This is a genomic window from Paenibacillus sp. CH40, assembly GCF_024213605.1.
Lineage (GTDB): Bacteria > Bacillota > Bacilli > Paenibacillales > Paenibacillaceae > Paenibacillus > Paenibacillus polymyxa_B.
The window spans coordinates 576,717-807,402 of the sequence record NZ_JANAVQ010000001.1; the positions used below are offsets into that span (position 1 = coordinate 576,717).

Below are 230,686 nucleotides of genomic sequence, written 5' to 3' on the forward strand. Positions count from 1 at the left end.
TTACAGTGGCAGATAAGGACAAGGAAGAAGCTGTCGAGTTGATGCAGGGCTTTTACAGACTGGGCTATAAAATTATTGCAACAGGTGGAACAGCGGCTGCTATGGAGCAAGCCAACATTCCAGTGAACACGATCAATAAGCTGAGCGAAGGGAATCCGAACATCCTGGATATGATCCGTACGGGTGAAGCCAACTTTGTCTTCAATACGCTGACCAAAGGCAAAACGCCAGAGCGTGATGGATTCCGTATCCGCCGCGAAGCAGTTGAGAATGGCATTGTCTGCATGACCTCACTGGATACAGTACGCGCTTTGCTAAGAATGCTGGAAACGATCAATTTCACATCCGAATCCATGCCAGTCCTGAGCAAATAATGCGTTACGAATAGATGTGAGGAAATAAGTAGCACAGGGAAGGACATTCATCAGCTTCGGCTGACGGATGTCCTTTATCACGGGCAAATGTACCCGAATTGACGCGAAAAGGGGATGTAGAACGGTGAATGGAGCATTTCAGCAGATGGCAGGACGGCTGATGGTTGCATTAGATTATCCCAATGCACAACAGGCTGAGCAGTTAATTCGGCAGCTGGAGGGGATTCCCTGTTATATAAAAGTAGGTATGCAACTGTTTTATAGTGCAGGACCAGCTTTTGTAGAACAGCTAAAGTCCAGAGGATACTCCGTATTTCTGGATTTGAAAATGCATGATATCCCTAACACGGTGCGGGGAGGGGCAGAGAGCATTACCCGCCTAGGTGTGGATATGTTCAACGTACATGCTGCTGGGGGCGTTAATATGATGTCAGCTGCTAAAGCTGGTGCAGAAGCAGCTATTTCGGCAGACAGCTCGCTTTCCATGCCGCTCATTATTGCAGTCACACAGCTGACCAGCACGGATCAGACGACCATGAATAAGGAGTTAGGTATTCCTGGTACGGTGCAGGATGCAGTGGTTCGTTACGCACAACTGACCCGTGAGGCGGGACTGGATGGTGTGGTAGCATCCCCTTTGGAAGTGCCTGCCATTCGTGCTGTATGTGGATCAGAATTTAAGACGATAACCCCTGGCATACGCCCGGCAGGTAGTGCTACAGGCGATCAATCGCGTGTGCTTACACCTGGGCAAGCCATTGCCCAGGGCAGCAGCTACATTGTCGTTGGACGTCCTATCACCGCAGCAGTAGACCCACGCGCCGCAGCGGAACACATTATTAAGGAGATGATACAAGTATGACTACATTGAATAGTATACCCGAGCAAATTGCATCCCATCTGTTACGTATTCAGGCGGTGGCATTGCGCCCACAACAGCCTTTTACATGGACATCTGGCATTAAATCGCCAATCTACTGCGACAATCGCCTGACCATGTCCTACCCGGAGGTGCGCGAGCTGATCGCAGACTCCTTTGCTGCCCTCATTCGTGAGCAATATCCCGAAACCGAAGTCATTGCAGGGACAGCTACAGCAGGGATTCCTCATGCGGCCTGGGTGGCGCAAAAGCTAAATCTGCCAATGGCCTATGTGAGGGACAAAGCCAAAGGACATGGGAAAGAGAACCAAATTGAAGGCCGCATCAGCGCAGGACAAAAGGTTATGGTCATCGAGGATCTCATTTCTACAGGAGGCAGCTCCATTAAAGCAGCACAGGCCGTAGCACAAGCAGGCGCTCAGCCGTTAGCGGTACTAGCTATTTTCAGCTACCAGCTAGACAAAGCGACTCAAGCCTTTGAAGAAGCAGGTGTGGAGCTGCAAAGCCTGTCCAATTATACAGCCCTGATGAACGTTGCCTTGCGTGAAGGAACTATTCAGGAAGAAGAGATGGAACTGCTGCGTTCCTGGCGTCAGGACCCGGCTTCCTTTGGCAAATAAGATGAGCTATAGGGGCCAACAGAGCTAATGATTAGAACGATTCGTACTCGTTGCTAACCATTGTAGATTGTTATGGCTCAGACCGTGTAAATCGAATTCGATCCGGTTACACTAACTCCTACCATCATGTGAAAAGAGGGAGCTCGGATGTATTGGATTTACTATGGCAGACTGTACACGACTAAATTTCAGGCAGGATGTCTGGCAAAAAGGTTGGAGCACGACGGCTGGATGTATGGCTACAATGATCCCCGCGCAGTGGAGGTGTACCGCTCGCGCAAAGGTCGTTATGGTGTCCGATTTATTCCGTAAGTCCATAAAAATAATTTTATAAAAGAAAATTTTCGAAAGACTATTGACGAAACACAAGAAAATGTTGTATATTAATTAACGTTGCTGTTATGAATATGTAACGTGAATATACAAATTTTTTTGAGGGCCCTTAGCTCAGTTGGTTAGAGCGGTCGGCTCATAACCGATTGGTCGGGGGTTCGAGTCCCTCAGGGCCCATTTCCTCAAAAACCCTTGCGTAGCAAGGGTTTTTTTGTTGTTTATAGAGGGTGAGAAAATGGAGGGAAGTAGCATTTATAAGGGGGCGATTATAATTTGCAGCGAACCTTCTTTTTCTTCACTTTTTCTAAATGTGATTTAATTTTTTTAATCTTTCATTGCCATGAAGAATGCCCCCTTAGAATATATTAAACTACCCAGTGGGGATCAATATCTATTCTAGGGGATGCAATCTATACGCTAGGAGAAGCTCCCAAAAGACTATTTTTTTGAGATTTTAAACTTGAACGGATTATATTCAATGGAAAAATCCTCTGCAGACCCCTTTGCAATTAAGGTTAAGTCCGTAGAAGAGTCAACTTTTGAGAATGTCAGAATTCCTTCTGTCTTCATACCAGGTAGTATTTCAGACTGTAACGCAGGATAAGTATAACTTACACTATCAGTCGTTGGTTCGTATTGTTTGTTTCCTTGAACCAATTTAGTATAAAAGTCATAATAATTTATCGTGTTTTTAGATTTATTTTCGATTGCCATATAAATCCGTGTTTCCTCTTCAGCAAACTCGACTTTTTGAAGAGTCATGATATAGCCCTTTTGTTTTATTGACTTATTTACTTCTATAGTGCTCAATGTAGGATCAATAAACATAGATTTTTCTATTTTATTTGCCGAGATGGCAGGAGCTGAGGTGTAGGTGCCGTAGGTCGTTCTATAGCGATATTTATCAATGACAGTACCGGTTACGTGGATAAAATCATTCTCTTTTGCATTAGAGAAGCTGGAAAAACTATTGCCGTAGACAAAAGTGTTTTTTTCATTATTTTTCGGATCAGCATTTACTTGAACATAAATCCCATTTGTATTCTCCTTAGGACCATTAGTGATTTGTCCATAAAAATCAATAGAGCGGTCTTCAAACTGATCAGCATTGACGTACATTTGTTCAAATTCTTCTTTAGATAATAATGAATGATCTTTACTTGATGATACTCCACATGCTGTTAATCCCATTATAAAAATAATAAAAGCACACAAAAGAGAGAAAAAAGCTTTATTTTTCATGAACCCAATATCCTCCAGCATAAAAATGTAGTAGCAATAGTCTATCAGAACTAGATCTGTTTTTCTATAAATATTTACAAATAGGTAACTCAAGATATTGAATCTGTACCCAACAATAAATATAAGTATAAAGTAATGGTCCGTAAGTACATGTAAAGAATAACTAATTTCACTATTTTTTCTCACGTTTTTACCGCAATTTATTATGCCGGACTACAATCCAAGTCTACAATTTTTACTTATGGGGTCCTTTTATGCAGCAGTTTCCATTGTTTGGTTTGCCACAATCGTATTATTGTTGAGTTATGTAAGGAAATGGTTAATGTCTCCGAGAGTACAAAATGTTATTGATAAAGCTACGGGCCTCGTTTTAATTGGATTCGGTTTAAACATGATCTTTAAAGTTCAAAGAACAGGACATTGAATAGCTATGAGAATAGGGGGTGACATCAGCCCGTCCATAAAAATAGCACTGCCCAATAAACGGACAGTGCTATTTTTACCGTTTTTATCTTAAGATACCTTAACAGTGTATACCATTCTCAATTTACCGTTACCGCCGTAAATCTCAACTCTTGCATTCGTTGCAGTAGTGGTGGTTACCACCCCGGAAGCGGAGACGGTGACATTTCCGCTCGCCACTTTATAAGTATCCCCTGGGTAATTCGACAACGCATAGGAATAATTACGTGGCAACGTAGCCGTTCTGTAGTATACTCCGTTAACTTCTACGACAGGCGTAATTACCGGAGAAGGGCCTACAGATGCGGACGCGCTAGGGACGATAATGCTCCCAATAAGTCCCAAAGACATAGCTGTTGATAATAATATTTTCTTAGTTTTCATAAAAAAATCCTCCTTATGTATGATGTAAGCTCCTAAAATATACCATGTAAAGTTATGGATCTCACTTCATTCGACAAATGTTGTCAAAATAATACAATAAAACGATTCTAAAGTCCTGTGAAATACAGAATAATTTAAATATAACAATTAAAGAATTTTATTTTAAGTTACTGTATTTTTGAACTATTCTCCTATCTGTATAGTCTTTGATCCACACGGAATAAAAAACGGACGTCAGAGTGATTAGCTCCAAGTCCGTTTTGTGTTTGTATCTATTTAGTTCTTGATATCAGTTTACAAGTTGGTGTGCAAGCTTCTCATCGCTGTCTAGATTCCTTTCTACGATACGCTGTTTTAATGCAGACAGTTCCGCACACTGTCGAATGGCTTCCGCTACAAGCTGGGCGACCTGTTTGGCTCCTTCGTCAGAAAAATGGGTATTATCTGTTACACCAGCGGGGTAATTAGGATGCGCTTTTTCAGGCAAATGCATAAATAGCTGCTGTGACTCTTTTTCACCCATTGAACGATACAGCTGTTGAGAAGCTTCAAAAATATCGAGCAGGGGTGTCTTGGTTTCCGCGGCTACTTTTCTCATGGCAGCAGGATAGGCTCCTACAGCCAACGGATCAGGTTCACCGTCTGCGGTGAATCGGCGGCGGCTTACAGAGGTCAATAGCACTGGAATTCCACCACGCTCCCGAGCGGACTGAATGTATTGAATTAAGTTTTGACGATACTCTCCATCAGGATCGGTATAGCGAGTGGGGTCTTCTTGTTTCTCATCGTTGTGTCCAAATTGAATAAACAGATAATCTCCAGCTTGAATATCTTTTTCAATATCAGCTAACCGGCCTTCTGCTATAAAAGATTTGGTGCTTCGTCCATTGACAGCACGATTGTCCACATGAACAGACGGTGCCAAGTAGCTTTGTAAGTGTTCGCCCCAGCCTGTCATTGGTTTTTCGGTAGCCCCTTTTTGAGCTGCAGTGGAGTCCCCAGCGATAAACAGTCGAGTTGTCATCTGTTGCCTTGCCTGAGCATATCCATGTTTTTGAAGCCAAGTTTCCGCCAGATTAAGCCATTGATGGCATTCATGGTTGTCCTCTGACAGTCCCAATCCGTGTCGCCCTTCCTCAAATACATGCAGTTCAAACGGAATATGTTCTCTGGATAATGAAAAAGCGAACAACAGACTATTTTCTACTGGTACAGCGCCATCATTGGCTGTAGTCCACATCAAAGTTGGAGGTGTCTGTGAAGTTACTTGCTGATCGGATGAAAAGGCTTGAAGCTGCTCCAGCGTTGGCTGTTCCCCTAAAAAATGTGTACGGCTTCCGATATGTGTATGAGGCTCATGAAATGAAATTACAGGGTATCCCAACAACAGAAGATCTGGCTTTACTGCCCCTATAGTGGAGACTATGGAGGCCAAGTGACCGCCTGCTGAAAAACCGATGAGCCCCACCTGATCAGGAATGACTAGCCAGTCATGCGGTGTTTGGCGAATCCATTGCAGAGCATGTTCTACATCCTCCAACAAGGAAGTAATCTCGAAATCGCCGACTTGATACTCCAGCACACCCGCATGAATACCTAGATCATTCAACCACCGAGCTATAGGCTCTCCTTCATGTGAGGCCAAATGCTCGTAGCCACCGCCAGGTAGTACCAATATAAAAGGACGAGCTTCACGAACTGCTACGGGATATAGGGAGAGAAAAGAAGTGTCTGACGGAAATTCTTCTTTTATAATCGGTTCTTTAGGACTAACAACATGTAACATAAGTAACTCCTCCAAAATTCTTTTTAACTGCCGCAAACCAAACAAAATCGACTTAAATTGGAATGATACGGATGTAAAAAATAATGCACACGTGAAAAAAATGATTTAAACCTTGTTATGAAAGCGCTATAATTTTGTTGTGATGCAAAGAGCCAGAGGGGGAGCGCAATGAAAAAAGGAAGAATGTTCTACACTATTTTTATTACGATTCTGGTTTTGGGAGTAGGATTGGTGGCCAGTTTTGGCAGCTACATCTATTTTACAACAATTAGCTCCGTTGTGGAGAGAGTTTCCAATACCAAGCAAAGCTACATGGCACAGATCAGAAATAGTCTGGAGCAGAAAATTCAAACGATTGAATATGCTTTTAATACGTATAGCACGACCAGTTCCTTTAATGATGTTGTGAAAAATCCCATTACAGAAAAAGATTTTATAGCGTATCGGAATGTGAATACTCAGCTCAATTATATTGCTACGATGGGATTAGAAGGAACGGAATATTCACTAATCAGTCTGGATCAGAATTGGAGAATCTCCAATGGTAGCCTGTCCTATTTGACGAAAACGGAACGAGAAAAGCTGATTAGTACCTATATCGACCACCAAGAGAAGGGGCTATTCTGGGTTAAAACAGATAAAGGAATTCGTTTTGTGAATACCTTGCCTGTATTCTCTAAGAAGAAGCAAGCCATTGCTTTGTCGGATATTTCGCTGCAAACGTTAAATCATACGATTCAAACCGAGGATCATATGGCTGTTTTTATTTTGAATAAACAAGGCGATTTAATGTATGAAACCCAGCCTGCTGAACAATTATTGTCCACTCAGCAGCTTCAGCACATTTCAGAAGCTACAGTGAAGCCGAACAACACAGGTATGTTAACTTTGGAGAAAACGGATCAGCAGCCTGCACGACAAGTCATTTACGCCAAATCTGCCTATAACAATTGGACTTACTTAACGGTATTGGATAAGAAAGAAATTGCGGATGCCTTTCAAACGACCAAATTTGGAATCATCATGATGGGACTTGTATTAACGCTCTTAATGGTGGTAGTGGCGTACTTCATTGCCATTTACTTTACAAAGCCATTTCAGCAAATAAAACGAAGCTTGCCTAAAAATCCTAATTTCGCTTTCAAAAATGAACCTTCTAAAAATGAAATTGAATGGATTATTAATTCCATCGACAACATTGTAACCGAGAAGGAAAGCTTGGAAAGTCTCATTCAGTCCGAAATGCCACAGTTGGAAACCCAATTGATTCTCAACCTGTTCCGCAAACGTATTTCTGCAGAGGAATTAGCACGAAAAATGCCACGCCTGGGTTATCCGCAGATCGAGAATCAAATGTATATTACCTTGTTAGTCCAACTGGATAATCTGGGAGATCGAGATCCCTCGGATAAAGACGTTTTGCTGCTGGCTATTAACAAAATCGTAGAAGAAACGATTCCAGAGCAGCAGCGAATGCTTCCCATCATTTTGAACGATAACACTCAGGCCACCATATTAATTTTGACAGGTAAGAGCGAACAGGAAATGAGAAAGCAAGTCCTGGATGATGCGACCCTTTTGGTTCGAAACGTAAAAGAGTATTTGAATGTATCCATCAGCATCGGCATTAGTACAGTGTATGATAACTTATTAGAAAGTAAAGAAGCCTGTGAGATGAGCAAGCAAGCTTTGCATCACCGTTTAAATTTAGGCAAAGAGTCGATTATTTTTTATGAAGATATTTCCATGGTCATTTCAGGTCCGGTGCTGCTTCATTATCCTACGGAATTGGAATCAAAACTGTTTGATGCCATCCGAATAGGGGACGAAGAGCAGGTATACCATACCGTGCACTCTTTATTGGAGGAAATGATGATAAAAAACAATCATTCCATGAACTTTGAAGTGCTGTTGGTACGGTTTGTGAATAACCTCATCCAATTAGAGCAGCTATTAGGGATTGAAGTGCTGCTGACGCAAGACAATCATGCCTTGTATCATCGTTTGCTGGACATCCGTAACCCGGAAGAGATAGAACGTATGCTAATAGAGCAAGTTATTTTCCCCATGGTAAAAAGCATGAAGGAGAAGACCAACCAGCAATTCCGCTGTCTCTCGGAAAAAATTGCTGCTATTATCCGTGCTGAATATGACCAGGAATTATCATTAGAACTCATTGGAGACCGACTTCATTACAATCCGAATTATTTAAGCAGTATTTTCAAAAAAGAATACGGAACGACGTTTAGTGAATATCTGATGGGTTACCGCTTACAAATGGGCAAGAAATGGCTCGTTGAGACAGATATGACGATTAAAGAAATCGCCGAGCGACTGCAATATCATAATTCGCAAAACTTTATCCGCTCTTTTCGGAAAAAAGAACAGGTTACACCGGGAGCTTACCGAAAGATGAAGCAAGCCAATTAGCCTTTTACCGCGCCTAACAATGCTCCTTTGACAAAGTGCTTTTGTACAAATGGATACACGATTAACATCGGAACGGTCGCAATGACAATGACGGCCATCTTAATCGTCTGCGCAGGCGGGATGACATCTACAGCAGTTCCTTCTGCCTGCATACCACTGGAAACGATTACAATTTGTCGTAGCAAGACTTGAATCGGCCATTTGGCAGAATCATTGATATAGAGAATGGCGTGCATATACGTATTCCAGTAGGCAACAGCGTAGAATAGAGAGATGGTTGCAATAGAAGGCAGGGCTAATGGCAACATAATTTTAAAGAAGATACCAAAATCGTTGCACCCGTCCATCTTGGCTGATTCCTCCAGATCATCTGGCAGCGCTTGAAAAAAGTTACGCATGATAATCAGGTTAAACGCATTAATGGCCACGGGAAGAATCAAGGACCAATACGAATTGATAAGCCCCATGCTTTTTACAACCAGGAATGTTGGAATCATCCCCCCACTAAACAACATAGAAAACACGACAATGAAGTTAATCGTATTGCGGCCTAGTAGATATCTTCGGGATAATCCATAAGCCATAAAAGCAGTAAATATCATGCTTACAACTGTACCGACGATCGTTACTCCGACCGAAACCCCGAGACCTCTAAAAATGGTGGGAGTCGACAGAATATAGCGGTAGGCATCCAAGGAAAAAGTAACTGGGAATAAAATGAACTTCTTGGCTATTACTTCTTCGGTTGAGGCAAAAGAGCTGGCGATGATATTCAAAAAAGGTAAGAGACAAGTGAGGGCAATGAGAATCAATAGTGTACTGTTTACAATGTTGAAAATACGGCTGCCCAGCGATTCTTTTTTTCGTAATTTTTGTTTTCGTAATGGCTGTGTCAATGTGGTTGACCTCCTCGTAATCGTTTACATGTCAACCTTATCAAGAGGAAAGAATTCCGTATATAATCAAATCTTGAGGTGTTCTCTAATCATGGAAATAAGCGGATGCTCATTAGGTTGTGTAGTAATCATTAGCTAAGGTGATAAGGTTGAAAAGTAGGCTGCACACCCAGTTTTGTAAACGCTATCATTTGATGATTATATGCGGAATGCCGAAAATCGCATACTCTTGAAAACGTATACAGGAACGTTTGAAGGAGGTCGAACTAATGAAAGTTTCAAGTGTCCCCGCACCAAACATGAAAATGAAAAAGAACAAAAGAACGACGGAAAGCCTTTTACGAATGCAGAAACACAAGCTGCTCTATTTAATGGTTTTACCCGGACTGGTGTACTTCATTATTTTTAAGTATTTTCCTATGGGAGGATTGGTGATTGCATTTCAGGATTATCAAGCTTTTCAGGGAATCACGGGCAGTCCATGGGTAGGAATGAAGCATTTTATTCGTTTGTTTACCGAGCCTACGTTTTTTATGCTGCTTCGCAATACGCTGGTTTTGTTCGCATTGAACATTGTAATCTTTTTTCCATTGCCCATCATTTTGGCACTCATGCTGAACGAGGTTAGGAAGATGTTTTTTAAGAACATTATTCAAACCATCATCTACATCCCGCACTTTATGTCATGGGTTATTATTGTTTCGATTTCTTATGTATTCCTAACTGTAGACGGTGGGGTGCTGAACGAAATGATTGCCGCGCTGGGCGGTGAGAAGATCAGCTTCTTAACTTCTCCGCAATGGCTGCGAACCGTCTACATCGGGCAAGTGATTTGGAAGGAACTCGGCTGGTCTACCATCATTTATCTATCTGCGATTACAGTGGTAGATACGCAATTGTATGAGGCAGCAGAGATGGACGGAGCTGGACGCCTGAGAAAGACATGGCACGTTACCTTGCCTGCGATTCGCCCAGTCATTATTACATTGTTAATTTTGAAAATCGGTAGCACGTTGGATTTGGGCTTTGAGCATATGTATTTGTTATTGAACTCATTAAATCGCGAGGTTGCCGAAATCTTTGACACCTACATTTATACTGCGGGTTTAAAGAATGGACAATTAAGTTTCAGTACGACGGTAGGACTTTTTAAAGGTGTGGTAGGTTTAATCCTGATTATGGGCTCCAATCGACTGGCCAAGAAATTTGGTGAAGACGGCGTTTACTAATGACGACGGGAAGGATGCAAAATGGTACGGTTTGTAGAAAACATGAACAAATGGTGCATGCGCCTGCTGCGTCTGGTCTACCTTAATTTGCTTTGGACGATTGCGACGATTCTGGGCTTGGGTTTTATAGGTGTTGGGCCTGCAACCGTCGCTATGCTTAGTATTTTAAGGCAGTGGATTCGGGGCAATGAGGAAGTCGCCATTTTCTCGACGTTTGTACGTTACTTTAGAGAAAGCTTTAAAGAAGCAGCAATCATTGGCGGGCTTTACAGCCTTGTGGGTTACGTACTCTACGTGGATATAGTCAATGTCTCGTCCTGGTATGTTCGTGTGGTGACGCTTATTGGAGCCTTTTTGTATCTCATCTCTTTGGCTTACATTTTCCCGCTACTGGCTCACTATGATTGGAAAGGTATCAGACTGAAGGTCAAAATGTCGATAGTGATTGGATTTTCGTATTTACAATATACGCTTGTTCTTTTTGTAGCCATTGTCGTGCTTTTTGCATTGATTCTAGGCTTGTACCCAGGAATTCTAACTTTTGCCGGAGCAAGTATTATGGGTTATCTCGTGATGTGGATGACGCATCAGGTGTTCAGCAAAATAGAGCGAGAGGTTCTGGTGAAAGAGGAAGATATGGCATAAATATATAAACAGAAGAGGAGCAAACACAATGAAAAAGGGAATCACGACGAAAAAGGGAGTATCAGGCCTTCTTGCTGTACTAATGGTCATGAGTGTTTTTTTAGCTGCTTGCGGTGACAAGGGAGCTGAGGATCAAAGCGGCCAAACCTATGATCCGAAGTCCAAACTGGAATTTACCTGGTTAAACGTATTGCATACAGCTTCTCCGCCTACAGAAACGATCAAAAGCAAAATTGAAGAATACACCAATTCTAAAATCACGTTCAATTGGGTGCCTGACGCTTCCAAAGAAGAGAGAATCACTACTGCGCTTGCATCCGGCGAATTGGCCGATATGGTGACGCTGACGATGATGACAAATTCTTCAGTACGAAGCTCTTTGAAATCAGGGCTATTCTGGGATGTAGGAAAGTATTTGGATGATTATGAAAATTTGAAGAAGATCCCGCCTGAAGTTCGGGAAGCCGCATCCATTGAAGGGGTACTGTATGGCGTTCCGTTCCAGAAGAATCTGGCTCGGGCGGGTCTGGTCATTCGTCAGGATTGGCTGGATCGCTTAGGACTGAAGGTGCCGACGACACTGGATGAGTTGTATGAAGTTGCGAGAGCGTTTACAGAAGATGATCCGGATGGAAATGGAAAAAATGATACGACTGGGTTTGTTGACAGATCGGATCTACGCTATAGCAGCTTCAAAACTTTAAGTTCCTACTTTGGCACACCTAATGGCTGGAAAGTAGATGAAAGCGGAAAGTTTACGCCAGAATTTGATACTCCTCAATATTTGGAGACCTTAAAGTATTCCAATAAATTATACAAAAATGGATATCTCTCTAAAGATTTTGCTGTAACCGCTAAAACGGATCAGCAGCAACAATTTGCACAAGGTAAAGCAGGTATTTATACGGGAATGATCGATATCTCTAACCTCAGAACCTTGTCCCAAGGCCTACAAAAGGGACTGAAGCTGGTACCGGTTAACAAGATTTCGAATGGAGATGGCAAATACCACGTATGGTCTGAAGGAAGCGGGGTAGGAGGTTTGCTGGCATTTCCAAAATCCGAAGTGAAAACGGAAGCTGAGTTGAAGAGACTGCTGCAATTTGTAGATGATTTAATTGACAAAGATGTATATATGTATATGACCGGCGGTATTGAAGGCACTCATTATAAAATCGAAAAAGATGGAGCCTTCAAAATTACGAATACAGATTTGTGGCAAGCAGATGTTCAGCCGTTTTCAAGCTCCAGACCAAGTGAAGTGACCTATAACTTAAAAGATGCCAATCCAGAAAAGGAACTCGCTAATGAATTAGTCCGTGAAAATAATGAATTTGCTGTTCTGGACCCGACCGTGCCACTGGATTCAGTCACTGCTAATGAGCAAGGAACAGAACTGGAGAAAATCATTACCGACGCCTCCTTCAAATTTATTATGGGCGAGCTTGACGAAGCCGGATTTAAAGCAGCCGTAGAAAACTGGAAAAACTCCGGTGGATCACGGATTACTGCTGAGTATGAGGAAGCGTATAAAAAAACGAAAAAATAATAGCTGAGCATGGCTGTTGCCCCCAGACTCCTTGAATGATTTCTTGGATGTTGAAACCCGGGGGCAGCTTATGCTTTCCCAATACAAAATGGATCTAACATCCACAAAATATAAAGACAGGAGAGAACGAAATGCAATTGTATAACATTGTAGATTATGGAGCAGTTCAGGATGGTACGACGTTGGCTACGGAAGCGATTGCGGCTGCCATTGAAGCGGCCAGCAATGCTGGAGGAGGAACCGTTTATGTTCCGTCAGGGACGTATCTGACAGGAGCTATCTTTCTGAAAAGTAACATTGAGCTGCATGTAAGCCCTGGCGCAACTCTGTCCTTCAGTACGGAACTGGCTGATTACCCTGTAGTAGAATCCAGATGGGAAGGCGTTCAGCGGGAAGTGCATGCGTCATGCATTTATGGACAGAACCTTGAGAATATTTCAGTTACAGGTAGCGGAACGCTGGACGGAAATGGCCAACCGTGGTGGGAAAAGCACCGGAATCATCCAGAGGAGTTACAATATCCGAGACCCAAATTAATCAGCTTTGACCGTTGTCAGCGGGTTACCATTAAAGATGTTATGTTAAAAAATTCCCCTAGTTGGACTGTAAACCCCATCGCTTGCTATAACGTTACGATTGATAATTTGTCCATTCTTAACCCCGCGGACTCCCCCAATACGGATGGCATTAATCCTGAATCCTGTTCCAATGTTCGTATTAGCAACTGCAATATAGATGTGGGCGATGATTGTATTGCCATCAAAGCAGGAACCGAAGATACACAAGAGCGAATTCCATGTGAAAATATTACGATTACTAACTGTACGATGGTGCATGGACATGGCGCAGTCGTACTGGGAAGCGAAATGAGTGGTGATATTCGTAATGTTACGATCAGTAATTGCGTGTTCAAGCAAACGGATCGGGGTATACGTCTGAAATCAAGACGAGGACGTGGCGGAACCATCGAGGATATTCGCGTCAGCAACATTGTGATGGAAGATGTAATTTGTCCATTTATTCTGAACCTTTATTATTTCTGCGGCCCTCGGGGCAAAGACAAATATGTGTGGGATAAAAACCCCTATCCGGTTACCAATGAAACCCCGTGCTTTAGACGAATCCATTTTTCCGATATTACGGCACGACAGGTTCATGCGGCTGCTGGATTCTTATATGGACTTGCAGAGCAATATATTGCTGAAATTACATTTTCCAATATTGATATTTCTATGGCTAAAAATGCAATTCCCGGTCGTCCGGCGATGATGACAGGGATTGAAGATATGAACAACCGTGGTTTTTATCTAGGTAATGTGAAGGATATTCGTTTTCAACATGTGACGATTGAGAATCATGAAGGTCCTGCCTTTTACATTGAAAATGGAGAAGACGTTGAAATCAATCGTTGTCATTCGAAGAATACAGCTCAGCCCGAAAAGCTGATAGAACAAGTAACGATACAACCTTCTGAACGAAATAAGATGAATTAGGAGGGCATGAAAGGAGGTACAACGTGGATAAGTTGCAAGCATTGTTGGGCGACCTTCCGGCAGATCGCCCTGTAACGGCAACTCTGCTGAATCAAGAAGAGCGCGAGGGATACCGACTGGAGTGTCTCCTGCTCGACTTGAACGGGATCGAGTCTGTACCCGCTTATGTAGCTACACCCTTACAAGGGAACAGTCCGTTCCCATTGGTCGTTTTTAACCATTCGCATGGGGGCAATTATACGAACGGGCGCAAAGAACTGATCCATAGCAGCACTTACTTGCAGCAGCCCTCGTTTGCTACTACCCTGACAGACATGGGGTACTGTGTATGCTGCATTGACATGTGGGGCTTCAATGAACGTGGGGGCAAAACCGAGAGCGAGCTGGTAAAGGAAATGCTCTGGCAGGGCCAAGTGCTGTGGGGCATGATGCTGTATGATAACCGTCGCTTACTGGATTATATGTGCCAGCGTGAAGATATTGATGCTTCCCGTATTGCAACAATCGGTATGTCGATGGGCGGACTCATGGCATGGTGGATGGCTGCGTTAGATGAACGGATACAGGTGACGGTTGATATTTGTGGACAGGTAGATGCCCATACGCTAATCGCCAAAAGGGGGTTGGATCATCATGGTTTCTATTCCTATGTCCCTGGCTTGCTGAAGCATTTTACCACCTTGGATATTCAAAAGCGGATCGTACCTCGTCCACGGATGAGTATAACAGGTCAAAATGATCGGATGTGTCCTATTGAAGGAGTCGAGCATTTGGCAAAAGGTCTGCTGGAAGCTTACCAAGAAGCAGGTCACCCTGAGCATTGGCAGCCTGTGATTGCGGGCGGTGGACATATGGAGACGTTGGAAATGCGAATGGCGTGGCAGTTATTTTTAGCTGAACACCTGTAAATCAAATGAAAGGATCGGGGTAACCATGCTAGTTGGAAAAGAATCCTTTTGCGATTTCCATACGATTCAGGAGGCGATTGCTGTATTGGAGCAGTCGGATTCCAACGAAATGGAAACGCTGACTATTTTATCAGGTACTTATGAGGAAGAGGTACGAATTTACCGTTCATATCTTCATATTATAGGCATCGGACAGGTAGAGATTCGAATGGATCGGTATGCCAAGGAGCGGGATGAAGCGGGAGAGGAAATAGGGACCTTTGCGACACCTACTTTATTTTTAGGCGGTAGCCATCTGATCTTGGAAAATCTCACGATTTCCAACACGGCGGGCCAGGGAGAAGCCATTGGGCAGGCCGTTGCGGTATACGCTCATTGTGATGAAACGGTCTTTAGAAACTGTACCTTTAAAGGGCACCAGGATACTTTATTTACAGGCCCTCTACCTCCTGCACCGAAAGAACGACTCCAGTTTGGTGGAATCCATTTGAAGGAGCATCATAGGCACTATCGGCAGCTTTATCAGCATTGTTATATAGAGGGTACGGTGGACTTTATTTTTGGTGGGGCTACCGCGTATTTTGAAGATTGCGAAATTCGCAGTTTACGTCATCATGACAACCAAACGAGCTACGTCACAGCCGCTTCTACGCCGCAAGGACAAGCGTATGGTTATGTATTCAACCATTGCTACTTAACCGCAGAAGCTGATATTACCCCGGTTTTTTTGGGGCGTCCGTGGCGGGAGTATGCCAAGACCGTATTTGTCGATTGTAAAATGGGCGATCATATTGACCCACGTGGCTGGGACAATTGGAACAATGTTGCGAACGAGAAAACGGTCTGTTATCAGGAATATAACGGACACGATGAAGTTGCTACGTTACGTAAGCAGCGTGTTCCGTGGGCGGATTGTTTTGAATCGGGAACAAAAGCATGGAGCAAGGAAAAGGTTTTTGATGAAGTCACATTTTGGAAGTAAGGAGAAGTGAGGTCTCATGATGATCCAAAATCCCATATTAAAAGGCTTTAATCCCGATCCGTGTATTACACGAGTCGAGGATACTTACTATATTGTGGTGTCATCGTTTGAGTGGTTGCCTGGAGTACGGGTGTACCAGTCCAAAGATTTGGCCAACTGGGAGCATTGCACAGATATTTTGACCGATCAGGTTGATTTAAGAGGAAACCCGAAAAATTGCAGCATTTGGGCACCGCAGCTTAGCTATGCGGATGACCTTTTTTATCTGCTCTATACGGATGTGAAAAGCACCAAACGTCCGTTCAAGGATGTTCATAATTTTGTGATGACGGCGCCTACGATCCAAGGGCCTTGGTCGGAACCCGTCTATCTTAACAGTAGCGGATTTGATCCGTCTTTATTTCATGACGAGGACGGACGCAAATGGCTGTTGAACGTATTGTGGGATTACCGCATGTTGGAAAGTAATAAATCTTCCGGTATCGTCATGCAGGAGTATGACAGCAAGCAACAACAACTCATTGGCGAGCCTGTTAAAATCTTTGATTGTACTCCTTTGAAGAAAACAGAAGCGCCTCACATCTACAAGCAAAACGGTTATTACTATCTCGTTACAGCGGAAGGCGGAACGGGTACGGGGCATGCCGTTACCGTAGCACGGTCGAAGCAGATATCCGGGCCATATGAAGTAGACCCGCACAACCCCATGCTTACGTCACGTGATCGACTGGATTTCCCGTTACAATGCGCAGGACATGGCAGTCTTGTACAAACACCGGACGGCGAATGGTACATGGCTCATTTATGTACACGTCCAGTAGAGGGGAAATATGCCATTTTAGGACGGGAAACAGCCTTGCAGCAAGTGTACTGGAATGATGAAGGCTGGCTGCGATTAACCGCCGGGGGCCATACACCTCAATTGGAGGTGCCCGCACCTCGAGGGAAGTTCTCGGTTAAACAAGAGCAGCAGGGTTATATTTTCGAGGATTTTTTCGAGGGAACCACATTAGATAAAACGTGGAACACATTGCGTATCCTGGCGGATGATAGCTGGTGTTCATTAAGCCAGCGCCCCGGTTATCTTCGGATTCTAGCTGGAGAATCCATTCAAAGTCTGTTCCAGCATCATGTGCTTGCCATTCGGCAAACGGATCATCATTTCCGGGTGGAAACAGCATTGGAGTATCAGCCAACAAGCTATTTGCAAATGGCGGGGCTTCTACTGTACCTTAATGAAGAAGATTATTTGTACGCCTATATTAGCTATGAGGAGGGACAAGGGAAGGTGCTGCGCATGATGCGATGTGAAGCCAACACATTTACCTTAGTTCCCCAAGCGATTACGCTTCAGGACGATCTTCCTATACATTTAGCTGTGGAAGTCCATGCATCCCACGGGCAATTTTATTATGGAGTCGGAGACAAACCTGCTTGGAAGCGGCTTTTTGAAATGCAGGATATCAGCTTTTTATCCGGTGGTTTTACAGGGAATTTTGTAGGTATTGCTGCTCATGATATGCAACAATTCCAAGGAAGCTACGCTGATTTTTCTCATTTTCTTATATCATGGTAAGGATCATCTTTCCTCATAAAAAACATGATAATGATTATGTCGAAAGCACCTTAATGGGTGCTTTTTTTCGTGGTTTCTGCACTTTACCTTGTCACATTATAACTTCGCAAAATCTCCAAAAAAGCGGTGCTTGCTTTCGTTTCAAATGTCGAAGAAGGAGTTAGGAAGGAGAATTTTCGAATGACCGGAAGATTATGAATATCCAGTACTTTTAATGTGCCCAGAGCAAGTTCCTTCTGAATGACCCATTGGGACAGCAAAGAAATCCCCAAGCCTGCTTCTACAGACTCTTTGATGATCTGTGTACTGCCAAAATTCATCATATGAGAAGGGGAGAACCGGAACCGTGCAAACATATTTTCAGCCGCTTCCCGGGTTCCAGAACCTTCTTCCCTCAGAATCCAGATGTCCTCTTGCAGCTCACTTAAATCCACTTGAGATTTACCAGCCAAACGATGATTTTGCGGAACGACGATATACATTCTATCATCAGCAAATGATTCAATGTGTAAATGGTCATGCTGAAATTCTCCTTCGATAATGCCTACATCCAGTTGATTATGGATCATGAGTTTTTCAATTTCCTGAGTGTTACCGATGGTAATCGAGGGCTGAATGAGTGGATACTGGATTCTCATTTGCGCAATCACATGCGGCAGCACATATTCGCCATATGTGTAGCTTGCGCCAATCGACAGGTTTCCTTTTGCCGTATGTATCAGCTCGTCCACCAAATATTGCATCCGTGTATGGAGACGGATAATCTCCTGAGCATGATGATACACAATTTCACCTGCTTTGGTTAAGCGCACATATTTATTACTACGCTCCAGGAGGCGGGTCCCTACGCTACGTTCCAGCGTTTGAATATATTGACTTACCGCAGGTTGGGTCATGTGTAACACCTCGGCAGCTCGTGTGAAGTTTTGTTTCTCCGCGACCATAACAAATACGATTAAAGATTGGTCCAATGCCCATTCCTCCAAATCCATCATATCTATTTACTTATTATCATTATTATAATGATTTATTTTTCTTATGACAAAAAACATATTAAGCTGGATGCATGTAGAATTGGAGGGGTTCACCATGAACAGTCATACACAACACACCAAATTATTTTCGAACAGAGGGCGATTATTCCAGCGTATATTTGGCATTATCCTCACGATGTTATTTGCTTTGGCAGGCTACGGCCTGAACGAATTGCCAGGTTTTCATTATGTAGGTCCATTGGCCTGTGCCATGTTTCTCGCTATTCTGTACCGACAGTTGTGGGGATACCCTGAAGCTGTGCGCTCGGGGGTTGAGTTTTCAGCAAAGAAAATACTACGTGGAGCGATTGTGTTATTTGGGCTGAAGCTGAACATGGATGTTGTCATTCATCATGGGTTGGGTTTACTTTTGCGTGATGTGGGCACCGTTGTATTTTCCATCTTTTTTACGGTTTGGCTGGCAAAACGTTTCAAGGCAGATGCTTCGCTTTCGCTTCTTCTTGGTATTGGAACAGGAGTTTGCGGTGCAGCAGCGATTGCAGCGGTTTCTCCCTTGTTAAAATCCAAAGATGAGGATACAGCCATAGGAGTAGGACTCATTGCCTTGGTTGGAACGGTATTTGCCATTTTGTTTACTGTGCTTCGGCCCTGGCTTCCTTTGACGGATATGCAATATGGAATCTGGTCGGGCATCAGTTTACATGAAATTGCACATGTGGCCTTAGCTGCAGCGCCTGCCGGACAGGATGCTCTTGCAATGGGCTTATTAGCTAAACTGGGGCGTGTTTTCTTACTCATACCGCTCAGCTTTGTTTTAATGGTTTGGATGAAACGAACTGGAAAAATTCGTACAGACGCTAAAGTGGAGTTTCCCTGGTTCCTCATCGGCTTTATGGCTACAAGTATTGTGGGCAGCTATGTTTTTGGGAAATATATTGTAGTTCCATCTAGTCTGACGAACGGAATTTCTCAAGTTACCACCTTTATGTTAACGATGGCTATGGTAGGCATGGGGCTGAATGTGAGCTTTAAGGCTTTGCGGGAGAAAGCAATGCTTCCCTTACTGGTACTATCTGTTACCTCGATCATTCTTATAGGGTTAACATTTTTAACAGTGTGAACATGAAGTATTCGTTTGGTGATAAGATTGCTAGTAAACTAGGTTAATAAAACTGAAAAAAGCTCTGCTTGCTGTATAGCTGGCAGAGTTTTTTAGTACTTTTGTATGATAAGACTGAAATATGTACTGAATCAATCGTAACTTTTACCATATGATTCGCGTCTATCAAAATAGAGGTCCTGAGAATCATAGAGTGCAAGAATTTCATAAGCGAAAATATAGAGATTGGTAGGGTACATAATGAAGAAAATTTGTTTATTTGCTTTTTTGTTTCTGTTTCTACTAGCATTTCCAAGAGAAAGTCATGCTGCATCTTCGAGTTCACATCTTCAGTTGGATGGTAAAGATATAAGTGTTGGCAAAGGTGTTCAGATTCAAGAAGTAAAGGGGAATGTACTGGTTCCACTCCGTCTCATTGTAGAGGAATTGGGTTATAGCGTGAATTGGGAGTCCAAGACAGGGACCATAACTATACATAAGCAAAATCTTAACCTCAGTCTTCAGGTCAACAATCCCATAGCCTCTGTCAATGATCATCAAATGGGATTGGCTGTAGCTCCTTTGCTTAAAGAGGGGACGACTTATGTTCCGCTTCGCTTTGTATCGGAACAGACAGGAATGAATGTGACCTGGAACAACGAGCTTAAAACCGTGTTCCTGACGACTCCTCCTACTTCAAGCGGCAATAGCGAGTCCACTCATGATCATCCTGCTACTCCAGCTGTAAGTAATCCTAAAGAGAGTGCGCGCACGGCTATAAACCAAATTAGCTTCGATAATCACCAATTAACTATAACTGTTAATGGAAAAGTAACCCCAAAAGTAACCACGTTGACTCATGCAGACCGTATTGTTGTAGACATACCGGATACAAAGTTTGCTGAGGAATTTCCAGCATCGCAATCATTTAACAATGGTGGACAAGGAAGTTTTCCAGTCACAGAAGATCCAGATGTTTCTCAAGTAAGATACTCCATGGCTAGTACAAACCCAGCCTCGGTACGCATCGTGGTCGATCTTAATCAGAGTACACCCTTTCATGTACTCAATGCGGATGATGGTAAGGTGGTTATAGCGTTGGATCAGGAAACAGAGGAGCCATCAACTACCGAGGACGTTATACCTACCATACCTGTTGTACCTGAGATTTCTTCTGATGGACACGCGCAAGGGATTGACGTCTCACACTATAATGGCAATATTGATTGGCAGCAAGTGGCGGCGGCAGGCAAGACATTTGCTTTTATTAAAGCTACAGAGGGCACAAAATATCAAGATAATCAATTTTTAGTAAATGTGCAGGGTGCCAGAGATGCTAACATCCTGGTTGGCGCTTACCACTTTTTGAACGCTACTACTGCGGATGGAGCTCGTCAGGAAGCAGCTAATTTTGCCAGGGCTATAGATTCAGCAGGAGGCAGGCTGGATCTACCCCCTGTGATGGACTATGAAAATAACCCCAAAGGTCTTACTCCTGCACAGATTAGTGAAGTGGCGCATGCTTTTTTGGATGAAATGGAGAGGCTTACCGGGCGTCAGCCGATCGTATACACAGGCAATGTCTTTGCTTCCAAGTTTGATCCTACATTTTCTATGTATAAGCTGTGGGTAGCCCGATACAGCACTACGCAAAAGCCGACCGCAGTCCCAGCTTGGAATAGCTGGTGGGCTTGGCAGTACAGTAGCACAGGCAGTGTTCCGGGTATTCAAGGCCAAGTCGATTTGGATGAATACAACGGAACGATAGATGAACTCCGGGCTTCACTGGCAGGAGGGCTTGATTAGCATAATCAACGTTATAATCAATCCTCGCGAATCCGGAATAGGATCTGCGAGGATTTTTAATGTCTAATTTGTTTAGTTGGGCATGATCCATACGATTTCGCTGATTCGAACAAAGAATTTTTTTCCGTATACATCTAAAATGACATGATCAGGCTTACAGTCCACTACACATCCATCAATTCTGCCACGTGTTGTCTCAAGTACAACGTACTTGCCGATCACCGATTTTAATGTTTCTACGACGTACGGATCTACAGGGTGCACCACGACGTGGTGAGAGGTAGGATGGTGGGGGAAAGGTTGATTAACGTTGTAATTGAGCATTTGATTTGAATTCAATTGCTTCACTCCTTCAAGATTAGTTGTGTTATCCTATGCTCCTGCCTAGGAAAGGTGTAGGCTAATGCCCATCAGCAAAAACATTCATAACATTGCCGAAAAGCCCGGTCCGTAGGAAAGCTCAATACATAAGCTATGTTGTACCTTGAATTGAAGGAGGCAATGACCATGAGTGAATGTGAAAGAGGTTGTGGTGGCGGTTCAGTAGGGGGCTACCCAGGAGTATGGACATCGACAGGAGCTATTCTGGTACTGTTCATTCTGCTCGTTATCATTACGAAGTCTTTATGGGTTTAAAATGAACTGAGTAGCTTAACCCCCCATTGGTATATAACCGATGGGGGGTTAAGTGTTTTAGAGGATGGAACGTATGTAAAACACCTCAAATAACAGCGTACAAGCCCTACACAAACTGTGCCGGGCTGGGCAGCTGTCATTTGAGTTACATTGGCATCTATAGACAGGAACGGACAATGGATCAGGATTAAATTAACGCAATCGCCAGCAGGGTGAATAGGCTCAAAGTTAAGATTTGATTCCCATACCCGTAGCCAGGATAAAAGGCAGACGTTTGTACACGTCCGTTCCGTTCTGTTTTTAAGTACACATTATTACGATCCACATCCATAATGGTTCCTTCGTACTGTTTTCCGTCAATGGTGAGAATACGCACCTTTTTATTCATGCAGTTCAAACAGTTGTAGTAAGCGTCCATTCCATCACCCCCTCTTATACATTGGCATTTTATGAGAGGGACGGTCTTATGGTAACGGCGAACATACAGGGAAAAGGTATTCCCTCCAACTTAAGACCTGACTAGAGTTAGCCTATTCTTGATAGGGATTAAAAGAGAAGCCAGGATATCCGTTAGTATAGGCGTAATCTCTTTGGGGGACGGCTTGATGGTGTGATGAAGCATCAGCAAGCCTTACATGTATCCCTGGTTTTCGGGGGGGCTGCTGCTTGCAGTCATTGGGAGGACCGATGATGACAGGTTTTTTAATAGGGGCGAGCGCTTCCTGAACCTTATTCTCATCCAGGCAGTAAGTATGAGCCAGAATGTTATTTGGCGTTAGGCGCAAAATGTCAGATCCCAGTATGAATTCAGGGGTCGGGGCATCAAACATCGTCAACAAATGAGTGTTATCCATCGTGGCGACCAGATAATGCCACCATCCTTGAGGGACGTTAGCCACTTGGCCAGGTGTGATCGGAAAATGTCGTAATTCGCGGGTAAAGGGGTTAATCAGTGACACGGTTACTGCTCCAGAGATGCAGTAGACCAGTTCTGTGGCATTTTGGTGATAGTGAGGCTCCACAACATTAGCAGTGCTGAGGCGAATATCCAGCAGCGATACATTTGCCAATGTATTCAGCTGCTGGATCGACAGCTCGTTGATCGAATTTTGAGCATCCTTCTGAAACAAAACATTGTCGCTTAAATCATAGGTGAATTGTACAGTAGGAGAGGTGTAATCCATATATGAATTCACGCGTCGTTTCCAGCCTTTCTGTTAATCAAGATTTGATGATCGTACGCTACCCTATGCATACGCCCATATATGTGTGCGCGCAAATGTGATTTGAATTAGTAGAAATCAGGCTCCGATCCCGGGCAAGTTGAAGCGAAAAATAGCGAAAAAAGTCACGTATTCAAGTGTGGTCAGAACATGATCCATTGCTTTTAATACACGTCATCCCTTTAGGGATGGCGTTTTTTGCTTGGGTAGTCTTAGGACCAGAGCCGGATGATACGTAAATGCGGCTTGTGGTATACTGCAACGGACGTGTGAAAGCATGATTGTCCCATTCCGTATGTAGCCACGCGTCACTTCTGCAGCTAGGCATAAGTTATGTCATAAGAAACATCATCGGATAAACGTCCCTGAGTTGTACAGGCCGGAATGGTTGCACCGGACAGAACATGAAAGAGGAGGTTGTCTGGAATATGAAAAAATTATCTATTTTAATCCTGTCCTGCGCATGTATGTTAGGTACTGTATTGTCAGTCGCACCAGGACAAGCACAAGCACAAACGTCAGCTTTGAAGAAAGGGGTTCAAAGCGAACGGGTGCTGGAGCTTCAACAGCAGCTTCATTCGCTCGGTTATTTCAAGGCTGGGTTTACTGGGTACTATGGTTCTCTGACCAGTAAAGCGGTGGCTCGTTTTCAACGAGATAACGGTCTGACACCTGATGGAGTAGCCGGAGCGGCAACACAAGCCAAGCTGAAATCCTTCGGAGAGGTGCGCGTAACCGCGCTGGATCAACTGGCTCGTATCATTTATTCTGAGGCGCGCGGAGAATCGTTTGAAGGTCAAGTGGCTGTTGGCGCTGTCGTATTAAACCGTGTGCAGTCCGGCGAGTTTCCAAGCTCGATCCCGGACGTTATTTTGCAGCCTGGCCAATTCACCGCTGTACAGGATGGTCAATACCGCCTGAAACCAAACAAGACGGCATACCGTGCAGCTAGACAGGCACTTAACGGTGCTGATCCGACTAATGGGTCCTTGTTTTATTACAACCCGGCCATTGCCACAGCCAAATGGAGTAAAAGTCGCCCGGCTGTCATCTCACTCGGTCGCCATACGTTTACGAATTAATTGCACATGAGAATACGCAAATTTCCAGCCGTCAGTTGCTTCTTCTAGGAGCAGTGACGGTTTTTTGTATTCACAAATTTGTAATATTTTAGTGGTGATTTATCTGATTTAATATTAAAAATTCTACCTATTATTCCGATACTCTTAATAGACAAAAAAATGAAATCAAAGGAGTCTTTCTAAATGAGTCAACATCCTTACACTATCGAAGTAGATCAAGCCATGAAAACGGTACATATGGCGGTGAATGGAGTTTTTAGCCAGGAGGAGTATGATAGCTTTGTAAAAGATTATGTAGCCAAAACTTCATCCATTCAGGCGTCCAGCTTTACACTCAAGGTAGATTGTACCCAGATGGCACTTTTGGGTCCGGGAGAAGTGGAAAAATTGAAGGGCTCATTTGTACGTTACAAAGAAACTGGATTTACCAAGGTAATCTTTGGCATCAGCCTTCAACAAACCATTATTAAAATGCAGCTTGGTCGAGTAGCACGTGAAGCAGGATTAAACAACGTAGATATTGTCGTACAATAATGCGCTGATGTATGTGTAAGGGGGAAACCTGATGAGCCATATCAAAATAAAAGCACTGGGTGTGTACCATCCGCCCCATTCGTTGGATAACGAATACTATGTTCGCCATTTTGACGAGCGGGGCAAAGATATTCGACGCTTCATGGAGCATATGGGTAGAAAACAGCGTTATATCATTGATGATCCGAACGAAAACGGCCTAACAATGGGAATTGCAGCTGCGCAAAAAGCTCTGGAACAGGCCGGTATGACAGGCCGTGATGTGGATATGATCGTGTTCTCCACTCAAGTTCCTGAGTCACTGTTTCCGATGAATGCTTTGTTTGTTCACCAGGCGATTGGGGCGAGAGATGATGTGGCCGTGATGGATTCCAACGCGAATTGTGCAGGGATGACAGTCGCTGTCGATCAAGCCAGTCGGTCGATGCTATCTAATCATGACGTGCGGACAGCGCTTATTATTGGTTCAGATTATAATTCACTCATTTCCGGTCCGGAGGATGAGATTACTTATGCGAACTATGGAGATGCTGCATGTGCGGCTATTTTGGAGCGCACAGAAGAAGACACCGGTTTTATAGATTCAATGTATTTTACGGACCCAGTCAATATAGATAAAATTTTGTACCCGGCTCAGGGGTTAGCGGCAACACTCCAAAGGAACGCCCCCGGAAAATATATTCAGTGGCTTCCGTTTGACGCCAATATGGCCTTACCTCCTACATTTGATCTGCTTGAACGCATTTTAAAAAAGAATGGGCTGACGCCTCAGGATGTACGGGCTTATTGTCTGTCTCAGTTCTCGTTAGCAAATGTATTGAAGATTCAGGATCACTTGGAGCTAGAGGATGCCCAAATGATTTATGTGGGTGATCGATATGGTTACACAGGTACCAGTAGCCCGTTCATTGCGCTATATGAAGGTATTGAATCGGGTCGTATCCGGCGCGGTGATTATGTGCTGTTCTGGACGATTGGAGCTGGATACCAGCTGGTTGCTATGTTGTTTAAATATTAGTTATGCGAAGACCTTGCAGCTGTAAGGTCTTTTTTGTGTGTCACACAATGACAATTGTAATGATTTGGTTGTGCTATGTTTGATTATTTTGTAAAATTTAAACATTGAATTAAAAGGGAGAGCTTATATTGCGGACATCGGATAGCATGACAATTATGACGGAAAACATGGCACACAATTCATAATAGGAGCTGAAGAGTCATTAAGATCGAAAATTTATTTTATGGGGAACGAATAAAATTGGCCGCAGTCAGGGAAGAAGATGCCGAAGTGATGTTCAAATGGGGTGAGGATGCGAAGTATCTGCGAAATGTAGATACGGATTTGGCGCTCCCCTACACGTTGAAACAGATGGAGTCAGAAGGATCTCCCCGCTCTAACGAGGTCTATTTTCGATTAAGAACATTGGCAGATGATGTCTTGATCGGATTTGTTGCTATCCACGGGATTGAGTGGAATAATCGCTGCGGACAGCTGGCAATAGGTATAGGTAATACGGACTACCGCGGCAAGGGCTTTGGGGCAGAAGCGGTACGGCTCATTCTTCGTTATGCGTTTTATGAGCTCAATTTGAATCGGGTTGGCTTGGATGTGATTGAGTACAATACACAAGCGATCCGAACTTATGAGAAGGCGGGGTTCCAGCTTGAGGGTAGAGTTCGTTCCGCTGTTCTTCGTGATGGTAACAGTTATGATCGTATCATGATGGGTATCCTGTATTCTGAATGGAGCTCGACTGTTCAAATATAATAGATACACAATTTGTTCATAAAATATTCCATAATAAGCCTTTTAATAATGTGAAAAGAGGTTTATAGTTAAGGGGTCACATGCCCAAATCATTATTAATTTGAGTATGAGTCAAAGCTGAGGAGGAATTTACATGGCAAACGTTGTAAGGTCCGTTACTTCACCCAAGAAATTTATTTCTGGACAAAATCTACTCTCGTCGTTAAATGACTATATTAAGGATTATGGCGATAAAGCCTTTGTCATTTGTGATGAGTTCATACTTGAAAGGGCCCAAAAGGAGGCAGGTGCTTCGATTGAAGCAGCTGGTAACCAGGTGGTCTTCGAGAAATTTCAATATGAATGTACAAAAGAAGAGATTGATCGTAACCGCGAATTGGTGCGTAAACATGGTTCGAACATTATCATAGGGATTGGCGGGGGAAAAACATTGGATACCGCCAAGGCAACGGCTTATTATGAAAAGCTGCCTGTTGTTATTTTCCCAACGATTGCTTCTACAGATGCTCCTTGTACCGCGCTTGCGGTTATATACAAAAAAGATGGCTCTTTTGATGAATATCTGTTCCTGCCTACTAATCCAGACGTTGTACTGGCGGATACAGGCATCCTGGCAGCAGCGCCTGCACGTTTCTTTGCAGCTGGAATCGGTGATGCACTGGCCACTTATTTTGAAGCTCGTGCCTGCTATCAGGCCAATGGGGATAACCTGGTTCTGAACAAGCCTTCCACTACAGGACTGGGACTTGCTCGTCTTTGTTATGATACGTTGCTGGAAAATGCTGTGAAGGCCAAACGTGCTGTGGATCGTAAAGTATATACTCGTGCGGTTGAGGATACGATTGAAGCTACCATTTATCTGAGCGGTGTTGGTGCAGAATCAGGTGGGTTGGCAGCAGCACACGCCATTCATAATGGCATGACGGCTGTTCCTTCGCTCCATAAAGCACAGCATGGTGAGAAAGTTACATTCGGTTTGTTAACCCAGCTAGTGCTGGAAAATGCACCGAAAGAGGAACTGGAAACCGTGATTAAACTGGTGAAGGATGTAGGCCTTCCGTTGACGCTTCGTGACTTGGGTGTAGAGGAATTTGTTGAGGCTGAATGGCGCCAAGTGGCTGAAGCTGCTTGTGCATCGAATGATACAATGGTCAACATGCCGTTCCCGGTTAGTCCTGCTGACGTGTACAATGCAATCATTGCAGCGAATGCAATAGCAGAATCCTATCAAGAATAGTTTCTTCCTAAATCACGAAAATGGGTTTACAAAAACGGGTCTGTCACATCACTGGCAGACCCGTTTCGTTTACGTGCACTAACTTGTGAAACAAAAGAAGGGTACCAGGGACTTATATCCTATCTTGTTCTGACCGATATACATGTAACAGGGAAATTAGGTTGGTTACACGCAGGAGGAGATTTGATGTTGGTGCATGGTAGAACACGTAGGGGTAACTTGTACATCCATATGTCCAGCGGTTTTCACAAAATTGGAGATTATCGGGAAGAATATTCTGTAGCACCGGGTGATCGGCTGATGTCTAGACTGTCCAAGCGGATCTACACCATTGTATCCGTACATCTTGGTGAAGAGGCGTATGCCGATATTGATCTAGAAGAGGTTATCAGAAATAGTTAGAGAGCTTTATTTGGATTTAGTATAAAAAAAGCTTCCACTTTGCTCTTAGAGCGAAGTGGAAGCTTTTTTCTTTCAGCGGAGGGACTCATGAAGAAGGTCTCGTGTGATGATATTATTTTGGTTCATAAAATGTCTGATTGCTGCTTGTGAATTGGTTGCAGACAGCTCCTTTCCCCATGTCATGGCATAGGCCCAGGCTGGCTGGTTTTGCAGCACCTTCGCACTCGGCAGAATATCACTTTCTCCGATTCCCATAGGCTTGCCCTGCGCAAGCTTTAGCAATTCAGTGTAATAGGAGGATTTATAATCATTATTATAGATATCAACTGCAAGAATATCTACCCGGTTAATACCTGGGAAGGACAGATTATAGGGAGTGCTATATGCGTTTGGGGCATTGGGACTCCACACCCACAACAGGTTATCCAGATGATGGACATGAGTGAACCGATCATACATTAGATTCCACAACTTAGCGTAATTTTGCTTGTTCCCCCACCAAAACCAGTTGCCGTTCATCTCATGATAGGGTCTCCATAAAACAGGTACATCCGCGTCTCGTAAAGTCTTAAGGGACAGAGCCACCTCATCCAGATCGGCGATCAGTTGTTTATATTGCGGGGTACCCGGCGTGATGTAACGATTAAATTCAGCTTGAGTTATTTTTGCTTGTACATTTTTCCACGTTTTGGGTGTGCCCGGTAGCGCCTGATGGAAGGTAATAGCTACGATTCCGCCGTCCTGACTCCATTGGATAGCACTATTCACAACATGCTGACGTTGCTCTTGTAGGGCCGTACGGGACTGATTAGCTAATCCTCCAAACTCATAGCCGTGAAGTCCTGCGTATTGTCCGCTGATTTGTTGTAGCTTGTTATTTTGTTCATCCGGTGCCTCTAAGTAATCATGCTGCCCGGAAATTAGCATATCATCCGGTACATTAGATAGGTAGGCAAGTAATTGCTTGGCTTTGGCAGAGGCCTGAACATTAATTGGCGGGGCGGCATCGGCAACAATGAATGATTGCTGAGAGCCGCTGAAGAGTAAAACAAGCATTAGCAGTAGCACCCTCTGTAACCAAAAGCGTGTTGAGTGAGATTTCATGGCGCTCCTCCTTTGATGCATGGTAATGGGATTAGTATTTTTCTTTTTGCTTTCTAAGCTGTATATAGGCACTAATAATAATCACCAGCAGACTAATCGTGGCCCATCCATTGAATTCCTGTGAGTGTATCCAGTTGTCCCATACAAGGAAGCCTAAAATTACAACGAGCAAACCCATTGCAAGATACATTTTGGTTTGTGCTGGACGTTGGGTGCGTTTTGAAATCCAATGTATGATGCCGAAAACGATGGCTGCCTGAAATAAAAATATGCCCATTATCATTAAACTTGCTATAAAGATTGGGGACATCGGTATCCTCCTCCTGGGTTTACAAACAGAATATGCAGGTTGTAACCGGGATGTGGATTCTTGGATGTGAATTTAATTACAATTGCAGTAAACAATTGAGCGCTGGTTACGATCTTGAACAAGTTGACTAAATTATACCATAACTACCGTCCTGCAATGAAAGACGTCTAAATACCCACTCTACCTTGATTCGACATCATACTTTATATTCAGCGAAATATTGACATATGGATATGCACTTCATATATATGAAGATGCAATCAGAAATATGTGGTAAGTATATGCATAAAAGCACCGCGAAATCGACGGAAAAGTTTGGTATGATTAAAGTGGATTGAAAAGGAGGTACTCTTATGAATGAAGAAAACAGACCATTCTCTAGATCAGCAGATGCTGAAGGAGCCAAAGCGAACTTTGATGCCAATCAGCGGAAGCTTCACTCCGAGGGAGTGCCTAGCTTATGGCGTCAGGTCAGCAACCTGCTGATTCTAGTTGGCGTGATTGCATTGATTATCATTTTAGCTCGAGTGCTCTAATTGAGATATCCAAAAAAACGAAAAGAATTTGAAGAATTAGGGATGTGAAATGGTGTTAAAGGCAGCTTTACTTTTTATATTGGCTGGCATCGCTGAAATTGGAGGAGGATATTTGATTTGGCAGTGGCTGCGTGAAGGGAAGACATGGTATGTCGGACTTTGCGGCGGAGTAATTTTGGCTGTGTATGGAATCATCGCTACCTTTCAGGTTTTTTCCTCCTTTGGGCGTGTATATGCAGCATACGGAGGTGTCTTTATTGTTCTTTCCATCGCATGGGGCTGGTGGATTGATAAAAAGACACCCGACTTGTACGATTTCATTGGTGGATTGATTTGTTTGGTCGGTATAGCAGTAATCCTGTTTCCGCGATCAGGGTGATAGGACGAAAAACCCTTTTTTATTTTCGAAAACATGACTATAGGTCTAAAAAAATAAGCTTCATATTCCGAAATAGAACTTAAGGAGGGGGTTCTATGAACTGGAATCAAATGAAGCTTAGATTGAAATTTGGCAGTACTATGCCGAAGAATGAAGGTAATTTCTCTTTTGGTATCATGTGTGGACTCTTAATCAGCATCGTGCTGTGGATATCGATCATTGGCTGGATTATGCTGATCTTTAAGTGATTTTACGAAATCACTGTACATATCAAAACAAATAAAATTAAGGGCTGCTCACAAACCTGTGTCCTATTACCCATGCTTTATTTTGTGAAATCGTTACGTAACTTGTCTATCCCGCGACCTATGGCTTCATCAATCATATCGGTAGCAGCAGGTGTATCTGCATCGGTGTCAGGAATGCGATTAAATCCTGGCTCGCGCTTGTCGAGGGATTGTTTATGTTCGATTTGATCGTCATTACGATTTTTTTCAGAGTTATTATCTCTCATAGTACATCACAGCTCCTTTTATTAGGTACATTCAGCTTCTATACTTTACATAAACGCTTGTGCTCCAGACTAAACGTTGATAAAAATAAAACCGGGAGGAAGTAAATCCCGCCCGGCACTTCCCAAACAACTAGCGATGCTCAATCAGATCAATCGCTCCCAGAACAACATGAGCCAGTCCGAAACCGAGAATGCCTGTAGCTGCAAGTTTGTACTTACTGCTCAGCAACACAGCGCCTGAAGCCGATACTACCGTTCCAAGAACAGCTGGAATCATACCTTCACGCATTCGTAACACCCCTTCTGGTAGTTTGGAAAGACGTTTATTAGTGTAATTCAAATGTGCACAAGTTATACAAAAAGAGAAAATTATTATTTTTTTTAAAAAACACTTTACAATTCGATAAAATTATCGTATTATATGTTGGTGCCCAATTGAACGACATTTACATAACGAGAACACTTCTTAATCAGATGCATGTTTCTCAGATACTTGTAAGACAAGTAAGTGTAAAGATTAGCGTTCCTAAATTTATGCCGGGGTGGCGGAATTGGCAGACGCACAGGACTTAAAATCCTGCGGTAGGTGACTACCGTACCGGTTCGATCCCGGTCCTCGGCATTCTTGAATTACCATGGACACATCAAAGTTAAATGAACGAAAATAATGAGAGATCTTGTAGCTGCAGTGGAGCATTCAGCAGGTACGCAGGATCAACAAAAAACGTCTCACCGTTAACATACGGAGAGGCGTTTTTTGTTTTGGCAAGATTAAGCGATCTTGTAACAGAGAGTCGGAGCCTTTCTATTGCATCAATGGTTATAATCGTAGGTACCACGAAATGGGGGCTTTATAATTGAGTGTAAATTATCTCCAAAAATGAAGAGGTATAAATCCTTCAAACAGAATGTTGTTGTTTTTAATTAATCATTGGGAAGGTGGTTCAGTGAAGCTGATATGAATCTGACTTATCATATGGAACAGTTAAGAGTTTGTTTTATGAATTTCATTAACTATGTATATTTTGTAATGGATGAGAAAACAAGAGACATAGCTATTGTTGACCCATCATGGGATTTATTGAAAGTAGAATCCTATCTTCAACAATTGAATGGCGATCTCAAAGCGATACTATTAACTCACTCACATTGGGATCATATTAATTTGGTAAATCCACTCCTAGAAAAATATAACCCGCAAGTATTCATGTCAATAAACGAAATCGATTTTTATAATTTTAGATGTAGAAATTTACATTCAATTAAAGACAAGGATTCAATCAAGGTTGGTGAAACGGAAATCAAAAGTCTTTTGACCCCCGGACATACCGTGGGAAGTGTATGCTATCTGTTGTCAGATCGCTTATTTACTGGGGATACAATTTTCATTGAAGGTTGTGGCTTTTGTGACCCAAATGGAGGAGATCCGGTAGAATTATATAATAGCGTTCAAAAAATAAAGCGAGAAATTGATGACTCTATTCAAATTTATCCTGCTCATTCATTTGGTAAAGCGCCTGGTTTTACACTCAATCACCTCATGGATGAAAATATTTATTTTCAATTTACGAGTAAGGAATCTTTTATTAAATTTAGAATGCGTCCGAACCAAAAGGGACTGTTCGATTTCAAATGAGTCTGTAATGTGGTTCAGTTCTAATGGTGAGAGAAAAATTTGAATATAAAAAATAGTACATAACGATCTATCGCTTGTGTATGCCTCAGATGCTCAAGTTCACTAGTATAAAACACCCAGATCAGTTTTTTTATGAGCCGCTAGAAACATAAAAGCTGTACTCGAAAGATAATAATGACCTCAAATTGAGCCATTTTCAGAAAGATTTGCGAATCCAATGATGAACTTGCCGTTCCCAATCAACTGTGAATTGACAGGGTTTGAGTAGAGGATTATAATGGAAAAACATTATTCCAATTATATGATTATATGAAAAATAAAGGAACTTGTCTGTGGTTAATCGCTGGCGGGTCACGTTAACCATTAATAAGGGATATATCGTGAGAGATTGTAGCTTATCAAGTAGGATAAGTGAAAGGGCGAAGCTATGTATATGGGTAGTAGACATTATAGAAGATGATTTGGCAGTACGTTTTTATAGGAGATGAGTTAAGTGAGCTGGTACGTGTTTTTTGTGCGAACGGGTAGGGAAGAACAGGTCAAGCAGCTTATTAATGAGTGGTTGGATTCTGAAGTCTACAAACCCTTTATACCTCTCCAAGAGAGACTTTTTAAAGTAGCAGGAATAGTAAAGAAAGAATGGGCTCCTTTGTTCCCAAGCTATGTATTTATTGAGTCGAATTTACCTGACTTGCAGTTCGTAACCAGTACAAATTCAATGATTTGCACTTCTAGTGATATCATTCGTTTATTGAGATACTCGAAGTTTGAAGCTTCAATGAGAGATTCGGAGAAACAAATGTTAGAAAGTCTATGCAATGATAGCTATTGTATAGAATCATCAACTGGAATTATTGAAGGAGACAATATACGTATCCTAGATGGCCCACTTAAAGGAAGGGGGAGTATAGTCAAGAAAATAGATAGACATAAACGACAAGCGGTCATTCAGTTGGAATTTATGGGTGATATTAGGTTAGTGAGGGTAGCGTTGGAAATTATAAGTAAGGTTTAAAGTGGAGAACTTATGACGAGTTCATACTCCATGAGGAAGCTTTCAGAACCCTTAAGGGATTTGAAGGCCTTTTTTGATTTGGACTGCTAAGTTAGTAGTTTACTAGGGGGGATATGCGTAGCCTCGTATGCAGAACAACTAATATTGAAGCGGGAAGATGCTGTGATGAAGGCGGCCCTCAGTTTTGTCCATGCAGATTATAACGCAGACGCTCCCCTTGATCGGGAAGTTTTCCATTCGGATGAGTGTAGTTACTTCGAGAGTTTGGTATTCCATCGGCGGAAATCCAACTTTGTGCTTGGCAGGCTAAGTGCGAAACAAGCAGTTTCGGTGCTGTTAAGCGAGCCAAACCTGCGCAACGTAAGTGTGGAGACAGGTGTCTTTGGCCAGCCCATGCTTCGAATCAATGGTGTCCACAGTTACCAGGTGAGCATTGCCCATTGCGACTATATCGGAGCGGCTGTTGTTTTTCCCGAAGCGCATCCCATGGGCATTGATATTGAGAGGATTGATTCTAAGCGAAATAAGACAATTGAAAGCCAACTGACGACGGAAGAAAAGGAAAGAATCTCTGTCGTGCGGGGAGTAGGGGAGTACTCAGCTTTATTGACGGTTTTTTGGACAGTGAAGGAGGCCCTGTCGAAAATATTGCGCACAGGTTTTACAACATCGCTGCATGTACTTGAAATGAATGAGACCAGATTGGTGGATGGATACTTCCAAAGTACATTTTCACATTTTCCACAATATGCTGCCCAGTCTTACCGGTTAGGTGACTATATCTGCACGATTGTAGCACCAAGGAAGACGGAATGGAGTATGAATACTTCTCGGATTTATGAGAAATTCAATACAATTTTTCATCGAAATCCGTTTGTAGGTCATGCTTACTGAATACCAGGTTTGTTGAGTTTTAAATCATTTATTTTTTAGGAGGATACCCATGCATAAGGAAGAAGTATTCGATATTGTTAAACGTTGTATTTGTGAAGTGCTTCCTGAATTACAAGATCACACGTTCGAGTATAGCGATCGATTGGTGGATTTGGGTGCAGATTCAGTAGATCGGGCCGAAATTGTAAACAAGACGATGGAAACATTATCTCTTAATATTCCGCGTGTCGAATTGTCTGGCGTGAAAAATATAGGGGAATTGACAGATGCACTTTATGCGAAATTATGAAAAATTATGAAAAATCTGAGTTAGTCGTTACGGGGATTGGTGTGACTTCGGCGATTGGGCAGGGGAAGGCTGCTTTTGCCTCGGCGTTGTTCAAAGGGCAGCATGCATTTGGCGTCATGCAGCGCCCTGGCAGAAGAGGCGAAGCTTCATTTATAGGTGCGGAGCTGCCACCCTTGTCTTATCCGAAGGCATTATCCAAACGAATGTTACGTACAGCATCATTTTCGGGGCAGGTGGCCATGGTAACCCTTCAAGAAGCCTGGAATGATGCCCAATTGGATAACGTTGATCCTAGCCGTATTGGACTGGTGGTTGGAGGCTCCAATTTTCAGCAACGGGAGCTATTTCAGACCTATGAGGCCTACCGGGAAAAAATGTGCTTTGTACCGCCGACCTATGGGGTTTCCTTTATGGATACTGATTTGTGCGGACTATGTACCGAACAGTTCGGCATTCAGGGGTTAGCTTATACCGTCGGTGGTGCATCCGCGAGTGGACAAGTTGCAATCATTCAAGCAATTGAGGCCATTCAAGCAGATCGTGTTGATGTTTGTATTGCAATGGGGGCATTGATGGATATTTCGTATATGGAATGCCAGGCATTGCGGTCCTTGGGAGCGATGGGAAGCGACCGATATGCCGATGAACCTGCAATGGCGTGTCGACCATTTGATCAGTCGCGGGACGGGTTCATCTATGGGGAATCTTGCGGGGTTGTAGTCATAGAACGGGCCGATTCTGCTGTGAGGCGTCGGGAGAAACCTTATGCCAAACTTGCAGGATGGGATATGGGAATGGATCGAAACCGGAATCCCAATCCCTCTTACGAAGGCGAAGCCCGAGTGATTAGAAGAGCTTTGGAGAAAGCAAAGCTGCTACCGGAAGAGATTGATTATATTAATCCCCATGGGACAGGCTCGATCGTTGGAGACGAGATAGAAATAAAGGCACTACAGGATTGTAAATTGTCACATGCCTATATCAATGCAACCAAATCCATTATCGGTCATGGCTTGAGCGCGGCAGGAACGGTTGAAATTGTGGCTACTCTTTTACAAATGAAAGAGTCGAGACTTCACCCTACCCGTAATTTGGAGGAGCCTATCCATTTGGACTGCAATTGGGTGAAGAATGAGTCTGTACCAGCAATTATTCACAATACCATGAATCTGAGCATGGGATTTGGTGGAATCAATACTGCCATTTGTATGCAAAAATGTGAGTCGCGTATTTGAGAGAGGGGGACGATTATGGTTGTCGTGGGAATTGAGGCAATGAACGTTTTTGGTGGCTCTGCCTATCTGGATGTTATGCAATTAGCCCAACACAGGCAATTGGATCCTGCAAGGTTCGAAAATTTATTAATGAAAGAAAAGGCGGTTGCCCTGCCTTATGAAGATCCAGTTACCTTTGGAGTAAATGCGGCAAAACCGCTGGTGGACGCTCTTTCAGAAGCGGAAAAAAACCGAATTGAAATGCTTATCACCTGTACAGAATCAGGTATTGATTTTGGGAAATCAATCAGTACATATATTCACCACTATTTGGGGTTGAATCGGAATTGCAGATTATTTGAGCTCAAGCAAGCCTGCTATTCCGGTACTGCAGGACTCCAAATGGCGGTGAATTTTATTCTTTCTCAGGTCTCTCCAGGAGCAAAAGCGCTTGTAATTGCCAGTGATATTTCACGATTTATTGCTGCTGAAGGCGGGGATGTCTTGAGTGAGGATTGGTCTTATGCTGAGCCCAGTGGAGGCGCAGGGGCCGTGGCAATGCTCATTAGTGAAAATCCTCATGTTTTTCAAATCGATGCAGGCGCTAATGGATATTACGGCTATGAGGTGATGGATACTTGTCGGCCGATTCCAGATAGCGAGGCTGGGGATGCAGACTTGTCTTTAATGTCCTATCTGGATTGTTGCGAGCAAGCGTTTTTGGAATATCAAAAACGGGTGAAAGGAGTGGATTATAAAGATACCTTTCAGTATCTTGCCTTTCATACTCCTTTTGGCGGAATGGTAAAAGGAGCGCATCGCACGATGATGCGAAGGTTGACTCAATCCAAACCAAATGAGATTGAGGCAGATTATTTACAACGTGTTAAGCCTGGATTAGCGTATTGCCAACGGGTCGGAAATATTATGGGGGCAACTTTGTACCTCTCCTTGGCAGGTACGATTGATCAGGGTACATTCGATGCTCCAAAGCGAATCGGCTGTTTTTCCTACGGGTCAGGCTGCTGCTCTGAATTTTATAGCGGGGTTGTTATGCCGCAAAGCCAGGAACATCTACGGCGATTTGAAATTGAGCGTAATTTGAATGATCGCTATCAGTTATCTATGGATGAATATGAATCCCTGCTAAAAGGCAGTGGCGCCGTACGATTTGGAACCCGCAACGCCAAGCTGGATTTTCAATTGATTCCGGGGGTCATAGCTTCCGGGAAAGGGAGACAGCGGTTGTATTTGGAAGAAATCTATGAATTCCACCGTAAATACAGGTGGGAATCATGAGTTATCAAACGATTCAGGTTCGCTTTCAAGAATCGATTTGTTATATTCGGTTTTACCGACCGGAGGCAAACAATACGATTAATAATACCCTCATCGAGGAGTGCTTGCATGTGCTAGCGCTGTGTGAGGAGTCGGTTACGATCGTAGTTTTGGAGGGTCTGCCAGAGGTGTTCTGTTTTGGGGCGGATTTTGAGGGAATGCGTGAAAAAGTGGAAAGTGGACAAGAACATGCAATGAGTCCAGAACCTATGTATGATCTGTGGTTAAAACTAGCAACTGGGCCTTATATCACGATTTCTCATGTGCGAGGAAAAGCAAACGCTGGTGGCGTCGGATTTATTGCTGCCAGCGATATTGTGATAGCTGACGAGACGGCACAGTTCAGCTTGTCAGAATTGCTATTCGGACTTTTTCCTGCTTGCGTTCTACCTTTTTTAGTCCGCAGGATTGGATTCCAAAAAGCGCATTATTTAACACTAATGACGCAGCCCGTTTCGGTTCAACAGGCCCATGTATGGGGATTGGTTGATGCGTACGATGCTCAGAGCGAGATGGTGCTACGCAAACATTTATTACGCCTCAGACGATTGACCAAGAAGGGGATCTTACGCTACAAGCGCTTTATGGATGAACTCAACGATTTGCGTCAATGTAAACCACTAGCGTTGGCGTCCAATCAAGAGGTGTTTTCAGATTCTCAAAATCTTAAAGGGATTTTCCGGTACGTTGAAACGGGGCAATTTCCTTGGATGGACTGATGACGTACGCCACAAGATGGGGATGTAGGAGGGAAGAAGATCATAATGTCACAATCCGTGGTTGAATTACTTGAAATCGAACGAGGTATTATTCAAGTGAAAATGCAAGATAGAGTTCATAAAAATACATTTACGCTTGAAATGACCCATGGACTAAGACAAGCGTTCAAGACGATCCAAGAAGATTCAACCTGCAAAGTCGTAATTCTAACAGGATACGATAATTACTTTGCCACGGGTGGGACGCAAGAGGGACTGTTGGCTTTACATGAAGGAATCTCGAAGTTTACCGATGAAAATATTTACTCTCTTGCATTGGGCTGTAAAGTTCCAGTGATAGCTGCCATGCAGGGACATGCGGTGGGCGGTGGCTTTGTAATGGGGCTATTTGCTGATTTTGTAGTCCTAAGCAAGGAAAGTGTGTACACAACTAATTTTATGAGATACGGATTCACACCGGGAATGGGTGCCACGTATATCATTCCTAAAAAACTTGGGTTCAGCTTGGGAGAAGAACTATTGTTAAATGGGGGCAATTATCGAGGCGTTGAACTGGAGAAACGGGGAGTTCCATTTCCGACCCTGCCCCGCAAAGAAGTGATGGGCTATGTAATGGATCTTGCCCGGCAGCTAGCCGAGAAACCCAGATTTTCTTTAATCACGCTAAAGGATCATTTGGTTGCTCCACTCCGGGAACAGCTTCCCAAAATCGTAGAACAAGAGCTTATCATGCATGAGAAGACCTTTCATCAAGCGGAGGTTAAAGAACGAATTATCAACTTGTTTGGAAAATAACCAAATAGAGATTCCTTGAATGCCTTTGCGGTTGTTCATGCGAACCAGCAACGAGTGTGAAAGAAGCATATAGCCTTCCTCATCACTCGTTTTTTCTTTGATATATTTTAGCAGGCAACTCCCGGCAATGCTTCAAACGTGAATAATAGCTCAAAATGGACAGGGTGATAAGCCTTTAGCTCATGTTATATAAACTTTGTGTTTTGAGGAGTTGGTGGAGAATGATGCGAAAACATGACCAAACAGGGAACCTTGATATTCCGATCGCTTCTTTTATTGAAACTTGCCGTAAATTTCCTGAAAAGGAGTTATTTACGTTTGAGAAAGAAGGCCAGAGTCCTCAAATTCTTTCCGGAAATACGCTTCTACATCAAATACAGTCTTTGGGCAGTATCCTTTTGAAAGAACTGGCTGAGCAGGAACGGGCACTTCTTGTATTTCCTCAGGGCCTGGAATATATCAGCAGCATGCTGGCATGTTTTTATGCAAATATCGTGGCCATACCTACACCTATTACAGATTCGGAGCCGGATGAAAAAATCTTTGAGAAGATGATGCCTATTTATAAGGATTCCCAAGCCGCATGTATCATAACTAATACGGACTTCAAAGCATTTCTCCAAACACGGGAGGAGTTTAATTCAATCCGTATCCTGAATATTGATGAAATCTTTCAAGAAGATGCCGTTAACGTTGACATAGAAATGAGAATGCCAGTGCCGCAGGATACTGCTCTTTTGATGTATACATCGGGCTCAACATCCTTACCAAAAGGTGTAATCCTTAGTCACAGCTGCTTGATGAATCAGGCCAAGGCTGAGCAATGGAGAATTGACCGGAATAGTCGTGTTGTTTCCTGGACGCCGCAATTTCATGCTTTTGGACTGCATAACAATATTTTAGTCCCACTTTTAAACGGGGCATCGAGCATTATTCTCCCGCCAGAAAGCTTCGCTAAAAATCCGGAAAATTGGATTCATATGATGGACAAGTATCAGGCTACCCATACGGCAGCGCCAAATTTTGCGTTCGATTATTGCTGCTCCACACTGGACATCGCTTCAATTAAGCAATATTCACTTCGCCATCTCCAAGCGATTATATGTGCAGGTGAGCCCATTCGGAAGGAAACTTACGAGAACTTCATCCATAAATTCCGGGCATTAGGGCTACGAGAGGATATATTTTGTCCCCTCCTTGGCTTATCGGAGCTGTGCCCCGTCGCCAGTATAAAACCAGGTCAGTCGATGAGATTCCTTAATTTAGATATCCCTAGCTTGGAGCAACGAAGAGTCCAATACACGGATGAGAAGAACAAATCGAAGTCCGTAGTGAGCTGTGGGGAGATTGAAGATCCGACGCAAATACGAATTGTTCATCCTGAAAGACATACACAATGCTTACCGGAGGAAGTCGGCGAGATTTGGATTAAATCCGCACGGATGGCAGAGGGATATTTAAACAGGAAGGAAGAAACGAATAGCACTTTTGAGGTAGCCCTTTCCGATACAAAAGAAGGCGGCTTTTTTCGTTCCGGGGACCTTGGCTTCATTGCGGATAATCATATCTATGTCATCGGCAGAGAGAAGGAAGTCATCATTATTCGCGGCAAAAATCATCATCCCGTCGATATTGAATGGACCATCCAAAAGAATATGCCAGAGTTGACCTTGCCCATCGCTGTATTTTCCTCTGAAATCAATGGTCAGGAAAAAGTAATCGTCGTACAGGAAATTGAAGCGTCCCTTCATGAGCAGGAATATAAACGGTTGGTCGAAAACATACTGAATGCCGTATCCGATACGCATCAACTTGAAATTTACGATATCTATTTGCTGCTTAAGGGAAGTATACCCAAAACGGGAAGTGGGAAAATCCAAAGAAAGATCTGCCGCAATGCTTATATCAAACAAGAGCTTCAAGCACTTTATCAATATCGGAGTGGGTTTTCACCATCACATTCGAATATGGAAGAAACCGCTGCAGAAAACCATGACGCTACCAAAAATGTCATTTCGTTGGTTCAGTCGAAGATTCAGGAGTATATAGTGCAATTTTTGTGTTGGGAACTGAATCTCAAGCACGAGGAAATGAATTTGAATACAAATCTTCATGGTTATGGCATCGATTCTATTCTTGTCATGAAGCTTATACGCGGCCTTGAGAAGTCCTATCCGATCAAGGTTAAAGCAAGAGAAATTTTAGAGAACCCGACGATTCAACTATTATCGGCATATTTAGCCCAAAAGGTTGAAGAAGATAAATCCACTGTACAGGTCAATACTGAGAAAAATTCGCTCAGTTTCCGAAGGAACCCGCTTTCTGAAGTTCAGAAAGGGTTGTGGCTATTACATAAAATGTCCCCTGAGATGAATGCTTACAATATACCAATATGCCTCCGGTTTAATACGAAGATTGAGATTGAGAGCATTAAACGGGCTTTTCACATCGTTTTAGAACAGTATCCTATTTTAAAAAGTGTGATTGAAGAGGAAAATGGGATACCTTATCAAAAGCTGCAGCCCACGCAGCCGCTTCATGTGCAAGTGGAGGATATTTCAGTCTTGGAAGTAGATAAGATTATTCCATTTATTAGCAATAAAGCAAAGCAACCATTCATGCTGGAACAGGATCCTTTGATGCGTATTTATGTTATGTCCAGATCTGAACAGGAACATTTCATACTGGTTGTCATCCACCATATTATTTTTGATGGAAGTTCTTTCGGCATGTTTATACAAAGCTTTTTAGATGCCTATAAGAACGTGGTACAGGGAAAGACATCGACGGTGTTGCCACCCGCAGCGAGCTACGGCGATTTTGTTAAATGGGAGCAAACGATGTTAGCGAGTGCAGAAGGGGAGAAGTATCGTTCCTACTGGACACAACAGCTGTCAGGTGCTTTACCGACCCTGGAGCTGCCATATGACCGCTCTGGTTTTCCGGCTCAAAGCATGGAAGCACAAACATATTCCAAGCCGCTTCCGCTTAAATGGGTCAAACGAGTAAAGTCTTTTGCCCAAGCGCAATATACGAGCTTGTCTACAGTCTTGTTAGGTATGTATACGGTATTGCTTAACCAGTATTCGGGACAGGAAGATATCATTGTTGGAATGCCAGTTATGGTGCGCCCGGAGCAGCGTTTTGACAATTTAATCGGCTATTTTGTCAATATGCTTCCAATCCGGAGTCAGATATCGGAAACAGAGACATTCCTGGATTTCATGAAAAAATTGCAGCTGACAGTAGTCGATGGAATGGATCATGCCTCGTATCCTTTTCCGGCTCTGGTCCGAGAATTGAATGTGCCGCGGATGCAGACGAGCTCACCTGTTTTCCAAGCAGCCTTTTCTTATCAAAACTTCCTTCCAACTTCAAGCTTTCGGCAACTTTGCAAGCCATATAAAGATATCTTTTTCGTCGAATTGGTTGAAGAAATTCACCAGGAAGGCGAATACGAGTTGGTATTGGAAATGCAAGAGCAGGAAGAGGAAATGATATTAAATATCAAATATCGCTCCAATTTGTTCGATCATTCAACCATCATACAGATGGCAGAGCGTTATATAGAATTAGCGGAAGCACTTATGGAGAATCCCACTTGGCCCTTGGAGGAGCATTCATTACTTTTACCAGAGGAAAAGGACATCATCCTTAATGACTGGAATGCTACCGGAACAAGTTATCCTGATAAATGCTTTCCTGAATTATTCACAAAACAGGCAAGAAAAACACCTGAGGCTATTGCAGTTGTATATGAAAAGGTATCGCTTACCTATGGGGAACTAAAAGAAAAGAGCACTTTGCTGGCCTTATATTTGCAGAAACATGGGGTAACTCCTGATACTCTTGTGGGGATTTGCATGGAACGTTCTTTAGATATGGTGATTGGGCTGTTGGGAATCCTGATGGCCGGTGGAGCCTACGTGCCGCTCGATCCGGAATATCCGGAGGATCGATTGGAGTATATGCTTCAGGATTCCAAAGTTTCACTGGTCATTACGCAATCGGGGTTGTTGGAGAAAGTGTCACGCTTGGAAGGGAACAACGTTAGCTGTATTGTCCTTGATAAAGATTGGGATCATCTGAAAAGTGATGTGAAGGGTAGAAAGACAATCAAACGGGAAGTACAACCTCACCATTTGGCATATGTGATATATACCTCTGGAAGTACAGGGAAACCCAAGGGGGTCATGATTCCACATAAAGCGTTGACCAACTTTCTTATTTCCATGGGAGAGCAGCCCGGTTTAACAGAGCAGGACAAACTACTTGCAGTGACAACGTATTGCTTTGATATAGCGGGACTGGAATTATATCTGCCTTTGATTAAGGGGGCTCAATGCCATATTTGCAGCTCCAAAAATATAAAGGATGCCGAAAGACTTAAGCAGGAAATTCAAAGAATAAAACCGACAATCATGCAAGCCACTCCTGTGACTTGGACCCTGCTCTTTCAAGCCGGCTGGAAGAACGAAGAGAACATGAAAGTTCTCTGCGGAGGGGAAGCCCTTTCAGAAACGTTGAAATCTTATTTTGTTCATAACAGCTGTGACGCATGGAATATGTTCGGTCCGACCGAAACCACAATTTGGTCTACAATTCAAAAGATCAACGCAGATAAGCCTATTTCGATCGGTAAGCCTATCGCAAACACCCAGATTTACATTTTGGACAAACATCTTAGACCTGTGCCTGTCGGTCTTCCGGGAGAGCTTTTTATTTCGGGCAGCGGATTGGCCAGAGGCTATTGGAACCAGCCAGAGCTTACGGCTGAAAAGTTCATAGACGACCCATTCAATCCGGAAACCAAGCTCTACAAAACTGGAGATTTATGCAGGTGGCTTTCGGACGGCTCTATTGAGTATGTGGGGCGGATGGATTATCAAGTGAAAATTCGCGGGTTTCGGATCGAGCTGAGTGAAGTTGAAGGTCAGGTCAGAACATATCCAGGAATCGATGATTGTATCGTGATTGCCAAGGAACAGGGGGGGAATAAGCAGCTTGTTGCCTACTGTTTGCTGAACAATTCCGAGTCCGGTAAGCCTCCTCTCGATCCGAAGGAAGTTCGAAACTATTTAAAAACTTTCTTGCCCTATTATATGATACCCGCATTTTTTATAGAGCTAGATAAGCTGCCTTTGACCCCTAATGGGAAAATAGATCGAAAAGAATTAATAAATCGCAGGATCGAGTTAGCAACAACAAGAAAGATCCATTTACCACAATCGGATGTTGAACATCAAGTTCTAACAGTATGGAAAAAACTTCTGAATGTTGATGATCTAAGTACAGATGATGCTTTCTTTGACGTAGGTGGGAATTCTTTTTCAGCAGCAGAGATGATCGGAAGGGTCAAGGAATTGTTGGAATGCGATATTTCGGTGACAGCATTGTTCAAGTATCCGACAGTTAAGGAACTCAGTGCCTATATTACAGAAACAAGAAGTGAGAATGTTGATTCTCAAATGGAACAATCACATACACTGGAACAAACAAATACAGCTGAGACAGCCCTACCGAAAATGGATTCAGGCGAAGATGACCTCAAGCCACCCTACCCAGATTATTTTGAGGATAGTCTCGCAATTATAGGGATTTCATGTCATTTTCCAGGGGCCAAAAACCATGCCGAGTTTTGGAGCAATTTGAGGGCAGGGGTAGAGAGTGTTCGCTTCTTTTCCGAGGAAGAATTGGTTGGATTAGGGCTGGAAAAAGAAATCGTCGGGAATCGAGGCTATGTTCCCGGACGATGCACGATTGAAGGAAAAGAGTATTTCGACCCTGAGTTTTTCAGTTTATCACAGAAAAATGCCGAGTTTATGGATCCTCAAATGAAATTGCTGTTGCAGCATTCATGGAAAGCCGTTGAGGATGCTGGCTATATTAGCAAAGAAATTCCTGATACCAGTGTGTTTATGTCAGCAAGCAGCAGCTTCTATCAAGCATTTATTCCCAATTTAGCATCGCAATCGCCTAATGTCCTGAAGAACGCGGATGAATATGTAACCTGGATCTTAGCACAGGGTGGAACAATTCCTACCATGATCTCTCATAAATTGGGATTTAAAGGTCCGAGTCTGTTTGTGCACTCGAACTGCTCTTCCTCATTAGTCGGATTGCGTCTGGCTTCGCAGAGTCTGCTATCTGGTGAAGCCAAATACGCTTTAGTCGGAGCATCCACGATCTTTCCTTTCACCAGTTTAGGCTATGTGCATCAACCCGGCTTGAATTTTTCCAGTGATGGACATATTAAAGCCTTTGACGAGTCGGCAGATGGAATGGTTGGCGGAGAAGGGGTTGGGGTTGTTCTACTGAAGAAAGCGCCAGATGCCGTTAGAGACGGTGACCATATTTATGCGCTTTTACGGGGAGTAGGTGTGAACAACGATGGAACCGACAAATTAGGGTTTTATGCCCCAAGTGTCAAAGGTCAGGCTGAAGTTATTCAGAAGACGATAGAATCAACCCGAATTCATCCCGAATCTATCAGTTATATCGAGACGCATGGAACCGGAACAAAATTGGGCGATCCTGTTGAATTTGCTGCCTTAAATGAAACGTACAGGCAGTATACGACCAAAAAACAATTTTGCGGTATTGGATCGGTCAAAACCAATATCGGGCATCTGGATACTGCAGCAGGTTTGGCGGGGTGCATTAAAGTTGCTTTAAGCCTATACCATAATGAGATTCCTCCTTCGCTTAATTACGAAAAACCAAACTCTGATATCCATTTGCCCGATTCACCCTTTTATGTTGTTGATCGTCTCCAAAAATGGGAGAAGGCGTCGGCTCCTCACCGGGCGGCGTTAAGCTCCTTTGGAATAGGCGGAACTAACGCTCATGCCATATTTGAACAATTTGTAGCCAATGCTGAATCAGAACGATTTAAAGATCATTCTGTGAACGAAGATACTATCTATCTAATTCCATTATCTGCAAGGCATCATCATCGGCTTAAAGTGTATGCACAAGAGCTTTCAGATTTTTTGATAGCTTCTGAAGACATTAATTTGTCGGATGTATCCTTTACGCTTCAGACAGGACGAATGGCAATGAAAAACCGGATAGCTTTTATCGTAAAGAATACGAGCGAGCTGGTACAAAAGCTCCAATCGTTCACGAATGAACAAGCACATATCGAGAACTGCTGGAGGGGAGAAAATAATCAGTCAAAAGATTCAGTGCAACTATTTGAACAGGAAGAAGTTTTCAAGGAATTAATGAACAAATGGATTGCAAATTGTGAAATGAACAAGCTGGCAGAGTTGTGGGCCAAAGGCTTCTATATAGATTGGCGATTGCTATATTCCAATGTCATACCGAAAAGAATAAGTCTACCTACGTATCCTTTTGCACAGGAGCGTTGTTGGGCTCCAGAGGTTGAGGCCAGAGCAGTAAGAACCGAAACAGCGAAAGCGCCAGCGGTTACAAGTAGCTGTACACTGCTATTTGAGCCTGCCTGGAAGAAGCAGGACATACCGCTGGAAGCCGAAGCTCCTGCCTATGATCGGCGAATGGTCTTGCTTTGTGAGCCGGAAGAAGTTTTGCACGAGAAACTCGAAGCGAGCTTGAATGGAGCTGCGCAGGTGCTGGCCTTTCAATCCGGAAAAGGCCGGGTCGATGAGCGGTTCCAGGCCTATGCTGTTCAGGCCTTTGAGAGCATCCAAAGTATGCTCAAAGACAAGCCGAAGGGAAGAGTACTGGTCCAGATTGTGGTGTGGAACTCTGGGGAAGGGCGGCTCTTTTCGGGGCTTTCGGGACTGTTGAAGACAGCCCGGCTAGAAAATCCAAAATTCATCGGGCAGCTGATTGAAGTGGATCAGGGAGAACAGGCCGAAGGCATCCTGACGAAGCTGGAGGACAACAGTCGAAGCCCGATGGATGGCTGGATTCGCTATGAGGAAGGTCAACGGAAGACCGCTTGCTGGAGCAGGCTTGTAACATCTGGGCAAAAAAAGGAGCTTCCATGGAGAGATAGTGGGGTCTATCTGATCACCGGCGGCTCCGGCAGCCTAGGGCTGCTGGTTGCAGAAGAGATTACGCGGCAGACGCAAGCAGCGACCTTCATTTTGACGGGGCGCTCGCCGCTGGACCGAGACAAGCAGACGAAGCTGCAGGAGCTGGAAGCTTCAGGGGCCAGCGTGGTGTACAGGCAAGGCGATATCACCGACAGGAAGACGGTTATCGATTTACTGGACAGCATCGAGCAGGAATATGGACGTGTCCATGGGATTATCCACTGTGCAGGGGTGATTCAAGATAACTTCATCATCAAGAAAACAAGGGAAGAATTTATAGAGGTGCTGGGACCGAAGGTGAGCGGACTAGCCCATCTGGATGAGGCGAGCAGCGGTCAGGACCTGGACTTCTTCGTGCTCTTTTCTTCCATATCGGGCAGCTTGGGCAATCCGGGACAGGCTGATTATGCGACCGCCAATGCCTTTATGGACGCATACGCCGAATATAGGAATGCCCTGGTAGGGGCCAAGCAACGGCGGGGGCAGACGTTATCTATCCACTGGCCGCTATGGAAAGAGGGCGGGATGCGGATCGATGCGGATTCGGAACAGATCATGACGCAAAACATGGGCATTACAGCCATGCAGACTCGGTCGGGAATGAGGGCGTTGTACCAAAGCTTGGCCTCCGGCAAGGAGCAGGTAATGGTCTTGGAGGGGGAACCTGAGAATATTGAGGCCTACCTGGCGAAAGCCGTTTCACAAGCCGGTGTCCGTGCCATTCAGGCAGTACCTAACCAAGCAAGCGTACCTATGCTGGATGCAGGCTTGCTCTACGACAAAACCTTGCATAGTCTCAAGGTACTGTTTGGAGAGGTGACCCGGCTGAGCGTCGGCAGCATTGAAACCAATGAACCGCTGGAAACCTATGGAATCGACTCGATCATGATTACCCAGCTGAATGCCAAGCTGACGGGCTTTTTTGGAGAACTGTCCCAGACGCTGTTTTATGAGTACCAGACCTTGCGCGCCTTGACGGAATATTTTGTGGCAGAATACCCGCAGGAGTGTATGCAGTGGGCCGGGATGAGCCATGACATACAGCCTGTAGAGGAAACAGTTGCGGCACCGCTGTATGTCGAAGAAGAAGCCGTGCCATCTGCGGCAAAGGCGGTAGCGAAGCCTGTCCGAAGCTTGGCGGGGTCTGCTTCTGCGGAAATGCGTGAACCGATAGCGATCATTGGGATGGCTGGAAAGTATCCCTGGTCCAGGGACATGAACGAATATTGGGAAAATCTAAAAGCAGGGAAGGACTGTGTCACCGAAATCCCGCGTGAGCGTTGGACGCTGGAAGGGTTCTTCCATCCTGATCCACAGGAAGCGGTGGTAAATGCAAAAAGCTACAGCAAATGGGGAAGCTTTATCGAAGGATTTGCAGAATTCGATCCGCTGTTTTTCAATATTTCGCCACGGGAAGCACTCGGTATGGACCCGCAGGAAAGGCTGTTCATTGAAGCCTGCTGGGAAGCACTGGAGGACGCGGGCTACACCCGGGAACAGCTTGCGGTGCGGCATAACCGCCGGGTAGGCGTATTTGCCGGAATTACTAAGACGGGCTACGAACTCTATGGGCCGGAATTATGGAAGAAGGGAGCGCAAATATTTCCCCAAATATCCTTTAGTTCGGTAGCGAATAGGATTTCGTACCTCTTTAATTTGCAAGGGCCAAGCATGCCGATCGATACGATGTGTTCGTCCTCGTTGACCGCGATTCATGAAGCCTGTGAGCATCTGTACCGCGGAGAATGCGAAATGGCTATTGCAGGCGGAGTAAATTTGTATCTCCATCCGCTCAGTTATGTTGGGCTTTGCGCCAACCACATGCTGTCAGCAGACGGGCAGTGCAAGAGCTTCGGCAAAGGAGGCAATGGGTTTGTCCCTGGAGAAGGCGCGGGAGTCGTCCTATTAAAGCCGCTGTCCAAGGCGATCGCTGATGGGGACCTTATCCATGCGATGATCCGGGGGACAAGCATTAACCATGGAGGTAAGACCAACGGCTATACGGTGCCGAACCCGACAGCCCAAGGGGAACTGATCCGGGCGGCCCTAGAGCGAGCGGGGGTACATGCGCGGACGGTCAGCTATATTGAAGCCCACGGAACAGGCACGGAGCTGGGGGACCCGATTGAAGTGACGGGTCTAACCCAGGCATTCAGGAAGGATACGCCGGATACGGGATTCTGCGCCATAGGCTCTGTGAAGTCCAACATCGGACATCTGGAGGCGGCAGCGGGTATCGCCGGGGTTGGGAAAATCATCTTGCAGATGAAAAACCAGACGCTGGTTCCCAGCCTGCATGCCCAAGAATTGAATCCGAACATCCATTTCGGTCAGACGCCGTTCGTCGTCCAGCAGGAGCTGGGGGAATGGAAGCGGCCAGTGGTTGAGATCGATGGAGAGACGCGGGAATATCCGAGGATAGCCGGGATTTCATCGTTTGGAGCGGGAGGCTCCAATGCACATGTCATCATCGAAGAGTACATTGCGGAAGAGAAGGTGCCCATGAGCGTTACGGCTCAAAAGCCTGCAATCATCGTATTGTCAGCCAAAAATGAAGAACGACTGAAAAAACAGGCCGAGAGAATGCTAGCCGTTATGCGGGAAGGACAGCTCAGCGAAGGCAGTCTGGCCGATGTGGCCTACACGCTGCAGGTGGGACGCGAAGCCATGGAAGAACGGCTGGCAGTGATTGCAGGGTCTATGCAGGAGCTGGTGGATAAGCTGGAAGGATTCCTGGAAGGACGAGACGGAATCCCTGAGTTGTACCGGGGCCAGGTCAAACGGAATAAGGAGGCGCTGAAGGCGCTGGTAGAAGATGAAGACATGGAGAGAATGATTGCTGCCTGGATAGGGAAAAGGAAATATTCGAAGGTTGTTGATCTCTGGGTCAAGGGACTGGCAATGGATTGGAACCTGCTTTATGGGGATGCCAAGCCGCGGCGAATCAGCCTGCCGGCCTATCCTTTTGCGAGGGAGCGGTACTGGATCACGGATATTAAAACTAAATCGGCTTCCATTGAATCTGCAGATGCTGTAAAGCCAACAGATTCGTTCATTGCCCAAAAGGCACTTGCCAAAACGGCAAATGTTTCGGAAATGAATAAGGAAGACATCGATGCTTCAAATCCCGAAGCTATTCCTTCGTATATCCAAAACATCCAGAGTCATATTTCTGCCAGTGTAAAAATAAAGAAGATGCCGGATCTTTCTTATCTAGCGGATGCATACGAGACAATGTCCTCGACTAGAGTCGACAGCAAAGCTTACTCGGAACAGGATGGAGCGACACGAGGGACTGAACGGGAATGGAGGCTTACAGATGAAGGAAATGAATGATATCTTATGCAGGCTGTTATGGAGCCATTTGCGCTTGATGGGATTATGTCCATATGCGCAAATGGAAAAGAAAGCTATGATCGCGGATTTTAAAACAAAAAACGGCTTACTGAATTTATACGATCGTTGGCTTGAAGAAAGCATAGAGATTTTGGTACGGAATCAGTATTTGTACTGCAATGGAGAGTCATATAGCGTAGCGGGTACTGCTTCGGTCGATCTGCAGGCTGTATGGAAGGAGTGGGAATGGAAGAAAGGGGCATGGCTGAAAAATCCGGATCTCTCAGCCTGGGTATTTTTGGTAGGATCGACCTTGCGCAAGCTGCCGGAAATTTTAACCGGGAAGATACCAGCCACCGATATCATTTTTCCTGATTCCTCCATGAAACTGGTAGAAGGTATATATAAGAACAGTCCTGCAGCGGATTACTTTAATGAAGTGCTGGGAGATATCGTAGTTTCCTATCTAAATGAGCGGATCAAGCATAACCCGTCGGTACCGATTCGAATCATTGAAATTGGTGCAGGCACTGGAGGTACTAGCGCTTTGGTCTTCCAGAAGCTCGAACCTTATCGGGAGCATATTCAAGAATATTGCTATACCGACAAATCCAGAGCATTTTTATTACATGCACAAAAAGAGTACGGTCCGAAAAATCCTTACCTGACTTATCAGATTTTTAATGTGGAAGAGTCGGCTCAGGGACAAGATATTGATACAGGTGGATATGATATTGCGATTGCCACCAATGTATTGCACGCCACACGGAACATTCGCCAAACGTTACGCAATGTCAAAGCGGCGCTGCGAGAAAACGGTCTGATTCTTATAAATGAAATCAGCGGTAACTCTCTGTTAAACCATCTATCCTTTGGCCTTTTAGAGGGATGGTGGCTTTATAATGACCCGGAGCTGCGCATTCCAGGCTCTCCCGGGTTATATCCCGAAAGTTGGCAAAAGGTATTGGAGATGGAGGGTTTCCGGTCCGTTTTCTTCCCTGCTCAGGAAGCGCATGATATAGGTCAACAAATTATTGTGGCAGAAAGCGATGGTATGATTCTGAACAAACAGGAGCCTGAACACGACAAATCTCAAATGAAACAGCGTGACGAAGGAATTCGATCAGATATTGATGTAACAAGCGAGATGGCTGAAGAGTATGTCAAGGAGCTTATCGTAGGGAAGCTGGTAGAGGCTTTGAATGTGGACTTTACTATGATTGATATTCATGAGTCATTCGCAGATTATGGGCTGGACTCCATTCTTGGCGTCAACTTTGTGCAGGCTGTCAATCAGGGGCTGGGGATTCATTTGCAAACTACCGACATCTTCGATTACAGTTCGGTAAAACAACTGACGCTATACATTTTAAGCCAATATGGAGATAAAGTTTCACAAGTCTTGGACCAGAGCGCTAATCCAATAGACAACATGGAAGATGCAAGTCGCGACATCCAAAAACCTAAAGACACGGATCATATTCTTCATCCCGTTGAAACGGCAAGTATATCCTTTGAGCAGGACAGACCCAATAAGAAGGATAAAGAGAAAGCTTTAACACCAAGGGAGCCCATTGCGATTATTGGAATGAGCGGGCGGTTTGCTGGATCAGATAATGTACATGAGCTTTGGAATCACCTTAAGAACGGTGACGATTTAGTGGAAGAGGTAACCCGGTGGGATCTTTCGAAATACCAGAAAAAACATGCAAGCTACTGCAATCACGGCAGTTTTTTGGGGGATATTGATAAGTTTGATCCACTTTTTTTCAATATCTCAGGATTGGAAGCGACCTATATGGATCCGCAGCAGCGATTGTTCCTGGAGGAAGCGTGGCATGCTCTGGAAGATGCTGGATATGCGGGGACAGGGATGGAGGGTCGCCGTTGTGGAGTGTATGTGGGCTGTGCAGAGGGAGATTACCAACAATTGCTGGGTGAAGACCTGCCTCCACAAGCGCTTTGGGGTCATATGGGTTCCGTGATACCCGCTAGAATCTCCTACTACTTGAATCTTCACGGACCAGCAATAGCTGTAGATACAGCTTGTTCCAGTTCGTTAGTTGCAGTTCATCTGGCCTGCCAAAGCTTATGGACCGGAGAAACGGATATGGCTTTAGCTGGTGGTGTCTATATTCATACGACCCCTCGCTGCTATTTATATGGTGACAGGGCAGGGATGCTGTCTCGATCGGGACGCTGCTATACCTTTGATGACAGGGCAGATGGAATGGTTCCGGGAGAGGCACTTGGCGCGATTGTGCTCAAGCGTCTTCATGAAGCTGTTGCTGATGGAGACCACATCTATGGAGTGATTTCAGGCTCAGCGATCAACCAGGACGGTACCACGAATGGACTTACTGCGCCAAGCCAGAAATCTCAGGAGCGACTCGAGCAAAATGTATACGATACATTTCATATCCACCCAGAGCAAATCCAGATGGTGGAAGCACATGGAACTGGCACCAAATTGGGAGATCCCATTGAATATCAGGCACTGACTCGAACCTTTAGAAAGTATACCGACAAGAAGGAATATTGCGCCATAGGGTCCATTAAGACGAATATTGGCCATACGCAAATTGCGGCAGGAATTACGGGAATGATCAAACTGTTATTGTCATTAAAGAATAAGCAAATTCCTCCTACACTTCATTTCCGGTCGGGCAATTCAAATATTCAGTTTGCGGATAGTCCTTTTTATGTCAATACGTATCTCCAGGACTGGGAGGTTGAGCCTGGAGTCAGACGCTGTGCTGCGGTCAGCTCCTTTGGTGCCAGCGGTACGAATGCTCATATGGTCATAGAAGAGGCTCCACAGACGGAACGGAGACATTCCGAAAAGCCAGGTTATTTCATTCCGCTGTCGGCACGAACTTCAAAACAATTGCGCCAGCAGGTAAAGCAACTGCTTGCTTATTGTGAACAGGAGCCTATGGCGGATTGCGGTAATATGAGCTATACATTATTGCTTGGGAGAAAGCACTGTAATCATCGGCTTGCATGTGTTGCCCGTAATCAAGGCGAGCTTGTCATGTCCCTTAAAAAGTGGCTGGAAAAAGGCAGTGCTTCTCAAGTTTATCATTCTGAACTGCATGAAAAAGATCAACGCATACAAACATCTTTGAAAAGATACGGGGATGAATGTATTTACAATTGTCAAAACGTAAGCGATACCCGCGAGTATTTGGAGCTTTTGACTACGATTGCAGATCTGTATGTTCAGGGATATTCGTTAGACTTTGAGTGCTTGTTTTCAAATGAACAGTACTCTAGGATTCCGTTGCCAACTTATCCTTTTGCAAAAGAGCAGTATTGGGCGCCTAGGAGTGAGGACGAAATTACAGGCGGCAGAGCGGCAGAGCGTGAACCAAAATTTACGGTCGCCAGAGCTGCGGAAGCGCCTGCCGTTACGAGTAGTCGTACACTGCTATTTGAGCCTACATGGAAAGATCAGGATGTACCGCTGGAAGCCGAAGTCCCTGCCTATGATCGGCGAATGGTCTTGCTTTGTGAGCCAGACGAAGCTTTGCACGAGCGACTCGAAGCGAGTTTGAACGGAGCTGTGCAGGTGCTTGCCTTTCGATCCGGGAAGAGCCGGATTGATGAACGGTTCCAGGCCTATGCTATTCAGGCCTTTGAGAGCATCCAAAGCTTACTCAAAGACAAGCCTGAGGGGAGGGTGCTGGTCCAAATTGTGGTGCGGAACGCCGGGGAAGGACGGCTCTTTTCGGGACTTTCGGGACTGTTGAAGACAGCCCGGCTGGAAAACCCGAAATTCATCGGGCAGCTGATCGAAGTGGAACAGGGAGAACAGGCGGAAGGCATCCTGGCGAAGCTGGAGGATAACAGCCGTAGCCCGATGGATGGCTGGATTCGCTATGAGAACGGACAACGGACAATCGCTTGCTGGAGCAGGCTTGAAACATCTGGGCAAGAAGAGGGGCTTCCATGGAGAGACGGTGGGGTCTATCTGATTACCGGCGGCTCCGGCAGTCTGGGACTGCTGGTTGCAGAAGAGATTGCGCGGCAGACGCAAGCAGCGACCTTCATTTTGACGGGGCGGTCGCCGCTGGACCGAGACAAGCAGATGAAGCTGCAGGAGCTGGAGTCTTCAGGCGCCAGCGTGGTGTACAGGCAAGCGGATATCACCCATAGAAACACCGTTATCGGTTTATTGGACAGCATTCAGCAGGAATTTGGACGTGTCCATGGGATCATCCACTGCGCAGGGGTGATTCAAGATAATTTCATCATTAAAAAAACTAGTGAAGAATTTTTGGAGGTGCTGGGACCGAAGGTGAGCGGACTGGTCCATCTGGATGAGGCAAGCAGCGGCCAGAACCTAGACTTCTTTGTGCTCTTTTCTTCCATATCGGGCAGCCTGGGCAATCCTGGACAGGCTGACTATTCGACGGCCAATGCCTTTATGGACGCATACGCTGAATACCGGAATGCCCTGGTAGGGGCCAAGCAACGGCGGGGGCAGACGTTATCCATCCGCTGGCCACTATGGAAAGAGGGCGGAATGCGGATCGATGCGGACACGGAACAGATCATGACGCAAAACATGGGTATTACAACCATGCAGACCCGGTCGGGAATGAGGGCGTTGTATCAAAGCTTGGCCTCCGGCAAGGAGCAGGTGATGGTCATGGAAGGGGAGCCTGAAAAAATCGAGGCCTACTTGGCAAAAGGCGTCTCACAAGCCGGCGTCCGTGCCATCCAAGTAGCTATTTCTAATCAGGCAACCCCTAAGCTGGATGCAGTCCAGCTCTACGATAAAACCTTATATCGACTCAAGGTGCTTTTGGGAGAGGTGACTCGGCTGAGCGTCAGCAGCATCGAAGCCCATGAGCCGCTGGAGAGGTATGGAATCGACTCGATCATGATTACCCAGCTGAATGCCAAGCTGGCGGGCTTCTTTGGAGAGCTGTCCCAGACGTTGTTTTATGAGTACCAGACCTTGCACGCCTTGACGGAATATTTTGTGGCGGAATACCCGCAGGAGTGCATGCAGTGGACCGGAATAAGCCATGACATGCAGCCTGTAGAGGAAATACTTGCGGCACCGTTGTGCGCCGAGGAAGAAGCCGTGCCGGCTGCGGCAAAGGCGGAAGCGAAGCCTGTCCGAAGCTTGGCGGGGTCTGCCCCTGCGGAAATGCGTGAGCCGATAGCGATCATTGGGATGGCTGGAAAGTATCCCTGGTCCAGGGACATGAACGAATATTGGGAAAATCTAAAAGCAGGGAAGGACTGTGTCACCGAAATCCCCAGTGAGCGTTGGACGCTGGAAGGGTTCTTCCATCCTGATTCACAGGAAGCGGTGGCGAATGGAAAAAGCTACAGCAAGTGGGGTGGCTTTATCGAAGGATTTGCGGATTTCGATCCGCGCTTTTTCAATATTGCGCCACGGGAAGCACTCGGTATGGACCCGCAGGAGAGGCTGTTCATTGAAGCCTGTTGGGAAGCACTGGAGGACGCGGGTTACACCCGAGAACAGCTTGCGATGCGGCATAACCGCCGGGTAGGCGTATTTGCTGGGATTACCAAAACGGGTTTTGATCTATACGGACTGGATTTATGGAGAAAAGGAACGCAAATATACCCTCATACATCCTTTAGTTCAGTGGCCAACAGGATTTCGTATCTCTTTAATTTGCAAGGGCCAAGCATGCCAATCGATACGATGTGTTCGTCCTCGTTGACCGCGATTCATGAAGCTTGTGAGCATCTGTACCGCGGAGAATGCGAAATGGCTATTGCAGGCGGAGTAAATCTGTATCTCCATCCGCTCAGTTATGTGGGACTTTGCGCCAACCACATGCTGTCAGCAGACGGGCAATGCAAGAGCTTCGGCAAAGGAGGCAATGGGTTTGTCCCTGGAGAAGGCGCGGGGGTCATCCTATTAAAGCCGTTGTCCAAGGCGATCGCTGATGGGGACCTTATTCATGCGGTGATCCGGGGGACAAGCATTAACCATGGAGGTAAGACCAACGGCTATACGGTGCCGAACCCGACAGCCCAAGGGGAACTGATCCGGGCGGCCCTGGAGCGAGCGGGGGTACATGCGCGGACGGTCAGCTATATTGAAGCCCACGGGACAGGCACGGAGCTGGGAGACCCGATTGAAGTGACGGGTCTGACCCAGGCATTCAGGAAGGATACGCCGGATACGGGATTCTGCGCCATAGGCTCTGTGAAGTCCAACATCGGACATCTGGAGGCAGCAGCGGGCATCGCCGGGGTGGAGAAAATCATCTTGCAGATGAAAAACCAGACGCTGGTTCCCAGCCTGCATGCCCAAGAATTGAATCCGAACATCCATTTCGGTCAGACGCCGTTCGTCGTCCAGCAGGAGCTGGGGGAATGGAGACGACCGGTGGTTGAGATCGATGGAGAGACGCGGGAATATCCGAGGATTGCCGGGATTTCATCGTTTGGAGCGGGAGGCTCCAATGCACATGTCATCATCGAAGAGTACATTGCGGAAGAGAAGGTGCCCATGAGCGTTACGGCTCAAAAGCCTGCGATCATCGTATTGTCAGCCAAAAATGAAGAACGACTGAAAAAGCAGGCCGAGAGAATGCTAGCCGTTATGCGGGAAGGACAGCTCAGCGAAAGCAGTCTGGCCGATGTGGCCTACACGCTACAGGTGGGACGCGAAGCCATGGAAGAGCGCTTGGCAGTGATAGCAGGGTCCATGCAGGAGCTGACGGACAAACTGGAAGGATTCCTGGAAGGACGGGACAGTATCCCTGAGTTGTACCGGGGTCAGGTCAAACGGAATAAGGAGGCGCTGACGGCGCTGGTAGAAGATGAAGACATGGACAAAACGATCGCTGCCTGGATAGGGAAAAGGAAATATTCGAAGGTTGTTGATCTATGGGTCAAGGGATTGTCGATGGATTGGAACATGCTTTATGGGGATGCCAAGCCGCGGCGAATTAGCCTGCCGGCCTATCCTTTTGCGAGGGAGCGGTACTGGATCACGGATATTATGAGTCCCTCTGTAGAAAGAGCCGTTACGGAAGCTCAGGAAAAGGCAATTCCCGTCCAGACTCATGCGATGCAGCCAACAGCCCTAATGCAATCCGTTTTTTTGAATAGTTCTGAAAAACCAAGCGCTATATCCTTACCGAATTTGTTGGACCGTCAGCCGCATCTAAGCAAGTCTGCCAACCAGGAGGGGACAACGATCATGTTAACTTCACTGGAGGAGACATCGCACACATTAGAGGATGAGAAGAAGACGGAAGCGCTGTCGTCTATTCCTTCTACAATATCAGCGGAAATATTGCAGGAGGAGCTGACAACAAGCCTGGCGCAGGCTTTATATATAGATCGGAGCGATATCGATTCGGATAGAAACTTTGTTGATCTTGGATTGGATTCCATTATAGGCGTAGAGTGGGTTCGTAGCATTAATAAGCATTACAATACAGCCATAACAGCGACAAAAGTCTACGATTATCCAACCATCCGGGATTTTAGCAAATTTGTAGAGAAGGAATTGTTGAGCAAATCAATTGCGCCATTCTCTGCCCAGTCTATTTCGGATCATTCTCCAGCAGAGTATTCACCGTCATCCGTTGCATTAGAGCCGGAGAAATCGGGAGAGGCTTCCATTCAGGTGAATTTGATGCCGATTTCGTTTGAAAAGCAGGCGCAGGCCAGCATGACTGAGTGCAGCGCCTCTGCAGAGCTGTTGCAGGAAGAACTGACGGTTAGCCTGGCTGAGGCTTTGTACATGGAACGGAGCGAGATCGAGGCGGATAAAAACTTTATAGATACCGGACTAGATTCCATTATAGGCGTAGAGTGGGTTCGAAACATAAATAAACGATATGGCACATCCATAGCAGCGACCAAGGTCTACGATTATCCGACCATTCGCCAATTCGCTACATTTTTGGCACAAGAAATCAATAAGCGTGGAGGAAGCTCCAATCAACAGTCCTTGAACACAGTCCCGGACACGGACAAGCCTATTGCGAAAGTCCATTCGAAGGGACCTGACACGATGCAATGCTCTCCAAGGCTCTCGCCTAAGGAGGAGCCCGAGCCATTCCACCTGGTAAAGGTAGCAGAGGATTCATCGCCTTTACCTTCGGAAAATAAAGACGTAATTGCAATTGTCGGGATTTCGGGAAGATATCCTGGTGCGGAAGATGTGCAGCAATATTGGGATAATCTCGCTCTAGGCAAAAATTCCATTATTGAAATCCCGAAGGAGCGTTGGGATGTAAGCCAATATTATGATCCTCGTCCAGCGCAAGAGGGGAAAATCAATTGCAAGTGGCTGGGTGCTTTAGAGGATATGGAATATTTTGATCCGTTATTTTTCAATATTTCTCCTACCGAGGCGGAAGGGATGGATCCCCAGCAGCGCATCTTTATGCAGGAAGCATATAAGGCAATTGAGGATGCAGGCTATAGTGGCTCACAGTTGGGAAATAAAAAATGTGGGGTTTACCTTGGAATTTTAAATAATGAATATAGTATGCTGCGGTACAAGCATCAAGCGCAGTTCACCAATACTACTGGAAACAGTAACGCTATTGCAGCGGCTCGCATCTCTTATTTCCTCAATCTGAAAGGTCCGGCCATATCCGTAGATACGGCATGCTCCTCATCGCTGGTGGCAACCCATCTGGCATGCCAGGCGTTATCTAACGGAGAGATAGAAATGGCGTTGGTTGGCGGGGTGTCGTTATATCTGACTCCTGAATCGTATGTAGGCATGTCTGCATCCGGAATGTTGTCGCCAGATGGTCGGTGTAAAGCGTTTGACAATAGCGCCAACGGCTTTGTTCCAGGGGAAGGAGTAGGGGCGCTGGTTCTGAAGCGGCTGAAGGATGCTGAAGCTGATCGGGATCATATATACGGAGTTATTATCGGGTCCGGAATCAATCAAGATGGGAAAACCAACGGGATTACCGCGCCAAGCACAAACAGCCAAATTGAGCTGGAGCGGGAAATATACAACAAATATCAGATTGAGCCTGAAAGCATTAGCTATGTTGAAATGCATGGGACAGGAACCAAGCTGGGCGACCCTATTGAATTGGAAGCTTTATCAACCGCTTTTAAAGAAAAAACCGATCAGAAGAACTACTGTGCCATAGGTTCGGTAAAAAGCAATATCGGGCATACTTCTGCAGCAGCGGGCATAGCAAGCGTGCAAAAGGTGTTGCTATGCATGAAGCATAGAAAACTAGTGCCGACACTGAATTTCAAGAACCCGAATGAGCATTTTGATTTTGATAATTCTCCTTTTTATGTCAATACAGAATTGAACGCGTGGGAACCTTCCCGCGGGGACAAAAGGCGCGCCGCTGTGAGCTCTTTCGGTTTTAGCGGTACGAACGCCCATCTTATTATTGAAGAATATCGTCCCGGGACGGGAACATCTGCGATATCACCAACAGCCGCCGATATCCATAATCCCGTTCTCTTCGTTTTGTCTGCCAAAGGTGAAAAGCAACTAAAAACGTATGCCGAAAGAATGAGGAGCTTTATTGCATCCCAGGAAAATCTTAACCTCTCGGATATGGGGTATACGCTGCAAGTGAGCCGCGAGCCGATGGATTACCGGCTGGCTTTTGTGGCAGATTCAAAAGAGGCAATGCTAAAAACGCTCGAAGGATTTGTGAATCATGATCCGCTTGCTGGCGTCCTAACGGCTCAGGTGAAAAAGAGCAAAGACGGGATTGTGATGTTTGAGGCGGATGAAGATGCCAAATCGTTGCTTGAAAACTGGATCAAGAAGAGAAAACTAAAAAAAATAGCGGAGTTGTGGGTAAAGGGACTAACTATTGACTGGAACAAGCTGTATGGGGACATCAAACCTTACCGGATCAGTCTACCGACCTATCCTTTTGCAAGAGAACGCTGTTGGGCGCCTGAGCTTGACAGCAAGGCAGGCAAAGGCATGACTTCTGTCACTGCTGCTTGGCTCCATCCTTTACTGCATCTAAACACCTCCGATTTCTCGGAACAGCGGTTCAGTTCGACTTTTACAGGCCAGGAGTTTTTCTTGAAGGATCATGTGGTGAATGGACGTAAAGTTTTATCCGGGGCTGCTTGCCTTGAAATGGTCCGGGCAGCCGTGGATCAGGCAACAGGATCTGATGAGGGCGGGCCAACCGGAATTTGCCTTAAAAACGTGGTTTGGGCACGGCCTATTATCGTAGAGCATGGGCCACTACAGTTACACATCGGACTTTTCCTGGATGATCATCAAGAGATTTCCTATGAAATATATGGGGAGAGCGAAGAAGCTGATGCAGGGATTGTGATATATAGCTACGGCAGTGCTGCACGAAGATCAGCTGCGGAGGTCCCAGCACTGAATATTAAAGACTTGCAGAATGTATGCAGTCGGAACTTCGATCCCACACAATTGTATAGAGTTTTCAGGGATATGGGAATGGATTATGGCCCTGGACATCAAGGGATTGAGATGGTGTATGCGGGAGAGGGTCAAGTGCTGGCTAAGTTATGCTTGCCGTCTTCCGTTTCTGACAATCAAAGCCAATTTGTCCTGCATCCAAGTATGATAGATTCGGCCTTGCAGGCAACCATAGGCTTGACGCTGGGGTCTGGCGAGATCAAACCTTCTCTGCCTTACGCCATTCAAGAAGTTGAAATTATAAAAAATTGCAGCTCCATCATGTGGGCGTTGATTCGTTATAATGCAGACGGTATAGCTGAGGAAAAGGCACAGAAGCTGGATATTGACCTGAGCGACGAAACCGGAGCCATCTGTGTCAGGATAAAAGGATATTCATCAAGAATTCTGAATAGGGACTCGATTTCCTCAGATGTTCAGTCTAATTCTAGTAACTTGATGCTTGAACCCGTATGGAAAGAGCAAGGGATTGCTCTAGAGGTCGAAATGCCTGCATATGATCGCCATGTCGTGTTACTCTGCCAGCCGTACGGGATTTCCCGTGAACAAGTTGAAGCTCGGATGGACGGCGTGCAATGCATTGTACTGCAACCCGACCGAAACGGAATCGCGGAACAGTTCCAGCGTTACGCCGTCCAGGTGGTTGAAGAGATTCAAAGCATTTTCAGGGAAAAACCCAATGGTAAGGTGCTGATCCAGATTGCCATAAGCGGACAGGAGGAGCAGCAGCTTTTCTCGGGACTTTCCGGTCTTTTAAAAACGGCCCGGCTTGAGCATTCAAAACTGGTAGGTCAGTTAATAGAACTGGGACAGGATGAGGACTGGGGAGCAATCATAGACATTTTAAAAGAAAACAGCCGTAGCCTCGAGGATATCCAGATTCGTTACGAGAAAGGAACACGGTGGGTTTCCTGCTGGAACGAAGTTCACATCTCTCAGGAAGCGGCGGGTAACCCGTGGAAGGAGGGCGGAGTGTACCTGATTACCGGCGGTGCCGGTGGATTGGGGCTCATTTTTGCCAGAGAGATTACGGATAAAGTTCATAAAGCCGTCTTGATTTTAACGGGGCGTTCCGCGCTGGATGAGGGCAAACGGGCTGAGATAAAGAAAATGGAGGCATTAGGGGCACGAATCATATACAGACAGGTTGATGTGACTCAGGAGCAGGCGGTGACCGATTTAATCCAGGAAATTCAGGAGGAATTCGGAAACATCAATGGCATCATTCACAGTGCAGGAGTCATTCGCGACAACCGCATACTCCAAAAAAATAGCGAGGAGATGCTGGAGGTTCTCGCTCCCAAAGTATTAGGGACAGTGAATCTGGATCAGGCAAGCAAGAAACTGCCGCTTGACTTCTTTGTTCTATTTTCTTCTGTAGCCGGAGGATTAGGTAATCAGGGACAGGCAGACTATTCTGCAGCTAATGCGTTTATGGATGCTTATGCCGGATACCGGAACACTCTGATAGCATCTAAGCAGCGACAGGGTCAAACGCTATCCATCAATTGGCCGCTATGGAAAGAGGGTGGGATGCGTATTGATGAGGAGACGGAGAAGCTGGTAAGGCAGCGTACAGGCATGAGCGGCATGTCAACCTCTTCCGGCATTCAGGCCTTGTACCGTGGCATGATCGCAGGCGTTGATCAGGTTATGGTGATGGAAGGCAATCTTGCAAAAATGAAGAAAACCATGGGTTTAATCACGACTCCAGAGACTAGGCAGCCTGAAAAGGTGACAGGAATTTCAGAAGCTTCCTCTGAAAGCAATGCCGTACCAGATCTGCTGGACAAGGTGCAGGCCGCTATGATACAGGCCGTGTCAAAATTGCTGAAAGTCAAACTTGAAGATATTGATGCACATGTAGAAATGAGTGAGTATGGCTTCGATTCCATCCTGCTCACACAATTTACCAACAACATCAATCACTCATACCGGCTTGAGCTGACGCCGGACATATTTTTTGAATACACAACGATTCATGACTTCACCAGGTATTTGGTGGACGAATATGATGCCGTGCTTGGCGAGCAGTTTGCCGTGCATGCCCGGACTGAGCCTGCTGTGCAGGCCGTGGAGGATGATAGGGAAGACAGTACCCGCGGTAGACGGCAGCGTTTCCGGTTTGTAGGCGGGAATGTGTTGTCCAACCCGCAGCTGACTCAGGCTGCTCCTGAACCCATTGCCATCGTGGGAATGAGCGGTGTATTTCCCATGGCCCGGGATGTGGATGAGTTTTGGAAAAATCTTGAGGAAGGCAGGGACTGTATCACTGAAATCCCCGAAGATCGCTGGGATTGGAAGACGTATTACGGTGACCCTGAGCAGGAGGCCAATAAAACAAACATCAAGTGGGGCGGGTTTATTGAGGGGATCTATGAGTTTGATCCGCTATTCTTTGGAATTTCACCACGGGAAGCCGCACTCATGGACCCGCAGCAACGTCTGTTGATGACCTATATCTGGAAGGCGATTGAAGATGCAGGCATTCAGGCAGGGAGTCTATCGGGAACCCGCACAGGAATCTTTGTAGGTACCGCGAACAGCGGCTACAGCGGTATGATCTATCAGGGAAATGTGGATGTCGAGGCGTATTCCTCCAGCGGTATGGCACCGTCTGTCGGGCCCAATCGAATGAGCTATTTCCTTAATATTCATGGTCCGAGCGAGCCTGTCGAAACGGCTTGCTCCAGTTCGCTGGTGGCCATTCACCGGGCCGTTAGGGCCATAGAGGATGGAGGCTGCGAGATGGCGATTGCGGGCGGTGTTAATGTGATTATCACACCTGAACTCCATATCAGCTTTAACAAAGCAGGAATGCTGTGTGAGGACGGTCGATGCAAAACCTTCTCCAATAAGGCCAATGGCTACGTGCGTGGTGAAGGGGCCGGCATGCTTTTCCTGAAAAAGCTGAAGGATGCAGAGAAGGATGGAGACCATATTTACGGTGTGATTCGGGGTACTGCCGTCAATCACGGAGGCCGGGCCAATTCCCTGACAGCTCCTAATCCGAGGGCTCAGGCGGATGTGTTGGTAAATGCATATACAAAGGCCGGAATCGACCCAAGGACTGTCTCTTACATTGAGGCCCACGGGACAGGCACCGAGCTGGGCGATCCGATTGAAATTAACGGACTGAAAGCAGCTTTCAAAGAGCTTTATGAGAATACAGAAGGACCCGGGATTACAGAATCCCATTGTGGATTGGGCTCGGTGAAGACCAATATCGGACATCTGGAACTGGCTTCTGGAATTGCGGGCGTCATAAAAGTACTGCTTCAGTTAAAGCATAAAAAGCTGGTCAAAAGCCTTCATTGTGATGCAATTAATCCTTATATAAAACTTGAAGGCAGTCCGTTCTATATCGTTCAGGAGGCGCAGGAGTGGAAGCCACAGCGGGATACTCTAGGGGAAAATATTCCTCGGAGAGCAGGTGTTAGCTCCTTTGGATTCGGGGGTGCCAATGCCCATTTGGTAATCGAAGAATATATTCCTGGAAAGCAGGAGCAGGATTCTATTACCCTTACCACCCCAAAATCGGCTATTGTGGTGCTGTCAGCCAAGAGTGAAGGACAACTACAAGAGCAGGCGCAGCTATTACTAGCTGCAATCGGGGAGCATCCATTTACAGACAGCAGTCTGGTAGATATAGCGTATACCCTTCAGTCGGGGCGCGAAGCGATGGAAGAACGTTTGGCTTTCGTTGCAGGCTCTCTCCGGGAGCTAGAAGAGAAATTAAAAGGATTTGTGGAAGGCCGGGATGGTATCCACGGCTTATACGTGGGACACGCCAAACGCCATAGAGAAGATAATAGAGCTCGTGAAGACGGAGAGGGTGCGGGCACGGCGATTGATGTGTTAGTTAGCGAAGGCAGCTATGGCAAAATCGCAGACCTTTGGGTAAAGGGAGTCGTTATTGACTGGGCCCTGTTGTACGGAGAGGCTAAACCAAACCGTATCAGTCTGCCAACCTATCCCTTTGCCAAAGAACGATATTGTATAACCGATATCAATAAACGGACGGGAGCAAGCGGTGTTGTGTTGGAACGGGAGATAGCAGTCGGCATTCATCCCTTACTTCAGCGTAATACGTCCGATATTTATGGACTGCAGTTCAGCTCCACTTTTACGGGGAAGGAATTTTTCCTGTCTGACCATGTGATAAGGGGACAGAAGCTCTTGCCTGGAGTGGCCTACCTTGAAATGGCGCGGGCGGCAGTAGAGCAGGTTGCAGGATCTCCGGAAGACAGGTGGACGTCCATTTGGTTAAAAGATGTGGATTGGATCCGGCCTGTTGTGGTTGGGGAGAAGTCGGTGGATGTCAGTATTGGGCTCTATCCGCAAGATGGCGGGGAGATCGCCTATGAAATTTACAGCAAGTCTGGAACAACGGACACGGAGCTGGTGGTGCATAGTGAAGGTAGGGCAGTAATTGTTCCGGTGGCAGAGATCCCCGCTATAGATATTGAAACCTTGCTGGAGCAGTGCAATCTGGGCTCCTTCTCATCCCGTCAGTGCTATGAGGCGTTTGCGACGATGCAGGTGTCCTATGGGCCGGGACACCAGGGAATTGAGAAAATATATATCGGGGTTGGTCAAGCGCTTGCCAAGTTGTCCTTGCCTTCTTCCGTTTACCATACGATGGAACATTTTGTGATGCACCCCAGTTTGATGGATTCCGCTCTTCAGGCGACGATAGGCTTGATTATGAGTGCGGGTGATCGCAAAGCTTCCATTAAGCCAGCTTTACCATTTGCATTGGAAGAGTTGGTGGTGTTTAACAAATGTACATCAGAGATGTGGGCCTGGATCCGTAATAGTGAAGACAGCAGGCAAAATGGCTCGCTGCAAAAGTTAGATATCGATTTGTGTGACGAGCAGGGGAATGTTTGTGTGAGAATGAAGGGATTCTCATCACGAGTTGCTGAAGGAGGAACAGGGGGCCCAGATGAATGGACTGCACCTGAGACTTTGATGCTTGAGCCTGTGTGGGAAGAACAAGCGATTGCTCTGGAAGGAACAGCACCTGACTATCAACAGCATCTGGTAATTTTATGCGAACCGGGATATATTTCCGGGGAAATTATTGAATCGCAAATGAACGGGGTGCAGTGCCTCATTCTCCAATCCGAAGAGAAGAGCATTGATGCACGGTTTAGGACTTATGCGACACAGGTGTTTGAGGCAATTCAACATATTCTTAAAACGCAATCCAAAGGCAAAACATTGGTTCAGCTTGTCGTTCCGGTGCAGGAACACCAACAGGTATTCTCGGGACTTTCCGGACTCTTAAAAACAGCATGGCTGGAGAATCCAGTACTGGTTGGCCAGCTGATAGAAATGGATGTGGAGCAGGATTCAGCAGGTATGATAAATATCCTGCAAGAAAACAGTCGCGGTTCTATAGAACCACATATCCGCTATCAATTGGGTAGACGGCATGTTGCCGTATGGACGGAAATTAAAGCCTCCGGGGAAGCGATCAGCATTCCGTGGAAAGACAGGGGAGTATATTTGATTACCGGCGGAACCGGAAGTCTCGGTTTGATTTTTGCCGAAGAAATTACACGACAGGCTAGAGATACTACTCTAATTCTTATTGGACGCTCCCCGCTTCGTGGTGACACCAAAGCAAGGATTGAGGAGATAGAAGCTTTAGGTGCAAGAGTAGTATTCCGGCAAGCCGATGTCGCCGATAAAAGGGCGGTTGAAGATTTGATTCGGGATATCCAAGAAGAGTTTGGGAAACTGGACGGAATTGTGCACAGCGCAGGAATGGTTAGCGATAATTTCATTATTAAAAAAACACAGGAGGAATTGCAAAACGTTTTGGCACCAAAGGTTACGGGATTGGTGAATCTGGATCAGGCTTGTAAGGAAATTCCGCTGGACTTCTTCATCCTTTTTTCATCCGTTGCAGGGAGCCTCGGGAATATAGGACAGGCTGACTATGCTGCTGCCAATGCCTTTATGGACGCCTATGCCAAGTACCGCAGTACGCTGGTAGAGCGAGCACAACGCCAGGGGCGGACGATTTCAGTCAATTGGCCGCTCTGGAAAGAAGGCGGAATGCGTATTGATGGGGAAACAGAAAAGATCATGGAAGGGATGGGGATGTTTGCAATGGAGACGGGTGCAGGAATTCGGGCTTTGTATCAGAGCCTGGCTTCCGAAAAGAATCAAGTCATGGTGTTGGAAGGGCATGCCAGTCAGCTAAGAGAAACGCTCCTGCAGCAACCGTCCCTGGATCAGGCTGGAGATGCCTCCTCTATGATAAGGGAAAGCGAGATGGATTCGGTCATCGGACAAGACCTGCTTGCCGAAAAAGCGGCAAATTATTTAAAGCAATTGCTCTCTACATCCATCAGGCTACCGGCAAGGCAGATTGAAACTGATGCCCCTATGGAGAAGTATGGCATTGATTCCATTATGATTAAACAGCTAACCCGTGAGTTGGAGAAAACGTTTGGAACACTGCCCAAAACTTTATTTTTTGAATACCAGAATATCCGGGAATTGACCCAATATTTCCTCAAAGTCCACCAGAAGCAGCTGATTAAATTACTTGGAATCGAGACAGAGGACGCTACGAAAGATTTCAAGCCTTCTACGGTGGAAAACGACCCGGTAAGGTCACTTTCTGATAGTCGGAAGCAATCGCGTTTCATGCCAGTTCAGGCAAGTTTCCAACCGCAACCGGAAAGAGCAGGCGGATCGGAGGAAATTGCCATTATCGGTTTGTCGGGCATGTATCCCGATGCAGAAAATATACGGGAATTCTGGAACAATCTGCGCGATGGGAAGGATTGCATTACGGAAATCCCCAAAGATCGCTGGGATCACAGTATGCACTTTGACGAGGACAGGGACCAGTCTGGAAAAACTTACAGCAAGTGGGGAGGCTTTATCAAAGGTGTGGATCAGTTTGATCCCATGTTTTTCAATATCTCTCCTAGAGAAGCACAGATCATCGATCCTCAGGAGCGTCTATTCCTGAAATGCGTCTATGAAACGATAGAGGATGCAGGCTATACCCGGGAAGCGCTTGGACTGGAGCGGGGCCTTGGGCAGGATAGGAATGTGGGTGTTTTTGTCGGGGTCATGTATGAAGAGTACCAGCTTTATGGGGCACAGGAACAAGCTAGGGGCAGAATGATTGCCGTTCCTGGCAATCCGGCTTCCATTGCAAACCGGGTATCTTATTTCTGTAACTTCCACGGTCCGAGCATGGCTGTGGACACCATGTGCTCTTCTTCATTGACGACCATTCATCTGGCCTGCCAAAGCTTGCAACAAGGCGAGTGTGAGCTTGCCATTGCTGGCGGCGTCAATGTATCCATTCATCCGAACAAATACCTGATGCTTGGGCAAGGGAGGTTTGTATCGAGTAAAGGACGGTGCGAAAGCTTTGGACAAGGCGGAGATGGATATGTGCCGGGAGAAGGCGTAGGAGCTGTATTGCTTAAACCACTGGCCAAAGCTATTGCAGATGGCGACCATATATATGGGGTCGTAAAGGGGACCTCGGTGAATCATGGAGGGAAGACAAACGGATTCTCAGTTCCGAATCCCCATGCGCAGGCCAGTGTCATTGGAAGGGCATTTAAGAAAGCAGGAATTAACCCCAGAACCATCAGTTACATCGAAGCGCATGGCACTGGGACATCCTTAGGTGACCCCATTGAAATCGCCGGATTGCAAAAAGTGTTCCAGGAATATACGGAGGACAAGCAGTTTTGTGCAATCGGATCAGCAAAATCAAATATTGGGCATTGTGAGAGCGCGGCAGGGATTGCCGGAGTTACAAAGGTGCTCCTTCAGCTCAAATACGGACAAATCGTGCCCTCGCTGCATTCAAAAACACTAAACCCGAATATCGATTTTAGCGATAGTCCTTTTATAGTTCAGCAGGAGCTGGGAGAGTGGAAAAGACCCGTCGTCACAATGAATGGGAAGACGGTTGAATACCCAAGAATCGCAGGTATTTCCTCCTTTGGTGCCGGAGGCTCCAACGCACATGTGCTCATTGAGGAATATATCCCTGAGGAGCAGGAGACTAGACAAGCTACCATTTCACTGCAAAATCCTTTAATGATCGTGCTGTCGGCGAGGAATAAAGAGCGACTGGATGAACAGGTACAAAGGTTGCTTGCTGAACTCAAAGAGCCGGAATACTCGCAAACCAGCCTGGAGGATATAGCATTTACTCTGCAGGTGGGACGGGAAGCCATGGAAGAACGGTTAGCAGTCATAGTTAAGTCTACCCGTGAGCTTACAGGAAAGCTCGAGAGCTTTTTAGCGGGGGATGAGAATATTGACGGGCTATATTGGGGTCAGGCAAAGAAGAATAAAGACATCCTAGCTGTTCTTGAGGCGGACGAAGACATGGCAAAAATGGTGGATAGTTGGATAAGCAAGGGTAAGTATACAAAGCTGGCGGAGCTTTGGGTTAAGGGGCTGCTCTTCGATTGGACTAGACTTTATGAGAATACCAGCCCTCGTCGGATTAGTCTGCCAACTTATCCATTTGCCAAGGAGAGCTATTGGATCTTCGCGCGTGGGGGCGAATCCCGGGACGTCGAGGCGGAATCTCCTGTAGCCGATGTGTCGGTACAAGAACTCGTTTCCAACCCTCCTGCAGTTAACCATAGCAACGATAATGTGCAGAGACAGACTTTGGCGAAAGTACCTGAAAAACCGCAGGGCATTTTGCTGAGCTCCGTTTCCAGCATCCAGATGGTAGCAGATAAGCTGGAAAAGTCAGCCGCGCTGGGAGAATCCAAGCCTGCCCCGCCGCGACCTGAGGCCAAGCCTTCTTCGTCGCCGCCCGCTGCCAGGGATGAGGCCAAGCGGTCGACATATGCGCCAACGGCTGTACGGATAGAAACATTGGAGAAGGAACTGGTAGAAAGTCTTGCGAAATCCTTGAGTATGAATGAAAAGGATATTGGCCGGGACGATCAATTTATTGATATGGGGCTGGACTCTATTATAGGTGTAGAGTGGGTGCAGGCTGTGAATAAACGCTTTGGAACAGCTATTCCAGCAACCAGAGTGTACGATTATCCTAACATTAAAGAATTCTCCAAATTTTTGGCAAAGGAATTGAACAAGTCGGCGGGAGATACAAATCAGGCTTCTACAGAGACGAAGCCTAAGCAGCCCATGCAAGCCTTGATACAGAAAGTACTGCAGGGTGAGTTGGATTTTGAACAGGCCGATCAGTTATTCAACCAATTACACTCGTAGACAGCCAACACGGTATTTGTCCTATTTCATACAGCTAGGAGGACATGTTTATGGATTCAAAAGATATTTTTCGTGCGGTGCAAGCAGGGGAAATAAATTATGAAGATGCTGAAAAACAATTGCTTCAATTTATTGGCGAGCTCCCGGATGAATCTTTGGAAGCCAGTCCACAGGAATTATCAGAAGGACTAGCTTTCACGTTGCAGCCATTGGACAGCTTTCACACGCCGGAGGATGGGCAGGAGATAAGCGCCCCCCAAATAAAGGTACAGCCTGTGGTTGAATTGCAGGAATTTGAGCACGGGATTGTCTTGTTGAAAATGAAGGACACGGCGCACAAAAATACATTTTCCGATGAACTGATTATTGGCCTGAATCAGGCGTTTGAGACAGTGCAGGCTAACGAGAATTATAAAGTTGTGATTCTGACGGGATATGACACCTACTTTGCCACAGGAGGCACCCAAGAGGGATTGCTGGCTATCCATGAGGGAAAGGCGAAATATAGCGATACCAATGTTTACAAGATTGCTTTGGATTGCAAGCTGCCCGTCATCGCTGCTATGCAGGGACATGGGATTGGTGCTGGCTGGTGCATGGGGATGTTTTGCGATTTTATCGTGATGAGTCGGGAAAGCATCTATACTACTAACTTTATGAAGTACGGCTTTACTCCCGGAGCGGGTTCGACCCTGATTTTCCCTGAGAAATTTGGGGTTAGTATGGCACAGGAAATTTTATTTACAGGTACTAGATATAGCGGTTCGGAACTGGAAACCAAAGGGGTTCCTTTTCCAGTTGTACCGAGGAATGAAGTGGTGCCGTACGCCATCCAGCTGGCAAGAAAACTGTCCGAGTCTCCCAGGGAGTCATTAATTGAGCTGAAAAACCATATGGCTCAATCGATAAGAGAAAAGCTGGCGGCTACTATTGAAAAAGAAATAAAAATGCAGGATAAAACGTTTGTAAATCAGCAAGAGGTTAAAGAACGGATTCAATTTGCCTATGGACAGCTGCCGAATAGCAATGATTCCCACAAAACGGTCAAGCATGCTGATTCTAAAAAAGCTATGCCAGATATGCCGCGCGGTCAGGAACATAAGGAGTCTATCGCGATTATTGGTATGGCAGGGCAATTCCCCGAATCCAGGACTTTGGCTGAATTTTGGGACAATCTGGCTCAGGGAAGGGATTGTATATCGGAAATCCCTTCAACGCGATGGTCAATCGATGAATATTACGATACCGATCCCAAGGCTCAGGGAAAAACCTATAGCAAATGGATGGGTGTTTTAGAGGATGTAGATAAATTTGACCCATTGTTCTTTAATATATCCCCTGCTGAAGCAGAGATGATGGACCCTCAACAGCGCCTGTTTCTTGAAAGCAGCTGGAAATGCATTGAAGATGCCGGATTAAATCCAGCCTCACTGTCGGAGAGCCGATGCGGTGTTTTTGTAGGTTGTGCAGCCAGTGATTATGGGAGGTCCATGAGTGGGCAGGGGTTAAATGCGCAGGTTCTCATGGGAGGGTCTCCTTCAATTCTATCCGCTCGGATTTCGTATCTGCTAAATTTGAAAGGTCCTTCTTTGGCTATTGATACCGCGTGCTCTTCCTCTCTGGTGGCCATTGCTGAAGCTTGCAACAGTCTCCTTTTAGAAACAAGTGACCTTGCTTTGGCAGGCGGAGTCATGATTATGGCTGGTCCGGGAATGCATGTTATGACTAGCAAGGCAGGAATGCTGTCCAAGGATGGACGGTGCTTTACCTTTGATGCCCGTGCAAACGGGTTTGTCCCCGGAGAAGGAGTTGGGGTCATTTTATTAAAACGGCTCTCTGATGCAGTCAGAGACAAGGACTCCATATATGGAGTTATTCGGGGATGGGGAATGAACCAGGATGGAAAAACCAACGGAATAACTGCCCCAAGTGTAAATTCACAAATCTCGCTGGAAAAAGACGTATATCGACGGTTTAACATTCATCCCGAAACCATCTCCATGGTCGAGGCTCACGGGACAGGAACAAAGCTGGGTGATCCTATCGAGGTGGAGGGACTTACGGAATCATTCCGATCCTATACAAGCAAGAAGGGCTATTGCGCATTGGGGTCACTGAAAAGCAATATGGGTCATATGATGACTGCGGCCGGGGTGGCCAGTGTGATGAAAGTGCTGCTGGCCATGAAGCACCGCCAATTGCCGCCTACCATCCATTTCGAATCCTTAAATGAGCATATTTCTCTGGAGAATAGCCCGTTCTACATTAACACCGGTCTACAAAGCTGGGAGCCCGAACCGGGAGTACCGCGGCGTGCGGGCGTAAGTTCCTTCGGATTTAGCGGCACTAACGCTCATATGGTTATTGAAGAATATGTTCCTGTAGTCTCTGCGGTGAATCTACCCCCAGTGGGTAAAGACAACCCGGGACTATTTGTGCTGTCCGCTAAAAGTGAACAATCCTTGAAAACCTATGCAGCAGATATGATGAATTTTGTTAAGTTGCACGAAAGCGTTAATCTGACGGACCTGACCTATACCTTGCAAGTGGGAAGAGAGGCTATGGACTGGCGTCTCGCGTTTTTGACGGATTCAAGAGAAAATCTGATAGATGAACTTGAACTTTTTATTAACGGAAGCTCGTCGGAAAAAGTGCTGATCGGCCGTGTGAACTATGCAGGGGGCGGAATCGAACTCTTGGATTCGGACGAAGACACCGGAACCCTGGTTCGGGCCTGGACTGAGAAGAAAAGACTTGATAAGGTAGCCAAATTGTGGGCCAATGGTGCAAGCATTGAATGGGACGCACTTTATGGAGATATCAAGCCCAGACGAATCAGTCTGCCGACCTATCCTTTTGAAAGGACACGCTATTGGTTATCCGAAACAGACACTGGACAAGGCAGTGTAAATCTGGCTATGACTGCCCAAATTCATCCTTTATTGCATCAGAATATTTCCGACCTCTCCGGACAACGTTATAGCTCTACTTTTACGGGCCGGGAATTTTTCCTGTCAGACCACAGAATCAAGGGTCAACAAACATTACCCGGGGTGGCTTACCTCGAAATGGTGCGAGCAGCTGTAGAAGAGGCAGTGGGGGCTGTAGTAGAAGGCGTGACCCATATTCGGCTAAAAAATATCGTATGGGCCCGGCCTGTGGTTGTAGCAGACGGACCGGTGAGGGTACTCATCAGTCTATATCCCCAGGACAATGGAGAGATTGCGTTTGAAATATGCAGCGGGATGGAAGGAGCCGACGCTGAGGGCATTATACACAGTCAGGGAGTCGCTGTGTTGGAGAGGGCGGGCGAGCTACAGTATCTGGACCTGAATGTCTTACGGGCAGAATGTACCCGTACACCACTTTCTTCAAGCCAATGCTATGAAGCTTTCAGAGCCATGGGGATAGACTATGGACCGGCACACCGTGGCATTGAGGCAATCTTCCGAGGAAAGGATTACGTGCTGGCCAAGCTGTCCTTACCATCCTCTGTACTCCATACTCAAACTGAATTTGTTCTGCATCCGTCTTTGATGGATTCAACTTTGCAGGCCACAATCGGCTTGGTAATGGGTTCGGAAGAAAATTTGCCTGTAGGCAAGCCTGCGTTACCCTTTGCTTTGGAGGAACTGAAGATATCCGAAAAATGCACTCCAGAGATGTGGGCCCGGATCTCTCACGATGGGAGTGAAGAGCCGTCGAATGGATTAAGTAAGGTGGATATTGATCTGTGCGATGAGAACGGAAAGATTTGCGTGCAGCTCAAAGGACTTTTATCCAGAGCGTTGGAAGGAGATGTGGGGCAAGCCAGCATCACTGAGGATATGGGTACACTGATGCTTGAACCTGTCTGGCAGGAGATGCCTGTCACCGCAGGGGTGAATGCAAACGACGATATCCGGCATGTTGTGATCCTGTGTGAAGTGGATGGTATCACCGGGGAGGATATTGAAGCCCGCATGGATGGTACTCGCTGCCTTGTTTTACAGTCTTCCAGCGCGGATATGGACGGTCGGTTTGAAGATTATACCATTCAGATATTTGAAGAATTGCAAAGTATCCTGCTAGACATACCCAAACAGAAAGTTTTGATACAGCTGGCAACCCACGCTCGGAAGGACCAACAGGTTTATTCCGGGCTTTTTGCAATGCTGAAAACCGCTCAAAAAGAAAATCCGAATGTCATGGGTCAGTTGCTTGAGCTTGATGTGGAGGATGATGTCGAAGGAATCATTGAGAAACTACAAGGGAACCGGAGTGGCCGGTATAACGAACGGATACGGTACCAAGGGGACAAACGACAGACTTTAATATGGCAAGAAATTGAAGCCTTACGTGAAGATACAGACCTGCCGTGGAGAGATGGTGGGATCTATCTCATTACTGGTGGCTTAGGCGGCCTGGGGCTTATTTTTGCCAGAGACATTGTGCGCAAGGTGAAAAACTCCACCGTCGTATTGGTGGGTCGGTCATCACTTTCTGCGGACCAAAAGGCTCTGTTAAACGAACTGAGAGCGCTGGGTGGTCATATAGAGTACCAACAGGCGGATGTGGGCCACAACGAATCGGTTACCGGGCTAATTCATGGCATCGTCGAGCAATTTGGCGGCCTTAACGGTATTTTGCACACAGCCGGAGTGATTCGGGACAACTTCATCATCAAGAAGACTAAAGAAGAGGTTAGAGAAGTGCTGACTCCGAAGGTCTCAGGGGTGATGAATCTGGACCAGGCCAGCAGAGACCTGACCCTGGATTTCTTTATCTTATTTTCTTCGGGCGCAGGAAGCCTGGGCAATGTAGGACAGGTTGACTACTCCGCTGCTAATGGCTTTATGGATGCCTATGCCTCCTATCGAAATGCTTTGGTGACAGCAAAGCAGCGCCAGGGGCAAACGCTGTCGATAAACTGGCCTCTGTGGAAGGATGGAGGCATGCATGTCGACCTGGAAACGGAAAGGGCGATGCAGGGCCTAGGCATGATTGCCATGCAAACGGAGAGTGGAATCAAAGCTTTGTATCAAAGTCTGTCTTCCGGCAGAAGTCAGGTTATGGTGATCGAAGGATATCCCCAAAGGATTAAAGCGGCAATTCTAGGCCAGCTCTCGGAAACTGATGTCTCAGGCCGATCTGTAATGGAAAGCGGGGTAGCATCGCTTATCGGAGAAGAATGGCTAAGGGAAAAAGCGGAGGGGTATTTGAAAACGGTACTTTCAACCGTGATCAAGCTGCCCGCTGAAAGTATAGATGTACATGCACCAATGGACAGATATGGGATTGACTCCATACTGGTTATGCAGCTTACCAATGAATTGGAAAAGACTTTCGGCTCACTACCGAAAACATTATTTTTTGAATACCAAAATCTCCGGTCATTGACGGGTTATTTCCTTGAAACGTATCGCGGTCGGCTGATTGATGCTGTAGAAGCGACAGAGAAGAATACGGCTCCTGATGCAGGCCCGAAAGCACCTATAAAAGCAACCATAGAGCCTTTGACCTCGATATCGGCTAATCGTAGGCGCCCATGGCTTCTCCCCACAGGTACGCAGCCACATCAGGAGAAGAAGGCATTAGACGTTGCAATTATCGGCGTGTCGGGAAGATATCCGGGAGCACTAGGTATCCGAGAGTTCTGGGAAAACCTAAGGGATGGAAAGGATTGCATTACAGAGATTCCCAAGGGGCGCTGGGATCACAGTCTGTACTTTAATGAAAACAGAGGCAAGCCTGGGAAAACCTACAGCAAGTGGGGAGGGTTCATCGATGGAGTGGACTGGTTTGACCCGTTGTTTTTCAATATTTCGCCAAGGGAAGCGGAAACGATGGACCCGCAGGAGCGCTTATTCCTGGAATGCGTTTATGAAACGATAGAGGATGCAGGTTATACGAGAGAAAGCCTTTGTGCAGAGCGGGAGCTTGGCGGCATAGAAGGCAATGTCGGGGTTTACGTTGGAGTGATGTACCATGAGTATCAACTCTATGGAGCCCAGGAACAAGCCAAGGGGAGGATGATTGGACTTTTCGGGAATGCCTCGGCGGTTGCCAACCGGGTATCGTATTTTTGTAATTTTCAAGGGCCAAGTATCGCTGTAGATACCATGTGCTCCTCGTCACTGACATCAATTCATATGGCCTGTCATGGACTGCAGCATGGAGAATGCGAACTGGCAGTAGCAGGAGGGGTCAACGTCTCCATCCATCCAAACAAATACCTATTGTTGGGACAGGGAAGTTTTGCATCAAGCAATGGGAGATGTGAAAGCTTCGGACAGGGAGACGGATATGTACCGGGAGAAGGAGTCGGAGCTTTGCTGCTCAAGCCATTAGCCAAAGCCATAGCAGACGGAGACCGCATATATGGAGTTATCAAAGGAACTGCAGTGAACCACGGGGGGAAAACCAACGGCTATACCGTACCTAACCCCAACGCACAGGCCGGTGTGATTGGTCAGGCAATTAAGGAGGCAGGAATCAACCCCAGAACCATCAGCTATATAGAAGCCCATGGAACAGGAACTCCACTGGGAGATCCGATTGAAATTGCAGGCTTACAAAAGGCTTTCCGTAAATATACCGGGGATAAGCAGTTCTGTTCAATCGGGTCGGCGAAGTCTAATATCGGGCATTGTGAGAGCGCTGCTGGTATCGCCGCGGTGACAAAGGTGCTTTTGCAGTTGAAATATAAACAAATCGTGCCTTCGCTACATGCAAGTACCTTAAATCCCAATATCGACTTCAGCGATAGTCCCTTTAAAGTTCAGCAGGGATTAGAAGAGTGGAAAAGACCTGTAGTTGCCATCAACGGTGAAACCAGAGAATACCCAAGGGCAGCAGGAGTGTCGGCCTTTGGTGCTGGGGGCTCTAACGCTCATGTGGTCATCGAAGAATATATTCCAGAAGAAGCTAGTCAGCAGCAAGCTGCTCCTACATCCCTGAATCCTGTCATGGTCGTGTTGTCGGCCAAAAATAAGGAAAGGCTGGACGAGCAGGTGCAAAGATTGCTGTCTGCAATCAGAGAGCTGAATGACCCGCATACAAGTCTCTCAGATATCGCCTACACGCTGCAAATTGGGCGGGAAGCGATGGATGAACGTCTAGCGATCATTGCAAAATCCATCCAAGAGCTTGATTGGAAATTGGAAGGCTTCCTGCAAAAAAAGGAAGGCGTAGAAGAACTGTATAGAGGACAGGTAAAGCGTAATAGAGGAGGGCTTGTCACTCAGGAAGTCGATGAAGATATGGCTAAAATGATTGATGCATGGGTGGACAAAGGGAAGTATGGAAAGCTCGCTGAACTTTGGGTTACGGGACTGATTTTGGATTGGAACAAGCTTTATGGGGATGTGAAGCCTTGTAGGATGAGCCTGCCAACCTATCCTTTTGCCAGGGAAAGCTATTGGATACCCGTACATGAGGAAAAGAGCGCCGCAATAACAGAAGCCGCTTCGTCCCAATCTTCCTTTTTGACAACTTTACTGCATCAGAACACTTCAGACTTTCTGGAGCAGCGGTTCAGTTCAACGTTTACAGGCGAGGAATTTTTCCTCAAGGATCATGTTGTGAAAGGCCAAAAGGTTCTGCCTGGCGTAGCCTATCTTGAGATGGTACGAGCGGCTGTAGAACGTTCCACAGGAGATATGGACAACAGCACAACAGGAATCCGTTTGAAAAATGTAAACTGGATTCGGCCCATTGTGGTGGACAACCAGCCAGTTCCTGTACACACCAGGCTATCCCTGGAAGACACCGGAAAAATAAGCTTTGAAGTGTATAGCGGGCAAGTAGGAAGCGAAAGAGGGCATACCGTGCATAGCCAAGGTGATGCGGTGCAGGTTTGCGTAGAGCAAAAACCAACACTAAACCTTAAGGCGTTACAGGCAGATTTTGGTCAACACAGGTTTAACGGATCGCAATGTTACGAAATCTTCGAGGAAATGGGAATGGATTATGGCCCGGCATACAGGTGTGTGGAGAAGGTATATACACATCCGGGCAGGGTGCTAGCCAAGCTGGCATTGCCTTCCTTCATTTCTAATATGGCGTACAGCTTGGTCCTTCACCCCAGCTTGCTGGATTCGGCCTTGCATGCATCCATCGGGTTAATCATGGGCCAAGAGAACGGAGGGCTGCCGGGTAGCGCTGTACCAGCTACGCCTCATATGCCGTTTGCCCTCCAAGAGATTGAGATTTATGGGGCATGCACCCCGACCATGTGGTCGTTGATTCAATACAGCGAGGGCAGCAAGAAAGAAGACAAGGTACAGAAGCTTAATATTGACTTGTGTGATGAGGAAGGAACTATTTGCGTCAGAATAACAGGATTATCCACCCGGGCGCTGGACGGAGAAGTCGTCATTGAAAATGCACAAGGCGCAGCGGCAGGAGAAAGTGCCGCCGATCCGCTTGAGGGATCTGTAATGCTCATCCCGAAATGGGACCCGGTTGCTATAAAAAAAGATGTCGTTTCCCCGTCATCGACAGACCGATTGGTCATTGCAGGTGGTACTGTCAAAGACAGACAGGCCATCCGGGAGTATTATCCTAGGGCGCATTTCTTGGAGCTTCAAGCGCACGATTCCATTGAAACAGTTGCCTCAAAGATAGAAGAATATGGAGCCGTTGACCATATTCTGTGGATTGCACCCTGTGCTCCCGTCGAATCGGTGATTGCCGAATCCTTGATCAAGGAACAGGAGCAGGGAGTCCTACTCTTCTTTAGAATGGTCAAAGCGATGCTTTTATTGGGATACGGGACGAAAAAGCTAGGCTGGACAACGATAACCAATCAAGCTCAGCCGATGGATCAGAACGATACAGTCAATCCGACTCACGCAAGTCTTCATGGGCTGATAGGCACCATGGCCAAAGAATATCCGAACTGGAAAATCCGTATCCTTGACCTGCAATCCGATGATGACTGGCCGCTATCCGATATATTTACGCTACCTTCGGACCGGCAAGGACGGATGTGGGTTTTCAGAAATGGGCAGTGGTATCGGCAGCAATTGATTCCATTCAAACAGACTTCAGGTTTAAAAGGACAGACGCTATACAAAGCCAGAGGCGTCTATGTGGTCATCGGGGGCGCCGGCACTATCGGAGAGGCTTGGAGCAAGTATATGGCCTGTACCTACCAGGCCCAGACGGTGTGGCTAGGCAGAAGGCAAAAGGATGCCTCTATCCAGGCCAAACTGGACGGATTTGAAGGCCTGGGACCTGTTCCATGCTATATCACGGCGGATGTAGCAGACGAAAGGGAGCTGCAGCGGGCATATGAGGAAATAAAACAGCGGTACTCCAACATAAACGGAGTGGTCCACTCAGCCATTTCATTTTTGGAGAAGGGCTTGGAAGATTTGACGGAGGAAGAGCTCCGGTCAGGGCTTTCAGCAAAGGTTGATGTCAGTGTACGCATGGCTCAGGTCTTCCAAAATGAGCCGTTGGATTTCGTATTGTTCTTCTCTTCTATTATTACCTATGTAAAGAATCCGGGACAAAGTAGCTATGCTGCCGGAAGTACCTTTAAAGACGCGTTTGCGCATCGTCTTTCACAGGAATGGCGTTGTCCGGTGAAGGTCATGAACTGGGGATACTGGGGGAGCGGCGAAAACAATGCCTCCGAAAATGGACGGCAGGAGGTAGAAAACTACTCCAGACTGGCGCAAATAGGTGTTGGGCTCATTGACCCGCAGGAGGGGATGGAGGCGCTTGAGACGCTTCTTGCCTCACCGATCGACCAAATGGGGCTTATGAAAACAACAAGACATCTGGAGATGGAAGGGACTAATCCGACAGAAGAGATTGATCTCTACCCGCCTAATTCGGATCCGAACCTCAGGGATATACAGGAAAATATTGCTACAGCAATACAATCAAGAAGCCATTTTATCGAAAATTATGCCGGGGACGATATGGGCGATCTCCAGGAAAGGGAGATGGAACATCTCCTACGCAGGTTGTTGCGGGAGCAGCTCTTGTCCATGGGGTTATCAGGGACAGATCGTCAGTCTGTCGACGAGTTCAAAAATAAACTCGGACTTCCTGAGCTATATGGCAAATGGCTGAAAGAGAGCATGGAGATTTTGGCACAGATGGATAACGACCTATCAGGTAGAAACTCCAGCTTGACGGATCGAGATGATGTCTGGCAGGAATGGGAAGAGCGCAAGCGTACTTGGCTGCAATATCCGCAGATGAGAGCAAGGGTCAATTTGGTTGAGACAACGCTACGAGCTTTACCGGAAGTGCTTACCGGAAAATCGCCTGCGACCGAAATCATCTTCCCCAATTCCTCAATGGAACTAGTGGAAGGAATTTATAAGAACAATCTGGTTGTGGACTACTTTAATGAGGTACTTGCCGATACTACTGCCGCTTATATCCAGGAGAGGATTATGGCCGACGCCGCTGCGGAAATCAGAATTCTGGAAATCGGCGCGGGCACCGGAGGGACCAGTGCTACGCTATTCCTGAAATTACGCCCATATCGCAAACACATTCAGGAATATTGCTATACCGATATTTCCAAGGCCTTTTTGATGCACGCGGAAAAAGAGTATGGGCCGCATAATCCGTATCTCAGCTATCAGATTTTTAACATTGAAGAACCTATTGCCGGGCAAGGTATTGAGATGGGGAAATATGATATTGTCATTGCCGCTAATGTGCTTCATACCGCAAAAGACATCCGTCAGGCATTACGTAATGCAAAAGCGGTTTTGAAAAGCAACGGCTTGCTCCTGCTCAATGAAATCACAGGTAGTAGCGTGTTTACCCACCTTACCTTCGGATTGCTAGATGGTTGGTGGGCGTATGAGGATCCGGAATGGCGTATTCCTGGATGCCCAGGGCTTCACCCTCAAATATGGGAAACCGTATTGGACAAAGAAGGTTTCCATGCAGCGTTCTTCCCGGCGCAAGAGGCGCATGATTGGGGCCAGCAGATTGTTGCAGCCCAAAGTGATGGCTTGGTTCGGCAAAAGCGACAGCACAAACGAAGATCAATATTGATAGAGAAAAGAACCGTAGAGACGGTATCAGTGAAACAACAAACTCAACCCAAAATAGAGGTAGCACAAGCGGAGGTAGAACATGTGCTGCGTGAAAAAAGTACGGCGTACTTTAAACATTTGCTTGGTGAGACGCTAAAAATGGAACCGGGAAGTATCGACTCAACGGTTGCCCTGGAAGAGTATGGAATTGACTCGATATTGGTAGTGCAAATCACAAATGTTTTGCGTGAAGTCATCGAGGATTTTGCCAGCACGCTGTTTTTTGAGTACAACACCATAGATGATCTAGTAGCATACCTTCTTCAAACGCAAAAGGACTCGTTGAAGAAGCTGGTAGGAATGAAGGAACAGGAGTTGACCGAAGAGACTTCCAGAGTTGAAGAGGGCCCTGCTTCGCAATTACTCGCTACTGTCCCAATGAGGTTTGACCGGGGAGGGCGTTTCCTTAAGCCTTCTGACAGCACAATGGAAAAGCCAACGACACGATCCTCCAATATCAGGGATGTTGCGATTGTTGGGATGTCAGGACGCTATCCGGGAGCTCGTAATATAGAGGAATATTGGAACAATCTAAGAGAAGGTAAAAATTGCATAACTGAAATTCCGAAAGACCGTTGGGATTGGAAGACCTACTTTGACCAAGAAAAAGGGAAAAGGGGCACAATCTATACGAAATCGGGTGGTTTTATCGAAGGCATTGATTTATTTGATCCGCTATTTTTTAAGATTTCTCCCGCAGAAGCCGAAACAATGGATCCGCAGGAAAGACTTTTCCTGGAAGCAGCATATGCAAGCATAGAGGATGCTGGGTATACCCCTGCCAATCTTTGTGAGAGTAGAAGAGTCGGTGTATTTGCAGGCGTTATGAACGGAAATTACGGCTTGGGACCTCAATATAATTCCATCTCGAACCGGGTTTCCTATCATTTGGATTTCCAAGGTCCGAGTATGTCCTTAGATACCGCTTGCTCTTCCTCATTGACGGCGATCCATTTGGCTTTGGAAAGTCTGTATAGCGGTACAAGCGAGTGTGCCATTGCCGGGGGAGTCAACTTGATTGTAGACCCTATCCACTATATCAAGCTGTCGGCTATGACGATGCTTTCTAAAACGGGTGAATGTAAGTCATTCGGAGATCAGGCAGATGGATTCGTCGACGGAGAGGGTGTCGGCGCGATCGTGTTGAAGCCGTTGGAGAAGGCCATTGCAGATGGCGACCATATTTATGGAGTTATCAAAGGGAGCATGCTTAATGCTTCAGGTAAAACCAGCGGTTATACAGTACCTAGCCCTCAAGCTCAATCCTGGTTGATTGAAGAAGCGCTCCAGCGTGCGGATGTCGATGCAAGGACAGTTAGTTACATTGAAGCCCACGGAACCGGTACAGCTCTGGGAGATCCTATTGAAATTGCAGGATTGACAAGGGCATTCGAAAAATTCACAAAGGATAAGCAGTTCTGCGCCATAGGGGCGGTCAAATCCAATATAGGCCATTGTGAGAGTGCAGCAGGCATTGCAGGAATGACTAAAATATTGTTGCAGCTTAAGCACAGCCAGCTAGTACCATCCTTACATTCCAGGAAGTTGAACCCTGAAATTAACTTCAACAATACCCCTTTTATCGTTCAGCAAAGCCTGGAGGAATGGAAGAGACCGGTAATTACAACCGATGGAATCACAAAAGAATATCCAAGACGGGCTGGAATATCGTCTTTTGGTGCAGGCGGGGCAAACGCCCATATCGTGATTGAAGAGTATATTCCCGAGTATCAGGAACAGTCTGGAACAGAATCTGACTCTCAGGGACCTGCTATGATCGTATTGTCAGCCAAGAGCGAGGAGCAGCTTAAGGAAAAGGGACGGCAGCTGCTGAATGCTCTTCAGGGTCAGCTATCCTCCGCAAGCCTATCGGATATTGCTTACACGCTTCAGGTGGGACGCGAGGCGATGGAGGAGCGTTTAGCCGTACTTGTGGAATCTACCGCAGAGCTTGAGGAAAAATTAAAGAGTTTTGTGGATGGACGTCATAACATGCTCAACCTATATAGGGGACAGGCTAAACGCAACAGAGAATCATTGTCTATTTTTTCAGGGGACGAAGACTTGCAACAAATGATCGATCTTTGGATTTCCAAAAAGAAATATACCAAGCTTTTGGAGCTGTGGGCCAAAGGGATAAATTTGGATTGGAAAAAACTTTACACAGGGAAGATGCCTCACCGTATCAGCCTGCCTACCTACCCTTTTGCTAAAGAGCATTACTGGACTTCTGAAAGCAAGGATCAAGTAAAAGCCTATGCATTATTTTCGCAAGGTGAGAGCGATGTAGACTTTGATGATATATTGTGCGGCAGACTCTTGGATGAAATGATGAACGATACCCTGTCTGTTGATGAGGCTGCCAGTGAAATCCTCAATATATGTATACGTAAATGAGAAGTTTCTACGTGCTGGGAGGCAATAGAAGATGAAGGACTTTTTTCAATATATTCTAGGCGAGGTAAAAAGCGGACGGATACAGAAAGAGGATGCCATTGTAAAAATACGCCAATTTCAAGCTCAAATGGCTTCCCATGAGGCCCCGCAAAGCGGAACAAGGACTGCGGGGTCCTTGGCGGATAGGGGAGTCCTTATGCTTGAGCCTTTCTGGAAAGAGCAAGTTGCTCTTCAGAAAGTAGCACGCCCTGAATTTAGCCAGCATCTGGTGGTGCTTTGCGAACTGGATCATTTCGCGGAGCGAAGCATTGAATCGCTCATGAAAGGAACCCGTTGCATCAAGCTGCATGCCAGCCAAAGCAGCATGGATGAACGCTTTCAGGCGTATGCCCTTCAGCTGCTCACGGAAGTGCAAATGGTTCTCACAGAGGAATCCAAGGGTAGCGTACTAATACAGATTGCAGTTTCCGCACACAGCGCGCAGCAACCTTTCGCAGGACTATTGGGATTACTGCAGACAGCTGAGAAAGAAAACCCGAAAATCGTAGGGCAGTTCGTAGAATTGGAATCTGTAGGTCTGGAAGAGGTGATTGAGAAATTAAAAGAGAACAGTCAATATCCAAAGGATAGAAGGATACGGTATGAGGATGGCAAACGTCTAGTTCTCGGCTGGAACGAGATGAAACCCACCGAGCCAACGGGAAGAGTGCCCTGGAAGGATCGGGGGACTTATTTGATTACAGGCGGTGCAGGAGGTTTAGGACTTATTTTTGCGGAGGATATCGCCCAGCGAGTCAGGGAAGCCACGCTAGTTCTTGTAGGCCGCTCAAATCTGGACGAAGGCAAGCAGGCCATATTGGAGAAATTGAAGGCGCTGGGGGCCCGCGTTGAGTACAGACAGGTAGATGTAGCACGGAAGGAAGAGGTCTCCAAATTGATCCTTGAGATCAGGGAAGAGTATGGAGGCCTTGATGGTATTCTTCATAGTGCTGGAGTAATACAGGATCGTTTTATCATGAATAAATCACAGGAAGAGTTCGCGGGAGTAATGGCACCAAAGGTTGCCGGACTGGTGAACTTAGATCAGGCGACCAAGGAGCTACATCTTGATTTCTTTATTCTCTTCTCCTCAATAGCTGGGATTATGGGCAATCCCGGTCAAGCCGACTATTCTGCCGCAAATGCCTTTATGGATGCCTATGCCGCGTATCGAAACAGTCTTGTATCCTCAAAGGAGCGCAAAGGGCAGACGCTATCTGTCAATTGGCCTCTCTGGAAGGACGGAGGGATGCATGTGGACGATGACACGGAGAGGGCTTGGCAAAGTATTGGCATGGTAGCTATGCAAGCTTCAAACGGTATCCAGGCTTTATATAACGGTCTGGCCGCCGGTCTAAATCAGTTATTGGTCATAGAAGGTGAGCAATCCAGATTGCAAAAGTATTTCCTGGAGTCCCAACCGCAGGAGAAAGAATATGTTGAAGAGTCAGCTTCTTCAGAGGTGAATCTTGAACTGCTTCTGGAAAAAACCTTACATCAGCTAAAACTGTTGTTTGGAGAAGTTACCAAGCTGAGCATTGACAAGATTGATGTCAGCGAGCCTTTGGAGAGCTATGGCATAGACTCCATCATGATTACAAGGCTTAATCAAAAGCTGCAAGGGATTTTTGGAGAAATATCAATGACCTTGTTTTATGAATATCAGACGTTGGAAGCAGTGGCCGAATATTTTATTGCTGATTATCACAAGGAATGCGTACGGTGGATAGGACTCGGAAGCCCGATGAAGACGGAAGAGAAATCCGTCTCCATTTCCGCAACCTTGCATGCTGCCAGCGAGATTTCTTTGTCACCCCTGCCAAAGGAAGAAAACAATCGTATCTGCAACACGGCTAATAACAGAGACCGTGTGAAACACGAGCAAATAGCGATTATTGGTATAAGCGGACGATATCCGCAGGCCAAAAATATGGAAGAGTACTGGAGTAATCTGGAACAGGGCAAAGACTGTATAACAGAAATTCCTGCGGAACGCTGGAAGAGGGAAGGTTTCTACTGTTCCGACATCAAAGAAGCGGTTGAGAAGGGCAAAAGCTATAGTAAATATGGAGGATTCGTGGAGGATTTTGCAGATTTTGATCCTCTCTTCTTTAATATATCTCCCCGGGAAGCAATGAGTATGGATCCTCAGGAGCGAATATTCCTGGAAGAATGCTGGAAGGTTTTCGAGGATGCAGGATATAGCAGAGAACAGCTCGCCGAACAGTATAATGGCCGGATTGGCGTCTTTGCAGGAATTACCGGAACGGGGTTCAATTTATACGGGCCAAAGCTGTGGGAACAAGGACAACCCGTCTTTCCGCGAACCTCCTTCAGCTCGGTAGCCAACAGAATATCCTATTTCTTGAACTTAAAGGGGCCCAGTATCCCGGTTGATACCATGTGCTCTTCCTCATTAACTGCAATCCACGAGGCCTGTGAGCATATTTATAACGGTGAATGCGAGATGGCTGTTGCTGGAGGAGTCAACTTATATCTTCATCCTTCAAGCTATATCTTTCTCAGTACGATGAGAATGTTATCGCCTGAGGGGCGGTGTAAAAGCTTTGGGGAAGGCGGGAATGGATTTGTCCCTGGCGAAGGTGCAGGGGTCGTGCTGCTCAAACCTTTATCACGAGCCATTGCAGATAAGGACCATATCTATGCGGTTATTCGGGGAACCCGTATCAACCATGGAGGAAAAACAAATGGGTATACCGTGCCTAACCCGGTAGCACAGGGTGAACTGATTAGAGAGGCTTTTGATAAAGCAGGCGTAAATGCCCGGGCAGTCAGTTATATTGAGGCCCACGGTACTGGAACGGAGCTCGGCGATCCTATTGAAATCACCGGGCTTACCCAGGCATTTAAGAAAGATACGCAGGACACGGGGTTTTGCGCTATTGGCTCGGTAAAATCAAACATAGGCCATTTAGAGGCGGCCGCAGGGATTGCAGGCATCGCTAAAATCATCTTGCAAATGAAAAACCGGAAAATTGCCCCTAGCCTGCATTCCCAAAAACTGAACCCTAATATAAACTTTTCCAAAACGCCATTTGTAGTCCAACAGGGGCTTTCTGAATGGGAGCGTCCGATAGTGGAGGAGGACGGCGAGCAACGGGAATACCCGAGGATCGCCGGGATATCTTCCTTTGGGGCCGGTGGGGCTAATGCCCATATCGTCCTTGAGGAATACCTCCCTGTGGAACAGGATGACTTTCAAAATGCCTTTACTTCTCCAAGACCGGTCGTCGTAGTTCTGTCGGCAAAAAGTGATGGAGCATTGAAGGAGCAGGTAAGCCAATTGGTTGCTGCAATGGATCGGAATGAGTTTTCCGATCACGATCTGGTGAATGTGGCTTATACCTTGCAGACAGGACGCGAAGCGATGGAAGAGCGCCTCGCTGTGGTCGTTGAGTCAGTGGAGGAACTTAGAAGCAAGTTGCGGGGCTTTATTGGAGGAAGACAGAGCATTGCACAGCTTTACCGGGGACAGGCCAAGCGAGACAAGGAGAGCTTGAACATGGCCTCAGAGGAGAAAACGCTCGATGAAACGATTGATTTACAGATTCTAGCGGAAAAGTATGGCAGAATCTCAGACTTGTGGGTCAAGGGTGTCCGTATTGACTGGAGCAGACTTTATGGTAATGTCCAGCCCCGCCGTATCCCTTTACCCACATATCCTTTTGCCAGAGAACGCTATTGGATACATTTAGATGAAGAAAAGCCTGTCGTCAATGCGGTTGCACATCTACATCCATTACTGCATCAAAACACCTCCGTACTTTCTGAGCAAAGATTTAGTTCAACCTTTAGCGCCCAGGAGTTTTATCTGAAAAACTCCGTAATTGACGGAAAGCTTGTCCTGTCAGAAGCGGCATGCCTTGAAATGGTGCGGGCAGCGGTTGAGCAGTCGTTACCAGTACAGGAGAAGGGGCAGGCAAACATCATTATTAAAGATATTGTATGGACACATGCTCCCGCTATAGGAGATCAGCCGTTAGAAATACATATAGGGCTCTTTCCGGGAGATCAAGGAGCGATTGGCTTCAAAATCTACAGCAGATTAACAGAAGCCGGGGACCCTGTCTTACACAGCCAGGGTAGTGCCGAATTGGAGATGTTAAATGAAGCGGAAACGTGGGATATGCAGGCTTTGCAGAAGGAATGCTTTCAGCATGTTTCGCCTGGGATAGACGATGAAGCAGTGTGGGACAGGGGAGCCGACTACAGTCCGGGATATCAGGCCAATGAACAAGTGCATATAGGACAGGGGTTAGTGCTGGCCAAGCTATCGTTGCCTTCCGGTATTAGGAATACTGAGGGCTTATTTGTTTTGCATCCCTTTATAATAAACGCTGCTTTGCAAATGCCGCCGGCATACTTGTTTTCGAATGATGAAAATATCATGCGGCCTTCAGGCATTGATCCTCTACAGAAAATACGGCCGACTGCCATTGAGGGACTCGAAATATTTCGGGAATGTCCCTGTGAAATGTGGGCGTTGATCCGGTATAGCAGAGGAAGCGGGGCTGGTCATAATACGCAGAAGTATGACATTGATTTGTGTGATGAGGCAGGCCAAGTCTGCGTGCGCATAAAAGGATGCTCCTACAAGGTAGTGGGCGCATGTGAGAAAACACCTGGTGCAATGATGCTCCAACCCTTCTGGAAAGAACAGGCGGTTGTTGCGGAGGACCCGATGGTTCCCATTTACGAACGACATGTGGTAATGCTTTGCGAAACAGATACCATTGCTGCAGGAGATATCGAGTTCTCCTTGACAGGAATGGAATGTATCACTCTGCAATCCGGTATGGAAGAGGTCGATCGCCGTTTCGAAATGTATGCTGTCCAGGTTTTTGAAAAAATAAAAAGTATCCTGAATGACAAACCCAAAGGCAAGGTGCTGGTGCAGATTGTAACGATGCCTCAGCATGAAAAGCTGCTCTTCGCTGGGCTGTGCGGCATACTCAAAACTGCGCAAAAGGAAAATCCAAAGATCCATGGTCAGTTAATTGAAGTTGAGGGTACAGAAAAAATGGAAGGGCTCATCGAAATACTAAAGACAAGCAGCCTACATCCGACGGATAGCCGTATCCGGTTTGCAGAAGGCAAACGTTGGCTTCCTGTCTGGAGTAAAGCAGAAATGCCGTCAGAGACACCGGATATTCCATGGAAAGACCGCGGGGTTTATTTGATTACTGGAGGAGCAAAGGGTTTAGGTCTTATTTTTGCTAAAGAGATTGCGCGTCAGGCCAAGGAAGCGACTTTGATTCTTAGTGGACGTTCCCTACTGGATCAGGACAAGCAGACCTCATTGGAGGAATTGAAGGCATTGGGCGTCCGGGTGGAATACAGACAGGTGGATGTCACGCGGAAGGAAGCTGTGGTTGGCTTAATTGAAGATATCAAACAGACATACGGCGGAATCAACGGCATCCTGCACAGTGCTGGAATAATCCAGGATAACTACATTATTAAAAAGACTAGCCTGGAATTCAGGGCAGTGCTGGCGCCCAAGGTTGCGGGACTGGTAAATCTGGACCAAGCCAGTAAGGACATTGCTCTTGACTTCTTTATCCTGTTTTCGTCAGGTTCGGGAGTGGGTGGTAATGCAGGTCAGTCTGACTATGCTGCCGCGAATGCTTTTATGGACGCATATGCCTGGTACCGCAATACCTTGGTATCCTCCATGGAGCGTACAGGCAAAACGCTGTCCATCAATTGGCCGTTATGGAAAGATGGCGGAATGCGGCCTGACCAGGAGACGGAGAAGGCCATGCAGAAGGTGGGTATGTATGCGATGAGGACAGAGACAGGAATGAGCGCCCTGTACCAAAGCATAGCCTGTATTTCGGATCAGGTCATGGTGATCGAAGGAGACGTAGAGCTAATCAGCAACATGATGATCATGGAGGGACAGCTTGAAGAAAGCGGCAAAGCATCCCGGGATCAGGCGCTCGGATCAGAAGCTGAAGCATACATCGTTTCCTCCACAGCAAACAAGACAGAGTCTGGCCAAGAAGAAGACCTGCTGCGTGAAAAGACAGTCCATTACTTGAAGACCCTGCTTTCAACGTCCATCGAACTGCCCCTATATCGAATCGAAGAGAATACACCTTTTGAGAATTATGGGGTTGACTCTATAAAGTCTATGGAGTTGACCGACCAACTGGAGAAAACATTCGATCAGGTGTCGAGGACTCTATTTTTTGAATATCCAGATATTAGGAGTTTGACAGAATATTTTATGGAAGCCTATCGAGACCAATTGATTGCTTTGTTTGGTATAGATCAGGTAGCGGTGGCAGGCGCGAAAGCTGACACAACTTTTGCAGCAAACAAGGAAGTGTCCGGCAGAGCAGAGGACCTGCTGCGTGAAAAGACAGTCCATTACTTGAAGACCCTGCTTTCATCGTCCATCGAACTGCCAATATATCGAATCGAAGAGGATACACCTTTTGAGAATTATGGGGTTGACTCTATAAAGTCTATGGAGTTGACCGACCAACTGGAGAAAACATTCGATCAGGTGTCGAGGACTCTATTTTTTGAATATCCAGATATTCGGAGTTTGACGGAATATTTTATGGAAGCCTATCGAGACCAATTGATCGCTTTGTTTGGCATAGATCAGGCAGCAGCTGCGGGTGCAAAAGCCGACACAACTTCTATAACAAATAAGGCAGTGTCCAGCCAGGAAAAAGAGCTACTGCGTGAAAAAATGACAAGTTACCTAAAGCGCCTGCTCTCTTCGTCCACTGGACTGCCGGAACATCGCATTGAAGAGGACAAAAATATGGAAAACTATGGTGTTGACTCCATAAAGTCAATGGAATTAACTGATGAGTTGGAAAAAAACTTCGGACCGCTATCGAGAACCTTACTTTTTGAATATCCGAATATCCAGAGTTTAATAGAATATTTCCTGGAATCGCATCGAGGCGAATTGATTGAATGGTTTGGTATGGAGCAGGTAAAAGCCCCTTCTCCGATATTCCGTCATCCCCAATTTTCGGCAACCGAGGTAGAGCCTCCGGAGGAGAAGAAACAAGAAACAGGAGCGATGGACATTGCTGTCATCGGGGTGTCCGGGAAATATCCAGGTGCGGAAAATCTTCAGGAGTTCTGGAGCAATCTCCAAGAAAGCAAGGACTGCATTACCGAAGTTCCAAAAGATCGTTGGGAGCACGATCTTTATTTTGACAAGGAGAGAAACAAGGCGGGAAAAACCTACTGCAAGTGGGGCGGTTTCATGGAACGAATAAGCCTGTCAGAGCCAGCATTCTTTCATCTCACCCCCTATGAGATCAGTTTAATGGACCCGATGGAGCAACTCTTCCTGGGGATAATATGGAATTTGCTTGAAAGTGCAGGATATACGCGAGAGGCATTACAGAAGAAACACCAGAACAAGGTTGGCGTCTATGTGGGCGCTACGTATCACAAATACTGCTCCTGTGATACCGAACCGGACTCTGCTCAACGGGTAACATCATTTGGGTCTGTTGCAGTCGCAAACCCCATGTCGCATTATTTCAATTTCCAGGGACCGAGCATATCCATTGATACGATGAGCTCTTCCTCAGCTGTAGCTGTCCATATGGCATGTGAAAGCCTGATCAGGGGAGAGTGTCAAATAGCGGTAGCTGGCGGGGGGAATCTATTAACCAGTCCCAAAAAATATATTGAATCCAGTCAAAATCAGTTGATTGGAAGTCATGAAGATAGCAGAAGCTTTGCAGATGGGGATGGGTACCTTCCAGCGGAAGGAGTTGGAGCGGTACTCTTAAAACCGCTTCATAAGGCTGTACAGGATGGAGATTGCATTTTAGCGGTTATTAAATCCACGGCAACCAATCATGGGGGACATAGCAATGGATATACAATCCCTAACCCCAATGCGCAGGCGCAACTAGTCGAAGAAAACTTTTTGAAAGCCGGTATAGACCCCCGGACGATCAGTTATGTAGAGGCAGCCGCAAATGGGTCTACATTGGGAGACCCTATTGAACTTGCTGCTTTGAATAAAGCATTCCAGAAATTCACGACCGAGCAGCAATTTTGTGCCATTGGCTCAGTCAAATCCAATATTGGGCATGCAGAAGCGGCTTCGGGGATATCACAGCTAACCAAGGTCATATTGCAATTATGGCATCGAAAACTGGTTCCTACCATTAAGGCCGAGAAGCTTAACCCTAATATTAATTTCAGTAATACTCCATTTTATTTGCAGCGGGAAGTTCAGGAATGGGAGCGGCCTGTAATTGAGATGCAGGGAGAAAAACGGGAATTCCCGTTGCGGGCAACCGTAAGCTCCTTTGGAGCGGGAGGCTCTAATGTGCATTTCATTCTGGAAGAATATATCCCTTCAGAAAAAGACAACATTCATTTACGAGTGGCAGATCAGCCCGAAGTGGTGATTCTCTCGGACATAAACCGGGAGAGACTGATGGCGCTTGCCAATCAATTACTGGGATATCTGGAGCAGCAGAGCGATGATGCCTTACAAGATATTGCCTTTACACTTCAGACAGGTCGCGAAGCGATGACATGCCGGGCGGCAATCGTAGCGAGTACGCGGCAGGATCTACTCACGGGTCTTAGGGAACTTCTCGAAATAGCTGATAGCGGCAACGGACCCGAAGGGGAATCTATTCCTTTATTTATAGGAGAAAGCGTAGAAGACTCAAACACGAGTGCGCTTCTCTCAGGGAAAATAGGAGAGACCGTTTCTCAATTGCTGCTAGAGGAGAAAAACATGGAAAATATAGCGATGTATTGGACCCAGGGGGGCAGGATTTCATGGGAGGCACTCCATGAGGATAAAGATGTCCGCAGGATTCCCCTACCGATAACCCAGTTTTAAACATAAACAGGAAACCGATCACTATCAGATAGAAATTACAAATTATTCTGGAGGTAAATCATGAGGGAATTTAAAGATAAGATAGCCGTAGTTACAGGAGCTGCCAGTGGGATTGGCCGCGCTATTGCGGACCGATGTGTAAATGAGGGCATGAAGGTCGTCCTCGCGGACATTGAGGAGGAGGCCCTTCTAAGGGCCGAAAAACAATTGAAAGACATGGGCGCAGAAACGTTATCCGTAGTGACGGATATTTCCAAAGAAGCTGATATACGTGCATTAGCGCAAAAAACGGTTCAGACATTTGGAGCTGTGCATCTTTTGTTCAACAATGCAGGGGTGGACGCCGGCACGGGCTGCTTATTGTGGGAAAATACGGTGGCAGATTGGCAGTGGGTAATAAACGTAAACATATGGGGGATTCTCTTTGCAACTGAAGTTTTTGTTCCTATTATGCTGAAACAGAAAACCGCATGTCATATTGTGAATACAGCATCCATCGCCGGACTATTGTCCGGCCCCGGTAATGGAATATATAGCGCGTCAAAACATGCCGTTTTAAGCTTGTCTGAAACGCTACACCAAGAACTCAGATTGATAGGTTCCAATGTAGGAGTTTCAGTTGTCTGCCCTGGGTTCGTACGTACCCAAATTATGGATGCGGAACGGAACCGACCGACGGAGCTGAGTAAGCAGACCGGACTAGGAAATCTTCCCCCGGAAAGACAAGTCATTAATCAATTGGCCCGTAAGGCTGTCCAGAATGGAATACTTCCAGAGGATGTAGCAAATCAGATGTTTGAGGGAATCAAAAAAGGGCAGCTATATATCATAACTGAGCCGAAATTCAAACCTGCAATAAGACAACATATGGAGAATGTTCTTAACGAAAGCAATCCTACACCTTCCCAAATGCAATTAGTTCGCAATTTACTGTGAAATATTTATTTTAAATGGTTTTATTAGGATTTTATTAATGAGTATGTTGTGGGAGGTTAGAATGGACAGATCTGTGATTTTTATGTTTTCAGGCCAAGGCTCACAATACTACGGCATGGGAAGAGAATTATATAGGTTAAATTCAGTTTTTCGGAAATGGATGACCAAGCTGGATGAGATTCATACGGATATTACAGGCAGGTCCGTATTAAAAATGCTGTACGACGACAACCGTGGGAGGGGGGACGTGTTTGATAGCCTCTTATATACTCACCCTGCAATTTTCATGGTGGAGTATGCCCTCACACAGGTATTACTGGAAAAGGGGATTTATCCTGATTATGTTTTGGGTTCCAGCCTCGGTGAGTTTGCATCTGTTGCTGTGGCTGGCTGTATGAGTTATGAAGATACTCTTCAAAGCCTTGTCAAGCAAGCACAAATGGTAGAAAACTACTGTCCAAAGGGTGGCATGCTGGCCGTAATTGGCGACCTCAGTCTGTATGACCAAATATCCGTATTGAATGCCAACTCAGAGTTAGCATCAATCAATTATGACTCGCATTTTGTCATTTCGGGCAGATGTGAGGAACTGGAAAAAATTGAACGCTACTTGATAGCTAATGAGATTATTTGTCAAAGACTGCCGGTCCAGTTTGCTTTTCACTCTTCCTTAATGGACCCTATAGCCTTGGAATATACAGCGTTTTTAAAGCTTAAAACTCTAAGGAATCCGACCATAAATTTGGTCTCATCTATGTACGGAGGCAAGGCAACATCCCTTGACAACCGTTTTCTTTGGGATGTTGCTAGAAATCCTATCCGTTTTCGGAACGCTTTAAAATGTCTGGGAGACGGGGACGGGATTATCTATATTGACCTTGGACCCTCAGGCACTCTTGCTAATTTTGTGAAGTACAATTTTGGTAGCAAGAAAATGGCAAGTATTTGTTCTATTCTTTCGCCTTTTCAAAACGATATGAAAAATTTGGATCGTCTATTTGAAATATTCGACTAATATGCATTCACTAGCAAAAAGGAGGACACAAATGATCGCATATCTGTTCCCTGGACAAGGGGCTCAAGCCAAAGGCATGGGAGTAGAACTATTTGACGAATTTCAGGAATTGGTTGCAAAAGCGGATGCTATTCTTGGTTATTCTATTAAAAAACTGTGTCTTGAAGATCCTGCCAATCAACTAGGACAAACGGATTTTACCCAACCGGCGCTATTTGTCGTAAACGCTTTGAGTTATCTTAATACATTAAAAGAGACTGGAAGAAAACCCGATTATGTTGCAGGACATAGCCTGGGTGAATACAATGCCTTATTTGCCGCAGAGGCATTTGACTTTGAAACGGGCTTGAAGCTGGTTAAAAAAAGAGGAGAGCTGATGGTCAAGGCTACCGGTGGTGGTATGGCAGCGGTCATAGGCTTGAAGGAGGAAGTATTTAGAGAAGTTATCGAGAAAAATAATTTAAGGGAGATTGATGTTGCCAATTTTAATTCGCCAAGTCAGATTGTCATCTCAGGACCGAAGGAAATGATTGAACGGGCGCAGCCAATTTTTGAGGATGCAGGAGCCACAAACTATGTGATTTTAAATGTAAGCGGAGCATTTCACTCCAGGTATTTGGAAGATGCCAGACAGAGATTTGAGGCCTATGCGTCACAGTTCGAATTCTCAAAATTAAAAATACCAGTCATTTCAAATATCTATGCCAGACCCTACAGGCAGCAAGATGTAAGAAGTACGCTGATCAACCAGATCGTAAGTCCGGTCAAATGGTCGGAAAGTATAAGATATCTAATGGGTAAAAATGTAACCCAATTCATCCAGGTTGGACCTGGAAAAGTCATAACAGGGTTGGTTAATGCAATACAACGAGAAGCAGAACCGCTGATTGTGAGGGAGGATGAAGAACGTAGCGAGCAGGTACAGGAAGTAAAGTCGAAGAATAGTATATCCGGCCAACGATTTACGGCAGAGTCTCTTGGTCATAGCGAATTCAAACAATATTATGGACTTAAATACGCGTATCTTATGGGTTCGATGTATAAGGGAATATCTTCAAAAGAGATGGTCGTAAAGGCAGGTAAGGCAGGAATGATGGGATTCTTTGGGGCAGGGGGAGTCAAGATTGGGGCCCTTGAAGAAGCTATAAAGTATATTCAGAAAGAATTGAACCAAGGCGAAGCCTATGGAATGAATCTTATTCATGTTCCCGATCACCTGGAAATAGAAAATAACATCGTTGATTTATACATAAAATACGGTGTTAGAACTATTGAAGCCTCTGCGTTTATGAGTATAACGCCTTCTTTGGTAAGGTACAGATTGAAAGGTTTAAAACGAGATGAAAAGGGGATCGTAACACCGCAGAACAGGATTATAGCGAAAGTATCAAGACCCGAGGTTGTGGAGGCATTCTTGAGTCCTGCGCCTCAGAATATCGTAAATAAACTGCTAGAGGAAAATAGGATAAGCCGGGATGAGGCCCGGATGGCGATGGAAATTCCTATGGTAGACGATCTGTGCGTCGAGGCTGATTCAGGCGGGCATACGGATCATGCGGTTGCATATGTACTGGTTCCGTTAATGCTTAAAATGAGGGATGAAGCGTTACTTAAGTATAAATACAATAAAAGTATAAGGGTAGGGGCAGCCGGGGGGATAGGGACTCCACAAGCAGCTGCGGCAGCGTTTATACTGGGTGCGGATTTTATCATGACAGGATCAATCAACCAATGTACGGTTGAAGCAGGGACAAGTGATGATGTAAAAGATTTGCTCCAGCAGTTAAATATACAGGATACAGACTACGCTCCCGCAGGGGATATGTTTGAAATAGGAGCGAAAATTCAGGTTATGAAAAAAGGAGTTTTTTTCCCGGCCAGGGCGAATAAATTATATGATCTTTACCGTAATTATAACTCCATAGATGAAATTGATAGCGGAACCAAAAAATATATTGAAGAAAAGTATTTTAAGAAGAGTATTGAACAAGTATATGAAGATATTAAAGCTTATTACCCGGCTGAGATCATTGAAAAAGCTGAAAGGATTCCTAAACGTAAGATGGCGTTGATATTTAGATGGTACTTTACTTATTCTACACGACTTGCAATGAATGGAGACAAACACAGTAAGGTTGATTATCAAGTACACTGCGGACCAGCCCTTGGCGCTTTTAACCAATGGGTCAAGGGAACAGTCTTTGAGAATTGGAAGAACAGGCATGTTGATGAAATAGGACAAAAAATAATGGTTGAAACTGCGGAATACCTGAATGAAAGGTATAAAGCTTTAACGATAATGTGAGTATAAGTATGGAGAAAAATAGAAATTACTAAGATAATAGGGGATAAAAGAAAGTGAGGTTTTTCATGCATAGTTATAGGACTCATAACTGTGGAGAACTGGATCAAAAACATGTCGGCGAAGTAGTGAGAATCGCAGGATGGATAAAAAATATGCGTGACCATGGCGGGGTTATTTTTATTGACCTTAGGGACCATTATGGAGTAACGCAGGTTGTTGTTTCTGATAATAACGAATTGAAAGATTTTGTATCAAAGATCAGCAGGGAGTCAACCATTTCTGTTACAGGTACTGTATGTAACAGATCTGAAAATACGATTAGTCCCACTATGAAAACCGGGCATATTGAGTTAGCTGCCAATGAGATAAAAGTTTTAGGGAAGGTAGTGAATCCATTACCTTTTGAAGTAACTTTAGCAAATGAAGCTCGGGAGGATTTAAGATTAAAGTATCGTTTCTTGGATCTGCGGAATGAAAAACTACACAATAATATTATACTTCGTTCTAAAGTAATTCAAAGTATCAGAAGAAAGATGATCGATTTGAATTTTTTAGAGATTCAGACACCTATCCTGACAAGTTCATCTCCAGAAGGCGCCAGAGACTATTTAGTTCCTAGTAGAGTGCATCCAGGTCAATTTTATGCCTTGCCTCAAGCACCTCAACAATTTAAACAATTATTAATGGTTTCGGGCTTTGATAAATATTTTCAAATTGCTCCGTGCTTTAGAGATGAGGATGCAAGAGCAGACAGATCACCAGGCGAGTTTTATCAGCTGGATTTGGAAATGGCTTTCGCAACACAGGAAGATGTCTTTAATATAGTTGAAAATATGCTATATGAAGTTTTCTCCGAATTTACAAATTTTAAAATCTTAAAGCCTTTTAGCAGGATTCCATATCAAGAAGCCATGCTCAAATACGGGAGCGATAAACCTGATTTAAGGAATCCATTAATTATCCATGATGTTACAGAGCTGTTTACAGAGACTGATTTTAAAGTATTTGAAAATAAAACGATAAGAGTTATTGCTGTTCCTGGTTGTGGAGCACAGCCAAGAAGCTTTTATGACGATATAGTAAACTTTGCTGTTGAAGCTGGAGCGAAAGGCCTCTCATGGATTAAGTTCAATGATGATATGTCTCTTAGTGGCTCTATTGCAAAATTCATCTCTGAAGAGGTAAAAAACCAATTAATACATGTTACGCAAGCTAGTTCAGGATATGCACTGTTTTTTGCTGCTGACCAACTTAAAAATGTAGAAAAAATAGCCGGTGCTGTCAGAAATCAATTAGGAAAAAGACTGGATTTGCTGGAAAAGGATATATATAAATTTTGCTGGATAGTTGATTTTCCTATGTTTGAATTGGATCCTGATACTCATAAAATTGGATTTAGCCATAATCCTTTTTCGATGCCACAAGGTGGTATGGATGCGCTACTGAATATGAATCCTCTTGATATCCTTGCGTACCAATATGATATTGTATGTAATGGGATTGAACTGTCCTCGGGTGCTGTCCGGAATCATGATACGGAGATTATGGTAAAAGCCTTTGAGATTGCAGGTTATACATATGGAGACATCAAGAGTAAATTTCCTGCACTCTTTAATGCTTTTCAATTTGGGCCGCCGCCTCATGCAGGTATAGCACCTGGAATTGATAGGATTGTTATGATCATTGCAAATGAATCGAATATCCGCGAGGTTATTGCTTTTCCAATGAATAGCAAAGCGCAGGATCTATTAATGGGAGCACCTTCGGAGGTTACTGAAAAACAATTGAGAGATGTTCATATAAAACTAGTAAATACTCAGCCAGAAATAGAATAAACAGATTCAACAACATACTGAAAGCAAAGGCTGAATCCGACACGTATTTAAATCTCATTGAGTGTGTTAAAAACTCTCCCTGCTAGATGCAGAGGAGAGTTTTTTTATTTAGTTCAGATTGGGGTTGTTCACTATGCAATCTTCATCGGTACACTGGAAGGTATGGCAGGCTTATCGAGTGGAGCTATACCAAAAAGTAGAAATTATAGGAATACAGGAAAATCGAAATAGCTAGAAACGAAAGAATCAGCGTCGCGGTGTATGCCTTTCTTAACAATGTAGTTTGGGTAACACTGCATCTTCTTACAGCAAGATAGGCGGCCGATACAAAGGCAAGCCCCAGTACCCAGAAAAAGATAATATTCAAATTGAAATTGGACATAGGCTGATAGGGGTCGTCTATCAATTGGATGCTTGAAGCAATGAGATTGACGATCACAAGCAGACCCAGCAAGGGTATTACGGTTACACTGTCAGGCAAGGGAAGCCGCGAAGTACTCTTCTGCTTTCTTGCGTCCTTGAGCTTCCGCAGCCATCCAATAATACCGAAAATAGACCCAAGCGCAAACCAAATACCACATCCCCCAACCAGAATATAACTGAAAATGGATGTTTGCAGGAAGGATATCGGCAATTGGTCATCGATCACTCCATATGACAACTGCGTCACTTTACCATCGGCATTGGTTAAGAAAAAAAGACGGCTGATATTTAGGCCCGCATGATCATAAGGAGTGCTCCCGGGAGTCACACGTTCAAAAAAATAGGGTTTGGTTTCTACATAATCAACATTAATATTCATGGATGGAATACTCAGAGTGATTCCGCCATTGCCGTTGGCTGTGACCACTTCTTCCGCATTGGATAATACGGGTATAAGCTTCAATATACCAGATGATACTGCGCGAGCAGAACGGTATTTTCCCGCCACATCCCCGCTATGCTTCAACGTGCTGTCCGCTTGCGGAGTAGCGTCGGAACCCCCGACAAACAGGTCAATGAGTTCGCTTCTCGCCCCGGACATTTCATTTTCCACATTAGTCAGAATACTGATCCCAAAGTTTTGATCCGGCACGATAGAGACCAGAGAGGAGAATGAATCTGTATTTCCACCGTGCTCGATAACACGATAATCTCCCGCGAACCGTTCCCAAAAGCCATGGGCATTCCCCGGAAGCTCGGGATAGTGGGTATACGAAGCCTCATGCATTTCTCGCAAGGTTTCATTCTTGTTGAACAGCGAATATTTTAAGGAATGGTCCATGTTCAGATGAGCAAGCATAAAATGAGCCATGTCCTCCGAAGTAATGTTTAACGCACCAGCCGGCACATCATTAAAGAAAACATTCGGTTTTGCCACCCAGTTTCCATCCTTCTTGGAGTAGCCTGTTGCTTTATGTTCGATAACCTCTGGGATAAGATCATACCGTTGTGTAAAGTAAGAATGTTTCATGTCCAGAGGCTCAAATATATGTTTCTGAATATAGGTTTCAAAAGGCATTCCGGATACACGTTCTATAATATAACCGGCCAGGTTGGTCCCATAGTTGGAATAAGCAATCACTGTTCCGGGCTCATAAATCTGTTGAGGCTGATTTCCGGGTGCGATATGCTCCTTGAGAGGCCTAAGATCAGCAGCATCATGAACCAGAAGTTTTTCCAGGCGCTCCTCAAAACCTGCCGTGTGGCTTATCAGTGATTTCAGGGTAATAGGCTTATCAAAAGAAGGCTTGAGAAAGCCGTCAGGCAAGTATGTGCGGATGTCCGTATTCAAATCCAGCTTTCCTTGCTCAACCAGTTGCATTACTGCCGTCCAGGTGAACAATTTCGATACGGAACCGGCCTCCATATAGGTTGTTTCCGTACTCATGGGTGTTTGTTTCTCGATGTTTGCGTATCCCTAACCTTTTGAAAAAACAATTTTTCCGTCCTTTACTATGGAAACCGCAGCACCAGGAATCGCTGTTCCTATATATTTTTTCATAATTTGATCTGTTCTGTTTTCGATTTCGGAAATCGGAATTCCAGAGGGAGTGGTTGGAACGGACCCAGAAGCATATGCCTGGACCGGGATAAATGCCATCAATGCCAACAGGAACAAAGAGGCAAATCGTTTTTTCAATTTCATATCAAGTCTCCTTTTTGCTGCGCTTGAATCTTTAAGAGCAGTCTGTTTTTTGGAACATTTTTAGTGTAGCAGTCAAGTCTTTCTTATTTCTCTCCTGTTCCTTACTTTTTTCTTTCTCAAATGAAGCTTCAACTCTCAAATGATTTACCGAAAAAAAGATATATTTACGTTGGTACAGCTTTATATGTATGTTGACAACCTATAAAATAAAGACAAGAAGAATCCTCATAGTTGAAAAAAATAGGAGATGACAATAAATGAAAGCCTGTGAACCTCTGACTATTTCATCTGAAAGCGGATACAATCTTCAAATCGATGAAAGTGTGCCCATTGCCCACGCTTGGAACATGATTGCGCGAGATCATAAGCAAGTGTTTGGCCGCGAGCCATTGCAAACAGAAGTAGAGCCCTCGATCATTATCCGTTATGCGCAGGAAGGAGATAGCTGTCCGCATTGGCCAGAGGGCTATTGTCTGCGTTTTGTTGCTGGTAGCAAGGGAACGGTACTCCATATTATTGGCCGTGATGAATTAGGAATTATTTATGGACTGCTTCATTACAGCCGTTTCGCTCTGGGTGTGGAGCCGTTCTGGTTCTGGGCGGAGATTCTACCGCCTAAGCGGGATACCATAGTAATGCCGAGTCAGAATGTTGACAGTATACCGTCCAAGATCCGGTATCGGGGGTGGTTTGTCAATGATGAGGTATGCTTGATTGGCTGGAAGGATGATTATCCACCGACGGAGCAGGTGTGGCAGCCCGTTTTTGAAGCGTTACTGCGCTGTGGTGGAAATATGGTGATTCCCGGAACCGATTTACCACGCACAGGTATCCATCATAAGCTTGCAGCAGACATGGGTTTATGGATCACACATCATCATGCTGAACCGTTGGGGGCGGAGATGTTTTTGCGCGCCTTTCCGGGTAAACAAGCTAGCTACAGAGAGCATCCCGAGTTGTTTGAACAGCTGTGGCAGGAAGCGATTGAACGGCAAAAGGAAGAGAAGATTGTATGGGTATTATCTTTTCGCGGACAGGGTGACAAGCCTTTTTGGGAAGATGATCCTTCCTTTAATACGCCGGACAAACGTGGACATTTAATCTCGTATGTGGTTCGCAAGCAGTACAATATGATCTGTGAATTTGTGGAGCATCCTGTGTGCTGTATGGCGATGTATGGTGAGATTGCCGAGTTATACAAGCAGGGGCATATTGAAGTACCCGAAGGGGTGATCAAAATATGGGCGGACAATGGTTACGGTAAAATGGTATCTCGGCGCCATGGGAATCTTAATTATCGTGTACCAGCATTGCCTGAGGCGCAGGATGGGGGCAAGAATGGAGTATATTACCATGTGACCTTCCACGACTTGCAAGCGTCAAACCATCTTACCCAATTTCCCTCCTCAGCCAGCTTGATTGTAGAGGAATTAACAGCAGCGTTTACTTCAGGGGCGGACGAGTACCTGCTGGTCAATTCAGGTAATATTTTGCCACATGTATATACGCTGGATTTAGTAGCAAATTTATGGACGAAGGGTGAAGTGGATGCTGAAGAACAGCTTACTGATTTTATCGGGCGGCTGTACAGTAGTCAGCTTCAAGAGATTTCCCAATTATACCGGGATTATTCCCGCTGCACTATCGTTTATGGCCCGCACAAGGATGATCGAGCAGGGGAGGAATTCTATCACCATCCAGCTCGGCAAATTATGGGGTATTGGCTACAAGGCAAGGAAAGCTGTGATGAACGGCTGTACTGGGCTACTGGAGAAAGGCCTTTTCCTGACCAGGTTCGCTGGTTCAAGGAAAAAGCTGAGTCGGTAATCCCGGACTGGGTTGAACTGCGAGAGCGGTGTCTACGAATCATGAAGCAGTTGTCAGAAGATGAATGTCGAAGGCTGTATAATCAACTGCTTGTGCAGATTGAACTGCATCTAAGTGGCTCACGTGGACTGGCAAGCTTATGTAGCGCTTATGGGCTGTTCCTTGAAAAAGATTATCCACGAGCATTTATACAAGCTTCTCATGCCGTTTGGAGCTACCGAATGGGTAAAGAAGCTTTATCGCTCGCAGGAACTGGAAGATGGGAGCATTTCTATCGGGCAGATTGGTTAACCAATCTAGATAACACTATTTCTCATGCGGACACTGTGCGGAGATTTCTTCGTCTTCAGGGAGACAGTCCGGATATGTTCCTGTGGTCCAAACAATATTTAATGCCAGAAACAGAGAAATATATCTACCTAGAGAATACGCATCGCAAGCCCCTTCCCGATGATGAGTTGGCACGCAGTCTGGAGAAGGTATTATATTAAAAAGGAAGGCATGTAGCATAAGAAGCAACAGCGTCTGCCTGCAACCTTTCCAGCTTATACTACGTCAATGAAGTTGTTAATGGCCAAGCGGCCTAATTCAACTACAAGGTGGAACTTAACATGAGTATGAGAAAAAGTGCATTCGCAGCCATTACAACCGTAGCCATTTTGTCCTTCTCCTTTGGAAGTCAATTGTCTGCGGCAGACAGTCAATTCAAGGATTTGAACAACGTAAGCGGCAAAGAAAAAATCATATCCCTTAAAGATCAGGGTCTACTCAAAGGTGTCTCTGACACGCAGTTTCTCCCGTCATCTAAAGTGACCGCTGCCCAAGGCATTCAGTTGATCTCCGGCGGACTCCAGCTCAGTTTGGCCGCGATTGATTTTAATAAAGCGCCACAGGCCAGTGGACTGTTCACCCATGTTAGGGATACCGCATGGTACGCTGAAGCTTTTATCAACGCTCATTATAATGGTGTGGTTATTCCAAAGGATATTGATCCTGCCAAAGCTCTGACTAAGGAACAGTTCACCCACATGCTGATTCAGGGCATGGAAAAAGCAGGCGCTCTTCCGATGATTAAAATCGCACCTGCGAATATTGCGGATGACAGCGAACTGGAGCCTTCTTACCAAGGTAGCATTCAACGCTCGCTAGTCTACAAGGTCAATACTTTGGATGCAAATGAAAAGTTTCATCCAAAAAAAGAGATTACACGTGCCGAAGCTGCTGTTATGTTATATAATGCATTGGAATACCTGAATGCTCATACAAAATCGTCATAAATACAGCAATAAAGAGCTTTTCTTCTGAGGGAATTAAGCTTTCAGTTACTTGACATCATTATCGTTAATGTTATAATAAGGAAATCGAATTTAGACCTGCGGTAGCTGATTACCGTAAGGATATTTTCCTGGTCCTTCGGCATATAACACAGGTAACGAATAAATAAGCTGGCTCCGGATGAGGAGTTCAGCTTATTTTTTTGGATCAAAAAGCTTACCGTTTTCACAGATCTACATATTGAGAGGAGACAGGGGCATGTTTGGGAATGACTGGGATGATGTACTACGAGAAGAGGTCGAAAAGCCATACTTTAATGAATTAAGGTATACGTTAGCCCGAGAGTACAAGTTACATAAGGTATATCCTCCAAAAGAAGACTTGTTTTCCGCACTTAAATTAACGCCATTTCATCTGACCAAAGCGGTTATATTGGGACAGGATCCATATCATGGAGAGGGACAAGCTCACGGTTTGAGCTTTTCTGTTAGACCTGGTGTGCGAACACCGCCATCTCTACTAAATATATATAAGGAGCTTCGCGATGATATCGGTACTCCCATTCCGAATCAGGGATACCTCGTTCCTTGGGCTGAGCAAGGTGTGCTGCTGCTAAACAACGTGTTAACCGTGCGTGAAGGACAACCGCAATCTCACCAGGGAATAGGTTGGGAACGTTTCACGGATGCGGTCATTGAAGCGATTAATGAGCGCGAGCAGCCAGCAGTGTTTATTTTGTGGGGGAGCCATGCTCAGAAAAAAGCAAGCTTCGTGAATACCAGCAAGCATTTGGTGCTGAAATCCGTTCATCCGAGTCCATTGGCGGCTCACAGAGGCTTTTTTGGCAGCAAGCCTTTTTCGCGTACCAATGCATTTTTACAGGAGCATGGAATGGAGCCGATTCGGTGGGAGATTCCTAACCGCTAGCACTGGAGGTGAGGACATGCGTCAATGGAAGGGACGTCAGGTCATTTTATATCACGGCAACAACGATCATACCCAGAAGGTGCGCGGCACGCTTGAAAAATGGGATGATATACGAAAGTGCGTTATTTTAGGCCCGAAAATGCTGGCTATTCCTTTTGAAAATATTACGTATATTACCATGCTTCCTCCGGGGCGTGAGCGTAGAAGCCGCCATCCGGCGAAGCTCAACGCTATCGGTTATGTAATGAGTGTTCCGTTACAGTTTGATAATGCCATTCATTTTCAGTCGGCGGTGACGATTTGGAGAGAAGATCAGCTGATTGCTTATAATGTAAAGTTAGTTAGTCACTCGGCACACAATGTAATCCTTGAAGATGGACAAACCTTATCTAAAGAAGAGCATTTGTTTGTGGTAAGGTCACTGCGTGGAGAACTTTAACTGTAATTATTCACCTTTTTTTGATGAAGGGTTCAATTTAGTAAGCTGCTAACCGATAAAAGTAATGGGATTGTTAATTATATCCTATTTTATAGAGATGAAACTAAGGGAGAGAAACGAATGGAGCGTATGAAACGTATGAGCAAACGGAGTACCTTCTTACTTGCTTTGCTGATGTTTGTATTTGCAGCATGTCCAGCGGATTTGATCCGGGCTGAGGAGAGCACGACCTCCACGGTACAGTGGGACAGTCAAAATCCGACTACATTGAATCTGGGTGGAAGCCCCGCTCAATTAAAAGTGTGGTCATTGACTGAAAAGGGCAAAGAAGATGTTACCCAAAAGGCAGAATGGATCTCTGGGGATTCAAGCATTTTAAAGGTTGATAAGGGGCTCATTACTCCTGTGTCAAAAGGGCAGATTAAGATTGTTGCCACATATGAGCAGCAAACGGTAAGTACAACGATTACAGTAAAATCGCCTTACAGCAAGCTGCAATTAAATCCGTCTAGTCCCATTAATTTGACGATTGGCGGAGAATCAAAGCAATTGACTGCTCAAGGTGTACTTACTGGAGGTGGGACGGAAAATGTATCCGGTGTCGAATGGACTTCTTCGAATGCGGCTGTTGCTACCGTTGAAGATGGTCTGGTTCGTCCACTTGCCAAAGGCGTGACTTACATTAAAGCAAGCAAAGATGAACTTAAAGCACAAACGATTGTGTATGTGCGTTCTTCTTCTCAGGCGTTAGTATTGAGTGCAACTGGGGCCAAATCGGTCTTTCTGGGTAGCTCCCCAATTCAGGTTAGTGCAACCGATGTCAACCTGACTGGCGGCAAAACAGATGTAACAAACACGGCAGAATGGACTTCCTCCAATCCGCTGGTTGCCACAGTCGAGCAAGGTAAAATCACACCAATGGATGCAGGTAATTCGACGATTACAGCGTCCTATCACGGTTTGAGCAAGACTCTGAAGATTAATGTACTTCCAACGGTTGAAAAACTGGTTTCGAGCAAAGCCAGTCTGACCCTCGAAACAGGAGGCAAAACTTCTCTCCCGAGTATATCTGCTTATTTGGTCAATGGAGCAAAAAAAGCAGTTCAATCCGATGTAAAATGGAGTTTAAGCAGTGAAAGTGCAGTTAAAATAGCAAATGGTAAGCTAGTTGCAGTGAACCCAGGCAGTGCAACATTGACAGCAACGGTAGGTGCACTCAAACTAGATATTCCAGTGACTGTGCAATACAAAGTACTTAAACTAACCGCTTCAGAGAAAAAATACGTATTGGTTGCAGGCCAAGAAGCAAGTATTCCGACAGTAAAAGCACACATGGCTGGTGGCGGAATCCTTGATGTTACCAATCAGGTAAACTGGGTAGGTACAACAGCCGCAGTTACAGTAGCAAATGGTAAAGTAAAAGCGGTGAATGGCGGTAACTCTGGAATCAAGGCTATGTATATGAACAAATATGTGAAAGTACCTGTCATTGTGGAAGGAGCCATTTCTACATTGACACCAAGCTTTTCGAGTGCTGATATGAATTTGAAAGGAAGTAAGTCCATCAAAGTCATCGGCATATATACGGATGGTAAAAAAGCTACGCTGAGCAGTAAAGTGAAATGGACAACATCGAATGCTTCCGTAGCGATCGTAAAAGGCTCTTCCATTAAAGCCGTTGGAATTGGAAACGCAACGATTACGGGCACATATCAGGATAAGTCGTTTAACGTTGAGATCAAGGTCACACCTAAGCTGCTCAAACTGGTATTGAGCAATAAAAACCTGAAGCTGCCTAAAGGCTCCTCTCAAGTACTTAGTGTGAATGCAGTTTATGATTCAGGTGCAACTACTAATGTGACAAGCTCAGCGGTATGGACATCTTCCAAACCGTCGATCGTACAGGTTACTGGCGGTCAGGTGAAGGCGATTGATACCGGAAGTTCCAGTATCAAAGTAGTTTATGGTGGTAAGACTGTAGCGACATCGGCCAGAGTGTTAAAATAGTCTACGCATATTGCCACATCCACTTATACAAAATAACCCCCGGTCCAAAGACCGGGGGTTATTTTCAGCTTATTCTACGCCGTCCTGATAATGATTTTTCCAGTGCTTATCGCCTTTGTGTGCGAAGTCTTCAACTGTCTTTTCCAAAGTAGCTACCAGTTGGGCTTTAATCTCAGAAATTGTGTCTCGGAACAGTCTTTCTTCTGTACCATTGATTTTTTCACCATATAGAGCCTGAGCGGCTACAAATTGACGATGTTGCTCCACAAAACTGTCAATCGAATGCAATGCATGCTCCACGTATTGGGAAATGCTATGATGCTCGTTAGGCAGTTGCAATTTTAATTCATGAACTTTGTTTAATAATGCCATGATGATCACCTCGTGCGTTTTGTTATGTCAATAATTATACATCATTTTCGGAAAACTTTCATTAAATTTTGATTAAAATGTGACTTTTATTATGTCATGATTGCATTTTCGCTGGTGATCAGGCATAATTTCCGGAATTATTTCGTTCTTTCCTTTGTGTCGTGATTTTAAAATTTAATATATATGATACGAAGATGATATAAGAGCAAGCTGCGACAGCTGTCTTTCTGACATGTTATAATGGGGAAAAAGCCCAGTCGGAAAGGTTGTCAGTAAGGTATGAAGCTTTTTAAAGGTTTATTTTGGGGGATTCTGATTAGTCTTCTCCTGTGGTGTGCTTTGTTCGGGCTTGTCCACTGGATGTCTCATTAAGCCGCCCCCTGTATCTTATACAATAACTCTTGCGACCGTATCCACGTCATTAACGGAAATCGTATATACGTGTTCGTCATCGTAGAGCTTGAATTGCTGAGTTTCTTGGTCAGATAGGAGCTTAGGCCAGCCAATTAAGGTACTTCCATTCAGTAACCGGACTACAACGGCTTGCATTTGGCTCACGGCCAGTTTGATCTCATCGTTCATTCGTACAACCTCCTCTCTATACTATTTGTCGTCGAATATTCAACCTTTTTTTATAGTCAGTAAGGGGTTACAAAAAATAAAATCCGGGGATTACCTTAGTTGAAGGTATCTACTGGAATAGCTTGAAGGGAAGAGGGAAATTGAAGAAAAAATTGCTAAGTTTTATAGCTTTAGTGCTGCTAGCTTTGGGCGCGTACTGGTTTGAAGGAGGCAATCTTCTTACGAAAATGACAGGAGAGAACCCGCCTTCATCGGCTCAGGTTACGCTGCAATTCCCGTCAGGTCGTTACCCTGAAACGGCGCAGCATATTAAGGAAGCCATTCAGGCGGGAAAATCACCGGTATGCACAATTGACCGTGAAGGAGCCGAGCAAAATCGCAAGCATTCGCTTGCAGGTGTTCCCACTCGTAAAGGATACGATCGTGACGAATGGCCGATGGCTATGTGCTCAGAAGGTGGCAAAGGTGCAAATATCAAATACATAGCCCCTAAGGATAATCGTGGGGCAGGATCATGGGTCAGTCACCAATTGGATGAGTATGAGGATGGAACTCGTGTGAAATTTGTTGTGAAATAGTGCTATTACTTTTTATTACCTTGGGCTGTTTCCTGTCTGGCCTTAATCAACGCCAGAAAATCAAAAAAATCACCTAGTGTATTGAAGCCGGCACCTAAAATGGCCAAGTCTTCAGCGGATAGTTGGTCAAACCATTCCATTTGCTTAGCATCAAACATATTATCACCGCCAACCATTGATAATGTATAGTATGTACTGACGGCAACGAAGGTCAGGGCTCTGGCATACCATTTAAGTATGCCTGTTTTTTGTGCAGAGGATGTGTAGAACTCATGTTTAAATTTAATTTTTATACTAAAATCGTCTCCATCGTTATCGTATTGCTTATACCTGTGCTGATCCTGTATGTCTATTCTAATCAGACAACGACAGGTGTATTACGTGAGGAGCTGAATCAATCTAATTATAATCAGCTGACTTTTTTTCAAAACCAGGTGAATACGAATATTGAAATGATTTCCTCCTGGCCGCATCTGCTGATTCATGATCCCGATGTAGCCAGTTTTCAAGCGATTTTTTTGAAGGACAAGGTTCTCAATCTGGATGGAATTAACCTTGTCAAACGGATTCAAACCAAGCTTGGGCTTCAGGAAAGCTCTTCTAATTGGAGAACCGGGCTGAGTATCTATTCTCCTTCGCTTGGACGGGTTGTATCGGAGAATGGAGCAGGTTTATATGACCAGAAAAAACTAAATCAGCTGATAAAAGACGGCTGGCAGGTATCCAAAAAAAGATCATACGGGAAAGACCAATTTATATTTTCATTGTATACATTATCCCCGTTTTCTTCGCTTGGTAATCCAGAAACCGCTAACACGATTATTAAAGTTGAATTTGACAGCAGTAATATTGAGGATATGCTTGACCGCTTCAAAGGTGATGGCCGAAAGGAGCCTTTTTATTATAAAAAAGGCGTAGGAGCGATCTATAATCGTACTGCCAATGAAGAGCTGTCTGGACAGCTGATTTCAAAATTAGAAAAAATGGGGCTCCATGAAGTTGACAATCTGACTGTGAAAATTGGAGAAGAAAGCTACCTGGTTCATGCCGTTCTTTCGCAAACGACGGGGTGGTATTTGATTGATTACATGCCTTTGTCCGATATGATGTCTCCGATTTACTCATCGAATCGACTGTTTTATATAACTGTTGTTGGCTCGCTGCTGGTAGGCTTGATTGGCGCTTACTTGCTTCATTCACAGGTACAAGTGCCGATTCTTCAGCTTGTACGGGCATTTCGGAGACTAAAGGTTGGAGACTATGCTGTTCGATTAAGTCTAAGGGGGAGTCACGAGTTTGCTTTCCTGTCTAGTCAATTTAATCTGATGGTCGAACAGATTCAGGAGCTGTTTGAGAAGGTGTATGTTGAGCAGCTACATGTCAAGGAAGCGCGACTAAAGCAGCTACAGTCACAAATCAATCCGCATTTTTTTTATAATTGTTTTTCGTTTATTACAAGTATGGCGAAGCTGCGCAATCATGAGGCGGTCGTGGCCATGGCTCATAATTTATCCAGGTATTATCGATATACAACCAGACAGGAGCGGGATTTGGTTCCATTGTCAGAGGAAGTCGAATTTGTTCAATATTATTTGAACATACAGCAGATGCGTATGCCAAGGCTAACGTTCTTAATTCATGTTTCTTCACAGGCTAGCAGTCTGCTGATTCCGCCGCTTGTAGTGCAGCCACTGGTGGAAAATGCGGTGCTGCATGGGATAGAGCCTCAAGCGGAAGATGGTGTAATTCATATTTTAACCGAGCGTGTTGGCTCGTATATGTACCTGATTGTGGATGATAACGGACTCGGTTTGAGTAGAGAGGCTATAACTGCCCTAACATCAACGCTTGACAAGCCTGTGGAAGAGGATCGTGGATACGGTTTGTGGAATGTGCATCAACGTATGCGATTACATTTTGGAGAAGATGCAGGACTGGAATTCTCTTTGTCTCCATTGGGAGGATTGCGTGCAGTTTTAAAATGGTCGCTCTCAACAGAAGGAGAGCATGCGAATGGTTTAATTGGGCCTTCGCCAGATTCGAATATAGTTAAAACGGAGGGAACAGATGGTTCAGATATTACTAGTAGATGATGAGAGTTATGTAACAGAAAGTCTGGCAGCTACCATTCCGTGGGAGACGCTAGGCATCGAGAGGATTCATCAAGCGGCTTCCGCATTAGCAGCGGTGGATGTGCTAGAAGCGTACGATATTGATATTCTGGTTACGGATATTCGTATGCCTGGCATGACGGGACTGGAGTTGATTGTTGAGGTAAACGAACGATGGCCACATATCCGAAGTTTGTTACTGACAGGCTATGCCGATTTTGAATATGCTAAAAAAGCGCTTCAGCTTAAGGCTTTTGATTACATTTTAAAGCCGGTGGATGATGAAGAGTTTATCAAATGTGTGTCAGCCGCCATGGATTCGCTAAAGGAAGAATGGGAAGCATTTGACAAGGTTCATCAATTACAATATAGCCGCAGAAACGATTTTGGTGTACTGCGGACCCATTTGATGCATGATTTGCTACTCGGGCGTGATTTACCAGTACCCAAAATAGAGAGCAAAATGTCCGAGTACGAAATCAAGCTACGCACGGGACATCCTGCCAGTATGCTGCTTATTCAGCTAGGAAAGCATTTTTCTGATATGGACTATCATTCAGTCTCCTTAATTGAGTATGCGATTGGAAATATTGCCGAAGAAGTGTTCGCACCTGATTTTCACGTTTGGCATTGCAAAGCGCCGCATGACTGCTTAATTGTATTAATAGAAGGAAATTGGAATTCATTCCCTGAACGGAGCGCGGATGAGCAGAATCGTTTTTTGAGTGCGGCGATTGAGACCTTTCGAAAAAATGTGAGCAATTACTTGAAAGGGGAAATTTACGTTGCATTGACCGGATGGTTTAAGTTTCCAGAGGAGCTACCTAAGCTATATCAGACAGCGATTAGATCCTTATACTGGAACCATCAGGAGGAGACGGATACACTGCTATTCATAGAAGAACAGACAGAACAGCCACACAGCTCAGTTAAGTCACTGGAGGGGCTTTATATGCACCCAACGCTTACTCATCTGCTTGAATCCAGGCAATGGGACGAGGCCGAAGCGAAAGTGAGCCGTGTATTTGGAAAAATGGAAGAGGTGGGATATACACGCGAGCATTTATATGAGCTGTTTATTTCGGTGACGAGCGCCTTTATGTATACAGCGCACAAACAAGGACGTTTCATTACGCAGATGGATCAAGTAGGCTTCGATCCGTTACATGCGCAGAAAATGGTTCATTCGTTCCCCCACCTCAAAGAGTGGATATTTTCCATGATGAACAAACTTAAATCTGAATGGTCCGCAAGCGAGCAAAGCGCTAAAAGCTATGTGGTCAAGCAGGTTCAGGAGCTCATCTCCCAGGATAGAGGCCAGGAGCTGTCTGTTAAGACGATTGCTGATCAGGTTTATCTTCATCCAGTCTATCTGTCTAAAATTTATAAAGCTGAAACCGGAGAAGGTCTGGGTGACTATATTATCCGAATGAGAATGGAGCGGGCTCTTTATTTGCTCAAGTATTCCAACAAAAAAATATACGAAATTACGACGGAACTAGGCTACCAGAATCCCCAATATTTCAGTAAGATGTTCAAAAAGCATTACGGAATGACTCCGCATGAATTTCGGGACCAGTAAGGACGAAACCGGCAAAGATCAGTTGGGAAAGGTGCAGAAATATTTATTTTGTGACATAGGCTGTGAAGAAAAGCCCTCTTATAATAAAAGAGTAGAAAATGATTTTTAGAGGGGGAACAATATGCGAGTTCATTCGAAGAAAAAGCTGTTGTCGTTGCTCGCCGCAACTATGGTATTAGGAGTGGGCCTTGTGGGCTGCTCAGGTACGGGGAATGATGGAAATGCGGACAGCACAGCTAAAACTGAAAACGTATACAAAGAAAAATACAATCCAGAAGTCACAATTTCCACGGTATGGGGTGTAGATCCCGCCTTAAAATTTAAAAATGGTGAATCTATCGAAAATAACATTGCGACCAAATGGGCTAAAGAGAAATTTGGTATTAATATCAAATCACTCTGGTCCGTCACGGATACGAATGGCGCATTTGCTACGAAACTGCGTTTGGCTATGTCCTCCGGTCAGGAGATGCCGGACGTCGTTGTACTGGGGACGGAGAATGAACAACTGGCACAAGACATGATCGATTCTGGTATGTTTGCAGAGGTGGGTCCGTTGTTTGACAAGTACGCTTCGGATTCCTGGAAGCAGGCGATGAATCAGGATACAAACGTATGGAATCAGTATAGCCGAGATGGTAAGAAAATGGGTATTCCTGTGCTTGATTTCGCCTATAACCATGATTATGTATTGTGGGTACGACAAGATTGGTTGGATAAGCTGGGTATGAAGGCTCCTGAGACGATGGATGATCTGGAAAAAGTGATGGATGCCTTTAAAAATAAAAATCCGGACGGACTGGCTCCGAACAAAGTGATTCCGCTCAGCATCGGTTTCAAAACATCCATGAACACTTGGATGGGTGACCCATCCTGGATTTTCGGGGCATATGGCACTCTACCTCAGCAGTGGAACAAAGGCACAAATGGCAGTTTGGAATATGGCTCCGTGCAGCCTGGCATGAAGCCGGGTTTGCAAAAGCTGAGCGAGTGGCTCAAAAAGGGATATATTCCTCAGGAAGCAGCATTGTGGGATGAAAATAAAACGGCAGAACCTACAGTCGCAGGAACAGCCGGTATGATTCCTGGACCATATTGGATGAGCGGCTGGCCGCTTCAGGATACAGTCAAAAATGCGCCGGGTGCCGTGTGGAAGCCGATCAAGATTCCAGCGGGTCCTGACAACAAAGCCATGCGTCACGGAACGCAATATACCAATGGTGTTGTATTAATCAACAAACAAATGCAGCATCCTGAAGCTTTTTTCACTTATCAAAATTATTTGTTTGACCATTATGCTAATGCCAAACCGGACGGCGATTTGTCGAATGGGCTGTTTAAGGGCTACGATTATGATTTAGATGCGGGCGGAAAGCTAATGTCTATCGATAAAATACCAGGCGGTTATGTAAACTCTATTCGTTATTTGCTGGTTCGTGATGGTGCGCGTATACCTGATGCCCAAATGAAGGCTTTGTTAAGTTTGGCTAACGGCGCAGAACCGAAGACCCGTCTGGAGAAAGATGTAATGGTGAACTACGGGAAAGATACTCCCGCAGCTGCCAAAGTGCTTATGGAACAGAAGGATATCTCCATGAAAGATCAGTTCACGGGCCCTACTACGCCAACTATGAAGGCTAAAAAGGACTATCTGGATAAGATTGAAAGTCAGACCTTCAATGAAATTATTTATGGCAAGCAGCCGATCTCTGCTTTTGATACCTTTGTGCAGACGTGGAAAACAGCTGGTGGCGAACAAATTACAAATGAAGTAAACGAATGGTATAAAAGCGTCGAAAAGTAAAAGCCAATGATGTTGTAACAGAGTAGGAAGGCTGTCCCGAGGTGGGCAGCCTTTTTACTACAGCTTCACCCGTATCGAGTGAAAATGAATGCGCTATCATGTTGTATTTGAAAAAAAGTTTTATTCGTTTGGCGAGCTTAAAAAAATGATTGCTTTTGTGCCATGTATGTTGGTTTTTTGAACTGTTGGGACAGAGAAAACGCTTTTATAATTGAAGTATACCAAGAGAGTTACAGGAGGAACTGCAATGAGAAGTCTGCAACGTACGTGGCCATTTCATATCATGCTGCTGCCAGCCATCATTTTCTTAATTGTATTCAGCTACATTCCGATGGGCGGCATCGTGATGGCCTTTCAAAATTACAAACCTTGGCTAGGCATAACGGGTTCCGAGTGGGTTGGACTGGATAACTTCCGTTTTTTGTTTCAACGGGAGGACAGTCTTCAAGTCGTCTGGAATACGCTAATTATTGCTGTGTTAAAGATGTTTTTCAATCTGGTGGTTCCGTTTGTTTTTGCTATACTGCTGAATGAAATTCGCAAGGTTGGACTTCAGCGATCCATTCAAACACTGGTTTATCTGCCACACTTTCTGTCGTGGGTCATCTTGGGCGGAATTCTGATTGACCTGTTGGCTACAGATGGATTTATGAACCGTATTCTCGGTAGTTTCGGGATTCAGCCTATCTTTTTTCTAGGAGATAATAACTGGTTTCGGTTTACTGTCATTGTATCGGATATATGGAAGGAGTTCGGCTACAACACCATCGTATTTCTTGCTGCACTGGCGGGTATTAATCCTTCGTTGTATGAGGCTTCTGAAATGGATGGAGCAAGCCGCTGGAGACAGACGTTACACATCACTGTACCTTCGTTAATTCCGATGGTAGTCGTTGTTGGAACGCTTGCACTTGGCAATGTTCTGAACGCCGGTTTTGACCAGATTTTCAACCTTTATAATCCGCTGGTTTACCAAAAAGGCGATATTATTGATACATTCGTCTACCGGACAGCGTTAATCAATGGGGAAATGGGCTTTGCTACTGCTATCGGCTTGTTCAAATCCGTTATTAGTATGATTCTCATTCTGATATCTTATCGACTTGCTTACAAATGGGCAGGTTACCGCATATTTTGATTCCACGAGGCTGAAAGAGGGAGAGTCATGTATCATAAAACAACGCCATACCGCATCTTTAATGTGTTTAATATTTGCTTGCTTGTGATTTTGTCCATCATGTGTATCGTTCCGCTGATTCATGTGTTAGCGGTATCATTTAGTGCTAAATCAGCTGCAGATGCCAATCTGGTTGGACTGTGGCCGGTACAATTTTCATTAGAAGCCTATAAGAAGACGATGAATAACCCGATTTTTCTGCACTCCATCTGGATTTCTGTCTGTCGGACTGTATTGGGAACCGGCTTAACACTGCTTATTACCTTTTTAGCTGCTTATCCACTTTCAAAGGAAACATCTGTGTTCCGTAGCCGAAACGTATATTCATGGTTGTTCGTATTCAGCATGATTTTTAACGGTGGTCTGGTTCCATTCTATATGGTTATTCAAAAGATCCACCTCATGGACAGCTTCTGGGTACTTGTTTTGCCAGGAGCGGTCAACACATTTCTGGTCATCCTAATGTTGAACTTTTTTAGAGGAATTCCCAAAGAGATGGAAGAGGCCGCATTGATCGACGGAGCAGGACATTTTCGGACATTGTTTAGTATCTTTTTACCGATATCCATGCCTTCCATTGCTACGATTGCGCTGTTTAGTATGGTATTTCATTGGAACTCCTGGTTTGACGGTCTGCTCTATTTGAGCAATGCAAAGGATTATCCGCTGGCGACGTTCCTGCAAACTGTAATTATTCAGAAGGACATGAGTTCCATGAGCATGAGTCCCAAAGAGATGGAATTACTTTCTCAAACGACGGTTAATGCAGCGCAAATTTTCATTGGTGCAGCGCCTATTCTAATTGTATATCCATTTTTACAAAAGTATTTTGTTAAAGGTATGACGCTAGGTTCCGTCAAAGAGTAATAGAATTCATAGAAGGAGATGATTTGTAGTGACGAATCAAAACATAATCAAGTACCCTCCCATTAGTGAGCGAGTTCCACGTATGCTGCATGGAGCAGACTATAACCCGGAGCAATGGCAGCATTACCCTGAGGTGTTAGCGGAGGATATCCGTCTAATGAAACTAGCCAAATGTAACGTGATGTCTGTCGGTATTTTCTCATGGGTTTCATTGGAGCCTGAGGAAGGCGTATTTACGTTTGAATGGCTGGATCGTATTCTGGATTCGTTTGCTGAGAACGGAATTTATGCATTTTTGGCCACTCCTAGTGGAGCAAGACCAGCCTGGATGTCACAAAAATATCCTGAGGTGCTGCGTGTGGAGGCTAACCGTGTCCGTAATCTGCATGGGTTTCGCCATAATCACTGTGCTACGTCGCCTGTTTACCGGGAAAAAGTACGTATCATGAATACGAAGCTAGCCGAGCGTTATGCTAACCATCCTGCTGTTATTGGCTGGCATATTTCCAATGAATTTGGTGGAGATTGCCACTGTGATTATTGTCAGGAGGCATTTCGCGCTTGGGTCCAGGATAAATACGGTACGCTGGACAAGCTTAATCACGCATGGTGGACGACCTTTTGGAGTCATACGATTACGGATTGGAGCCAAGTTGAGTCCCCGGCACCTCACGGTGAAACACAGGTCCATGCTATGAATTTGGACTGGAGACGGTTTGTGACCGATCAGACCGCAGATTTTATCAAGCATGAGATTGTGCCGCTCAAGGCTGCCAATCCAGCCATTCCGGTCACAACCAATTTGATGGAGTTTTTTGAAGGATTGAACTACTGGAAGTTTGCTGATCTGCTCGATGTTATATCCTGGGATAGTTACCCGACGTGGCATGACCGTGAGGGAGATGATAGCCGTCAAGCTGCGAAAGTGGCTATGATGCACGATATTATTCGTTCAATCAAGGGAGGCAAGCCTTGGATGCTCATGGAGAGTACGCCGAGTTTGACAAACTGGCAAGACGTCAGCAAGCTGAAGCGGCCGGGAATGCATCTGCTATCGTCTTTACAGGCTGTAGCACACGGGTCAGACACCGTTCAATATTTTCAGTGGCGGAAAAGTCGGGGTTCGAGTGAAAAGCTGCACGGTGCGGTCGTCGATCATGTCGGACATGAGCACACTCGGGTATTCGGGGATGTGACCCATGTCGGTAATGCGCTGGAAAAATTGGAGGAGGTTATCGGTACATCTGTACCCGCAGAGGCCGCAGTCATTTTTGACTGGGAGAACCGTTGGGGGATCAACGATTCACAGGGGCCGCGGAACAAAGGTGTGAAATATGAGGAGACAGCTGAAGCGCATTATTTGGCACTGTGGGAGCAGGGAGTGCCTGTAGATGTCATTCATATGGATGCAGATTTCTCCAAATACAAGCTTTTGGTAGCTCCAATGCTGTATATGGTCCGCAGTGGTGTGGGGGAGCGTATACAGAAGTTTGTTGAAAACGGTGGTATTTTCGTAGCAACCTATTGGTCTGGTATCGTAGATGAACATGATTTGTGCTTCCTTGGAGGCTTTCCGGGCCCGCTTCGTAAGACGCTGGGGATCTGGTCGGAAGAGATTGACGGATTGCATGATCATGATCGTAATCACATTAAGCCGGTTGAAGGCAATGAGCTGGATCTGCAAGGGGAGTATGAAGCTGTAGAATTGTGTGATCTCATTCATACGGAGGGTGCAGAGGTACTGGCTGTGTACGGCTCAGACTTTTATGCAGGACGTCCGGCTTTGACAGTGAACCGTTTGGGACAGGGAAAGGCTTATTACATCGCATCACGCAACATCGGACTATTCCACAGTCATTTTTACAGAAGTTTAATTGATGATGCAGGAATCAGTAAAGCGCTCAATGTGAAGTTGCCTCATGGAGTGAATACGGCGATTCGTACCGATGGGGTTCATGATTATATTTTTATACTGAATTTCACGCATGAGCCGCAAAAGATTACGTTGGATGGACGAACTTATGCGGATATGCTTGAAAATCATGCGATAGAAGACGGTAGCGTTCAATTGGATGCCTACGCTGTTAAGGTTTTAAAGACAGAGCGCAATAAATAGAACATGATATTAAAGTGTGATCTCTATCGTTTTCCCGAGTGAGGGAGCTGGTAGATTGGTCAGAGGCAATGAGGAGTATACAATTTGAATGGAGGATGTACTTATGAAAACAGGTAACCGCATTATGGTATTTGCGATGTTGATCTTGTTATCCAGCTTATTGTATCCGTTGGGCTCTGTGGGGTTAGGTGCGGCTTCGGCCGCCCCTGCTTTCGCCAAAGGAGCAGATATAAGCTGGGTAGCAGGAATGGAAGCGCAAGGTATGACTTGGAAGGATAAAAAGGGTGTTCGTCGGGATATACTGCAAATTTTGCGGGATGACTATCAGATCAACTCGGTACGTATCCGTGTGTGGGTAAACCCTGACATGAAAGATTATGCAAGCGGATACATGAATGCCGAAAAGGCAGCAGAACTGGCACAGCGAGCTAAAAAATTGGGCATGAGCGTTATGCTGACTCTACATTATAGTGATTCCTGGGCAGATCCAGGGCAACAGAACAAACCTTATGCGTGGCGCAATTTCACATTTACACAACTTATGGATGCAGTCTGGTCTCATACGGTCTATGTTATGAACACGATGAAAAGCAAGGGGGTAACACCGGACTGGGTGCAGATCGGTAATGAGACGAACAATGGAATGCTCTGGGAAGACGGCAAAGCTTCGGTGAACATGAAGAACTATGCCTGGCTCGTCAATACAGGTAATAATGCTGTAAAATCGGTTAGCAGCAGTACTAAAACGATCGTACATTTAGCCAACGGGGATAACGGTTCCGTGTTGAACTGGAATATCGGTGGGTTGATTGATAATGGAGCTCAGTTTGATCTCATCGGGCTGTCTCTGTATCCGTCTCCTTCTGACTGGCAGGGTAAGGTGGACCAGACGATTACCAATGCCAATAACCTCATTGCCAAATACGGCAAAGGCATTGTCATCAGTGAAATCGGAATGGAATATAACGAACCTGCAGCTTCCAAGGCATTTATTTCTGCAATCAAAACAAAGGTTCGGAACATTGGAGGCGGCAAGGGTACAGGGGTATTTTATTGGGAGCCGGCTGCAACTCCAGGTTACAATCAAGGTTATAACAAAGGTGCTTGGCAGGCTGACGGTAAACCAACCTCAGCTTTGGAAGGGTTTATAAATTAAGAAGTATGTAAGAGTATATCAAAGAACCTCTAGTTCGCTTCTATGCAAACTAGAGGTTCTTTATTGTTATCTTGAGTTACTTGGAAGTTATAAAATTAGGCTTCCCGGTTCACCTTGAAGAACGAAATGAGCTCTTCCAGCTCCCCGGACATCAATGTAAGCTTGTCAGAAGCTTGGACAATAGAAGCCATAGACTCAGCCTGTTCTCCAATGGTATGCTCGATTTGTTTGCTGCTGTCGACTGTTTTGCTAACTGTCGAAGACAGCTCGTCAGAGGTAGCTGACATTTCCTGCGTGCTGGCTGAAATCTGCTCCGTTGCGCTGGATACCTCTTGAATTTGTGACGACACTTTATTAGACGCATCTAAAATTTCAGAGAACATTTCGCCTGTTTGCTTCGTAACTTCTAGCCCAATGTGAACTTCTTTTGTACCAAGGCTGATGCCTTTTACAGTCTGCTCAATTTCTTTTTGGATTTCTTCAATAAGCTCTGCAATTTGTTTGGCAGACTCTTGAGACTGTTCAGCCAAATTACGCACCTCTCCCGCTACTACTGCAAAACCTTTGCCCTCTTCACCGACTCTGGCAGCTTCAATAGAAGCGTTCAGTGCAAGCAGATTCGTTTGACTGGCAATGCCTGTAATGATGCTGACGATATTGCTGATTTCGTTAGAACGGTTCTGCAGAGCATTAACGGAATCAGCTGTACTTTCCATTGTAGTGGAGATGGAGTCCATTTGAGCGGAAAGCTTTTGGGCTACCTGATTGCCTTCAACGGAGCGTTTTTCCATAGAATAAGCTTGATCGGCTACGGAAGAGGAGCTTTCGGCAATCGTTTGGATAACTGTCGACATTTCATTCATAGCTCTGGAGCTTTCAAGTGCTGCGTGATCCTGAGCTTCAAGCCCCTGGGTTATTTCCTGAATATTGCTGTTAATGACGTTCGTATTCGTACTGTTTTTCTCGCTAATGCTTAACAATTCCTGGGCAGATCCCGTAACTTCTTGCGTCGTATCCTGTACTTTCACCATGGTATCGTTAAGGCGTTTGATCATAGAATTAAATTTTTGATTGATAATGCCAAGGTCGTCCTCGCCTGTCTTGATTTTTACATTCAGATTCCCCTCGCTGACTTCCTCAATGCCCTTCATCAAGCTACGAATCGGGGAGAGGGTCCGTTTTACCAGTAAATATTGGACCGTTAAGAAGATCGCAAGGAACAGAATGAGCAATGAAACACCATATACAAGCAATTTATGAAGTCCGTTAGGTACAGAGCTCGCGTCTACGTCAAAGTATATCGCACTTGTGATTTTACCGCTTTCATCTGTAATTGGGTAAACAATGGTCGTCCATGTGCCAAAATCGTCAGTATAAAAGCTGCTAAACGCTGAGTCTTTAGATTGAAGCATTTTATTTACACCTTGTACATTTTCGTCTGGAAGAGTGTACATATCCCCAATATTCATCTTCGAGTCTTGGAAAGCTTGGACTAAATTTGTGGGAACGCCAATAATGGAGGTTTGATTTCCTTCTTTTAGCTCTGTGCCGAATATGTAAGCTTGGGCAACGTTAGGATAAAGTGTGTGAATAGAATCGAGAAATTTGCGTAAATCTTGTTGAACAGAGCCGTTATAATCTTTTTCATTCAATGCTTGTTGTACTTTTGTTTTGTCAACATCTTCTGCCCATTTTTTAGTCAATACTTTAACTTGGTCTTGCAGCTGCGTGGTGAGAATGTTCTTTTGAAGTATATAGCTGGATGTGATGAGAATAGCACCTATTAATACGATGTTAAGAAAAGAGATTAATAGATTTTTACCAAAAAAGGACATAGTTCTCCACTTCAAGTTTTTCACGTTTTCTTCTCCTTTGAATTAGCAATTTAGTTTCATATACAACCTACCCCATATATATTTCGACAATTTGCTTTCTAAATGTTAGGTATTTATTAAAAGGGAGAGTAGAAGGTTATTCAAAAAGAACGGCGGCCCCTAGTGAATGAAACGATGGGACCGCCGCTTGTCGGCAAAACTGGATTTTATGTTGTTTTTCAAACTCAATTCTTACTAAATCACTTTATTGTTCAAACAATATTTAAAAAATAAGATAAATGAGAGCAAACGGGTATGCTTTATACCTATAAATACCAGGATTGCATTGAGGGTTCTTAAGTTTCTGTCCCTATAAAAGAAGTGAAATGAGTAAGGGTAGTGAAATGAGCGATAAGACTGAGCTAATAACAAATGCAGATGCAGCTTCCGTTTCCAGTGTTTCATAACGGGTAGCAATCATAGCGGCCACAGCCGAGCCGGGAAAAGCGACAAGCAGTACGGCTTTGGTTACATCTTCATGGGATAGTCCTATCAGGACAGCAATACCGAGCATAACAATAGGCATCACGATGGCTTTCAGCACAGCAATGCTAAGTGCTTTTGGACTGAACGTAATCTTTTTGATACCAATGGTTACCCCGATGGCAAATAGGGCTGTACCAGCAGTAATATTGCCGATTTGATCAAACATGGATTGCAAAAGTTTCGGAGCGTGGAATCCACATAGAGTCAATACGACACCAAACAAGGGTACGCAGGCAAGCGGCTCGCTGAGTCCATGAAGGACTGATTTCATAGTGACTTTAAATAAGTTGCCTTTAGTGCCGTCGGATTCTGTTGTTTTGCGCTGACCGACCGTTCCCAAAATACTTGCAAGCGGATCAAGAATGGCATTAACGACGATCCCAGTAATCGCAATCGGGATGGCGACTGCCGCACTTCCGAACAAGCTGCCCAGAACCGGAATTCCCATGAATGCAAAAGAAGGTTGTGTCGAATTCAATGCGAACATGGAGGATTCAGTCAGGCCTTTTTTGGCAATTAAGCGATAAACAATGAGCAATACAATATAAAAGCCGATTACACCAAGTAGCAAAGCCACAAGAAAGGGCCACTTTTGAATCAACGTCTCTCTTGGTGTCGTCGTGATACCAATAAACAAGTGTGCAGGTAGAGCAAACTTCGTCACGAGTGTATTTAATCCCTTAGAAGAAGCAGGGTTAAAAGCCTTAAACAATCCTGCGAAATAACCAATTAAAATGACAAAGAAAATAGGAATTAAGATAATAAAAATATGACCTGTAGCCATGATGTCGCCTCCAATGAAGATGTCCGCCAAAAATGGCGGACATCAGTTAAATAATCACTTTGCGTATGCAAGTACAAATTTGATGTTGTTCGCTATTTTTTAAACCAGGACGGCTTCCTGACCATATTGTTTGATGGGTTTATATTTGCAGTCCCACATCGCATCTCGAACCGCTTGTGCGATATCGTCCGGTTGATGACGCGCTACTCCATCCTGAACTGCTGCCTTAGCTACAGCCACGGCTACCGCTTCAGATACTTCTCGTAGCTCGTTGATTTTTGGCAGCAGGGAAGCACCAGGCTGCGACAAATCAACCATTTGAGCTACTGCATGGGCAGCTGCTGCAAACATGCTATCTGTTATAATTTTGGATTTTACCACGATTGCGCCGAGACCCAGACCCGGGAATACGAAAGCATTGTTGGATTGCCCAATTTCAAACTTAATATTGTTATAGATCACTGGCTCGAAAGGACTTCCTGTTGCAATGAGGGCTTTTCCTTCGGTCCAGTGGATCAAATCTTGCGGAGTTGCTTCTGCCAGTGGAGTCGGGTTGGACATAGGCATAATAATAGGACGTTCTGTATGCTTGGCCATTTCTTTAACGATTTCCTCACTGAATGCCCCAGTAACACCGGAAGTACCGATCATAATCGTCGGTTTCACGCGGCGAATGACTTCAAGCAAAGGGATTTTGCCATCCTCATCATGTTCCCAGTCACGGCATTCTGCAACATCACGCACATAAGGGACCTGGAATGGAAAAAGTCCTTCTGTTTCGTTGGTAAGCAGTCCACGGTAATCATAAGCCCAGAAGTTACGTCTTGCTTCTGCTTCTGACAGTCCTTCCAGCATCATGGCGGCGCTAATTTGGTCTGCATTGCCGATTCCAGCAGCACCTGGACCAAAGACTAGAACCCGATGCTTGCTCAGTGAAATTCCGGACAATTGAACACCAGACATCACACCTGCGAGCGTAACCGCTCCAGTACCTTGAATATCGTCATTAAAAGTCAAAATACTATCTCCATATTTATTGATAATGTTCCGTGCGTTGACATTGCCGAGATCTTCCCAGTGCAGCAGGGCATTCGGGAAAAAGGAAAGTGCAGCTTGAACATAAGTGTCAATAAATTGGTCATATTGTTCTCCACGTACACGTTTATGACGATTCCCCATATATAAAGGGTCTTCCAATAGCTTCTCGTTGTTTGTACCTGCATCAAGAACAACTGCCAGCACCCGGCTAGGATCTATACCAGCAGCAGCTGTATACACAGCAAGCTTACCAATAGAGATATTAATACCTCCGACTCCCCAGTCCCCGATTCCCAAAATACTCTCGGAATCTGTGGCTACGATCAGGTCGATATCATCAGGGTCTAGGTTCAAATTCTTAAAAGCCTCTCCAATACCCGCAAGATTATCGATAGATAAATACATACCACCAGGCTTGTGATATTCATGACTGTATTCCTGTATAGCCTGGCCTACTGTTGGTGTATAAACAATCGGGAGCATTTCGCTTAGGTGCTCAGAGAGCAAACGATAATAAAGAACGGTATTCCGATTAAAAAGATCATTTAACGCAACATTTTTACGCAAATTATCCGGTTGGCTCTGAAATTGCTCGTAAACCCGCTGAACCTGCTCCTCAATAGTTAATATCGTAGGAGGAAGGAGACCATCAAGTCCAAGCTGTTTCCGTTCTTCCAGGGTAAAAGCAACTCCTTTATTTAGCAGGGGGTTGGCAAGTAGATCTTTTCCGGTTAATTTAGTTTCGATAGATCCGTCTTCCGTAAAATGAAAAGCACGCATTTTCAATTCCTTCTTTCTAAAAAATTACATTTTGTTAATCCTTGAACAATTCGTGAACAAGTATACGCCTTATTTTAAACCAAGTGAACAAGTATGTTGTGTGAAAAATGGTTATATAAGTGTTTACATAAGAAAAATTATGAAAATGAAAGCGATTTTCAATGTTTTTCGAATGAAAATTTCATTTAATTTTCATAATATTTTCGGAAAATATTGATTCAATGTGATAATTATCATAGTTTTTATAGGTGTGATTCGATTGAGTGCGCATGAAAAATAGCTTAACTTCATTTTATATAAACGAAGTTAAGCTATTTTTTTGGCTATAGGGATGGTTGAGGGACAATTCAATGCTTCGCAGCTCTATGTTTAATGAACATCAGGCATTTAATTCTCCGATGCGCTTGACGGCTTCATCAGTAACTGTAGCAGAGCGTCGCATCCAGCTGTTACGCCATTTCAATTGCATGATGATGACGAGGGTAAAGGCACAGAATGTGATCAGGCTCAGAGAGATGAAGCCTGGCATATAGGAACCTGTTGATTTGTATAGATGACCCAGTATAAGGGGAAGAAAGTACCCGCCTATGCCACCAGCAGCGCCGACGATACCGGTCATGAGCCCGATTTCGTTGCCGAACCGCTGCGGAACGAGCTGGAATACGGAGCCGTTGCCAGCGCCAAGGCACATCATGCCTACGAACAGCAGCACGACTACCACGGCAAGTGGCGGTAAAAACGCAATGCCGGCGAGCATAATCCCGGCTCCTGCATACAAGTACATTAACATGCGTGAACCACCAATCCGGTCGGACAAAAAGCCACCTACAGGACGAAAGAAGCTTCCGGCAATCACACAAATGGTCGCAAAGTCGGCGGCATGTACCGCGGAGAGGCCATATTGGGTATTGAAGAAAATAGTCAAATAATTAGAAAGGCCAACGAATCCGCCAAACGTCACGCAGTAAAAGGCACAGAATACCCAGGCATCCCTCTGTTTGAGCACCGAAGCATATTGCGACAGACTTTTTGGTGCTGGGCGGAGAGGGCTGTTGCGGGCAAAAATACTGAACAGAACGAAGACGGTTAAGATGGGGAGGATGGCCAATCCGAAAACAGCTTCCCAACTGCCAAAATGTTGAGCAATGCGGTTGGCGAACAATGTCGCAAGGACGGTACCGCTATTCCCGGCACCGGCAATTCCCATAGCCAAGCCTTGATGCTCTTTGGGGTACCATTGACTGGCCAATGGCAGCGCAGCTGCAAATGATGCTCCGGCTACGCCCAGGAGCAGGGCAACAACGTACATGTGCTCTAGCGAATCAACCCACAGCCAGCCGAGCAAGAGAGGGATTATCGTGACAAGCATACCAATCTGTCCCGTGAGCTTCGGACCGATATAATCCGACATGAATCCGAGCACGAGCCGCAGCAGGGAACCACCAAGTATAGGTAGGGCGACAAGATTGGCTTTTTGTACAGGGTCCATTGGATAATCATTAGCAATTACAACGGCCAATGGGCCGATCATTCCCCAGATCATAAAACTGATATCAAAATACAGAAAGGAGCCAAATAGGGTGGGCTTGTGTCCGCTTTTCCAGAAACTTTTTTTGTTCATTCTCCATCTCTCCTGTTCTAATTGTTGTTCTTTGTCTGCAAAATGTAATTTGAACATGAAAAAGCCGCAAATCGCCCCTACATGGTATCTAGGAAACGGGTTGCGGCTTCATTGCCGTGGTTGACACACCTCATTGTGAGTCGACTTGGTATGATCACGTTGGAGTGATTTTAATCAAATTATAAAAAAGGATCTGTTTTATGTCAATATACATAACACAAAATCGTAAAAAAATTAAATATAAGGTGAAAATATAGTTTTCATGTATTAAATATTGACATGACCTTCACAATTCAGTAATCTTAGATACATATCGGCACAACGATGTGCCGACATTTATGGCAACGGTGCCCTTTTCCATGGAATGGAGAAGGGCTTTTTCTGTCTTATTTTATTCGGAGAATGGGGCTGGTTTAATATGATGAAAAAACTGGTCGTCGTCGGCAACGGTATGGCAGGCATCAAATGTGTGGAGGAAATACTTGATCTGGAGCCAGAGCGGTTCCAAATCACGATATTTGGTGCAGAGCCCCGTCCCGGGTACAACCGAGTGCTCCTGTCCAAAATGCTTCAGGAGGAGAGCTCATTTAAGCACATCGTTACCCATGACTGGGACTGGTATGAAGAGAACGGGGTAAAGCTGTACGCGGGTGAACGCGTCTGTCGTATTGATGTTGCAGCCGGGATGGTGGAAACGGAATCCGGCATGAAAGAACCTTATGACATGCTCATATTGGCAACGGGCTCATTGCCTTTCATGCCGCCCATTCCCGGAGCTCGAAAACAGGGGGTAATCGCTTTTCGTGATGTGAATGATTGTGAAACCATGGCAAGATATGCCAAAACATACCGTAAGGCCACAGTTATCGGAGGGGGGCTGTTAGGACTTGAAGCCGCTCAAGGCCTGCTGAATCTAGGGATGGAAACTGAGGTTGTTCATAATGCGCAGTATCTTATGAACCGTCAGCTTGATCGGACGGCGGCTGTGCTTCTGCAGCGAAAGCTGGAACAACAGGGCATGAGGTTTCATTTGGCGAAGGAAACGGTCAACATCATAGGCCGAAACAGGGCGCAAGGATTGATGTTTGCGGACGGGAACAGGTTGGAAACGGATTTGGTTGTGCTGGCGGTTGGTATCCGACCGAATATCGAATTAGCTCAGGACAGCGGTCTGACCGTAAACCGTGCCATTGTCGTGGATGATTATATGCGCACGAGTATTCCCGGTATTTATGCCGTCGGCGAATGTGCTGAGCATCGCGGGATTTCATACGGGCTAGTGGCGCCGCTATATGAGCAGGGCAAAGTGCTGGCAAAAGTTATTTGTGGTCGCGAAACGGCTCCCTATGAAGGGACGGTTCCGTATGCGCAGCTCAAGGTAGCGGGGGTTCATCTGTTTTCCGTAGGAGACATTCGCGAAGAGGGAAGCGAGATAGCGGTCATGGAGTATAACGGGATGCAGGAGGTTTACAAAAAAGTGATGATGCATGCCGGTGCTGTCACTGGTGCCATTTTATTCGGAGATACGGCGGAAAGTAACTCCCTGCTCGGTATGGTACGGCGCGGCGCGTCGGCTACAGAGCTTGCATCCCAGGATAACAGCGAGAGCAGAGCAGAGGATGCGGTAGCCGCACTGCCGGAAGAGGAGATGGTATGTGCATGCAACGGCGTAAGTAAGGGGGCTATTTTGCGAGCGATTGCTACGGATAAGCTGAAGACGGTGGAAGAAGTGAAAAGCCGGACCAAAGCATCCGGTTCCTGTGGGGGCTGTCGGCCGCTGGTGGCTGCACTGGTCAAAAATAGTTTGTCCCGATCGACAGTTTCTGGGCCTGTAGTTACTCCGACCGCCCAAGAAGTTGTCCCTGTGTGTGGATGTACGCACTACGATCATGATTCGCTTAAGACAGCTATGGTGGACGCAGCCTGTCAGACACCAAAGGAAGTAGTGTCCCGTCTCGGTTGGACCAGACAGCAGGGGTGTGAATTATGTCGTCCAGCTGTACTTTATTATTTGGAATCTCTCGGGTTGCGCGACAGATCTGCGACAAATCCATTAAGTTCTGGTGTTGCGGTTCAGGTCGCCGCGCAGTGCGGAGGAGAAGCGCCCTCTGCGGGTCTGCGCTTTACGAACCTAAATGCCGAGAATCAGGCTTTTGTTGAGTCGGACCTGATGGATCAGGCATTTGTAGAAGTAGCCTGGCTAAGAGAGCGGTTGGCAACTTTATGGGGAAGTCTCGCATTGCCCTCGTTGGTTACAGTTTCTGTTTGTCCTGGATCGGAGTATCCCGGAGGTGTACTTGTCCACGATATTGGAATATCCCGATCTCCAGCAGGCTGGGAGGTTTATGCCGGTGGTCATGCTGAGCATCCGGTTCGCCAGGGGCAGCTGCTTGGATTGGAGGAGGACCCGACAGAAGCGGTCCTGCTGGCTGCAGTTTGCTTGCGAATATACCGACATAGTGCCCGGTACGGGGAGAAAATGTGGGAGTGGATTGAAAGGACTGGCGTTATGGCGCTACGGGAAAGTGTGCTTGATGCTGCTCTTCGAAGTGAACTGGCGGGCAGCCTACGGACCACAATGCTGACAGGATGACGGGTTGAGTTGGAGTTGTGGCGATATATCTAGCGTGTGCAGACAATAAAATTACGAAAAATGGCGAAGGGGAGGTGACTTTGATGTGTCAGTCAGGAGAAAGCAAACCGGAAGCTGGGCTACATGTATCTTCAGTAATGGATACGCAGTGCCCGTTTTGCAGCGTGCAATGTAAGATGACCGTTAGCACGGGTACGGAGACACTCGCAGGTATCATCCGTACAGTGTATAAGGCGGAAGGGAAGCCTAATGCAGCCTCGCAAGGTAGGCTGTGCATCAAGGGAATGAATGCGCATCAGCATGCGACTCATGCGGAAAGGCTGGTACAGCCTCTCATACGCAAAGAGGGCAAACTTGTTCCCGTCAAGTGGGAGGAGGCATTGGATACTATAGCTAGCAGTTTCTCTACGTTACTGTCCACACAGGGTGCCGATGCAATCGGAATTTACGGTGGAGGTTCACTCTCCAATGAAACGGCCTATTTACTCGGTAAATTTGCAAGAGTGGCTGTAGGTACGCGATATATCGATTATAACGGGCGCTTCTGCATGTCGGCAGCGGCATCCGCTGGTAGCAAAGTGTTTGGCGTTGATCGCGGACTGACCTGCAGACTGGCTGATATTCCATTAGCTCGTTGTATTGTACTCGCAGGTACAAATATCGCTGAATGCCAGCCGACGTTAATGCCTTATTTTCACGAGGCGAAGGAAAACGGCGCGTTTATCATCGTGATTGACCCGCGCGCGACACCAACGGCGGCGGCCGCCAATTTGCACCTGCAAATCAAGCCGGGTACGGATGCTGTGCTGGCCAATGCCATGCTAAAGGTCATCGTGGATGAAGGATTTGCGAATGAAGAGTTTATCCGCAAGCGGACCAACGCCTATGACCAGCTGTTGACTCATTTGAAGGGTGTGGATCTGAGCGAATCGGCTGCGTTGTGCGGAATTGAGGTAGAAATGATCCGGCAGGCAGCACGTGCCTTTGGCAGTGTGGAGACTGGCATCGTTTTTACGGCCAGAGGTGTCGAACAGCAGACAGATGGACATATGGCGGTGCGTGCATTTCTTAATCTGGTGCTGGCCACTGGCAAGATAGGAAGGGAAGGATGCGGTTATGGGGCTATCACAGGACAAGGAAACGGGCAAGGGGGGAGAGAGCACGGCCAAAAGGCTGACCAGCTTCCTGGCTACAGATCGATTGAGAATGAAGAAGATCGATTCTATGTGGCGTCCGTGTGGGGAGTTGAACCAAGCAGTTTGCCGGGAAAAGGGGTGTCCGCATATGAAATGATGGAGCTTGTTCATCAGCGAGAAATCCAAGCTCTGTTCGTGATGGGCTCTAATCCTGTTGTATCTAACCCGAATGTCCGGCTGGTGGAGGAAGCCCTCAAAAAGCTGAATCTGCTGGTTGTGGCGGATATGTTTCTCACTGAGACCGCGCGGATGGCCGACGTTGTTTTACCTGTGACGTCTTATTTGGAGAATACGGGGACGATGACCAATCTGGAGGGCCGCGTTCTGCTACGGGAAGCGGCGAGGCCCGCACCGGGCGAGGCTAGAGATGACTGGAACATTTTGTGTCAGTTGGCTGCAAAGCTAAACAAGGGCAGTTATTTCTCTTACAGGGATGCTGAGCATATCTTTGAAGAACTGCGGCTCGCCAGCCGGGGCGGTCCTGCCGATTATTATGGGATCACATATGACAGGCTGCGTCGTGAAGAAGGAGTATATTGGCCATGCCCGTCTACGGACAGAGCCGGTATGGATATGATGTTTCGGGAAACCTTTGCCCATTCCGATCAAAAGGCTGTTTTTACGGTGGTTGAAAGCTGTGGAGCAGGAGAGGAGATATCAGAGGAGTACCCGCTTATTTTGACGAACGGCCGTGTACTGGCTCATTATTTGACCGGTGCACAAACGCGCAGAAGTCCGTCGCTGGCCGCGCGAGAGATTGAAAATTATGTGGAAATTCATCCGCGGACAGCGCGACGCTGGCATATCAGGGACGGGGAGTGGGTAGAAATAGCATCACAGCGCGGCAACTTCACTGTCCGCAGCCGAATCAAACCACATATCCGCGAAGACACGCTTTTCGTACCCATGCATTGGGGCGGGATACAAAATGTAAATCGGGCGACCCGACCCGATCTTGATCCGTTCTGCCGGATGCCTGGCTTCAAAACGGCAGCTGTACGTATTCGTCCCCTTCATCTGGCTGCAGTTGCAACAAGTGCAGATAATGGGGAATGGTCTGAGTTCTAGAGCAGGACGGAGTAAGTGACTTTTTCATTGCATAAAAGACCAGCCCTCATTGTATGAATGAGGGCTGGCCTTTTTGGGTTGGACAGTTAATGGCCTGCAATCACAGACTGCGTGAGGCCGATATTATAATTGCAATCGGGTTTCGGATATGTTTGCTCCCGTTTTTATTTCTGTTCTGAGCATAGCTTCCCGCCATTGTTTATACAAATTCCAGGCGTCCCCGTTTTCTAGCAGCGGTTTGCAGGTATACAAACCTTCCTCTATGGAGTTGACTCGTCCTGCAACGAACAGTCGGACCGCACTGTTGAGTAACACTTGATTCGAAAAGGCTATAGAAGCTGTACCTTGTAGCACTTCCTCCGTAATGCGCAGTTGTTCAGCGGGGGTCCAGTTATGCTCTGGTACCACCGAATCCAGCCCGTACATTTCTGGATCAATAACCTGTAGTGACACCTCGCCGTTAGCAAGCAGGTAAGTCCGGGTCGGCCGATCGATGAACAGGTCCTCCGATCCTTCGCTCCCCTGGACGATCAGAGCCCTGCGGTAATTGAGATTTTGCATGAGTTTCGCCGTCTTCTCGAACACAGTATTGTGGAAAACGCCGAATACAATATAGGGGGAAGAACCGTAATCAACCAGTTTCTCGGCAGTATTCAGCACCGTGCGAAGCCCCAGCTCTTCGCGAATGGACCGCAGATCTCGCAGGGGCGCGCACCACTGTTCGGAGGCTATGAATAGTACACCAGTCAGCTTCGCGGCATGAATGGCGGTTTCGCGTGTCATGTTCCCGGACGTAACCCTCATTTCCTGCAGTAAAAGCGGTAGCGTAACCCCCCATTTGGGAGGGAGAGGTGCGCTGCCATGCATCGTTACAGGTATTCCGCATGAGGCGAGTACGAAGGCTGTTGCGAAGGTGGCGATAAACGATGACTTCCTGCCATCGTACGGACCGGCAAAATCAATACCTTCCTGCATCGGGAAGCGATGGGTGTATTTACGGCAGACGTTTACGAATGCTTCCAGCTCGGCAACGCTCTCCATTTTAATGCGCTCCGCGGCAAAGAAAGCTCCGATTTGAGCAGGGGTTGCCGACTGGGTCATAATAAGTTCGGCAGCAGCTTCGGCTTCGGCATAATTCAGATCTCGGGCGCCTCTTTTGCCGCGACCCACTTCTTTTAATATTTCAATGATATTCATGTTCAGGCCCCTTTCAGATTTATGCTTTTAGCATTTGCTGTGCCTTGACGATGGAGATGGCCACATCAACGATACGTTTGCGTTCGTTCATTGCTTTTTTGCGTAGCACATCATATGCTTCCGCTTCCGGGATACCGTTTACTTCCCCCAGTATTCCTTTGGCCATATCAATCCATTTGCGTTCTTCCAGTCGAGCGGTCAGTTGCTTGCGTTCACTTTGCCAATGCTGGCGTTCAAAAAAGCGTTTGGCACTAAAATGAAGAGCCCAATTCAGTTCATGGGCTGCCATTGAAGGGGTTAGAATGCCATCGACAGTGACATCAGCTTCACAAGCCTCTGTCGATGATAGCGCTGATTCTGCGCTGCACCACCAGAGCAATGGGACCGCTTTGGCTTGCTCCAGCCTGTCACTCCATATGCTGATAGTGCCAACAGGTATGTTTAGTACCGCCGCATCTGCATTAAGGATTAGCTGTTTGATTTCGGATTCATTGCGGCAGGGCAGAGTTAGGTATCCGTTGGACTCTAAAAGGTACTCAGGTCCTGCTTGGCATGAGGAAACGGCGTGTGTCTGCTCAGATACATGGTCAGAATGTAAGTGAATTACCAACAAGGAACGCAAGCGGGCTCCTCCTCTCTGTAACATGAAGGGTGGTTAGGGATGAGATAGTATTCATTGATAACAAATATGACATGAAATTTTATCTGTCTGCTTATTTTTTTCACCATCATCAAATTAAAACGGACTTTTAAACCATTTTGGCGTGTTTTGGTCTGAAAATCAATCCTAATTTTGTAGGAGAGTGATATTTTATACGTCATAGATATGTTACATGGTGATAAAATATAATTTTTTATAAGATATTGCGTAAGGAATGTTGACATATCATTTGAACCATTATATATTAGCTACAGTACTTTTTAATTCCATACTCTGATGGATACAACGGCGTATTCGATGAAACGGCAATGGAGCCTGTTTTCTCATGTGAGGGATATTTTGAATCCCCATATGTGAAGCAGGCTTTTTATGTTTTAAGGATACAAATGGAAGGGGAGTGACCTGATGAACGATATCCAAAAGTTAGTGTTGATCGGCAACGGAATGGCGGGAATACGCACTCTCGAACATTTGCTGAAGCTTGCACCAGGTAGCTATGAAATTACGGTATTCGGGGCCGAGCCCCATCCAAACTATAACCGGATCATGCTGTCCTCCGTTCTGGCGGGAGGGGCTGGTTTGCAGGATATTGTCATCAACGACTGGAGTTGGTATGAAGACAACAATATTCGATTGTATACCGATGATCCTGTCACCGCTATCGATACGGAAAAGCAGCAGGTGACGTCGCGCTCCGGCGTATGCATCTCTTATGATTTGTTGTTGTTGGCAACGGGTTCTAAAGCCTTTATTCTGCCGCTTCCAGGAGCCGACAAGGAAGGTGTTATCGGTTTCCGGGATATTCGTGACTGTGAAACGATGATGGAGACGGCAAAGACGCACAAAAAAGCAGCCGTCATCGGCGGCGGATTGCTTGGGCTAGAGGCAGCTAGGGGGCTGCTTAACTTGGGGATGGACGTCACCGTTATTCATATTAACGGATATATTATGGATCGACAGCTGGATGAGGCTGCTTCCCTTATGCTACGGCGCGAGCTGGAGGAGCAGGGAATGACTTTTCTGGTCAATAAGCGGACGGCGGCTATTACGGGGCGTCGCCGCGTGGAAGGGTTGAAATTTGCCGATGGTAGCGAGCTGGAAGCAGATCTGATCGTTATGGCGGTAGGCATCAAACCAGACATTGAACTGGCGGTGTCGGCGGGAATCCCTGTAAACCGCGGCATCATCGTAAATGATTACATGGAAACGAATATCCCCGGAATCTACGCCGTTGGAGAATGCGCAGAACACCGGGGAATCACTTACGGGCTGGTTGCTCCATTATATGAGCAAGGTGGTGTACTGGCTCAGCGGCTCGCGGGAATGGAGATTCCCGGCTACAGTGGTTCTGTTACCTCGACAAGGTTGAAGGTATCGGGTGTCGACGTGTTTTCAGCAGGGGATTACAAGGATGAACCGGGAACACGTTCCCTGCGGTATCAGGATGATATTGGCGGCGTCTACAAAAAAATCGTGATCAAGGAAGAAAAACTGATCGGAGCTGTTCTGTTTGGGGATACGTCTGACGGAGCCATGCTGTTTTCTTTGATCAAAAGTGGCGAGTCGGTGGTTGGCCGAGAGAAAGAGTTATTACTAGGCTTCAATCCCGGTCAACCTGAAGCTAGTGGCGCCATGATGCTAGAGCAGATGCCTGATGACGAAATTGTATGCGGATGTAATGGTGTATCCAAGGGTGACATTGGAGAGGCGGTTGCGGCTGGCTGCCGGAGTGTCGGGGAGATTAAGGCATGCACGAAGGCATCGGCATCATGTGGCGGCTGCAAGCCATTAGTGGAGGGACTCTTACAGCTATACGCAGGCGCAGAAGCCGGAGAAACGATGAAAGAGGGAATTTGTAGTTGTACGACGCTTGACCGGGAAGCGATCATTGATGGCATTCGGGAGATGGGATTGAAGAGCGTCAAAGAAGTGATGAATGTGCTGGGCTGGAACGAACCGGAAGGTTGCACTAAATGTCGGCCGGCCCTCAATTATTATCTAGGTATGCTATGGCCGCTGGATTATGAGGATGAGAAGGAATCCAGATTCACGAATGAACGGTACCATGCCAATATACAGAAAGATGGCACTTATTCTGTCGTGCCCCGCATTTATGGAGGAGTTACTTCACCTGCCGACCTGAAGAAAATTGCTGCTGTCGCAGAGAAATACAATGTGCCTCTGGTGAAATTTACGGGTGGCCAACGTCTTGACCTGCTTGGCGTGAAGAAGGAGGATTTGCCGGGGATCTGGGCCGAGTTGGATATGCCGTCTGGATATGCCTATGGAAAGACGCTGCGAACGGTTAAGACGTGCGTAGGTAACACCTTTTGTCGCTTTGGCACTCAAGATGCTATGGGTATGGGTATCCGGTTGGAAAAGGCATTTGAACGTCTGAATGCGCCATCCAAAGTCAAACTGGCTGTATCTGGTTGTCCGCGTAACTGCGCTGAAGCGACGATCAAGGATTTGGGCGTCGTTGCTATTGACGGTGGCTGGGGGATCTACGTTGGAGGTAACGGCGGTATTAAGGTTCGGGCAGCTGAACTGCTTTGTACCGTTAAAACTGAGGATGAAGTGATGGAATGGACCGGTGCCTATCTGCAGTATTATCGCGAGCAGGCCAATTGGAACGAACGCACAGCCCATTGGGTGGAACGGGTCGGAGTTGAATCCATCAAACAGGCACTCGCGAATGCAGAGACGAGGAAGCAACTGGTGACCAGAATTGAGGAGACGTTAAGCACGACTACTGATCCGTGGCACGAAATTATTCACAACGAAGAGCTGCGCAAAAATTTTGTGCAACTGCCGGAACTTAAGCCAGTAATGGAATAGGGGGCTGACAAAATGGAGACTAATACGACAACCAACAGAATCAGAATAGCTGATCTGAACGAAATAGACCGACGTGGAGCAAGGACAGTTCGCATTCATAATACAGAGATAGCTGTATTCCGTCTGAGCGATGGCAGCGTGCATGCACTTGAGAATCGTTGTCCGCACAAAGGGGGACGGTTATCCGAAGGAATGATATGTGGCTCAACGATCCATTGTCCACTCCATGACTGGAAAGTTGACCTTTCCACTGGCCGGGTGCAAGAGCCGGATACTGGATGTGTGACTGCTTACCCCACGGAGATTGACAGTGAGAGCGGGGAGGTTTATATCGTAATCTAAGAGTTCTATGCGTATTGTGCTGGAGGTTCTGCTTTTTTTCTTCTATATAATAGAAGGATCAATGTGAAAGGCTTTGTTGAAGAAGTAGGCATCATTTTGATTGAAAAATAGGTTATTGACTAAATCTTAGTCAATAACCTATTTTCTTTTCACAGGATAACTGGATTTATCTCGAGACAAACAAAAAAGCCTTGAGTATCAAGGCTTTTGACGAATAGGACGGATGGGGATCGAACCCATGACCCTTACCCTGTCAAGATAATGCTCTCCCGCTGAGCTACCGTCCTGCGGTTACTAGATAATATCATGTATTAACCATATATGTAAAGTGGAAAAATAGAAGTCAGCCTGTACTTCATGAACATTTATATATATAATTCGAATTTAGTGAGTTTGCAATCTGGAATTAATGATAGGGGGAACAGATGATGGCCGCAGAAATTATAAGTGTAACAACAGAGGAGCAGCTACAGGAGGCAATATCGATCCGTACCAAAGTGTTTGTCGAAGAGCAAAAAGTTCCTCTCGATTTAGAAGTTGATCATTATGACAAGCTGGGAGATACGGCCCATCATTTGCTAATTTGTGAACATGGTGAAATGGTGGCCACTGGTCGGTTGACATACTATGAGGAAGATACAGCTAAAATGCAACGTATTGCCGTCCTCAAGGAGCATCGTGCCGCAGGCTATGGACGTGTATTACTACTAGCACTGGAGGAACGTGCACGTGAATTAGGACTAAGATACTCGCTGCTAGATGCCCAATGTCAAGCCGAGAAGTTTTACGAAAAGCTCGGTTATGAGACGATCTCCGATGAACCTTTTGACGATGCGGGAATACCGCATGTACGTATGCGTAAAAAGTTGTAGTCGACAGCGTAAGGTGCATACAAATCTGTACAATGTGCATGCTAGTAAAAGTTCCTCCACTATACTATGGATAAGGAGCGATACAGCATGGCTAATACAGAACGGGAGCAAATTACAGCAGTACGTAAAAACGGAGATGGCGACCTTACGTCTTTTCAGACATCTACCGGTCGGATTTTAGATTATAGCCAAGCATTGAATGAGATTGAGGCAGGCTCAATTGCAGGCGTTAACGTGTTCAAGGCCAAGGATGGAAGCAAACGAATTCGGGGAGATGCCGATGGAGATCCTTCTAATAACCTGGATCAACTGCCATTGTTCTGACCTTAACTCGCAACATTAGAATGCAAGTTCATCATTATATTCAAGAACAGCAAGCCGCCTGGCTATCCTTTGTAGGAAAGCCAGGCGGCTTTTGTTAATTGTTCAAGCTGTATTTAGCATGCTACTCTGCACGTTCCAACTCTGTAAGTTGATATACTCGTTGCTGCTCCAGAAAGGACATGACTCCTGCCTTCTCCCTGAACTGTTCCATATCATCACTATAGTGCATTAGATGAATCCGTTCTTGAAGAGATGGCGCCAAGCTTAGCAGCTCGTCCAATGTCGTATGGACTTCTCCAGCGCCTTGTAATTGAACCTCATGGAGAATACTCCGACATCCTCGTTCATGCACCAGATGATGAAGCAAATCAGGGTCAAAAACCATATCTGCACTATAAAAAAGGCGGTCATTAATGAATATGGAATAACTGTTTTTACCAGGAATATGCCTTGTAGGGATTAGCTCCACCTGAATACCGGATACTAATGTAGTGGGTACACCAGGCGTTATTACGTTTACCTCGAATACATCTTCAAGCTTGTCAATCATACCCTGCTGTGACATTCCGCCCTTGAGTGTATGCTCCCATAAAGGGTAGATTAGTGGTTCGGCAATATAAAGTAGAGGCTTGCGACGATGGAGAATGTTCATTTGAAAACCGAATTCCTCCAAACCTCCGACATGATCTGCGTGAATATGTGTGATTAAAATTGCGTCAATATCAGGCAAAGGGACGTCCATTTGGTGTAATGCTAAAGAAGCGGTTGTACCGCAATCGATCAGCAGTTTGCCTTCTCCGCTGTCCAGCAGGGCGTTGTTGTTGTAATAATGCTTGGCAAAGGCACTGCCTGTGCCAAGCATTTGTATCGTTAGGCTCATTATGGATTTATCCTCCAGACTTTGTGTACTAGGACTTCTACAGTCGTATTTTATCACCTATGCTACCGGAACTAAAGATTTGGCTCCTTATGTAAAAACTTTGGACAATTTGTGAAACACAGCGCAACTTGTGCGGCTGAGCTAGGTATAAATGTACGACAGAAGGTTTTAAACAGATGACGATGGAGGGATTAGTAGTTATGAAATGGAGAAGAGTGATGGCCCTGATGATGGCCTTTTCAATAATGGGAGGGACCGCCATTTCGGCGGAATCCGCCAAGGACCAAGTGCAGTTGATTATTAATGGAGAAGTGTCAAAAGATGGTGCAGTTGTCATTGATGGGAAAACTTATGTGCCCATCCGTGATTTTAATGGACTTGTCAATTTTGATCCATCCGGTGGAAAAGTTGTTTTCGATCAGCCGAACGTGCATATGTTCCTGTTCAAGGGAGATACTGTGTTTGGTAACGTGAATAAAGGCAATAAAGTGAAATTTAATGTATTTAGTCAAATTGATACCTTGAAAACAGATATCTCCGGAGTGAAGGTAGCGATCACCGACCCTTCGGGCAACGTGAAGGATATTCAGTCTCAAGATATCAAAGGAGCGCAAAAGGATAACTTCTGGTTCCGTACGAACGACTTTACGTATGATTTCAAAACAGCAGGGAATTACCGGGTTGGTTTCTATATTAAAGAGAGCAAAGACGGCAGCTATACCTTGGTGTCCGAAAAAGTCATTACAGCGATAAATTAGGCATACCACAAATTGACCTGCACCCTTGATCATGTTACGATACGGGGGAAAATAAAACAATTTGAAGGTAGGTATTTCCATGAGTGATCACAAACATGAACACGGTGAAGCCTGCAACCACGATCATGACCACGAACATGAAGAAATGGTTCTTACGCTAACTGATGAAAATGGTAAAGATGTAGAAATGGTGCTGGTAGAGACCTTTGACGTAGAAGATCACATTTATGCTCTTCTGCTTGAGCGAGGCAATCCTGAAGCGGATGGCATTATTCTTCGTATGGAAGAAGAAAACGAAGAAATGGTGCTTTACAATATTGAGGACGAAGATGAGTGGAAACGTGTAGAAGCCGCATATAGCGAGCTTGTTGCCCAATACGAATAGAATTGGATGCAGCAGCTGTATAGCTCTTCAAGAAAAAAAGCCCCCGAACGGGGGCTTTTTTTTGACTATCAACATGTTTTTTAAGCATGTGTTGACAGTTCAATATTATGAAATAGCGTCAGTTTCGACGATAACCTTCACCTGATGTACTGTTCGGTCCTCAGGTCCTTTAACAGGCAGGCCTACTTCTACATGATCAACAATATAATCAATATTGTCCTGCGAAATAACTTCTCCTGGCAATAAGATTGGAATACCAGGTGGATACACATAGATGAATTCTGCAATAATACGACCTGCAGATTCTTTGAAAGGCACGATTTCCGTATCTCCATAAAAAGCGTCTCTTGGAATGAGGGAGAGCTGAGGGATATCCGGTATCTTTACAACTAGCTCATGCTCCTGACCTGTGGAATAGTGCAGAGAAGCCAGCTCACGCAGAGCTTTCAACAAAATTTCAATTTCCTCTTTGGTATCACCAGGGGTCACCAAACAGAGAATATTGTACATATCGCTAAGCTCAACCTCGATATTGTAGTGATCTCTCAGCCAATTCTCCACATCGTATCCGGTAAGGCCCAAATGGCGGATATGAACCGTAATTTTGGTTGGATCATAATCATAGGTGGCTTCCGTGCCAAGAATTTCGCTGCCAAAGCAATATAGCCCTTCAATCTTGTTGACCTCTGAACGACAATATTCAGCCAATTCCAGAGCACGTTGTGCTATTTCATGACCGTTAAGGGCCAGATTACGTCGGGATGTGTCCAACGAAGCCAGCAGAATATACGAAGTCGACGTTGTTGTCAGCATACTGAAAATCGTTTGTACACGCTGTGGGTTAACGTATCCGTTTTTCGTATTTACATTCAGAATTGAGCTTTGAGTCAAGGAACCACCCAGCTTGTGAACGCTTGTAGCTGACATGTCTGCTCCCGCCTCCATAGCGGACATCGGTAGATCAGAGTGAAAATGAATCAGTACTCCATGAGCCTCATCGACCAGGACCGGCACATTATAGCTGTGAGCGAGATCTACAATTTCCTTCAAATCGGCGCACACACCGTAATATGTCGGGTTGATAACAAGGACGCCCTTGGCGTCAGGGTGACGTTCCAATGCCCGGCGTACGGACTTGGTTGTAACCCCGTGGTGAATACCGAGATTCTCATCACTGACTGGAGAAATAAATACTGGTTTTGCACCAGCAAAGATAATGGCAGACATTATAGATTTGTGTACGTTTCTGGGTACAATAATTTTATCACCTGGCAAGCAAATGGACATAATCATGGTGATGATGGCTCCGCTTGTCCCCTGTACACTGTAATACGTATAATCAGCTCCGAAGGCCTCTGCTGCAAGCTTTTGAGCTTCTTCGATGACGCCTGATGGCTGATGCAGATCGTCCAATGGAGCGATGTTGATCATATCTATGGAAAAGGCATTATCCCCCATAAATTCGCGAAATTCCGAATCTGCTCCCACTCCCTTTTTATGACCTGGGATGTGAAATTGAACCGGGTTGCTCTGAGCATGCTTTTTCAAAGCAGTAAAAAGCGGGGTGTTGCTTTGATTCATTAGTGTTGTCACAACCTTTCGTGCAGGATTTCGACAATCCTGTGCAAGTGATAATAGAACAAAATTGAGTATAGCAGTTTGAAGTAGGAATGCAAGCGATTGAGGGCGCATTTATTTGCGAAAGAGTGGAGTAGGCTGAGAACCCGGTCTATACAGCCAAAAAACGAAGGTGGAGGATGTGGATTAGATGAGGCAAAATGGACGAAAAAAAGCTCCACAGCGGCTGTGGACTCCTTTTTTTAGCAAATTGTGGGTTTTGGTATTTCTGGTCGAATTTATGAAAGGATCTCTTCTGGTATCCATCCTGCCGGTATATATGGGAGAAACGCTTGGTTTGTCGGCCGGGATTATTGGTTTGGCCTTTTCGCTTCAGTATTTTGGAGACAATGCGTTTCGGGCACCGGCGGGTTGGATGGCTGAACGGCTTGGCTACCGCGGAACGATGTCGACCGCACTGTTGTTTACGCTTGTAGCGATTATTATGCTAAGCATATTGACAGAGCCCGTGTGGCTCGTCGTTGCGTGTCTGCTGCTCGGTCTGGGTACTTCTCCGCTCTGGCCTTGTGTTATGACCGGAACGACCGAAATGTCCGGGCCTAATAACAGCAATGGCGCGGCGATGGGCACACTGGAAATTGCGTCTATGGGTGGAACGGGATTGGGTCCGCTCATTATGAACTTTGCCATATCCCACTATGGGCATTCTTACGGCATGGTGTTCATGATTTTGATAGGATGCAGTATTGTATTGTTGTTGGTTGCTCTTATGCTGCCAGGACCGAAAAGGTCTCCTGATAAAGGTGACCTCGAACAGAGCGCTCTAGTGTCGTCTGATGGGTACACAAAGCAGAAACAGCAAATTCTGAAAGGAATCCAGGAGACGATCGGTGTGCTCAAAACAAAGCTTAACGTCAATCCGTTAATTTACCCGGCGCTATTTTTGCAGTCTTTTGTTATCGGTTTGATCAGTCCCGTACTGACGCTGTACGCTCGGACGGACCTCGGGATTTCACCAAACCTGTACAGCGTGCTTCTGATTGCAGGCGGTGGGGTGACTGTGCTGGCACTGATCCCTTGTGGCAAGTTGGTCGACAGACTTGGAACGGAGTATTTTCTACATGTTGGCTTTTTGCTAGCTGGAATTACGCTGTTTTTCTTCTCAATCGTTCGATCTATTCCGCTGGTGTTTGTATCCGTGGCGCTTATTGGTTTGGGATATGCGCTCATTTTGCCTGCATGGAACACCTTTCTTGCCCGATTGATTCCGGAAAGCGAGCGAGCAACGGTGTGGGGCTTTTTTTTAACACTTCAAGGCTCCGGCATGGTTATAGGCCCGCTCGTTTCAGGAGTGCTATGGGACCGTGCCGGACACACCGCTCCATTTATCATTAGTGGGGTCGTGATGCTGCTCATGTTTGGCTGCCACCTGGCTCTGGCGCGCAATCCACGCAGGAAGACTGTGGAGGCCTGAACAGCGCCTTAAAAAGCGGCGAGGGCTACTCTTTCGAGAAAGACATTCGGTACAGCGGCAGCAAATGCTCAAAGGTAGAACGCACTGCCTGTAATAATGCAGCCCCGTCGCTGGCAAGTGGATCTTCTCGGTCAATACGGATTCCACACATGACCTCCGCTTTTTTTACCTGTTGCAGCTTATGGATGATCGTTTGAAAATCTTCATTATCCATATGTTGTTGTTCTGTGCCTTCCGGAGCCATATGATCCATGGACCAGTAAAAATGATCAGGCAGGTTAGAGCGCACATCGCTCAGATTGGCTTCGAGTGCCTGGGCAAATGTAGCTTTGTTAGGACTTTCATAAATAATTGCAAAAATAACGAATAGGTGGGAAGCGAACATACCTACCTCAAAATGCGGCAGCGCCTTGTACCCGCGCTTATTTGCCGCCCAGGCTACCCAAGTATCTTTGGGGGGATTGACTTTGCGTCGTGCATGCTTGGCGACGTGAACGTGCATAGGCTCTCCACATAAGTCCGTCAGAAATGGGGCTAATTCCTCGCCAATTGCCTCCAGCTTGGGCCGAACCTGCTGAATCAGCACTTCCATACGAGGCTCCAATCCCGGTATTTCAAAAACATCGAAGTCCTTTGCAGTAAATCCACTAAATGTCATTCCTTTTCCTCCTGTAACTGGGTTAAGCCATAACGTGTGGCGTAATATGTCCAATTATAGCATAATGCCGCCGGGCTTGGCCGACTTTAGACTAGGTTTGAAACAAGCATATAAGGCAAAAGTAGGATTGTTCGCTGTTACTTATAAAAATAGGTCAAATAACCAAGTACCCTTACATAAAATGAAGTATAAAATAGAGCAAGGGAAGATCAAGCGGGAAAGCCGCAGGCTTGCTGTAGCCGGACTTCTTGAATCGGACTTGAAAAAGGAGGGAATGCCGTGAACAAGGGCTGTGAGGTAGAATATTGCAATCTAGAGCTCCGGTTTAGCCGTCGGCATATCCATAATCTGATCAAGGATTTGATATCGGAAGGGTATTCGCTGTACTGGAGCGAGGATGAGTCGTACCTGGTTTTGTCGGTGAGAACCGGGCGTAAGCTGGTGAAGCTCCGTTTTCAACAGCTGCGCACAGGACACTACAAGTTGGCTGGAGATTATGTAATCCGCGATGCCAAGCTGGCTGAGTGGTTGGAGAAGCTGATTGGAAGCACCCGAGGTCATGCCATTGTCAAAAGAGTCAAGGATCATCATATTTTGGTAGAAAATATTTTGTTTGGTGAGGTCATTCGTCTGGTCGAGGTTACAGGCTTTAAGCAGCGTGTCATTTATCAGAAGGGACCGGTGCTGTCCGCACAGGAAATGGAGGATATGTACGCTTCCAATGAAGGAGAAACCCGACTGCTGCTGCTTAAAATGGAAGTGGACGATGAATTGGAGAAGCTGTTCATAGCGATGACAGACGGAGATACGGCTAAAATCGGGAATTGCCATGAACGCCTGCAAACGCTATCCCACCAACTGCTGATGATGGAAGCGTAGTACATCTGAACACCTCATGTAAATGGGGTGTTTTGATCTGTGAATAGACAGGGGTTCACTTCTTACATCAAAAACGTTAAAATAGAAGTGCACGTGTTCCGATTCACATAAAGTGTAATGCGGTAAAACGGCGATATAGAAGACAAAATATGTTGCAAAGGATGAGGAACCAGATGGCAAAACAGCAAATTGGTGTGATCGGCCTGGCGGTAATGGGTAAGAATTTAGCCCTTAACATTGAGAGCAGAGGCTTCACCGTCTCGGTTTTTAACCGCTCTCCAGAAAAAACGCACGATCTTATCAAAGAAGCAGAAGGTAAAAAACTGACGGGTACTTTCTCTATTGAAGAATTTGTGAACTCATTGGAATCCCCCCGTAAAATCCTGATCATGGTTCAAGCTGGTAAAGCAACAGATGCCACGATTGAACAGCTTGTGCCTCATCTGGACAAGGGCGACATTATTATAGACGGAGGCAATGCCTACTTCCCTGATACACAGCGCCGCAGCAAGGAGCTGGAGGAAAAAGGACTTCGCTTTATTGGTACAGGCGTATCCGGTGGTGAAGAAGGTGCCTTGAATGGTCCTGCTATCATGCCGGGTGGACAGGAAAGTGCCTATAAACTGGTAGAGCCGATTCTAACGGCAATCTCTGCTAAAGTGGAAGGCGACCCTTGCTGTACATATATCGGTCCTGACGGTGCTGGTCACTATGTAAAAATGGTGCATAACGGTATCGAGTACGGCGACATGCAATTGATCGGTGAAGCGTATCACTTGTTGAAATCAGTCCTGAATGTGAATGCGGAAGAGCTTCATGCAATCTTCACGGAATGGAATAAAGGGGAACTGGACAGCTACCTGATCGAAATTACAGCTGACATTTTCTCCCAGTACGATGCTGAAACAGGCAAGCCAATGGTAGACGTTATCTTGGATGCTGCTGGTCAAAAAGGTACAGGTAAATGGACAAGCCAAAGCGCGCTGGATCTGGGTGTGCCATTGTCCATGATTACCGAATCCGTATTCTCCCGCTTCTTGTCTGCTATGAAAGACGAGCGCATTGCGGCAAGTAAAGTGCTGAGCGGTCCTAATGCTGAGTCCTTCAGCGGCGACAAAAAAGAATTTATCGAAAGTGTACGTAAAGCACTGTTTGCAAGTAAAATCGTGTCCTATGCTCAAGGTTTCGCTCAAATGCGTGCAGCTTCCGATGAATATGATTGGGATTTGAAATACGGAAAAATCGCTATGATCTTCCGCGGCGGTTGCATTATCCGCTCGCAATTCCTGCAAAACATCAAGGATGCATATGACCGCGATCCTGCCTTGAAAAACCTGTTGCTGGATTCTTACTTCAAAAATGTAGTTGAAACGTATCAAGATGCATGGCGTCAAGTGATTTCCGTGGCTGTATCCCAAGGTATTCCAGTGCCTGGCTTCTCCAGCGCGCTTGCATACTATGACAGCTACCGCACTGAGCGTTTGCCAGCAAATCTGCTGCAAGCACAACGTGACTACTTCGGTGCCCATACGTTCAAACGTGTGGACAAAGAAGGCGTATTCCATCATCAATGGTTCTAATAAACGGACGGATATGCATGAATAGCATTATGTAATACAACGGAAGCTTTTTTACCCTATGGGTAGAAGAAGCTTCCGTTTTTTAATTTATAATTATGGATACGATTATGATGGCAGTAGAGGATTGTGTAATCTTTTGGCGCTATGGTATGATAGGAACAAAATATTTTAATGCATTACCGCGTCTAAGCTTTGAGTCAAAACAAAAAAGACGGGAAGTTCCCGTCTTTTTTGTTAAGTAGGTTTTCTATTGCTCCTGTGACCATTGCAGCATGCCGCCAGTCATGTTAGTACAGCCTTCATAACCTAGCTGCTGTAGATATTCGCAGGCTCGTTCACTGCGGTAACCGCTCCGGCAAATAAAGATAATTTCACCGGTGCGTTCAATTTCTTCAAGACGACCCGGAAGCTGTCCGAGCGGAATGTGCTTGGCACCTTCAATCATGCCTTCCGCTACTTCTTCCGCTTCGCGGACGTCGATTAATTGCAATTGCTCTCCTGCTTGCAGACGTGCGCGCAACTCAGAAGGTTCAATCAGGGCGATTTGCGTCATGGCCGGACCTCTTTTCTGATATATAATGGGTGCTACGTATGTTTTTGACGTGTGCAAAATGTCACACACACTCTATGTATGATAGCTAAGCTATCTCCGGGCTGTCAATCGGCTTAATCCTAAAGGCAGATAAAGATTAATTAACCGACGGAATTCAACTTGGGGGACTTAGATTAATATTTCTTATTTTTTGGGTGGAGAAATGAATGCTACAACTTGTATAATTAACGTAAAATAGTATGGTTTGAACCGAAAAGGAGCATGTACATTATGGATGTTATCGTTAGACCTACCCCTTCCTTGCAAGGAGAGATTGGGGCCCTGTCCTCCAAAAACTACACTACTCGTTACCTGCTCACTGCGGCACTTGCTGAGGGACAAAGTACCATTTATTATCCAGCTCATAGTGAAGATAGTGATGCTATGCGCCGTTGTATCGCCGATCTGGGTGCAGTACTGGAAGAGGATGATGAAAAAATAGTGATTACAGGTTTTGGTAGCCATCCTCAAGCTGTGAAGGAATTGAATGTGGGAAACGCAGGAGCGGTGCTCCGTTTTTTGATGGGTATTGCATCTCTTTGTCCGGATGTTACATTTGTTAATACATATCCCGACTCATTGGGCAAGAGACCGCATGATGATTTAATCGATGCACTGGGGCAACTGGGCGTGAAAGTAGATCATCGTGAAGGTAAGTTGCCCATTCGTATTCAGGGTGGTCAGGCGAAGGGCGGTAAAATTCAGGTGTCCGGCTCGGTTAGCTCACAATATTTGAGCGCCCTGCTATTCCTTACGCCTTTACTGGAGGAAGACAGTGAAATCGAAGTGCTGCATGATTTGAAATCCAAGGTGGTCATTGGGCAGACCCTGGAGGTATTACAAGAGGCTGGTATTATCATTCATGCAAGCGATGATTACATGTCTTTCCGTGTCCCGGGGCGGCAATCCTATCAGCCACGTACGTATACGGTACAGGGAGACTATCCAGGGAGTGCAGCGGTGCTGGCGGCGGCTGCAGTAACGAATTCCGATGTTACCATCTATCGTCTTAAAGAGCAGAGCAAACAGGGAGAACGCGCTATTGTAGATGTGCTGCGTATGATGGAAGTGCCACTGACACATGAGAACGATACCGTCGTTGTGAAGGGCAATGGCCGATTGAAAGCTGTTGAGTTTGACGGTGATGCTGCAACAGACGCTGTGCTTGCAATGGTGGCTGCGGCTGTATTTGCTGAAGGCACGTCCCGTTTTTATAACGTGGAGAATTTACGGTATAAGGAATGTGACCGCATTACCGATTATTTGAATGAGCTGACCAAGGCTGGAGCTCGGGTAGAAGAACGTCAAGCGGAAATTATCGTACATGGCAGACCGGAGGGTGTCGAAGGTGGCGTGGAAATTAACGCGCACTTTGATCACCGTGTTATTATGGCCTTGACGATTGTTGGTTTGCGCGCACAGAAGCCGTTAGTGATTAAGGACGCACATCATGTCGCCAAATCGTATCCGCAGTATTTTGACCATCTAACGACGCTTGGTGCTTCTGTAGAATGGGTGAAATAAAAACAAACGAAGATGCGAATAGGAGGGAACAGAATGGCTTTTGAAAATCCGTCGAGAGAAGAGATTAAAAGCATTTTGGAACAAGTAGGCAATATTGCGGTTGTTGGTTTGTCTGATAAATCAGACCGTACTTCATACATGGTTTCTTATGCCATGCAGAAGCGGGGATACCGTATTATTCCAGTTAACCCTGCGGCGGCAGGGCAAACGATTCTTGGGGAGACTTGTTATGCCAGCCTTGCTGAAGTACCTGAGCCTGTGGAGCTGGTCAATGTATTCCGCCGCAGTGAATACTGTGCAGAGGTTGCGCGTGAAGCAGCTGCTATTGGAGCTAAGATTTTGTGGCTTCAACAGGGAATTATAAGCCAGGAAGCCGCTGACATTGCGCAGGAGCATGGAATGACGGTTATTATGGATCGTTGCATTAAGGTGGAGGACTCAGTGACCCAAGCTGTACGTAAAGGATAAACATGGATCAGTGATCTGTGCTATACGCAGATGAATAAAAACCTTCTTCCCTTGCTTCACAGGGTTGAAGGTTTTTGGTGCGAAACGAGGAATATGGTACAGTATATTATACTTTCAGGAATCCATATAATGTATGTATGTCTTGATGATGAAATAGCTCTAAACGGATTCATAGTGTTATCTGTTGTGATGATAAAGTTTTTGACCTGTAGTAGCGTAAATAAATATTTTGGCAGATGGAATCATTGCTTTGACAAAAGTATTTATTCGGCTTACCATCAGGGATAGAAAGGAGAGGAATGCCATGAATTGGCTCGGATCCTTACAACAGCTCGGTCGTGCTGTCATGCTCCCGACGATGGTGCTACCAGCCGCTGCAATATTGCTAAGTCTCGGCAGCCTTCCTTGGTCCACATGGGGATTCCCTATGGTGTCTGATATGGCAAATGCGGCTGGACACGGGATTTTTTATTTTTTGCCATATTTATTTGCGGTTGGTGTTGCCCTGGGTATGTCGAATCAGGCAGGTCAGGCGGGACTGGCAGCATTGGCTGGTATGGCTATATACGATCAGGTCACATTGAGATTTGGAAACGGACTCATTCAACCGGCGACGCTCATTGGTATCATTTTGGGGGTCATTTCAGGGGTGGCCTATAATCGCTTCAAAAGCATCAAATTGCCCGAGGTGCTTCAATTTTTTGGAGGTACCCGATTTGTTCTGCTGCTTATTGGCCTCTTCTCGGCTGTGTTTGCAGGACTCATGCTAATTATTGCCCCACTCATACAGAGAGGGCTGCAATTTATAGTAGGTCTGGAATCAAGCTTGGGCGGCTTTGGACTGTTTATCTACGGTATTCTATACCGGTTGCTGGCGGCCTTTGGTCTGCACCATCTGCTTAATAATATTTTTTGGTTTCAACTGGGTACATATAAAACGCCGTCTGGCAACGTTGTACAGGGCGATTTACCCCGGTTTTTTGCTGGCGATCCGACAGCGGGCTATTTCATGTCCGGGTTGTTCCCCATTATGATGTTTGCCATCCCTGCCATTGCGCTGGCGATCATTCAGGAAGCGCGTGAAGATTTGAAGCCAAAGGTGCAAAAAACATTTTTGACAGCTGCGCTTGTTTGCTTTTTTACTGGAGTGTCGGAACAGATTGAGTTTGCCTTTTTGTTTGCTGCTCCTTATTTGTTCCTCGTTCATGCAGTTATGTCTGGGCTGGCCATGTGGCTTACCTTTGAGCTGGATATTCATCACGGATTTTCCTATTCGGCGGGTTTTATAGATTATGTCCTTAATTTTCATCTCTCACATAACGCCTGGTTGTTAATTCCAGTGGGGGTGGCGTACGGGCTTGTGTATTATGTACTGTTTCGATGGGCTATCCGGCGGTTCCGTATTCCAACTCCTGGGCGCGAGGAAGGTTCGGTTCTGGAGGATTGGGCCGGCAATATTCCTTATAGTGCTCCACTTATTTTGGAAGCACTTGGCGGGAAGGAAAATATTGTGCAGGTAGAGGCCTGCATCACACGTTTGCGGCTGACCGTCCACAATGACAGGCTGATTGATACCGGAGCGATGAAGGCTTTGGGATCGGCCGGGCTTATCAATCTGGGTGGGGGTAATTTGCAGGTTGTATTCGGAACGTATTCAGAACTGATTCGTGAGGAAATCGCGAAGCTGATGGAGCGTGATCTCCCTCAAATTTTGTTCAACGCTCCTGTACATGGAAAAATGCTACCGATTCATGAAGTGCCTGACAAAATTTTTGCGACGAAGCTGGTCGGGGACGGTGTTGCTTTTGTTCCTGAACGTGGTGAACTTGTGTCTCCAGTGTATGGTACTGTGATGCACTTGTATCCGACTATGCACGCTTTAGGCATCTCCACACGAGAGGGACTTGAGGTTCTGCTTCACATAGGGATTGATACTTCACAGCTAAAAGGGAATTTTACTGCTATGGTAGAAGCAGGCGATACGGTGGAACCGGGGCAATTGCTGATCAAATTTGATTTGCAGGCGCTGCGAGAGCAAGCTCCATCGCTGGTGACTCCTATGGTCATCACGAATCCGGATCGCGTCAAGTCGTGGAGCTTTGCTCCGTTTAAAACAGTGAAAAAAGGTCAGGCCTCGGTAATGTCCGTTGTGCTGCATGACAGGAATGTTGGAGGGGTAGAAACATGATAGAAGGCATCGGCGCCGCAGCAGGTGTGGCAATCGGGAAGGCATTTGTCCTGCCGAGCTGGGAGTGGGATTTACCTGATCAAAAAATGGATGCGGTAGATCTTGCAAAGGAATTTGAACGTTTGTATGAAGGGATACGCACATCCAAAAGTGAAATCCAGTTTATTAAGGATGAGTTTCGAGAGATGGTGGGGCCAGAAGAATCCAGCATCTTTGATGCTCATCTTGCGATATTGGAAGATCCGGAATTCATGAATGAAATTCGTGGAATTATTGAGCGTCAGTACAAGGCGGCCGAGGTGGCCGTGAAGGAAGCCATTGATCATTTTGTGACAATGTTTGATTTACTGGACGATGAATATATGAAGGAGCGGGCAATTGATATCAAAGATGTGGGGAACCGGCTGCTCAAGCATTTGCTGGGTGCACCGGAGGTGACTCTTCCCAAGGACACACAGCCCTATATTCTGGTAGCCAAGGAGCTCTCACCCTCCCAATCGGCACACTTGAATCCTAGCTATGTTTTAGGGATTGTAACTATGAATGGTGGTAAAACTTCGCATTCTGCGATCATGGCCCGTGCACTTGGTATTCCACTTGTTTCAGGACTGGAGAGCAATCTGAATTTGCCCGTTCAAACGGGAGACATGATGGTTGTGGACGGAGACCTGGGCAAAGTTTATGTGAATCCGGAAAAAACGGTAACTGATCATTATAAAATTTTGCGCGACGAGCAGCGACGCAGAAAAGAGCAGCTTCAGGTACTTGCTTCTGTAGATGCCGTGACCAAGGATGGAACCACCCTGAGGCTGGCGGCCAATATTAGTTCGATTAAAGAGCTGGAGGCGGCTTTGAAGCATGGCGCTCAAGGTGTAGGACTGTTCCGCACGGAATTTTTATACATGGATCGCAAATCTGCTCCAGATGAAGAGGAACAGTATGAAGTATATCGGCTGATAGCGGAAAAGGCAGGAAACCACTCCGTAGTCATCCGTACATTGGATATCGGTGGAGATAAGCCGTTGGACTATCTTCAACTACCAGAGGAAGAAAATCCTTTTCTAGGTTACCGTGCTATACGGATCAGTCTGGATTGGAAGGAATTGTTTAAAACCCAGTTGACTGCAATTTTGCGAGCCAGTGCAATGGGAAATATCAAGGTAATGTATCCGATGATTTCATCCGTGGAGGAGGTCCGCCAGGCAGATGCTCTTTTGAAGGAGGCTATGGCGGATTTGGATGCAAGAGGGCTTGCCTATAATCCGAACATTCAGCGAGGAATTATGATTGAGGTACCGGCTGCGGCGATGATCGCTGATCTATTAGCAGCTGAAACAGATTTTTTTAGTATCGGAACGAATGATCTGGTTCAGTATGTGCTGGCTGTAGACCGTATGAATGAGCAGATTGCACATATGTACCATCCATACCATCCAGCTGTACTTCGAATGCTGCGCATGACTGCACAAGCAGCACATCAAGCAGGAATTGATGTGAGTGTATGTGGTGAGATGGCTGGAGATGAACGGTCCGTTCCTCTTTGGCTGGAACTGGGGATACATCAACTCAGCATGTCTCCCCAATCTTTATTGCGGGTCAAGCATCGTGTGCTGAATACGACTGCATCTGAGGCAACGACAGTCGCTCAGGTTTGCTTCGGCATGTCCACTGGTGCAGCGATCGAAGACAAGCTCACTGCAGCTAATGTCAGCTGCACTCCGGCCGGGCCTGGACGGCAGTAATATGTAATGTCCGTATACATCTTCAGGAGGAGCCGAACTCCGTACTGTTAGGTTTGTCGTAGCAAACCATAATGGCGTAGCATGGTTTAGACGAAAAAGAACCTTCAAAACCACTTTATTCATGGTTTTGAAGGTTCTTTTTTTCAACTTGTTGACAACCTCTTGTGATTATGGAAAATTCATAATTAGCAATTATCCTGATTCCATTAGATTGGGTTATTCAAGTCCTGAGTGTCAGGACTTATTCTCTTATTTCCGGGTGTTATCTGCTAATAAATCGCAGAACGCTTTTCCGTAAGGTGGAAGATCAGGCGGCCGACGAGCAGATACAATATGTCCATCCGTTACAACTGCCTCATCCTTCCAAATAGCTCCTGCATTCTCCATATCATCACGAATACCTGGTGTGGAGGTTACCGTAACACCATCCAAAATTTTAGCAGAGATCAGTACCCAGCCTGCATGGCAGATTTGTCCAATCGGCTTATGAGCAGCATGAAACTCCTGTACGAGTTGAATTACTTTGGGATAGCGGCGCAGTTTATCAGGTGCCCAACCGCCAGGAACGAGAATCCCGTCATAATCACTGCTATTCAGTTCCTCAAAGGCATATTCCGCTTCAGCAGGTACGCCATATTTTCCAATATATTTTTTACCCTTTTCCGCACCGGCTAAATGCACTTCTGCGCCTTCTTCACGAACACGGTAAATCGGATACCACAGCTCTAGATCCTCGAATTCCTCATCCACTAGGGCGATAACCTTTTTTCCGGCAAGTCTTGACATCCAACCATCCTTTCGTGCGTCACATGATGACACCTCTGTTTTGTAATTTGTACTTTTACATCTTAAGAAAAAGAACGCCCGAAGTCCATTCCTTCGCAGATTCTTATGTTAGTAGTCTGCTCTTTGACAGCAATTGTCGTCATTTTCTGACCCGCCAAAGCTTTGGTAATTTGTTCATAGCTGCAATCTGTGGAAGGATTTGAGGTCCCAAAGTCGAAATAAAACAAGGTATGATAGATTTAATGGAGTTAACAAATATTTATTAGACTAGTAGATATATTTGGATTCTGACGAGATCCTCGTATAGTTTGATCCTACGTAATGAGGTGGTTAAATGCATAAGCAATGCCAATGTGGCAAACCGATGGGACTGGAACTGCGAAAGGTAATCTATGCGGGCAAGGTTGAAATTTTGCACGTCCCTGTATTCTCATGCTCGTCATGCTTTTCCAGTGAGGTTTTGCAGCATGTGACGAAAGACATTAAGGCACTATTACAAAGTCTAGGGAGCAAACCTACGGCACGGAGAATATCTTTTGCTCGCAACAATGAACTGGCAGAAATCATTCGCAAGCTTGTACTGGAGGAAGCGGACAATCCCAATGTGGATTGGCAATCTGCTTTGGAGGAGCGGATGGAGCTTCGAATTAATCTCTTATTGGATCTTTATCGCTATGCGAGAAGTCTGGGAGACGAAGATTGGATGAATGATGTAGAGAGAAAATTGGTTCAATTATCCGGTTTTACCAGTGAATCGGTATTTACGAATACAAAAAACTAAAAAATATGAAAATTTTCATGGTCACCATTGGATTTTACATGTTCTTTTTGTTACGATGAGAATAGGCCATACGACAAGACACAGAAAGGAATGTATATCCAATGGCGACGATGACAAAAATGACTACTGTTCAACAATTAAATACGGCTCTGGAAGCGTCATCAGACAAGCCGTTGCTTCTCTTTAAACATAGCACACGTTGTCCGATAAGTGCAGGCGCATATCAGGAAGTGGAGTCCTATTTGCATGGCGCTCCCAACGAAAATATTGAATACGGTATCATTTATGTAGTAGAAGATCGGCTGGTGTCCAATGAAACCGCGGACAGGCTTCAGGTGAAGCATGAATCCCCGCAGGCCATTTTAATCAAGGACGGAGAGGCTGTTTGGCATACATCCCATTCGAATATTACAGCCCGTGCACTCCACGATCATCTCACATAGATAAATGTGTGCTGTCGTTGCATAAAGTAGTATTTTGTCGTATCATGGTTCTAATTAGTTGATCTAGGATTCGGTTGAAAATTTATTGGCAATGGAGAGAAGGAATGTGACGGTAACGATCTATGATGTAGCTCGCGAAGCTGGTGTCTCAATGGCCACAGTGTCCCGCGTAGTTAACAATAATCCTAATGTGAAACCTCAGACCCGCAAGAAAGTGTACGAAGCGATTGAACAATTGGGATATCGTCCAAATGCGGTCGCTAGAGGTCTGGCCAGCAAGAAGACAACGACCGTCGGCGTGGTTATACCGGATATATCGAACTCAATTTTTGCAGAAATTGCGCGCGGTATTGAGGATATAGCGAATATGTATCACTATAATATTATTTTGTGTAATGCCGACAAGCGAAAAGAAAAAGAGATTCGTGTCATCAACACATTGCTTGAAAAGCAAGTGGATGGTCTTCTGTTCATGGGTGGTACAGTAACGGACGAGCATATTCAGGCGTTCCATACAGCTGCGGTCCCTATTGTTCTATGTGCAACGAGTGATGAAAAAGGAAGCTATCCTTCGGTCGATATCGACCATGAAGCCGCTGCTTATGATGCAGTAAACACGTTGATCCGCCATGGACACCGTCAAATCGCAATGATCAGTGGTACGCTTCAAGACCCTGCAAACGGCTATGCACGTTTCCAAGGTTACAAGAGAGCACTGGAAACAGCCGGAATTGATTATCAGGAGGATCTCGTGCGAATCGGGAACTACCGTTATGAATCCGGTGTCGAAGCAATGAAATATTTTCTCGGCCTAAAGAAGAAGCCAAGTGCGATTTTTGCTGCTACGGATGAAATGGCAATTGGTGCGATCCACAGTATTCAGGATGAGGGATTGAAAGTTCCTGATGATTTTTCGGTTATCAGTGTCGACAATATTCGTATGGCCTCTATGGTTCGTCCTCAGCTGACAACCGTCGCGCAACCGATGTACGATTTGGGTGCGGTAGCGATGCGTTTGCTGACAAAGCTGATGAAAAAGGAAAACGTGGAGAACCCTCGGGTTATTTTGCCGCATGAAACTATTTTGCGGTTGTCAGTTAATTATTTAGACTAGACGCAGTGCTGAATAGGATATACCTTCGATGAAAGCTCCTTTGATGGAGCTTTTTTCGCGGATATAAAGCTTCTTATGGACATCATCATCAAACCAAGAATAGAGGGATGCGTAATGAGCCGACTTTACGGATTAATGGGTGCTATGGATGAAGAAATTGAATTGCTGCTGGCAGCGATGACGGAAGCAAGCAAGACGGTCAAGACTGGAATCACGTACACTACAGGAATCATTCACGGGCAAAGAGTCGTTGTCTGCAAATCCGGTGTAGGCAAGGTTAATGCTGCGGTAACAACACAAATCCTGATTGATCATTTTGGTGTAGAACAGATTATATTTACGGGAGTGGCAGGTGCCGTTCATCCCGATTTAAACATTGGGGATATTGTCATCTCATCAACATGTATGCAGCATGATATGGATGTAACGCCTTTAGGTTATGCCAGAGGGGTCATTCCTTATCAGGACACCTCAGAGTTTGTGGCTGATCCCGAGCTTGTAAGTCTAGCTGAGCAAGCCTGCAAATCGTTTGGCGATCGTTATATTGTCGGCAAGGTACTTTCTGGCGATCAATTTGTTGCAAGTCGTGAGTTAGTGACTGCATTGCATCAGGAAATGGACGGTGCTTGTACCGAAATGGAAGGTGCAGCTGTGGCTCAGACAGCTCATATGAACGCTGTACCTTATGTTGTCCTACGGTCTATGTCAGATAAGGCTGATGGATCGGCTCACGTTAATTATGCTGAATTTACGGTAGAAGCTTCACATCGTTCGCATCGTATTGTGGAGTTCATGCTCAAGCATTTGGGCTAATGGTATAATTTTTTAATACATGAATCTTCGGACAAACCGGATATGGTCAAACTGCTCCTGTGATGCAAGGGGCACATCCTTTCCCATTCGTACCATCAGACAGTTAGCAGGATGTGAGCATATTTCAGGATCATCCGTGGCGTACCAGACCATATCTACAGTTTTCATCAGACGTTCCATCATGCGGCGGTATTCCCATACGGAGAGACCGCTGCCTTTTAAATCCCAATGCCAATAGTATTCGGTCGTAAAAATAATATAGGATTCAAGCTGGCCGTCCTCAAAGGCAATCCGAATCATTCGGCTACCCAGGCCCAGACCACGATAGTCATCGGCTACCTCAACAGCTCCAAGTTCCAGTAAATCCTTCATGCCAGCTTCCGACCAGCGCTCCATCTCATCTGGGTAATGAAAAGTAACATATCCCAGGAGAGTTTCCCCGTTGTGGGCAATGATAATTCTGCCTTCTGGCAGTTCCGAAATATCCACTAATGCATCGAACTGTTCCTTTGGTTTGCGAAAGGCATCTAATTGCTTGTGCATTTGAAATGAACGCAGTTGATCCGCGGATACGGGGCCTTCTACATAGATTGTTTGTCCGTTATGATCCAGCGTATCCAAGTGGTACAGTTTTAAATGCTGCATGCGTACGCCCTCCTTGTTCGCCATAAGCTCGTTCCTCATATCCCCTACTTATAGCAAAAAAACAATTAAATGAAAAGGATGGTCGTCACATCCTGACCTATGATATACTGTTTTAGACATAAAATGTTCACAATTTAAATCAATCAGTAAACCAAAGGACTTCATCTGCTTTATTGATTTTGTAAGCGTTATCTTGTTCTGTGTGATTCTCATTAATCTATTGTGAGGAGGCTGAACGTATGAAGTTTGAAGAACTCCAGACTGTAGTTCCCACATCCAACATGGGCCCGTATGAACAAGCTTACAACAACTTTCAGTGGGAAGATGCAGAGCGTCATTTTACGTGGTATGAAACAGGCAAGGTAAATATGGCACATGAAGCCATTGATCGACATGTACAGGAAGGACGAGGGGAGAAAGCGGCACTATTGTATTGTGACGCAAACCGTCATGAAACCTACACCTTCTCTCAGCTTCGTGCTAGCTCTAACAGGTTCGGAAATGTGCTTCGCAAATACGGTATTGGTAAAGGGGAGCGGGTGTTTATTTTCATGCCGCGTTCACCCGAGCTGGTTATTAGTTTACTTGGTGTTCTAAAGGTAGGGGCTGTTGTCGGTCCATTGTTTGAGGCGTTTATGGAAACTGCGGTTAAGGATCGATTGGAGGATAGTGGGGCAGTAGCATTAGTGACCACACCTGCGCTTCTGTCACGGGTAAAACGTGAGGAACTTCCTGAGCTGCGACATATTTTTGTGGTTGGTGATATGGATGAACGCGAGCAGGGAATTATCGATTTTGAGACAGAAATGCTCACATCCTCAGAGGAACTTGAGCCAGAATGGTTGAATCGTGAAGATGGATTAATTATTCACTATACATCAGGCTCAACAGGCAAGCCCAAAGGCGTGTATCATGTGCAAAATGCAATGATTCAGCATTACTATACTGGGAAAATGGTGCTGGATTTGCGGGAAGATGATGTGTATTGGTGTACTGCTGATCCTGGCTGGGTCACGGGAACATCATACGGTATTTTTGCTCCATGGCTAAATGGAGCAACGAATGTCATTCGTGGGGGGCGTTTCAGCCCGGAAGACTGGTACCGCACGATTGAGCGTCACGAAGTGACCATATGGTATAGTGCTCCTACAGCGTTTCGGATGCTGATGAGCGCAGGGGAGCAGGTTGTTTCCAAATATGATCTTAGCAGTCTGCGGCATGTTTTATCCGTTGGGGAACCGCTGAATCCAGAAGTGGTGCGATGGGGATGGCAAGTGTATACACAACGCATTCATGATACTTGGTGGATGACAGAAACAGGAGCACAGTTGATCTGTAATTACCCTGAGCTGCCGATTAAGCCGGGTTCGATGGGAAAGCCACTCCCAGGTATCCAGGCTGCTATTTTGGACGACAGAGGGCAGGTGTTGCCTCCTAACCGGATGGGCCACTTGGCGATCCGAACACCATGGCCATCCATGATGAATCGTATATGGAACAATCCGAACAAGTTTCAGGAATATTTCCGCTTTCCCGGTTGGTATGTATCGGGTGATTCAGCTTACATGGATGAGGACGGATATTTCTGGTTTCAGGGTAGGATTGATGATGTCATTAACTCTTCCGGGGAACGAATCGGCCCTTTTGAGGTGGAGAGCAAGCTTCTGGAGCATCCTGCTGTAGCGGAAGCAGGAGTCATTGGAAAACCAGATACCGTGCGGGGAGAAATTATCAAAGCTTTTGTTGCACTGCGTGAAGGCTATGCACCGTCTGAAGCTTTAAAGCAGGACATCTATCGCTTCGTTAAGGAAGGGCTGTCTGCTCATGCTGCTCCACGCGAAATTGAGTTTAAGGAAAAGTTACCTAAAACCCGTTCCGGTAAAATTATGAGACGCGTGTTGAAAGCCTGGGAGCTTAACCTTCCTACAGGTGACTTATCCACCATAGAGGATTGAAGTGCTCTGCATATTAGAATTAAAAAAGGGAGTCTCCAAAGCCTTAATGGCTAAGGGGACTCCCTTTTTGTTAGGGTGAATCTCATCTTCACCCAACCTATCACTTTCTGCTTTTGTCTTCAGTTATGGACGGACGGCTCCAGAAGGAGCCGATTCCCCCATGGCATTCATGGAAGTGACACGAAACCAGCCTTTTGGCTTTTTCCCCGACTTATATTCAAAGCTGGTAGATGCGGTAGAGCCTATGTTTGTAAAAGGCTCCGCACCGTTTTCGCTGTAATACACGTTATAGCCTGTAATAGCGTCTGCAGACTTACCTGCGCTCCATTGGAGCGCTACGGATGAGCCAGCGGCTTTAGCTTGAGGCTGTCCAGGGGCAGTAGGAACCTCTGTAGGCTGCGCACCTGTTCCATCTCCCTCGCCCGGAACGTTTGGAGACTCAGAATCTGCAGGTGGCACCACAGGTGCTGCGCTTGCTTTCGTGCTTGGCCCGGACTCATGACCGCCCACATCAACGGCAGTCACGTAGTAGCTGGAGCTGCTGCCTCCAGGGCTGTCAGAGAACACCTTGGAGCCGTCAGCCATAACGACCTTGCCAAGCCGTTGGAAGCTACCCCCATCTGTAGAACGATACAGACGGTATCCTACGACGTCGCTGTTTCCGCTAGGGCTAAAGCTGATTATGGCTTTACCGTCACTATAGCTTACGTTGACACTAGATGGAGCGTTAGGAGCTGCTCCATCGTCCTTGCGTGGATCAATCTGAGTAGGAGCTTCCTTATCTGCATCCTGAGGTAGATAGTAGGACAACGAATTATGTCGTCTCATCACCTTAAAGGCTTGCTGAAGCTCTTTAATCAATTCTGAGATTGACTTTTCCCGTTTCCTAACGGTCCGTTCATATAACATATCATCCGGTGTACCATCGCGTGGAATATAATTCACACCTTGGTAGGTAATATATTTCGCACGGCTCACACCATTTTCACTGTTTTTAGGTGGATACTTACTGTTATAAATGTCCGAACCATATGCGGATGCTGTACGGCTTACAATGCCGTCAGGTCTCTTGAAGCTGTCCGTTTGGAACAGCTGAGCATCTTTAGCTGTTACTTCATTCATGATTAGAGCCCATAAGCGGCGAGCCCGCTCTTTTTGGACTTTCGTTTCAAGCTTATTGACAGGTTGCTTGTAACCAACCCATACACCTAGTGTGACGTCAGGCGTAAAGCCCTCGAACCAAACATCAGTGTAGGATTGCGTAGTGCCTGTCTTGCCGGCAATCGGAATCTTACCGGATTGATCAAAGTTCCGCTTCACCAGTCTGCCTGTGCCTTCCGACACGGCTGTACGCAACATATCTGTCATCAGGTAGGCGGTTTGCGGTGAGAAGGCCTGCACAGGATTAGGCTGATGCTTATATACAATATTGCCTTGCGAATCCACAATCTTTTCGATCATATAGGCATCATTAAACACACCGCCATTTGGAATGGCTCCATATGCATTCGTGAGTTCCTCGACGGTCACCCCGTGGGCTAAGCCGCCAAGTACACCCGTTTGGGCGTTGTTATCACTAGATTCCAAGGTGGTGATACCCAGTTTTTTAGCAAAAGCCCAAGCATTGCTAATCCCTACTTTTTCGTTAAACAGCTTGAGTGCTATCGTATTAAGCGATTGATTCAGTGCATAACGCGCCGTGACCAATCCTTGATAGCGGTTGTTAGAATTTTTCGGAATGTGATATCCATTACTGCCATCTTTCAAAATAATAGGGGCATCATCCACGATACTACCAGGCTGCACAAGACCGCTGTCCAATGCAGGGAGATAGGCAGCAATCGGTTTCATTGCCGAACCCGGCTGACGTACCATCTGGGTGGCATAATTCATCTGCTCCTTTTGGAAGTCCCGACCTTCCATCATTCCAAGAATGGCGCCTGTTTTATGCTGAATCAAAATAGCCGCTGCTTGTTCGTCACCCTTGGTTTTACTAGTGGCAGAGAAGTTGTTTTTATTTTCTGCAATTTGACGCATAGATTTGTATACGCTCTTATCAATAGTGGTGTACACCATATAACCGCCTGTGCGAAGTTGCTGTTCGGCTTCTTTGAGTAAATCGTTATCATCCTTGGTCTTGGTATCTGCACTGGCATTAGCTGCTTGACCCGGATTGGTGACAGACATGAGTGCCTGCGCAGCTTGTCGTTCTGTTTCCATCATAAGGTATGGATAGGTGTTATAAGCTTTAACAGTGCGTGGTGCGAGAGATTTTTTAATATCAAAAGCCATCGCTTCATCATACTGTGCTTTATTGATTTTGTTCTCCTCCAGCATTCGACTGAGTACCAGGTGCTGGCGGTTGATGGCTCTTTTAAAGCCAGCTTCATTAAACTCACCCTTACCGTTGAAAGCAGAATAAGAAGAAGGAAGCTGTGGCAAACCTGCTAGATAGGCAGCCTGGGCTATATTAAGCTCGTTCAGATCATTCTCATTAAAGATACCTTTTGCCGCTGCTTTAATGCCAAAGACGTTGTAACCGCTTGAACCATTACCAAAAGGTACTTTATTGAGATAGGCCGTAATAATTTGTTGCTTGCTTAGGAAGCGCTCAAGGCGCAGAGATAGCAAAATTTCTTTGACCTTGCGGTCATCCGTGCGATCGAGATTTAGAAAGACACGACGCGCAAGCTGCTGGGTGAGGGTACTACCCCCGGTTTGTACGGATTCATGCAACGCCTTTTGCTTCACAGCACGCAGCGTTCCCGACAGATCGACACCTTTATGCTCGTAAAAATGATTATCTTCAATGGCAATGACTGCGTCAATGACGAGTTGTGGAATCTCCTTAAAAGTGACAGGTCTTCGATCTTCTTCTGTCCGAAGTTGTCCGATGGGAGAGCCATCATTGAAATAAGCGAAGCCTGTGATTGCATTCTTATCTACTTCCTGTAGGATCATGGATCTGGAACGCACGGGTTCGCTTTTTACAATAGAAGCAACATAGCCGGCGGCGGCTCCTCCTGCAAATAGTGCCCCCATAAAACCGATGATGACGACCCACTTTATGACACGGCCGAGCCTTCGCATGGTTGTCCGCAAGCGGGAAGGCTTTGGCTCTGATACATTGTTTTTTTCTTCAACCATTAAGTCTTCCTCCTTTATAACAGCCATTATTATAGCATAAAATTACAAAATGAACCCATATGCTAAAAAGCCTGTCTTTTGGTGTCGTTGACTACATAAAAGCAGTGTGTTATAAATAGGTCAAAGTAAATATCGTGAAAAGCAGAGAAAGACTTCAGTAGAAGGCGGATTCACGTTGTACAGAGAGCCGATGGGTGGTGTGAATCGGTAGCGTCCCTCCTTTGAATTACCGTCTGGAGCTGTCTGGATGAATGGAAAGCATTTGCAGGTTTGCGAAGCTATCATAGTAATCCAGTACCGGGTGTAGGCCCGTTATAGGAATGAAGTGAAAGAAATGTCTGTCTTTGACATGCGTTTCTTTAATTAGGGTGGTAACGCGAGCAGCTCCTTCTCGTCCCTTGGGATGAAAGGGGCTTTTTGGTTTGTCTAATATGTAATATTTTGGATGAAAAATAGGAGGTATACAGGATGAAGTGGGAAGAATTGAAGCCGGAGCAACAGGTAGAGGTCGAGCGACAGCTAGAGGTGATACGTCGTGGAGTAGCGGAAATTGTACCTGAGGATGAGCTGAAGCGTAAGGTTATTAAATCGGTCGTTAGCGGCGAGCCACTCAAAATTAAGCTGGGTCTTGATCCATCTGCGCCTGACATTCACATCGGACATACGGTTGTTATGCACAAACTGCGCCAGTTCCAGGAATTAGGCCATCAAGTGCAACTGATTATCGGAGATTTTACGGGAAGAATTGGTGATCCGACAGGTAAATCGGAGACTCGTAAGCAACTGACTGAGGAAGATGTACAGCGTAATGCACAAACGTACAAGGAACAAATTTTTAAAATTCTCGATCCTGAAAAAACAAAGGTATTCTACAATTCCGAATGGTTAGGGCCAATGTCTTTTGCTGATGTAGTAACCCTGTCGGCCAAAGTAACGGTTGCCCGTATGTTGGAACGGGATGATTTTACAAAAAGGTACCAAAACGGATTGCCGATCAGCATCCATGAGTTCTTTTACCCGCTGATGCAGGGCATGGATTCCGTGGCTCTCCAAAGCGATATTGAATTGGGGGGGACGGATCAGAAGTTTAACCTGCTAATGGGCAGAACCCTGCAAAAAGAATACGGAGTTGAGCCGCAGGCTACGATTACATTACCATTGCTTGAAGGGCTGGATGGCGTCCAGAAGATGAGCAAAAGTTTAGGGAACTACATTGGTGTTGATGAGGAGCCGAACGAAATATACGGGAAGTCCATGTCCGTTCCTGACGAGCTGATGCTGAAATATTTTGAGCTTGCAACGGATATCAACAACGAGGAGCTGTCAGAGCTGGCGAAAGGTGTTAAGGACGGCTCAGTGCATCCACGTGATGCCAAAATGAAGCTGGCTGGAACGTTAGTGCGCATGTACCATGGTGAAGAAGCAGAGGAAGCAGCGAAGCAGCATTTTGTGACCGTATTCCAGCAACGTGCGCTGCCTGACGATATTGAAGAGTTCACCTTGACGGCTGATCAGTTAGAAGAAGGTGGCATTCGTGTGATCCAGTTGCTGACTCATCTGGGCTTTGCAGCATCTAACGGTGAAGCCAAGCGCAGTATTCAGCAGGGTTCGGTCAAAATTAACGAAGAGAAATGGACCGATGTGAACGAAGCATACACGCCGAAGGAAGGCGACATTGTGCAGGTAGGTAAACGAAAATTTGCTAAAATCAAGCTTGGATAATGAAAATATATTCAAAAGCAGCGCTGAGATTGTATCGATCTCAGCGCTGCTTTTTTATTTTTGCAAAGTGAAAAGTCATGGTAAACTTAGCACAAATAATCAAACATGTAGGTAAAGAGTTATACATAATGAAAACGTGGGTTGCACAATTTGGGTGTAGGATCGATAACCAAAACAATTACAAGTGCGGGGAAGGATTATATGGACTACTTTAAACGAATTCAGTGTGCGATTGAGTTTATTGAATTGAATCTCCGGGAGGATCTAAAAATTGCCGATATTGCTTCACAGGCATGCTTTTCAGCTTTTCATTTCCAGCGGGTTTTTCAGGCCATTTCGGGTTTTACGGTTCAACAATATATAAGAAGGAGAAGATTGTCCGAGGCGGCTGAACAGCTAAAACAATCCAATCAAAAAGTGTTGGACGTTGCTATTGAGTATCAGTACAACTCACAAGAGGCTTTTACCCGCGCTTTTGAAAAGAATTTTGGGATCACCCCTGGGAAGTATCGTAACGGTGATATTGAGCTTCCTGGGCAAAGTAAAATCAATTTTCTGGATTACCAAAAAAATACGATGGGGGATTTGGATGTGAATAAGCCGGTGATATTGCAGCTCGAAACGGTCAAAATTGTAGGATATGAATATAAAACAAATCTGAATAATGAGCGGCACTATAAAGAAATCCCAGGATTTTATGGACACTTTGGAGCAAATGAATATTTTATGTGTATTCCGAACAAAATTGCACCGGGAATGTCATATGGGGTTGCCTGTCGATTTGAAGATAACGGTGCATTTTCATTTGTGGTGGGCGAGGCAGTTGAAAAAGAGTCAAAAGAACTGGCAGAGGGTTTCATATATATGGAGATTCCAGCAGGGAAGTATGCTGAGTTTGACGCTTCGGGTTCAGATGGACGGGTTCAGAATATACGAGACTTTATCTATGGCACATGGCTTCCTAATTCTAATTTTGAACGGAGGGAGGGGCCTGATTTTGAAATTACGGACGTGATGAATTCCTGCTATCCAGATCATTTGAGTATGAAGGTATACATCCCCGTTGAATAAAACCCTCAGGCTCGATGCATAGAGAATATAAAAAAGCACCCGAATAAATTCGGGTGCTTTTTGGTGCTAATGCAAGGATTAGCGGTTGTAGAATTCGACGATTTGTTTTTCATCGATATCTTGGGACAATTCGCCACGCTCAGGCAAACGAATGAATTTACCTTCCAGAGCTGCGTCATTGTACTCCAGGTAAGCTGCCAAGTGGTTGCGGTTTTCCAAAGCTTCTTTGATGGAAGACAGGGAACGACTTCTTTCACGAAGACCGATCACGTCGCCAGGGCTTACTTGGTAAGAAGCGATGTCAACTTTTTTACCGTTCACAGTAACGTGACCGTGAGCTACCAATTGACGTGCGCCTGCACGGGAATTAGCAAAGCCAAGACGGAATACAAGGTTGTCCAGACGGCTTTCCAGCAAGAACATAAAGTTTTCACCAGCGATACCGTGCATGTGTTGAGCTTTATTGAACAGGGTACGGAATTGTTTTTCACCCAAGCCGTACATGTGACGCAGCTTTTGTTTCTCTTGAAGCTGCATACCGTAGTTGCTGATTTTTCTCCGTTGGTTTGCACCATGTTGTCCCGGAGGGAAAGGGCGTTTCAATTCTTTACCTGTGCCGCTCAGGGAAATACCGAGACGACGGCTCAATTTAAATTTAGGACCAGTGTAACGTGCCATTATAGAGTTAACTCCTTCATAATTAAAATTTGAGTTGGGGCTCTCTTTGCGCTCCAATTTGTTCGGCGCTACCTATTAAGGTAAGACGCACTACTGACAGAAAAGTTCAGCCGCTGTCCTGTCAGCAACAAAAAAGATGAGGGTGACACAAACTGTTACGCCCAAAATTTAAGATCCGCACAGTAGATAGTTCTGCCGTACAGTCTTTTTCAATAATATATACTATATGTAAGAGTAGGTCAATGTCAAGAAGAGAAAAAGAATGAAAACGTCAAAATTTGTCGATAGGGCTTTAGAACTAAAAAAGTGGGACGAATTTCTGAAAAATGGATGCAAATTTCTAAAGTTGAGAGTAAAATAGATCATATTATGAGCTATAGTGGTGTATAGCCGCTGTCTTGGTACAGCTAACTTTGCTGTGAAGGAGCGCCTTAATATGTCGGAATTTTCAACAACGGATCAGCAAATGCTTGACAGTAAAACAGTCCAGGCTAGCGGTGCTCCGCTGTTTGATGATAAAGGATATACGTCTTTTGCCTGGCTCCAGAACATGGACATGACACCCTATGATTTCCCCTATATTAATCAGCTTCTTGTCCAAGGATATCGGAGTTGGTTACAGCAGAGCAATGGTATATCCTGGATTAACGAAGAGTATACTGCTGTTTTTAATTTTATAGGTGTTCGTGTTGCTGGTAGGGAAGAAGATGATGACGAGGATTTGGATTTGGTCGAACGTTGTTGCATATCTAGAGAGATGGAAGTGAGCCAGCGCAAACTTCGTGATGGAAGCCTTGCGTTTGTGTATATGGTTCCCATACTATGCCGTAATTATAAGAGGGAGCCCTTTGCCGCTCTTCGTTTTACACGGCCTGCTCAACATTCTGTCTCAAATCAGGATACATTTTTAGTAGCTGCTTTACATTTTAAATCCTGCTTTTACTCGAAGTTTGAGTACATATTTATGGAAGATATCCTTGGGATGCAGAATCGAAGCGATCGTGAAGGTAGACGCCGTTCTATTTTATTTCAGATTGTAAAACGGATGCATGACAAAATTGACGTGGAAGGCGTGCTGGATGAGGTATTCGGGAGCATCGCCTATTTGTTTCCCCATGTAGATATCACCTTGTACATGAGTCAGGATCGACACAGTCGCAATCCGCAGGTCAAACCTTTGCTGCTGCATGAACGGGATGAAGATGTATGCGTCCGTGCATTTATGAAAGGGCAAATGGCTGTGAACGAGCCTGTCGGTACACAAGATGAAATAACTGAAATCGCCATCCCATTACGTGGCAAGCAGGGTGTATACGGTGTTTTCCATATGATTCTTCCATCGGGTGCGGATAGTATGAAAAAAGTGGATGTAGAGCTGATTGCCATGATGGCGGATACGGCTGGTACTGCATTTGAAAATGCGAAGCTGCTTGAGCAATCGAATGTACTTATCCATGAATTGCGTCTCATTAATGAACTGGTTCAGCGCTTGAATCAGAGCCTGAAGTTAAATGAAATATTTGAATTTGCTGTGCAGGAGTTATTAAAAATGTTCATGGCGGACTTTTGTTGTATTGTACAGCTTGATCAGGATGGAAACTGTTTTAAAGTCATGTCGAGTAATGTGGAAAGCTTAAGACTGGAAAGTTACCCTCTTGAAGATGGATTTGCTGGGCTGATACGCTTAACAGGAGAACCAGTGATTGTGTCGGACTATAGAAAGGATGGAAAGATATCCTCTCATTTTATGGATGCGACAGACTCCCAGTCTTTGATGGCTGTACCTATGAAGACCAGCGGTACTCCTAAAGGGGTTATACTATTGTCCAGCAAGCTTCCACACTCTTTCTCTTACGATAATTACAAAATGCTGCAAATGCTAGCCCCTCATATCGGATTGGCGGTAACCAATGCTATGCTGCACGCTGAAGTGCGGCGGTTGGCTAATATGGATATGTTAACAGGTCTGTATGTACGTCACTATGTGGACCAAATCATTCAGCAACATCAGGAAAAGGATTTCTGTGGATCTCTTATTTTGGTAGATATTGATCAATTCAAACAGGTGAATGATACGCATGGGCATCAGACGGGTGACGAAATTTTGAAAAGCGTCAGCAATATCGTTCGTTCGGCGACTCGCGATGAGGATGTATGTGCAAGATGGGGCGGCGAGGAGCTTGCCATTTATTTACCACAGCTGGGGGTTCAGCAGGCGCTCGAATATGCAGAAAAAATACGTTACCGTGTGCAGCATGAAACCGAGCCTCAGGTGACTGTTTCTTGCGGGATTGCTGAATGGAACTGGTTGGATGAGCAGATCAGTATTGAATCTTTATTTTATAGGGCTGATATGGCCTTGTACGAAGCGAAAAATGAAGGACGCAATCGAATAGTTGTTGATCATGTAGCCAATGTGTAGAGAATATTCCATAGGGAATGTTCTCTTTTTGTCTTGCATAACCCATTGCAGACAGGTAATCCTAGACGTAGCTATATCGTGTGTATGATTGAATTATAGGGAAAACACGATAAAGTGAACCAGGTAGCATAACTGCCTTGAAGCAGGCTTATTGCTCATGAGTACAGTTATGTTCAGGATAGGACGGATGATGGATGTATTGGAGAAAGCAATGGGTGATGCAGGTTTGTGTGTTCCTTGTAATAGGTGTGTTAAGTGGTTGTGCACTGGATCGACAATATACTCCTGAGCAGATTTTTAAGAGAGCTGTTGCAGGAATGGCCGGCAAAGAGATGGTAACGTTTACTGGACGGACTGCAATTAGAGCTGACAGTGGTCTGCCGACGAATAAGCAGTTTGAATATCGCGGTAGGCTAAGAAATCACGATGAATTGACCATGCACTGGGGCTCTGTAGTGGCTTTTCGTAAGCAAGGTGGCTACGCAGCTCTGCAACAAGGTAAGTCCGAGCATGATGTTACACAAGAACGTTTTCTTCGTCAGAGTGGAAAATGGGTTGCGCTGACATCCGGTTATCCCCCTCTGGTTGGAAATGGTATGTTAAATCGCTTCAATCCGATTCAGGAGCTTGAGGAATTAAATACACTGAATAAGAGCATTCGTATGGAAACGGGAGCTGCCCGGGGAACTTGGGTGTTGAGGATTGAACCGGAATCTGCTTCGGCAAAGCGCTGGTTGAAAGATCGTTTAATAAAAGAAATGAATACTTTAAACCCTCAAATCGGGATATTAAAAACGCAGCATACAGGAACAAATCGAGAACTGCAAAAGAAGTTGAGCCAAATATGGGCACAAAGTTGTGAGGATATGAGCAACCAGCTGGAGCAATCCATTGTGCGTACTGTGTATCATCTGACCATAGATCGCCAAACAGGTTTACCCTTAAAGCTTTCATCGGAATGCAGGATTTCCCGACAAGGAGCGAATGAAGAACTGCATCAAGAGGCTTTGATAACCAGAGTTACTTTTAAGGACTACAAGTAACGTGGCGGGCATGATACAATGAATTTTGAATTAACCATTGTTCAAAAAGAATGAAATAGAGAAGGAGAGACACTACATGAAAGATCCTAGAATACTTAAGCTGGCAGAAAATCTGGTCGGTTACTCTGTTGAAGTGCAGCCTGGAGAAAATGTATTGATCGAAATGATTGGTACAGAGCGCGACTTGCTTAACGCCATCATTCATGAAGTTGGTAAAAAAGGTGGAAATGTTTTTGTACAACTTACAGACCGTAAGGTACAGAGCGCCATGCTTCGTCACGCGACAAAGGAGATGCTGGAGACCTGGGCTGAGATTGACCTTAACCGGATGAAGCAAATGCACTGCTACATCGGAATTCGTGCAGGTGAAAATGTAAATGATCTGTCAGATGTGCCGGAAGATAAAATGAAAATGTATAATTCCATTTATCAGCATGCGGTACATAGCGAACAACGGGTGAAACACACTAAATGGGTAGTGCTGCGTTATCCGAATGACAGCATGGCTCAATTGGCAAATATCAGCACAGAAGCGTTCGAAGATTTTTATTTCGATGTGTGTAATCTGGATTATGCAAAAATGGACAAAGCTCAAGATGCATTGGCAGACCTGATGAATCGGACGGACAAGGTACGGATCAGCGGACCGGGTACGGATTTGAATTTCTCTATTAAGCAAATCGGAGCTATCAAGTGTTCAGGTCAATGCAATATCCCGGATGGCGAAGTATACAGCGCGCCTGTACGTGATTCCGTTAACGGAACTATCAGCTATAATGCACAAACCCTGTATAATGGTATTACTTTTGAAAATGTTAAATTCCGTTTTGAAAATGGTAAGATCGTGGAAGCGACGAGTAACGATACGAAGCGGCTGAATGATATTCTCGATTCTGACGAGGGAGCACGTTATATTGGCGAGTTTGCCATCGGATTTAATCCGCACATTTTACATCCAATGAAGGATATTTTGTTTGACGAGAAAATCGCCGGCAGCTTGCATTTTACACCGGGTCAAGCTTATGAAACAGCGGATAACGGTAATCGTTCATCGATCCACTGGGATTTGGTGTTGATACAGCGTCCAGAATATGGCGGTGGTGAAATTTATTTTGACGATGTTTTGATTCGTAAAGACGGCATCTTTGTACTGCCTGAGCTGGAGCCATTAAACCCTGAGAATTTAAAATAACGATATCCGTTCTTGCTGAGAAAGCGATTTCAATGTATTATTATGGGTGAGTAACGATACATGACAATTCAGTAAAGCGAGGGATCTCTATGTCCAATAATAACGCGGCGGTTGTTGAAATTGCACAGACGGCGAGCAAGTTCACCTCTTCCATCGTCCTTCATTCCGAAAATAAGTATATTGATGTGAAAAGTATACTGGGCTTGTTTACGACCCTAGTCAGCAGCCATAGCTATGAACTACACGTTCATGGACCAGATGCGGAGGAAGCTAAGAAAGCGATCATTGAGGTATTCGAGAAGCATGGACTTCATATTTCAGTAGCCAGCTAACTTTATTCTTAAAGCAAAAGCATCCCTACCTGTAACTGTAGGGATGCTTTTTTTGTCAGGTTCTTGTATTAGCCTGCAATTTGGTCTAATATTAAGGATAGGACGTCTTGTGCGACATTGAGACATAGGGGGGAAGAATCCATGACTTCATCTGATTTGCAGGAACAATTGAATATCAAGGCTATTAATCTGCTTCAGGAAGATGCAGATAAAATAAAGAAGCTTATTGAAGTACAGATGGAGAATCTGGCAACCCGTTATTGCCCTCTCTATGAGGAAGTGCTGGATACTCAGATGTACGGATTTTCCAAGGAAGTGGATTTTGCGGTTCGCGCTGGACTTCTTCCGGAAATGGTAGGTAAACAGCTGGTCAGTGAGCTGGAACGCAATCTGGCTATTCTATATGAGGCCATGAATAATAAGGCCAATTAGGAAGACGGTTGAATTGATGAGAGCATGCGGAGTTTGAGAGCATGCTTTTTTTGATGCCTTTTTTAAAAAAAATGTTCCATTAGGATGGCAAAAGCGCCTCGCCCTTCCACCATCCTAATGCACATTTTAAAACCTTAAAAGCTACACAAGGAAGAAGGATACACCTAACAATACATACACTACCAGTAGCATGAGTCCCTCATACCAGTTGGTTGAGCCGTCCTGGGTGATGGATTTGGCGATAAATACAGCGACAGCAATGGCGACCAGCTCAATAGTGGTGAAAACAATATTCATCGTGTTTCCCATAAAGTAACTGACAAAAATCAGCACAGGGGCAACAAATAGCGCAATTTGCAAACTGCTGCCGACAGCTATTTCGACCGATGCACCGATTTTGTTTTTCATCGCCAGTAAAATAGCAGCGCTATGTTCGGCTGCATTACCAATAATAGCGACGAGGAAGGCACCTACAAACAATTCGCTGAGCCCAAATTGGGTCGTAAACACCTCCAGTGTACCTACCAGCCATTCGCTGACAAAAGCGACCATGACGGTAGCGAGTACCAAATAGGCAATGGATTTGTTTCTGGACCACACAGGGGCATGCTCATGTGGCAATTCTTCATCTTTTTGTTCGGTCACGTCAGCTAAATAGTCCTTATGCGTAATCATAGAAAAAATAAGCCACGCAATATACGCGACAATGAGCGTGCCTGCGACAATCAGGCTGAGCGTATCTGATTCGCTATCTGTGATAACGTGTGTGTTCAGAAAGACAGCTGGAACGAACAAGGCAATAACAGCCACAATCATCAGAGAACCACTTAATCCAGCCAGCGATACATTGAAATTTTGCACTTTGTACTTTAAACCGCCAGCGAACAGACTTGCTCCGAGCACCAGCAGCAGATTACCGATGATGGAACCGGTAAGACTGGCCTTTACCATATCGTAAAGACCTTCTTTAACGAGAAAGATGGCGATGATCAGTTCGGCTGCGTTACCAAAGGTGGCATTTAAGAACCCACCTAGACGTTGGCCAGCATAATGCGCGACACTTTCGGTCGCCCTGCCGAGAAAACCGGCTACGAATACAACAGAAATTGCACAAATGACAAATTGGGCTATAGCATTCCAATGGGTGTAATGAGCGACTGCGCTAAGAGCAAATGTCGCTATGAGCAAAGCGGGAGATAACCATTTTTTCAATGAAGAGCACCTCGATATCAATAGATGTGTACAAGTTTGGCGAAAGCTGTCACTTGTATGGATTTTCTAAATTAATATACCCAAAATGATATAGGTTGTAAACGAAAGTTGTTTTTCATACGTAGGGTTTGCATTTGGAGTGGCTGAGGCTTTACAATACAAATAAAGGATGGATGAAGGGGGACATAGGTCATGGCAGAGCAAATTCAACAACTGGAAGCAGGAAACATCAAGATTTCCAACGATGTCGTAGGTAAAATTGCCGGGATGGCCGCATTAGAGACACCGGGCATTGCTGCAATGTCAGGCGGTTTATCGGAAGGCTGGGCCAAAAGGCTGAGCGGTAAAAATGTACAAAAAGGCGTATCAGTGGAGGTTGGACAGCTGGAAGCTGCCATTGATCTACGTATTGTCGTGCTCTACGAAACACCTATTCATGAGGTGTCCCGAATTCTTCAGCAAAATGTGCGAGAAGCCGTCGAAAGTATGACGGGTTTGCGGGTTGTGGAAGTGAACGTAAAAGTGGAAGGTGTCGCGTTCAAGGACGACGCAGTGTAAAAGAATCAGGAACTGACAAATTTACATTTTTAACCAATTGTATACATGTCGGGAAACTCCGTGGGATAACCCGAATAAAAACACGAAAACTGGTGGTTATAGAATCGCCAGTTTTCGTTTTGGGAATCAACAGTATAGCCATTTTTGCAGAGGGCTCTCGTATTTTATACATAACCAAAAGAACTTCCAAAGCCACCGTTGTAAGTGGTCCTTGGAAGTTCTTTTTTTAGCGAAAACGGTTGGTTCTACGAGTTTGAAAGCGATTGGGTACTTCATTACGGACAGCTACCCCTGTGGTGCGTTCCTGCACCGCTTGTTTGGTGTTCTCACGAGAAATACTGAGCATAATGCCCATGGAAAACATCATGACAAGTAGGGAGGAGCCACCAAAGCTGATAAATGGAAGCGTTACGCCAGTGATTGGAATCGTTTGGGTTACACCGCCGATATTAATGAAGGCCTGAATGGCGATCAAACCCATGATGCCGGTGCCTACCAACGTTCCGAACGGATCATGGCAACGAAGAGCAATGATCATGCCTCGCCAAATAAAATACAAATATAGCATCAGGAATATGGCTGTTCCGATAAATCCGAATTCTTCACCGATTACGGAAAAGATAAAATCATTAAATGAATTAGGAAGATAGTGAAGCTTGATAATACCTTTACCAAAGCCTGACCCGTTTAAGCCGCCTTCACCTATAGCTTGCAAGGACTGTACCAGATTGTATCCCGTTCCTTGTCTATATTTCTCGGGATTAAGAAAGGCTTGAAAGCGCCCGATTTTATAATCTTGCTGGGCAGCAGCTTGTCCATCTGTGGTTCCAGAATCTCCTCCAAACAACGACCCAATACCAAACACGATGGAAGCACCTAGCACGAGCAGGACGATTGATGCTGTAATATGCTTGACACTGGCTCCCCCGGCATAAATAATCAGACCACTGGTGGCAACCAAAATGAAGCAGGAGCCTAAATCAGGTTGAAGCATGATGAGTCCTGCAACACAGCCTACAATGACTGTTACAGGTATGTAGCCAGTCCGCAGATCTCTAAAGCGATCACCTTTTTTGACGATGAGTGCGGATAAGTAAAGAATGATGGAAATTTTCGCAAGCTCCGTTGGCTGGAAGCCAACACTACCAAACCTGAGCCAGCTTTTTGCGCCGTTAAGTGAGCCTGTAAAAAGAACGATGATTAGCAGTAATATAGTTATGAAAAATAAAGGTACAAAAAGCTTTTTATATTTTTCCATCTTAATATTCATAGCTACCAACATAATAAAAAGTCCAAGTACAGCAAAAGCAGATTGGCGCTTCACAAAATATAAAGAATCAAAATTGTATTCTTTATTCAGCAGAGCTACGCTGGAGCTGGAGCTAAATACCATAATTACACCGAATCCAACCAGTAACAAAGTGAGGATCAGCAATTGGAAATCCGGTGTGCCTCTTCTTCGAGTCTCCGGCTTCGTATTTCTCATATCAGCTTCCCCCGGTATTCGCCACAAGGTATATTCCTCGCAGACGGTTATCATTTTATCGTTTATCCATTTTATCATATTATGTTTGATGGGCTTCTGCAAGCTCCCTGGAGCAACAGATATCGCAACAATTCCATATCTGCTACAATAGGATAAAAATGAAGACTTGAGAGCAGCGGTGCATACGTGGTGACGCTGCATGTTTAATCGGGAACTTGCCCGGTGTTTTAAAAGGAGAGGTGGAGCAGAATGACACAACATGTGATAGACGAGACCTGGTTTGATCGTTTGCAAGAAAACATGGTGGAATGGCGTAGACATTTACATAAGAATCCCGAAATTTCCTTTCAAGAAAGCAAAACCGCAGCTTTTGTAGCGGATAAGTTGGAGAGTTGGGGAATCGAGATTCGCCGTCAGGTAGGGGGACACGGTGTTGTAGGTACCATTCGTGGTGCTAAACCTGGGCCTGTCGTCTTACTGCGTGCCGATATGGATGCTCTTCCTATTCAGGATGAAAAGGAATGTGAATATCGCTCCAGCGTGGACGGAGCCATGCATGCTTGCGGCCATGACGGACATACATCCGCGTTGCTTGGAACGGCTTACTATTTTAGTCTGAACCGGGACGAGCTGCAAGGAGAAATTCGGTTGTTGTTCCAACCTGCCGAGGAATTGCTGCCTGGCGGAGCGGTCAGTGTAATAAAGAATGGTATATTGGAAGGTGTGGACGTCATTTATGGCATCCATTTATGGACACCTTTTCCGGTCGGGACGGCTGCGAGTTGTGCAGGGCCGCTGATGGCGGCGGCAGACGATTTTTATATTGAAATCACAGGTAAGGGTGGGCATGGTGGCATGCCTCAGTCCACTAATGATAGTGTGGTGGCGGGTTCAGCTCTTGTTATGCAACTGCAAAGTATCGTAAGCCGTTCAGTCGACCCTTTGCGACCTGCCGTGCTGACGGTGGGAACCATCCAAGGGGGCTCTGCGCAAAATGTGATCGCAGAAACGTGTCGCTTGAGTGGGACGATTCGTACGTTTGATGAGGAGACACGAACGGTAATGAAGGAGCGACTGCATCAGGTGACAGAGCTTACAGCCGCAACATACGGTACAACAGCACAGGTTCGCTATATTATGGGATACCCACCAGTTGTCAATGACGCACATGAAGCATCTCGTTTCTTTAATGAAGCAAAATCTGTTTTTGGCGAGGAGAATGTACAGGAAGCGTCGAAGCTGATGCCTGCTGAAGATTTTGCGTATTATTTGGAACGTGTGCCAGGTTGCTTCATGTTCGTAGGAGCGGGTAACCCAGTTAAAGGAGCAGTTTATCCACACCATCATCCGAAATTTGATTTTGATGAGGATGCTATGATTAACGCGGTTCGTTTGTTTATTGCGATGTCTACGGGATACGCTGCGGAACGAAAAGCAGGGGCAATTAAGGGCTAAAATGAGTTGAATTGGGAACGGTTCAATCTGGAGTATGAGCTGAATGAAATGGGGTACCCTACTCTTGAAAAGGAGGGAGTACCCATGAAAAAAGTTCAGGAAGTTATGACTAAAAAATGCGTAACGGTTACCCCGCAGGACAATATTTATGAAATTGCGGTCAAAATGAAGGACAATGATACTGGTTTTATTCCGGTTGTGGAAAGCGAAGGCAGTGATAAGTTGATCGGTGTAGTAACGGACCGTGATCTTGTCATTCGCGGCTATGCTGCTAAAAATTCGGGTTCGGGTTCGGTCGATACGGTTATGACGACAGGTATTCGTACAGCTAGTGCGGACATGTCGGTGGACCAAGCAGCTGAGCTGATGGCAGAGCAGCAAATCCGTCGTTTGCCCGTGACGGAAGGAGACCGTCTGATCGGGATTGTCTCGATTGGGGATTTGGCTGTTCGTAATATTTTTGCAGACAACGCTGGAGAGGCGCTTAGTCATATTTCCGAGCAGGTCCACTAGAAAAATAATTAAGGTAGGCATTAGTTTGGGGAGGTCTTTACCCCAAGCTTCTAATCAGGAGTTCAACCCGAATATGGGTTGGGCTCCTTGCTGTTCTGGTTGATATGCGAATAAACGGATAAGCTATTTATTATATAACTTTAAAATGATGTATGGTTAGATTATCAGGAGGTAGTTATGAATCCAGAACATCCTTGTATTGTACAACGTGATTTTACCGTTCTGCTGGAAATGGGCTTGCCCGGTTCAGAAATGGCTCGTTCACAGTTGCAGATTTATGCGGAGCTGGTTAAAAGCCCGTCCACTTTTCATACATATCACCTCACCCCACTGTCTTTGTGGAACGCAGCTGCCCTCGGATGGAGTGCTAAGGACATTCAAAATAGTTTGAACTCCATGTCCCGTTGGGATATTCCACGTGATTTGTTGAAGGATATTGAACAGCTCGTTTCTCGTTATGGGACGTTGACGCTTTCAAGGGAGGGTACGGAAGAAGAGCGAACTTATAGCACAGATACTATTGGCGCATACCGTGCTGAACATGAGCCAGACGGAGGTATAAAGACAGGGAAAGCCAACAGCTATACAATGGATGATCGCTTGATCTTGGCAGCAGAGACCCCTGCTTTACTGGATGAGCTACTGACCAAGCAAGAGCTAAAACAGCTTGGTTTACTTCGCGTTGATGAGGTAAGCACATCGGTCCCGCCCGAAAATCGGGGCTTGCTCAAGCAGGAATTAACGCGCTTGGGATATCCCGTTGTGGATACGGCAGGCTATCTTGAAGGGAATCAGCTTAGTTTTACCTTGGGAAAGGGACAAACGAAGTTGCAGCTTCGTGATTATCAAGTAAAGGCCGCTGATGCGTTTGAAGGAGCGGACGGCTTAGGGGGTAGTGGTGTACTGGTGCTTCCATGCGGAGCCGGAAAAACAGTGATAGGTATGGCCGTAATGAATCGGTTTCAGTGCGAGGTGCTTATTCTAACATCCAATACCACTTCTGTACGGCAATGGGTAGAAGAGTTAAAGCAAAAGACGGATATTCCTGCCGATTCCATCGGGGAGTATAGTGGTCAGAAAAAAGAGGTGCGTCCGATTACGGTGGCAACTTACCAGATTTTGACACACCGTCGTACCAAAGATGGGGATTTTGAGCATATGAAACTGCTGAGTGAGCGGAAGTGGGGACTCATTATATATGATGAGGTTCATTTGCTACCCGCGCCAGTATTCCGGGCGACGGCTGACATTCAGGCTACCCGTCGTTTGGGGTTAACGGCCACGCTGGTTCGAGAGGATGGTTGTGAACGGGATGTGTTCTCTTTAATTGGACCCAAACGATACGATATGCCGTGGAAGGAGCTGGAGCGGCAGGGCTGGATCGCTCAGGTCGATTGTGTGGAGCTACGGCTTCCAATGACAGCTGAACTCTTGGAGCGCAGTATGCGTGCGGAGGGCAGACAGCAGTACCGAATTGCAGCCGAAAATCCGGTCAAACTGGAGGCGGTTCGTAGCCTGATGCAGCAACACAGCGGCTTGCCCACGCTTATTATTGGTCAATATTTGGACCAATTGCGTATATTGGCTCAGGAGCTGAGCGTCCCACTGATTACGGGTTCAATGAGCCAGACCGAGCGGGTGCGTTGGTTCGATGCGTTCCGGAAGGGTACAATTCAGACCTTATTGGTGTCCAAGGTTGCAAACTTTGCGGTGGATTTGCCAGATGCGGCAGTAGCCATAGAGGTATCGGGTAGCTTTGGCTCTCGCCAGGAAGAAGCACAGCGACTGGGCCGTATTTTGCGACCAAAGCCGGGCGAGAATAAAGCTTATTTTTATGCGCTAGTGACGGAGAATAGCAAGGAGACGGATTTTGCAGCTCGTCGTCAGCTGTTTCTGATCGAGCAAGGCTATGAATATGCGGTTCGCAGATTTAGTGTGACAGAGGCTATCGGAGGCCGGGATGCTAAGCCTGGAGTTCGTGGGAAGAAAAAGGAGGCCTAATTAAGAATGGGCGTAACGAACACGCAAGACAGCTGGAATGAGCTTTCATCGGATGAGCTACTGGTACTTAGACGATGCTTTATCCGCTACGCGGGACAGCCCATGAAGGAAGAAGAACCTATACAGCTTACCCGGGGAGCGTTAAGCGGAGTCGAAACGAAACTGACACTGCGTGGATTACGTGCCCGGGGCTGGCTGGAGGCTGTTACCAAATCGTGGGGCGAACGAATTTTATATATTCCGGTTCATCGGCTACCGGATCTGTACGATATGTTGTTAGAGCATAATCCTATGAACATGATGCATTCGGATCATCCGATAACGGTACATGAATCAATGACAGGCCTGGAGTCGGAATTGCTGCATGCGTTGTCACGTATTGCGGTACAAGGTGTCCCTTTGACGGCCAAAGGAACCATACATAAGCGATCATTGCAAAAATTGAATGAACTGACCCCCTTTCGCCCAGAGGACCTGATGGGTCTTGGGTTGCATTATGCGCATGCAGAGATGTATCCAGTGCAAACGGTGGTAATGATGGATTTGCTACTCAGTTTGGGGCTGTTAGTGAAAGAAACTGTGTCTTTTCGCATTCAGGAAACGGAACTGGCGACTTGGATTCGTTTGTCTGCTTGGCAAATGCGCAAGCATATTTTTGCTACACTCATGGAAAGATACGGCAAGGCCGAAGCGTCTATGCAGCATTTTCGCTATATGCTGTGTGCCGTCTCCCAGTATGTAGGAACAGAAGGGTGGATATCTATCAAGTTTCTGCTGCAATGGATGCTTCAGGTAGGCCTAATCCAGCATGAGAGTACGAGCAGAGCTGATTTCAAGAATGGTGCCCTTTTAGACCTTGTTCCTACAACCTCAAATCCGGAAGGGTTTGCGGGAGAAACGGTATCTGATTTTAATTTCAATGAACCTTTCATGGAGGAATTGAAGGGTTGGCTGAAGGCCCTGACAGCTTTTGGAATGGGTGATTGGGGCCAGACTGTATCGGGCGAACTGTGTTTTCGCTGGAATGTATCTGTGATAGATATGCTTCGTCCCAATAATTACGAGGATACACATCAAGAGCAAGGTACTTTTTATGTACAACCTGATTTTGAAATATTGGTTCCACCAGATGTGTCATATGATGTGCGCTGGCGACTGGAATGCTGCTGTGAACGTGTGACAGGAGATCGGATGGTAGTATACCGGATCACCAGAGAAAGTGTTACAGAGGCAATCGAGTTAGGAATGGAAGCCAAAGCAATTCCTGCTCTTCTGGATAAATACAGCCGAACAGGTGTGCCTGATCATGTACGTATGGCGGTAGAACAGTGGGCAGGCGATGTCGGACGGACTGCTTTTGCAACGGTAACACTTTTGCGATGTGGCACACAGGAGGATGCAGACATAGTTGCACGCCATCCCGTGCTGGAAGGATTGCTGGAACGGCTCGGCGATAGGGACTTTATTATTCCGGCGAGCTCTGCTGTCAAAATACGAAAAACGCTTGCTGCAATTGGATTAGGTCCACGTCGTGAACTGGAAGGTGTGGACGAGCCAACTCATCATTATCCACTGATTTCGGAACCAGAGAACATAAGTTCAGGCAGCCCCAACAGTGAAATGGGGTTCGACCCTACTCAAGCCCGTCCTATATTTTCTCAAGAGGGAAGAGCAGGTTTGGTTTATACAGGACGCACGCTGCATTTTTACGAACAAGAGCACACGCTGCCTGATCCGTCTGATTATTTTCCAGAAAGATCTACAGTCCCCTCCTCATGGACAAAAGAATGGAGGAGTTACCATACTTCCACTGCCCGGCAGTTGATCGAGCAAGCGATCCGTTGGCAGGCTGCTGTGGGACTGCGAATCGGTGGGAAAGAGGTTAAATGGATACCAGAGGCGGTGGTTCCCGGTGCACCATGGAGTGTCACAGGCTGGTATGCCTCAGGAATGGATGACGAAACACCTTCTCAAGCGAGCTTACAGCCAAGTGAATGGTCAGACATGCGGCTGCTGGTTCCTTTTACATAGTAGAGCCAGGAAGTGCATGAAACTCCTTCTTCTCAAAAGAAGGATGTGGTATGATAAATGAGTCTACTTTTACTGGGTAGAACTTTATATAAAGTGAGATGAACATTCATGAGCGTAGCCGAATTGAATACGGTCAATATGGCAGAAGTGCTTATTAACGCCTATGAATTGGGCGATATGGTCAACCGATCCTTTGAGGTATCGGATTATTTATATTGGAAACAGCGTGTGGAATTGAATCCGTCTATTCAGGCGTGTGTACGCAAGCTGGATGCCAAAAAGGAGCTATTCGCGGAAACGGAGCGTTTTGGGCATTTTCATCCGAACTATCATGAAGCGAAGGATGCAGTGCAGGTCGTTGAGCTGGAACTGGAACAATTCGTGGATGTTAAGGAGTTCAAACGAGCCGAAAAGGCGCTGGATGATATGCTTCATGCCATGTCTGAAACGATTGCATATTCCGTGTCCGAGACCATTAAGGTGCCGAGCAATGATCCGAATGTGAAAAAGGGCGGATGTGGCAGCGGAGGGAAATGCTCCTGTGGATAGGTCATAGGAATGATACCGAGTGGAGGGGAGATGAAGCGAATGTTTGCCGAGCGGACAGGGTACATCATTTGGGTAAGCGATATCAAGGCTGCCCGCAATCTGGAGAAATACGGAAATGTCCACTTTATTTCAAAGCGTATGCATTATGTAGTTATATATATGAATGCGGATCGGGCAGAAGACACCGTTAAAAATATTCGCAGACTTTCCTATGTGCGTAAGGTCGAGCGCTCTTTTCGAAATGAGATTAGGACGGAGTACAACGACGATAAGGAAAAGATGAAAGAATATGAAATATAAGTTTCTAATATCTAAAAATTGTGAAATATTCTTAAAAGGTCAGCCTACGGGCTGGCTTTTTTTTGTAAAGTCAGGACTTTTGCATAATGGTCTTAATGCTGTTAGACCTAAAAAATCTTTAAAAACCGCCCATAAACTTCAATTTTGTAACTTGTAGTCCCGGGTCTATTGAGGTAACATATGAATATATTGGTAGATATAAAGACCTATCTGGTGGGGAGAGTGATCCCGTGCGTGACAAAGCAATGCAGCGATGGAGTACATACGAACCGTTCTACGTGGAGATGGGCGATAAAAAAGTCGCCGATATCGTGATTACAAATCATGCGAAAACTCGCTACTTAGATCGGATAGAGCAGAAACAGTCCGAGACGAATCATATCGCCGCCTGGCTTTGGGAATGCCTGAAGCAAAACAGGATGGAGTCCTACTATCATAACGAAGAGGATGTATATTTAATTGATGGTGATCTGGTCGTCGTGGCCGAATTTGGAGAGTTGCCCGGCGAGATGGATATTGCGGGGAATCCGCTTCACAAGATGATTGTCATTACCTTTTTGGGTCGAATGTCGGAGACCATTGAATTAAGGGATTTGAAGTCATACTATTCATGGCTACGCCATTCGCGACGCATGACACTGATGAAAAGCACTCGTAAGCAAAAATAGACGGTGATTGGGCGGTCGGCTCTAAATGAAAAAATCTCCGAACTTATGATTACCGTCAATTTTGAGTAGAAAGTATGCAGTTATCAGCTGCATGCTTTTTTTATTTCCAGCAATAAAACTCCCCCAATTCAGTAAGTTTACTTGGAAATGCTTCGACAGATGTTTTTCTTATGGTAAAATAGAGAGATCAGAGGGGAGAGGGCTGTCAGTATGAACTTTCATCAGTTGCACATTTTTTATACCGTAGCGGAGCGTGGGAGCTTTTCGGCGGCGGCACAAGCGCTGCATATGACACAACCTGCGGTGACGATGCAAATTCAGTCTTTGGAAGATTATTTCGGCACGAAGCTGCTGCAACGTTCGACTAAAAAAATCGAGCTTTCAGAGGCGGGAGCGACACTACTACCTTTTGCGAAAAAAAGCATGCAACTGATTAGGGAAGCTGACGAGGCGATGTCTGCTTTTACTCACATGCTGGAGGGAAGATTGCATATTGGCGCCAGTCTAACGATTGGTGAGTATATTGTACCAAGAATGTTGGGGCCGTTTGGCCAGGAATACCCTCATATACGCATGGCAATGAATGTGATGAATACGACTCAAATTATGGATGATATACTAAAACATCAGTTGAATTTAGGATTGATTGAGGCTCCAGTCCAGCATCCAGATATCGTGGTGGAGCCTGTGATGCAGGACGAACTGAAACTGATTGTGCCCGCAGGACATGCGCTGGCCAAGGCTAAAAAAGTGGTTCTGGAAGATGTGTTTAAGCATCCCTTTGTAGCCAGAGAAAAGGGATCTGGTACACGTCAAGTGATAGAAAATGAGCTGAAAAGTCGTGGTGTGGATGCCTCTCGACTTGGTATTGTAATGGAGATGGGGAGCACTGGAGCGGTTAAATCGGCGGTGGAGGCTGGACTGGGTATTACCATGCTATCACCTTCTTCGGTGAAGCATGAAGTTGCGCTCGGTTTGTTGAAAATTGTGAACATTTCAGATATCACGTTCAAACGAGAATTTTATGCAATTCATTTGAAGTCGGCGTTGTTGCCGATTCCGGTAGTCACCTTCCTGTCTTACTTGCGTCGTCATGATCAGGGAACGGACGTGCTGAGGGACTCGCAGGACGAGCTTGCAAAGGTGAAAGAGAAGGAGGATGTATAATGAAGGAGCAGATTAACGTAAAACGATATGATTTACATACACACACCCAAGCATCTGACGGCATGCAGCCACCCGCCGATAATGTGCGCTGGGCCAAGGAAAAAGGACTGGCAGGTGTGGCCATTACAGATCATGATACGGTAGCTGGTCTGGAGGAAGCTCTGAAGGAAGGAAAACGCATAGGAATTACTGTGGTGCCAGGAGTGGAAATTAGTACTCGAGCTGGCGGTAAGGATATTCATATACTCGGTTATTTTATGGATTACCGCAATAAAGTGTTTTTGGAGCGGTTGGAAAAGCTTCGCCAGGCGCGGGATACCCGTAATGATTTGATTTTGAGTCAATTGCGTAGTCTGGGCGTGGAAATCACACTGGATGAAGTGGTGGCTACGATGGGCAGACCGCTGGCACCAGATGAAAGCATTGGACGTCCACATATGGCAGATACGCTGGTTCAAAAGGGATATGCGAAGGATATGCGGGATGCGTTTGACCGTTACTTGGCGGAAGGAGCACCCGGATATGTGTCTGTACCCCGTGTAGAGCCTGCGGAGGCCATAAACTGGATTCGTGAAGCAGGAGGGGTCCCTGTGGTGGCCCACCCTGGCTTATACGGAAATGATGAGCTGGTTCGCTTTATTATAGAGGAGGCGAAGCCTGTGGGCTTGGAGGTGCGACATTCGGACCATGATGCTGAGGCTGAGAGCCGATATACTGCGATGGCGGCACAATATGGGCTCATTGCAACTGGCGGCTCGGATTTTCACGGCGCACGCCAAGGTGTTATTTTCCACGGTGATCTGGGTAGCCGTAGTGTGGAAGATCAGGTTGTCGAGGAATTGAGGAAGGCTGCTGTTGGACAAAAGTAAATAAAAAGCCCCTTGCCTTATGCATGGAACACAAGAAGTGTATCGTGCAAAGAACAAAGGGCTTTTTTTGTGGATTCAATAGGCTGAGACTTAGCCGTTTTTGATGCGATTCGGCAGCTTTTTGACCAGTTCCTCATCGGGTGTAATGAAGAGCGTACGCTGATGGTCGTAGATGACAAAGCCGGGTTTGGCTCCGCTGGGCTTACGTACATGCCGAATCAGGGTGGCGTCCACAGGCACACTGCTGGACTGCTTGGCCTGGCTAAAGTAGGCAGCGAGTTGAGCTGCTTCCTCCAGCGTCGTATCCCCGAATTGCTCAGCACGAATAACGACGTGTGACCCCGGAATATCCTTTGTGTGCAGCCAGGTGTCATTTGGTCCGGCCAGTCGATTTGTCACATATTCATTTTGCAAGTTGTTTTTGCCGACCAGTAACTCGATACCTTCGGATGATGTATAGACGTGCAGGGTTGGACGGTCGTTTTTCTTCTTTTTCTTTCCTTTTTTGACCCGATCTCTGAGATAGCCCTGCTGAACCAGTTCTTCACGTATTTCCTCAATGTCATTCATAGAGGCGTGGGCTAGCTGCTGAAGAAGATTGTCCATATAACGGATTTCTTCGTGCGTTTTCTCCAGTTGTTCGTCAATGACAGCCAAGCTGTTTTTATATTTGTTGTATTTTTTAAAATACCGTTGTGCATTATCCGATGGGTTGAGTAGCGGGTCCAGTGGGATGGTCATTGGACGCTGTTCCTCATCATAAAAGTTGGTGAGCGTCACTTCTTTGTCCCCTTTTTTCACCTCATGCAGCGAAGCGAATAGCAGCTCTCCATAAATGCGAAATTGATCGGCATCTTCCGCCTCGGCCAAATCCTGATGGAGATAGTCGAGTTTTTTTACGTTTTTACTTCGCTCGTTTTGCAGAAACCGCAGTAGGTCACTGACCTTTTGCTTAACCGTATCCCGTTCTGCTTTTTCACCGAAGAAGTCCTCCATACACTCACTGATAGTAGCGTACTCCTTACGTTCTTCTTGGATCAACGTCAGTGGAATGGCTGAGAATATCACTTTATCTTGTGCGTTTAGTCCAGATACCGGCTGAAAACGGTGATTCCGCACGTCATCCATGATGTGACTGAATGTCCTCCATAGTGAACGATCACTATCACCAGATACTTCATTAGTTACTCGAGTTAGTATCTCTTCAGCAATGAGAGGACTGAGTCCAGTAAAAGTGTTCACGATCCAGCGTTTAGGAGCTTCTTCGGCCTCGATCGCTGTTTGATACGAGGATATGAAGGCTGCCTCTTCTGTTTCTAGGGGATTCAGCTTGTTTTGTGCAGGAGGTTCCGTGTATTGAAAGCCGGGCATAATGACCCGATAGCTGCTGATAGACGGTGTGACATGATGAATGCCATCCAGCATCACGCCTGTTTCCGGGTCAAGCAAAATAATGTTGCTGTGTCTACCCATCAGTTCAATGATAATTCGTTTGAGTGAAATATCTCCCAGTTCATCACGTTGACGAATATCCATGTGAATAATACGCTCCATGCCCACCTGCGTGATTTTCTCAATAACGCCTCCTTCGCAATGCTTGCGAAGAAGCATACAAAACATAGGGGCTTCTGTCGGATTAAGAAAGCTTTGTTCTGTAAAATGTACACGCGGGAAGGTCGGATTAGCCGACAGTAGCAGCTTTACGCTTCCGCCTTGTGCCCGCAGATTCAGCACGATATCGCGATCGTTTGGCTGATGTATTTTATTAATGCGCCCGCCCCGGATGCCTTGCAGTTCGTGTACGATAGCGCGGGTTACGATTCCGTCCAATGCCATAATTATGTTCTCCTTTGAAGCAAATGTATTTTCGCCTTCCTTCTATGATACATAACTTTGGGACAAAACTTAAGCGGCTTTGTGATATTTCAGATTCTGTCCGAATAGATTGAATCTAGAAAGTCTGTCCAGCTTATCAGCAATCGCGGCACAAAATATAATAACGGGCAGCCATCCTACGCACAACCGACGGAAACGGACTATCTGACCGGGAGGGAATTGGGGAGAATGGAACAAGCACACTGGCACCAATTAAGCAATGAACAGCTTTCAACAAGTCTGGAAGTCGACCCGAAGCAGGGTCTTTCGGAGGAACAGCTTGCGGAACGAAGAGAAAGGTCAGGATGGAATGAGCTGAGCGAGGGGAAGCGAGTTTCGGCAATCTTGCTGCTGCTCAATCAGTTCAAGGATTTTATGATGCTTGTATTGATGGGAGCGACCCTGATATCCGGACTACTTGGCGAATATTTGGACGCGATTACCATTATTGCTATTGTTGTACTGAATGGAATTCTCGGCTTTGTACAAGAATTCAGAGCTGAGCGTTCATTGCGAGCTTTGAGACAACTGTCGGCCCCAACCGCCAAAGTGTTGCGGGGCGGCAAACGAATTCAAGTTCAGGCCAGAGAACTGGTGCCGGGTGATATTGTGCTGCTGGAAAGTGGTGATCGCATTCCCGCAGATGTAAGGTGGTTGAGTACGAACGGCTGTGATGTAGAGGAGTCCGCCCTGACAGGTGAATCAGTTCCGGTGAGTAAGCATTGCCGCCCTATTCATGCCGCCGAAGTACCACTCGGGGATCAAAAAAACATCGGTTTTATGGGCACGATGATGACCAGAGGAACCGCACAAGGAATGGTTATACGTACAGGTATGAGTACCGAAATGGGTAAGATCGCAGACTTGATTGAAAATACGGAGTCGCAGGAGACACCGTTGCAGCACAGATTGGAGCAATTGGGCAAAATTTTGATTATCGTAGCGTTGGCGCTAACGGTGCTCGTTGTCGTAGCAGGCATTTTACATGGACAGCCAGCCATGAGCATGTTCTTGGCCGGAGTGAGTTTGGCTGTGGCGGCTATACCGGAAGGGTTGCCAGCTATTGTGACGATTGCGCTCGCATTGGGTGTGCAGCGTATGATTAAACGAAAGGCGATTGTGCGTAAGCTGCCTTCTGTTGAAACGCTCGGCTGTGCATCTGTCATTTGTTCCGACAAAACGGGTACCCTGACCCAAAATAAAATGACAGTCACCAAGCTATGGCTGGACGGTCGTTTCTGGGGAGTTACGGGAGAGGGCTATGACCCACACGGGCATATTATGGATAGAGACCTTCCTGCCGATCTTAAAAACGGACAATCTCTGCGTAGACTGTTGCAAGCTAGTGTGCTTTGCAACAATGCGGAAATTGTTCAAGCCGATACAGAGGAGCTACGTTCGAAAAAGAAAACCAAAGAGCCGACGCCGTCCGCCGTTTGGGAGCTGAAGGGTGATCCGACGGAAGGAGCGCTGATCACGTTAGCTGCCAAGGGCGGAGTCACGCGACAAGGGCTATATGAGCTGTACACAAGGGAGCGAGAATTTCCCTTTGACTCGGATCGGAAGCGAATGTCGGTACTCGTACGCCACCAGGGAGGACATATTGTCTTTGCCAAAGGTGCCCCGGATGTACTGCTGGGTCAGTGTTCCTATATTTTATGGGAAGGAAATGTCGTTCCGTTAACGGGTACGTTGCGCCAAAAGGTACTGGCGGCTAACGAAGGAATGGCCTCGGAGGCGCTACGTGTACTTGGTGTCGCTTACCGTGATATTCGCTCGCATGAGCGTGTCTCCACGGTTGAGGAGGCTGAAGCACAGCTGATCTTTATTGGGCTGACAGGCATGATTGATCCGCCACGTCGTGAGGTTCGCGAAGCCATTGGCAAGTGCCGTCGTGCTGGCATTCGCACTGTGATGATTACCGGAGATCACGGTACAACTGCAGAGGCCATTGCACAACAGCTGGGCATTCTTCAGCGCGGATCCCATGTGTTGACAGGACAGGAATTGTCTGCGATGGATGATGCGGCGCTGGACAAAGCCGTTGATACCGTCTCTGTGTATGCACGAGTTTCGCCAGAGCACAAGCTACGGATCGTTAAGTCGCTGCAAAGACGCGGACATGTCGTAGCCATGACCGGAGATGGTGTCAATGACGCTCCAGCGATAAAGGCGTCGGACATCGGTATTGCCATGGGCATTACGGGGACGGACGTGACCAAAGAAGCGGCTGCGCTTGTTCTGAGTGATGATAATTTCTCAACCATTGTAGCCGCAATTGAGGAAGGACGGAATATTTACGAGAATATCCGTAAATTTATCCGTTATCTACTCGCCTCCAATGTTGGTGAGATTTTGACGATGTTTTTTGCCATGATGGCCGGGTTGCCATTACCTTTGTTACCGATCCAGATTTTATGGGTGAATCTGGTGACAGATGGCCTACCAGCGATGGCTCTGGGGGTGGACCAGCCAGAAAAGGATCTTATGGAGCACAAACCTCGTGGCGCAAAGGAAAATATTTTTGCTCGTCGATTGGGCTGGAAAATCATTAGTCGTGGCTTGTTGATTGGTTTATGTACGCTAGCGGCCTTCTGGCTGACATTACGTATTGCACCGGATGACGCAGGACAATTGATCAAAGCACAGTCCGTTGCCTTTGCTACGCTAGTCTTGGCACAGTTAATTCATGTATTTGATTGCCGCAGTTCCCGTTCTATTTTCCATCGTAATCCGTTTCAAAATAGTTATCTCGTGCTTGCCGTGCTCTCCTCCGTAGTGCTAATGCTGGTGGTTATGTACGTGCCTGTGCTGCAACCTATTTTCAAAACGGTACCGCTTGGATTGCGTGAGTGGGCGCTATCCATTGTGGCAGCCGGGATTCCTACGTTTCTTATGGGAGCGGGAAGTGTATGGGGCGGTCGACGCAACCGTCGTCGCGGCGGAAATACACACTTTTCAGCAGGACGTACGAAGTTTTCAGCCTAGTAATCGGGTCATGCATACCGCATCGCTTTCCCACTATTGCCCTGTATGATATCATGGGATCAAAGCTTCATGAGGAACATGATATCAGCAGCAACGGCGGAGGTAAGCTATGGAATTCACAAAAATGAACGGTCTAGGTAATGATTTTATCGTTTGGTTTGGGCATCAGGATTTGCCGTCTGACGCCTCGGAATTAGCTGTTCGGCTATGTGATCGACATTTTGGTGTTGGCGCCGATGGGTTGGTATATATATTGCCGTCAGAAAAAGCGGATTTCTGCATGCGCATCATTAACTCGGACGGCTCGGAGGCCGAGCAATGTGGTAATGCTATCCGTTGTGCTGCCAAGTACGTATATGACCGTAAACATATCAACCGTGAACAGATCACGATCGAGACCCTGGGTGCAGGTGTGCAGCAGGTGGAACTAACTGTAGAGAACGGACTTGTTCGTATGGTGAAGGTAGATATGGGAGAGCCGATTCTTGAGGGTTTGAAAATTCCAACTACACTAGAGCGGACTAGCGTAATTAACGAGCCTATTGAAGCTGGAGGAAGTGGTTTTCGCTTTACGGCTGTATCTATGGGGAATCCGCACTGTGTCATTTATGTGGAGGATGCGCCAAGCTTTGATCTGGAAGCCTGGGGGCCGAAGCTGGAATGCCATCCGTTGTTCCCTAAAAAAACAAATGTTGAGTTCGCCACGGTACGTAGCCGGAAGCATATAGATATGAGAGTATGGGAGAGGGGAGCCGGACCAACGCTAGCTTGTGGAACCGGAGCCTGTGCTACGCTTGTTTCTTCTGTACTAAACGGATACAGCGACCGTCACGCCATTGTAAGTCTAAAGGGCGGCGATCTGGATATCGAATGGAACGAGGAAGATAATCACATATATATGACGGGCCCGGCTGAGATAGTGTACGAAGGTCGTCTGTTCTGAATCATGTGAATTATAAAGATAGCGTGTAACTGGCCTATGAATCGTATAGAAGTGAGTGAAAAGAAGACCTTAGAGGTCTTCTTTTTTTGGACTTACATGCCCCTGTATACAAGGAATACGATGAAGAAGGCAATATTCTGTCTTTTTTTGGCGCCTGAACGATGTATAATATAGAAAATGAAAAACAATAAGGAGGCCGTTCATAGTGCGGAAATTTCGTTGGATTTCAGCAGTTGCAGTCCTCATATTTGTAGCCACCGCGCTTCCGGTTCAGGCGGCGACCATTCCTGCTGCCGCGGAAACGACGGACAAGCAGGTTGGCTCGCTAACTCCGACAGTGGTAAGCCGTTTAGAAAAAGCGGTGCAAGAACTCATTGGTTCAAAGACAGCATTTCAATTTGACGATGTGACAGATATGGGGAAAACCTGGATTGTAGAGGGCGAACTGGAAGACGGAACTGCTACGTTGCAGACAGAATATAATAAAGAAAAAAACAGAGTGGATTCTACAACCATACGATATAAAATAAGCAGCTTGGGAAAGGCGATGAACGCGCCACTCAAGACGAAAGTGCTAAACAGCGCCAAAGCGTTTGACAGCAAGCGTCCTCTGCAATTTGAAGCATTTTGGCGGGTCAAATCCCCTTATCAATCCAACAAGCCTTCAAATTACTGGGTGTTTTGGGGTGCAGGAGAACAAGCTTCCTCGTTGTATGTGGATGTGGATCGAGGTAACGCTATTACCATCAACGCGGACTATGCCCTGAAGCGGGTGGACCCTGTGTTACTGAACCGTGCAATGAACACATTTAAGCGTGTGAGTGGACAGCGAATCAAGGTACAGCACGCTTCACGGTACAAGGACGAGACGAAGGGACTTTCATACTGGTCGTTTGAGGATGCAAACGAGGCGAGTGAGGTCAAAATTAGCGCGGTAACCGGTAAAGTGCTGGCCGTATCCACCTATGGGGTAGACTGGAACGATGACGCAGATTTCAAAAAAACATTTGCAAGCCCGAAATATACTGCCTCAGAAGCTTTGAAGCTAGTCAAGCCCAAGGCTCAGATGTTGTTTAATATCAATTTGACCGGCTATAAAGTGAAAGTTCAAGGGAATCAATATACGTTCTCCAAGCAGCAAAAGGGAACGGATTCTATTGTGGCTAAAGTGAATAAAAAAGGGACTTTTTACGCTTACTCTCTCCATTCTTCCGATGGGAAAATGTAGTAGGAAATAGAAAAGATAAATGAAGCCGCTTCACTCCTGATATCATATTGTCGGGGAGTGGGGCGGCTTTTTTTGTTTTTGGCTTATGTTTGTAGTCTCTTTATGTTACATTAGTATGAAAATAAAGAGCGGGGTGGAGCAGAGGACATGAAACCGGATTTGCGTACTGTGCTGAATCGTGAATTTATTGTCGGAGACGGCGCAATGGGGACTTTTTTATACCAGCTAGGATTTCCAGTAAATACGTCTTTCGAAGAACTGAACATCACTTCGCCTGACGTTATATCAGACGTGCATGGTCAATATTTAAGTGCAGGAGCTCGATTGCTGGAGACTAATACATTTTCTGCAAATGATTATAAGTTAGCCCGGTTTGGTTTGGAATCTAAGGTAGAAGAGATCAATCGTGCCGGTGTGAGAATTGCCAGAGCTGCGGCCGGACCTGAACATTATGTGGTAGGTGCGGTGGGTTCCATATGTGGGGGCAAACGGCTTAACATATCAAAGCTGGAGCTGGCAAGAAACTATGAGCAGCAAATTGATGCCCTTCTCTCCGAAGGAGTCGACGGCATTTTGTGCGAAACGTTTTATTCACTGGATGAAATACGCATTGCGCTTCACAGTGTACGTAAATACAGTGACATTCCGGTAATTTGTCAGTTTGCAGTTGATCAGGTTGGTCGTACCCAAGATGGTTTTTTGGTGGCGGAAGCTTTTTCGGTGCTGCGTAATGAGGGGGCAGACATCCTTGGATTTAACTGTCACTCGGGTCCGCAGGGAATTATGAGTGTAATGGAGCAGCTGGACGGCCCTTTGTCTGTACCGCTGTCCGTATATCCGAATGCAGGACTAGCAGATTATGTGGACGGTCACTATGTATACGGTGCATCACCTGAATATTTTGGAGAATGTGCCAAGTCCTTTGTAGACCTGGGGACGAGGCTGCTCGGTGGTTGCTGCGGAACTACACCGGACCATATTGCAGCTATCTCCAAAGCCTTGAACCGTTTGCAACCGCCTCTGCTGGCTTCAAAAGAAGCTTTGTCGAAAGAGTCCTTTCAAGTGGCAGAGCAGATTGCAGATGAAGAGGAACGAGGAAATGGCAGACATACCAGCGAGCCCAATATTGTGGATCTGGTTAAGGAACGACATACGGTCATTGTAGAACTGGATCCTCCGCGCGATCTGGACATTACAAGGTTTATGCAAGGTGCTCATGCATTGAAGAAAGCAGGGGCCGACGCGCTTACACTAGCTGACAACTCGCTTGCAGTCACTCGCATGAGCAACATGGCGCTTGGACATTTGGTCAGTATTGAAACAGGCTTGCGCCCATTAATTCATATAGCATGTCGTGATCGCAATCTGATTGGTACTCAATCCCACATGATGGGTTTTGACGCGCTCGGTATTGACCATGTACTGGCGGTTACTGGAGATCCGGCGCGGTTCGGTGATTTGCCAGGCGCCAGTTCGGTGTATGATATGACCTCTTTTGAAATCATACGCATGATCAAGCAATTAAATGATGGTGTCGCATTTTCCGGTAAGCCACTGAAGCAGAAAGCTAATTTTGTGGTAGGTGCCGCATTTAATCCTAATGTCAAGCATTTGGGTAAAGCCGTACAGCGGTTGGAGAAGAAGATTGCCTCCGGAGCCGATTATGTTATGACTCAGCCCGTATACGACCACGAGTTGATTGCAGCCATCGCGGAAGCGACACGACATTTGGAAGTACCGATTTTTATCGGTATTATGCCGCTGGCTAGTGGGCGCAATGCAGAATACTTGCACAATGAAGTACCAGGGATTCAGTTATCCGATGAGGTACGTGCACGTATGTCTGGTCTTGAGGGTCCGGAAGGACGAGCAATGGGCGTGTCTATTGCCAAGGAGTTGCTTGATACGGCAATGGAACATTTTAATGGTATCTATTTTATGACTCCATTTATGTTCTATGAAATGACAGCTGAACTGACTTCTTACGTATGGCAAAAATCAGGCCGTGCACAGGCCCCCTTGTTTCGACTATAATAATCAATTACAATAGTATAATGGATGTGATGCCGATGTCATTGAGTATGACCGGATACGGTCAAGCCATCCTTCATTATGAGGGCTATAAAGTGCGCTTGGAATTGAAATCGGTGAATCACCGCTATTTGGAAGTGATGATGAGAATTCCGCGCGAATGGACTCGATACGAAGATGGCTTGAGAAGAACGGTTCAACAGCAGATTAAACGCGGTCGTATCGATGTCTTCATCCACAGGGAACGTGATGAAGAACAGATGCCCGCCGCGCGGTTGAATGACACTGTGGTGCAGGCTTACCTGCATGCAGCGGAGCAGCTGGCGGATCGTTATGGAGTGAAAGGAACGTTAGGGATAAGCGATATTCTTGCTTTGCCTGACGTTCTGGGTGAGCCTGGAGAGGCTTGCCATGGAGATGAAGAGGACTGGGAAGAGCAACTACAGCGGGCTTTGAATGAAGCTTTGCAAGGTTTACTGGAGATGAGAAGGCGAGAAGGCGGGCATTTGGCGCAAGATGTGGAATCCCGTATTTTACGTCTGGAATCTCTGCATCATGAAATGACGGTGCTGGCTCCTCATGTTGTGAGCGACTACCGTAACAGGCTGAAACACAGGCTTAAAGAGCTTCAGGACGGTTCATTTACGCTTGATGAACATAAGTTCGGAATGGAGATTGCGTTATTCGCGGATCGCAGCAATATTGACGAGGAACTTACCCGGCTTCAAAGTCACTTTGGACAGTGCAAGGGATTGCTGCTGTCAGACGAGCCGGCCGGTCGCAAATTAGATTTTTTAATCCAGGAAATGAACAGGGAAGTCAACACGATCGGCTCCAAGGCTAATCATCTCACATTGGTTAATTTGGTCGTTGAGATGAAAGCAGAGCTCGAGAAAATTCGTGAGCAGGCTGCAAATATTGAGTAGCTACCTGGTAGCGGCACGGCTGCAAGAGTCACATGTATAGGGGGAAAGACCTGAATATGGCAATCAAATTGATCAATATTGGTTTCGGCAATATCGTGTCGGCCAACCGAATTATCTCCATCGTCAGTCCGGAGTCTGCTCCGATCAAGCGGATTATACAGGAAGCCAGGGACCGTCATATGCTAATTGATGCTACCTATGGCCGCCGGACGCGGGCTGTTATTATTACAGACAGTGATCATGTAATCCTGTCTGCGGTGCAGCCGGAGACGGTCGCTCATCGCCTATCCACTAAAGATGATGACAATGACGAATAAAAATGGAGTGTACTATGGCTAAGGGATTATTATTTGTAATATCCGGACCTTCGGGTGTCGGTAAAGGGACGGTAGGCAACGCATTGCGTGAGAAGCTACCAGAGATAACATACTCCGTTTCTGCTACAACTCGAACACCTCGTTCAGGCGAACAGGATGGAGTGACCTATTTTTTTAAAACGCGTGAAGAATTTTTGGGTATGATTGAACGAGATGAAATGCTGGAGTATGCTGAGTATGTAGGGAACTATTATGGTACTCCACGTGATTTTGTAGATCAGACCCTTGCGCAGGGAAAAGATATTTTTCTGGAGATTGAAGTTCAGGGAGCGCTAAAGGTTAAAGAAAAATTTCCAGAAGGCATATTCATTTTTCTGCTTCCGCCTTCGCTAGACGAATTAAAGGATAGAATCCGGGGACGGGGCACAGAAACTCAAGCGACCATAGACCACCGTATGTCGGTAGCTGTGGATGAAATGAATTTGTTGCGTCACTATGATTATGCGGTCGTCAATGATGAGATTGATTTCGCTTGTAAACGAATAGAATCCATTATTATCGCCGAACATTGTAAGGTTCATCCTTAAACGAGGGCTTTACATATGCCAAGCGTACTTAAAGAGAAATAATACTGTATAAGCTGAGCTTGAAGGTGTACACTGGAGTTCAGCTTATACAGTCCCAAAACTACATGAAGAGGTGTCTATTCGTGCTGTATCCTTCCATTGATGAAATGATGAAAAAGGCAGATAGTAAGTATTCGTTGGTTGTAGCGGCTTCACGTCGTGCCAGACAGTTGCGCGAGGGTGAAAAGACGACTCTCAAGAATCCTAAATCCCACAAACAGGTTGGAGTGGCGTTGGAAGAGATTTACGCGGATCATCTGCGTCTTGAAAGCGGCGAAGACGAGTAAGAATTATACACAACTATTATAACCGGGCGCAATGCCAATTCCTTTGACAACCGCAAGGTTGTTATTTTTTTAGGTCAGGGGGAGTTAACGATGTTGAAGGGAAAAGTTATTATTCTTGGTATAACTGGCGGAATTGCTGCTTACAAAGGGGCAGCGCTGTGTAGTAGGTTGACGCAAAAGGGCGCCGATGTTCATGTGATTATGACGGCCTCTGCCAAGGAGTTTATTACCGAACTTACGCTGCAATCGCTCTCTCGTAATTCGGTGTACAGTGACACATTTGATGAAAGAGAGCCATCAGTCGTATCCCATATTCATCTGGCGGATGCGGCTGATTTGGTGCTTGTTGCTCCTGCAACTGCGAATATTATCGGGAAAATGGCGCATGGTCTTGCTGATGATATGCTGTCTACAACGTTGTTGGCTACAACAGCGCCTATTATGGTGGCACCTGCGATGAATGTACATATGTACACTCATCCCGCAGTCATGCAAAATATGGAGACGCTTGTATCACGTGGCGTGAAGATGATTGAGCCTGGTGAAGGATTACTGGCTTGCGGTTACGTTGGCAAAGGACGTTTGGAAGAGCCGGACACAATTGTGCAAACCATAGAGCGTTTTTTTGATCAGCAAGCTCAGGAACAAAAAACCACCATCAAGTCTGAACCACGATGGTTTGGTGACGCATCTATGGAGGCTCAAATGCCTGAGTCACTTGTGAATGAGAATGAATCGGTGCTTTCAGGCAAAAAAGTCATTGTAACGGCTGGAGGCACGATCGAGCGAATTGATCCAGTACGTTATATCACAAATGATTCATCTGGCAAAATGGGCTTTGCCATTGCAAAAGTGGCTCAGGAGATGGGTGCAGAGGTGCACTTGATTGCCGCCAATACCAGCGCGGAACCGCCTACTGGTATTATGCTTGAAAGAGTCCAGTCAGCTGAAGACATGTACGACGCTGTATTAAAGCAATGGGAAACGAGCGATATGGTCGTTATGGCTGCTGCAGTTGCAGATTATCGACCACGTGAGATTGCACAGACCAAGATCAAGAAAAAAGATAGTGTATTTACGCTAGAGCTAGTGAAGAACGTCGATATTCTAGAATCACTCGGACGGAGTAAGAAACATCAATTTTTAATTGGCTTTGCAGCTGAAACCGAACATTTGGAGACGTATGCGATAGATAAATTAGAACGTAAAAATTGTGATTTGATCGCGGCAAACGATGTAACTGTGAATGGTGCTGGTTTTGGCGTCGATACGAATGCTGTTCAAATTTATGACCGAAGCGGGATCGTAGAGCGTATTCCTGTACAGTCAAAGGAAGAAGTTGCGCGTAAGTTGCTTACTATAGCCGCGGGACGCATGGGTGGGGTGCTGCATTAATGGAGACGGGCAATTTAGTTGCCAAGGTCATTGTCGATGTACCTGCCAAGGATACGGACCGCACCTTCGATTATCTGATACCAGACTCAATGAGACCTTGGATTGAGCCGGGTAGCCGGGTAGCTGTGCCATTTGGCAAACGGACGGTGCAGGCTTTTGTCATCTCGGTAGTCCCAGCTGATGATCCACCAAAATACAGAATGAGAGCGATCCAGGAACTGCTGGATTTGGTACCACCCTTATCTGCCGACCTAGTCGAACTGGGCAAATGGATGAGCGAACGTTATGCTTGTAATCAAATTATGGCACTGCAAGTGATGATCCCTACCGCGCTCAAGGGCAAAGCAGAACGCTATATCTCAATTGCGGAACAGCATGAGTTAACGCATCCACAACGTACTATACAACCGAATCAGGGCGATGAGCTTGAATGGGCACTTCTGACCGACGATGGTATGAGTGATCCGACGGAGCGTCGGATTGTTAGCTTCATTGAGGAGAAGGAGCAAGTCTCATTGCAGCAACTCAGTCGACGTTTCCCTGAGGAAGCAGAGGTTATTAAATCCCTGTTACGCCGGGGTGTGCTTCAGGAAAGTCAAGTTATCAAAGACAAACTTGGCAAAAAGACCATGAAATCCGTTGATCTGGCTATTGGCATAGACGAGGCATCAACGGCACTGGAGCAATTTTCTGCCAAAGCGCAGCGTCAGCGGGAGGTACTTGCTTTTTTGCTGGAACGTAGCGAGTTTCTGCCTTTGTCGCTGAAGGAAGTCATGACCTCACTGAGTGTCTCGGCTGCAACGGTTAAGGCACTGGAAGATAAGGGCTATGTGTTGCTGGAGGATGTCGAAGTGTTCCGCGACCCCTACCGGGGCAGACACTTCAAGCCTACAGAGCCACTCCCTCTCACAGCAGAGCAGCAGTCGGTATATGAACGGATTATTCGCCAGCTGGACACGCGTGAGCAAGGAGCTTATTTGTTGCATGGAGTCACAGGGAGCGGTAAGACGGAAATCTATCTACAGACGATTCAGCGTTGTATCGAGCAGAATCGGCAGGCCATTGTGCTGGTACCTGAAATATCGTTAACCCCACAAATGGTTGAGCGTTTTAAAGGCCGGTTTGGCGATCAGGTAGCAGTGATGCACAGTAGGTTGTCCGGGGGGGAACGGTACGATGAGTGGCGCAAAATACGCGAAGGCCGTGTGAAAGTGGCGATTGGCGCTCGCTCGGCAGTATTTGCGCCTTTTCGTGAGTTAGGTCTTATTATTATGGATGAGGAGCACGAAACGTCCTATAAGCAGGAAGAGACACCTAAATATCATGCGCGTGATGTCGCCATTCGCAGAGCCCATCAGCATGGGGCTGTTGTTATTCTCGGCTCGGCTACACCGTCGCTGGAAAGCTACTATGCGGCTCGCTCACAAAGCAACGACGAGTTTGCGCCGTTGCTGCTTGAAATGCCAACTCGCGCATTGGGGAACACGTTACCCGAAGTACATATCATGGATATGCGTGAGGAACTGCGTGCTGGCAACCGCTCTATGTTCAGCCGTGCGTTGCATAATGGAATTGCAGAGCGGTTAGAGCGTAAGGAGCAGACGGTACTCCTGTTGAATCGGCGTGGGCACTCCACGTTCGTCATGTGCCGTAGCTGTGGCTATGTCGCGGGTTGTCCGCATTGTGATATTTCGCTTACGTATCATCAGCGGTCGAACAATTTACGTTGCCATTACTGTGGCTATTCCGAGCCCGTGCCTCAGACTTGCCCTGAGTGCGGTAGTGAGCATATTCGCTATTTCGGTACAGGTACCCAGCGAGTGGAGGAAGAGCTGGCGAAGCTATTCCCCGGTATACGTGTTGTTCGAATGGATGTTGATACAACAACAGAAAAAAATGCCCACGAAAAGCTCCTCAAGCAATTTCGTGATAAAAAAGCGGACGTGCTGCTCGGTACTCAAATGGTTGCCAAAGGCCTGGACTTTCCCGATGTGACACTGGTTGGTGTCATTACTGCGGATTCGGCTCTCAATTTACCGGATTTTCGGGCCGCGGAAAAGACTTTTCAGCTATTAACACAAGTAGCTGGACGTGCTGGGAGACATCAATTGCCAGGGGAAGTATTTGTACAATCCTATACTCCAGAGCATTATTCGGTGATTCACGCAAGTCGCCATGATTATGCTTCTTTTGTGAGGGAAGAATTGAAACACCGCCGCAATTTGCACTATCCACCATATTGTCGTCTTATTTTGGTGACCTTTTCTCATGAACAACTCCCGGTGCTGGTCCGGCTGGCTGAGAATTATTCAGCAACACTACAGGGACGGGCCAGACAGCGGGGATGGTTCGGGAACATGGATCGTCTTACATCGGATGTACTCGACATTTTGGGACCAGTAGCTTCACCCATTTCGAGAATCAAGAATAGATACCGATTTCAATGTATGATAAAATGGCGTGGAAATATCGATGCGATTAGTTTGGCACAGCAAGTAGCTGATGAAATGGCCGAATCCGCACAGGCACAAAAGTTGCTGATTAGTCTGGATGTGGATCCGCAAATGCTTATGTAGAGTGTTGCCACAAAAGTTTATTAGCACAATTAATGCGGACAAGCCGTCCGTACATAGGATAATGTAGCAGTCGCGTTTGTGATGAATACAGTTAGGCCTAAATGAAGCATAAAGAGGAAGGTGTTCTGTTGTCATGTCAATTAGAATTATAGTGTTGGAGCCGGATGACGTATTGCACAAAGTAGCAAAGGAAGTCACTAAAATTACGCCTAACGTGCAAAAGCTGCTCGACGATATGGCAGATACGATGTATGAAGCGGAGGGAGTAGGTCTTGCTGCTCCGCAAGTAGGTATTTTGAAGCGTCTCATCGTTGTAGATGCTGGAGATGAGCATGGTTTGATTAAAATGATCAATCCAGAGATCGTGGCCGAAGAAGGAGAGGAATTGGGTCCTGAAGGCTGCCTGAGTATACCAGGGTTGAACGGGGATGTGCGTCGTGCCGAGAAGGTTACAGTCAAGGGACTGGACCGCGAGGGTAAAACCATTACCGTTACAGCGACAGGGTTGCTTTCTCGTGCTTTTCAGCATGAAATTGACCATTTAAATGGAATTTTGTTCACGGATATTGCAGAAAAAGTATATGAGGTTGCGCTGGAACAGCCAGGACCGAACCGTCAGATAGGAGAGTGAGGTTCGATGAGTCAAGACATTCGTATTATCTTTATGGGTACGCCTGAGTTTGCAGTGCCATCGCTGAACATGTTACTGGATAACGGTTATAACGTGGTTGGTGTGATTACACAGCCCGATAAGCCACAGGGACGAAAAAAAATATTGACGCCTACACCAGTCAAGGAAGCGGCAGAAAAACGCGGATTACCTGTACTGCAACCGACCCGCCTGCGCCAGCCAGAAGCGGTGGCTCAGGTGGCAGAGCTGCGTCCTGATCTGATCGTAACCGCAGCCTATGGGCAAATTTTGCCTAAGTCCGTACTAGACCTGCCTCGGTTCGGCTGTCTGAATGTGCATGGTTCGTTACTTCCCCGTTATCGGGGAGGTGCACCGATCCAGCGTGCGATTATTAATGGTGAAACTGTGACGGGTGTGACGCTGATGTATATGGCGGAAGGACTGGACACTGGTGATATGATATCGCGAGTTGAGGTTGCTATAGAGCCGGAGGATACCTCGGGTACGATTTTTGAGAAGCTAAGCGTAGCTGGAGCAAAGCTTTTGCAGGATGAGCTGCCTAAGTTGCTGGCAGGCCAATCAGACCGTACGCCGCAAAACGAGGACGAGGCAACTTATGCCCCGAACCTGAACCGCGAGGATGAGCGTATTTCGTGGAGTGACAATGCTCAGCAGATATACAACCGGATTCGCGGCCTGGTTCCTTTTTCCGGTGCGTTTACGCTTTGGGAGGAAAATGTTTTTAAAATTTGGGCTGCTGAGCAGCCTTTCATAAACAGTGAAGTGAGTGGCTCAAATGTTCCAGTACCCGGAACGGTTCTTCAATTGACCGCTCGTGGCATTGAGGTGCAGACAGGCGAAGGAACTCTCTGGCTAACTCAGGTTCAACCGGCTGGCAAAAAGGTTATGGATGCCGGAACCTTTGCACGCGGCGGACAGATGAAGCCAGGCACGGTGCTCGGATGAGCGGGAGTCACTCCCGCCAGGGAGGCCAAGGCAAGGCAGTGGGTGCCAGATCCGGCAAGACTCGCAATCAGACGGCGCGGGAAGTTGCACTTGATGTGTTGACCGGTGTGGAGCAAGAGGGTGCATATAGCAATCTTGAGCTAAATCGTCGGCTTCAGCAGGCAGGTTTATCTGCAAGTGACGCTGGTTTGGCGACGGAACTTGTATATGGTACAATCGCACGCCGAAATACACTAGATTATTTTCTCAATAAATTTGTTCAAAAAGGAACGGCCAAGCTTCAGGCTTGGGTACGTTCGTTGCTGCGGATGAGTGTGTATCAGGTGGTGTATCTGGATCGAGTTCCGGATCATGCAGTCGTTAGTGAAGCGGTGACCATTGCCAAGCGTCGTGGGCATCAGGGGATTTCCGGTATGGTCAACGGCGTGCTCCGCAGCATGTTGCGTGAGCCGGACAAGCTGCGTATTCCTGACGATTTGTCACCAGAGGAACGGATTTCTTTAGAACATTCCCATCCACAGTGGCTGGTTAAGCGCTGGATTAAGCAATACGGTGTAGATACTGCTGAGGCTATCTGTCAGGCTAATAATGAGCCCCCTGCGGTCAGCGTACGGGTGAATACGACAATGACCAGCCGTGATCAGCTGCTGGACGAGATGCGCTCAAAAGGGCTTGATGCCGTTCCTTCCGCAGTTAGTCCCTATGGGATTGTTGTTCGTAGCGGTGGAAATATGGCGCTTACCTCGTGGTATACGGACGGCTTGCTGTCCGTACAGGATGAAAGCTCCATGCTCGTTGCCGAAGCAGTCGCTCCTGAGCCTGGCATGCTGGTACTGGATTGTTGTGCCGCTCCAGGTGGCAAAACAGCTCATATGGCTGAGCTGATGAAGGATCAAGGCCGGATAGTTGCGAATGATCTGCATGCCCATAAGCATCAATTAATCCGTGAACAGGCTAATCGACTTGGCCTGGATGCTGTGGAAACAGTCACTGGTGATGCGCTAGAACTGAAAGAACGCTATGCTCCAGCTTCTTTTGACCGTATTTTACTGGATGCGCCATGCTCTGGCTTTGGAGTAATTCGTCGTAAACCGGATCTGCGTTGGAGCAAAACTGCGCAGGATATTCGCGACATTACACAGCTTCAGCATGAGTTGCTGGATAGTGTGGCGGGATTGTTGAAGCCAGGTGGTATTCTGGTATACAGCACATGCACGATTGAACCGGACGAAAATGAAGGACAATTGACTCAGTTTTTAAGCGAACATCCAGAGTATGAATTGGCAGAGGGTCATTCCTTCCCGGACGTGAGCCACGAAAAGGATAGTATACAGGGAGGCTCGGTACAGCTGTTACCGCAGCATTTCCACAGCGACGGATTTTATATTGCGCGCCTGCGTCGGGTGAAATAGCGCGGAAGAGAATTCCAGGCAACTGTCCACCAGTGTTTCCACATTCCGCCGGAACATTTCCGGCGGTTTTTTGCATGAAGACGAAAAATTTTTACCCCCTTAGGGATTTGTGCTAAAATAGGAAGAATGAAAAATACGATCTGCGATCAAACAGAACTTAATGAAGAAGGAACGGGTGCAAACATTGATGAAACCTTTTATATATGATTTAACTCTGGAGGAGCTTCAGGACTGGGCCAAGAACAATGGTGAGCCTGCTTTTCGTGGAGGACAAATTTTTGACTGGCTGTATGTGAAGCGGGTCAATGATTTCAGCGAGATGACGAATTTGTCCAAGGCGCTGAGAGAGAAGCTTGAGGAGCAATTTAGTTTTGTGACGCTTAGTGAAATTACAAAGTTGGAATCAAAGGACGGTACAGTAAAATTCCTGTTCGGTTTGCACGATGATCATGCCATTGAAACGGTCATTATGAGACACAATTACGGAAACAGTATTTGTGTAACGACTCAAGTGGGTTGCCGGATTGGTTGTACTTTCTGCGCTTCGACGCTTGGAGGCCTCAAACGGAACCTGACGGCTGGTGAAATTACTGCACAGGTGGTGCAAGCTCAGAAAATTTTGGATAAAACCAATGAACGAGTGAGCAGCATCGTGATTATGGGCTCGGGCGAACCTTTTGAAAACTATGAAGCGACCATGACGTTTTTACGTACAATGGTTCATGAAAAAGGTCTGAACATTGGTCAACGTCATATCACGGTGTCGACTAGCGGTATTGTACCGAATATTTATAAATTTGCCGACGAGGATACCCAGATTAATCTGGCAATATCCATTCATGCGCCTAATGATGCGCTTCGTTCGAAGCTGATGCCTGTAAATCGGCGTTATCCCTTTAAAGATGTTATGGATTCTCTACGTTACTATCTTGCTAAGACGGGGCGGAGAATTTCGTTTGAATATGCCCTGATTGGCGGGGTAAACGATCAGGCAGAACATGCTGAAGAGCTAGCGGATGTGTTAAAGGACATGCTGTGTCACGTCAATTTGATTCCAGTCAATCATGTGCCTGAGCGCAAGTATGTGCGCACATCACGCAGCGATATTTTTAATTTCCAACGTATTCTTGCCGAAAAAGGCGTCAATGTGACGATCCGGCGTGAACAGGGTCACGATATTGCCGCTGCTTGCGGTCAGTTGCGTGCAAAGCATATGGAGTTGGGGTGAAACCATTTGATCAAAACAGTTCATGTCAGCCATGTCGGACGTGTACGTTCGGTGAATGAGGATTCTGCCTGGATCAGGCACTTGGAGCAAGGCTATATTCTTGGGATTGTTGCCGATGGTATGGGGGGGCATTTGGCCGGTGATACGGCCAGCCGCCTTGCGGTAGAGACACTTGCCGCTGATTTGGCGACGCTGGAGAGTGGATTATCCGCACATTCTTTGACGGCGGCGCTCAGCGACGCTATTTTGCATGCCAATGAAGTCATCTTCCAGACGGCTGCATGCGATGACAAGTATCATAATATGGGAACGACAGTTGTTGCGGTTTTACTAAACGATGCATCCGGAATTATCGGACATATCGGTGATAGTCGCGCCTATGTCATATCCAAAGGAGCGGTACGTCAGCTTACAGAAGACCATACTTTGGTTAATGAGCTGTTCAAAAACGGTCAGATCAGTAAGGAAGAACGGGAGAACCATCCCCGTCGCAATGTGCTGACTCGGGCGCTGGGCACTGATTCTGAGGTGAAAGTGGATATTGACTCCATTGCGCTGGAAAAAGGCGATGTACTGTTACTGTGTAGCGACGGATTAAGCAATTTGGTAACGGAAGAACAAATCAGTAAAGTAGTAGGTGCCGCAGAGAATCCTTTGGAGGAGCGTGCGGATCGTCTGCTACATCTGGCGCTGCTTGCCGGAGGAGACGATAACATTACTGTGGCTTTGTTTGAATTGCCCGATGACACGGTTTCATTGAGTGAAAAGGGGTGTGACGCATGATCGGGCACCTGCTAGGGGGAAGATACGAAATTATTGAGCGCATCGGTGGCGGCGGTATGGCGCTGGTGTATAAGGCTCAAGACATTTTGCTGAATCGCAATGTTGCAGTTAAAGTGTTGCGCCAGCAATTTGTTCATGATGAGGAATTTATTCGCCGGTTTCGGCGTGAGGCGCAGTCTGCGGCCTCGCTTTCGCATTCGAATGTGGTCAGTATTTATGATGTCGGCCAAGAGGATGAAATCCATTATATTGTAATGGAGTGCATCGAAGGTAAAAATTTGAATGAGATTATTAAAGAACGTGCTCCATTGCAAGTGGATGAAGCAGTACGGATTGCTTCCCAGATTTGTGATGCGCTGGAGCATGCCCACCAAAATCAGATCATTCACCGAGACATTAAGCCTCATAATATATTAATTGGACGTAATGGACGAGTTAAGGTAACCGATTTTGGGATTGCTAGAGCTGTTACGTCAACGACCATTACCCAGACGGGTTCTGTTGTGGGTTCTGTTCATTATTTTTCACCTGAGCATGCAAAGGGTGTCGTCACCGGCGAAAAATCGGACTTATATTCTTTAGGTATTGTCTTATATCAAATGCTGACGGCGCAGCTCCCTTTCCTGGGAGAAAGTCCAATTAGTGTAGCGCTCAAGCATTTGCAAGAGGAATTTGAGGAACCGCGTAAAATTAATCCGTTGATTCCGCAAAGTGTGGAAAATGTCATTCTAAAATCCATGCGCAAAAATCCAGAAGAGCGTTATCAATCGGCAGACGAAATGCTAAAAGATTTGGAAACCTGTTTGCTGCCGGGACGGCGTAATGAATCCAAGCTGGAGTTTACACATTTGGATGATGAGGATCAAACACGGGTTATTCCGGCTATTAAGCCTCAACAATTAGGGATGTCTTCTAGTGGGGATGATGTACCTGCTCAATCGCGTGAGTCTGAACAGCTTCCGAGCAAGCAATCGTCCAAGAAAAATAGAAAAAAAGCGATCTTGTGGGTAACACTAGTGTTGGTGTTACTTCTGTGCATGGGCGGAGTGGTGTACTATGTGCAAAGTGTACTCGTCGTGCCTGAGGTAAAAGTACCAGGTGTATTGACACAAACAGAAGACCAAGCGAAGGTTAATCTCAGTAAAGCGGGATTACTCATCGAGGAGCCAATCCAGCATGAATACAAAGAGGGAATCGCGCCTGGAGTTGTATTTTATCAAAGCTATCCTGAAGATTCTTTAGTCAAGGAAGGAACCAAGATTAGTCTGAAAGTCGGGATTGCCAAGCCGCTCACCCCGATGCCGGATGTCAAAGGCCAAAGCTACGAGAATGCTGTTAAGCTGCTGACCGCCCAGCAAATTAAGGAGACGCAGATTCAGCAAAATGAGCAGTTCAGTGATCAGGCCGCAGGGACTGTACTTAGTCAGACACCCCCTGCCAATGAGCCATTTGATAAGGATTCAGTCCAGGTTGTGCTCACAGTCAGCAAGGGCGCTGACACTGTGAAAATGCCAAGTCTCGTAGGGAAGACGCAGAATCAAGCGGAAAATGAGGTCAAAAAGGCAGGGCTGAAGGTTGGCTCGATTAAAGAAGAATTTAGCTATGAGCAGGAAAAAGGAAGAGTAACCAAACAGTGGCCGTCAGAGGCAGGCAGTGAGTTGCCACCAAATACGGAAATTACGTTTTATGTAAGCACTGGTTATCCACCAGAAGCAATTACGCTGCCATTTAATGTGCCTGTTGCGCCGAAGGAAGAGGGTAAAAACAGCAAAATTCGTATCACTTATACGGATGCACGTGGAGAAAATCAGGAATGGGGAAGCCGTACAATTAATACGACACAGGTGTTCACTATCAACCTGCTAATGGCTCCGAACAAAGACAGTGTTGTCTCAGTATTTAGAGATGGTGACTTTATTGATACGTATCCAGTCTCTTATATTGAGGCAAAAAATGGAACAGTGACGATGCCTCAAATTGCTCCGCCTGCCGGAGCTTCACCAACGGATACACCTGATGATACTTCCTCGCAGAATGGAAGTGGAAACGGCGAGCAAGGTGATAGCGGGGGAGATTCTAATGATAGTGGTAATAGTGGGGGCGACTCGAACAATCAGGAGGGCACAGGAGGTAATGGTGACCCTTCCGCCTTTGTTCCTGGAACGAATTCCACGGGGGGTACGCGCAGTGAGTTGGCGGTTAGTCATAAAAACAACCCAGGCCACGCTTCCCACAAAAAGAAGGAAAAAGTGATTGAGGCTATTCAGCATCAGTAAACTTGCAATAGGAAGATGCTTAACCTGTTATACGCAATGAAACTTGAACATTATGAAGGAGGACATCTTACACATGCCTGAAGGTCTGATCGTCAAGGCGCTTAGCGGATATTATTATGTCTCCAGCCTGGATCAGGATGGGCGTCCGGTATCTGGCGAAGCTACGGTACAATGCAGAGCACGCGGCATTTTTAAGAAAAAAGAGATTACGCCTCTTGTTGGTGATCGGGTCGTTTACGAACTGACTGAAAACGGGGAAGGTATGGTCAAGGAGATTAGAAAGCGTACGACGGAGCTAATACGTCCTCCGGTAGCAAATACCACGCTAGCCGTGCTGCTGTTTTCCTTGCGTGAGCCGGATTTAAACTTGCCTTTACTGGACAAATTTTTAGTCCATATTGAGCACGCCGGGCTGGATACAATTATCTGTCTGACTAAGCGCGATTTGTATGAAGGCAGCCCTTCAGAGGATGACACCGTACTGGCCGTTCAGGAGATGTACCAGAAGATCGGTTATGAAGTGCTGGTAACCAGTGCCCGTACCGGAGAAGGGACGGCTGAGCTTAAGAAGCTATTGGCTGGTCAAATCAGCGTGTTTTCCGGGCAGTCAGGTGTAGGAAAGTCTTCCATGCTTAATGCTCTAGAGCCTGGGTTAACGCTGGAGACGAGCGCCATAAGCAATAAGCTGGGCCGAGGAAAACATACGACTCGTCATGTGGAGCTGATTCCTCTAGACAACGGAGGATTTGTAGCAGATACACCGGGGTTTAGCCAGCTGGATTTTCTGGAGCTGGGTGTGGATGAGCTATCTCCCTGTTTTCGTGAATTCCAGCAGTATGCGGAAGGATGTAAATTTCGGGGTTGTACCCATATTCACGAGCCTGGTTGTAAAGTAAGAGAGGCCCTGGAAGAAGGACATATTTCACAGGGACGGTATGATAGCTATTTGCAGTTCTATCAGGAATTAAAAGAAAAAAAGCGGAGGTACTGAGTATATGTTAAAAATAGCACCGTCGATTTTATCCGCTGATTTTGCTCGCTTGGGCAGTGAAGTTGCGGAAGCTGAGGCAGGAGGGGCAGACTGGATTCATGTGGACGTAATGGATGGACATTTTGTATCCAATATTACACTGGGCCCACCTATCGTTCAGGCTATTCGTCCGCACACGACTCTTCCCTTGGATGTTCATCTGATGATTGAGCATCCTGAACGCTATATTGGCGATTTCGTAAAAGCAGGAGCCGATATCATCACTGTTCATGCTGAGGCCTGTGTTCATTTGCATGGTGTCCTTCACTTGATCAAGCAGCAAGGCGCTCTGGCTGGAGTGGCTCTCAATCCAGGTACTTCACCATATGCGATCAAGGAAGTGCTGCCAAATGTGGATATGATTCTGGTAATGACGGTCAATCCTGGCTTTGGAGGTCAGTCCTTCATTCCAGAGACGTTAAATAAAATCAGACAAATCCGTGCTTGGTTGAACGAATTGGGTCGTCCAGACGTACATATCGAGGTAGACGGAGGTATTGCGGAGGAGACGGCACCAGCCGTATTTGAAGCGGGGGCTGATGTGCTGGTGGCTGGTAGTGCGGTATTCGGCAGAGAAGACCGCGCAGCGGCTATTGCTGCGATTCGGGACAGTGCAGCACGTTTGTCCAAGTGAAGCTGACCGAAGCATTGTGGATGACTGTAGCGAGCATGGCGACGGGATTGACCCTTAGCTGTTTCTCGCTAGTGAAGGCTCCTTGGAATGCCGTTCTTTCACTTTTGGCTGTTCTAATTGTCCTGTTTTATTTTCGAAAAAATGAACGGCGTGGTTTACGAATAGGTTTTGTGGTGTGCAGCGTACTTTATTATATCCTGTTTATTTTCATACTCTCAGCATATCTCTATGTTCGCGGACTTGTCTGATGGTATAGCCTGGGATGGTTGTGCATAAATATGGTTACATGAGCGGGATTCTCATGTAGCCTTTTTTTGTGGGGCAACAACCCTTGATAGGTTGCATAAACTACAGAGAACGGATGCAGGAGGATGATGGGGAGGGTGAGGCATGAAGTTTTACACAATCAAGCTGCCAAAATTTCTGGGTGGATTCGTTAAAGCCATTTTGAATACATTCCAGAAAAACTGAATTCATCGTAATGTAAACACAGGATGTAGGATGAAAGCTAGAGGTACACAGGGCACGCTTCCCGGGCATAACAGATAGGTAGCTCGGCAGTAAAAGGTTGGAACGCACGGGAAGGTGCCTGACATTTTGTTTTCCTGAACCAGATGGATATTACTTTTCGAATAACCAAAAAAGCACCCGTTTAAAACGAGGTGCCTTTTGTTTATAACGATATTTTTTTACGACTACACGCGAGTCACTTTACCGGCTTTCAATGCACGAGTGCTGACATAAACGCGTTTCGGTTTACCGTTAACGAGAATGCGAACTTTTTGTACGTTGACGCCCCAAGTACGGCGATTACGGTTGTTAGCGTGAGATACGTGGTTACCGCTGCCAGGCTTTTTGCCTGTTACAGAACATTTACGAGACATGATTCCACCTCCTATTCTGAAAATAACCAAATTCCATATGGAACGGGTCTCTCTTCAGGCCGACTGGGTCAGCCGGACTTTGTAAGTCACTAACCTGAACAAAACAATACTTAAATATAATATCATAGTCAAAAAAGCTCCGTCAACTGATTCAAAAACTTTATTTATTTCTCTTTCGCATTATAGTACAATATGGGATAGTTATTGCTGCGATTATTTTGTATTTAAATGGAATGTGAATTCTTATTCCAGTCATGCCGGCGGTTCAGAGGCGGGACTATAGTTATCATTCCAGCCGATGATTTATTGTTGGGCAGTTGACTGGTTTTTCATTTTATATGACCTGTAGAAGAGCGACCAGACGTGAGTACAAGTGCTTATGAAAGTGTGACATTCGTATTCGTCGTCTGGCTTTAGTATAATTTAATTGAACCTGTAGGCACAGCTGGATAAGGTGTGGTGAAGGTTGATAGTAAAACAAGTGTATTAAGCTAGGAAGGGGAATTCTCTTGAGTAATCGTTCTTTGAATGGAACAGATTTTACCGCAATGGTTTTAGCCGGGGCGGAACAATTACAGCAGCATGCGGAACATGTCAATTCACTAAATGTATTCCCGGTGCCAGACGGTGATACGGGAACCAACATGAATTTGACGATGAGCGCGGGCGTAACGGAATTAAAGAGGGGGGATTCTTCCTCCATCGGTGTCATGTCCGGCATATTATCCAAAGGTTTGCTGATGGGAGCCCGCGGCAATTCAGGGGTTATCCTGTCTCAGTTGTTTCGTGGCTTCAGCCGTTACGCTGCCCCATACGAGGAATTGAATACCCTTCAGTTCGCATCGGCATTGCAGAGCGGGGTGGATGCGGCCTACAAGGCGGTGGTTAAGCCGGTGGAGGGTACAATTCTTACCGTGGCGAAGGAAGCGGCCAAGCATGCTGTGTTTTTCTCGCGCCGGACGAACGACATCACGGAATTGATGGAAGAAGTGCTTGCCAAAGCGAAGGAAACGCTTGCCATGACGCAGGACATGCTCCCTGTACTGAAGCAAGTAGGAGTTGTAGATTCGGGTGGGCAAGGTCTTGTGTATATTTATGAAGGCTTTATGCAGCATCTTGGAAGCGGCTTGGTGACGTCTCCAACTGCAAAAAGTGATAATGTACGCCCGGTTTTTGCTCCTCACGTATCGGAGAGACCTACTGCTACTGCAGTTGTTCCTTCCCCAGATGCGCCGATTTCTGCGCAAGCGAAGCTCGAAACGGATAATATTGAATTTTTGTATGATATGGAATTTTTTATTAATCGGCAATTGGGCGAAGCGCAAGGTACCGATTTTGATGAGGAAGCCTTCCGGAAAGCGTTATCCGTAGATGGTGATTCTATTATCGTAATTTCAGACGATGATGTTATCAAGGTTCACGTGCATTCTAAGGCTCCTGGTGAAGTGCTGAATTTGGCACTGCGTTACGGAGAAATTACACAGATACGTATTTTAAATATGCGCGAGCAGCATCGGGATTTGTTGTCTGCGGGTATGGATGTTGCTCCTGAGCCTGAGTGGTTTGCTGAAATACCAACAGAGCCTGCACGTGAGGAAGAGCCGTCTGAGCCCCCCGCTCATGAACTGGCATCCTTTGGTTTTATAGCTGTGGCTTCCGGTGAAGGAATTGCTGATATTTTCAGAAGTTTAGGCGTCGATGTTGTCCTTTCTGGCGGCCAGACAATGAATCCGAGCACAGAGGACTTCGTTAATGCGGCGCGCTCGATTGCGGCTCAACATATTTTTATTCTTCCGAATAATTCCAATATTATTTTGGCGGCAGAACAAGCGCGTGAACTGCTAGAGATGGAACGTATGGTGTCGGTTATTCCGAGCAAAACAATTCCTCAGGGCATTGCGGCAGCATTTGCCTTCCAGGAGGAAGAGGCTTTTGAGGTAAATCAGGACAATATGCGTGACGCAGTCACCCGGGTGAAGTCTGGGCAAGTGACCTACGCGGTACGGGATACGACGCTTGATGACCTGCATATTACAGCCGGGCACTACATCGGTATTCAGGATTCCAAAATTGTAGCGACCGAGGAACACTTAATGGCAACGTCCCGTCTTTTGCTAGCGAAGATGCTGGTGAATGGCGATGAAATTGTTACGATTCTCACAGGTTCAGACGCAAATCAAGAAGACACAGATCAGCTTGTTGCATGGCTTGAAGAAAATTATGCGGATGCTGAAGTGGAAGTTCATGAAGGTGGTCAGCCGATTTATCCTTATTTGTTCTCAGTGGAAACCTGATGTGCTTTAGCACGCCCATGGAAGTCCACAACAAAAGGAGGTCTGACCGATGAGCAGTACCATCATTTTGACGGATAGCACGGCTGATATTCCACAAGAATTAGCAGACCGTCTCGGTATAGTTGTTGTACCCTTGACAGTGATGTTCGGCAGCACAGCTTACCTGGACGGCATTGAGATGTCAGCGTCGCAGTTTTACAGCGAACTAGTACGGGCTGATGAGCTGCCTACGACGTCACAGCCTTCACCAGCCCGTTTTTTGGAGACATACACGACGCTGTTAGAGCAATACCCCGAGAGCCAGGTTATCTCTATCCATTTATCCTCGGGTGTGAGCGGAACGTATCAGTCTGCTCTGCTGGGCAAATCCATGCTGGAGAAGCATGAACATAGAGTGACTGTGGTGGATTCCAAATCAGCTTCATACGGATACGGCATGCTAGTGGTTTATGCGGCAGAGCTGGCGGCTGCCGGACACTCCCCGACTGATATTGTTCGGGCTGTGGAACGTCGTGGGGAGCGCCGTTGTTTATATTTCCTGGTGGATACCCTGGAATACCTACAAAAAGGCGGACGTATTGGCAAGGCAGCGGCAATGGTTGGTACGTTGCTTAACATTAAGCCGATTCTTTCGATTGACAAAGAAGGTATTATTTATTCGGTTGATAAGGCGAGAGGGCATAAAAAAGCGACAGCACGAATTATTGAACTACTGGAGCGGGATTTAAAAGGCCAAAAAATTAATATTGCTGTGGGTCATACGGCAGATCGCTCAGCGGCAGAAGCGTTCGTGGCTCAGCTGGCAGAGCATTTTGAGCTGGGGGATCGAATATATACTGAACTTGGCGCTGTGATTGGGACCCATGTAGGGCCAGGAACGATTGGTATTTTTGTATGGCCGGCCGGAGATGAGAGGTAATATGCTGCAATTGGATCAAATACCTTTAAAACAAATACATGGCGTGAGTGCTCTCAAAGAGGGAGAGCTTCACGCTTTTGGCATTTCTAACATACAGGACATGCTGGAATATTATCCGTTTCGGTATGAAGATTACCGACTGCGCTCGCTAAGCGAAGTGAAGGACGGAGATAAGATTACGGTACAGGCCAAAATTATGGGCATTCCGGTGCTTCAGCGTTACGGGCGCAAATCAAGGTTGACTTGTAAATTGATGGCCGAGGATTGGATGTTTACCGCGACATGGTTTAATCGGCATTTCATGAAGGAGCAGCTAACCTCAGGTCGTGAAATTGTGGTGACTGGTAAATGGGACCTCAAACGTATGCAGATGACTGTTGCAGATTCTGAGTTTCCTGATAAAGGAGTAGCCCGCTCGGGGACGCTTCAACCGGTGTACTCTATAGGCGGCAAGATTACGCAAAGCTGGATGCGAAAAACGATGAATCAGACGCTCCAGCAGTTTGGCGAAATGATCCCCGAAATATTGCCTGAGTTGCTTGTACGCAAATATAGTATGATGCCGCGCAAGCAGGCTATCGCGGGTATACACCAGCCTCAGGACAACCGCGAGGGGCAAGAGGCTCGTCGGCGGATGGTGTATGAGGAGCTATTTTTATTTCAGCTGAAAATGCAGGCATTCCGGGCGCTAAATCGTGGTCGAGCGGACGGGGTGGTACATACGGTGGATAACGCCACGATTCGTGAATTTGTAAGAGCTTTGCCTTTTGAATTAACGGATGCACAGAAGAAGGTAGAGCTTGAAATACTGCACGATCTACGCTCACCTTATTGTATGAACCGTCTGCTTCAGGGAGATGTTGGGTCAGGTAAAACAGTTGTTGCTGCCATCGGTTTATTTGCCACAGTACGTTCTGGTTTTCAGGGAGCGCTGATGGTGCCAACCGAAATATTGGCCGAGCAGCATATGCGGTCGCTTCACAAGCTGTTTGAGCCCTTTGGAATCAGTGTGGGCCTACTGACTGGGAGTACAACCGGGAAGAAGCGTAAGGAGCTGCTAGCTGCTCTCCAAATGGGTCTGCTGGACATTGTAGTAGGCACCCATGCTCTCATTCAGGAAGATGTATATTTTCGCCAGCTTGGGCTTGTTGTAACGGATGAGCAGCATAGATTCGGAGTGAACCAACGTAGTGTACTGCGTCGCAAAGGCTATAATCCCGATGTGCTGACGATGACGGCCACACCGATCCCTCGTACGCTGGCCATCACTGCGTTTGGCGATATGGATGTTTCTACGTTGTCAGAGCGGCCGAAGGGGCGTATTCCAATTTCCACCTATTGGGTGAAGCACGAACTGATGGATCGGGTACTTGGTTTTATTTCCCGCGAGGTAGATCAGGGACGGCAGGCTTATCTGATTTGCCCGTTGATTGAAGAGTCGGAGAAGTTGGACGTACAGAATGCCATTGATTTGCATATTCAAATGCAACAGGCTTTTCCACATTACCGCGTTGGGCTATTACATGGACGAATGACTCCCGCAGAAAAGGAAGAAGTTATGCGTTCTTTCTATGCGAATGAGGTTCAGTTGCTCGTTTCAACGACGGTTGTGGAGGTGGGGGTAGACGTCCCCAATGCGACGCTAATGATCATTATGGATGCGGATCGTTTTGGGCTGTCCCAGTTACATCAATTACGTGGACGTGTCGGACGGGGAGCACATGCCTCGTATTGTGTACTGATCGCTGATCCTAAGTCGGAGGTTGGTCAGGAGCGGATGAAGGTTATGACCGATACGGACGATGGTTTTGAGGTAGCTAGACGCGATCTGGATTTGAGAGGGCCGGGTGACTTTTTTGGCACCAAGCAGAGTGGGCTACCCGAGTTTCGTTTAGCAGATATGGTAGCGGATTTTGAGGTGCTGGAAAAGGCGCGTGAGGATGCAACTGATCTGATCAAGGATGCGTCCTTTTGGACATCTCCGCAGTATGAAGCACTGCGCGGTTATTTGCAAAAAGAGCAGATTTTCCAGGGGGATCTCATCGACTAATCCACCATGAATCATGAGGTTGTTCTAAACGTTTTAAACAGATAGGCACAATGGACAGGCTGGCCGTCATATATTTGGGAATGACCGAATGATATGGGAGGTGTGGCAACATTGAGCTATCAGCAATATGGAATCAGTCCGCAACTGGTGGAGCGGATTAAGTTGAAAATGAAAAATCGTGCGCTCAAGGATCGGGTTAAGCAGCAGATCGAAGGTGTGACTAAAGCGGACCTGCAAAATAAAGCTAAGGTGCGTCATCTTGTGAAGACTACTTCTGCTATTTTAAACGAGCGTTTGACGGCTGCGCAGGAGGAGCAATTGACCGCCTTCGTATTGGCACAAAAAATTGATCCGTCCAATACATTCCATCTAATCAAGCTGTGGGGAATGTTCCGTTGATTGCTATTTGAAGAGGTGCTTCGAAGCGCTCTCCATGTTTTTTGTGAAGCACAGATAAAAAAAGGATTGCCTGATATCAGGCGATCCTTTTTGGTTTGTTTTAGTTAGTTCATTCCCCGGGCAATAGCTAGTGTGAGCTTATCATGAGATTTTTTATTTGTAATGACCGCCAATTTTGATAGACCGTTCCATGGCCTGCCCGGCATCTGTTAACGACGATGCGCGCATGATGATGGACTGACCGTACCGATCCTTTAAAGTGTCCGTCACCTTTTCCAAAGCACGGGATCGCTCCTGATCCTCAAAAAAATCCAGTTGATACAGTTGATCATCCACCAATCCGCTTAAAGTAACTCCTGCGCGCTTCACAGGCATATGATTCCAAAAAGTATAAAAGATTTTTTTAACGGTTTCATATACCTTTTGGGTATGGTTTGTAGGATCGGGTATCTTCATTTGTCGGGAGAATCCGGTTGGTGCCTCGTAGGGACTGCATATACAATGAACAGTCACAACCGAGCCCATATATCCTTTGCGGCGGGCGTCCCGACACACCTCCTCTGTTAGTTCAAGCAGGATGGTTTCCACTTCCGCAAGCTGGAGATAGTCTCGAGGAAGAGTCATCATATGACCGATGGATTTGGGAGGTGTATTAAATGTTTCCGGCTTGACCGGGCTGTGATCGATCCCGTTAGCAGTTCGCCATATTACCTCTGCCTGAATATCGGACTGCTTACCGAAATGAGACCGGAATTTGTCCTGTAGCCGAGGTAAGGGAGTACGTGCGATATCTCCAATGGTGTGTAGTCCAAGCTTCTCCAAATGCCGTTCCATTCGTGAACCGATGCCGAACATAAGACGTACTGGCTGGGGCCATAGCAACGCTGCAATATCGGATGCAGGCAACAAGAAAATGCCACTGTCATTTTTTTTAGCCCATATATCTGTTGCGGTTTTAGCCAGCATTTTGTTGGAGCCGATACCAATTCGAATCCATACTCCTGTTTGCGCCAGTACCTTTTGCTGAATTTCACTTGCAATACTCACCGGATCCCCGAACAGGGAGAGGCTTCCGCTCATATCCAGAAACTGTTCATCAATGCTGAAAACCTCAACCAAATCCGTATATTCATTATAAATTTCTGTTATTTTTAATGAGACATCGATATAATGCTGCATACGCGGACGTACAATGATAAGGTCAGGACATTTTTTCACCGCTTCTCCCAGACGTTCTGCTGTAGATATACCGTATTTTTTGGCCAGCGGACACGCAGCTAAAATAATGCCTGAACGAAGTGCAGGGTCACCGGCCACAACGAGTGGCTTATGTTGGTATTTGGGATCATCTGCTTTTTCGATGCTAGTATAAAAACTTTGGCAGTCCGATAAGAATATGGTTCTATTTCTGCGTTCCTCCAAAAATCCGATCTCCTCTCCTGAAATGTGTGGATTATCCTTCCAAAATATTCTTGAATATATACTCTTATAGTAGTATTATATACAGAACAAGTGTTCCTAATACAAATGTATTTTTTGGAACGTTACAGTTTACGGAAAACCTAACATGGCGTATCATAATATCTTGAGCAAAAACAAGTGGAAATGAATGAATATTGAGGGGAGAAAACCATTTTTATGAACCCAAAACGTCGACCATCATCTCAAAAACGCAGTAGGTGGCGTATTTTTGGCAGAGTTTTGCTGATTAATATCAAGTGGTTCTCGTTTGCGGGTGTACTTGGAGTGCTATTTGCTGGAGGTCTTATATCCGGTTATGTAGCGGCACTGGTTCATGATGAACCTGTACGATCACGTCAGTTGATATATGAAAAGGTAAATGAGAACGCTCTGACCAGCTTTGTATTTTTTAATGATCAGGTAACTCCAGTTGGAAGAATGCGCATGGAGGAGGATCGACAGCTCGTTGATCTGAAGGATGTCCCTCAGTCTATTGTGGACGCCCTCATTTCAACGGAAGACAGCCAATTTTATGAGCATCGTGGTGTGGATTTAAAGGGAACAGCTCGTGCTGTTAAGCAGAAGCTTTTAAATGAAAACCGCCAAACAGGCGGCAGCACACTGACGCAGCAGGTAGCCCGAAGGGTTTTTCTCAGTCTGGATAAGACGGACAGCCGCAAGGTGAAGGAAATGCTGCTGGCACTGCGTATGGAGCGTTTTATGGGTAAGGATAAAATATTAACGGCTTACTTAAACAAAATGCCCTTTGGTAATGGTTCCGCTGGTTACAATTTATATGGAATCAAGTCTGCTTCTTTAGGGATTTTCAATGTAAGTGATCTACATAAGCTTCATATTGCTCAGGCGGCTTATTTGGCAGGTCTTCCCCAACTGCCATCTGTTTATTCCGCTTTTGATGGTAAAGGGAACTTTGATGAAGAAGGCTTCAATAAAGCGATGGAGCGCCAGCGTGTCGTGTTGGGAAGAATGCTGGCAACAGGTAAACTTACGCTATCCGAATATAACGAGGCGCTTCAATTTGATGTGAAAGCCACTCTTGCGCCACATCGCGAAAAAAGCTATAACACATTCCCTTATTTGATGCTGGAGACAGAGCGGGAAGCCGCCCAATTGTTAGCGCTCCAACAAAATCCCGATATCACAGCAGCCGAGATTTCCAAGCCTGAGCATGCCGAGCTTCTTCAAAATACGCGAGAAGAGTTGCAACGGTCCGGATATCGAATTTATACAACGATAAATAAGAAAATTTATAACAATATGCGGCAGATTGCAGCCAATCCACAAAACTTTTCTCCATACAGTAAGAAGAAGGGATTAGAGCAGATTGCAGCAATCATGATTGATCATAAAACAGGGGCTATACTCGGTATGATCGAGGGCAGGGATTTTAATACCGAGCAAATGAACTATGCAACTCAAATGACACGTCAGCCCGGTTCTGCCATGAAGCCTATTGCTGCTTATTTACCTGCTTTGGAAAAGGGCTACACTCAGCCAGCCGGTCTTATTGATGATTCACAAATCATATTGAAAGACGGGCGTAAAGGTTATCATATTCCTAAAAATTATAACAGACGGTACGAGGGGCTTATGACAGCCCGTGAAGCACTCAATCGGTCAATCAATATCCCTGCACTGAGGCTGTTCTTATATGAAGTTAAAATTCCAAACGCTTGGAATTTTGTGCGTTCTCTTGGAATTACGACGATTCAGCCGCAGGATGAACATGCTCAGACAGGGGTTCTGGGTGGACTAAGCAAAGGGGTATCCGTCGAGGAACTGACCGCAGCATATGGAACGATTCCCAATATGGGTGTATATAATGCACCTCATCTGATTAGCAAAATTACGGATGCCAACGGGAAGATCATATATGAATTTAAACCGCAGACGAAGCGTGTATATTCGCAGCAAACCGCATTTTTGATGACGGATATGCTTAAAACTGTTATATCAGATCCGAGGGGAACTGGTAAACGCCTGCAAAATGCTTTTAAAAGCTACGGTGCCATTGATATCGCCGGTAAAACCGGTACAACACAAAACTTTGGTGATGTGTGGTTTATGGGGTACACACCTGACGTTACACTAGGCGTCTGGGCCGGTTACCGCCAACAGGTTAATACATTATCTCAAGAAGGCCATTCCAGAGCACAGTCAGTGTGGGCACTGATCATGAATGAGGCGGTCAAGGACCAGCCTGAACTTTTTAAGAATAAGCACTTTATACGGCCGGAAGGTGTTGTAAGAGTTACGGTTTCTAGCCTTACAGGTAAGCTGCCAGGGCGTTATTCCCGTCAATCGGGTCAACTTGTGACTGACTGGTTTAATCAAAAGTATGTGCCTACTGAAGTTGGAAGAGAACGGCTTCCGCGTTCTGCTAGACCAGTGGTCCCGTCCAAACCAGATATCAAGGAAAAAGAAGTCCCAGAGGTTGAGGTACCTGCAATAGATCAAGAGAAAATTCCACCAGAGGAAACGGATCCTGCTGTTCCTGACGCAGACACAGAGATAGAAATGCCTGATGAGAATAACGATGTGCCATCAACAGATACTTCGCAACCTTCTGTTGAAAACGAACAGGGGACTTCTTCTGAATCGGAAAGCCAGAGTGAGACTCCAAAAACCCAATCTGATGAAGTTATTTATCCAGAAATAATATCTGATCAACCCAAAAACTAAACGACAGGAACGGCTTAGTTTAAAATGCCGTTCCCGACAATGTCTACAGTGACCTGCGGATGAAAACGGACATTGGGATATTCTTTATTCCAATCTACACTTTTCCATACTGCTGGATGATGAGCGATCAACTGTCTGCCTACGCCAAAGGCATCACATCCATTTTCCTGAAGTGTACGGATAATTTGTTCCGCATCCTGGGTCATGATTTCGGAAAGTTGACGGTTTAGACGCCGTACGTTAGCTTTATCTTGAAGATGATTTCGTGCATATTCAACAATATCGACAGGCAATTTCAGGTTAAGCTCCACATCAATTTGTCCATCGCGCTGAACTTTCACTTTAAGGCTACGTTTGATATTCTGAATGTTAGCCTGATACGTAATAAAGTTTTGCACATCACCGACAGATCCTGGGTGTATCCTTTTTACAAAGCGAGCTGTATGTTTCCACTTTCCAGTCATCAGGACATATAAAACACCTTGCTCATTACTTAGGCTTCCTGTGAATTTTTGTCCGTGAAATAAGGCAATTCCGCGTGCTGTAATATCTTCTCCTCCTTTGGAAAGATAGGGAAGCACAAAATCTTGACCCGGATCAAGCATTGGGGGGAGCAGTGTCTCCAGTGTCATTTCCGGGAACATACACATTTCCTCAAGGCTTCTGATTTTTTTGGTTATAAATTCGCCAATTAAGAGGTTACCTATGCCTTTTTGATCTATTATTTCTCCAGCTAATCCATCTACAATAGCTACCTTGACATGGGAAGTCGGATGGTCAGGCTCACGATACAGCACATCCAGATAGGGATATAGATCTTTTCGAGCCAAGCTTGTACCATACAGAATAACTCCGTATTTGAAAAAGCGGATATCCCCGGTTACTTTGGCTCGGATTTTGTCTGTGCTTTGCCGAACGGAATGACCGGTGCCTGAGTGAATTTCATTGGTGCTTTTACCTTGATTGCTTTGAGAATCGTCTACAACCTCTAGCGTTTGCAGCAACATGCCTTCAGGAGTGAGATCATAAGCCGATGCATTTGCCAATCGGGCATCCTTCAAATTGTCCTGATCCCAGCAGCCTGTTATAAAAATGAGTAGAGTTAGCATTCCAAGCGCTCTGCTCTTTTTTTTCATGTTTCAGGTCCCTCCTTTTTTTTGAAGAGATACGATAGGATCAGCAGCAGAAAAGGGAACACAATTAGGAAAATATAAGCAGAATTATTAGCTATGGAACCAATAAGCTCGAAATCTTCTCTTCGTTGAGGCAAATAGGCAATACAACATGAGGCGAGCACAACAAAGGGAACCGCCTTTTTGTGACTCTTTTGCTTGAATAGATAGCTTATTCCGTAAGACGCTGCATAATAATAACCACTTATAGCGCCAAAGATCGAAATGAGCCAAATTGGCAGAAAAATAAAATCGACCCGATCCATCGTTCCCAGTGGAATGGATCTGAGCAAATAAATGACTGGCTCCGACATTAATTCAAGCTGTTGGGGGCTGAATACGGTTGTACAGGTAAATACAGTAAAACAATACAATAGTACCACGATCGCGTTAGCTGCCAAAATTGACTTGAGCTTGCCTATACTTTTGCCCTCAGTCATGGGAAAGACGACAAGAATGAACTCAAAACCAAACATCGCTAGGAGCGTTTCTTTTGAACCGACAATAATACGGGGCCATCCCGCCTCAGTCAGAGGTAGCAGATAAAGCGGGTTGGACTGCTTTATACCATAGCTAATTAACAGCATCATGGGAAAAATCAGAAATGAAATTAAAACAAGCACTCGAGCAATTGTTCTTAAATTTTCGCGAACCAGATATATGCTACTGAACAAAAACAGGGCAAGTATAGCCCAACGGGGAGTATATTGCAGCATCCAGCGATTGATGACGTCATATGCGTTCACAAGAACGGAGGTACCCATAAGCAGATAGTAAGCGATGTAAGCCACAGTCAATACTTTTCCAATCCAGCAACCAGTAATTTGGGTTAATATTTGATAAATCGAAGAGGAGGGAAAACGTCTTAGCAGAAGCCAGCACATCAAAATAATGAGTTGAATCAAAAGGCCGCCAATAATGACAGATATCCAACCCCCTCCTTTAGCTGAAAGGTGCATCTGATAGGGAAGTGACAAAATGTCTACGCCAATCTCAAACTTGATGATGAGAAAAAAAAGTTGACCCGATGCAATGGTACTTTCTTTATTCACGTCGTTTCCAGCTCCTAGAGTCGTTCTGCTGCTTCAATTTTTGGGCTTGGGAATCATATGGTCGCTGATGAAATGTCCAAATCGGAAAGCGGATAAAAACATCTTTCATATCACCGAGCCGGAATGGTGCAAGAGGAGCAAAGTAGGGCGTACCAAAGGTCTCCAGCTTGCAAAGGTGGATAGTAAGAAAAAGCAAACCGAAAGCAATGCCAATGTATCCAAACAAGGCTGCAGCAATCATCATCGGAAAACGAAGGATACGAACCGCTGAGCTCATTTCATGAGAAGGCACTAAAAAAGAAGAAATGGCTGTTAACGAGACGACGATGATCATCGTATACGACACGAGACCAGCCCGAACGATAGCATCTCCGATGACGAGACCACCAACGATTCCAATAGTTTGGCCAACCCGACTGGGTAGACGGACCCCGGCTTCTCGTAGCACCTCAAAGATCAATTCAAGCAGCATAGCCTCCACAATCGCTGGGAATGGAACATTTTCCAGTGATTTTTTAATGGTATGCGCCAACTCTAGTGGCAAAATAGCTGGATGAAAAGCAATCGTCGCAATGTAAATGGCAGGCAGCGTAAAAGCGATCAAAAAGCTCATCATTCGAATCGTTCTTAGAAATGAACTAATAATCCAACGGCCGTGATAATCATCTGGACTTTGGTAAAATGCAAAAAAAGAGACGGGAGCTATTAGAGCAGTAGGGCTACCTTCAGCCAAAATCGCTATCCGTCCCTCCATTAGATTGGCGGTCACACGATCCGGTCGTTCCGTGCTGAGCTGTTGAGGGAAGAGGGAAAAAGGGTTGTCCTCAATAAACTCTTGAATAAAACCGGGGGGGGAGCACCATATCGGAGGAGATCGCTTTAATTCTCGTTTTCACTGCTTCCACTAGCTCAGGATTAGCCAAGTCTTGAACATAGACAATAGCGATTTTAGTCCGGGTTTTAGATCCCACATAAAAGTAGCGTACAACCAGCGACGGTGTGACAATTTGTTTGCGAATCAGATTTAGATTGATGGATAACTGCTCAATGAATCCATTGTGCGGTCCCCGAATAACCCCTTCGTTTTCTGGCTCGTCCGTACTGCGAGCATACGTCTTTTCGGAAGAAAGGATAAAAAATTCTTCCGCTCCATTTATCATAAAAATGCAATATCCCTGAATAAGCGAATCAGCAGCATTTTGAAGGTCGGTGTCTTTTTGACTGCTTAAGGTGGTGAACATTTGATGAGAGACTGCATCGATTTTCTCATATAAGGCACTCAGGATATGAGTTTGAATCATCTCCTGATCTACGAGCGAATCAATATAGAGCAGCATACCGTCTTTGCCGTCAACGGAAATTGCCTGTTTTTTTAAATCATCCGTATAAAAAAGGGCTTGCTCAATAAAGGAAACATTTCTGTTTAATTCAACGGAAGCTGCGTCATGTCCAGCCAAGAGAGCCCTCCTTTTTGGATGAGATAGGCATAATGTGTGCCATATGGATTGAATTTATCCATGATCTGGTGACTTATCCATTCTTGAATCACCTTCACTTCGCGTAATGCAATAGTTTTATACTAGAATTTAGGTTGAAAATGGGAAATGGGTTGGTTATTTTGCAAGGAATGAAATGTAATCGTGCAAGAACTAGAGACTAGATTACAAGGGGGCTTAATCTTGCGTCGGATCAATTCCTAGATAGTGTCCCAGTTTCCGCCGGACCTCGCTGCGGGCAAAGGATGAAAGCATGAAAAATCGTCTTTGATAGCCGCGGCATATATACAAAACCTCTACGCCTTCATGATTTCGGATTTCGCTGTATATTTTAACCCCTAGTGTTTTCATTCGCGTCTTTGTCTCTGCTAATTGAACAGCTACACGCTGTTGTACTCCAGTCAGGCTACGAACATACAAATCAGGCATTTTTAGAGGGGAGGTATGTATAATACGAATGTCTCGTTCCAGCACATCCAGCACAAGAGTTAGAAGTACACAGATCTTGACTAGCCCTGCGTCTTCTTCAGAAGGCAAAGGAGCTTTATTCTTGTGGTTCAGTGTCTTTTGGCTTGGCATAAAAATCTCCTTTACTCCGAGTAAGAATACAATATATAATCATTATATAGAACGTGTGTTCTGTTTATACCTCATCATAGGTATTTTTCCAAGGCTAAAGCAATCCTCAATTATTGGAAAAGTGGTAGAGAGCGATACCCATGTGCCATTGTGTAAAGAATTCTTGAGTTTATCGCCAATGACAGTCAAACAGAGTTTATGTTAAGCTAATGGATAAAAACTTACATAAAAGAGGAGATCGTTCTGACTGCGGTCAGCCTCTACTATTTAACTTAAGAAAGTGGAGAAAGAAGGTATACATATTGTCACGTTCGTTATATGCAGCTTTATTATTGTTGAGCCTCATTTGGGGCGGTTCGTTTATGTTTATCAAGGTGTTGTTGCTACATCAAGTAGGACCGTGGACTATTGTATTTCTTAGATCCAGCTTTGGACTTATTTTTATCGTCTTATTAATGCTACTTATGCGCAGGCCGTTTAAAATTAAAAGCATTCCGTGGAAATCGGTTACTCTGGTAGCTTTGGTCAACATGGTTTTGCCATGGACATTGATCGGTTTTAGCGAGACCAAAATAGCTAGCAGCATGGCTTCTGTATTGAATGCCACCACGCCAATATGGACCATGTTGGTGGGGCTTGTTTTTTTCGGGGCTATTTTTCATCGGATGCAGTGGTTAGGAATGGGGCTCGCTTTTGTAGGAATTATTATTTTATTGGGTATTAATCCTGCATCTATTATTTCTGTTGACCCTGTGGGTTTTGGGTGTATGCTGCTTGCGACTCTCTGCTATGGATTTGGAACACAGCTCTCCAAACGTTTTCTCTCCAATCTTTCCATGTATCAGGCTACCTTTGCGACACTGTTTGGTGCGGCGGTAGGGGGTGGTATTATGATGGCAATTGTGGAGAGACCTGATTTGTCGATTGTTTCTGATCCAGGTGTATTGGGTTCCCTTATAGGGCTGGGAGTTTTAGGATCAGGAGTAGCATATATTTTGTTCAACTACATGATTTTGCGGGGGAGTGCGGAATTTGCTTCTTCGGTGACGTATTTTGTACCAGTAAGTGCCATCGTATGGGGCTTTTTGCTCCTGAATGAACATATCGGCTGGAACGTTCTGACCGGGCTGGTCCTTATACTTGGAGGGGTGTTTATGGCCAACCAGCGTAGAACCGCCAAATTAAGTGGATAATAATCTAAACAGAAATAAAATACGTTTTGGGCTATATTAAATGTACATTCGCCAAACCTTCGGTATAATACGTTAATTCGCACATACAATAAAGCATGCTCACACATAAAATAAAATATGGTGCAGCAAAAAAGCAAGCTGTTTAGCAGGTGACAAGGTGTGGTATAATAAATTATAGAATTATATGCACCACAGAAATGTCGGAGTTTTATTCCACAAAAGAAAGGATCAGGATACCATGTGTCCCCGAAGGATACTTCCCCAAAGGACGATTTGGAAACGATTTGATCTGTCTTATACTTAGCTTTTCCGCGGAGTAACGTCAAGTTGCGAAAGCCAACTCTGCGGAAGAGGGGATTGTACATGCGAAGGACCAAGTCCTCCAGGCACATCTTATCCGGTAGCTTCCGTAAGAGTGGGTTCATCCACATCAAACTTACGAGAAACCGAGGGAGCCTGTATGAGGAAAACTTACGAATCTATCGTGAACAATGGAGCATTGAGACAGATTGCTGTCATGCTGCTCGGAACATGCATTTTAGCTTTTACGTACTATCACATTAATGCTCAGAATCATTTGTCAGAAGGCGGATTTGCAGGCTTGGCCCTGCTGGGACATTACGCGTTTGGCATATCTCCAGCATGGAGTATGTTGCTGCTTGATATTCCCGTCATATTGCTGGCATGGGTACTGAAGGGCAGAAGATTTATGCTGCTTGCGTTAATCGGAGCCGTCGCTTTTTCACTGTTTTATGCAGGATTTGAGAAGTATTCGACTCTGGTTATAGATCTACATGGAAATCTGCTGATAGCTGCTCTACTTTGTGGGGTGCTTACAGGTTTGGGAGCCGGAATCGTACTGCGATTCGGTGGAGCAACCGGGGGCGATGATATCTTATCTCTGCTGATCAGTGAGTGGCGCGGGTGGAAAATCGGCAACGTGTTTATTGTCAGTGACATCATCGTATTGGGATTATCACTGTTGTATCTGCCTATGAAGGAAACAATGTTTACAATACTGGCTGTGTGGCTTGCCGGAAAAATAATTACATGGACGACCACGTTCCAACTGCACCGACCTGTGAAAAAGGTACTGCCAGCGGCTATTCCCGCTAAAAAGGTAGTTGCCAAAACAGTGCCGGTCGTCCACAGCCTTCGTCAATAAGGAAAGGGTGTTACGTCAGGAGAGAAATCTTCTTTCGTAACACCCTTTCGCTGTATTCAGCTTCTATCAGGAAGGTTTTAAAGTAGAATGGATGCGTCCATCCCGGTCATGAATAATTGCAGAAATCTGTTGGCGTTCTACAAAACTTTGAGCCTCATCAATCGCCTCATTTTTGTGTTTAAAGGTTGAAATGGGATGGTTGTGTCCCTCTTCTTTGATTGCCCAGCGATCCTCGTACGGCACCACATGAATGGGTTCCTTCTCATCGGAAGAAGCGGAATGATGGTCGTGTACATTTTCGCTTGAATGCTGTTTTTCATGTTTTTTAGGTTTCTCATCTTGCTCGGCTGGATGATTATCGTTCCATTCCTCGGCTTGGGAAGTGGCAATCGCAATCGAGCGTCCTTCTTCATAGCCGTCACGGAGTAGAGCGTTAGCAATATCAACGGCTTTTTCTCGCACCCGAGGTTCCAGGTTTTTCATGGATGGAGGGTAATCATGTTTGTTCCAAGGCATAGTTGCACACTCCTTATAGCGGATGATGTATTATGTATTACCCGTTGTCGGCTTAAACAAACGGAAATCAAAGAAATGAATATATTGTAAAATGTATCTTGAAAAAAAGCGTATAATGGTGTGCAGAATACGAGGAAAAGGAGTGAAGCATTTGCTTGCCTGGGGTTTTGTTTTTTTGCTGACTATCATCATTCATACTACAGATAGCTTGTCCTATGCTCTCCGGCTTGGTGGTTTGCGAGCGCGTCGGATTGGATTGGCGTTAACCGTTGCGGGAATGCTGCTGTTGGTTTCACGCACCTCTAACATGGCGCAGGGGCCTTTACTCGGAGGGATGGTCGATCAGGCTAAAGCTGCAGCACAAGTGGGCGGAACGGATATTAGACTGGAACTATATATGCATGCGGTACTGCTGGCAGCAACCGTTGGAACTATGCTTGCTATATTACTGTATCCAACAGTGGTACGCATGTCAGCCAGATGGATTGTGCATTTGGAACATACCGGATCTATTCCGGCTTTGGTGCGTCATTTAATGCTGCGAAGTCGCTGGAAACATGCAGGCTACTACATAAAACGCCCCACCTGGTCAATGCTTACTTCACTGATTAGCGGAGCGATACCCAAGCGTCTAATTATTCTGAATATAGCTGTTACTGCGATTTATACAACTGGAGTAGTATCTGCTTTATATGCATCATTCCTGTGGCCTGCTCAAGGTACAGCCATGTCAATGTCGTCAGGTCTAATCAATGGCGTCGCAACGGTATTACTGACCTTGTTAATTGATCCAAGATTGGCGGTTCTGTCGGAGAAAACGCTACGAGGGGAGCTACCCTTAACTCGGATGAACAGCATGTACGGTTGGATGATCATCTCGCGTTTGGCAGGTACTTTATTAGCTCAGCTATTGCTAGTACCGCTAGCCATTTGGCTTGGATGGGTAATGAGTTAAATTGCTAGCCTACGTAATGATATGCGGCCATATCCCAAAAAGGCTGGCCTGTGATCATCTATTAAAGATAGATCGCGGGACAGCCCCAATGATTCTATGGCTACTTACTTTTCAAATAATGACTTATATGCTCCGTATCCTTCACGCTCCAAATCTTCTTGAGGCACAAAGCGGAGCGCGGCAGAATTGATGCAATAACGCAAACCATCTGGACCTGGACCATCATCGAATACATGCCCTAAATGAGAGTCAGCTTCACGACTTCGCACCTCGGTACGGATCATAAAATGGCTGAGATCGGTTTTTTCTTTGACATTGTAGCTGCGCAGCGGACGGGTAAAGCTGGGCCAACCGCAACCTGCATCATATTTGTCCAATGAACTGAACAAGGGCTCTCCTGATACGATATCCACGTAAATGCCTTCACCCTCATGATCCCAAAACTCATTTTGAAAAGGGCGCTCGGTCGCGTTTTTTTGTGTTACTTCGTATTGAATAGGCGTCAGCCGATCTTTAAGATCGGATTTATCAATCTTGCCGGACCAATTTTGCTCGATAAAATCTTCACGTCCCGAACCTTTGCGGTAGCGTTTGTAATGAGCGGGGTTCTTCTTATGATAGTCCTGATGGTATTCTTCTGCTTCATAAAAAGTGGCCGCAGGCAGAATCGGTGTAGCAATCGGCTTGTCGAAGCGGCCACTTTGAGCCAAAGCTTCTTTAGAAGCTTCTGCCTTGATTCGCTGCTCTTCATTATGATAGAAAATAGCCGTTTGGTAGGATGAACCTCTATCGTGAAACTGTCCACCTTCATCCGTCGGATCAATCTGCTGCCAGAAGAGCTCCAACAGTTTTTCATACGGGAATACTTGTGGGTCAAATGTAATCTGTACGGCTTCCACATGTCCCGTTGTTTCAGAACACACCTCTTCATAGGTAGGATTTTCGGTATGTCCCCCTGTGTATCCAGATCTAACCTTCAAAATACCGGGTAATTCCTCAAAAGGGGAAACCATGCACCAGAAGCAGCCACCTGCAAAAGTTGCTTTTTCTACCGTGTGTGGATTGTTGGTGCTCATATTTGTCACTCCAATCTGAGAATGTTTAATTAGTTGTTATTTAAATAGCTTACAATTAAATTATATACGAGATTTTTGCAAAATCCAACGAAAGGTCAGAAACCAATCCGTAGTGTAAATGGCTATGTCCTAAAAATCGCAATGAAACTTCCTACAGAGACGGTGGCAAACTCATCGCATTATGTTCTGTTGTCGCGTTGAAGCCTTTTTCGGTAGAGTATAAAGGCGCCGCCCACCAGTGCAGTATATAGCACCAAAATGAGCAAACCGGTGATTGGGTGTTCTGCAAAGGTGCCGCCAGCATAAGCATACACCGCAATTGCGGGAAGCTTGCCAATAGCTGTACCTAGGATAAAGCTCCAGAACGGAAACCCTGCTACTCCAGCGTATACATTTACCGCTGCTTGGGGGATGACTGGAATCAGGCGAGCCAGCAGAACAGCAGCAAAAGGTTCCCTCTCCATGACTCGATTGAAGCGCTCCAATGCGGGAACCCGCTTCAAATAGGCACGTCCTTTATCACGGAATAGGGTACGTACTGCAGTGAAAACGACCAACGCAGCCAATGTAGTGCCAAGCCAGCAGATCAGAGCACCTTGCCAGGGGCCTGCGGCATAAGCAATGGAGGCGATAATCAGCTTGTAAGGCACAAACGGAATTAGCGCGAATAAAAATGCGAGTAGTAGCAGAACTGGAAAGGAGGTCTGCTTGTCCGCCCAGGCGAGCCAATCATATCTGTAGATAAACGCGATGCAAAGCAGCGAAACATAAGCCGCGACGAGTAGCCATTTTTTCATTTACATACCTCTTTCAATATCCCTGTTCGGCTTATCGCTTATACAGAAAAAAATAGGGTTCACATTCCCAATAATGTGTGCTATACTGCCACTAACAGAATAGTTCCCAAAGGGGAGTAGCTCAACGAGTAAAGTCGTCATTACGGGATTTTTAATCCCCGGCTTTATTGGCAACGTAATGTTGTAAGCGAGACCTTTGCCAGGATTTTAGGAATCCGGGTAAATGGTCTTTTTTTGATGCCAAATTTGGGTCAAGCGCCGTTTCCGGATTCCGTGAAATGGCGCTTTTTTAGTATAAAGCGCTGAACTATGTACAGTATAACAAATAAATAAAAAAGGTGGGAGAAACGTATGGATTTTTTGTCAATTGAGTTTTTAACCGCATTAGTATCCATCATTATCATTGATCTGGTGCTAGCTGGTGACAATGCGATCGTAATCGGTTTGGCGGCTCGCAATGTTGATAAGGCCAATCAAAAGAAGGTCATTATTTGGGGGACGGTCGGAGCGGTCATCATTCGGGTGATTGCTACAGTGCTGGTCACGTATTTATTGCAAATTTATGGATTGCGTTTGATTGGGGGACTCGCACTTATCTATATTGCCTATAAGCTGCTGGTCGAAGAGAAAAAACATGAAATTTCAGCTACGAATCAAATGTGGGCAGCGATCCGCACGATTATTATCGCGGATACGATGATGGGCCTCGACAATGTACTTGCTGTTGCGGGAGCAGCTCATGGAAACATGTTGCTCGTTATATTGGGTCTGGCAATCTCCGTTCCAATCATGGTGTGGGGAAGTACGATTATCTTGAAGCTGACTGAACGTTACCCAGTAGTTATTACGATCGGGGCTGCTGTACTGGCTTATACTGCCGCCAAAATGGTGGTGGCGGAACCGCTGATTGCACACTGGTTTATGAACGGGGTCGTTAAATACGGATTTGAGGTTCTGGTTGTGGTTCTGGTTGTAGCCATTGGGATGCGTGTTAAAAAAATTAAAAGTGAAAAAACAAGAAAGCAAGCGCAGCACGCCTAAACTAACTTACATTAAGTAAACTTAGCTGAAGTTGAACGTTCCTGCCATAGAGGCTGTTCCGTTAGGTCCAACTGGACCGGGAGCAGTCTCTTTTCTTTGCTTGTCAGCAGACTTCCATGTAAACTAGACAACAGATGAATGAGTGATTAGAGGTGGGAACGATATGGACAAGCAAACGAAGACAAGAGTAGCTATTGCAGGACTGGGTGGTATTGCTCGAAAAGTATACTTACCGTTACTGGCAGCACACCAAGGTGTAGATATTGTAGGTGTCATGAACCGTTCACAGGAGCCGGTGAGTTCCATTATGGAGCAATATAGGTTGCCAAGAGGAACGACAGATGTGAAGGAGCTGCTAGCATGGGAACCGGAAGCTGTATTTATACATGCCGCGACCGAAGCTCATTTTGATCTGGTTATGGCGTGTATTGAAAAAGGGATTGCCGTGTATGTGGATAAACCGTTGTCCTATGATGTTCGTCAGAATCTGGAAATGACCGCTTTTGCGGAAGCGCAGGCCGTGCTGCTGGCGGTGGGCTTTAATCGACGTTTTGCCCCGCATTATGTAGCTGCTAAAGCATGGTTAGAGGAAGCAGGTGGATTTAGTCAATGTGCGGCCATTAAACACCGTACTGGATATGACCGAAGACCGGCGGCACAGACGGTTTATGATGATTTAATTCACATGCTTGATTTGCTTTTGTGGCTGGGTGGCGATGATTATGAGCTGCTGCATAGTAGTCTGAATACGACGAGTGAAGGATATATGGAAGCTGCGTTCGGGACCGTACGTCTGGGGAATGCTACCGGAAGCTACAGTATGAGTAGACAGGCAGGAGCTGACATAGAGAAGCTGGAGCTTCACGGGGCAGGACGGTCTGTTGAAGTAACAAATATGGAACAGGCTGTTTTTATGCAAAAAAATCATTCACCACTAACGCAAGCTTTTGGAAGCTGGGATACGATTTTGGAAAGACGGGGATTCACCGGAGTCGTAAATCATTTTCTGGAGCATATTCATCGTCCAGAGGAGTGTGCTGTACGGGCTGGAAAAGTATTGGATAGCCATATGCTGGCTGACGAGCTGATCAGCCGTTTGAGTAATTAATATGGAACGTCCGAACGTGATCTTAACAGTCCAGACAGACATCAAGAATTAGGTTGAAGGAGAAATGAATGAATGGAAGAAGATAACCGTGGTAAGCAGCTAGAAGAAGCCATCATTGAAAACTATAAGCAAGAAGAAGATATGATGATCCTTGTGTTTGCGCAATGGTGT

Annotated in this window: 163 protein-coding genes, 3 tRNA genes, 1 pseudogene and 1 other annotated feature (2 of these 168 only partly in view); of the genes and pseudogenes, 123 read left to right on the forward strand and 44 right to left on the reverse strand. The window is 45.8% G+C overall.

Going from position 1 to position 230,686, the window contains the following annotated elements; translation table 11 throughout:
• The 5 genes from carB to NLX73_RS02550 form a co-directional block, all read left to right on the forward strand.
• Positions 1-374, forward strand: the final stretch of a protein-coding gene (gene carB / locus NLX73_RS02530; protein ID WP_254325287.1) for a carbamoyl-phosphate synthase large subunit. The gene continues 2,842 nt to the left of window position 1, outside the view; 374 of the gene's 3,216 nt are visible here — the last part of the coding sequence; its start codon lies beyond the left edge, outside the window; its stop codon occupies positions 372-374.
• Between the two features lie 67 nt (positions 375-441).
• Positions 442-1,236 (forward strand): orotidine-5'-phosphate decarboxylase, encoded by a 795-nt coding sequence (gene pyrF, locus NLX73_RS02535; protein ID WP_302055256.1) that lies wholly within the window; start codon positions 442-444, stop codon positions 1,234-1,236.
• Complete coding sequence (pyrE, locus tag NLX73_RS02540; protein WP_250260947.1) at positions 1,233-1,874, forward strand: orotate phosphoribosyltransferase; 642 nt, start codon at positions 1,233-1,235, stop codon at positions 1,872-1,874. The genes pyrF and pyrE overlap by 4 nt, the downstream gene beginning before the upstream one ends.
• Before the next feature lie 147 nt (positions 1,875-2,021).
• Positions 2,022-2,186, forward strand: a complete 165-nt coding sequence (locus NLX73_RS02545; protein WP_014282411.1) for a hypothetical protein — start codon at positions 2,022-2,024, stop codon at positions 2,184-2,186.
• Positions 2,187-2,310: 124 nt separating this feature from the next.
• A tRNA-Ile gene (locus NLX73_RS02550) sits at positions 2,311-2,384 on the forward strand.
• A 261-nt stretch (positions 2,385-2,645) separates the two neighbouring features.
• Here the strand turns inward: NLX73_RS02550 and NLX73_RS02555 are convergent.
• Positions 2,646-3,449: a DUF4352 domain-containing protein gene (locus NLX73_RS02555; RefSeq protein WP_254325288.1), complete on the reverse strand. Its 804-nt coding sequence runs from the start codon at positions 3,447-3,449 to the stop codon at positions 2,646-2,648.
• Between the two features lie 166 nt (positions 3,450-3,615).
• Here NLX73_RS02555 and NLX73_RS02560 point away from each other — a divergent pair, with 166 nt between their 5' ends.
• A complete protein-coding gene (locus tag NLX73_RS02560; RefSeq protein ID WP_367997084.1) occupies positions 3,616-3,873 on the forward strand; it encodes a LysE family translocator in 258 nt (85 codons plus the stop codon).
• 89 nt (positions 3,874-3,962) lie between these two features.
• Here the strand turns inward: NLX73_RS02560 and NLX73_RS02565 are convergent, their stop codons facing one another.
• Positions 3,963-4,295 (reverse strand): hypothetical protein, encoded by a 333-nt coding sequence (locus tag NLX73_RS02565; RefSeq protein WP_025718617.1) that lies wholly within the window; start codon positions 4,293-4,295, stop codon positions 3,963-3,965.
• Positions 4,296-4,584: 289 nt separating this feature from the next.
• Entirely contained in the window at positions 4,585-6,081 is a 1,497-nt protein-coding gene (locus NLX73_RS02570) for a GDSL-type esterase/lipase family protein (RefSeq protein WP_254325290.1), read from the reverse strand.
• 168 nt (positions 6,082-6,249) lie between these two features.
• Here NLX73_RS02570 and NLX73_RS02575 point away from each other — a divergent pair, with 168 nt between their 5' ends.
• Positions 6,250-8,511 carry a helix-turn-helix domain-containing protein gene (locus tag NLX73_RS02575; RefSeq protein WP_069289971.1) on the forward strand — a complete coding sequence of 754 codons (2,262 nt, stop codon included), beginning with the start codon at positions 6,250-6,252 and terminating at the stop codon, positions 8,509-8,511.
• On the opposite strand, the gene NLX73_RS02580 is transcribed toward NLX73_RS02575, so the two are convergent.
• Complete coding sequence (locus NLX73_RS02580) at positions 8,508-9,407, reverse strand: carbohydrate ABC transporter permease (RefSeq protein ID WP_013311057.1); 900 nt, start codon at positions 9,405-9,407, stop codon at positions 8,508-8,510. The genes NLX73_RS02575 and NLX73_RS02580 overlap by 4 nt on opposite strands.
• A 269-nt stretch (positions 9,408-9,676) precedes the next feature.
• On the opposite strand from NLX73_RS02580, the gene NLX73_RS02585 reads away from it, so the two are divergent.
• The 7 genes from NLX73_RS02585 to NLX73_RS02615 all read left to right on the forward strand — a co-directional run bounded on the left by NLX73_RS02585 (position 9,677) and on the right by NLX73_RS02615 (position 17,789).
• Entirely contained in the window at positions 9,677-10,636 is a 960-nt protein-coding gene (locus tag NLX73_RS02585) for an ABC transporter permease (RefSeq protein ID WP_023989418.1), read from the forward strand.
• 21 nt (positions 10,637-10,657) lie between these two features.
• The gene (locus tag NLX73_RS02590) at positions 10,658-11,281 is read left to right on the forward strand and encodes a YesL family protein (protein WP_069289969.1); all 624 of its coding nucleotides are present in this window, start codon (positions 10,658-10,660) and stop codon (positions 11,279-11,281) included.
• 28 nt (positions 11,282-11,309) lie between these two features.
• Positions 11,310-12,830, forward strand: a complete 1,521-nt coding sequence (locus NLX73_RS02595; RefSeq protein ID WP_028540499.1) for an extracellular solute-binding protein — start codon at positions 11,310-11,312, stop codon at positions 12,828-12,830.
• 131 nt (positions 12,831-12,961) lie between these two features.
• Positions 12,962-14,323 carry a glycoside hydrolase family 28 protein gene (locus tag NLX73_RS02600; protein ID WP_254325291.1) on the forward strand — a complete coding sequence of 454 codons (1,362 nt, stop codon included), beginning with the start codon at positions 12,962-12,964 and terminating at the stop codon, positions 14,321-14,323.
• Between the two features lie 23 nt (positions 14,324-14,346).
• A complete protein-coding gene (locus NLX73_RS02605) occupies positions 14,347-15,231 on the forward strand; it encodes a dienelactone hydrolase family protein (protein ID WP_254325292.1) in 885 nt (294 codons plus the stop codon).
• Positions 15,232-15,256: 25 nt separating this feature from the next.
• Positions 15,257-16,213: a pectinesterase family protein gene (locus NLX73_RS02610; RefSeq protein WP_254325293.1), complete on the forward strand. Its 957-nt coding sequence runs from the start codon at positions 15,257-15,259 to the stop codon at positions 16,211-16,213.
• Between the two features lie 19 nt (positions 16,214-16,232).
• Entirely contained in the window at positions 16,233-17,789 is a 1,557-nt protein-coding gene (locus tag NLX73_RS02615; RefSeq protein ID WP_254325684.1) for a glycoside hydrolase family 43 protein, read from the forward strand.
• Between the two features lie 83 nt (positions 17,790-17,872).
• Here the strand turns inward: NLX73_RS02615 and NLX73_RS02620 are convergent, their stop codons facing one another.
• A complete protein-coding gene (locus NLX73_RS02620) occupies positions 17,873-18,760 on the reverse strand; it encodes a LysR family transcriptional regulator (protein WP_254325294.1) in 888 nt (295 codons plus the stop codon).
• Positions 18,761-18,878: 118 nt separating this feature from the next.
• On the opposite strand from NLX73_RS02620, the gene NLX73_RS02625 reads away from it, so the two are divergent.
• Both NLX73_RS02625 and NLX73_RS02630 read left to right on the forward strand, forming a co-directional pair.
• Positions 18,879-19,904, forward strand: coding sequence for a YeiH family protein (locus NLX73_RS02625; protein ID WP_254325295.1), 1,026 nt, complete (start codon positions 18,879-18,881; stop codon positions 19,902-19,904).
• 240 nt (positions 19,905-20,144) lie between these two features.
• The gene (locus NLX73_RS02630; RefSeq protein ID WP_254325296.1) at positions 20,145-21,689 is read left to right on the forward strand and encodes a GH25 family lysozyme; all 1,545 of its coding nucleotides are present in this window, start codon (positions 20,145-20,147) and stop codon (positions 21,687-21,689) included.
• A gap of 72 nt (positions 21,690-21,761) precedes the next feature.
• Here NLX73_RS02630 and NLX73_RS02635 read toward each other — a convergent pair whose 3' ends face one another.
• Entirely contained in the window at positions 21,762-22,028 is a 267-nt protein-coding gene (locus NLX73_RS02635) for a DUF2642 domain-containing protein (protein WP_025719729.1), read from the reverse strand.
• Positions 22,029-22,196: 168 nt separating this feature from the next.
• Here NLX73_RS02635 and NLX73_RS24890 point away from each other — a divergent pair, with 168 nt between their 5' ends.
• The gene (locus NLX73_RS24890; protein ID WP_013371969.1) at positions 22,197-22,325 is read left to right on the forward strand and encodes a hypothetical protein; all 129 of its coding nucleotides are present in this window, start codon (positions 22,197-22,199) and stop codon (positions 22,323-22,325) included.
• Positions 22,326-22,512: 187 nt separating this feature from the next.
• Here NLX73_RS24890 and NLX73_RS02640 read toward each other — a convergent pair whose 3' ends face one another.
• Both NLX73_RS02640 and NLX73_RS02645 read right to left on the reverse strand, forming a co-directional pair.
• Entirely contained in the window at positions 22,513-22,743 is a 231-nt protein-coding gene (locus tag NLX73_RS02640) for an LSm family protein (RefSeq protein WP_025719727.1), read from the reverse strand.
• A gap of 112 nt (positions 22,744-22,855) precedes the next feature.
• Positions 22,856-23,521 carry a cupin domain-containing protein gene (locus NLX73_RS02645; RefSeq protein WP_069289961.1) on the reverse strand — a complete coding sequence of 222 codons (666 nt, stop codon included), beginning with the start codon at positions 23,519-23,521 and terminating at the stop codon, positions 22,856-22,858.
• A gap of 455 nt (positions 23,522-23,976) precedes the next feature.
• Between NLX73_RS02645 and NLX73_RS02650 the strand changes: the two genes are divergently transcribed.
• From NLX73_RS02650 to NLX73_RS02675, 6 genes are all read left to right on the forward strand, one after another.
• Positions 23,977-24,630 (forward strand): cell wall hydrolase, encoded by a 654-nt coding sequence (locus tag NLX73_RS02650; protein WP_254325297.1) that lies wholly within the window; start codon positions 23,977-23,979, stop codon positions 24,628-24,630.
• A gap of 183 nt (positions 24,631-24,813) precedes the next feature.
• Complete coding sequence (locus NLX73_RS02655) at positions 24,814-25,164, forward strand: hypothetical protein (RefSeq protein WP_013311042.1); 351 nt, start codon at positions 24,814-24,816, stop codon at positions 25,162-25,164.
• A gap of 31 nt (positions 25,165-25,195) precedes the next feature.
• The gene (locus NLX73_RS02660; protein WP_254325298.1) at positions 25,196-26,182 is read left to right on the forward strand and encodes a ketoacyl-ACP synthase III; all 987 of its coding nucleotides are present in this window, start codon (positions 25,196-25,198) and stop codon (positions 26,180-26,182) included.
• Between the two features lie 201 nt (positions 26,183-26,383).
• Positions 26,384-26,932 carry a GNAT family N-acetyltransferase gene (locus NLX73_RS02665; protein ID WP_103049675.1) on the forward strand — a complete coding sequence of 183 codons (549 nt, stop codon included), beginning with the start codon at positions 26,384-26,386 and terminating at the stop codon, positions 26,930-26,932.
• 133 nt (positions 26,933-27,065) lie between these two features.
• Entirely contained in the window at positions 27,066-28,169 is a 1,104-nt protein-coding gene (locus NLX73_RS02670) for a glycerol dehydrogenase (RefSeq protein ID WP_023989402.1), read from the forward strand.
• 186 nt (positions 28,170-28,355) lie between these two features.
• A complete protein-coding gene (locus NLX73_RS02675) occupies positions 28,356-28,571 on the forward strand; it encodes a hypothetical protein (protein ID WP_165178361.1) in 216 nt (71 codons plus the stop codon).
• A gap of 72 nt (positions 28,572-28,643) precedes the next feature.
• Here NLX73_RS02675 and NLX73_RS02680 read toward each other — a convergent pair whose 3' ends face one another.
• Both NLX73_RS02680 and NLX73_RS02685 read right to left on the reverse strand, forming a co-directional pair.
• The gene (locus NLX73_RS02680) at positions 28,644-29,675 is read right to left on the reverse strand and encodes a glycosyl hydrolase (protein WP_254325299.1); all 1,032 of its coding nucleotides are present in this window, start codon (positions 29,673-29,675) and stop codon (positions 28,644-28,646) included.
• A 31-nt stretch (positions 29,676-29,706) separates the two neighbouring features.
• Positions 29,707-29,985, reverse strand: a complete 279-nt coding sequence (locus NLX73_RS02685) for a hypothetical protein (protein WP_069289956.1) — start codon at positions 29,983-29,985, stop codon at positions 29,707-29,709.
• Positions 29,986-30,338: 353 nt separating this feature from the next.
• Between NLX73_RS02685 and NLX73_RS02690 the strand changes: the two genes are divergently transcribed.
• From NLX73_RS02690 to NLX73_RS02700, 3 genes are all read left to right on the forward strand, one after another.
• Positions 30,339-30,521 (forward strand): hypothetical protein, encoded by a 183-nt coding sequence (locus NLX73_RS02690; RefSeq protein WP_013311035.1) that lies wholly within the window; start codon positions 30,339-30,341, stop codon positions 30,519-30,521.
• A 52-nt stretch (positions 30,522-30,573) separates the two neighbouring features.
• Complete coding sequence (locus NLX73_RS02695; protein ID WP_023989398.1) at positions 30,574-30,900, forward strand: YnfA family protein; 327 nt, start codon at positions 30,574-30,576, stop codon at positions 30,898-30,900.
• A gap of 95 nt (positions 30,901-30,995) precedes the next feature.
• Positions 30,996-31,148 carry a hypothetical protein gene (locus tag NLX73_RS02700; RefSeq protein ID WP_165149143.1) on the forward strand — a complete coding sequence of 51 codons (153 nt, stop codon included), beginning with the start codon at positions 30,996-30,998 and terminating at the stop codon, positions 31,146-31,148.
• A gap of 77 nt (positions 31,149-31,225) precedes the next feature.
• Here NLX73_RS02700 and NLX73_RS02705 read toward each other — a convergent pair whose 3' ends face one another.
• The gene (locus NLX73_RS02705; RefSeq protein ID WP_254325300.1) at positions 31,226-31,414 is read right to left on the reverse strand and encodes a hypothetical protein; all 189 of its coding nucleotides are present in this window, start codon (positions 31,412-31,414) and stop codon (positions 31,226-31,228) included.
• Between the two features lie 130 nt (positions 31,415-31,544).
• Positions 31,545-31,703 carry a hypothetical protein gene (locus NLX73_RS02710; RefSeq protein WP_013311032.1) on the reverse strand — a complete coding sequence of 53 codons (159 nt, stop codon included), beginning with the start codon at positions 31,701-31,703 and terminating at the stop codon, positions 31,545-31,547.
• Positions 31,704-31,950: 247 nt separating this feature from the next.
• Here NLX73_RS02710 and NLX73_RS02715 point away from each other — a divergent pair.
• The 17 genes from NLX73_RS02715 (at position 31,951) to aspS (ending at position 98,790) form a co-directional block, all read left to right on the forward strand.
• Positions 31,951-32,036 (forward strand) — tRNA-Leu (locus tag NLX73_RS02715).
• 336 nt (positions 32,037-32,372) lie between these two features.
• Complete coding sequence (locus NLX73_RS02720; RefSeq protein ID WP_254325301.1) at positions 32,373-33,050, forward strand: MBL fold metallo-hydrolase; 678 nt, start codon at positions 32,373-32,375, stop codon at positions 33,048-33,050.
• A 493-nt stretch (positions 33,051-33,543) separates the two neighbouring features.
• Complete coding sequence (gene loaP, locus NLX73_RS02725) at positions 33,544-34,065, forward strand: antiterminator LoaP (RefSeq protein ID WP_061828474.1); 522 nt, start codon at positions 33,544-33,546, stop codon at positions 34,063-34,065.
• Between the two features lie 165 nt (positions 34,066-34,230).
• The gene (locus NLX73_RS02730) at positions 34,231-34,959 is read left to right on the forward strand and encodes a 4'-phosphopantetheinyl transferase family protein (RefSeq protein WP_254325686.1); all 729 of its coding nucleotides are present in this window, start codon (positions 34,231-34,233) and stop codon (positions 34,957-34,959) included.
• Positions 34,960-35,008: 49 nt separating this feature from the next.
• Positions 35,009-35,248, forward strand: coding sequence for an acyl carrier protein (locus tag NLX73_RS02735; RefSeq protein ID WP_254325302.1), 240 nt, complete (start codon positions 35,009-35,011; stop codon positions 35,246-35,248).
• A complete protein-coding gene (locus NLX73_RS02740; RefSeq protein WP_254325303.1) occupies positions 35,245-36,483 on the forward strand; it encodes a beta-ketoacyl synthase N-terminal-like domain-containing protein in 1,239 nt (412 codons plus the stop codon). Before NLX73_RS02735 ends, NLX73_RS02740 begins: the two co-directional genes overlap by 4 nt.
• Before the next feature lie 15 nt (positions 36,484-36,498).
• The gene (locus tag NLX73_RS02745; RefSeq protein WP_069289930.1) at positions 36,499-37,761 is read left to right on the forward strand and encodes a hydroxymethylglutaryl-CoA synthase family protein; all 1,263 of its coding nucleotides are present in this window, start codon (positions 36,499-36,501) and stop codon (positions 37,759-37,761) included.
• Positions 37,758-38,519: an enoyl-CoA hydratase/isomerase gene (locus tag NLX73_RS02750; RefSeq protein WP_061828470.1), complete on the forward strand. Its 762-nt coding sequence runs from the start codon at positions 37,758-37,760 to the stop codon at positions 38,517-38,519. Before NLX73_RS02745 ends, NLX73_RS02750 begins: the two co-directional genes overlap by 4 nt.
• Positions 38,520-38,564: 45 nt before the next feature.
• Complete coding sequence (locus tag NLX73_RS02755) at positions 38,565-39,314, forward strand: polyketide synthase (protein ID WP_013310979.1); 750 nt, start codon at positions 38,565-38,567, stop codon at positions 39,312-39,314.
• Positions 39,315-39,535: 221 nt separating this feature from the next.
• Entirely contained in the window at positions 39,536-50,674 is an 11,139-nt protein-coding gene (locus tag NLX73_RS02760) for a hybrid non-ribosomal peptide synthetase/type I polyketide synthase (RefSeq protein WP_254325304.1), read from the forward strand.
• Positions 50,658-70,337, forward strand: coding sequence for an SDR family NAD(P)-dependent oxidoreductase (locus tag NLX73_RS02765; protein WP_254325305.1), 19,680 nt, complete (start codon positions 50,658-50,660; stop codon positions 70,335-70,337). Before NLX73_RS02760 ends, NLX73_RS02765 begins: the two co-directional genes overlap by 17 nt.
• A gap of 50 nt (positions 70,338-70,387) precedes the next feature.
• A complete protein-coding gene (locus NLX73_RS02770; RefSeq protein WP_254325306.1) occupies positions 70,388-83,788 on the forward strand; it encodes an SDR family NAD(P)-dependent oxidoreductase in 13,401 nt (4,466 codons plus the stop codon).
• A 31-nt stretch (positions 83,789-83,819) separates the two neighbouring features.
• On the forward strand, positions 83,820-92,699 hold the full coding sequence (locus NLX73_RS02775; protein WP_254325307.1) for an SDR family NAD(P)-dependent oxidoreductase: 8,880 nt from the start codon (positions 83,820-83,822) through the stop codon (positions 92,697-92,699).
• Between the two features lie 60 nt (positions 92,700-92,759).
• Positions 92,760-93,635, forward strand: a complete 876-nt coding sequence (locus tag NLX73_RS02780) for an SDR family NAD(P)-dependent oxidoreductase (RefSeq protein WP_061828465.1) — start codon at positions 92,760-92,762, stop codon at positions 93,633-93,635.
• Positions 93,636-93,696: 61 nt separating this feature from the next.
• Positions 93,697-94,650, forward strand: a complete 954-nt coding sequence (locus NLX73_RS02785) for an acyltransferase domain-containing protein (RefSeq protein WP_254325308.1) — start codon at positions 93,697-93,699, stop codon at positions 94,648-94,650.
• 31 nt (positions 94,651-94,681) lie between these two features.
• On the forward strand, positions 94,682-96,955 hold the full coding sequence (fabD, locus tag NLX73_RS02790) for an ACP S-malonyltransferase (RefSeq protein ID WP_235309463.1): 2,274 nt from the start codon (positions 94,682-94,684) through the stop codon (positions 96,953-96,955).
• Positions 96,956-97,020: 65 nt separating this feature from the next.
• On the forward strand, positions 97,021-98,790 hold the full coding sequence (gene aspS / locus NLX73_RS02795; protein ID WP_254325687.1) for an aspartate--tRNA ligase: 1,770 nt from the start codon (positions 97,021-97,023) through the stop codon (positions 98,788-98,790).
• Positions 98,791-98,974: 184 nt separating this feature from the next.
• Here the strand turns inward: aspS and NLX73_RS02800 are convergent, their stop codons facing one another.
• Both NLX73_RS02800 and NLX73_RS02805 read right to left on the reverse strand, forming a co-directional pair.
• Positions 98,975-100,678, reverse strand: a complete 1,704-nt coding sequence (locus NLX73_RS02800; RefSeq protein ID WP_367997085.1) for a serine hydrolase domain-containing protein — start codon at positions 100,676-100,678, stop codon at positions 98,975-98,977.
• 12 nt (positions 100,679-100,690) lie between these two features.
• Entirely contained in the window at positions 100,691-100,918 is a 228-nt protein-coding gene (locus tag NLX73_RS02805) for a hypothetical protein (RefSeq protein WP_254325310.1), read from the reverse strand.
• 257 nt (positions 100,919-101,175) lie between these two features.
• Between NLX73_RS02805 and NLX73_RS02810 the strand changes: the two genes are divergently transcribed.
• From NLX73_RS02810 to NLX73_RS02830, 5 genes are all read left to right on the forward strand, one after another.
• Positions 101,176-103,236: a glycosyl hydrolase 115 family protein gene (locus NLX73_RS02810; protein ID WP_254325311.1), complete on the forward strand. Its 2,061-nt coding sequence runs from the start codon at positions 101,176-101,178 to the stop codon at positions 103,234-103,236.
• A 120-nt stretch (positions 103,237-103,356) separates the two neighbouring features.
• The gene (locus NLX73_RS02815; protein ID WP_254325312.1) at positions 103,357-104,022 is read left to right on the forward strand and encodes an S-layer homology domain-containing protein; all 666 of its coding nucleotides are present in this window, start codon (positions 103,357-103,359) and stop codon (positions 104,020-104,022) included.
• A 256-nt stretch (positions 104,023-104,278) separates the two neighbouring features.
• Positions 104,279-104,947, forward strand: a complete 669-nt coding sequence (locus tag NLX73_RS02820) for a uracil-DNA glycosylase (protein ID WP_013310967.1) — start codon at positions 104,279-104,281, stop codon at positions 104,945-104,947.
• A gap of 16 nt (positions 104,948-104,963) precedes the next feature.
• Positions 104,964-105,386 carry a hypothetical protein gene (locus tag NLX73_RS02825; protein ID WP_061828460.1) on the forward strand — a complete coding sequence of 141 codons (423 nt, stop codon included), beginning with the start codon at positions 104,964-104,966 and terminating at the stop codon, positions 105,384-105,386.
• Positions 105,387-105,506: 120 nt separating this feature from the next.
• Positions 105,507-107,393, forward strand: a complete 1,887-nt coding sequence (locus NLX73_RS02830) for an Ig-like domain-containing protein (RefSeq protein WP_254325313.1) — start codon at positions 105,507-105,509, stop codon at positions 107,391-107,393.
• A 69-nt stretch (positions 107,394-107,462) separates the two neighbouring features.
• Here NLX73_RS02830 and NLX73_RS02835 read toward each other — a convergent pair whose 3' ends face one another.
• Entirely contained in the window at positions 107,463-107,765 is a 303-nt protein-coding gene (locus tag NLX73_RS02835; RefSeq protein ID WP_069289913.1) for a hypothetical protein, read from the reverse strand.
• A gap of 387 nt (positions 107,766-108,152) precedes the next feature.
• Positions 108,153-108,347 (reverse strand): hypothetical protein, encoded by a 195-nt coding sequence (locus tag NLX73_RS02840; RefSeq protein ID WP_061828457.1) that lies wholly within the window; start codon positions 108,345-108,347, stop codon positions 108,153-108,155.
• Positions 108,348-108,487: 140 nt separating this feature from the next.
• Here NLX73_RS02840 and NLX73_RS02845 point away from each other — a divergent pair, with 140 nt between their 5' ends.
• A complete protein-coding gene (locus tag NLX73_RS02845; RefSeq protein ID WP_023989364.1) occupies positions 108,488-108,925 on the forward strand; it encodes a NucA/NucB deoxyribonuclease domain-containing protein in 438 nt (145 codons plus the stop codon).
• Positions 108,926-108,930: 5 nt separating this feature from the next.
• Here NLX73_RS02845 and NLX73_RS02850 read toward each other — a convergent pair whose 3' ends face one another.
• Positions 108,931-109,083, reverse strand: coding sequence for a hypothetical protein (locus NLX73_RS02850; RefSeq protein ID WP_172828254.1), 153 nt, complete (start codon positions 109,081-109,083; stop codon positions 108,931-108,933).
• A 114-nt stretch (positions 109,084-109,197) separates the two neighbouring features.
• Between NLX73_RS02850 and NLX73_RS02855 the strand changes: the two genes are divergently transcribed.
• From NLX73_RS02855 to NLX73_RS02885, 7 genes are all read left to right on the forward strand, one after another.
• Positions 109,198-111,018, forward strand: coding sequence for a sensor histidine kinase (locus NLX73_RS02855; RefSeq protein ID WP_254325314.1), 1,821 nt, complete (start codon positions 109,198-109,200; stop codon positions 111,016-111,018).
• Positions 110,993-112,618 (forward strand): response regulator transcription factor, encoded by a 1,626-nt coding sequence (locus NLX73_RS02860; protein WP_254325315.1) that lies wholly within the window; start codon positions 110,993-110,995, stop codon positions 112,616-112,618. Before NLX73_RS02855 ends, NLX73_RS02860 begins: the two co-directional genes overlap by 26 nt.
• Positions 112,619-112,739: 121 nt before the next feature.
• Positions 112,740-114,422 (forward strand): type 2 periplasmic-binding domain-containing protein, encoded by a 1,683-nt coding sequence (locus NLX73_RS02865; RefSeq protein WP_069289909.1) that lies wholly within the window; start codon positions 112,740-112,742, stop codon positions 114,420-114,422.
• A 247-nt stretch (positions 114,423-114,669) separates the two neighbouring features.
• On the forward strand, positions 114,670-115,560 hold the full coding sequence (locus NLX73_RS02870; protein ID WP_029517681.1) for an ABC transporter permease: 891 nt from the start codon (positions 114,670-114,672) through the stop codon (positions 115,558-115,560).
• Between the two features lie 27 nt (positions 115,561-115,587).
• Positions 115,588-116,466, forward strand: a complete 879-nt coding sequence (locus NLX73_RS02875) for a carbohydrate ABC transporter permease (protein ID WP_069010559.1) — start codon at positions 115,588-115,590, stop codon at positions 116,464-116,466.
• Between the two features lie 28 nt (positions 116,467-116,494).
• Positions 116,495-118,582, forward strand: a complete 2,088-nt coding sequence (locus tag NLX73_RS02880; RefSeq protein WP_367997075.1) for a beta-galactosidase — start codon at positions 116,495-116,497, stop codon at positions 118,580-118,582.
• 103 nt (positions 118,583-118,685) lie between these two features.
• Positions 118,686-119,738, forward strand: coding sequence for a glycoside hydrolase family 53 protein (locus tag NLX73_RS02885; protein ID WP_250261011.1), 1,053 nt, complete (start codon positions 118,686-118,688; stop codon positions 119,736-119,738).
• 95 nt (positions 119,739-119,833) lie between these two features.
• On the opposite strand, the gene NLX73_RS02890 is transcribed toward NLX73_RS02885, so the two are convergent.
• The 4 genes from NLX73_RS02890 to NLX73_RS02905 all read right to left on the reverse strand — a co-directional run bounded on the left by NLX73_RS02890 (position 119,834) and on the right by NLX73_RS02905 (position 126,321).
• Positions 119,834-121,597 (reverse strand): methyl-accepting chemotaxis protein, encoded by a 1,764-nt coding sequence (locus NLX73_RS02890; RefSeq protein WP_250261012.1) that lies wholly within the window; start codon positions 121,595-121,597, stop codon positions 119,834-119,836.
• Positions 121,598-121,922: 325 nt separating this feature from the next.
• Positions 121,923-122,882, reverse strand: coding sequence for an AEC family transporter (locus NLX73_RS02895; protein ID WP_025718424.1), 960 nt, complete (start codon positions 122,880-122,882; stop codon positions 121,923-121,925).
• Between the two features lie 99 nt (positions 122,883-122,981).
• Entirely contained in the window at positions 122,982-124,700 is a 1,719-nt protein-coding gene (locus NLX73_RS02900; protein WP_254325316.1) for an NAD-dependent malic enzyme, read from the reverse strand.
• 379 nt (positions 124,701-125,079) lie between these two features.
• Positions 125,080-126,321 (reverse strand): nitrate/nitrite transporter, encoded by a 1,242-nt coding sequence (locus tag NLX73_RS02905; protein WP_254325317.1) that lies wholly within the window; start codon positions 126,319-126,321, stop codon positions 125,080-125,082.
• A gap of 418 nt (positions 126,322-126,739) precedes the next feature.
• On the opposite strand from NLX73_RS02905, the gene nirB (NLX73_RS02910) reads away from it, so the two are divergent.
• Together nirB (NLX73_RS02910) and nasC are read left to right on the forward strand one after the other, a co-directional pair.
• Positions 126,740-128,914 (forward strand): nitrite reductase large subunit NirB, encoded by a 2,175-nt coding sequence (gene nirB / locus NLX73_RS02910; RefSeq protein WP_254325318.1) that lies wholly within the window; start codon positions 126,740-126,742, stop codon positions 128,912-128,914.
• Between the two features lie 83 nt (positions 128,915-128,997).
• Positions 128,998-131,178, forward strand: a complete 2,181-nt coding sequence (nasC, locus tag NLX73_RS02915) for an assimilatory nitrate reductase catalytic subunit NasC (RefSeq protein WP_254325319.1) — start codon at positions 128,998-129,000, stop codon at positions 131,176-131,178.
• Positions 131,179-131,301: 123 nt separating this feature from the next.
• On the opposite strand, the gene NLX73_RS02920 is transcribed toward nasC, so the two are convergent.
• Complete coding sequence (locus NLX73_RS02920) at positions 131,302-132,375, reverse strand: anthranilate phosphoribosyltransferase (RefSeq protein WP_254325320.1); 1,074 nt, start codon at positions 132,373-132,375, stop codon at positions 131,302-131,304.
• Positions 132,376-132,394: 19 nt separating this feature from the next.
• Entirely contained in the window at positions 132,395-132,997 is a 603-nt protein-coding gene (locus NLX73_RS02925) for an ANTAR domain-containing response regulator (RefSeq protein WP_254325321.1), read from the reverse strand.
• Between the two features lie 444 nt (positions 132,998-133,441).
• Here NLX73_RS02925 and nirB (NLX73_RS02930) point away from each other — a divergent pair, with 444 nt between their 5' ends.
• A complete protein-coding gene (nirB, locus tag NLX73_RS02930; protein ID WP_254325322.1) occupies positions 133,442-135,874 on the forward strand; it encodes a nitrite reductase large subunit NirB in 2,433 nt (810 codons plus the stop codon).
• A gap of 12 nt (positions 135,875-135,886) precedes the next feature.
• Complete coding sequence (gene nirD / locus NLX73_RS02935) at positions 135,887-136,216, forward strand: nitrite reductase small subunit NirD (protein WP_254325323.1); 330 nt, start codon at positions 135,887-135,889, stop codon at positions 136,214-136,216.
• 215 nt (positions 136,217-136,431) lie between these two features.
• On the opposite strand, the gene NLX73_RS02940 is transcribed toward nirD, so the two are convergent.
• A tRNA-Val gene (locus NLX73_RS02940) sits at positions 136,432-136,503 on the reverse strand.
• Positions 136,504-136,644: 141 nt separating this feature from the next.
• Between NLX73_RS02940 and NLX73_RS02945 the strand changes: the two genes are divergently transcribed.
• Positions 136,645-137,088, forward strand: coding sequence for a GNAT family N-acetyltransferase (locus NLX73_RS02945; protein WP_069289898.1), 444 nt, complete (start codon positions 136,645-136,647; stop codon positions 137,086-137,088).
• An 87-nt stretch (positions 137,089-137,175) separates the two neighbouring features.
• Positions 137,176-137,412 carry a DUF3892 domain-containing protein gene (locus NLX73_RS02950; protein WP_013371899.1) on the forward strand — a complete coding sequence of 79 codons (237 nt, stop codon included), beginning with the start codon at positions 137,176-137,178 and terminating at the stop codon, positions 137,410-137,412.
• Positions 137,413-137,533: 121 nt separating this feature from the next.
• On the opposite strand, the gene NLX73_RS02955 is transcribed toward NLX73_RS02950, so the two are convergent.
• Positions 137,534-138,292 carry an MBL fold metallo-hydrolase gene (locus tag NLX73_RS02955; RefSeq protein WP_250268782.1) on the reverse strand — a complete coding sequence of 253 codons (759 nt, stop codon included), beginning with the start codon at positions 138,290-138,292 and terminating at the stop codon, positions 137,534-137,536.
• A 200-nt stretch (positions 138,293-138,492) separates the two neighbouring features.
• Here NLX73_RS02955 and NLX73_RS02960 point away from each other — a divergent pair, with 200 nt between their 5' ends.
• Together NLX73_RS02960 and NLX73_RS02965 are read left to right on the forward strand one after the other, a co-directional pair.
• Positions 138,493-139,050 carry a hypothetical protein gene (locus NLX73_RS02960; protein ID WP_013310940.1) on the forward strand — a complete coding sequence of 186 codons (558 nt, stop codon included), beginning with the start codon at positions 138,493-138,495 and terminating at the stop codon, positions 139,048-139,050.
• A gap of 79 nt (positions 139,051-139,129) precedes the next feature.
• A complete protein-coding gene (locus NLX73_RS02965) occupies positions 139,130-139,435 on the forward strand; it encodes a DUF1292 domain-containing protein (protein ID WP_061828984.1) in 306 nt (101 codons plus the stop codon).
• Between the two features lie 105 nt (positions 139,436-139,540).
• Here the strand turns inward: NLX73_RS02965 and NLX73_RS02970 are convergent, their stop codons facing one another.
• Positions 139,541-141,016 (reverse strand): aminotransferase class I/II-fold pyridoxal phosphate-dependent enzyme, encoded by a 1,476-nt coding sequence (locus NLX73_RS02970; protein WP_165177421.1) that lies wholly within the window; start codon positions 141,014-141,016, stop codon positions 139,541-139,543.
• A gap of 187 nt (positions 141,017-141,203) precedes the next feature.
• Between NLX73_RS02970 and NLX73_RS02975 the strand changes: the two genes are divergently transcribed.
• The gene (locus NLX73_RS02975) at positions 141,204-142,487 is read left to right on the forward strand and encodes an MFS transporter (protein WP_254325324.1); all 1,284 of its coding nucleotides are present in this window, start codon (positions 141,204-141,206) and stop codon (positions 142,485-142,487) included.
• 25 nt (positions 142,488-142,512) lie between these two features.
• Here NLX73_RS02975 and NLX73_RS02980 read toward each other — a convergent pair whose 3' ends face one another.
• Positions 142,513-143,145: a YktB family protein gene (locus tag NLX73_RS02980; protein WP_025724011.1), complete on the reverse strand. Its 633-nt coding sequence runs from the start codon at positions 143,143-143,145 to the stop codon at positions 142,513-142,515.
• 279 nt (positions 143,146-143,424) lie between these two features.
• Here NLX73_RS02980 and NLX73_RS02985 point away from each other — a divergent pair, with 279 nt between their 5' ends.
• Both NLX73_RS02985 and gndA read left to right on the forward strand, forming a co-directional pair.
• Positions 143,425-144,024: a hypothetical protein gene (locus tag NLX73_RS02985; RefSeq protein WP_061828989.1), complete on the forward strand. Its 600-nt coding sequence runs from the start codon at positions 143,425-143,427 to the stop codon at positions 144,022-144,024.
• 173 nt (positions 144,025-144,197) lie between these two features.
• Entirely contained in the window at positions 144,198-145,604 is a 1,407-nt protein-coding gene (gene gndA / locus NLX73_RS02990) for an NADP-dependent phosphogluconate dehydrogenase (protein WP_254325325.1), read from the forward strand.
• 247 nt (positions 145,605-145,851) lie between these two features.
• Here the strand turns inward: gndA and NLX73_RS02995 are convergent, their stop codons facing one another.
• The gene (locus tag NLX73_RS02995; RefSeq protein WP_010345522.1) at positions 145,852-146,157 is read right to left on the reverse strand and encodes a rhodanese-like domain-containing protein; all 306 of its coding nucleotides are present in this window, start codon (positions 146,155-146,157) and stop codon (positions 145,852-145,854) included.
• 270 nt (positions 146,158-146,427) lie between these two features.
• Between NLX73_RS02995 and aroA the strand changes: the two genes are divergently transcribed.
• The 4 genes from aroA to ptsP all read left to right on the forward strand — a co-directional run bounded on the left by aroA (position 146,428) and on the right by ptsP (position 152,118).
• Positions 146,428-147,720 carry a 3-phosphoshikimate 1-carboxyvinyltransferase gene (aroA, locus tag NLX73_RS03000; protein WP_254325326.1) on the forward strand — a complete coding sequence of 431 codons (1,293 nt, stop codon included), beginning with the start codon at positions 146,428-146,430 and terminating at the stop codon, positions 147,718-147,720.
• A gap of 33 nt (positions 147,721-147,753) precedes the next feature.
• Positions 147,754-148,188 (forward strand): CoA-binding protein, encoded by a 435-nt coding sequence (locus NLX73_RS03005; protein ID WP_061828991.1) that lies wholly within the window; start codon positions 147,754-147,756, stop codon positions 148,186-148,188.
• A gap of 304 nt (positions 148,189-148,492) precedes the next feature.
• A complete protein-coding gene (locus NLX73_RS03010) occupies positions 148,493-150,376 on the forward strand; it encodes a glucose PTS transporter subunit IIA (protein WP_023989337.1) in 1,884 nt (627 codons plus the stop codon).
• Positions 150,373-152,118, forward strand: coding sequence for a phosphoenolpyruvate--protein phosphotransferase (gene ptsP, locus NLX73_RS03015; RefSeq protein ID WP_254325327.1), 1,746 nt, complete (start codon positions 150,373-150,375; stop codon positions 152,116-152,118). Before NLX73_RS03010 ends, ptsP begins: the two co-directional genes overlap by 4 nt.
• 249 nt (positions 152,119-152,367) lie before the next feature.
• Here the strand turns inward: ptsP and NLX73_RS03020 are convergent, their stop codons facing one another.
• Complete coding sequence (locus NLX73_RS03020) at positions 152,368-152,904, reverse strand: type 1 glutamine amidotransferase domain-containing protein (RefSeq protein ID WP_023989335.1); 537 nt, start codon at positions 152,902-152,904, stop codon at positions 152,368-152,370.
• A 334-nt stretch (positions 152,905-153,238) separates the two neighbouring features.
• On the opposite strand from NLX73_RS03020, the gene NLX73_RS03025 reads away from it, so the two are divergent.
• The 4 genes from NLX73_RS03025 to NLX73_RS03040 all read left to right on the forward strand — a co-directional run bounded on the left by NLX73_RS03025 (position 153,239) and on the right by NLX73_RS03040 (position 156,055).
• Entirely contained in the window at positions 153,239-153,685 is a 447-nt protein-coding gene (locus tag NLX73_RS03025; RefSeq protein WP_165177404.1) for a hypothetical protein, read from the forward strand.
• A gap of 101 nt (positions 153,686-153,786) precedes the next feature.
• Positions 153,787-154,128, forward strand: a complete 342-nt coding sequence (gene ytxJ, locus NLX73_RS03030; RefSeq protein WP_254325328.1) for a bacillithiol system redox-active protein YtxJ — start codon at positions 153,787-153,789, stop codon at positions 154,126-154,128.
• 106 nt (positions 154,129-154,234) lie between these two features.
• Positions 154,235-155,242: a catabolite control protein A gene (gene ccpA / locus NLX73_RS03035; RefSeq protein ID WP_061828996.1), complete on the forward strand. Its 1,008-nt coding sequence runs from the start codon at positions 154,235-154,237 to the stop codon at positions 155,240-155,242.
• A gap of 114 nt (positions 155,243-155,356) precedes the next feature.
• Positions 155,357-156,055, forward strand: a complete 699-nt coding sequence (locus NLX73_RS03040; protein ID WP_254325329.1) for a 5'-methylthioadenosine/adenosylhomocysteine nucleosidase — start codon at positions 155,357-155,359, stop codon at positions 156,053-156,055.
• Between the two features lie 12 nt (positions 156,056-156,067).
• Here NLX73_RS03040 and NLX73_RS03045 read toward each other — a convergent pair whose 3' ends face one another.
• A complete protein-coding gene (locus NLX73_RS03045; RefSeq protein WP_061828998.1) occupies positions 156,068-156,700 on the reverse strand; it encodes a GNAT family N-acetyltransferase in 633 nt (210 codons plus the stop codon).
• Positions 156,701-156,939: 239 nt separating this feature from the next.
• Here NLX73_RS03045 and acsA point away from each other — a divergent pair, with 239 nt between their 5' ends.
• Complete coding sequence (acsA, locus tag NLX73_RS03050) at positions 156,940-158,655, forward strand: acetate--CoA ligase (protein WP_165177400.1); 1,716 nt, start codon at positions 156,940-156,942, stop codon at positions 158,653-158,655.
• A gap of 123 nt (positions 158,656-158,778) precedes the next feature.
• On the opposite strand, the gene NLX73_RS03055 is transcribed toward acsA, so the two are convergent.
• The gene (locus NLX73_RS03055; protein ID WP_254325330.1) at positions 158,779-161,802 is read right to left on the reverse strand and encodes a transglycosylase domain-containing protein; all 3,024 of its coding nucleotides are present in this window, start codon (positions 161,800-161,802) and stop codon (positions 158,779-158,781) included.
• A gap of 135 nt (positions 161,803-161,937) precedes the next feature.
• Positions 161,938-162,204 (forward strand) — a binding site (T-box leader).
• Positions 162,205-162,270: 66 nt separating this feature from the next.
• On the opposite strand from NLX73_RS03055, the gene tyrS reads away from it, so the two are divergent.
• Together tyrS and NLX73_RS03065 are read left to right on the forward strand one after the other, a co-directional pair.
• Positions 162,271-163,524: a tyrosine--tRNA ligase gene (tyrS, locus tag NLX73_RS03060; protein WP_061829001.1), complete on the forward strand. Its 1,254-nt coding sequence runs from the start codon at positions 162,271-162,273 to the stop codon at positions 163,522-163,524.
• 201 nt (positions 163,525-163,725) lie between these two features.
• On the forward strand, positions 163,726-164,595 hold the full coding sequence (locus tag NLX73_RS03065; protein ID WP_254325331.1) for an AraC family transcriptional regulator: 870 nt from the start codon (positions 163,726-163,728) through the stop codon (positions 164,593-164,595).
• Positions 164,596-164,673: 78 nt separating this feature from the next.
• Here NLX73_RS03065 and rpsD read toward each other — a convergent pair whose 3' ends face one another.
• Entirely contained in the window at positions 164,674-165,273 is a 600-nt protein-coding gene (rpsD, locus tag NLX73_RS03070) for a 30S ribosomal protein S4 (RefSeq protein ID WP_061829003.1), read from the reverse strand.
• Positions 165,274-165,709: 436 nt separating this feature from the next.
• On the opposite strand from rpsD, the gene NLX73_RS03075 reads away from it, so the two are divergent.
• From NLX73_RS03075 to NLX73_RS03095, 5 genes are all read left to right on the forward strand, one after another.
• Positions 165,710-167,695, forward strand: coding sequence for a sensor domain-containing diguanylate cyclase (locus NLX73_RS03075; protein WP_254325332.1), 1,986 nt, complete (start codon positions 165,710-165,712; stop codon positions 167,693-167,695).
• Positions 167,696-167,913: 218 nt separating this feature from the next.
• On the forward strand, positions 167,914-168,738 hold the full coding sequence (locus tag NLX73_RS03080; protein ID WP_254325689.1) for a hypothetical protein: 825 nt from the start codon (positions 167,914-167,916) through the stop codon (positions 168,736-168,738).
• 76 nt (positions 168,739-168,814) lie between these two features.
• Entirely contained in the window at positions 168,815-169,930 is a 1,116-nt protein-coding gene (locus tag NLX73_RS03085) for an aminopeptidase (protein WP_013310916.1), read from the forward strand.
• A gap of 89 nt (positions 169,931-170,019) precedes the next feature.
• Positions 170,020-170,262 carry an HPr family phosphocarrier protein gene (locus NLX73_RS03090; protein WP_013310915.1) on the forward strand — a complete coding sequence of 81 codons (243 nt, stop codon included), beginning with the start codon at positions 170,020-170,022 and terminating at the stop codon, positions 170,260-170,262.
• A 141-nt stretch (positions 170,263-170,403) separates the two neighbouring features.
• The gene (locus NLX73_RS03095) at positions 170,404-170,694 is read left to right on the forward strand and encodes an Fpa/YlaN family protein (protein ID WP_007431028.1); all 291 of its coding nucleotides are present in this window, start codon (positions 170,404-170,406) and stop codon (positions 170,692-170,694) included.
• A 141-nt stretch (positions 170,695-170,835) separates the two neighbouring features.
• On the opposite strand, the gene cax is transcribed toward NLX73_RS03095, so the two are convergent.
• The gene (gene cax / locus NLX73_RS03100; protein WP_254325333.1) at positions 170,836-171,906 is read right to left on the reverse strand and encodes a calcium/proton exchanger; all 1,071 of its coding nucleotides are present in this window, start codon (positions 171,904-171,906) and stop codon (positions 170,836-170,838) included.
• A gap of 192 nt (positions 171,907-172,098) precedes the next feature.
• Here cax and NLX73_RS03105 point away from each other — a divergent pair, with 192 nt between their 5' ends.
• Positions 172,099-172,464, forward strand: a complete 366-nt coding sequence (locus NLX73_RS03105) for an Asp23/Gls24 family envelope stress response protein (protein ID WP_235309494.1) — start codon at positions 172,099-172,101, stop codon at positions 172,462-172,464.
• A 226-nt stretch (positions 172,465-172,690) separates the two neighbouring features.
• Here the strand turns inward: NLX73_RS03105 and ftsW are convergent, their stop codons facing one another.
• On the reverse strand, positions 172,691-173,950 hold the full coding sequence (ftsW, locus tag NLX73_RS03110) for a putative lipid II flippase FtsW (protein WP_061829008.1): 1,260 nt from the start codon (positions 173,948-173,950) through the stop codon (positions 172,691-172,693).
• Between the two features lie 249 nt (positions 173,951-174,199).
• On the opposite strand from ftsW, the gene NLX73_RS03115 reads away from it, so the two are divergent.
• The 9 genes from NLX73_RS03115 to NLX73_RS03155 all read left to right on the forward strand — a co-directional run bounded on the left by NLX73_RS03115 (position 174,200) and on the right by NLX73_RS03155 (position 183,503).
• Positions 174,200-175,405, forward strand: a complete 1,206-nt coding sequence (locus NLX73_RS03115) for a M20 family metallopeptidase (RefSeq protein ID WP_254325334.1) — start codon at positions 174,200-174,202, stop codon at positions 175,403-175,405.
• 84 nt (positions 175,406-175,489) lie between these two features.
• Positions 175,490-175,918 carry a CBS domain-containing protein gene (locus tag NLX73_RS03120; RefSeq protein WP_254325335.1) on the forward strand — a complete coding sequence of 143 codons (429 nt, stop codon included), beginning with the start codon at positions 175,490-175,492 and terminating at the stop codon, positions 175,916-175,918.
• Between the two features lie 177 nt (positions 175,919-176,095).
• On the forward strand, positions 176,096-177,919 hold the full coding sequence (locus NLX73_RS03125) for a DNA repair helicase XPB (RefSeq protein WP_254325336.1): 1,824 nt from the start codon (positions 176,096-176,098) through the stop codon (positions 177,917-177,919).
• Between the two features lie 6 nt (positions 177,920-177,925).
• A complete protein-coding gene (locus NLX73_RS03130) occupies positions 177,926-179,950 on the forward strand; it encodes a helicase-associated domain-containing protein (protein ID WP_254325337.1) in 2,025 nt (674 codons plus the stop codon).
• 108 nt (positions 179,951-180,058) lie between these two features.
• Positions 180,059-180,499, forward strand: a complete 441-nt coding sequence (locus tag NLX73_RS03135) for a YlbF/YmcA family competence regulator (protein ID WP_013310906.1) — start codon at positions 180,059-180,061, stop codon at positions 180,497-180,499.
• Positions 180,500-180,538: 39 nt separating this feature from the next.
• A complete protein-coding gene (locus tag NLX73_RS03140; RefSeq protein WP_023989316.1) occupies positions 180,539-180,799 on the forward strand; it encodes a YlbG family protein in 261 nt (86 codons plus the stop codon).
• A 230-nt stretch (positions 180,800-181,029) separates the two neighbouring features.
• Positions 181,030-181,467, forward strand: coding sequence for a hypothetical protein (locus NLX73_RS03145; protein ID WP_023989315.1), 438 nt, complete (start codon positions 181,030-181,032; stop codon positions 181,465-181,467).
• A gap of 210 nt (positions 181,468-181,677) precedes the next feature.
• Entirely contained in the window at positions 181,678-182,634 is a 957-nt protein-coding gene (locus tag NLX73_RS03150) for a selenium metabolism-associated LysR family transcriptional regulator (RefSeq protein ID WP_254325338.1), read from the forward strand.
• Positions 182,634-183,503 carry a PHP domain-containing protein gene (locus tag NLX73_RS03155; protein WP_254325339.1) on the forward strand — a complete coding sequence of 290 codons (870 nt, stop codon included), beginning with the start codon at positions 182,634-182,636 and terminating at the stop codon, positions 183,501-183,503. Before NLX73_RS03150 ends, NLX73_RS03155 begins: the two co-directional genes overlap by 1 nt.
• A gap of 90 nt (positions 183,504-183,593) precedes the next feature.
• Here NLX73_RS03155 and NLX73_RS03160 read toward each other — a convergent pair whose 3' ends face one another.
• Positions 183,594-185,339, reverse strand: a complete 1,746-nt coding sequence (locus tag NLX73_RS03160) for an Rqc2 family fibronectin-binding protein (RefSeq protein WP_254325340.1) — start codon at positions 185,337-185,339, stop codon at positions 183,594-183,596.
• A 228-nt stretch (positions 185,340-185,567) separates the two neighbouring features.
• Between NLX73_RS03160 and NLX73_RS03165 the strand changes: the two genes are divergently transcribed.
• From NLX73_RS03165 to spoVM, 19 genes are all read left to right on the forward strand, one after another.
• Positions 185,568-188,366 (forward strand): calcium-translocating P-type ATPase, SERCA-type, encoded by a 2,799-nt coding sequence (locus NLX73_RS03165; RefSeq protein WP_254325341.1) that lies wholly within the window; start codon positions 185,568-185,570, stop codon positions 188,364-188,366.
• Positions 188,367-188,475: 109 nt separating this feature from the next.
• The gene (gene dapF, locus NLX73_RS03170) at positions 188,476-189,309 is read left to right on the forward strand and encodes a diaminopimelate epimerase (RefSeq protein ID WP_254325342.1); all 834 of its coding nucleotides are present in this window, start codon (positions 188,476-188,478) and stop codon (positions 189,307-189,309) included.
• A 205-nt stretch (positions 189,310-189,514) separates the two neighbouring features.
• Positions 189,515-190,537, forward strand: coding sequence for a hypothetical protein (locus tag NLX73_RS03175; protein ID WP_254325343.1), 1,023 nt, complete (start codon positions 189,515-189,517; stop codon positions 190,535-190,537).
• A 147-nt stretch (positions 190,538-190,684) separates the two neighbouring features.
• A complete protein-coding gene (locus NLX73_RS03180; RefSeq protein ID WP_254325344.1) occupies positions 190,685-192,571 on the forward strand; it encodes a bifunctional homocysteine S-methyltransferase/methylenetetrahydrofolate reductase in 1,887 nt (628 codons plus the stop codon).
• Between the two features lie 35 nt (positions 192,572-192,606).
• The gene (locus NLX73_RS03185; protein WP_254325345.1) at positions 192,607-193,494 is read left to right on the forward strand and encodes a YicC/YloC family endoribonuclease; all 888 of its coding nucleotides are present in this window, start codon (positions 192,607-192,609) and stop codon (positions 193,492-193,494) included.
• 56 nt (positions 193,495-193,550) lie between these two features.
• Complete coding sequence (remA, locus tag NLX73_RS03190; protein WP_005548256.1) at positions 193,551-193,811, forward strand: extracellular matrix/biofilm regulator RemA; 261 nt, start codon at positions 193,551-193,553, stop codon at positions 193,809-193,811.
• Positions 193,812-193,825: 14 nt separating this feature from the next.
• Positions 193,826-194,398, forward strand: a complete 573-nt coding sequence (gene gmk / locus NLX73_RS03195; protein ID WP_061829021.1) for a guanylate kinase — start codon at positions 193,826-193,828, stop codon at positions 194,396-194,398.
• A gap of 122 nt (positions 194,399-194,520) precedes the next feature.
• Positions 194,521-194,724: a DNA-directed RNA polymerase subunit omega gene (gene rpoZ / locus NLX73_RS03200; RefSeq protein ID WP_013310893.1), complete on the forward strand. Its 204-nt coding sequence runs from the start codon at positions 194,521-194,523 to the stop codon at positions 194,722-194,724.
• Positions 194,725-194,814: 90 nt separating this feature from the next.
• Positions 194,815-196,119, forward strand: coding sequence for a bifunctional phosphopantothenoylcysteine decarboxylase/phosphopantothenate--cysteine ligase CoaBC (gene coaBC, locus NLX73_RS03205; RefSeq protein WP_254325346.1), 1,305 nt, complete (start codon positions 194,815-194,817; stop codon positions 196,117-196,119).
• The gene (gene priA, locus NLX73_RS03210; RefSeq protein ID WP_254325347.1) at positions 196,119-198,695 is read left to right on the forward strand and encodes a primosomal protein N'; all 2,577 of its coding nucleotides are present in this window, start codon (positions 196,119-196,121) and stop codon (positions 198,693-198,695) included. The genes coaBC and priA overlap by 1 nt, the downstream gene beginning before the upstream one ends.
• A gap of 133 nt (positions 198,696-198,828) precedes the next feature.
• Positions 198,829-199,326, forward strand: coding sequence for a peptide deformylase (def, locus tag NLX73_RS03215; RefSeq protein WP_061829023.1), 498 nt, complete (start codon positions 198,829-198,831; stop codon positions 199,324-199,326).
• A 6-nt stretch (positions 199,327-199,332) separates the two neighbouring features.
• Positions 199,333-200,292 carry a methionyl-tRNA formyltransferase gene (gene fmt / locus NLX73_RS03220; RefSeq protein WP_254325348.1) on the forward strand — a complete coding sequence of 320 codons (960 nt, stop codon included), beginning with the start codon at positions 199,333-199,335 and terminating at the stop codon, positions 200,290-200,292.
• Positions 200,289-201,704 (forward strand): 16S rRNA (cytosine(967)-C(5))-methyltransferase RsmB, encoded by a 1,416-nt coding sequence (gene rsmB, locus NLX73_RS03225; RefSeq protein WP_254325349.1) that lies wholly within the window; start codon positions 200,289-200,291, stop codon positions 201,702-201,704. The genes fmt and rsmB overlap by 4 nt, the downstream gene beginning before the upstream one ends.
• A gap of 187 nt (positions 201,705-201,891) precedes the next feature.
• Positions 201,892-202,932, forward strand: coding sequence for a dual-specificity RNA methyltransferase RlmN (gene rlmN / locus NLX73_RS03230; RefSeq protein WP_013310887.1), 1,041 nt, complete (start codon positions 201,892-201,894; stop codon positions 202,930-202,932).
• Between the two features lie 6 nt (positions 202,933-202,938).
• Positions 202,939-203,715, forward strand: a complete 777-nt coding sequence (locus NLX73_RS03235) for a Stp1/IreP family PP2C-type Ser/Thr phosphatase (protein WP_254325350.1) — start codon at positions 202,939-202,941, stop codon at positions 203,713-203,715.
• Positions 203,712-205,991 carry a Stk1 family PASTA domain-containing Ser/Thr kinase gene (pknB, locus tag NLX73_RS03240; protein WP_250268757.1) on the forward strand — a complete coding sequence of 760 codons (2,280 nt, stop codon included), beginning with the start codon at positions 203,712-203,714 and terminating at the stop codon, positions 205,989-205,991. Before NLX73_RS03235 ends, pknB begins: the two co-directional genes overlap by 4 nt.
• 73 nt (positions 205,992-206,064) lie before the next feature.
• The gene (gene rsgA / locus NLX73_RS03245) at positions 206,065-206,982 is read left to right on the forward strand and encodes a ribosome small subunit-dependent GTPase A (RefSeq protein ID WP_250268756.1); all 918 of its coding nucleotides are present in this window, start codon (positions 206,065-206,067) and stop codon (positions 206,980-206,982) included.
• A gap of 4 nt (positions 206,983-206,986) precedes the next feature.
• A complete protein-coding gene (gene rpe, locus NLX73_RS03250) occupies positions 206,987-207,655 on the forward strand; it encodes a ribulose-phosphate 3-epimerase (RefSeq protein WP_250268755.1) in 669 nt (222 codons plus the stop codon).
• Between the two features lie 390 nt (positions 207,656-208,045).
• Entirely contained in the window at positions 208,046-208,126 is an 81-nt protein-coding gene (gene spoVM, locus NLX73_RS03255; RefSeq protein WP_010345573.1) for a stage V sporulation protein SpoVM, read from the forward strand.
• A 224-nt stretch (positions 208,127-208,350) separates the two neighbouring features.
• On the opposite strand, the gene rpmB is transcribed toward spoVM, so the two are convergent.
• The gene (gene rpmB / locus NLX73_RS03260) at positions 208,351-208,539 is read right to left on the reverse strand and encodes a 50S ribosomal protein L28 (RefSeq protein ID WP_013310881.1); all 189 of its coding nucleotides are present in this window, start codon (positions 208,537-208,539) and stop codon (positions 208,351-208,353) included.
• Positions 208,540-209,048: 509 nt separating this feature from the next.
• Here rpmB and NLX73_RS03265 point away from each other — a divergent pair.
• From NLX73_RS03265 to NLX73_RS03280, 4 genes are all read left to right on the forward strand, one after another.
• Positions 209,049-210,833: a DAK2 domain-containing protein gene (locus NLX73_RS03265; RefSeq protein ID WP_254325351.1), complete on the forward strand. Its 1,785-nt coding sequence runs from the start codon at positions 209,049-209,051 to the stop codon at positions 210,831-210,833.
• Between the two features lie 49 nt (positions 210,834-210,882).
• Positions 210,883-211,752, forward strand: a complete 870-nt coding sequence (locus NLX73_RS03270) for a DegV family protein (protein ID WP_235309509.1) — start codon at positions 210,883-210,885, stop codon at positions 211,750-211,752.
• A 1-nt stretch (position 211,753) separates the two neighbouring features.
• Positions 211,754-213,802, forward strand: a complete 2,049-nt coding sequence (gene recG / locus NLX73_RS03275) for an ATP-dependent DNA helicase RecG (protein ID WP_069289870.1) — start codon at positions 211,754-211,756, stop codon at positions 213,800-213,802.
• Between the two features lie 111 nt (positions 213,803-213,913).
• Positions 213,914-214,201: a stage VI sporulation protein F gene (locus tag NLX73_RS03280; RefSeq protein WP_061829033.1), complete on the forward strand. Its 288-nt coding sequence runs from the start codon at positions 213,914-213,916 to the stop codon at positions 214,199-214,201.
• A gap of 153 nt (positions 214,202-214,354) precedes the next feature.
• Here the strand turns inward: NLX73_RS03280 and NLX73_RS03285 are convergent, their stop codons facing one another.
• The gene (locus NLX73_RS03285; protein ID WP_250268753.1) at positions 214,355-215,623 is read right to left on the reverse strand and encodes a DNA polymerase IV; all 1,269 of its coding nucleotides are present in this window, start codon (positions 215,621-215,623) and stop codon (positions 214,355-214,357) included.
• Positions 215,624-215,839: 216 nt separating this feature from the next.
• Between NLX73_RS03285 and NLX73_RS03290 the strand changes: the two genes are divergently transcribed.
• Positions 215,840-218,365: a transglycosylase domain-containing protein gene (locus tag NLX73_RS03290; RefSeq protein ID WP_254325352.1), complete on the forward strand. Its 2,526-nt coding sequence runs from the start codon at positions 215,840-215,842 to the stop codon at positions 218,363-218,365.
• Positions 218,366-218,379: 14 nt separating this feature from the next.
• Here NLX73_RS03290 and NLX73_RS03295 read toward each other — a convergent pair whose 3' ends face one another.
• The 4 genes and pseudogenes from NLX73_RS03295 to NLX73_RS03315 form a co-directional block, all read right to left on the reverse strand.
• Complete coding sequence (locus NLX73_RS03295) at positions 218,380-219,501, reverse strand: Ger(x)C family spore germination protein (protein ID WP_254325353.1); 1,122 nt, start codon at positions 219,499-219,501, stop codon at positions 218,380-218,382.
• Positions 219,498-220,589: a GerAB/ArcD/ProY family transporter gene (locus tag NLX73_RS03300; RefSeq protein WP_254325354.1), complete on the reverse strand. Its 1,092-nt coding sequence runs from the start codon at positions 220,587-220,589 to the stop codon at positions 219,498-219,500. Before NLX73_RS03300 ends, NLX73_RS03295 begins: the two co-directional genes overlap by 4 nt.
• Positions 220,582-222,046: pseudogene (locus NLX73_RS25195) on the reverse strand (spore germination protein). The gene NLX73_RS03300 and the pseudogene NLX73_RS25195 overlap by 8 nt, the downstream one beginning before the upstream one ends.
• A 216-nt stretch (positions 222,047-222,262) precedes the next feature.
• Entirely contained in the window at positions 222,263-222,664 is a 402-nt protein-coding gene (locus NLX73_RS03315; RefSeq protein WP_250239353.1) for a YhjD family protein, read from the reverse strand.
• Positions 222,665-222,966: 302 nt separating this feature from the next.
• Here NLX73_RS03315 and NLX73_RS03320 point away from each other — a divergent pair, with 302 nt between their 5' ends.
• Complete coding sequence (locus NLX73_RS03320; protein WP_061829040.1) at positions 222,967-223,857, forward strand: DMT family transporter; 891 nt, start codon at positions 222,967-222,969, stop codon at positions 223,855-223,857.
• Positions 223,858-224,317: 460 nt separating this feature from the next.
• Complete coding sequence (locus NLX73_RS03325) at positions 224,318-225,022, forward strand: YitT family protein (RefSeq protein WP_013310869.1); 705 nt, start codon at positions 224,318-224,320, stop codon at positions 225,020-225,022.
• 66 nt (positions 225,023-225,088) lie between these two features.
• Here the strand turns inward: NLX73_RS03325 and NLX73_RS03330 are convergent, their stop codons facing one another.
• Positions 225,089-225,538, reverse strand: a complete 450-nt coding sequence (locus NLX73_RS03330) for a DUF2188 domain-containing protein (protein ID WP_254325356.1) — start codon at positions 225,536-225,538, stop codon at positions 225,089-225,091.
• A gap of 151 nt (positions 225,539-225,689) precedes the next feature.
• On the opposite strand from NLX73_RS03330, the gene NLX73_RS03335 reads away from it, so the two are divergent.
• The gene (locus NLX73_RS03335) at positions 225,690-226,493 is read left to right on the forward strand and encodes a lipid II flippase Amj family protein (RefSeq protein ID WP_302055295.1); all 804 of its coding nucleotides are present in this window, start codon (positions 225,690-225,692) and stop codon (positions 226,491-226,493) included.
• Between the two features lie 104 nt (positions 226,494-226,597).
• Here the strand turns inward: NLX73_RS03335 and msrA are convergent, their stop codons facing one another.
• Positions 226,598-227,569: a peptide-methionine (S)-S-oxide reductase MsrA gene (gene msrA / locus NLX73_RS03340; protein ID WP_254325358.1), complete on the reverse strand. Its 972-nt coding sequence runs from the start codon at positions 227,567-227,569 to the stop codon at positions 226,598-226,600.
• A gap of 179 nt (positions 227,570-227,748) precedes the next feature.
• A complete protein-coding gene (locus NLX73_RS03345; RefSeq protein ID WP_254325359.1) occupies positions 227,749-228,366 on the reverse strand; it encodes a TVP38/TMEM64 family protein in 618 nt (205 codons plus the stop codon).
• A 351-nt stretch (positions 228,367-228,717) separates the two neighbouring features.
• Between NLX73_RS03345 and NLX73_RS03350 the strand changes: the two genes are divergently transcribed.
• The 3 genes from NLX73_RS03350 to NLX73_RS03360 all read left to right on the forward strand — a co-directional run.
• Positions 228,718-229,407 (forward strand): TerC family protein, encoded by a 690-nt coding sequence (locus tag NLX73_RS03350; protein ID WP_025722249.1) that lies wholly within the window; start codon positions 228,718-228,720, stop codon positions 229,405-229,407.
• A gap of 163 nt (positions 229,408-229,570) precedes the next feature.
• Positions 229,571-230,515: a Gfo/Idh/MocA family protein gene (locus tag NLX73_RS03355; protein ID WP_254325360.1), complete on the forward strand. Its 945-nt coding sequence runs from the start codon at positions 229,571-229,573 to the stop codon at positions 230,513-230,515.
• Positions 230,516-230,587: 72 nt separating this feature from the next.
• A protein-coding gene (locus tag NLX73_RS03360; RefSeq protein WP_061829046.1) for a hypothetical protein crosses the window boundary here: on the forward strand, positions 230,588-230,686 show its beginning. 222 nt of this gene lie beyond the right edge of the window; the window shows 99 of its 321 coding nt (coding positions 1-99); its start codon is at positions 230,588-230,590; the stop codon falls past the right edge of the window.

What these genes read in the sequence shown, in the direction of transcription:
- NLX73_RS03165 (WP_254325341.1), top strand. Translation starts at nt 185,568, where the DNA reads ATGGAACAAGCACACTGGCACCAATTAAGCAATGAACAGCTTTCAACA.
- NLX73_RS02670 (WP_023989402.1), top strand. Translation starts at nt 27,066, where the DNA reads ATGGCAAACGTTGTAAGGTCCGTTACTTCACCCAAGAAATTTATTTCT.
- NLX73_RS03105 (WP_235309494.1), top strand. Translation starts at nt 172,099, where the DNA reads ATGGCAGAGCAAATTCAACAACTGGAAGCAGGAAACATCAAGATTTCC.
- NLX73_RS02710 (WP_013311032.1), bottom strand. Translation starts at nt 31,703, where the DNA reads ATGCGTGAAGGTATGATTCCAGCTGTTCTTGGAACGGTAGTATCGGCT.
- NLX73_RS02980 (WP_025724011.1), bottom strand. Translation starts at nt 143,145, where the DNA reads ATGACATTTAGTGGATTTACTGCAAAGGACTTCGATGTTTTTGAAATA.
- nirB (WP_254325322.1), top strand. Translation starts at nt 133,442, where the DNA reads ATGAACGATATCCAAAAGTTAGTGTTGATCGGCAACGGAATGGCGGGA.
- rsmB (WP_254325349.1), top strand. Translation starts at nt 200,289, where the DNA reads ATGAGCGGGAGTCACTCCCGCCAGGGAGGCCAAGGCAAGGCAGTGGGT.
- NLX73_RS02885 (WP_250261011.1), top strand. Translation starts at nt 118,686, where the DNA reads ATGAAAACAGGTAACCGCATTATGGTATTTGCGATGTTGATCTTGTTA.
- NLX73_RS03355 (WP_254325360.1), top strand. Translation starts at nt 229,571, where the DNA reads ATGGACAAGCAAACGAAGACAAGAGTAGCTATTGCAGGACTGGGTGGT.
- NLX73_RS02700 (WP_165149143.1), top strand. Translation starts at nt 30,996, where the DNA reads ATGAACTGGAATCAAATGAAGCTTAGATTGAAATTTGGCAGTACTATG.
- NLX73_RS02730 (WP_254325686.1), top strand. Translation starts at nt 34,231, where the DNA reads ATGAAGGCGGCCCTCAGTTTTGTCCATGCAGATTATAACGCAGACGCT.
- rpmB (WP_013310881.1), bottom strand. Translation starts at nt 208,539, where the DNA reads ATGTCTCGTAAATGTTCTGTAACAGGCAAAAAGCCTGGCAGCGGTAAC.
- pyrF (WP_302055256.1), top strand. Translation starts at nt 442, where the DNA reads ATGTCCTTTATCACGGGCAAATGTACCCGAATTGACGCGAAAAGGGGA.
- NLX73_RS02835 (WP_069289913.1), bottom strand. Translation starts at nt 107,765, where the DNA reads ATGGCATTATTAAACAAAGTTCATGAATTAAAATTGCAACTGCCTAAC.
- NLX73_RS02565 (WP_025718617.1), bottom strand. Translation starts at nt 4,295, where the DNA reads ATGAAAACTAAGAAAATATTATTATCAACAGCTATGTCTTTGGGACTT.
- NLX73_RS02740 (WP_254325303.1), top strand. Translation starts at nt 35,245, where the DNA reads ATGAAAAATTATGAAAAATCTGAGTTAGTCGTTACGGGGATTGGTGTG.
- NLX73_RS03350 (WP_025722249.1), top strand. Translation starts at nt 228,718, where the DNA reads ATGGATTTTTTGTCAATTGAGTTTTTAACCGCATTAGTATCCATCATT.
- rlmN (WP_013310887.1), top strand. Translation starts at nt 201,892, where the DNA reads ATGAAACCTTTTATATATGATTTAACTCTGGAGGAGCTTCAGGACTGG.
- NLX73_RS02680 (WP_254325299.1), bottom strand. Translation starts at nt 29,675, where the DNA reads ATGAAATCTCACTCAACACGCTTTTGGTTACAGAGGGTGCTACTGCTA.
- NLX73_RS02825 (WP_061828460.1), top strand. Translation starts at nt 104,964, where the DNA reads ATGCGTCAATGGAAGGGACGTCAGGTCATTTTATATCACGGCAACAAC.
- NLX73_RS03140 (WP_023989316.1), top strand. Translation starts at nt 180,539, where the DNA reads ATGTTTGCCGAGCGGACAGGGTACATCATTTGGGTAAGCGATATCAAG.
- tyrS (WP_061829001.1), top strand. Translation starts at nt 162,271, where the DNA reads ATGAAGTGGGAAGAATTGAAGCCGGAGCAACAGGTAGAGGTCGAGCGA.
- NLX73_RS03095 (WP_007431028.1), top strand. Translation starts at nt 170,404, where the DNA reads ATGACTTCATCTGATTTGCAGGAACAATTGAATATCAAGGCTATTAAT.
- pknB (WP_250268757.1), top strand. Translation starts at nt 203,712, where the DNA reads ATGATCGGGCACCTGCTAGGGGGAAGATACGAAATTATTGAGCGCATC.
- NLX73_RS02840 (WP_061828457.1), bottom strand. Translation starts at nt 108,347, where the DNA reads ATGAACGATGAGATCAAACTGGCCGTGAGCCAAATGCAAGCCGTTGTA.
- spoVM (WP_010345573.1), top strand. Translation starts at nt 208,046, where the DNA reads ATGAAGTTTTACACAATCAAGCTGCCAAAATTTCTGGGTGGATTCGTT.
- NLX73_RS02640 (WP_025719727.1), bottom strand. Translation starts at nt 22,743, where the DNA reads ATGGACGCTTACTACAACTGTTTGAACTGCATGAATAAAAAGGTGCGT.
- ytxJ (WP_254325328.1), top strand. Translation starts at nt 153,787, where the DNA reads ATGGCGACGATGACAAAAATGACTACTGTTCAACAATTAAATACGGCT.
- NLX73_RS02630 (WP_254325296.1), top strand. Translation starts at nt 20,145, where the DNA reads ATGAAGAAAATTTGTTTATTTGCTTTTTTGTTTCTGTTTCTACTAGCA.
- NLX73_RS02870 (WP_029517681.1), top strand. Translation starts at nt 114,670, where the DNA reads ATGAGAAGTCTGCAACGTACGTGGCCATTTCATATCATGCTGCTGCCA.
- NLX73_RS02760 (WP_254325304.1), top strand. Translation starts at nt 39,536, where the DNA reads ATGATGCGAAAACATGACCAAACAGGGAACCTTGATATTCCGATCGCT.
- NLX73_RS03075 (WP_254325332.1), top strand. Translation starts at nt 165,710, where the DNA reads ATGTCGGAATTTTCAACAACGGATCAGCAAATGCTTGACAGTAAAACA.
- NLX73_RS03155 (WP_254325339.1), top strand. Translation starts at nt 182,634, where the DNA reads ATGAAGGAGCAGATTAACGTAAAACGATATGATTTACATACACACACC.
- aspS (WP_254325687.1), top strand. Translation starts at nt 97,021, where the DNA reads ATGCATAGTTATAGGACTCATAACTGTGGAGAACTGGATCAAAAACAT.
- NLX73_RS02545 (WP_014282411.1), top strand. Translation starts at nt 2,022, where the DNA reads ATGTATTGGATTTACTATGGCAGACTGTACACGACTAAATTTCAGGCA.
- NLX73_RS02675 (WP_165178361.1), top strand. Translation starts at nt 28,356, where the DNA reads ATGTTGGTGCATGGTAGAACACGTAGGGGTAACTTGTACATCCATATG.
- NLX73_RS03080 (WP_254325689.1), top strand. Translation starts at nt 167,914, where the DNA reads ATGCAGGTTTGTGTGTTCCTTGTAATAGGTGTGTTAAGTGGTTGTGCA.
- NLX73_RS02785 (WP_254325308.1), top strand. Translation starts at nt 93,697, where the DNA reads ATGGACAGATCTGTGATTTTTATGTTTTCAGGCCAAGGCTCACAATAC.
- NLX73_RS02690 (WP_013311035.1), top strand. Translation starts at nt 30,339, where the DNA reads ATGAATGAAGAAAACAGACCATTCTCTAGATCAGCAGATGCTGAAGGA.
- NLX73_RS03125 (WP_254325336.1), top strand. Translation starts at nt 176,096, where the DNA reads ATGAATCCAGAACATCCTTGTATTGTACAACGTGATTTTACCGTTCTG.
- NLX73_RS03020 (WP_023989335.1), bottom strand. Translation starts at nt 152,904, where the DNA reads ATGTCAAGACTTGCCGGAAAAAAGGTTATCGCCCTAGTGGATGAGGAA.
- recG (WP_069289870.1), top strand. Translation starts at nt 211,754, where the DNA reads ATGCTGCAATTGGATCAAATACCTTTAAAACAAATACATGGCGTGAGT.
- NLX73_RS02595 (WP_028540499.1), top strand. Translation starts at nt 11,310, where the DNA reads ATGAAAAAGGGAATCACGACGAAAAAGGGAGTATCAGGCCTTCTTGCT.
- NLX73_RS03120 (WP_254325335.1), top strand. Translation starts at nt 175,490, where the DNA reads ATGAAAAAAGTTCAGGAAGTTATGACTAAAAAATGCGTAACGGTTACC.
- NLX73_RS02820 (WP_013310967.1), top strand. Translation starts at nt 104,279, where the DNA reads ATGTTTGGGAATGACTGGGATGATGTACTACGAGAAGAGGTCGAAAAG.
- NLX73_RS02770 (WP_254325306.1), top strand. Translation starts at nt 70,388, where the DNA reads ATGGATTCAAAAGATATTTTTCGTGCGGTGCAAGCAGGGGAAATAAAT.
- NLX73_RS02600 (WP_254325291.1), top strand. Translation starts at nt 12,962, where the DNA reads ATGCAATTGTATAACATTGTAGATTATGGAGCAGTTCAGGATGGTACG.
- NLX73_RS02585 (WP_023989418.1), top strand. Translation starts at nt 9,677, where the DNA reads ATGAAAGTTTCAAGTGTCCCCGCACCAAACATGAAAATGAAAAAGAAC.
- remA (WP_005548256.1), top strand. Translation starts at nt 193,551, where the DNA reads ATGGCAATCAAATTGATCAATATTGGTTTCGGCAATATCGTGTCGGCC.
- dapF (WP_254325342.1), top strand. Translation starts at nt 188,476, where the DNA reads ATGGAATTCACAAAAATGAACGGTCTAGGTAATGATTTTATCGTTTGG.
- NLX73_RS02875 (WP_069010559.1), top strand. Translation starts at nt 115,588, where the DNA reads ATGTATCATAAAACAACGCCATACCGCATCTTTAATGTGTTTAATATT.
- priA (WP_254325347.1), top strand. Translation starts at nt 196,119, where the DNA reads ATGGAGACGGGCAATTTAGTTGCCAAGGTCATTGTCGATGTACCTGCC.
- NLX73_RS02970 (WP_165177421.1), bottom strand. Translation starts at nt 141,016, where the DNA reads ATGAATCAAAGCAACACCCCGCTTTTTACTGCTTTGAAAAAGCATGCT.
- gmk (WP_061829021.1), top strand. Translation starts at nt 193,826, where the DNA reads ATGGCTAAGGGATTATTATTTGTAATATCCGGACCTTCGGGTGTCGGT.
- NLX73_RS03130 (WP_254325337.1), top strand. Translation starts at nt 177,926, where the DNA reads ATGGGCGTAACGAACACGCAAGACAGCTGGAATGAGCTTTCATCGGAT.
- nirD (WP_254325323.1), top strand. Translation starts at nt 135,887, where the DNA reads ATGGAGACTAATACGACAACCAACAGAATCAGAATAGCTGATCTGAAC.
- NLX73_RS03010 (WP_023989337.1), top strand. Translation starts at nt 148,493, where the DNA reads ATGAATTGGCTCGGATCCTTACAACAGCTCGGTCGTGCTGTCATGCTC.
- gndA (WP_254325325.1), top strand. Translation starts at nt 144,198, where the DNA reads ATGGCAAAACAGCAAATTGGTGTGATCGGCCTGGCGGTAATGGGTAAG.
- NLX73_RS03160 (WP_254325340.1), bottom strand. Translation starts at nt 185,339, where the DNA reads ATGGCATTGGACGGAATCGTAACCCGCGCTATCGTACACGAACTGCAA.
- NLX73_RS02830 (WP_254325313.1), top strand. Translation starts at nt 105,507, where the DNA reads ATGGAGCGTATGAAACGTATGAGCAAACGGAGTACCTTCTTACTTGCT.
- NLX73_RS02765 (WP_254325305.1), top strand. Translation starts at nt 50,658, where the DNA reads ATGAAGGAAATGAATGATATCTTATGCAGGCTGTTATGGAGCCATTTG.
- aroA (WP_254325326.1), top strand. Translation starts at nt 146,428, where the DNA reads ATGGATGTTATCGTTAGACCTACCCCTTCCTTGCAAGGAGAGATTGGG.
- NLX73_RS02850 (WP_172828254.1), bottom strand. Translation starts at nt 109,083, where the DNA reads ATGTTTGATGCTAAGCAAATGGAATGGTTTGACCAACTATCCGCTGAA.
- NLX73_RS03090 (WP_013310915.1), top strand. Translation starts at nt 170,020, where the DNA reads ATGTCCAATAATAACGCGGCGGTTGTTGAAATTGCACAGACGGCGAGC.
- NLX73_RS03270 (WP_235309509.1), top strand. Translation starts at nt 210,883, where the DNA reads ATGAGCAGTACCATCATTTTGACGGATAGCACGGCTGATATTCCACAA.
- NLX73_RS03150 (WP_254325338.1), top strand. Translation starts at nt 181,678, where the DNA reads ATGAACTTTCATCAGTTGCACATTTTTTATACCGTAGCGGAGCGTGGG.
- ftsW (WP_061829008.1), bottom strand. Translation starts at nt 173,950, where the DNA reads ATGAGAAATACGAAGCCGGAGACTCGAAGAAGAGGCACACCGGATTTC.
- NLX73_RS02705 (WP_254325300.1), bottom strand. Translation starts at nt 31,414, where the DNA reads ATGAGAGATAATAACTCTGAAAAAAATCGTAATGACGATCAAATCGAA.
- NLX73_RS03025 (WP_165177404.1), top strand. Translation starts at nt 153,239, where the DNA reads ATGCATAAGCAATGCCAATGTGGCAAACCGATGGGACTGGAACTGCGA.
- rpsD (WP_061829003.1), bottom strand. Translation starts at nt 165,273, where the DNA reads ATGGCACGTTACACTGGTCCTAAATTTAAATTGAGCCGTCGTCTCGGT.
- pyrE (WP_250260947.1), top strand. Translation starts at nt 1,233, where the DNA reads ATGACTACATTGAATAGTATACCCGAGCAAATTGCATCCCATCTGTTA.
- NLX73_RS03315 (WP_250239353.1), bottom strand. Translation starts at nt 222,664, where the DNA reads ATGCCAAGCCAAAAGACACTGAACCACAAGAATAAAGCTCCTTTGCCT.
- NLX73_RS02735 (WP_254325302.1), top strand. Translation starts at nt 35,009, where the DNA reads ATGCATAAGGAAGAAGTATTCGATATTGTTAAACGTTGTATTTGTGAA.
- NLX73_RS02720 (WP_254325301.1), top strand. Translation starts at nt 32,373, where the DNA reads ATGAATCTGACTTATCATATGGAACAGTTAAGAGTTTGTTTTATGAAT.
- NLX73_RS03040 (WP_254325329.1), top strand. Translation starts at nt 155,357, where the DNA reads ATGAGCCGACTTTACGGATTAATGGGTGCTATGGATGAAGAAATTGAA.
- NLX73_RS02905 (WP_254325317.1), bottom strand. Translation starts at nt 126,321, where the DNA reads ATGAACAAAAAAAGTTTCTGGAAAAGCGGACACAAGCCCACCCTATTT.
- NLX73_RS02860 (WP_254325315.1), top strand. Translation starts at nt 110,993, where the DNA reads ATGGTTCAGATATTACTAGTAGATGATGAGAGTTATGTAACAGAAAGT.
- NLX73_RS02570 (WP_254325290.1), bottom strand. Translation starts at nt 6,081, where the DNA reads ATGTTACATGTTGTTAGTCCTAAAGAACCGATTATAAAAGAAGAATTT.
- NLX73_RS02815 (WP_254325312.1), top strand. Translation starts at nt 103,357, where the DNA reads ATGAGTATGAGAAAAAGTGCATTCGCAGCCATTACAACCGTAGCCATT.
- NLX73_RS02590 (WP_069289969.1), top strand. Translation starts at nt 10,658, where the DNA reads ATGGTACGGTTTGTAGAAAACATGAACAAATGGTGCATGCGCCTGCTG.
- NLX73_RS02750 (WP_061828470.1), top strand. Translation starts at nt 37,758, where the DNA reads ATGAGTTATCAAACGATTCAGGTTCGCTTTCAAGAATCGATTTGTTAT.
- NLX73_RS02555 (WP_254325288.1), bottom strand. Translation starts at nt 3,449, where the DNA reads ATGAAAAATAAAGCTTTTTTCTCTCTTTTGTGTGCTTTTATTATTTTT.
- acsA (WP_165177400.1), top strand. Translation starts at nt 156,940, where the DNA reads ATGAAGTTTGAAGAACTCCAGACTGTAGTTCCCACATCCAACATGGGC.
- NLX73_RS02950 (WP_013371899.1), top strand. Translation starts at nt 137,176, where the DNA reads ATGGCTAATACAGAACGGGAGCAAATTACAGCAGTACGTAAAAACGGA.
- fabD (WP_235309463.1), top strand. Translation starts at nt 94,682, where the DNA reads ATGATCGCATATCTGTTCCCTGGACAAGGGGCTCAAGCCAAAGGCATG.
- fmt (WP_254325348.1), top strand. Translation starts at nt 199,333, where the DNA reads ATGAGTCAAGACATTCGTATTATCTTTATGGGTACGCCTGAGTTTGCA.
- NLX73_RS03180 (WP_254325344.1), top strand. Translation starts at nt 190,685, where the DNA reads ATGAAACCGGATTTGCGTACTGTGCTGAATCGTGAATTTATTGTCGGA.
- NLX73_RS02805 (WP_254325310.1), bottom strand. Translation starts at nt 100,918, where the DNA reads ATGAAATTGAAAAAACGATTTGCCTCTTTGTTCCTGTTGGCATTGATG.
- NLX73_RS03115 (WP_254325334.1), top strand. Translation starts at nt 174,200, where the DNA reads ATGACACAACATGTGATAGACGAGACCTGGTTTGATCGTTTGCAAGAA.
- NLX73_RS03045 (WP_061828998.1), bottom strand. Translation starts at nt 156,700, where the DNA reads ATGCAGCATTTAAAACTGTACCACTTGGATACGCTGGATCATAACGGA.
- NLX73_RS02920 (WP_254325320.1), bottom strand. Translation starts at nt 132,375, where the DNA reads ATGAATATCATTGAAATATTAAAAGAAGTGGGTCGCGGCAAAAGAGGC.
- NLX73_RS03065 (WP_254325331.1), top strand. Translation starts at nt 163,726, where the DNA reads ATGGACTACTTTAAACGAATTCAGTGTGCGATTGAGTTTATTGAATTG.
- def (WP_061829023.1), top strand. Translation starts at nt 198,829, where the DNA reads ATGTCAATTAGAATTATAGTGTTGGAGCCGGATGACGTATTGCACAAA.
- NLX73_RS02900 (WP_254325316.1), bottom strand. Translation starts at nt 124,700, where the DNA reads ATGCGTGCTTTTCATTTTACGGAAGACGGATCTATCGAAACTAAATTA.
- NLX73_RS03345 (WP_254325359.1), bottom strand. Translation starts at nt 228,366, where the DNA reads ATGAAAAAATGGCTACTCGTCGCGGCTTATGTTTCGCTGCTTTGCATC.
- NLX73_RS02945 (WP_069289898.1), top strand. Translation starts at nt 136,645, where the DNA reads ATGGCCGCAGAAATTATAAGTGTAACAACAGAGGAGCAGCTACAGGAG.
- NLX73_RS02995 (WP_010345522.1), bottom strand. Translation starts at nt 146,157, where the DNA reads ATGACGCAAATCGCCCTGATTGAACCTTCTGAGTTGCGCGCACGTCTG.
- NLX73_RS03330 (WP_254325356.1), bottom strand. Translation starts at nt 225,538, where the DNA reads ATGCCTTGGAACAAACATGATTACCCTCCATCCATGAAAAACCTGGAA.
- NLX73_RS02745 (WP_069289930.1), top strand. Translation starts at nt 36,499, where the DNA reads ATGGTTGTCGTGGGAATTGAGGCAATGAACGTTTTTGGTGGCTCTGCC.
- NLX73_RS02650 (WP_254325297.1), top strand. Translation starts at nt 23,977, where the DNA reads ATGAAAAAATTATCTATTTTAATCCTGTCCTGCGCATGTATGTTAGGT.
- msrA (WP_254325358.1), bottom strand. Translation starts at nt 227,569, where the DNA reads ATGAGCACCAACAATCCACACACGGTAGAAAAAGCAACTTTTGCAGGT.
- NLX73_RS03290 (WP_254325352.1), top strand. Translation starts at nt 215,840, where the DNA reads ATGAACCCAAAACGTCGACCATCATCTCAAAAACGCAGTAGGTGGCGT.
- NLX73_RS02855 (WP_254325314.1), top strand. Translation starts at nt 109,198, where the DNA reads ATGTTTAAATTTAATTTTTATACTAAAATCGTCTCCATCGTTATCGTA.
- nirB (WP_254325318.1), top strand. Translation starts at nt 126,740, where the DNA reads ATGATGAAAAAACTGGTCGTCGTCGGCAACGGTATGGCAGGCATCAAA.
- NLX73_RS03185 (WP_254325345.1), top strand. Translation starts at nt 192,607, where the DNA reads ATGTCATTGAGTATGACCGGATACGGTCAAGCCATCCTTCATTATGAG.
- coaBC (WP_254325346.1), top strand. Translation starts at nt 194,815, where the DNA reads ATGTTGAAGGGAAAAGTTATTATTCTTGGTATAACTGGCGGAATTGCT.
- NLX73_RS02975 (WP_254325324.1), top strand. Translation starts at nt 141,204, where the DNA reads ATGAGGCAAAATGGACGAAAAAAAGCTCCACAGCGGCTGTGGACTCCT.
- NLX73_RS02895 (WP_025718424.1), bottom strand. Translation starts at nt 122,882, where the DNA reads ATGGCTACAGGTCATATTTTTATTATCTTAATTCCTATTTTCTTTGTC.
- NLX73_RS03005 (WP_061828991.1), top strand. Translation starts at nt 147,754, where the DNA reads ATGGCTTTTGAAAATCCGTCGAGAGAAGAGATTAAAAGCATTTTGGAA.
- NLX73_RS02615 (WP_254325684.1), top strand. Translation starts at nt 16,233, where the DNA reads ATGATCCAAAATCCCATATTAAAAGGCTTTAATCCCGATCCGTGTATT.
- NLX73_RS03135 (WP_013310906.1), top strand. Translation starts at nt 180,059, where the DNA reads ATGAGCGTAGCCGAATTGAATACGGTCAATATGGCAGAAGTGCTTATT.
- NLX73_RS02755 (WP_013310979.1), top strand. Translation starts at nt 38,565, where the DNA reads ATGTCACAATCCGTGGTTGAATTACTTGAAATCGAACGAGGTATTATT.
- NLX73_RS02960 (WP_013310940.1), top strand. Translation starts at nt 138,493, where the DNA reads ATGAAATGGAGAAGAGTGATGGCCCTGATGATGGCCTTTTCAATAATG.
- NLX73_RS02610 (WP_254325293.1), top strand. Translation starts at nt 15,257, where the DNA reads ATGCTAGTTGGAAAAGAATCCTTTTGCGATTTCCATACGATTCAGGAG.
- nasC (WP_254325319.1), top strand. Translation starts at nt 128,998, where the DNA reads ATGTGTCAGTCAGGAGAAAGCAAACCGGAAGCTGGGCTACATGTATCT.
- NLX73_RS02810 (WP_254325311.1), top strand. Translation starts at nt 101,176, where the DNA reads ATGAAAGCCTGTGAACCTCTGACTATTTCATCTGAAAGCGGATACAAT.
- rpe (WP_250268755.1), top strand. Translation starts at nt 206,987, where the DNA reads ATGTTAAAAATAGCACCGTCGATTTTATCCGCTGATTTTGCTCGCTTG.
- NLX73_RS02575 (WP_069289971.1), top strand. Translation starts at nt 6,250, where the DNA reads ATGAAAAAAGGAAGAATGTTCTACACTATTTTTATTACGATTCTGGTT.
- NLX73_RS03085 (WP_013310916.1), top strand. Translation starts at nt 168,815, where the DNA reads ATGAAAGATCCTAGAATACTTAAGCTGGCAGAAAATCTGGTCGGTTAC.
- NLX73_RS24890 (WP_013371969.1), top strand. Translation starts at nt 22,197, where the DNA reads ATGAGTGAATGTGAAAGAGGTTGTGGTGGCGGTTCAGTAGGGGGCTAC.
- NLX73_RS02965 (WP_061828984.1), top strand. Translation starts at nt 139,130, where the DNA reads ATGAGTGATCACAAACATGAACACGGTGAAGCCTGCAACCACGATCAT.
- NLX73_RS02775 (WP_254325307.1), top strand. Translation starts at nt 83,820, where the DNA reads ATGAAGGACTTTTTTCAATATATTCTAGGCGAGGTAAAAAGCGGACGG.
- NLX73_RS03055 (WP_254325330.1), bottom strand. Translation starts at nt 161,802, where the DNA reads ATGGTTGAAGAAAAAAACAATGTATCAGAGCCAAAGCCTTCCCGCTTG.
- NLX73_RS02660 (WP_254325298.1), top strand. Translation starts at nt 25,196, where the DNA reads ATGAGCCATATCAAAATAAAAGCACTGGGTGTGTACCATCCGCCCCAT.
- NLX73_RS03325 (WP_013310869.1), top strand. Translation starts at nt 224,318, where the DNA reads ATGAGGAAAACTTACGAATCTATCGTGAACAATGGAGCATTGAGACAG.
- NLX73_RS02625 (WP_254325295.1), top strand. Translation starts at nt 18,879, where the DNA reads ATGAACAGTCATACACAACACACCAAATTATTTTCGAACAGAGGGCGA.
- NLX73_RS02685 (WP_069289956.1), bottom strand. Translation starts at nt 29,985, where the DNA reads ATGTCCCCAATCTTTATAGCAAGTTTAATGATAATGGGCATATTTTTA.
- ptsP (WP_254325327.1), top strand. Translation starts at nt 150,373, where the DNA reads ATGATAGAAGGCATCGGCGCCGCAGCAGGTGTGGCAATCGGGAAGGCA.
- NLX73_RS02865 (WP_069289909.1), top strand. Translation starts at nt 112,740, where the DNA reads ATGCGAGTTCATTCGAAGAAAAAGCTGTTGTCGTTGCTCGCCGCAACT.
- NLX73_RS02780 (WP_061828465.1), top strand. Translation starts at nt 92,760, where the DNA reads ATGAGGGAATTTAAAGATAAGATAGCCGTAGTTACAGGAGCTGCCAGT.
- NLX73_RS02955 (WP_250268782.1), bottom strand. Translation starts at nt 138,292, where the DNA reads ATGAGCCTAACGATACAAATGCTTGGCACAGGCAGTGCCTTTGCCAAG.
- NLX73_RS02655 (WP_013311042.1), top strand. Translation starts at nt 24,814, where the DNA reads ATGAGTCAACATCCTTACACTATCGAAGTAGATCAAGCCATGAAAACG.
- rsgA (WP_250268756.1), top strand. Translation starts at nt 206,065, where the DNA reads ATGCCTGAAGGTCTGATCGTCAAGGCGCTTAGCGGATATTATTATGTC.
- NLX73_RS03295 (WP_254325353.1), bottom strand. Translation starts at nt 219,501, where the DNA reads ATGAAAAAAAAGAGCAGAGCGCTTGGAATGCTAACTCTACTCATTTTT.